The 230,686-nt window shown below is 69.8% G+C and carries 188 protein-coding genes and 1 pseudogene (2 of these 189 only partly in view); 106 read left to right on the top strand and 83 right to left on the bottom strand.

Annotated elements, in window-relative coordinates:
- From AB4078_RS13075 to purL, 5 genes are all read right to left on the bottom strand, one after another.
- On the bottom strand, positions 1–407 hold the 5' portion of the coding sequence (locus AB4078_RS13075) for an amidohydrolase (RefSeq protein ID WP_441977497.1). It extends 1,198 nt beyond the left edge of the window; 407 of the gene's 1,605 nt are visible here — the first part of the coding sequence; its start codon is at positions 405–407; its stop codon lies off the left edge, out of view.
- Positions 407–1,786 carry an APC family permease gene (locus AB4078_RS13070; RefSeq protein ID WP_441977496.1) on the bottom strand — a complete coding sequence of 460 codons (1,380 nt, stop codon included), beginning with the start codon at positions 1,784–1,786 and terminating at the stop codon, positions 407–409. The genes AB4078_RS13075 and AB4078_RS13070 overlap by 1 nt, the downstream gene beginning before the upstream one ends.
- Positions 1,787–2,012: 226 nt before the next feature.
- Positions 2,013–3,041: a LacI family DNA-binding transcriptional regulator gene (locus AB4078_RS13065; RefSeq protein WP_441977495.1), complete on the bottom strand. Its 1,029-nt coding sequence runs from the start codon at positions 3,039–3,041 to the stop codon at positions 2,013–2,015.
- Positions 3,042–3,289: 248 nt separating this feature from the next.
- Positions 3,290–3,454, bottom strand: a complete 165-nt coding sequence (locus tag AB4078_RS13060; RefSeq protein WP_441977494.1) for a hypothetical protein — start codon at positions 3,452–3,454, stop codon at positions 3,290–3,292.
- A gap of 23 nt (positions 3,455–3,477) precedes the next feature.
- Positions 3,478–5,817 (bottom strand): phosphoribosylformylglycinamidine synthase subunit PurL, encoded by a 2,340-nt coding sequence (purL, locus tag AB4078_RS13055; RefSeq protein ID WP_441977493.1) that lies wholly within the window; start codon positions 5,815–5,817, stop codon positions 3,478–3,480.
- A 371-nt stretch (positions 5,818–6,188) separates the two neighbouring features.
- Here purL and AB4078_RS13050 point away from each other — a divergent pair, with 371 nt between their 5' ends.
- Positions 6,189–7,790 carry an APC family permease gene (locus AB4078_RS13050; protein ID WP_441977492.1) on the top strand — a complete coding sequence of 534 codons (1,602 nt, stop codon included), beginning with the start codon at positions 6,189–6,191 and terminating at the stop codon, positions 7,788–7,790.
- A gap of 41 nt (positions 7,791–7,831) precedes the next feature.
- Here the strand turns inward: AB4078_RS13050 and AB4078_RS13045 are convergent, their stop codons facing one another.
- Complete coding sequence (locus tag AB4078_RS13045; protein WP_441977491.1) at positions 7,832–8,536, bottom strand: DUF2786 domain-containing protein; 705 nt, start codon at positions 8,534–8,536, stop codon at positions 7,832–7,834.
- Positions 8,537–8,839: 303 nt separating this feature from the next.
- Here AB4078_RS13045 and AB4078_RS13040 point away from each other — a divergent pair, with 303 nt between their 5' ends.
- Positions 8,840–9,025 (top strand): hypothetical protein, encoded by a 186-nt coding sequence (locus tag AB4078_RS13040; RefSeq protein WP_441977490.1) that lies wholly within the window; start codon positions 8,840–8,842, stop codon positions 9,023–9,025.
- A gap of 209 nt (positions 9,026–9,234) precedes the next feature.
- Here the strand turns inward: AB4078_RS13040 and AB4078_RS13035 are convergent, their stop codons facing one another.
- Complete coding sequence (locus AB4078_RS13035; protein ID WP_441977489.1) at positions 9,235–9,543, bottom strand: DUF7882 family protein; 309 nt, start codon at positions 9,541–9,543, stop codon at positions 9,235–9,237.
- A gap of 279 nt (positions 9,544–9,822) precedes the next feature.
- Positions 9,823–10,818 (bottom strand): SDR family NAD(P)-dependent oxidoreductase, encoded by a 996-nt coding sequence (locus tag AB4078_RS13030; RefSeq protein ID WP_441977545.1) that lies wholly within the window; start codon positions 10,816–10,818, stop codon positions 9,823–9,825.
- Between the two features lie 121 nt (positions 10,819–10,939).
- Between AB4078_RS13030 and AB4078_RS13025 the strand changes: the two genes are divergently transcribed.
- The 3 genes from AB4078_RS13025 (at position 10,940) to AB4078_RS13015 (ending at position 13,171) form a co-directional block, all read left to right on the top strand.
- Positions 10,940–11,512 (top strand): TetR/AcrR family transcriptional regulator, encoded by a 573-nt coding sequence (locus AB4078_RS13025; protein ID WP_441977488.1) that lies wholly within the window; start codon positions 10,940–10,942, stop codon positions 11,510–11,512.
- Positions 11,513–11,756: 244 nt separating this feature from the next.
- Positions 11,757–12,305 (top strand): hypothetical protein, encoded by a 549-nt coding sequence (locus AB4078_RS13020; protein WP_441977487.1) that lies wholly within the window; start codon positions 11,757–11,759, stop codon positions 12,303–12,305.
- Between the two features lie 404 nt (positions 12,306–12,709).
- Positions 12,710–13,171: a PKD domain-containing protein gene (locus AB4078_RS13015; protein WP_441977486.1), complete on the top strand. Its 462-nt coding sequence runs from the start codon at positions 12,710–12,712 to the stop codon at positions 13,169–13,171.
- A gap of 33 nt (positions 13,172–13,204) precedes the next feature.
- Here the strand turns inward: AB4078_RS13015 and AB4078_RS13010 are convergent, their stop codons facing one another.
- Positions 13,205–14,314, bottom strand: a complete 1,110-nt coding sequence (locus AB4078_RS13010; RefSeq protein WP_441977485.1) for a nuclease-related domain-containing protein — start codon at positions 14,312–14,314, stop codon at positions 13,205–13,207.
- Positions 14,315–14,596: 282 nt separating this feature from the next.
- Between AB4078_RS13010 and AB4078_RS13005 the strand changes: the two genes are divergently transcribed.
- Genes AB4078_RS13005 through panB form a run of 4 tightly spaced genes read left to right on the top strand, consistent with a single transcriptional unit; the run spans position 14,597 to position 17,599 of the window.
- Positions 14,597–15,478: a DUF2520 domain-containing protein gene (locus tag AB4078_RS13005; RefSeq protein WP_441977484.1), complete on the top strand. Its 882-nt coding sequence runs from the start codon at positions 14,597–14,599 to the stop codon at positions 15,476–15,478.
- On the top strand, positions 15,475–16,341 hold the full coding sequence (gene panC / locus AB4078_RS13000) for a pantoate--beta-alanine ligase (protein WP_441977483.1): 867 nt from the start codon (positions 15,475–15,477) through the stop codon (positions 16,339–16,341). The genes AB4078_RS13005 and panC overlap by 4 nt, the downstream gene beginning before the upstream one ends.
- Positions 16,341–16,733: an aspartate 1-decarboxylase gene (panD, locus tag AB4078_RS12995; protein ID WP_441977482.1), complete on the top strand. Its 393-nt coding sequence runs from the start codon at positions 16,341–16,343 to the stop codon at positions 16,731–16,733. The genes panC and panD overlap by 1 nt, the downstream gene beginning before the upstream one ends.
- A complete protein-coding gene (panB, locus tag AB4078_RS12990) occupies positions 16,730–17,599 on the top strand; it encodes a 3-methyl-2-oxobutanoate hydroxymethyltransferase (RefSeq protein WP_441977481.1) in 870 nt (289 codons plus the stop codon). The genes panD and panB overlap by 4 nt, the downstream gene beginning before the upstream one ends.
- 144 nt (positions 17,600–17,743) lie before the next feature.
- On the opposite strand, the gene AB4078_RS12985 is transcribed toward panB, so the two are convergent.
- Positions 17,744–18,385, bottom strand: a complete 642-nt coding sequence (locus AB4078_RS12985) for a LysE family transporter (RefSeq protein WP_441977480.1) — start codon at positions 18,383–18,385, stop codon at positions 17,744–17,746.
- A gap of 70 nt (positions 18,386–18,455) precedes the next feature.
- Here AB4078_RS12985 and AB4078_RS12980 point away from each other — a divergent pair, with 70 nt between their 5' ends.
- Positions 18,456–18,881, top strand: a complete 426-nt coding sequence (locus AB4078_RS12980; RefSeq protein WP_441977479.1) for an Lrp/AsnC family transcriptional regulator — start codon at positions 18,456–18,458, stop codon at positions 18,879–18,881.
- A gap of 50 nt (positions 18,882–18,931) precedes the next feature.
- Here the strand turns inward: AB4078_RS12980 and AB4078_RS12975 are convergent, their stop codons facing one another.
- Positions 18,932–19,693 carry an RNase H family protein gene (locus AB4078_RS12975; RefSeq protein WP_441977478.1) on the bottom strand — a complete coding sequence of 254 codons (762 nt, stop codon included), beginning with the start codon at positions 19,691–19,693 and terminating at the stop codon, positions 18,932–18,934.
- A gap of 428 nt (positions 19,694–20,121) precedes the next feature.
- Between AB4078_RS12975 and AB4078_RS12970 the strand changes: the two genes are divergently transcribed.
- Positions 20,122–20,715 (top strand): PadR family transcriptional regulator, encoded by a 594-nt coding sequence (locus AB4078_RS12970; protein ID WP_441977477.1) that lies wholly within the window; start codon positions 20,122–20,124, stop codon positions 20,713–20,715.
- A 215-nt stretch (positions 20,716–20,930) separates the two neighbouring features.
- The gene (locus AB4078_RS12965) at positions 20,931–22,703 is read left to right on the top strand and encodes an ABC1 kinase family protein (protein WP_441977476.1); all 1,773 of its coding nucleotides are present in this window, start codon (positions 20,931–20,933) and stop codon (positions 22,701–22,703) included.
- A gap of 70 nt (positions 22,704–22,773) precedes the next feature.
- Here AB4078_RS12965 and AB4078_RS12960 read toward each other — a convergent pair whose 3' ends face one another.
- Both AB4078_RS12960 and AB4078_RS12955 read right to left on the bottom strand, forming a co-directional pair.
- Positions 22,774–24,621, bottom strand: a complete 1,848-nt coding sequence (locus AB4078_RS12960; RefSeq protein WP_441977475.1) for a ParB-like protein — start codon at positions 24,619–24,621, stop codon at positions 22,774–22,776.
- A gap of 183 nt (positions 24,622–24,804) precedes the next feature.
- Positions 24,805–26,034 (bottom strand): MFS transporter, encoded by a 1,230-nt coding sequence (locus tag AB4078_RS12955; protein ID WP_441977474.1) that lies wholly within the window; start codon positions 26,032–26,034, stop codon positions 24,805–24,807.
- 82 nt (positions 26,035–26,116) lie between these two features.
- On the opposite strand from AB4078_RS12955, the gene AB4078_RS12950 reads away from it, so the two are divergent.
- The gene (locus AB4078_RS12950; RefSeq protein ID WP_440732963.1) at positions 26,117–26,437 is read left to right on the top strand and encodes an ArsR/SmtB family transcription factor; all 321 of its coding nucleotides are present in this window, start codon (positions 26,117–26,119) and stop codon (positions 26,435–26,437) included.
- 184 nt (positions 26,438–26,621) lie between these two features.
- Here AB4078_RS12950 and AB4078_RS12945 read toward each other — a convergent pair whose 3' ends face one another.
- Entirely contained in the window at positions 26,622–27,092 is a 471-nt protein-coding gene (locus AB4078_RS12945) for a hypothetical protein (RefSeq protein ID WP_441977473.1), read from the bottom strand.
- A 38-nt stretch (positions 27,093–27,130) separates the two neighbouring features.
- Here AB4078_RS12945 and AB4078_RS12940 point away from each other — a divergent pair, with 38 nt between their 5' ends.
- Positions 27,131–28,213 carry a winged helix DNA-binding domain-containing protein gene (locus tag AB4078_RS12940; protein WP_441977472.1) on the top strand — a complete coding sequence of 361 codons (1,083 nt, stop codon included), beginning with the start codon at positions 27,131–27,133 and terminating at the stop codon, positions 28,211–28,213.
- Positions 28,214–28,285: 72 nt separating this feature from the next.
- Here AB4078_RS12940 and AB4078_RS12935 read toward each other — a convergent pair whose 3' ends face one another.
- The 3 genes from AB4078_RS12935 to AB4078_RS12925 all read right to left on the bottom strand — a co-directional run bounded on the left by AB4078_RS12935 (position 28,286) and on the right by AB4078_RS12925 (position 36,449).
- The gene (locus AB4078_RS12935; RefSeq protein ID WP_441977471.1) at positions 28,286–29,683 is read right to left on the bottom strand and encodes a copper amine oxidase; all 1,398 of its coding nucleotides are present in this window, start codon (positions 29,681–29,683) and stop codon (positions 28,286–28,288) included.
- Positions 29,684–29,797: 114 nt separating this feature from the next.
- Positions 29,798–35,437: an LPXTG cell wall anchor domain-containing protein gene (locus AB4078_RS12930; RefSeq protein ID WP_441977470.1), complete on the bottom strand. Its 5,640-nt coding sequence runs from the start codon at positions 35,435–35,437 to the stop codon at positions 29,798–29,800.
- Between the two features lie 751 nt (positions 35,438–36,188).
- Complete coding sequence (locus tag AB4078_RS12925; RefSeq protein ID WP_441977469.1) at positions 36,189–36,449, bottom strand: hypothetical protein; 261 nt, start codon at positions 36,447–36,449, stop codon at positions 36,189–36,191.
- A gap of 154 nt (positions 36,450–36,603) precedes the next feature.
- Here AB4078_RS12925 and AB4078_RS12920 point away from each other — a divergent pair, with 154 nt between their 5' ends.
- The 7 genes from AB4078_RS12920 (at position 36,604) to AB4078_RS12890 (ending at position 41,214) form a co-directional block, all read left to right on the top strand.
- Complete coding sequence (locus AB4078_RS12920; RefSeq protein ID WP_441977468.1) at positions 36,604–37,029, top strand: hypothetical protein; 426 nt, start codon at positions 36,604–36,606, stop codon at positions 37,027–37,029.
- A 52-nt stretch (positions 37,030–37,081) separates the two neighbouring features.
- Positions 37,082–37,519 carry a hypothetical protein gene (locus AB4078_RS12915; protein WP_441977467.1) on the top strand — a complete coding sequence of 146 codons (438 nt, stop codon included), beginning with the start codon at positions 37,082–37,084 and terminating at the stop codon, positions 37,517–37,519.
- A gap of 61 nt (positions 37,520–37,580) precedes the next feature.
- Positions 37,581–37,979: an ArsR/SmtB family transcription factor gene (locus tag AB4078_RS12910; RefSeq protein ID WP_441977466.1), complete on the top strand. Its 399-nt coding sequence runs from the start codon at positions 37,581–37,583 to the stop codon at positions 37,977–37,979.
- Between the two features lie 21 nt (positions 37,980–38,000).
- A complete protein-coding gene (locus AB4078_RS12905; protein ID WP_441977465.1) occupies positions 38,001–38,996 on the top strand; it encodes an SRPBCC family protein in 996 nt (331 codons plus the stop codon).
- 135 nt (positions 38,997–39,131) lie between these two features.
- Complete coding sequence (locus AB4078_RS12900) at positions 39,132–39,686, top strand: hypothetical protein (protein ID WP_441977464.1); 555 nt, start codon at positions 39,132–39,134, stop codon at positions 39,684–39,686.
- Positions 39,687–39,840: 154 nt separating this feature from the next.
- Positions 39,841–40,896 carry a DUF998 domain-containing protein gene (locus AB4078_RS12895; RefSeq protein WP_441977463.1) on the top strand — a complete coding sequence of 352 codons (1,056 nt, stop codon included), beginning with the start codon at positions 39,841–39,843 and terminating at the stop codon, positions 40,894–40,896.
- 93 nt (positions 40,897–40,989) lie between these two features.
- Positions 40,990–41,214 (top strand): hypothetical protein, encoded by a 225-nt coding sequence (locus AB4078_RS12890; protein WP_441977462.1) that lies wholly within the window; start codon positions 40,990–40,992, stop codon positions 41,212–41,214.
- A 16-nt stretch (positions 41,215–41,230) separates the two neighbouring features.
- Here AB4078_RS12890 and AB4078_RS12885 read toward each other — a convergent pair whose 3' ends face one another.
- Positions 41,231–41,815: a helix-turn-helix domain-containing protein gene (locus AB4078_RS12885; RefSeq protein ID WP_441977461.1), complete on the bottom strand. Its 585-nt coding sequence runs from the start codon at positions 41,813–41,815 to the stop codon at positions 41,231–41,233.
- A 78-nt stretch (positions 41,816–41,893) separates the two neighbouring features.
- Between AB4078_RS12885 and AB4078_RS12880 the strand changes: the two genes are divergently transcribed.
- Together AB4078_RS12880 and AB4078_RS12875 are read left to right on the top strand one after the other, a co-directional pair.
- Positions 41,894–42,844 (top strand): NAD(P)/FAD-dependent oxidoreductase, encoded by a 951-nt coding sequence (locus tag AB4078_RS12880; protein WP_441977460.1) that lies wholly within the window; start codon positions 41,894–41,896, stop codon positions 42,842–42,844.
- Entirely contained in the window at positions 42,841–43,098 is a 258-nt protein-coding gene (locus AB4078_RS12875) for a hypothetical protein (protein WP_441977459.1), read from the top strand. The genes AB4078_RS12880 and AB4078_RS12875 overlap by 4 nt, the downstream gene beginning before the upstream one ends.
- A gap of 91 nt (positions 43,099–43,189) precedes the next feature.
- Here the strand turns inward: AB4078_RS12875 and AB4078_RS12870 are convergent, their stop codons facing one another.
- The 3 genes from AB4078_RS12870 to AB4078_RS12860 form a co-directional block, all read right to left on the bottom strand.
- Entirely contained in the window at positions 43,190–43,546 is a 357-nt protein-coding gene (locus tag AB4078_RS12870; protein ID WP_441977458.1) for a protealysin inhibitor emfourin, read from the bottom strand.
- Positions 43,527–44,663 (bottom strand): M4 family metallopeptidase, encoded by a 1,137-nt coding sequence (locus AB4078_RS12865; protein ID WP_441977457.1) that lies wholly within the window; start codon positions 44,661–44,663, stop codon positions 43,527–43,529. The genes AB4078_RS12870 and AB4078_RS12865 overlap by 20 nt, the downstream gene beginning before the upstream one ends.
- A 106-nt stretch (positions 44,664–44,769) precedes the next feature.
- Complete coding sequence (locus AB4078_RS12860; RefSeq protein WP_441977456.1) at positions 44,770–47,340, bottom strand: DEAD/DEAH box helicase; 2,571 nt, start codon at positions 47,338–47,340, stop codon at positions 44,770–44,772.
- A 32-nt stretch (positions 47,341–47,372) separates the two neighbouring features.
- Here AB4078_RS12860 and AB4078_RS12855 point away from each other — a divergent pair, with 32 nt between their 5' ends.
- A complete protein-coding gene (locus tag AB4078_RS12855) occupies positions 47,373–47,885 on the top strand; it encodes an STAS domain-containing protein (protein ID WP_441977455.1) in 513 nt (170 codons plus the stop codon).
- 26 nt (positions 47,886–47,911) lie between these two features.
- Here AB4078_RS12855 and deoD read toward each other — a convergent pair whose 3' ends face one another.
- Positions 47,912–48,625, bottom strand: a complete 714-nt coding sequence (gene deoD, locus AB4078_RS12850; protein ID WP_441977454.1) for a purine-nucleoside phosphorylase — start codon at positions 48,623–48,625, stop codon at positions 47,912–47,914.
- Between the two features lie 154 nt (positions 48,626–48,779).
- Positions 48,780–49,442, bottom strand: coding sequence for a DNA alkylation repair protein (locus AB4078_RS12845; protein WP_441977453.1), 663 nt, complete (start codon positions 49,440–49,442; stop codon positions 48,780–48,782).
- Between the two features lie 175 nt (positions 49,443–49,617).
- Between AB4078_RS12845 and AB4078_RS12840 the strand changes: the two genes are divergently transcribed.
- Positions 49,618–51,381, top strand: a complete 1,764-nt coding sequence (locus AB4078_RS12840) for a glycoside hydrolase family 35 protein (protein ID WP_441977452.1) — start codon at positions 49,618–49,620, stop codon at positions 51,379–51,381.
- 31 nt (positions 51,382–51,412) lie between these two features.
- On the opposite strand, the gene AB4078_RS12835 is transcribed toward AB4078_RS12840, so the two are convergent.
- The gene (locus AB4078_RS12835; protein ID WP_441977451.1) at positions 51,413–52,450 is read right to left on the bottom strand and encodes an FUSC family protein; all 1,038 of its coding nucleotides are present in this window, start codon (positions 52,448–52,450) and stop codon (positions 51,413–51,415) included.
- Positions 52,451–52,631: 181 nt separating this feature from the next.
- On the opposite strand from AB4078_RS12835, the gene AB4078_RS12830 reads away from it, so the two are divergent.
- From AB4078_RS12830 to AB4078_RS12815, 4 genes are all read left to right on the top strand, one after another.
- On the top strand, positions 52,632–52,943 hold the full coding sequence (locus tag AB4078_RS12830) for a hypothetical protein (protein WP_441977450.1): 312 nt from the start codon (positions 52,632–52,634) through the stop codon (positions 52,941–52,943).
- 221 nt (positions 52,944–53,164) lie between these two features.
- On the top strand, positions 53,165–56,008 hold the full coding sequence (locus tag AB4078_RS12825) for a helix-turn-helix transcriptional regulator (RefSeq protein WP_441977449.1): 2,844 nt from the start codon (positions 53,165–53,167) through the stop codon (positions 56,006–56,008).
- Positions 56,009–56,136: 128 nt separating this feature from the next.
- Entirely contained in the window at positions 56,137–56,916 is a 780-nt protein-coding gene (locus tag AB4078_RS12820) for a carboxymuconolactone decarboxylase family protein (RefSeq protein ID WP_441977448.1), read from the top strand.
- A 15-nt stretch (positions 56,917–56,931) separates the two neighbouring features.
- Positions 56,932–57,768 carry an oxidoreductase gene (locus AB4078_RS12815; protein ID WP_441977544.1) on the top strand — a complete coding sequence of 279 codons (837 nt, stop codon included), beginning with the start codon at positions 56,932–56,934 and terminating at the stop codon, positions 57,766–57,768.
- 58 nt (positions 57,769–57,826) lie between these two features.
- On the opposite strand, the gene AB4078_RS12810 is transcribed toward AB4078_RS12815, so the two are convergent.
- Positions 57,827–58,471, bottom strand: a complete 645-nt coding sequence (locus AB4078_RS12810; RefSeq protein WP_441977447.1) for a TetR family transcriptional regulator — start codon at positions 58,469–58,471, stop codon at positions 57,827–57,829.
- A 127-nt stretch (positions 58,472–58,598) separates the two neighbouring features.
- Here AB4078_RS12810 and AB4078_RS12805 point away from each other — a divergent pair, with 127 nt between their 5' ends.
- Complete coding sequence (locus AB4078_RS12805; protein ID WP_441977446.1) at positions 58,599–60,005, top strand: APC family permease; 1,407 nt, start codon at positions 58,599–58,601, stop codon at positions 60,003–60,005.
- A 10-nt stretch (positions 60,006–60,015) separates the two neighbouring features.
- Positions 60,016–61,221 (top strand): serine hydrolase domain-containing protein, encoded by a 1,206-nt coding sequence (locus tag AB4078_RS12800; RefSeq protein WP_441977445.1) that lies wholly within the window; start codon positions 60,016–60,018, stop codon positions 61,219–61,221.
- Positions 61,222–61,265: 44 nt separating this feature from the next.
- Here AB4078_RS12800 and AB4078_RS12795 read toward each other — a convergent pair whose 3' ends face one another.
- Positions 61,266–62,228: a siderophore-interacting protein gene (locus tag AB4078_RS12795; RefSeq protein WP_441977444.1), complete on the bottom strand. Its 963-nt coding sequence runs from the start codon at positions 62,226–62,228 to the stop codon at positions 61,266–61,268.
- Positions 62,229–62,252: 24 nt separating this feature from the next.
- Between AB4078_RS12795 and AB4078_RS12790 the strand changes: the two genes are divergently transcribed.
- The 3 genes from AB4078_RS12790 to AB4078_RS12780 all read left to right on the top strand — a co-directional run bounded on the left by AB4078_RS12790 (position 62,253) and on the right by AB4078_RS12780 (position 66,430).
- Positions 62,253–63,110, top strand: coding sequence for an ABC transporter ATP-binding protein (locus AB4078_RS12790; protein ID WP_441977443.1), 858 nt, complete (start codon positions 62,253–62,255; stop codon positions 63,108–63,110).
- A gap of 157 nt (positions 63,111–63,267) precedes the next feature.
- The gene (locus AB4078_RS12785; RefSeq protein WP_441977442.1) at positions 63,268–64,293 is read left to right on the top strand and encodes an ABC transporter substrate-binding protein; all 1,026 of its coding nucleotides are present in this window, start codon (positions 63,268–63,270) and stop codon (positions 64,291–64,293) included.
- A 106-nt stretch (positions 64,294–64,399) separates the two neighbouring features.
- Positions 64,400–66,430: an iron ABC transporter permease gene (locus AB4078_RS12780; protein ID WP_441977441.1), complete on the top strand. Its 2,031-nt coding sequence runs from the start codon at positions 64,400–64,402 to the stop codon at positions 66,428–66,430.
- A gap of 288 nt (positions 66,431–66,718) precedes the next feature.
- Here the strand turns inward: AB4078_RS12780 and AB4078_RS12775 are convergent, their stop codons facing one another.
- The 9 genes from AB4078_RS12775 to AB4078_RS12735 form a co-directional block, all read right to left on the bottom strand.
- On the bottom strand, positions 66,719–68,362 hold the full coding sequence (locus tag AB4078_RS12775; RefSeq protein ID WP_441977440.1) for a phytoene desaturase family protein: 1,644 nt from the start codon (positions 68,360–68,362) through the stop codon (positions 66,719–66,721).
- A gap of 40 nt (positions 68,363–68,402) precedes the next feature.
- Positions 68,403–69,299 carry a universal stress protein gene (locus AB4078_RS12770; RefSeq protein WP_441977543.1) on the bottom strand — a complete coding sequence of 299 codons (897 nt, stop codon included), beginning with the start codon at positions 69,297–69,299 and terminating at the stop codon, positions 68,403–68,405.
- Positions 69,299–70,804: an APC family permease gene (locus AB4078_RS12765; RefSeq protein ID WP_441977439.1), complete on the bottom strand. Its 1,506-nt coding sequence runs from the start codon at positions 70,802–70,804 to the stop codon at positions 69,299–69,301. Before AB4078_RS12765 ends, AB4078_RS12770 begins: the two co-directional genes overlap by 1 nt.
- 142 nt (positions 70,805–70,946) lie before the next feature.
- Positions 70,947–71,627 carry a response regulator gene (locus AB4078_RS12760; protein WP_440732995.1) on the bottom strand — a complete coding sequence of 227 codons (681 nt, stop codon included), beginning with the start codon at positions 71,625–71,627 and terminating at the stop codon, positions 70,947–70,949.
- Positions 71,624–74,320, bottom strand: a complete 2,697-nt coding sequence (locus AB4078_RS12755; protein ID WP_441977542.1) for an ATP-binding protein — start codon at positions 74,318–74,320, stop codon at positions 71,624–71,626. The genes AB4078_RS12760 and AB4078_RS12755 overlap by 4 nt, the downstream gene beginning before the upstream one ends.
- Before the next feature lie 41 nt (positions 74,321–74,361).
- Positions 74,362–75,003: a potassium-transporting ATPase subunit KdpC gene (kdpC, locus tag AB4078_RS12750; protein ID WP_441977438.1), complete on the bottom strand. Its 642-nt coding sequence runs from the start codon at positions 75,001–75,003 to the stop codon at positions 74,362–74,364.
- Between the two features lie 32 nt (positions 75,004–75,035).
- Positions 75,036–77,258 (bottom strand): potassium-transporting ATPase subunit KdpB, encoded by a 2,223-nt coding sequence (kdpB, locus tag AB4078_RS12745; RefSeq protein ID WP_441977437.1) that lies wholly within the window; start codon positions 77,256–77,258, stop codon positions 75,036–75,038.
- The gene (gene kdpA, locus AB4078_RS12740; protein WP_441977436.1) at positions 77,255–78,955 is read right to left on the bottom strand and encodes a potassium-transporting ATPase subunit KdpA; all 1,701 of its coding nucleotides are present in this window, start codon (positions 78,953–78,955) and stop codon (positions 77,255–77,257) included. Before kdpA ends, kdpB begins: the two co-directional genes overlap by 4 nt.
- On the bottom strand, positions 78,955–79,044 hold the full coding sequence (locus tag AB4078_RS12735) for a potassium-transporting ATPase subunit F (protein ID WP_292718460.1): 90 nt from the start codon (positions 79,042–79,044) through the stop codon (positions 78,955–78,957). Before AB4078_RS12735 ends, kdpA begins: the two co-directional genes overlap by 1 nt.
- Positions 79,045–79,266: 222 nt before the next feature.
- Here AB4078_RS12735 and AB4078_RS12730 point away from each other — a divergent pair, with 222 nt between their 5' ends.
- Entirely contained in the window at positions 79,267–80,277 is a 1,011-nt protein-coding gene (locus AB4078_RS12730) for a sensor histidine kinase (protein WP_441977435.1), read from the top strand.
- Positions 80,274–80,933 (top strand): response regulator transcription factor, encoded by a 660-nt coding sequence (locus AB4078_RS12725; protein ID WP_440733001.1) that lies wholly within the window; start codon positions 80,274–80,276, stop codon positions 80,931–80,933. The genes AB4078_RS12730 and AB4078_RS12725 overlap by 4 nt, the downstream gene beginning before the upstream one ends.
- A 26-nt stretch (positions 80,934–80,959) precedes the next feature.
- On the opposite strand, the gene AB4078_RS12720 is transcribed toward AB4078_RS12725, so the two are convergent.
- The 3 genes from AB4078_RS12720 to AB4078_RS12710 all read right to left on the bottom strand — a co-directional run bounded on the left by AB4078_RS12720 (position 80,960) and on the right by AB4078_RS12710 (position 89,203).
- Positions 80,960–82,249 carry a COG4705 family protein gene (locus tag AB4078_RS12720; RefSeq protein ID WP_441977434.1) on the bottom strand — a complete coding sequence of 430 codons (1,290 nt, stop codon included), beginning with the start codon at positions 82,247–82,249 and terminating at the stop codon, positions 80,960–80,962.
- A 58-nt stretch (positions 82,250–82,307) separates the two neighbouring features.
- Positions 82,308–87,023, bottom strand: a complete 4,716-nt coding sequence (locus AB4078_RS12715; protein WP_441977433.1) for an NAD-glutamate dehydrogenase — start codon at positions 87,021–87,023, stop codon at positions 82,308–82,310.
- Positions 87,024–87,121: 98 nt separating this feature from the next.
- Positions 87,122–89,203 (bottom strand): APC family permease, encoded by a 2,082-nt coding sequence (locus AB4078_RS12710; RefSeq protein WP_441977432.1) that lies wholly within the window; start codon positions 89,201–89,203, stop codon positions 87,122–87,124.
- Positions 89,204–89,452: 249 nt separating this feature from the next.
- On the opposite strand from AB4078_RS12710, the gene AB4078_RS12705 reads away from it, so the two are divergent.
- Positions 89,453–91,945, top strand: a complete 2,493-nt coding sequence (locus tag AB4078_RS12705) for a discoidin domain-containing protein (RefSeq protein ID WP_441977431.1) — start codon at positions 89,453–89,455, stop codon at positions 91,943–91,945.
- 51 nt (positions 91,946–91,996) lie between these two features.
- Here the strand turns inward: AB4078_RS12705 and AB4078_RS12700 are convergent, their stop codons facing one another.
- The gene (locus AB4078_RS12700; RefSeq protein ID WP_441977430.1) at positions 91,997–93,163 is read right to left on the bottom strand and encodes an ROK family protein; all 1,167 of its coding nucleotides are present in this window, start codon (positions 93,161–93,163) and stop codon (positions 91,997–91,999) included.
- A gap of 71 nt (positions 93,164–93,234) precedes the next feature.
- Between AB4078_RS12700 and AB4078_RS12695 the strand changes: the two genes are divergently transcribed.
- The 13 genes from AB4078_RS12695 to AB4078_RS12635 all read left to right on the top strand — a co-directional run bounded on the left by AB4078_RS12695 (position 93,235) and on the right by AB4078_RS12635 (position 112,929).
- A complete protein-coding gene (locus AB4078_RS12695; protein WP_441977429.1) occupies positions 93,235–94,479 on the top strand; it encodes a Gfo/Idh/MocA family protein in 1,245 nt (414 codons plus the stop codon).
- Entirely contained in the window at positions 94,476–96,254 is a 1,779-nt protein-coding gene (locus AB4078_RS12690) for a glycoside hydrolase family 35 protein (protein ID WP_441977428.1), read from the top strand. The genes AB4078_RS12695 and AB4078_RS12690 overlap by 4 nt, the downstream gene beginning before the upstream one ends.
- Before the next feature lie 108 nt (positions 96,255–96,362).
- Positions 96,363–97,673: an ABC transporter substrate-binding protein gene (locus AB4078_RS12685; RefSeq protein WP_440733009.1), complete on the top strand. Its 1,311-nt coding sequence runs from the start codon at positions 96,363–96,365 to the stop codon at positions 97,671–97,673.
- A 2-nt stretch (positions 97,674–97,675) separates the two neighbouring features.
- Entirely contained in the window at positions 97,676–98,554 is an 879-nt protein-coding gene (locus tag AB4078_RS12680) for a carbohydrate ABC transporter permease (protein WP_440733010.1), read from the top strand.
- Between the two features lie 83 nt (positions 98,555–98,637).
- Entirely contained in the window at positions 98,638–99,477 is an 840-nt protein-coding gene (locus tag AB4078_RS12675; RefSeq protein ID WP_441977427.1) for a carbohydrate ABC transporter permease, read from the top strand.
- 98 nt (positions 99,478–99,575) lie between these two features.
- Entirely contained in the window at positions 99,576–101,753 is a 2,178-nt protein-coding gene (locus AB4078_RS12670; protein WP_441977426.1) for an alpha-N-acetylglucosaminidase TIM-barrel domain-containing protein, read from the top strand.
- Between the two features lie 796 nt (positions 101,754–102,549).
- Positions 102,550–103,845, top strand: a complete 1,296-nt coding sequence (locus AB4078_RS12665; protein ID WP_441977425.1) for an ABC transporter substrate-binding protein — start codon at positions 102,550–102,552, stop codon at positions 103,843–103,845.
- On the top strand, positions 103,842–104,798 hold the full coding sequence (locus tag AB4078_RS12660) for a carbohydrate ABC transporter permease (protein WP_441977424.1): 957 nt from the start codon (positions 103,842–103,844) through the stop codon (positions 104,796–104,798). Before AB4078_RS12665 ends, AB4078_RS12660 begins: the two co-directional genes overlap by 4 nt.
- A 101-nt stretch (positions 104,799–104,899) precedes the next feature.
- Positions 104,900–105,712, top strand: a complete 813-nt coding sequence (locus AB4078_RS12655; RefSeq protein WP_441977423.1) for a carbohydrate ABC transporter permease — start codon at positions 104,900–104,902, stop codon at positions 105,710–105,712.
- Positions 105,709–107,013, top strand: a complete 1,305-nt coding sequence (locus tag AB4078_RS12650; protein ID WP_441977422.1) for an alpha-L-fucosidase — start codon at positions 105,709–105,711, stop codon at positions 107,011–107,013. The genes AB4078_RS12655 and AB4078_RS12650 overlap by 4 nt, the downstream gene beginning before the upstream one ends.
- Positions 107,014–107,212: 199 nt before the next feature.
- Positions 107,213–109,750 (top strand): ricin-type beta-trefoil lectin domain protein, encoded by a 2,538-nt coding sequence (locus tag AB4078_RS12645; protein ID WP_441977421.1) that lies wholly within the window; start codon positions 107,213–107,215, stop codon positions 109,748–109,750.
- A 290-nt stretch (positions 109,751–110,040) separates the two neighbouring features.
- Positions 110,041–111,180, top strand: a complete 1,140-nt coding sequence (locus tag AB4078_RS12640) for an ROK family transcriptional regulator (RefSeq protein WP_440733017.1) — start codon at positions 110,041–110,043, stop codon at positions 111,178–111,180.
- Positions 111,181–111,267: 87 nt separating this feature from the next.
- Positions 111,268–112,929, top strand: a complete 1,662-nt coding sequence (locus tag AB4078_RS12635; protein ID WP_441977420.1) for a beta-N-acetylhexosaminidase — start codon at positions 111,268–111,270, stop codon at positions 112,927–112,929.
- 166 nt (positions 112,930–113,095) lie between these two features.
- On the opposite strand, the gene AB4078_RS12630 is transcribed toward AB4078_RS12635, so the two are convergent.
- A complete protein-coding gene (locus tag AB4078_RS12630; RefSeq protein WP_441977419.1) occupies positions 113,096–114,253 on the bottom strand; it encodes an RICIN domain-containing protein in 1,158 nt (385 codons plus the stop codon).
- Positions 114,254–114,608: 355 nt separating this feature from the next.
- Between AB4078_RS12630 and AB4078_RS12625 the strand changes: the two genes are divergently transcribed.
- From AB4078_RS12625 to AB4078_RS12600, 6 genes are all read left to right on the top strand, one after another.
- A complete protein-coding gene (locus tag AB4078_RS12625; RefSeq protein ID WP_441977418.1) occupies positions 114,609–115,253 on the top strand; it encodes an MBL fold metallo-hydrolase in 645 nt (214 codons plus the stop codon).
- A 208-nt stretch (positions 115,254–115,461) separates the two neighbouring features.
- A complete protein-coding gene (locus AB4078_RS12620; protein WP_441977417.1) occupies positions 115,462–116,721 on the top strand; it encodes an MFS transporter in 1,260 nt (419 codons plus the stop codon).
- Between the two features lie 97 nt (positions 116,722–116,818).
- Positions 116,819–117,511, top strand: coding sequence for a GTP pyrophosphokinase (locus AB4078_RS12615; protein ID WP_441977416.1), 693 nt, complete (start codon positions 116,819–116,821; stop codon positions 117,509–117,511).
- Positions 117,512–117,917: 406 nt separating this feature from the next.
- Positions 117,918–120,293, top strand: coding sequence for a SpaA isopeptide-forming pilin-related protein (locus AB4078_RS12610; protein WP_441977415.1), 2,376 nt, complete (start codon positions 117,918–117,920; stop codon positions 120,291–120,293).
- 84 nt (positions 120,294–120,377) lie between these two features.
- Positions 120,378–121,784: a SpaH/EbpB family LPXTG-anchored major pilin gene (locus AB4078_RS12605; RefSeq protein WP_441977414.1), complete on the top strand. Its 1,407-nt coding sequence runs from the start codon at positions 120,378–120,380 to the stop codon at positions 121,782–121,784.
- 169 nt (positions 121,785–121,953) lie between these two features.
- Positions 121,954–122,916, top strand: a complete 963-nt coding sequence (locus AB4078_RS12600; RefSeq protein ID WP_441977413.1) for a class C sortase — start codon at positions 121,954–121,956, stop codon at positions 122,914–122,916.
- Here AB4078_RS12600 and AB4078_RS12595 read toward each other — a convergent pair.
- Positions 122,885–124,099: an amidohydrolase gene (locus tag AB4078_RS12595; RefSeq protein ID WP_441977412.1), complete on the bottom strand. Its 1,215-nt coding sequence runs from the start codon at positions 124,097–124,099 to the stop codon at positions 122,885–122,887. The two genes, AB4078_RS12600 and AB4078_RS12595, sit on opposite strands and share 32 nt — an antisense overlap.
- A gap of 43 nt (positions 124,100–124,142) precedes the next feature.
- Positions 124,143–124,790: a TetR/AcrR family transcriptional regulator gene (locus AB4078_RS12590; protein WP_441977411.1), complete on the bottom strand. Its 648-nt coding sequence runs from the start codon at positions 124,788–124,790 to the stop codon at positions 124,143–124,145.
- A 143-nt stretch (positions 124,791–124,933) separates the two neighbouring features.
- Between AB4078_RS12590 and AB4078_RS12585 the strand changes: the two genes are divergently transcribed.
- From AB4078_RS12585 to AB4078_RS12555, 7 genes are all read left to right on the top strand, one after another.
- Entirely contained in the window at positions 124,934–126,607 is a 1,674-nt protein-coding gene (locus AB4078_RS12585; protein WP_441977410.1) for an ABC transporter substrate-binding protein, read from the top strand.
- A gap of 154 nt (positions 126,608–126,761) precedes the next feature.
- Positions 126,762–127,586, top strand: coding sequence for an ABC transporter ATP-binding protein (locus AB4078_RS12580; protein WP_441977409.1), 825 nt, complete (start codon positions 126,762–126,764; stop codon positions 127,584–127,586).
- Positions 127,583–128,395 (top strand): ABC transporter ATP-binding protein, encoded by an 813-nt coding sequence (locus AB4078_RS12575; RefSeq protein WP_441977408.1) that lies wholly within the window; start codon positions 127,583–127,585, stop codon positions 128,393–128,395. The genes AB4078_RS12580 and AB4078_RS12575 overlap by 4 nt, the downstream gene beginning before the upstream one ends.
- A 104-nt stretch (positions 128,396–128,499) precedes the next feature.
- A complete protein-coding gene (locus AB4078_RS12570) occupies positions 128,500–129,495 on the top strand; it encodes an ABC transporter permease (RefSeq protein WP_441977541.1) in 996 nt (331 codons plus the stop codon).
- A 2-nt stretch (positions 129,496–129,497) separates the two neighbouring features.
- Positions 129,498–130,580: an ABC transporter permease gene (locus AB4078_RS12565; RefSeq protein ID WP_441977407.1), complete on the top strand. Its 1,083-nt coding sequence runs from the start codon at positions 129,498–129,500 to the stop codon at positions 130,578–130,580.
- A complete protein-coding gene (locus tag AB4078_RS12560; protein WP_441977406.1) occupies positions 130,577–132,835 on the top strand; it encodes a glycoside hydrolase family 3 N-terminal domain-containing protein in 2,259 nt (752 codons plus the stop codon). The genes AB4078_RS12565 and AB4078_RS12560 overlap by 4 nt, the downstream gene beginning before the upstream one ends.
- Positions 132,836–132,911: 76 nt before the next feature.
- Positions 132,912–134,183: an MFS transporter gene (locus AB4078_RS12555; RefSeq protein ID WP_441977405.1), complete on the top strand. Its 1,272-nt coding sequence runs from the start codon at positions 132,912–132,914 to the stop codon at positions 134,181–134,183.
- 194 nt (positions 134,184–134,377) lie between these two features.
- Here AB4078_RS12555 and AB4078_RS12550 read toward each other — a convergent pair whose 3' ends face one another.
- The gene (locus tag AB4078_RS12550; protein WP_441977404.1) at positions 134,378–136,039 is read right to left on the bottom strand and encodes a glycoside hydrolase family 13 protein; all 1,662 of its coding nucleotides are present in this window, start codon (positions 136,037–136,039) and stop codon (positions 134,378–134,380) included.
- Between the two features lie 281 nt (positions 136,040–136,320).
- Positions 136,321–137,250 carry a 2-hydroxyacid dehydrogenase gene (locus AB4078_RS12545; RefSeq protein ID WP_441977403.1) on the bottom strand — a complete coding sequence of 310 codons (930 nt, stop codon included), beginning with the start codon at positions 137,248–137,250 and terminating at the stop codon, positions 136,321–136,323.
- 268 nt (positions 137,251–137,518) lie between these two features.
- On the opposite strand from AB4078_RS12545, the gene AB4078_RS12540 reads away from it, so the two are divergent.
- The 7 genes from AB4078_RS12540 to AB4078_RS12510 all read left to right on the top strand — a co-directional run bounded on the left by AB4078_RS12540 (position 137,519) and on the right by AB4078_RS12510 (position 145,756).
- Positions 137,519–138,826 (top strand): ABC transporter substrate-binding protein, encoded by a 1,308-nt coding sequence (locus tag AB4078_RS12540; RefSeq protein WP_441977402.1) that lies wholly within the window; start codon positions 137,519–137,521, stop codon positions 138,824–138,826.
- A gap of 2 nt (positions 138,827–138,828) precedes the next feature.
- A complete protein-coding gene (locus AB4078_RS12535) occupies positions 138,829–139,779 on the top strand; it encodes a carbohydrate ABC transporter permease (protein ID WP_441977540.1) in 951 nt (316 codons plus the stop codon).
- Positions 139,776–140,717 carry a carbohydrate ABC transporter permease gene (locus tag AB4078_RS12530; RefSeq protein ID WP_441977401.1) on the top strand — a complete coding sequence of 314 codons (942 nt, stop codon included), beginning with the start codon at positions 139,776–139,778 and terminating at the stop codon, positions 140,715–140,717. The genes AB4078_RS12535 and AB4078_RS12530 overlap by 4 nt, the downstream gene beginning before the upstream one ends.
- A 1-nt stretch (position 140,718) precedes the next feature.
- Positions 140,719–142,425: an amylo-alpha-1,6-glucosidase gene (locus AB4078_RS12525; RefSeq protein WP_441977400.1), complete on the top strand. Its 1,707-nt coding sequence runs from the start codon at positions 140,719–140,721 to the stop codon at positions 142,423–142,425.
- Between the two features lie 175 nt (positions 142,426–142,600).
- Positions 142,601–143,917, top strand: coding sequence for an ABC transporter substrate-binding protein (locus AB4078_RS12520; RefSeq protein ID WP_441977399.1), 1,317 nt, complete (start codon positions 142,601–142,603; stop codon positions 143,915–143,917).
- Position 143,918: 1 nt separating this feature from the next.
- Entirely contained in the window at positions 143,919–144,863 is a 945-nt protein-coding gene (locus AB4078_RS12515) for a carbohydrate ABC transporter permease (RefSeq protein ID WP_441977398.1), read from the top strand.
- On the top strand, positions 144,860–145,756 hold the full coding sequence (locus AB4078_RS12510; RefSeq protein ID WP_441977397.1) for a carbohydrate ABC transporter permease: 897 nt from the start codon (positions 144,860–144,862) through the stop codon (positions 145,754–145,756). Before AB4078_RS12515 ends, AB4078_RS12510 begins: the two co-directional genes overlap by 4 nt.
- Positions 145,757–145,931: 175 nt before the next feature.
- Here AB4078_RS12510 and AB4078_RS12505 read toward each other — a convergent pair whose 3' ends face one another.
- Entirely contained in the window at positions 145,932–146,588 is a 657-nt protein-coding gene (locus tag AB4078_RS12505) for a GntR family transcriptional regulator (protein ID WP_441977396.1), read from the bottom strand.
- A gap of 123 nt (positions 146,589–146,711) precedes the next feature.
- On the opposite strand from AB4078_RS12505, the gene AB4078_RS12500 reads away from it, so the two are divergent.
- The 7 genes from AB4078_RS12500 (at position 146,712) to AB4078_RS12470 (ending at position 156,271) form a co-directional block, all read left to right on the top strand.
- Complete coding sequence (locus AB4078_RS12500; RefSeq protein WP_441977395.1) at positions 146,712–148,835, top strand: beta-galactosidase; 2,124 nt, start codon at positions 146,712–146,714, stop codon at positions 148,833–148,835.
- Positions 148,832–150,208 carry an aminomethyl-transferring glycine dehydrogenase subunit GcvPA gene (gene gcvPA / locus AB4078_RS12495; protein ID WP_441977394.1) on the top strand — a complete coding sequence of 459 codons (1,377 nt, stop codon included), beginning with the start codon at positions 148,832–148,834 and terminating at the stop codon, positions 150,206–150,208. The genes AB4078_RS12500 and gcvPA overlap by 4 nt, the downstream gene beginning before the upstream one ends.
- Positions 150,205–151,836, top strand: coding sequence for an aminomethyl-transferring glycine dehydrogenase subunit GcvPB (gcvPB, locus tag AB4078_RS12490; protein WP_441977393.1), 1,632 nt, complete (start codon positions 150,205–150,207; stop codon positions 151,834–151,836). The genes gcvPA and gcvPB overlap by 4 nt, the downstream gene beginning before the upstream one ends.
- A 4-nt stretch (positions 151,837–151,840) precedes the next feature.
- Positions 151,841–152,989 carry an ATP-NAD kinase family protein gene (locus AB4078_RS12485; protein ID WP_441977392.1) on the top strand — a complete coding sequence of 383 codons (1,149 nt, stop codon included), beginning with the start codon at positions 151,841–151,843 and terminating at the stop codon, positions 152,987–152,989.
- Between the two features lie 126 nt (positions 152,990–153,115).
- Positions 153,116–153,874 (top strand): SDR family NAD(P)-dependent oxidoreductase, encoded by a 759-nt coding sequence (locus AB4078_RS12480; RefSeq protein WP_440733055.1) that lies wholly within the window; start codon positions 153,116–153,118, stop codon positions 153,872–153,874.
- Between the two features lie 265 nt (positions 153,875–154,139).
- Positions 154,140–155,696 carry an SDR family NAD(P)-dependent oxidoreductase gene (locus AB4078_RS12475; protein ID WP_441977391.1) on the top strand — a complete coding sequence of 519 codons (1,557 nt, stop codon included), beginning with the start codon at positions 154,140–154,142 and terminating at the stop codon, positions 155,694–155,696.
- 146 nt (positions 155,697–155,842) lie between these two features.
- Entirely contained in the window at positions 155,843–156,271 is a 429-nt protein-coding gene (locus tag AB4078_RS12470) for a DUF1761 domain-containing protein (protein ID WP_440733057.1), read from the top strand.
- 90 nt (positions 156,272–156,361) lie between these two features.
- Here the strand turns inward: AB4078_RS12470 and AB4078_RS12465 are convergent, their stop codons facing one another.
- From AB4078_RS12465 to AB4078_RS12450, 4 genes are all read right to left on the bottom strand, one after another.
- On the bottom strand, positions 156,362–156,952 hold the full coding sequence (locus tag AB4078_RS12465; protein ID WP_441977390.1) for a dihydrofolate reductase family protein: 591 nt from the start codon (positions 156,950–156,952) through the stop codon (positions 156,362–156,364).
- Positions 156,953–157,112: 160 nt separating this feature from the next.
- Entirely contained in the window at positions 157,113–157,820 is a 708-nt protein-coding gene (purQ, locus tag AB4078_RS12460) for a phosphoribosylformylglycinamidine synthase subunit PurQ (protein WP_440733059.1), read from the bottom strand.
- Entirely contained in the window at positions 157,817–158,065 is a 249-nt protein-coding gene (purS, locus tag AB4078_RS12455) for a phosphoribosylformylglycinamidine synthase subunit PurS (protein WP_440733060.1), read from the bottom strand. Before purS ends, purQ begins: the two co-directional genes overlap by 4 nt.
- Positions 158,066–158,229: 164 nt before the next feature.
- Complete coding sequence (locus tag AB4078_RS12450) at positions 158,230–158,751, bottom strand: adenine phosphoribosyltransferase (RefSeq protein ID WP_440733061.1); 522 nt, start codon at positions 158,749–158,751, stop codon at positions 158,230–158,232.
- A 286-nt stretch (positions 158,752–159,037) separates the two neighbouring features.
- Here AB4078_RS12450 and AB4078_RS12445 point away from each other — a divergent pair, with 286 nt between their 5' ends.
- The 4 genes from AB4078_RS12445 to AB4078_RS12430 all read left to right on the top strand — a co-directional run bounded on the left by AB4078_RS12445 (position 159,038) and on the right by AB4078_RS12430 (position 163,915).
- A complete protein-coding gene (locus AB4078_RS12445) occupies positions 159,038–160,519 on the top strand; it encodes a glycoside hydrolase family 1 protein (protein WP_441977389.1) in 1,482 nt (493 codons plus the stop codon).
- A gap of 36 nt (positions 160,520–160,555) precedes the next feature.
- Positions 160,556–161,623, top strand: a complete 1,068-nt coding sequence (locus AB4078_RS12440) for a LacI family DNA-binding transcriptional regulator (RefSeq protein WP_441977539.1) — start codon at positions 160,556–160,558, stop codon at positions 161,621–161,623.
- Between the two features lie 256 nt (positions 161,624–161,879).
- Positions 161,880–163,292: a histidine kinase gene (locus tag AB4078_RS12435; RefSeq protein WP_441977388.1), complete on the top strand. Its 1,413-nt coding sequence runs from the start codon at positions 161,880–161,882 to the stop codon at positions 163,290–163,292.
- Complete coding sequence (locus tag AB4078_RS12430) at positions 163,289–163,915, top strand: response regulator (protein ID WP_441977387.1); 627 nt, start codon at positions 163,289–163,291, stop codon at positions 163,913–163,915. The genes AB4078_RS12435 and AB4078_RS12430 overlap by 4 nt, the downstream gene beginning before the upstream one ends.
- A gap of 136 nt (positions 163,916–164,051) precedes the next feature.
- On the opposite strand, the gene AB4078_RS12425 is transcribed toward AB4078_RS12430, so the two are convergent.
- Positions 164,052–165,110 (bottom strand): hypothetical protein, encoded by a 1,059-nt coding sequence (locus tag AB4078_RS12425; RefSeq protein WP_440733065.1) that lies wholly within the window; start codon positions 165,108–165,110, stop codon positions 164,052–164,054.
- An 11-nt stretch (positions 165,111–165,121) separates the two neighbouring features.
- Entirely contained in the window at positions 165,122–165,997 is an 876-nt protein-coding gene (locus AB4078_RS12420; protein ID WP_440733066.1) for a DUF1266 domain-containing protein, read from the bottom strand.
- Positions 165,998–166,102: 105 nt separating this feature from the next.
- Between AB4078_RS12420 and AB4078_RS12415 the strand changes: the two genes are divergently transcribed.
- Entirely contained in the window at positions 166,103–166,888 is a 786-nt protein-coding gene (locus tag AB4078_RS12415) for a TetR/AcrR family transcriptional regulator (RefSeq protein ID WP_440733067.1), read from the top strand.
- A 13-nt stretch (positions 166,889–166,901) separates the two neighbouring features.
- Here the strand turns inward: AB4078_RS12415 and AB4078_RS12410 are convergent, their stop codons facing one another.
- The gene (locus AB4078_RS12410; protein WP_441977386.1) at positions 166,902–168,248 is read right to left on the bottom strand and encodes a uracil-xanthine permease family protein; all 1,347 of its coding nucleotides are present in this window, start codon (positions 168,246–168,248) and stop codon (positions 166,902–166,904) included.
- A 255-nt stretch (positions 168,249–168,503) separates the two neighbouring features.
- A complete protein-coding gene (locus AB4078_RS12405) occupies positions 168,504–169,379 on the bottom strand; it encodes a phosphoribosylaminoimidazolesuccinocarboxamide synthase (protein ID WP_441977385.1) in 876 nt (291 codons plus the stop codon).
- Between the two features lie 60 nt (positions 169,380–169,439).
- On the opposite strand from AB4078_RS12405, the gene AB4078_RS12400 reads away from it, so the two are divergent.
- From AB4078_RS12400 to AB4078_RS12390, 3 genes are all read left to right on the top strand, one after another.
- Positions 169,440–170,021: a GNAT family N-acetyltransferase gene (locus AB4078_RS12400; RefSeq protein WP_441977384.1), complete on the top strand. Its 582-nt coding sequence runs from the start codon at positions 169,440–169,442 to the stop codon at positions 170,019–170,021.
- Between the two features lie 84 nt (positions 170,022–170,105).
- Positions 170,106–170,717, top strand: a complete 612-nt coding sequence (locus tag AB4078_RS12395; RefSeq protein ID WP_440733071.1) for a PadR family transcriptional regulator — start codon at positions 170,106–170,108, stop codon at positions 170,715–170,717.
- A complete protein-coding gene (locus AB4078_RS12390; RefSeq protein ID WP_441977383.1) occupies positions 170,710–172,197 on the top strand; it encodes a DHA2 family efflux MFS transporter permease subunit in 1,488 nt (495 codons plus the stop codon). Before AB4078_RS12395 ends, AB4078_RS12390 begins: the two co-directional genes overlap by 8 nt.
- 173 nt (positions 172,198–172,370) lie before the next feature.
- On the opposite strand, the gene purD is transcribed toward AB4078_RS12390, so the two are convergent.
- Together purD and AB4078_RS12380 are read right to left on the bottom strand one after the other, a co-directional pair.
- Entirely contained in the window at positions 172,371–173,648 is a 1,278-nt protein-coding gene (gene purD / locus AB4078_RS12385) for a phosphoribosylamine--glycine ligase (RefSeq protein ID WP_441977382.1), read from the bottom strand.
- 56 nt (positions 173,649–173,704) lie between these two features.
- Complete coding sequence (locus tag AB4078_RS12380) at positions 173,705–174,406, bottom strand: NUDIX hydrolase (RefSeq protein WP_441977381.1); 702 nt, start codon at positions 174,404–174,406, stop codon at positions 173,705–173,707.
- A gap of 38 nt (positions 174,407–174,444) precedes the next feature.
- On the opposite strand from AB4078_RS12380, the gene AB4078_RS12375 reads away from it, so the two are divergent.
- A complete protein-coding gene (locus AB4078_RS12375; protein WP_440733075.1) occupies positions 174,445–174,813 on the top strand; it encodes a sterol carrier family protein in 369 nt (122 codons plus the stop codon).
- A gap of 45 nt (positions 174,814–174,858) precedes the next feature.
- On the top strand, positions 174,859–175,176 hold the full coding sequence (locus tag AB4078_RS12370) for a potassium transporter Trk (protein ID WP_440733076.1): 318 nt from the start codon (positions 174,859–174,861) through the stop codon (positions 175,174–175,176).
- A gap of 38 nt (positions 175,177–175,214) precedes the next feature.
- Here the strand turns inward: AB4078_RS12370 and AB4078_RS12365 are convergent, their stop codons facing one another.
- The 3 genes from AB4078_RS12365 to AB4078_RS12355 form a co-directional block, all read right to left on the bottom strand.
- Positions 175,215–175,814 (bottom strand): zinc-binding alcohol dehydrogenase, encoded by a 600-nt coding sequence (locus AB4078_RS12365; protein WP_440733077.1) that lies wholly within the window; start codon positions 175,812–175,814, stop codon positions 175,215–175,217.
- Between the two features lie 144 nt (positions 175,815–175,958).
- Entirely contained in the window at positions 175,959–177,209 is a 1,251-nt protein-coding gene (locus tag AB4078_RS12360) for a serine hydrolase domain-containing protein (RefSeq protein ID WP_440733078.1), read from the bottom strand.
- The gene (locus AB4078_RS12355; protein ID WP_441977380.1) at positions 177,206–178,936 is read right to left on the bottom strand and encodes a biotin carboxylase; all 1,731 of its coding nucleotides are present in this window, start codon (positions 178,934–178,936) and stop codon (positions 177,206–177,208) included. Before AB4078_RS12355 ends, AB4078_RS12360 begins: the two co-directional genes overlap by 4 nt.
- 229 nt (positions 178,937–179,165) lie before the next feature.
- On the opposite strand from AB4078_RS12355, the gene purM reads away from it, so the two are divergent.
- Genes purM through AB4078_RS12340 form a run of 3 tightly spaced genes read left to right on the top strand, consistent with a single transcriptional unit; the run spans position 179,166 to position 183,134 of the window.
- The gene (gene purM, locus AB4078_RS12350) at positions 179,166–180,281 is read left to right on the top strand and encodes a phosphoribosylformylglycinamidine cyclo-ligase (RefSeq protein WP_441977379.1); all 1,116 of its coding nucleotides are present in this window, start codon (positions 179,166–179,168) and stop codon (positions 180,279–180,281) included.
- 4 nt (positions 180,282–180,285) lie between these two features.
- Entirely contained in the window at positions 180,286–181,743 is a 1,458-nt protein-coding gene (gene purF, locus AB4078_RS12345; protein ID WP_441977378.1) for an amidophosphoribosyltransferase, read from the top strand.
- Positions 181,740–183,134, top strand: a complete 1,395-nt coding sequence (locus tag AB4078_RS12340) for an MFS transporter (protein ID WP_441977377.1) — start codon at positions 181,740–181,742, stop codon at positions 183,132–183,134. Before purF ends, AB4078_RS12340 begins: the two co-directional genes overlap by 4 nt.
- 9 nt (positions 183,135–183,143) lie before the next feature.
- On the opposite strand, the gene AB4078_RS12335 is transcribed toward AB4078_RS12340, so the two are convergent.
- The 3 genes from AB4078_RS12335 to AB4078_RS12325 all read right to left on the bottom strand — a co-directional run bounded on the left by AB4078_RS12335 (position 183,144) and on the right by AB4078_RS12325 (position 188,519).
- Positions 183,144–184,316: a metallophosphoesterase family protein gene (locus AB4078_RS12335; protein ID WP_441977376.1), complete on the bottom strand. Its 1,173-nt coding sequence runs from the start codon at positions 184,314–184,316 to the stop codon at positions 183,144–183,146.
- Positions 184,313–186,439 (bottom strand): DUF5054 domain-containing protein, encoded by a 2,127-nt coding sequence (locus AB4078_RS12330; RefSeq protein ID WP_441977375.1) that lies wholly within the window; start codon positions 186,437–186,439, stop codon positions 184,313–184,315. Before AB4078_RS12330 ends, AB4078_RS12335 begins: the two co-directional genes overlap by 4 nt.
- 121 nt (positions 186,440–186,560) lie before the next feature.
- Entirely contained in the window at positions 186,561–188,519 is a 1,959-nt protein-coding gene (locus tag AB4078_RS12325; protein ID WP_441977374.1) for a glycoside hydrolase family 5 protein, read from the bottom strand.
- A gap of 192 nt (positions 188,520–188,711) precedes the next feature.
- Here AB4078_RS12325 and AB4078_RS12320 point away from each other — a divergent pair, with 192 nt between their 5' ends.
- From AB4078_RS12320 to AB4078_RS12305, 4 genes are all read left to right on the top strand, one after another.
- Positions 188,712–189,599, top strand: coding sequence for a carbohydrate ABC transporter permease (locus AB4078_RS12320; protein WP_233312527.1), 888 nt, complete (start codon positions 188,712–188,714; stop codon positions 189,597–189,599).
- 8 nt (positions 189,600–189,607) lie between these two features.
- On the top strand, positions 189,608–190,573 hold the full coding sequence (locus AB4078_RS12315) for a carbohydrate ABC transporter permease (RefSeq protein WP_441977538.1): 966 nt from the start codon (positions 189,608–189,610) through the stop codon (positions 190,571–190,573).
- Between the two features lie 81 nt (positions 190,574–190,654).
- Complete coding sequence (locus AB4078_RS12310) at positions 190,655–191,977, top strand: ABC transporter substrate-binding protein (RefSeq protein ID WP_441977373.1); 1,323 nt, start codon at positions 190,655–190,657, stop codon at positions 191,975–191,977.
- Between the two features lie 101 nt (positions 191,978–192,078).
- A complete protein-coding gene (locus AB4078_RS12305; RefSeq protein WP_441977372.1) occupies positions 192,079–193,830 on the top strand; it encodes a glycoside hydrolase family 35 protein in 1,752 nt (583 codons plus the stop codon).
- A gap of 7 nt (positions 193,831–193,837) precedes the next feature.
- On the opposite strand, the gene AB4078_RS12300 is transcribed toward AB4078_RS12305, so the two are convergent.
- Positions 193,838–194,881, bottom strand: coding sequence for a LacI family DNA-binding transcriptional regulator (locus AB4078_RS12300; protein WP_233312487.1), 1,044 nt, complete (start codon positions 194,879–194,881; stop codon positions 193,838–193,840).
- A gap of 41 nt (positions 194,882–194,922) precedes the next feature.
- On the opposite strand from AB4078_RS12300, the gene AB4078_RS12295 reads away from it, so the two are divergent.
- Positions 194,923–197,154, top strand: coding sequence for an alpha-galactosidase (locus tag AB4078_RS12295; RefSeq protein ID WP_441977371.1), 2,232 nt, complete (start codon positions 194,923–194,925; stop codon positions 197,152–197,154).
- 108 nt (positions 197,155–197,262) lie between these two features.
- On the opposite strand, the gene AB4078_RS12290 is transcribed toward AB4078_RS12295, so the two are convergent.
- Positions 197,263–198,087 carry an MOSC domain-containing protein gene (locus AB4078_RS12290; protein ID WP_441977370.1) on the bottom strand — a complete coding sequence of 275 codons (825 nt, stop codon included), beginning with the start codon at positions 198,085–198,087 and terminating at the stop codon, positions 197,263–197,265.
- Between the two features lie 116 nt (positions 198,088–198,203).
- Complete coding sequence (locus AB4078_RS12285; RefSeq protein ID WP_440733091.1) at positions 198,204–198,389, bottom strand: DUF3073 domain-containing protein; 186 nt, start codon at positions 198,387–198,389, stop codon at positions 198,204–198,206.
- A 161-nt stretch (positions 198,390–198,550) separates the two neighbouring features.
- Between AB4078_RS12285 and AB4078_RS12280 the strand changes: the two are divergent.
- Positions 198,551–198,985 (top strand): annotated as a pseudogene (locus AB4078_RS12280) (universal stress protein); the annotation flags it as partial.
- A gap of 160 nt (positions 198,986–199,145) precedes the next feature.
- On the opposite strand, the gene AB4078_RS12275 reads toward AB4078_RS12280, so the two are convergent.
- The 3 genes from AB4078_RS12275 to AB4078_RS12265 all read right to left on the bottom strand — a co-directional run bounded on the left by AB4078_RS12275 (position 199,146) and on the right by AB4078_RS12265 (position 203,306).
- The gene (locus AB4078_RS12275; protein ID WP_441977369.1) at positions 199,146–199,784 is read right to left on the bottom strand and encodes a PadR family transcriptional regulator; all 639 of its coding nucleotides are present in this window, start codon (positions 199,782–199,784) and stop codon (positions 199,146–199,148) included.
- Complete coding sequence (locus AB4078_RS12270) at positions 199,781–200,632, bottom strand: DUF4097 family beta strand repeat-containing protein (RefSeq protein WP_440733094.1); 852 nt, start codon at positions 200,630–200,632, stop codon at positions 199,781–199,783. The genes AB4078_RS12275 and AB4078_RS12270 overlap by 4 nt, the downstream gene beginning before the upstream one ends.
- Positions 200,633–200,813: 181 nt before the next feature.
- Complete coding sequence (locus AB4078_RS12265) at positions 200,814–203,306, bottom strand: glycogen/starch/alpha-glucan phosphorylase (RefSeq protein ID WP_441977368.1); 2,493 nt, start codon at positions 203,304–203,306, stop codon at positions 200,814–200,816.
- Between the two features lie 106 nt (positions 203,307–203,412).
- Here AB4078_RS12265 and AB4078_RS12260 point away from each other — a divergent pair, with 106 nt between their 5' ends.
- Together AB4078_RS12260 and AB4078_RS12255 are read left to right on the top strand one after the other, a co-directional pair.
- Positions 203,413–204,267, top strand: coding sequence for a MerR family transcriptional regulator (locus AB4078_RS12260; RefSeq protein WP_441977367.1), 855 nt, complete (start codon positions 203,413–203,415; stop codon positions 204,265–204,267).
- Positions 204,268–204,495: 228 nt separating this feature from the next.
- The gene (locus AB4078_RS12255; RefSeq protein ID WP_441977366.1) at positions 204,496–205,887 is read left to right on the top strand and encodes an FAD-dependent oxidoreductase; all 1,392 of its coding nucleotides are present in this window, start codon (positions 204,496–204,498) and stop codon (positions 205,885–205,887) included.
- A gap of 2 nt (positions 205,888–205,889) precedes the next feature.
- Here AB4078_RS12255 and AB4078_RS12250 read toward each other — a convergent pair whose 3' ends face one another.
- Positions 205,890–206,564 carry a Pr6Pr family membrane protein gene (locus AB4078_RS12250; RefSeq protein WP_441977537.1) on the bottom strand — a complete coding sequence of 225 codons (675 nt, stop codon included), beginning with the start codon at positions 206,562–206,564 and terminating at the stop codon, positions 205,890–205,892.
- Positions 206,565–206,722: 158 nt separating this feature from the next.
- Here AB4078_RS12250 and AB4078_RS12245 point away from each other — a divergent pair, with 158 nt between their 5' ends.
- Both AB4078_RS12245 and AB4078_RS12240 read left to right on the top strand, forming a co-directional pair.
- Positions 206,723–207,154: a fluoride efflux transporter FluC gene (locus AB4078_RS12245; RefSeq protein ID WP_441977365.1), complete on the top strand. Its 432-nt coding sequence runs from the start codon at positions 206,723–206,725 to the stop codon at positions 207,152–207,154.
- Positions 207,151–207,516: a fluoride efflux transporter FluC gene (locus AB4078_RS12240; protein WP_441977364.1), complete on the top strand. Its 366-nt coding sequence runs from the start codon at positions 207,151–207,153 to the stop codon at positions 207,514–207,516. Before AB4078_RS12245 ends, AB4078_RS12240 begins: the two co-directional genes overlap by 4 nt.
- A gap of 176 nt (positions 207,517–207,692) precedes the next feature.
- Here the strand turns inward: AB4078_RS12240 and ddaH are convergent, their stop codons facing one another.
- Both ddaH and AB4078_RS12230 read right to left on the bottom strand, forming a co-directional pair.
- A complete protein-coding gene (gene ddaH / locus AB4078_RS12235; protein WP_440733100.1) occupies positions 207,693–208,454 on the bottom strand; it encodes a dimethylargininase in 762 nt (253 codons plus the stop codon).
- Between the two features lie 43 nt (positions 208,455–208,497).
- Complete coding sequence (locus AB4078_RS12230; RefSeq protein ID WP_441977363.1) at positions 208,498–210,066, bottom strand: helix-turn-helix transcriptional regulator; 1,569 nt, start codon at positions 210,064–210,066, stop codon at positions 208,498–208,500.
- Between the two features lie 262 nt (positions 210,067–210,328).
- On the opposite strand from AB4078_RS12230, the gene AB4078_RS12225 reads away from it, so the two are divergent.
- Both AB4078_RS12225 and AB4078_RS12220 read left to right on the top strand, forming a co-directional pair.
- Positions 210,329–210,736 (top strand): hypothetical protein, encoded by a 408-nt coding sequence (locus tag AB4078_RS12225; protein ID WP_441977362.1) that lies wholly within the window; start codon positions 210,329–210,331, stop codon positions 210,734–210,736.
- Positions 210,737–210,854: 118 nt separating this feature from the next.
- Complete coding sequence (locus tag AB4078_RS12220; protein ID WP_441977361.1) at positions 210,855–214,268, top strand: efflux RND transporter permease subunit; 3,414 nt, start codon at positions 210,855–210,857, stop codon at positions 214,266–214,268.
- A 96-nt stretch (positions 214,269–214,364) separates the two neighbouring features.
- Here the strand turns inward: AB4078_RS12220 and AB4078_RS12215 are convergent, their stop codons facing one another.
- The 4 genes from AB4078_RS12215 to AB4078_RS12200 form a co-directional block, all read right to left on the bottom strand.
- Positions 214,365–214,904, bottom strand: a complete 540-nt coding sequence (locus AB4078_RS12215) for a YaeQ family protein (protein ID WP_441977360.1) — start codon at positions 214,902–214,904, stop codon at positions 214,365–214,367.
- 12 nt (positions 214,905–214,916) lie between these two features.
- Positions 214,917–215,420 carry a MogA/MoaB family molybdenum cofactor biosynthesis protein gene (locus AB4078_RS12210; RefSeq protein WP_441977359.1) on the bottom strand — a complete coding sequence of 168 codons (504 nt, stop codon included), beginning with the start codon at positions 215,418–215,420 and terminating at the stop codon, positions 214,917–214,919.
- Positions 215,417–215,887, bottom strand: a complete 471-nt coding sequence (moaC, locus tag AB4078_RS12205) for a cyclic pyranopterin monophosphate synthase MoaC (protein ID WP_441977358.1) — start codon at positions 215,885–215,887, stop codon at positions 215,417–215,419. The genes AB4078_RS12210 and moaC overlap by 4 nt, the downstream gene beginning before the upstream one ends.
- Before the next feature lie 183 nt (positions 215,888–216,070).
- Positions 216,071–216,328: a MoaD/ThiS family protein gene (locus AB4078_RS12200; RefSeq protein WP_441977357.1), complete on the bottom strand. Its 258-nt coding sequence runs from the start codon at positions 216,326–216,328 to the stop codon at positions 216,071–216,073.
- Between the two features lie 91 nt (positions 216,329–216,419).
- On the opposite strand from AB4078_RS12200, the gene AB4078_RS12195 reads away from it, so the two are divergent.
- Both AB4078_RS12195 and AB4078_RS12190 read left to right on the top strand, forming a co-directional pair.
- A complete protein-coding gene (locus tag AB4078_RS12195) occupies positions 216,420–217,556 on the top strand; it encodes a ThiF family adenylyltransferase (protein WP_441977356.1) in 1,137 nt (378 codons plus the stop codon).
- Positions 217,553–217,963, top strand: a complete 411-nt coding sequence (locus AB4078_RS12190) for a molybdenum cofactor biosynthesis protein MoaE (RefSeq protein WP_441977355.1) — start codon at positions 217,553–217,555, stop codon at positions 217,961–217,963. Before AB4078_RS12195 ends, AB4078_RS12190 begins: the two co-directional genes overlap by 4 nt.
- A gap of 59 nt (positions 217,964–218,022) precedes the next feature.
- Here AB4078_RS12190 and moaA read toward each other — a convergent pair whose 3' ends face one another.
- The 5 genes from moaA to AB4078_RS12165 all read right to left on the bottom strand — a co-directional run bounded on the left by moaA (position 218,023) and on the right by AB4078_RS12165 (position 222,502).
- The gene (gene moaA, locus AB4078_RS12185) at positions 218,023–219,123 is read right to left on the bottom strand and encodes a GTP 3',8-cyclase MoaA (RefSeq protein ID WP_441977354.1); all 1,101 of its coding nucleotides are present in this window, start codon (positions 219,121–219,123) and stop codon (positions 218,023–218,025) included.
- Between the two features lie 168 nt (positions 219,124–219,291).
- Complete coding sequence (locus AB4078_RS12180; protein ID WP_441977353.1) at positions 219,292–220,341, bottom strand: ABC transporter ATP-binding protein; 1,050 nt, start codon at positions 220,339–220,341, stop codon at positions 219,292–219,294.
- A 35-nt stretch (positions 220,342–220,376) separates the two neighbouring features.
- Positions 220,377–221,243: an ABC transporter permease gene (locus AB4078_RS12175; protein WP_441977352.1), complete on the bottom strand. Its 867-nt coding sequence runs from the start codon at positions 221,241–221,243 to the stop codon at positions 220,377–220,379.
- Between the two features lie 41 nt (positions 221,244–221,284).
- Positions 221,285–222,097, bottom strand: a complete 813-nt coding sequence (gene modA, locus AB4078_RS12170; RefSeq protein ID WP_441977351.1) for a molybdate ABC transporter substrate-binding protein — start codon at positions 222,095–222,097, stop codon at positions 221,285–221,287.
- 6 nt (positions 222,098–222,103) lie between these two features.
- The gene (locus AB4078_RS12165; protein WP_440733114.1) at positions 222,104–222,502 is read right to left on the bottom strand and encodes a TOBE domain-containing protein; all 399 of its coding nucleotides are present in this window, start codon (positions 222,500–222,502) and stop codon (positions 222,104–222,106) included.
- Between the two features lie 243 nt (positions 222,503–222,745).
- On the opposite strand from AB4078_RS12165, the gene AB4078_RS12160 reads away from it, so the two are divergent.
- On the top strand, positions 222,746–223,276 hold the full coding sequence (locus tag AB4078_RS12160; protein WP_441977350.1) for a nucleoside deaminase: 531 nt from the start codon (positions 222,746–222,748) through the stop codon (positions 223,274–223,276).
- A gap of 28 nt (positions 223,277–223,304) precedes the next feature.
- On the top strand, positions 223,305–224,843 hold the full coding sequence (locus AB4078_RS12155) for an NCS2 family permease (protein ID WP_441977349.1): 1,539 nt from the start codon (positions 223,305–223,307) through the stop codon (positions 224,841–224,843).
- Positions 224,844–225,052: 209 nt separating this feature from the next.
- Here the strand turns inward: AB4078_RS12155 and AB4078_RS12150 are convergent, their stop codons facing one another.
- The 4 genes in view from AB4078_RS12150 to AB4078_RS12135 are tightly spaced (each overlapping or abutting the next) and all read right to left on the bottom strand, a layout consistent with a single transcriptional unit that may run on beyond the window.
- A complete protein-coding gene (locus tag AB4078_RS12150; protein ID WP_441977348.1) occupies positions 225,053–225,670 on the bottom strand; it encodes a nucleotidyltransferase family protein in 618 nt (205 codons plus the stop codon).
- On the bottom strand, positions 225,667–228,744 hold the full coding sequence (locus AB4078_RS12145; RefSeq protein WP_441977347.1) for a molybdopterin-dependent oxidoreductase: 3,078 nt from the start codon (positions 228,742–228,744) through the stop codon (positions 225,667–225,669). The genes AB4078_RS12150 and AB4078_RS12145 overlap by 4 nt, the downstream gene beginning before the upstream one ends.
- A complete protein-coding gene (locus AB4078_RS12140; RefSeq protein ID WP_441977346.1) occupies positions 228,741–229,733 on the bottom strand; it encodes an FAD binding domain-containing protein in 993 nt (330 codons plus the stop codon). The genes AB4078_RS12145 and AB4078_RS12140 overlap by 4 nt, the downstream gene beginning before the upstream one ends.
- Positions 229,724–230,686, bottom strand: the 3' portion of a protein-coding gene (locus AB4078_RS12135) for an XdhC family protein (protein WP_441977345.1). It continues 351 nt past the right edge of the window; only the last 963 of its 1,314 coding nucleotides appear in the window; its start codon lies beyond the right edge, outside the window; it ends in the stop codon at positions 229,724–229,726. Before AB4078_RS12135 ends, AB4078_RS12140 begins: the two co-directional genes overlap by 10 nt.

The following is a 230,686-nucleotide window of genomic DNA, read 5'->3' as shown; positions in this document are numbered from 1 at the left end:
TCGGCGCCGAGCACCTCGTGCAGGGCGGCATTGCCGATCGGGCGACCCTCGAACGCGGTCGGATCGAGGCCCCAGGCGAGGAACCACTCCGCCCCGGCCTGTTCGTCGCGGCCCCGCTCGAGAGCGGCGACGAGTTCGTCATAGGTGTGCACGCCCGTCAGAGACAGGCCGCGGACGATGCCGAGGCTGTAGATCGGGTGGCTGTGCGCATCGACGAGACCGGGGATGATCGTCGCGCTCGCGTGGGTGATGAGCTCGGTGCCCGCTCCCGCGAGAGGGAGGATCTCGGATCTGGGCCCGACGGCGGTGATCCGGCCGTCGGTGATGGCGACGGCGTCGGCGTCCTCTCCGGTCTCCGGTGCGAGCGAGCGCACCCGCGCTCCGATGACGATCGTGTCGACCACCATCACTCCTTCAGGTCGAGGGTCGGCGTGGGGCGGCGGAAGAGTCGCGTGACGATGAGGAGCAGGATGAATCCGATCGCGAGCCAGGAGAGGCCCACGACGAACGTCATTCCGGTGAGGTTCGTCCACAGCCACACCGTCAGGCCGAAGCCGATGCCGGGCAGCACGAGATTGTTCACCGCATGCCATCCCCTGCGCTCGCCGCGGTCGATGAAGTAGTGCTTGAACGTCGCCAGGTTCACGCAGGAGAAGGCGATGAGGGCGCCGAAGCTGATCATGTTCGAGATCGTCAGCAGATCCGCGAACGCCGCGTACAGGGAGACGACGGAGACGATCAGGATCGGGACGACCGGGGTGCCGAAGCGCTTGTTCAGCCTTCCGAAGATCGCGCTCGGCAGCACGCCGTCGCGTCCCATGGCGAACAGGATCCGGGCGACCGAGGCCTGCGAGGTCAGCGCCGATCCCATGCCGCCGGCGACGAAGCCCGCGATGAACAGCACGGAGAGCCACTGCTGGCCGAGCGACGCGACCACTTCGATGCTCGCCGTGTCGGCCGAAGTGAACTTGTTCGAGGGGAAGGCCCACTGCGAGAAGTAGGCGAGCAGGATGAAGATCACGCCGGCGGTGATGGTGGTGATCATGATCGCGCGGGGGACGGTGCGGGTGGAGTCCTTCGCCTCCTCGGACAGCGTCGACACCGAGTCGAAGCCGAGGAATGAGAGGCACAGGATCGCGGCGCCCTGGAACAGCGGGCCCAGGCCGGTCACGGTGCCGTCGCCGCGGAACGGCAGCAGCGGGTCGACGTGGTGGCCCGTGGCGGATCCGATCGCGAAGACGACGAAGGCGATGATGAAGATCGTCTGCACGGCGATGATCACGAAGTTGGCACGGGCGACCGAGACGATGCCGATCACGTTCAGGACCGTGACGAGCAGGATCGCTCCGACGATCCACACCCAGTTCGGGATCGAGGGGAACGTCTGGTTCATGTAGAGCCCGACGATCAGGTAGTTGATCATCGGGAGGAAGAGGTAATCCAGCAGCAGCGCCCATCCGGCGAGGAAGCCGATGGCGCCGCCGAAGCTCTGCTGGGTGTAGATGTATGCGGATCCGGAGTACGGATAGGCGACCGACATCCGCGAGTACGAGCGGGCGGTGAACACCATCGCGACCAGGGTGATCACGTAGGTCATCGGCACGCGCCCGCCGGTGAGCTGGGTGACGATACCGTAGGTCGTGAACGCGGTGAGCGGCACCATGTAGACGAGGCCGAACAGCACGAGGGATGGCGTGCCCAGCACCCGCTTGAAGCGGCCTTCGGTGACCTGGGCGGTGAGTTCCGTGGGCGAGGCGAGCGGCTCGCCGGGGGCGGGGTGAGTCATGGGGGCTCCTGTTCCGCAGGCGTTGCGGGTGGGGGGATCGACGTCGTCGTCGTGTCGGCGGCAGGGAATCCGTCGGTTCCGCCAGGGTAGCAATATCGATAAAGCACGCGCAAGTGTTCATCGGGATCTGCTGCGGAGCGTGGATGCGGATCAGGCGGGCTGGGCAGCCGAGGGCGAGCACACCGGGGTCCAGAGGTCCCCGGGGATCCGGGTCAGGGGCCTCGGATCAGGAGGACGGGGGGACGACAGGGCCGCGGGTCGATGCCCGGCGCTGCACCGAGATCGGCACCAGCTCGCGCACCGTGCGGTCATCACCGGCGGCTGCTTCGATCACCGCTACGGCGGCGCGCACGCAGCGCCGGCCGAACTCGCGCGGATGCAGGTCGATCGCCGTGACCGAAGGCTGCGCCAGGGCGAGCACCTCGGAGTCGACGAGCGCGGCGACGAGCAGATCCTCGCCCACGCGGCGGCCGAGGCGCTGAGCGCTGGTGACGACGCTGAGCGCGGTGCCGTCGGAGACGGAGAGGATCGCATCGACCGGGTCGTTGACGTCGCGCACGAGCTCGGCCACCGCCGCGTGGATCATCTCGGGTGCCGACGGGTGCGGCAGCGTGACGGTGCGGGGCTGCGTGCCGTGCTCGGTGCACCAGTCGGTGAAAGCATCCCGGACGGTGAACGCCCAGTCGCTCTGCAGATCCGGGAGCACCATCGCCGGATGCCGCGCCCCTCGCTCGTGCAGATGCGCCATCAGCTCGCGGACGGCGGGCACGTGGTCGCTGGTGACCACGCCGCGCGCGGCCGGCAGCCCCTCGGGCACGCGCTCGCCGGTGACGACGGGCACCCGACCGGAGAGGAGGGTGCGCGCCGCGGGATCGTCGATGGCGGGATCCAGCAGGATCACGGCATCGGCGGGCAGCTGGTCGTAGCCTTCCGCTCGCTCGCCGGACGGCAGCATGAAGACGATGAGGCCCGTGCGCTCAGCCTCCTCGACCATGCCGAACGTCGCCTCCATGTAGTACGACATCGTGGTGCTGTCGGGTGGGATGTGCAGCGCGAGCATGCCCGTGCGCGAGCCCTTGAGGTTGCGGGCGACGGTGTTCGGCCGATAGCCGAGTTCATCGGCGACCTCGTGCACGCGACGGCGCATCTCCTCCGACACGCGGCCGCGCCCCGTGATCGCGAACGACGCGGTCGAGCGGGACACGCCGAGGCGATCGGCGATGTCCTGCAGTGTCACCGCACGGTCGGGTCGCATGCTCTCGAACCTACTCGGTGCGGAGTGGCCGTGGCGGCCGGCAGGCGCGCCGCGGCGACGAAATGCAGGAGCCTACCTGCGAAATGCAGGAGCCCGCCGCGCAGAACGCGTGGATTCACGCCGAAACCGGCCGGATCGGCCCCTTCGTCGGGGGTTGCTCCTGCAATTGGTCGGGACGCTCCTGCGCGTGGCCGTGCAAGGGCCGGCCACGAGCGAGAGCGTGCGCCCGCCCCCCGAAACGGCCCCGGTCAGCCCAGCAGCACCGTGAGCAGGGCGGATCCGCCGCCCACCAGGATGAGCGCCACGATCACGACCCAGGCCGTGATGCGGATCCGGCGCTGCCGCCGGGCGCTGTAGAACGAGAGGTCCTCGTCGGTCCCTGAGCTCGTCGAAGGGTCGGGGGTGCTGTTCATGAGCGTCCTCGCTTCGCGGGCCGTCAGGCCCGGCCCGGTGAGCCTGTCGAAGCGTCCGCGACGGTCGGGCCGAACGCGGCCGGCAGGGTGGCCTGCGAGGTCTCGCGGAGCTCGGCGACGGAGATCGTGAAGACGTCCTGCACCTCGAGCTGCGGGGCGCTGTCGGTCACGCCGATGCGCAGCACCGGGTAGCCCCGGCCCTCGCAGAGGCCCTGGAACTTCACGTCGTCCTCGCGCGGCACCGTCACGATCACGCGACCGGCCGACTCGGAGAACAGCGCCGTCGCGGCGTCCACGCCGTCGCGCTCCATGAGCTCGGTCAGCCACACGCGCGCGCCCACGCCGAAGCGCATGACGCCCTCGGCGAGGGCCTGGCCGAGGCCGCCCTCGCTGAGGTCGTGTGCCGAGGAGATCAGCCACTCGTCGCGCGCGGCGCCGATCAGGCCCGCCAGGCGCTTCTCGCCGGCGAGGTCGACCTTGGGCGGCAGGCCGCCGAGGTGGTCGTGGATGACGTCGGCCCAGGCGGATCCGGAAAGCTCCGTCGAGGTGGTGCCGAGCAGGTAGATGTTCTGGCCCTCGTCCTGCCAGCCGGACGGGATCCGGCGGGAGACGTCGTCGATGATGCCGAGCACGCCGACCAGCGGGGTCGGGTGGATCGGCACGTCGCCGGTCTGGTTGTAGAACGAGACGTTGCCGCCGGTGACCGGGGTGCCGAGCTCGAAGCAGCCGTCCGCGAGGCCGTCGACGGTCTGGCCGAACTGCCACATGACCTCGGGGTTCTCGGGCGAGCCGAAGTTGAGGCAGTCGGTGATCGCGGTGGGCTCCGCGCCGGTGACGGCGACGTTGCGGTACGCCTCGGCGAGAGCAAGCTGCGCGCCCGCGTAGGGGTCGAGCTGGCTGTAGCGGCCGTTCGCGTCGGTCGCGATGGAGAAGCCGAGGCCGGACTCCTCGTCGACGCGGATCATGCCGGCGTCGTCGGGGAAGGCGAGGGCGGTGTTTCCGAGCACGTAGTAGTCGTACTGGTTGGTGATCCAGCGCGTGTCGGCGAGGTTCGGGCTCTCCAGCAGGGCCAGGAACTGCTGCTTGAGCGCCTCGGGGTCGTTGTCGCGGGGGAGCAGCTCCGCCGCGTCGGCCTGCAGCGCGTCGATCCAGGTGGGGTAGGCCACCGGGCGGTCGTAGACCGGGCCGTCGACGGCGACGGTGGAGGGATCCACGTCGACGATGCGCTCGCCCTGCCAGTCGATGATGAGGCGGCCGTCGCCGGTGACCTCGCCGAGGACCGAGGTCTCGACATCCCACTTCTTCACGACGGCGAGGAACGCGTCGAGCTTCTCGGGCGCGACGATCGCCATCATGCGCTCCTGCGACTCCGACATGAGGATCTCCTCAGCGGTCAGCGTGGGGTCGCGCAGCAGCACGTTGTCGAGCGACACGTGCATGCCGGAGTTGCCGTTGGCGGCAAGCTCGCTCGTGGCGCAGGAGATGCCGGCCGCGCCGAGATCCTGGATCGCCTCGACGAGCTCGTCGCGGTACAGCTCGAGGCAGCACTCGATGAGCACCTTCTCGGCGAACGGGTCGCCGACCTGCACCGCGGGGCGCTTGGTCGGACCGGTCGAGTCGAACGAGTCGGAGGCGAGGATCGACGCACCGCCGATGCCGTCGCCGCCGGTCCGGGCGCCGAAGAGCACCACCTTGTTGCCGACGCCGGTGGCGTTCGCGAGCTTGAGGTCTTCGTGGCGCAGCACACCCACGGCGAGCGCGTTCACGAGGGGGTTCGCCTGGTACACGGCGTCGAACACCGTCTCACCGCCGATGTTGGGCAGGCCGAGGCAGTTGCCGTAGAAGCTGATGCCGGCGGTGACGCCGTGCACGACGCGGGCGGTGTCGGGGTCGTCGATCGCGCCGAAGCGCAGCGCGTCCATGACGGCGACCGGACGGGCGCCCATCGAGATGATGTCGCGGACGATGCCGCCGACGCCGGTCGCGGCGCCCTGGAAGGGCTCGATGAACGACGGGTGGTTGTGCGATTCGGCCTTGAACGTGACGGCCCAGCCCTCGCCCACGTCGATGACGCCCGCGTTCTGGCCCATGCCGACCATGAGGCGCTTCTTCATCTCGTCGGAGACCTTCTGCCCGAACCGGCGCAGGTAGTTCTTGGAAGACTTGTACGAGCAGTGCTCGCTCCACATGACCGAGTACATCGCCAGCTCGCCCGAGGTGGGGCGGCGGCCCAGGATCTCGCGGATCCGCGCGTACTCGTCGTCCTTGAGGCCGAGCGCCGCATACGGCTGCTCCTTCTCCGGAGTCGCTTGGGCGTTCTCGACGGAGTCGGGGACGTGGACGGTGGGGGCGTTGACGGTCACGCGGGCTCCTGGAGCGAGGGGAGGCGGGGCGGACCCAGTCTACCGGCGGCGGAAGGCCCGGATCCGCGCGTGGTTCGGGAGGCTTCGCCGCGACGATCTGCACACGATGCGACGATCAGCACACCGGATCCGGCTGAAACGTGTGCTGATCGTCACAGGATGTGCAGATCGTCACCCGCCGGAGGGCGCACGGGCCGCCTGCTCGAGGCGGCCGCACCACCTGCTCGAGGGCGCCCGGGCCACCCGCTCGAGGCGGCCGAGCCTGAGCCGCTTTCAGCCCACCCATAGAATTGACGCGGGGCGCAGCGTTGCCGGACACCGTGTTGCCATCGGGGCGGCCGTGCGACGGAGCGCAGGAAGCAGGAAATCGCATGAGTGTGAAGTACGACCAGGGCGCGCCGGATCCGGCTACGCGCACGCTCGACTCGGTCACGGGCATCAGCAAGAAGGGCCTCCCGACGGGCACCGTGGGAGTGCTCGGCTGTCTGGTGATCGGGATCTCGACGTGTGCGCCGGCGTACACGCTGACCGCCGCCGTGGGACCCGCCGCGAGCGAGGTCGGCTATCAGACCCCCGCGATCTTCCTCATGGGCTTCATCCCGATGCTGCTTGTGGCGCTGGGCTACCGCGCGCTCAACTCGGCGATGCCCGACTCGGGCACGTCGTTCACCTGGGCCACCCGCGCCTTCGGACCGTGGATCGGGTGGATGGCCGGCTGGGGCCTGATCGCCGCGACCGTGCTGGTGCTGTCGAATCTGGCCGGCATCGCCGTGGAGTTCCTGTTCCAGTCGATCAGCATCGCCGTCGGCAACCCGGCGATCGCCGACCTCGCCGCGAACAAGTTCATCAACATCGCGGTGTGCCTGGGGTTCATGGCTCTCGCGACGCTCATCTCGTACCGAGGCATGACCTCGACGAAGATCTTCCAGTACATCACCGTGATCTTCCAGATGGCGGTGATGGTGTGGTTCGTGATCGCGATGTTCGTGGGCGCGGCGAACCCCGCCAACAAGGAGGCGAAGCTGCCGGAGCTGAGCTGGTTCAACCCGTTCGAGGTGTCCAGCTTCAGCGCGTTCGCCGCCGGCATCGCCGTGTCGATCTTCGTGTACTGGGGCTGGGACACCGTGCTCACGATGGGCGAGGAGACCAAGCCGTCGAAGGGGCGCCTCTCCACGGAGAGCAAGGCGGCGACGATCCTCGTCGCGATCCTGGTCGTCCTCTACGTCGGTACGGCGACCGCCACCGTCGCGTTCGCCGGTCTCGGCGACGGGCCGACCGGTCTCGGCAACTCCGAGATCATCGAGAACGTGTTCGCGGCGCTCGCGCATCCGGTCATGGGCCCGGCCGCGATCCTGCTCTCGCTCGCGATCCTGGTCAGCGCGATGGCGTCGATCAACTCGACGGCGATCTCGCCCGCGCGCACCCTGCTCGCGATGTCGCACTACGGCGCGCTGCCTGCATCGCTGAAGAAGGTGCACCCGAAGTACAAGTCGCCCCACGTGGCGCTGCTGCTCTCGTCGATCGTCGCCTCGGTGTTCTACGCCGTCATGCGCTTCATCAGCGAGGACGTGCTGTGGGACACGATCACGGCGCTCGGCATGATGGTGTGCTTCTATTACGGCGTCACCGCGCTCGCGAGCCCCTGGTACTTCCGCAAGGCGGCGATCCGCGAGGGCTTCGGATCGATCATGATGAAGATCGTGCTGCCCGGCCTCGGCGGGATCCTGCTGCTGATCGTGTTCGTCAAGACGACGATCGACGCCATGGATCCGGAAGCCGGATCCGGCAGCAACATCGGCGGCGTGGGCCTGGTCGGGATCATCGGCGTCACTGTGCTGGGCCTGGGCGTGATCCTCATGTTCGTCCAGGCGAAGGTCTCACCGGACTTCTTCCGCGGCAAGCGCCTCACGCGCACCGACGCCACGAACGACACCTCGGCGCTGCAGGTCTTCGACGACGGCCTCGGCGGCTGACGGCCGATTGGTTCCCGCCCGACCCCTCACGGTCTGGCCCCTCACGGCGCGACGGGTCGCCCGCCGACGTTCGCCTCTCGGCCCGAGCTGCGTCCTCTGAGAAAGGATCCGGGGTCGGCGCCGTCGCGGGAGCGCGCCCGTCGCGTGTTCATCGCGCGTACGGCGTCGTCCACGCGTTCGCGACGCGAGGCCAGCATGATCTCAGTGCCGGTGCCGGACTCCTCGATCACAGCCGCGCGGGACTCGCGGATCCGGTCTGCGGCGCCGACGCCGAACCCGCGCACGAAACCGCTGCGTGCACGCCGTCGCACGGTGTCGTCGAACCAGGGGTAGCGGTCGCGTTCGGCGGTCCACCAGTGCCGCATCGCGACCATCGACTGCACCTGCAGGCTGGCGATCAGGATCCGCGCCTGCGACACGTCCGACGCGCAGCCGACGAGGTAGAGCGCACAGTCTCCGCCGGACGCGCCGAAGAGCGGGCGCACGGTGCCGAGGGCGACGGCGACTCCCGCGCCGAGCTCGCGGATGTCTCGGGCGTAGGAACCGCTGAACAGCATGAGTTCGCGCACGATCTCCTCGTGCGCGCCTCCGTGGAGGGCTCGTCGAGCGTCGAGGCGCGCTCTCTCTATGCCGTACTTCAGCATCAGACGCTCGGCGTGCTCGGTGAGCGCCTCCGCCTCCTGGGGTGTGGTGCTCTCGGCCTTCGCCAGCAGCTTCATGATCAGGTCGAGCTTGCGGTCGCTCATGTCATCTCCTCCGTATCGGATGTCGGCATCCTCCGCGGGACCTCCCCCAGTGCGACGGCGACCGCACGCAACCTGTGCCGAACGAGCTCCGCACAGGGACGGCGCGGATCGTGTGGATCCGGCGCATCCCTACGACAACCGCCTGAACCGCGCCCTGCACATCCGCGGCTAGCACGCCGGAAGCGCGGTGACAAGCCAGCAGACGCCGGCGTTCTGCCGGCCTAGCGTGTGCCGTGTACCTGGAGCCCGTCCGTCACCCGACGGCGGTTCAGACCGAGACTCCCCGATGTGAAGGAGCGCGCCATGACGAACAACCCGCAGATGCCGCTGGTCCCGGAGGATCCGGAGGATGAGCTCTCCGACCCGCCTCTCGTGGAGGATTCGGACGGCCACGAGAAGCTCGACCCGGATCGGAACGACGAACAGATCGACAGCGCCGAAGCCGACCGCATCGCGGCCGAGACCGACGCCGACCCCCAGGAGAACTGACCCGAGCCGTACCACCCGTCGGCACGGATGTGATCCGCGCGCCCGCGCTGGCAGCTGGCGGCTGGCAGCTGTGGGCCGCTACAGGAGCGTCTGGTGCGCTGAATGGATCCACGAACGAACGCACGGGATGCCCGGAGATCCGGATCCGTGGATCGCTGCGGGGCGTGCACGACGGCCGGCGATCTCGCGCCCGACCGGATCCTCTCGTGTCAGAGCTTGAGCGTGGCCTCGTCGGGGAGCAGGATCCCGCCGGAGGTGTTGGCCGAGTTCGCGTAAGCCTGCACGCGTCGCGGGTCGATCTCGGGGGGCGTCGGATCCGTGAACTCGAACCGCAGCGGGATGGAGGGGTGCAGCCAGATCGTGGAGCGCCCGAGGGGCTGGGTGCCGTCGTGGCGCCAGGAAAGCGTGAAGCTCTCGTTGCGGCGCAGCTTCGTCGCGATCACGATCTTCAGGTGGGCGAGGGCGACGTCTTCGATCTCGATCGGATGCTCGGATCCGCCGTAATAGAGGGTTGCCATGCTCCGGACGCTACGCCTTTCGATCGGATCCTGGGGGCTGACGCGCAAGATCGCGGTGATGATCCGGCGCCCGTTGACCGGCGAGGACCCGGGCCGGTGGCTATCCGGCCCGGGTCCTCGGGGTTCCGCGGCTTGGCGGGAGTCCTGAAGCCTTGGGGATCCCGCATGCGCCCGGAACTTCCCTCCTGTGTCCATCTCCCGGTGACGAGCACGACGCTAGCCGTGATCCATCGGGTCGCGAAGGGGGTTGACCGGGCGCGGCGTTCAGGCTACGGAGCGCTACTGCACCGACCATCCGCCGTCGGAGGCGAGAACCGCCCCGTTGATGTTCACGGCGTCGTCCGAGAGCAGGAAGGTGATCGACGCGGCGAGGTGCTCGGCCGTCGCGACCGTCGGGATGGCCTGCTGGAACGGGGCGAGTCGGCCGGATCCGTATTCGGACATGTGCGGAGGCATCGGGATGCCGGTCGCGACGCCGCCGGGGGCGACGGAGTTCACCCGGATGCCCTTCGGCCCGTACATGAACGCCGCCGACTTCGTGACGCCGATGATGCCGTGCTTGCTGGCGGTGTAGGCGTTGCCCGAGGCGTTGCCGCGCAGTCCGGCCTCGCTCGAGACGTTGAGGATGGATCCGCGTCCCGCCGCTTCCATGATCGGGAGGACCGCGCGCATGAGCTTGAACGGCGCGGTCAGGTTGATCGCGATCACGCGGTCCCACACGGCATCGGGCGTCTCGCCGGCGGGGGAGAAGTCGTCGTTGATGCCGGCGACGTTCGCCAGGCCGTCGATGCGGTCGCCGGCGGCGGCGACGACACGGTCGATCGCGTCCTGCTGAGTGAGGTCGCCGGCGACCGTCACGATGCCGGGGAGATCGGCGGCCAGTGCGTCGAGCTTGTCGGCCGCGATGTCGCACGCGATGACGCGGCCGCCCTCGCGGGAGATGCGCGACGCCGTGGCCCTGCCGATTCCCGACGCGGCGCCCGTGACGATCACGGTCTTGCCGGCGAAGCGGCCGGGGGTCGTCTGCTCGGTCCAACCGGTCGGAGTGGTGTCTTCGGGGATCACTCCGCCGTTCGCGGCGCGCACGATGTCGTCGACCACGGACTGCGGCATCGCGCCCTGGCTCATCACGACGAGCTGCTGCAGGGGCAGGCCGAGCACGGGGGTGAGCGAGTCGGCGCTCGCCCCGGACTGCGCCAGCAGCCCGCGGATCAGCTCACCGCCGGTCGGGTCGGCCAGCCAGTCGCCGATGGAGGAATTCGCGGTCAGGGCCATGGGTGTCTCCTTCGTGAGCGTGTGGATCCGGTTCGTCACGTCGCGGTCCTCTGGATCGCGATCAGGTTTCGCAACGGTGCGTCCACTTATTGAGGAGCGTACACCTCGCTACTCTCGGAGGGTGCCCCGTCCCCGCAGTGAGAACGCCCGCCAGGCGGTGCTGGCGGCGATGCGCGCCGCGCTCGCCGCGGACGGCTATGCCGCGGTGACCATCGAGGGCCTCGCCGCCGAGGCGGGCGTCTCGAAGCAGACGATCTACCGATGGTGGCCTTCGAAGGCGGCGATCCTCGGCGAGGCGCTGCTGGAGGGCGCGCTGCCGGGCGCTGAGGCTGACCTGCCGTTCTCTTCGGATCTCGCCGCGGACCTGCGGTCGTGGTTCGCGACCGCAGGGGAGCACCTATCCCGTGCCGAGAACGTCGAGCTGGCCCGCGCGCTCATCGCGGTGACCGCCACGGATCCGGAGCTGGGTGAGGCCCTGAACCACCGGTTCGCGGATCCGATCGTGTCGTGGATCGTCGCCCGGGTCACCAGCGCGCAGGAGGCGGGAACGGTGCGTGCCGACGTGGATCCGTCTGCCGTCGCCGACCAGTTCGTCGCGGCGACCTCGTACGCGGCGCTACTCGGGCGGCCCCTCACAGCGGAACGCGTCGACGGGCTCGTGGACCTGGTGATGCGCGGGGTCGCGGCGCGCTGACGCCGTCCGCTGCGGTCGTTGAGCGAGCGCAGCGAGACGAAACGCGGCGCTGGGCCTGGCTCCCTTGGGGTCGTTGAGCGAGCGCAGCGAGACGAAACGCGGCGCTGGGCTCCCCCGGGGTCGTTGAGCGAGCGAAGCGAGACGAAACGCGGCACCCTTCCGTGGTTGCGCCTGTGGATAACTCCCCCGGCGACGCCCCCGATCCGGTTACGGTGTGGGAGTGAACCCTCGACGCAGCGCTCTCATGACCACGGCCGGCCGTGCCGGTCGCCTCGTGGAGCCGCTTCGAGCGGGCATCGCCGTAGTGCTCGTCGCCGCCGCGGTCGGTCTCGCCGGCTGCACGCCTGGCCCTGCGCCGAAGCCCACGCCCACTCCGCTGTTTACGAGCGAGGCGGAAGCGTTCAAGGCCGCGGAACAGGCTTTTGGGCGATTCGTGGACGCGAAGAACCAGATGCAGAACGGCGGAGATGGCGTGGACCCGCAAGAGTTCCTCGCGGGCTCTGCCTTGGAGGATGACATCCAATCTGCAAGGGACGAGGACGCGGGTGGCACACACATTGAGGGGGTTTCGACGGTGGTCAGGTTTACGCCCAAGGCGTTCGACCCAGAGTCTCGTGCAGTCGACAGCGTGGCGTGCCTCGACATCTCCAAGAGCAGGGTAGTTGACGCACAAGGCAAGGACGTGACTCCTCCAACTCGGCAGCCAGTGGTTGCGCTCAGCATCAAGACGATGCCATCGCGATCCTCGATGAGGATCTTTGAGATTTCCGGGAGCGCGGAGCCTTGTGGCTGATGGCCCGCGAAACCCCTCGATGGGCGCTGGCAGTCATCCTCGCCACATGTGTGATGCTTCTGGCGTTGTCTTGCCCCGATCTGGCAATGGCGGCGCGTGCGGCGTCCACGGCAGGGTGCGATTGGAAGATGGTGCAGACGGGCAACTGCCCAGTAGATGGCGACGTGGTCGAAATCGGGGACACCGTGACGGATGGCGGCGACGGCACAGGAGGTTCAGACGGCAGTAGCCCCGAGGCGCCGGGTACCCCAGGTGACGGCGGCACCGCAGAACCGTCCCCATATGAAATCTGCGCCGCGACCCCCGGGCTGCCCAGTGCCTTCTGCCGCTCTCTCGCACCCCTGGGTGTGGCAAACGGGCAACCGTCTCCCGCCGTCCCCGGCTGGAGCGTCACGGTCTCAGACTTGGCGCGCTTCGTCCCGTCCACAGCGACCGTCGCAGGCGAGCCGGACAACGTCGCCGTTGTCGGACTCCCGGCGAACTTCCTCAGCAGTGCCAAGACCGAGACGGTCCCGGGCACGATCCTCGGTCGGGCGCTCACCATCCGCTTCACGCCCGTGAGCTACGCGTTCGACTACGGCGACGGTGAGCAGCGCACGAGCACGACGCCGGGCACAGCCTGGGACGCGAGCGGCCAGGCCCAGTTCACGCCCACCGACACGAGTCACGTCTACAAGCAGCCCGGCACCTACACAGTCACCGTCACGGTCACCTACGCCGCGGACGTCGACCTCGGCACCGGTTGGATCCCGATCAACGGCACGCTGAACGGCCCGCCCGCAAGCCAGCAGATCCGCGTCGTCAAGGCGCACACGGCCCTTGTTCAGGGCACCTGCCTTGAGCGGCCCAGCGCCCCCGGCTGCTGACTCGAAACAGAGCCGCCGCCGATACCGCCCGCGTCAGACCCGTTCGCTGCGCCGTTCCCGGATCCGCGGGCCTTCGGAGGACGCGGCCTGGACGGAGAGGTTCCCGTGCGCGGGCATCCGGAAGTTCAGCGGCACCGGGCTGCGGAACTCCGAGGCGAACCGTCCCGTACCGTGCAGGTCGGCACCGAGTTCGCGCACCGTCGTGACGAGCTGCGTGAGCTGGTGCGACGAGGGTCCGGCGGGCCCACCCGTTTGCGCATCGAGGAGCGCCTTCTGGATGGTGCGGACGGACGCGATTCGCGTCGGCTGCGCCTTCGCCGTCTCGTCGAAGCCCCCGGTCCACACGCGTGCGTCCGGGTGCGAGTAGAACACGCAGGTCTGCAGGTAGGGCGCGGATCCGTGTCGTGCAGACAGGTGCTGATAGAAGCGGCGAGCCTGGCGTCGCACCTGGGAGGCGGGGGAGTCAGCCCCGAGCAATGTGCGCACGTCAAGGCGTTCGCCGCCATCCCGCGACACCGCGATCGCGAACGATGTCGGCAGCGTGCTCTCATCGAACAGCACCCCGAGAGCTCCCGCGAGTGAGGACGGCTTCTTGCCGTCGAGGATGAGGCCCTTCCAGTTCTTACTGTCGACCAGCACGACCGCCTTCTCGGTGACCACCAGGTGATCGAGCTGTGCGCAGTACGGCGCGATGGATCCCTCGTCGCTCGGCGAGAACACGATGTTCGTCGCGACGATCGCATCGAGCCCCGCTGCCTCGCATGCGTCGACGAGCACCTCGCGCGACGCGAGCTCCCAGCGCAGTCCGCGCCCGGCGAGCAGACGGGATCCTTCCTCGTTCGCGATCGCGGCATCGCGCTCGGCGGTGAGCGTGCGCACCTGTTCCTCGTGCGCCTCCAGGCGCTGCGTCATCTCGGCGTCATGCCGCGTGGTCAGCGTGGCGAGCGTCTCGTTGTGGGTGCTCTGCAGTTCGCGTGTGGCACTGGCCTGACGCTCGACGAGCGAGGTCTCCTCGTCGGCGTAGCGACGCTGCAGCTCGTCCCTCGTGCGGCGGTTGCGCCTGATCAGAACCCACGCCGTGAGCGCGAACGCGACCAGCAGCACGGCGACGATGACGAGCAGGACCAGCGTGGAGATCTCCATCCATCCAGCCAACCAGCGGCCGCCGACTTTCCCGGCGCGTCGCCCGCGCGTGGCGCAGATGGCCCGACTCCTCGAAGAGGTCGAGAGATGGGGATCCCTCACGCAGATAGCTCGGTGCTTCAAGCCTGCAGATCGTTAGTCCAGCCAGAGAGCTACATCTCTTCTCATAAAGACAAGCTATCTGGATGTTTGGCCGAGCAGTCTGATCTCCAATTTGGCCAGGATCCCGCCGTGGGCGGATACTCGACCCGTCCCGGACGTCGATCCCGACCGGGTCCAACAATGAACTCGACCTCCTCTTCTCCCGCCGCGGCTTCCGACCGCAGCATCGCCATCGTCGGTACCGGACGCCTCGGCGGCGTGCTCGCGCGAGCCCTGGCAGAGGCCGGGTTAGCGGTGCACGGACCTTTCCACCGCGACGACTCCGTCCCGGCCGTCGACATCGCGATCCTGTGCGTGCCCGACGCGGCGATCCACGCCGCAGCGGAGGCCGCGCGCCCGCACGCAGCGCTCGTCGGCCACGTCTCCGGGGCGACGGGGCTCGACGACGTCGACTTCAGCATCCACCCGCTTCAGACCTTCACGGGATCCGAGCAGCCCAGCGTCTTTCACGGCATCGGCGCCGCGATCGACGGGCGTACGCCGGAGGCGCTCGCGACGGCGGAGAGCGTTGCTCGCACGCTCGGTGCGCAGCCGTTCCGGGTCGACGATGCGCACCGTGCCGGGTATCACGCGTCCGCCTCGATCGCCTCGAACCTGCTTCTCGCCGTGCTCGACGCAGCCGAGCGGGTCGCCGGGTCTGCGGGGATCCCCTCGGGTGAGGCACGCGCGATCCTCGCACCACTCGTCCGGCAGGCCGTCGAGAACTGGGCCGATCGCGGCGCCGCGGAAGCGCTCACCGGGCCGATCGCCCGCGGGGATGAGGCCACCGTCGTACGGCAGCGGGCGGCCATCGCGGAAGGCAACCCGGAGCTTCTGGAGGTCGTCGATGCGCTGATTGCGCAGACCCGTGTGCTCGCCGATCCCGAAGGTGACCGCGTTTCGTCTCGCTCCGCTCGCTCAACGACCACGGGCACGGACCGTGGTGACGGCGTTTCGTCTCGCTTCGCTCGCTCAACGACCCCGGGCGGGACGAACTCATCGACCGAGGGGACCCGCGCATGAGGATCATCCGCACCATCGCTGAGGTCCGCGCGGCGGTGGGTGAGGCCAAGCGCGGCGGCAAGACCGTCGGACTCGTCCCGACCATGGGCGCCTTCCACGCCGGTCACCTGTCGCTGATGCGAGAGGCCCGGAAGAACAACGACCTCGTCGTCGTGTCGCTGTTCGTCAACCCGACGCAGTTCGGCCCGAACGAAGACCTCAGCCGCTACCCGCGTGACGAGGCCCGGGATGCCGCGATGGCGGACGAGCAGGGCGCGGACATCCTGTTCGCACCCGAGCCTGCGGAGATCTACCCCGACGGCTTCGCCACGACGATCCACATCGCCGGCATCACCGACGTGCTCGACGGCGCGAGCCGAGGCGCGCATCACTTCGACGGCGTCGCCGCGGTCGTCGCCAAGCTGTTCGGCATCGTCGCCCCCGATGTCGCCTACTTCGGGCAGAAGGACGCGCAGCAGGTGCTCGTCGTCCGCCGGCTCGTGCGCGATCTGAACCTCGACGTGCGGATCGAGGCCTGCCCCATCGTGCGCGAGGCCGACGGGCTGGCCATGAGCTCGCGCAACGTCTACCTCGACCCCGAGGCGCGGCGGCGGGCGACCGCGCTGAACCGCGCGCTCGATGCGGCGCAGGCCCTCGCGGACACGGGAGAGCGCGACACCGGCGCCCTCACCGCTGCCGCCGGTGCGATCCTCGCCGATGCCGGGATCACTCCCGAATACCTCGAGCTCCGCGACACCGAGACCCTTCGCCCCGTCGTACGCCTCGATGGCGAGGCGCTGCTCGCGGTCGCCGCGAACGTGGGCGCCGCGCGACTGATCGACAACCACATCCTCCGTTCTGCCGACAGGAGAGGCGACGCCTGATGCGACGCACCATGCTGAAGTCGAAGATCCACCGCGCGACGATCACCGGATCCGACCTGCACTACGTCGGCTCCATCACGATCGATCCCGATCTGCTGGAGGCGGCCGACATCCTCCCGCACGAGCAGGTGCACGTCGTCGACGTCGACAACGGATCCCGCTTCGAGACGTACACGATCGCGGGAGAGCGCGGATCCGGAGTGATCCAGGTCAACGGCGCCGCCGCTCGACTCGTGCACACGGGCGACACCGTGATCGTCATCTCGTACGCCGACTACTCCGCCGAAGACCTCTCCACCTACGCGCCGACCGTGGTGCATGTCGACCGGGCGAACGCGATCATCCAGGTCGACTCCGCCGTGGACCAACTGCTGACGGGAGTCGCACGATGAGCGCGCATGCCGCACCCAGCCGCCGGCTCACGCTGAGCGACCTCGCCGCGAAGAAGGCCGCGGGTGAGCCGATCGTCATGGTCACCGCGTACGACCACCCCGGCGCGCAGATCGTCGAGGCGGCCGGCGTCGACATCGTGCTCGTGGGCGACTCCGCCGCGATGACGGTGCTCGGCTACGACAGCACGGTGCCCGTCTCGGTCGACGAGATGATCATGCTCACCAAGGCGGTTCGACGCGGCCTCACGAAGCCGCTGCTCGTGGCGGATCTGCCGTTCGGCTCGTACGAGACCTCCGACGCGCAGGCCCTCGCCACGGCCCAGCGCTTCGTGAAGGAGGCCGGCTGCGACCTCGTCAAGATCGAGCGCGGCGGCACCTCGGTGCAGCGCGCGCGGGCGCTGGTGGAGGCCGGGATCCCCGTCGTCGGCCACGTCGGACTCACGCCGCAGACGGCGACGTCGCTCGGCGGCTACCGCGCGCAGGGTCGCACGGCGGATGCGGCGCTGTCGCTCATCGACGACGCCCTCGCCCTGCAGGACGCGGGCTGCGCGCTGCTCGTGGTCGAGGCTGTACCGGGCGAGGTCACCGCTGCGCTCATGCCGCTCCTCGACATCCCGGTGATCGGGATCGGAGCCGGATCCGACACCGACGGGCAGGTGCTCGTGTTCCACGACCTGCTGGGGATCTACGACGGCGGGGCTGCGAAATTCGTCAAGCGGTACGCGAACCTGCGCACCGCGGCGATCGACGGTGTGACCGCCTACGCCGACGAGGTGCGCGACCGCGTGTACCCCGCGCCCGAGCACACCTACTCGATGCCGGCCGAGGAGGCCGCCCGGCTGCGCGAGCTGCTCGCGGCGCGGTGACGAAGCCGGGCTGACCCGTGCAGTCCGCCGAGCTGATGGTCGTGCGCCAGGCTCGGAGATGTGCACGATCTTCGGAGGAACGTGCCCGATCCGTCCGAAGATCGTGCACAAATCCGAGGCGCCCGTGCACCTGTGGGCGGCGCGCTAACGGGTGGCGAGCGCGCCGATGCCCTCGGCGAGCACCACGGCCCCGAGACCGATCACCACGATCGAGGCCGCGATCCCGATGATCCGGGTGGCGCGCGGTCCGATCAGGTGGCCGAACGCGGCGCCCGCGCCGGCGAGCATGAGCTGCCATGCGAACGACGCGATCCCCGCAGCGGCCACGAAGACCACCGGCCCCGCCGCCGAGGTGCTGCGCGCCGTGACCGCGCCGCCGAGCGCGATGAAGTAGATCAGCGTCATCGGGTTGATCGCGGTGAGCCCGAAGAATCGGACGAAGGCACGCAGTGCGGAGATCCTGCCGACATCGGGCGCATCGGATCCTGGATCTCGCCGGATCCGCAGCAGTTGCAGGATCCCGATCCCGACGACGAGGACCCCGGAGGCGATCAGGAACGGGCCGCGGAAGCCCTCGATCGCGGAGGCGAGGAGAGCCCCTGTCGCGGTGGCGACGGCACAGTAGAGCAGGTCGACGGTCGCCACACCCGCGGCCGCGGCGGCGCCGACGCGGAAGCCGTTCACGATGCCCTCGCGCAGCAGCAGAGCGCCGATCGCGCCGAGCGGCATCGCCACGCCGAGCCCGGCCAACGCGCCGGCCACCGCGGGCACCCACAATGCGTCCATGGAGTCCAGTGTGGCGGGAGCGTCGTGACTGAACAGCGCATCTCTCTGTCCTGCGACTATTCTGATCAGCATGGACGTGCTTGACGAACAGATCATCGGTCTACTTCAAGAGAATGCACGCCGATCGTTCAGTGACCTCGGGCGCACGATCGGGCTCAGCACCAACGCCACCGCGGCGCGCGTGCGACGCCTCGAGGAGAGCGGCATCATCCTCGGCTACACGATCCGCACCGGCAGCGATGCCCCCGATCCGCGGGGCGGGCTGGAGGTGTTCATCGACGTGCGCCTGGACGAGGTGACCGATTTCGACGTGTTCGCGGAGCGCGTCGGGTCGATCGCCGAGATCGTCGACGCCGTGCACATGACCGGCCCCTACGACGGGATGGTGCGCGCGTTCACCCGCGACACCGCGTCGCTCGATCGCCTGCTCCGGCGGCTGAAGAAGGAGTGCGGCGCCGCGCAGACGCAGACCCGCGTGGCTCTGCGCTCGCGCTGAATCTCGCGCTGAGACGGCGAGTCGGTCAGGAGGAGGCCGGCGCCGCGGCCTCAGATCAGCCGGCGCAGCGCTTCTTCGAGCGTCACGCCCTGTGCGTCGGCGCGGTCGCGAAGGCGGGCGTGCTCCTCGGCGCTGAGCGTCACCCGCAGCTCGATCGGGGTCGCGTCGGTGGGGAGGTCGAGCCCGTCGAGCAGGTCCGACGCCTCGGCCCAGAGCGCGGGCGCCGGAGCGGCGGAAGAGGCGACGACAGGGAGAGAGAAGGACCCGGCGGTAGGAGTCGCGTCGCGAGCCTCCGGAGCAGAGGTCATGGCAGGCGTCGGCGCCGGCGTCACGGCGACCGTAGCGCCGCCGGTGAACCCCGGACCGCGGTCCGGATCCTGCTTGCGCTGATACGCGGTCGCGGCGGCGTTCGCGCGCTGATCCGCGGCCTCGTTGAGGGGGTGTCCGGCGTGACCCTTGACCCAGGTGAACGAGACGTCGCGCCCGCGCAGCGCCTCGTCGATGCCCTCGAGCAGGTCACGGTTGAGCACCGGCCCGCCGTCGGACTTGCGCCAGCCCTTGCGCTTCCAGCCCGGCATCCACTTGGTCACGGAGTCGATCACGTACCGGCTGTCGCACTCGATCACGAGCTTCTCGCCGGCCGCGCCCACGGTCGCCTGCAGCAGCTCGAGCACGGCCCGCAGCTCGCCCTGGTTGTTCGTGCCGTGCGGGGATCCGCCGGCGGCCCAGTTGTCGTCGTCGATGTACCAGGCCCAGCCGTTGGGGCCGGGGTTTCCCAGGGCGGATCCGTCTGCCGCGGCGGTGATCGTCATCCCTCAACCGTAGGGCGTGGCGGGTGGTGGGCCGGGCGTGGCGGGCGGTCTGGGCGGGTGCGGCTCGTGCCCGTCGGACCTCACTGGAGGGCGCCGCCTGGCGGACTCGTCCAACTTGCGTTCTCAATTCAGGACGAATTCTCGAGTTCGGCGTGTTTTGGTGCTTCCGTGGGACCTCCGGACGAATTCCTCCTGAATTGAGCGCATCGGAATCGTCGCTGCCCTGCGCGCTACTCAGGCTGGAGCTTCGGAAATCGCCGGATCGGGCCCCTTTCACCGCGTCGCAGCGAGATCCAGCCTGAGTTGTGCGCGGCAGGCGGCGGGGTCTCTGTGAAGCAGCTTCGGATCCGGATCCAGTCTTCCCTTCCGATACATAACGACATATCGTTGACTATCGCTCGACAGGACTCGGACCTGAGGAGGTCGTCATGGACAACAGCTATGCATCGCACGGTTTCGGCGGAATGGGGTTCGGCTCCAGCGGAGGGCGAGGCTTCGGCGGACGCCCTGGTATGAACCCGACCGCGGGGCTCTGGGAGGCGATGGAGCACCTGCGCTCCGCCTTCGACCAGCGGCCGTCCACCCCGCGCATGGCTCGCGGAGATGTGCGCGCCGCCGTGCTCGCACTGCTCGCCGAGCAGCCCATGCACGGATACCAGATCATCCAGGAGATCGAGGAGCGCAGCGGCGGCTCGTGGAAGCCGAGTGCCGGATCCGTCTATCCCACGCTGCAGCTGCTCGCGGACGAAGGGCTCATCGAAGCGGCCGAGCAGGGTGGGCGCAAGACCTACTCGCTCACCGAGGCCGGCCGTGCGGTCGCGGACGAGGCCGGCACGCCGCCGTGGGAGAGCTCCGGCGCCCGCGCGGGTTCGGCATCGTTCGGAGCACTGCCCAAGGCGGGCGTCGACCTCGCGGGCGCCGCGGCCCAGGTCGCACGCACGGGCACTCCGGAACAGGTGCAGCAGGCCATCGAGGTGCTCGACGAGGCCCGACGCAAGCTGTACGCGATCCTCGCCGACTGATGGCGGCCGGCGACACCGACGACTGGTTCCTGAGTCAGAGCCCGGACCAGGCGCCCGCCGCGACGGCTTCCGCGCCTGCAGCGGAGGCCGCGCGACCGGACGCGTCCGCGGCGCGCCCGGATTCGGTGCCCACGTCTGCCGGGCCGGCCGCGCCCGTGCGGGCGACGCCTGCATCCCCCGGGCGACCGACCCCGGACACGGTGCAGGCTTCCGATGTGAGCGCGTCCCCGCGCACCGCGGTCGAGGCCGGTCCTCCGCTGCGCGCCAGGTACCGGCGGATCCTCGGGTTCGCCGCGCGCGTGCTCGTGCAGACGTGGTGGTTCGAACTCGCGTTGCCGCGGATCGGCTTCGCGCGCGTGGCGGAGCGGTCACGCGAGCGCCGGATGCGGGTGCTCGCTCAGCGCTTCCATGCGCTCGCGGTCGAACTGGGCGGGCTGATGATCAAGGTCGGCCAGTTCATGTCCTCGCGCCTGGACGTGCTGCCGCCCGAGATCACGAAGGAGCTCGAGGGCCTGCAGGATGAGGTCCCGCCCGTCCCGATCGGCGAGATCCGCGCGCTCGCCGAGGCCGAGCTCGGTGTGCCGCTCGCCCGAGCCTTCGCCTCGTTCGATGACACTCCGCTCGCCGCTGCTTCGCTCGGACAGGCGCATCGTGCCCGGCTGTCCGACCTGGACGCCGCCGACGCCGGGTTCGCCGACGTCGTGGTCAAGGTGCAACGCCCCGGCATCGACCAGGTGGTCGCGACGGACCTCGCCGCACTGCGCCGCGTCGCAGGCTGGCTGCGACGCATCAGGTTCATCGCCGACCGGGTCGACGCGCCCGCGCTCGTCGAGGAGTTCGCGCAGACCAGCCTCGAGGAGATCGACTACCTCCACGAGGCCTCGGCCGCGGAGCGGTTCGCCGAGAACTTCGCCCACGACCCGCGGGTCGATGCGCCGCTCGTGGCCTGGGAGCGCACCACGCGTCGCGTGCTCACGCTCTCCGATGTCACCGCGATCAAGATCAACGACGTCGACGCCCTGCGCGCGGCCGGCATCGACCCCGCCGACGTCGCCCGCGTGTTCGCCGAGGTCATGTTCGACCAGCTCTTCACGCACGGGTTCGTGCACGCGGATCCGCATCCGGGCAACATCTTCGTCACCCCGCACCGGGCGGGCGGCCTGGGGATGCCCGGCGCTTCGACGGGCTCAGCGACCGGCCCGGCTCCGGCGACCGGCGCCGCGTACCCGGCCTGGCGGCTCACGTTCATCGACTTCGGCATGATGGCGGAGGTGCCCGAGGGGATCCGGCACGGGCTGCGCACGCTGTTCATCGCCGCCGCCTCCCGCGACGGAAAGGGCATGGTCGCCGCCGCGCAGGAGATCGGCGTGCTCATGCCCTCCGCCGAGAACCGCGAGCTGGAGCGGGCCCTCACCGCCCTCTTCGCCCGCTTCGGCGGCATGGGCTTCGCCGAACTGCGTGACGTGGATCCGCGGGAGTTCCAGGGCTTCGCCGAGGAGTTCGGCGACACCATGCGCTCGCTGCCGGTGCAGCTGCCGGAGGGGCTCCTCCTGCTCATCCGCGCTGTCTCGCTCACCTCGGGCATGTGCAGCGGACTTGATCCGCAGTTCAACATCTGGGAGTCGATCGAACCCTACGCCACCCGACTGCTGGCGGACGAGAGCGGCAACCTCGTGCGGGACGTCGCGCAGCAGGCCGTCGTGAACGCCGCCACCCTCTGGCGGCTGCCGAAGCGGATCGATGACATCATCACCCGGGTCGACGAGGGATCCGTCACATTCGACACGTCGCGCATCGAGCGCCGGCTCGACCGCATCGACGGGCTGATCCGCCGCGGCATCTCGGGGCTGCTCTTCGCCGCGCTGCTCATCGGCGGGGCACTCGTGCTCGCCGTGAACCCGGTGCTCGGAATCGTGCTGATGAGCGTCTCGGCGCTGCCCCTGCTGCACGCGCTGTTCGCCGGTCTGTTCCGGCGCGGACCGCGGTAGCTCGGCCCGCACGGACGACGAAGGGGCGCACGACCGGATCTTCGGTCCTGCGCCCCTCGTCGTGCTGCGGTCAGTTCTGGTCGAGCCCGGTGCGACGTCGTGCGAGCAGCAGCACGCCGACGGCGATCACGAGGGCGCCTGCGACGCCGAGCGCGATGGGCGCGTCGGATCCGGTGGTCGCGAGGCCGCTCGAACCAGCCGAACCGGATCCCGCCGAACCTGCATCGGCGTCGGATCCGCCCGACCCCGCACCGGATCCGGTTCCGCCGCCGGATCCGGCATCGCCGCCGCCGGCCGCCGCGACCGTGAACGACGCGGATGCGACGGTCGTGCCGTTGAACGACACGGTCACGGTGTGCGCCCCCGAGGGCAGCGACGTGGGCAGCGCGGCCTGCAGCGTGAACGCGCCGGCCCCGTCGGTCGAGCCGGTGCCGAGGGTGACGGGGTCGGAGTGCACCACGACCACGAAGCCTGCCGCGTCGGCGGCGAGGTCGGACGCGGTGACGGTGACGGATCCGCCCGGACGCAGATCGCCGGCGATCGCGACCGCACCCTGCACGGCAGCGGGGTCGGCGACCGTCACGGGCGTCTCGGCGGAGGCGGTGGATCCGATCGCGTTGTGCGCGGTGACCGTCAGGGCGTACGAGCCCGGAGCGACGTCATCGAACGTGAACGACGTGGCGCGCGCGTCGACCTCGGCGGTCCGGCCAGCACCGAGGGTGACGGTGTAGCCGGTGAGAGCGGATCCGCCGTCGGCCGGCGCCGACCAGGAGACCTCGACGTGGGAGCCTGCGGGCGAGGCGCCGCCGACGACCGCTGCCGGAGCGGCCGGCGCGGCGGGCGCGGTCGGAACCGGGGTCACGTGCCGCAGGCGGTACTCGGTCATGTACGCGAGCTTGCCGGGCTTGGCATCGGCGTAGGGCTTGGCGAGCTTGGCCCACTCGCCCTTGCCTTCGGCCTTGCCGTCGTTCCAGGCGCTCAGCACGCTGAGGTCGCCCGCGGTGTAGCCGGACTGCGGGTCGACGACGGTGCCGGCGCCGAGTGCGACCTGCGCCTGGGTGAGCTGCTTCACGAGCGCCAGGGATCCGGTCCAGTCGTCCTGGTTCCAGCCCGCCACCGGGATGTCGGCGCGGGTGCGCAGCCAGGTGCCCCAGTAGAACTCCTGGAACGGCACCGCGCCGTCGGCGGAGTAGCCGATGTCGCGTGCGAAGTAGAGGATGCTGCGGAGGCGGTCGTCCTCGAAGTTCGAGAGCCCCACATTCGCCGGCAGCTGAGCGGGCGTGATCGCGTCGCCGGTCACGTCGCGCAGCCAGGTCCACTTGTTCGCCTGCATCGCGGCCCAGAAGTCCGCGTCGGACAGGCCGGACAGGTTGCCGAGCACGCGCAGCCGCACGTGCACGTCGGGACCGCTGTTCTCCTGGAACGAGGTGAGGGTGTGGTGTCCATCGGTGAGGTACAATACGCCGCCGGGTCCGATGACGACCGTCTTCATGGGCTCGATCGTGTCGGCGGTCTCGCTGCCGACCGGCACCGTGCACGTGAAGGTGGACGGATCCGTCAGCGTCGCGTTCGGCTGTGCGCTCGCGACGTCCTGCTGGCCGTTCGCCTCGCACCAGTCGGTGAACTTCTTGTTGATCGCGTCCTTCGAGAGCTCCGCGTCGTAGCGGCCGAGCTTGTAGTAGACCTCGTCGTAGCCCAGCGAGGGCTGGGTCGGGTGCACGTCGCCGATGCGGACGTCGAGCAGCTCACCCACCGGTGCGCACAGATCACGGGTGTCGCCGACGGCGCAGGACGCGTCCTTGACGTCGGTCGGCGCGTCTGCGGCGGAGGCGGGCGTCGCGGCGAGGACGGATCCGCCGAGGGCGAGGAACGAGGCGAGCGCGACGGCGAGCGTGCGACGCGAGCGGAGCAGGGGCACGAGGATCTCCAGGGATGCGTGGTCGGGTGCGGATCCGCGATCCGGACGTCAGCCATCCACGTGCGGGATCCGATTCGACCCTGGCCAGCCCAGGCGGACGCGGGGTTGCGGAGGGATGAACAGTCGGTGACACCGGCCCCGCCGCGCGTCACCGTCCTCCCGCGGATCGTCGCCTGCCGTCGGTCAGGCGGACCGGCGGACGCGCAGCACGAGCGCGATCAGCGACAGCACGATGACGAAGACGCCATACCCGAGGCACACCGTGCCGAGTCCGAGCGGGGCGACCAGCACCCCCGCGATGACCGCGGGCACGCCGAAGGCGAGGTAGGCGAGCAGATACAGCACGGCGAACGCGTCGGCGCGCTGGGTCGCCGGAATCTTCGGGGCGAGGGATCCGACGACGCCGAAGAACGCGGTGCCGAAGCCCATGCCCGTCACCGCGGCGGCCACGAGGTAGGCCGCGAGCGAGCCGATCCCGAGTGCCAGCAGCGAGAGGGCGGTGCCCGCGGCCAGCGCGGCGGTGCCGAAGATCACGATGGTGCGCGCGCTGCGGCGCCGGATCGCGAAGGCTGTGATGGCGCCCACCCCCGCCAGGAGGGCGACGGCGAGGCCCTGCCAGAGGTGCGCGGTGCCGCCGAGCTCGCCGTGGACGATCGTCGCCCCCAGCGACAGGAACAGGCCACCGGTCGCCCAACCGGCGATCACCGCCGGTGCTGCCCGCCAGAACTCTGCGCGGATCTCCGCCGGAACCGAGAGCCGGAACCGCAGTGATGCCCAGGCGCCGGGCAGCTGCGCCGCGGTCTCCGGCGCGACGAGAACGAGCCCCGCGATCACGATGTAGATCGCCGCGAGTGGAGTGAAGACGTCGAGCATCGCATCCGGGGTGGTGTCCAGTGCGAGGGCCGCGATCAGCGCGCCCGAGGCCAGTCCGATGCCGGGGCTGAGGGCGTTCCAGAGCGCGGCGGTGCCGGGGCGCGCGGGAGGAGCGAGGTCGAGGACGGTCGCCGAGAGGGACGAGATCAGCAGCCCGCTCGCGATGCCCTGCAGGATCCGAGCGAGGACGAGCAGCGTCACGGATCCTGCGTTGCCGAACAGCACCATGCTGGCGGCGAGCAGGACGAGGCCCGCGATGATCACCGGGCGCCGCCCGACGTGATCCGAGAGCGACCCCGCCGAGAGCAGCGTGAGGAGCAGGGCGAGCGCATACACGGCGAACACAGCCGTGATCACGATCGCGTCGAAACCGAGGTGCTGCGCGAGTACGGGATAGAACGGCGACGGTGCGCTGGCTCCTGCCATCATCAGGATCTGCGCGACGATGCCGAGCGCGAACCCGAAGCGCGTGCGTGCGGAGCGCGGCGTCAGGGCGACCGACTCCGAGGCCCGAGACGTGGCGATCGGCTGGGTGGTCATGGCGGCTCCTCATCCGTTCGACAATTGTCGAACATTGAGCAGACTACTCGCCCCGCCGTGAAGGTTCAAGTATTATCGAACTATGCCTGGTGCCGTCGACCTCCCGCATCCGGAACGCTCCCAGATCGAGCTGACCGCGGTGCTCTTCGCGCTGAGCGACCCGGAGCGACTGTCCATCGCGCGCCAGCTCGTCGACGGACCGCTCGACATGGCGGCGTGCCATGCGACGGATCCCGACCTGCCGAAGTCGACCAAGTCGCATTTCATGAAGGTGCTGCGCGAGGCGGGCGTGATCCGCAACGAGCCCAACGGGCGCCGGCGCATCCTCACCCTGCGCCGTGACGACCTCGACGCGAAGTTCCCCGGCCTGCTCGATGCCGTGCTGGGGTCGACCGAGAGCTGAGCCGGGGCGGGATCCGTATCGCGCTGTTCCCAGCGGTCGATCGCAACGGCGTATCCGGACGCTGAGCCCGTCGAAGGGCCCGGATCCAAGGGCCGGACGCTTCGCTCCCCACGCCCCACTCCAGCCAGCGCTCCGCGCTGCCCGGAGCCTCCGGGGCGCGTGGGCCCAGCTCAGCGGCTGGCGTTCAGCCCCGGGCGATCTCCTGCACGGTCGTGCGCGTGGATCCGGTCGCGTCGGTGGTCTCGTACAGCACCGGCATCCCCGGATGGGCGAGCGCGAACCAGAACACGGCGACGACGCCGTCGTCGTCGTTCACGTCGTACCTCAGGCACTCGAGCTGGCCGAGTGGGTGCTCGATCGTCTCGGTGACCACTGTGGTGCGGTTGGCGGGGAAGGCGGCGTGCTCCTGCAGGTCCCGCCAGCTCACGCGTTTCGAGACGGCCGCCTCGACGTCATCGAGAGGGTGGGTCGTCAGCAGGGCTCCGACGTCATCACCGTCGGCGAAGCGGTTGATCCGCTCGGACCGGGCGCCGCCGGCCTCCTCGTCGAGGATCCGGATCGTGGCCCCGCCTCGCAGTGCCTCGCGGATCTCGTCGGCCGTGAACGGCGTCGGCAGCAGACCCTCGGCGATGACGTGCGGATCCGGTTCGCTCATGCGGTCAGGATAGGCCCGGTCGCTGGCAGGATGTCGGCATGACGACGCTCCGCGACATCGCGCGCTGGCGGCTCCGCTCCCAGCTGCTCGACGCTCCCGCGGGCGCCGCCGAGGACGTCGTACGGACGATGCTCGCGGTGCAGGCGGAGAACCCCGCTCAATCCGCCTGGGCGGTCGCCGCACGCACGGCCTCTCCTCGCGTCGGCGACCTCGCCGGGGCGCTGTCCGATGCCAGGGTCGTGCGCACGCACGTGCTGCGCCCGACATGGCACTACGTGCATGCGGACGACGTGCGCTGGTTGATCGAGCTCACCGCGCCCCGCGTGCTGCCGGTGTTCGATCAGCAGCTGCGACCCTCTGCGGACCGCATGGTCGCACTCACCGACGCGATCGCGCATGCGGTCGCCGGGGGAACCGGCCTCACGCGCCCCGAGATCGCGATCGCGCTCGCCGAGGCCGGGCTCGACCTGCCCTCCTCTCAGCTCACGCTGCTGCTGGGCCGGCTCGAGCTGCAGCTGCTGCTCACCAGCGGCGTTCCCCGCGACGGCCAGCACACCTACGCCCTCCTCGCTGAGCGCGTGCATTCGGCCGAGACCGTCGATCGAGACGAGGCGCTCGCCAACCTGGCACTCCGCTATCTCGGCGCCCACGGCCCAGCCACGGACCGCGACCTCGCGTACTGGGCGACGCTCACCCTGACCGATGCCCGGCGGGGGATTGCAGCGGTCGCCGACCGGCTGGAGTCGTTCGATCACGACGATCGCACCTACTGGCACCACGCGGGCGGGTATGGCGCCGAGACCACGAGTTCGCGAGGTCGCGGTGCCGCGCACCTCCTGCAGATCCTCGACGAGATGTACCGGGGCTATCAGGACTCGCGCTGGGCGCTCGACTCCGAGGGCATCGTGCCCCGCGACCGCGAGGCCTCGATGGGCATGGTGCTGTGCGACGGGCAACTCGTCGCCGGCATGCGGCGGAGCGTCGACACGCGTCGTGCGCTCTTCGCCATCGCGCCGCATCGCCCGCTCACCGTGCGGGAGCGCGCCGAGATCCAGAAGGCCGCCGCACGCTGCGCCGCCTTCCTCGGAGTGGAGCCGCAGGTCGAGTTCGCGTCCGCGTGATCTCTGAGCCGACTCCGGTGGACCGGACCTAAGACGCACGGCGGTCCTGCTCCGCTGCACGCCCCCACGAACTCAGGGCGTGGGTGCCGGCGTCTTCCACGGGCTGTCGTAGTGTCCGTTGCGGTCGTCGTAGCCGGGCGGGGCATCGAAGCGGGTCGCGGTGAGATCGCGCGGCAGCAGGCTGAATCCCTGCCAGTGCAGCTCCATCGGGGACTGGTCCTCATCGCGCGGCACGTGGTGGAACCCGACGGCGACCCACGACACCACATCGGAGAGGGCCCGGGTGGTGTTGCGTTCGACGAAGTCGCGCACGCCGCCGCCGCAGTCCGCGGAGTTCTTCGTGGCATACCTCTGGCACGCGTCGAAGTCGGTGAACGCGACGTCATAGCCCGCCGTGGCGCCGTGTCGATGGTCGTCGGAGAAGACGAACTCGTCAGTTCGCGCGAGCTCGATCTGGTAGGAGATCGGATGCCCGTCGCGGTTCGTCACCGCAGGGTTGAGCACCTGCCACCAACGGCGGTCCTGCCACTGCGCGAGTGCCGGGTGCGGGATCGGCGTAAGAGTGCCCGCCAGCACGGGGGCCTTCGCGCCGTCTGCGCCGGTGGGGGTGGCATCGTACTGCTGGACGGCGAGCCCGCCCGTGCCGTCGAGCGCCCAGTGCACGCGCCACACTGCGTTGTGGGAGTGACTCGCCGCATACTCGTGGTCGCCGACGTCGGATCCGTGATCCGCGTCGGTGAAGTCGTTGGGGGAGAGGTCGCCGGTGGCCCCGAGCTGGACCGCGATGGATCCGTCCGCACCGAAGGTGTACTGGGTGACGTACTCGTACCACCCGACTCGGGAGAGGGTGGACAGCCGCCAGTCCGTGCGCCGGGCGTCGGCCTTCGGCTGCGTCGCCCACGCGCTGGAGTGAAATGCGAGGCCGGCGTCGACCTGCTCCGAGCACAGCACCTCGCGCGTGCGCGTCTTCCCGTAGGCGCCGTCGTCGATGTCGGGGATCGCCGTGGCCAACTTGTCACCGGGGCAGGAGGTGGCGTCCAGGGCCAGCATCTTCGTGCCGCCGAAACCGGCCTCGGTGATGTCGTGCGTCGTGCTGTCGCCGGTGTCGTAGGGCACCTCGAGCTGCGACAGGGAGAGGGACGAGATGATCCGGATGGGCTTCTCGCCAGGCGGGGTGAGGCGGATGTCCGACAGCATCAGTCCGCGCTTCGGGTCCACGTTCCAGCAGAGATCCCAGACCGCGCCACTGGACAGCGTGCGGGTCAGGCGTTCGGCCGGGCCGGTCTTCCCTCCGGTGCCGATCTCCGCCGCAGGCGTGGTGCAGGGAGCGGAGGTCGCCGACCGGGTCGTGCTGGTGTGGGGCGGTGCGCCGGTGCACGCCGCGAGAAGCAGCAGCACGCAGATGATGCCCGCACTGACGAAGTGACCGCGCTGAGCGCTGCTCGTCGTCCGCGCAGCTGTGCGCATCATCGGCCCCCCGGCTCCTCCATCGATGCCGTCAGCATATCGGCACCGGAATATCGGTCTGAGACAGCGGAGGGCGGCGGCCCGATCGGACCGCCGCCCCGTGTCACGCAGTGCGGATCAGTGCTCTCGCACATCCGCCCGGCGCCGGCGCACGAGCACCAGAGCCGCACCGGCGATCAGCAGCAGCAGAGCCGCCGCCGCGAACGGGCCGGCGTCACCACCCGTCTGCGGTAGCGTCCCGGTGCCGGATCCAGTGCCGGTGCCGGATCCGGTGCGGGCCACGGTGAAGGTGCCGTTGCCCGTGTTGCCGGCCTCATCGGTCACGGTCACCGTGTGGCCACCGGGCTGGGCGCCCTTGTCAACCGTCATGGTGAACGTGAAGCCGCAGCCGGGGCCGACGGTCACGATGACCGACTGGCCGAGCGCGGCGCCCGAGGCGTCGGTGATCGTCACCGTGGCGGCGGTTCCGGCCGCGAAGCCGGATCCGGTCACCTGGATCGTGTCACCGGGTCGGACCGAGGAGGGCTGGACCTTGACGACCGGGTTGATCGTGCAGGTCTGTGTGCCCGCCGACACCGTCAACGGCGCGGAGATCGCGGCGCCGGCCGTGTCGGTGCCCACCACCGTGTACGCGCCCGGAGCGGCATTCGCGCGGACCGGCAGAACCGTGCCCGCGGGGATGCCGCCGTTCGCGTCGGTGGTCACCGTGACCGGTGCGCCGATCGGGGCCCCGGCGGGGTCGGTCAGCTGCAGCGTCACCGCCGTGTTCGGCTGCCAGCCGCCACCCGTCACCGTGGTCTGCGTGCCCGGCGCTGCCGGGCCACTGGCCGCCAGCGTCGGGTGGTAGACCGCGAGATCCGCCGTATCGGTGTCGTCCGATGCCGCATCGGTCGCGTCGACGGTGTACGCCCCCGCTACGGCGTCAGCGGGGACGGGCACGACTGTGTTGGCGGGCAGCGTGCCGTCATCTGCGATGGTCGCCGCCACCGGTGCGCCCACGGGCTGACCCGACGGAGCCATCAGCCGCAGGGCGACGGAGTGACCCGCCGTCCAGCCACCGCCGGTGACCGTCGTGCGCCCGCCGGCCGGAACCGGACCGGTCGCGTCGATGCCGGGTGCGACCGCCGCGGTGACCTCGACCGGAGCCGATGCCGTCGCGCCGTTCGCATCCGTGCCCGTCGCCGTGTAGGCGCCGGGGGCCGTCGCCGAGGGTACCGCGAGCGCGGTCCCCGTCGGCAGCGCACCGTTCGCGTCCGTGGTGACCTGCACCGCGGATCCGATCGGGGTACCGGCCGCGTCGGCGAGCTGCAGCGTCACGGCTGCGTTCGCCAGCCAGCCGGATCCGCCGATCGCGGACTCGCCGCCTGCCGGGATCGGGCTCATCGCCGTGATCGCCGGGCTGTAGACGTCGACGGCCGCCGTCGCAGTGTCGCCCGAGGCGGCATCCGTTCCGACGACGCTGTACGCGCCTGCCGCGGCGTCAGCCGGAACCGGGATCGTGACGCCGGCCGGCACAGTGCCGTCCGTCGTCGCGGTCGCGGACACCGGAGCGCCGACGGCCGCACCCGACGGATCCGTCAGCTGCAGGGACAGGCTCGCGCCCGAGGCCCAGCCGCCTCCGGTGACCGTCGTCGCGGCGCCGGCCGGAACCGGACCGGACGCGCTCAGCACGGGCGCCGTCGCCGCGATCACCGAGACCGAAGCCTCGGCGGTGCCGCCGCGCGAATCCGTTCCGACGACCGAGTAGTCGCCGGGTGCGGCGCTCGCCGGGATCAGCACGGTCGTGCCTGCCGGGAGCGCGCCGTCTGCGCCGGTGACAGCCATGGCCGGTGCACCGACCGGGGCTCCGGACGGATCGGTCAGCTGCAACGCGATGGTGTCCGCGGGCTTCCACCCGCTGCCGGTGACCGTGGTCGTCCCGCCGGCCGGAACCGGTGAGGTCGCCGAGATCGCCGGGACGTAGACCACGACGGGAGCCGAGGCCTTCGCGCCGTTCGCGTCGGTGCCCACCGCGCTGAACGCGGTGCCTGCGCGGGAACCGGCGGGCGTGGTCAGCACGGTCCCCGCGGGGATCGCGCCGTCTGCGCCCGTCACCACCGAGACCGGAGCGCCCACGGGGGCGCCAGTGGCGTCCTCCAGCTGCAGGGTCACCTCGGAGTTCGGCAGCCAGCCGCCGCTGGTCACATCGGTCGTGCCGCCGGCCGGAACCGGAGACGTCGTGGACAGTGTGGGCGCGTAGATCGAGACCGGGATCTCGACCGTCGCTCCGCTGCCGTCCGTGCCGATCACGGTGGCGTCACCGGGTGCGGTGCCCGCAGGGATCTGCACGCAGGTGCCGACGGGAAGGGCGCCCGAGGCGTCCGTCGTCACCGTCACCGGCGCTCCCAGCGGGGCACCCGAGGCGTCCGTCAGCTGCAGCGTCACGGTGGTGTTCGGCTGCCATCCGGCACCGGACACCGCGTAGCACGTGCCGACCGGGACGACCGGTCCACCGGTCAGCGACGGCGCGTACACCGTCACATCGGCAGACACCGTCGCGCCCACCTCATCGCTGCCCTTCACCGTGAGCACGTCGCCCGCCGGAATCGTGGCCGGGATGGCGAGGGCGGTACCTGCGGGGATCGCGCCGTTCGCATCGGTGGTGACCGTCATCGGGGTGCCCACGGGGGCTCCTGCGGCGTCGGTCAGCTGCAGGGTGACCTGCGTGTTCGGCAACCAGCCCGTGCTCGTGACGACCGTCGTCCCGCCAGCCGGCGCCGGGCTCGTGGCCTGGATCGCGGGCTGGTAGACGGTGATCGTGTCGGTCGCGGTGGCGCCGGACGGGTTCGTGCCGGTGACCGTGTAGTCGCCGGCAGGGCTGCCGGAGGGAACGATCAGCACGGTCCCGTTCGGAACGGTCCCGTCAGCGCCGGTGGTCGCCGTCGCGGGCGCACCCACGGGGCCTCCGGACGGGTCGCTCAGCTGGAACGTGATCGGCGTGTTCGGCGCCCACCCTCCGCTGGTGACCGTGGTGAAGCCGCCGGACGGCACCGGGGACGACGCGGTCAGCACGGGCGCGGTCGCCGCGACGACGGTCACCGGGGCGGTGACGGTCGCACCGTTGGCGTCGGTGCCTGTGATCGTGTCGTCGCCCGGGGTCGTTCCGGCGGGCACCTGCAGGCAGGTGCCCGCCGGGATCACGCCGCTGGCGTCCGTAGTGACCGAGAGCGCCGTGCCGATCGCGGTTCCGGCGGCGTCGGCGAGCTGGAAGCTCACCGTGCTGTTAGGAGCCCACCCGGTCGAGGTCAGCGTCGAGCACTGACCGGCCTCCACCGGGGAGGACGCGGTCAGCGTCGGTGCGTACACGGCGGCGTCAGCCGTCGCCGTGTCGCCCGATGCCGGGTCGGTACCCACGATCGTGTACGCGCCGGGAGCGGCGTCGGCCGGGACCGGAACCGTGGTGCCGGACGGCAGATCACCGTTCGCGTCCGTCGTAGCAGTGACCGGGGAACCCACCGGCGCACCGGACGGATCGGTCAGCTGCAGCGTGATCGGCGTGTTCGGGTTCCAGGATCCGCCCGTCACCGTGCTCTCGCCACCGGCCGGAACCGGGGACTGCGCGCTCAGCGTCGGGGCGCCGGTCGAGCTGCCGACCGTGATCGGGGCGGTGCGCTCGGCGCCGTTCGGATCCGTACCGGTGACCGTGTAGTCGCCGGGTGCGGTGCCGGCCGGGATCGGCACACAGGTGCCGGTCGGGACCGCGCCGTTCGCGTCGGCCGTCGCCGTGACGGGCGAGCCCACCGCGGCGCCCGCTGCGTCGGTGAGCTGGAACGTCACCGTCGTGCCGGGGATCCACCCCGTCGAGGTCAGGACCGAGCAGTCACCCGGGACGACCGGGGTCTGCGCCGTGAGAGCGGGGTCGTACACCTTCACGGTGCCCGTTCCGGTGGTGCCGGACGGATCCGTGCCGACGACCGTGTAGTCGCCGGGTGCCGTGCCGGCCGGAACCGGGAGGCAGGTGCCCGCCGGAACCGCGCCCGCGGCGTCGGTCGTGACAGTGAGCGGAGAGCCCACCGCTGCACCCGAGGCGTCGGTCAGCTGGAAGGCGACCGGCGTGTTCGGGGCCCAGCCCGTCGAGGTCAGCGTCGTGCAGGCACCCGCCGGGGTCGGCGAGGACGCGGAGACGACCGGAGCCGCCGCCAGGCCGCACGCGTCGACGCGGGCTCCGGCATTGCCGATGCCGAGTCGCGCGGTGCCGCCGCCGACGCCGAAGCTCAGCGCGGACACCTCGACACCGGTGGTCTTGGTGCTGCCGTCGGGAGCCTGACAGGTCGTGATGTTCTGGTGGTTCAGCTGGATCGAGAACAGATTCCCCGCGATCGCCTGGAGGAGCGGTTCCACCGCGGCCCGGATGGGCGCCGTGACCAGATCCGTCTTGATCGTGGTGAAGGCCGCGAAGATCGGGCTGCCACCGTCGGAGAGGATCAGGTTGATCGGCGACATCGCCAGCTGAACGGCCGAGATCACCGGAGCGAGAAGCGCGCACGCGGTTCCCGTGCAGGGCTCCACGACCTGGCCGGCGAGGTTGACGCCGAACGCCCCGGACATCGAGGGAAGGAACGGCGGAGCGACCGTCGCGTCGACGTGCACCGTGATGCCCTGCATCGACTTCAGCGCCGCGTCGGAGGCGACCGAGAGCACCGTCTCGATGGCCTCGTGGATGTCACCGGCGATGAACGGGTAGGTGTCGCTGTCGATGAGCTCGGTGTTCGGGGCCTGGTTGTTGAGGCCGACCGGACGGTTCGGGATCACCCCGTTCGGGTGGTTCGGACTCGGGTCGTTGCTGCCGAGCCGTCCGAGGTCGATCGTGATCGTCCCCTGGCCGAGGTCGATCTCCGCGTACCCGTCCGCAGTCCGGATCGGCGCCAGCATCACGGCGTCGAGCACATCCTGCTTGACTGTGCTCGTGACGCTGGTGGTGAGCGTCGTGCCGGGGACCAGGGAGGCGAGCTGCGTGAGGTTCAGCCCCTGATTGATGGTGTCGACAGCAGAGCTCTCCAGCGTGCCGGCGGCATCACTGAGCCCGGCCGCCGCCTGCTCGATGATCGGCGAGTGCAGCACGAGCTTCGCCGACCCGGCGCGGTACTGTCCGTAACCGGTGACGCCTCCATCGGGATCCTGAAGGGCCCCGTCGATGGCCTTCACCCATGCCCCGCCCAGGGCGAAGCTCAGATCGGCCTTGTCGACGGCGGGCGCGGCGGCGGAAGCGCCGGGGATCGAGAGCAGATTGATCTGCGCCTCGCCGAAATCGCTGTCCGCGCCGTCCAAGGTCAGACCGCCGTCGGCTCCGACGATTCCCGAGATGGCCTCGGCGTTCTTGCCGTCCGTCGCCGTCGACTGGCTCTGCAGCACGCCGAGCTGCCCGAACGAGATGAACTGATCCAACGGGATCTGGTAGCCCGCACCGAAGTCGACGATCTCCGTGCCACCGAGCGTGCCGCTGAAGGCTTCCGTGTTGGGCCCGGGGCTCTGCGTCGAACCGGCGTGCGACTGCGCGAGCCCGAACAGGTCGGTTCCCGCCAAGCTCATGTCGAGGATGCTGGCTTCCGCCTCGGCCTTGTCACCCGGGTACGTGTCGAGGCCGGCCGCGGAAGCCGCGCTGGTCGCGAACAGCACTCCGACGACGCCCAATGCGGTGCCGGTCAGGACGAGACCAGATCCGCGGCGACGGCCGGGTGGCCTCCTCCGCGCGGTCTCCTCGCGGTTCGTCAAAAACATGAACTACCCCCTCCGTGGAAGAACTCCTTGGACACAGGGGGACGTCATGTAACGACGCGGCCAATGCGTCGTCACTCCCCCTGGAAGACTTCCTAGCGGTATATCGCCAAGATGTACAGCCCTTTCAAAGGTTCGCATTCCCGACGAAATCGCTGAATCCCCGCGGATCATCGCGATATTTGATCTGGATCCATATGTATAACAATTGGGTAACGCGCAACCGCTTGCCGTTCATGCCCGATCGGTGAGCGGTCTTGAACGCGACATGCGAGGGCTCGGACCACGCGGGCGCGATGGCCGTAAGGGCGGGCGCAGAGAAACATTCCCGTGGCGGCATATTCGCGAATGAACTTTTCGGCGGCCGCGGGCCGCGGCGTTCACGGGATCGTATTTCACACATGCGCCCGCATATGTAAGGGGGGTAGATTGCTGGGAACTCTTGGGGCTACCCCCTCCGGAGTTCCTCGCCGGTCGGTTGGCCAATAGCGGATCGGCAGCGGCCCCTGTCGTCTCCGCCCGGTCTCCGAAGCGGTGCGTCAGGGGCCGCGGGCGTTTCCCGGGCCAGACCAGGGAAGCGCCCGCGGTCCAGGTCGTTCCGGCCTTGGGGCGTCATGATTCCGGTCACGAAGATCCCCAGCATGTCATCGACGCTCGCGTCGATGGCGCCGTCGGCCCGGCTTTGCCGCAGCAGGTCCGCCATCACCGTGATCCAGGCCAGGTAGGGATGCACGGGGCTGTCGTCGAACGCGAGCTACATGGTGAGCCGGATCCCGCCGCGCACCAGGGTGTCGTCGATGATCTGTCGAGCCAGCCCGTGGCACATCATCACGAGCTGCTCGATCGGTCCGGCGCCCGTCGCGGCGGCGGCCTCGGTCAGGCGGGACGAGGCGCGGTGCTGCTCGTCGAACACGGCGGCCGCGTCGAGGAGGAGCTGTTCCCGCTTCTCGATCGCGCGCGACTGCACGACGCTTCCGCCGCGCCCTTCGGCCCGCAGGTTCGACTCCGCCGCCACTGTGAAACCCCGTCCGCTTCGCGTCCCAGGGCACTGGGCTCTCACTGGTTGGGACTGTGTGCGCAGCCGGTGGGAGCCTGGCTCGAATCAAGCTGAACAGCCCGGTTCTGGTTAGGATCGGTCCGCGGATCCGCATCGATCGCGGGAGGGGCCGATGGTGACGATGGTGAAGAAGGCGACCGCCGCACTGCTGGCCGGTGTGCTCGTGGTGCTGCTCGGCGGCTGCGCCGGGTTCGGGCCGTCCGATGCCCAGCTCGCAGAGAAGTACAAGGACGCCGTCGCGTCCTTGCCTCATGTGGAGAGTGTGGACAGCGGCTACAAGACGGTCGTCGGCATGGGGCGGACGGGGTTCGTTCACATCAACGCGGACACCAGCGACGACGAGGAGCTGCTCGCTCTGCTGAAGCAGGCCTTCCCGGCGGTCGTGCGCGCGGCGGAGAACGATCCCGAGATCGGTCTCGAGATCCTGGTCGTCGCGTCCGACGGCAGCGGCGGCTATGGGCCGGAAGCCCTTGGATACTCCGGCGTCGGCACGCTCACGAGCTACCGCGATTTCCTGAAATCTCATCCGGACCTGTGAGTGGAGAAATCCTGCACTTTGCCGCGAACGACCAGCAGGGAGGCTGAGGACCGTGACCCCCGACGACTCCGACCGTGATCGACGGGACCAGCGCACCCGCGATGAGCACAGCGCAGCTCGTGTCCGTGGCGAACGCAGATATCTCAGCCGCACGGTTGGGGGCGAGCTCTACAGCTATGCCGCTGACGAGTTCGGCGTGGTCGGCGGCCCCATGGGTGGGAACATCCAGGTCAGGACACTGCCCGGGTTCGTCGTTGTGATGTCGCTGGGGTGGCTCTTCGTGCTGGGCACCCTCTTCGAGACCTTCGTGTACGCGCCGTTCGTGCAGCCCGGGGATGGCCGCCCAGCGTGGCCCGTTCTCATCGCCACCGGCGTGGCCGGCCTCGTCGCCTGGGCCGGCACCCACTACGTCGCAACGGAACTCCGCGCCCGCAGAGTGCGCCGAGCACGCGGGATCCCGGAGCCTCGCGCCGGCAGCACGAGCTCATGACTGCTCGCTGATTTCGGGAACCTCTTGACACCCGGGCCCGGCCGGCATAATCTACAACCAAATGGTTGTACGAGATGAACTGAGCGATGAACAGATCGACCGAGTGTTCCAGGCCCTGGCGGCGAGCACGCGGCGCGACATCCTGCGCCGCACGATCGCCCAGGAGCAATCCGTCTCCGAGCTCGCCCGCGACTACGACATGTCGTTCGCGGCGGTGCAGAAGCACGTCGCCGTACTCGAGGCGGCCGAACTCATCATCAAGCGCGCCGAAGGACGCGAGCGGCTGGTCCGCGCGAATCCCGAGATGATCGCGCGCGCCCGGGCTCTGCTTGCCCGTTACGAGGACCTGTGGAGGAGCCGCATCGCCCGCCTGGACGACCTCCTCGCCGAGGACTCCGGCTCCGACTCCGACAGCGATACCGATCCTGGATCCGCGCCGCGCGGATCCCGCACCACCTGACCGACACAGAAGGAGAGTGACATGCCTGTCACCGACGTGATCACCGACCCGGAGAACCTGACGCTGACGATCCTCGCCGACTTCGCCGCTCCGGTGGAGCGGGTGTGGGCGGCATACTCCGACCCGCGCCAGCTCGAGCGCTTCTGGGGCCCGCCCGGATGGCCGGCGACCTTCACCGAGTTCGACCACACGGTCGGCGGGTTCGCGCGGTACCACCTCGATGGTCCGCGCGGAGAGAAGTCGTCGGGGCGATGGGAGTTCACCCGCATCGAGGCGCCGGCGCTGTTCGAGGTGCTCGACTCATTCGTCGACGAGTCCGGGCAGCCGATCGACGGGTTCCCGGCGATGCGGATGACGCTGGAGTTCTCTGCGACCGCCGACGGCACCCGCATGACCGGCACCAGCCACTTCGACTCGGCGGAGGCGCTCGAGCAGGTCCTCGCGATGGGCGTGATCGAGGGCACCAAGGCCGCGATGGGTCAGCTCGACACGGTGCTGCAGGACCTGCGCGACTACGCGCAGGGCAAGGGCACGCGGGTGGAGCTGCTCGACGACACCCACGTGCGGATCACGCGGCTCGTCGAAGGGCCGCAGGATCTGGTCTGGCGCGCGCACAACGAGCCCGAGCTCATGAAGCAGTGGCTGCTGGGACCGGACGGGTGGGAGATGACCGAGTGCGTGATCGCCACGGAGTCGGGTCAGGCGTACCGCTACTCCTGGGCTCCCGTCGGCGACCCTTCGACAGGCTCAGGGCAGGCACGCCAGGCGTTCGGCTTCGAGGGGGAGGCGCTGCTCGTCGACGCCACGCGCCGCGCCGTGACCACGGAGAAGATGCAGGGCACCGACGGGCCCGTGACGCTGAACGACCTCAGCTTCTACGAGGAGGACGGCGCCACGCTGATCACCCTCCTCGTCGAGTACCCCGACGTCGAGACCCGCGACATGATCCTGGCCACCGGCATGGTCGACGGCATGGAGGCCTCGTACGCCCGCATGGAGGACCTGGTCCTGGTCTGACGCGCGTTCGCACCGCGAGAGATCCCGGTCGTCCCTCCCGCCTGGGAGCGGATCCGACCGGGATCTCTTGCGCGCCGGCTTGCCGCGAGGCGGAGGCGGGCTTCGACGGCTCCCGCGACACGGTACCGTCGAGGGATGTCCGCCTTCGTGGTGAAGATCCTCCTCGTGCTGGCCGTCCTGATCCTGGTGGCGGCCGCCGTGTCGAGGATGCGAGGGCGTCGATCCGTGGGGCCCGTGCGGCAGCGCATGCCCAAGCTCGTCCTGGTCGTGGGCGCGCTGTTCGTCGCGGTCGGCGGGTTGATGGCGCTGGCCTCCTTCACGGAGAAGAACACCGACGGCATGCTGTGGCCCATGCGCATCGCGTCGCTCGTGATCGGCCTCGGCGGCGTGGCGTTCCTAGTGATGTACCGCAACTTCTACGTCGAACCGCGCGTCGACGAGGTCGCGTTCCGCACGATCTGGGGGCGCGAGGCCGTCATCGCCTATTCCGACATCGTCGACTACTACGTGCGCGCCTCCGGCGGGCAGCTGCAGCTCACCGTGCGTGCGGCGTCCGGCCCGCGGCTGCGCCTGAATCCGCGCATCTACGATCTCTCGCCGCTGCTGCGCGCGAACGAGTTCCGGCAGCACAACGGGCGCTGGCCGCTGCGCGGCGAGCTGCACGGCGGAACCGGCACCGTCTCGCGCTGACGCGGCCTGTCGCCATCCGGATCCTGACACTTCCTGACCGCGAGACTGCATCTCGGCGACGAGACTGCAGTCCATGCGTGCAGTCTCGTCGCGCAGATGCAGTCTCGCGGTTCGGCGCGAGGACGACGTCGGCGGGGCGTGGTTCGATGGCGGCATGGACACCTCGCTCGGGCTGCGCAACGAGACGCGCACGGTGTGGGCGACGGCGCTGTGCTTCGCCCTCGGCACGATCGCGGGGCTCGTGGTGCTGCAGGGACCGCCGCGGCCGCTGACCGGCCCCGGATCGTTGAGCCAGCCCGTCGCGGTGATCGCCGGCGTCGTCGCGGCAGCCGCATTCGTCGTGAGCACGGTGCAGCATCGCCGCGGTGAGACGGATCCGATGCCGCCATGGCAGACGACGGCGTCGCACGTCTCCGCCGTCGCACTGACCGTGGCCTTCGCGGCGGTGACCGCGTTCGGGGTGCTGCTGGGCGGCGTCGTTTTCGGGGCCGGGCTGCACGACTTCACGGCCCCGTCTCTGGGCGGCGCCCTCGTCGCGGGCGTCGCGGCGGCGATCGGCGGGCGGTTCTCCTACACCGCCGGCGTCGGGATCCGCACCCGGGATCTGGCGACGCTGCTGTTCGGGTTCCTCACGATCGGCACGCTGTTCGCGATGGCGACCGCATCGGATCCGCTGTGGTGGCAGCAGAACTTCTCGCAGCTCGGGCTAGGCGTCCGCGGCTGGGCGTTCAACGGCACTCTGGTCGTGGCGGGGCTGCTGTTCGCCACGGTCGGCGCCTACATCGGCCGCGACCTGCACCGGCTGCGCGGCGACAGCGCGCTGCGCGGGATCGCCGCGGTCGTCGCGCTCTGGGGTGCCACCGGGGCCGCGCTGGCGGTCGTGGGGTTCGTGCCGATCGAACTGAACCGCGTGGTGCACTGGATCGCGGCCATCGGCACACTCGTGCTGTTCGGGGTCGCCGCGCTGCTCTCGACGCGGGTGCTGTCCGGTCCGCCGCGCGCGCTCCTGATCGCGACCGTGGGCCTCGGCGTGCTCATGGTGGCGGCGGTGCTGCTGCACTGGCCGATGGGGCTGTACTCCTCCGCGGGGCTCGAGGCGATCGCGGTGGGGCTGGGCCTGGTCTGGATGACCACCTTCGTGCGCGTGCTCGCCGTGCTGGTGCCGGACGTACCGCGGGTCTCCGCCCGGTCGTCGCTTCTGCGCGGCTGAGGCGGCGAGGCACCGGCCGGCGCGGGCCGTCGAGAGTGCTCACAGGGTAGAGCGGCGGATCCGCTCCCGCGCCGGCGGGCGCACAATGGACGCATGGGCATGTTCACGCAGAAGCCGGAAGAGCCGAGCGAGTGGGCGGCGCTGCCCGGGGAGCTGTTCGACCGCGATGAGGCGGATCTGCTCCCCGCGCAGCCGACGGCGGATCCGTTCGGGCTCGGCCTCGGCACGCCGACGTCCGCGGCGAGCGTGGCGATCCCGCTGCCGCCCGCGGAGCCGAGCGCAGCCGGCGGCGAGTCCGGGGCTGAGCCCACGCGCTGAGCGACGTCGTCCGTGCTCAGGCGGCGTCGCCCGCCTCGGGAAGGTGCACGCGGGCGCCGGTGCGATCGAACAGGCTGAGGATCTCCGCGGGTCCGTCGCCCGTGGCGCCGAACCAGTGCGGCGTGCGGGTGTCGAAGTCGGCGACCTCGCCCGGTCCGAGAACGAGGTCCCGTTGGCCTACGATGAGGCGGATGCGCCCGCTGAGGACGTAGATCCACTCGGATCCGTCATGCGTGCGCCGTTCGCCGGGGTCCGTCTCGAGGGGCATCACGATCTTCCACGCCTGCACGCCGCCGGGGTTGCGGCTCAGCGGGATCACGATGCGCCCGTTCCTGCGCCGCGGCCGCAACTGCACGCGCGGATCCCCGAACTCGGGGGCGCCGACGAGGTCGTCCAGGCTCATCCCGTACACCCGGGCGAGGGGGAAGAGCAGCTCGAGGCTGGGGCGCCGCAAGCCGCTCTCGAGCCGCGACACGGTGCTGGCCGAGGTGCCGGCGAGCTCCGCCACCTCTGCGAGGGTGAGGCCTCGGTTCGTCCGGATGCGCTGCAGGCGCGGTCCGATCCCGTCCAGCGCGGCGGCGAGGTCTGCGTTCGTGTCCACAGAGACAAGAACACCAGGGGTTTGCGGTTTCTGCAAGAAGGATTGCCAGATCGCACAATCCGACGCGAACCTTTACGTATGACCCCAGAACAGTTCGACACCGCGATCGTCGGAGGCGGAGCCGCCGGGCTGAGCGCCGCGCTCGTCCTCGCCCGCTCCCGCCGCTCCGTCGTGCTCCTCGACGGCGGCGCACCCCGCAACGCGCCCGCGGCGCACATGCATGGCTTCCTCTCGCGCGACGGCTTCCCGCCGTCGCAGCTGCTGGAGATCGGACGCGAGGAGATCGCGTCCTACGGTGCACGCCTGGTCCGGCATCCCGTGGTGTCGGCGCGCGGCGATGTCGAGGACGGATTCGTCCTCACGACCGACGACGGAGCCGAGTTCGCCGCTCGCAGCATCATCCTGGCGACGGGCCTCGAGGACGTGCTTCCTGACATCCCGGGAGCCCGCCAAGCCTGGGGGCGGTTCCTGCTGCACTGCCCCTACTGCCACGGCTACGAGGTCGGGGATCGCTCCCTGGCCGTCTACGGCGGCGTTCCGGGCGCCGTCGCGCAGGCGCTGCTCATCCGGCAGTGGTCGGCCGATCTCACCTACTTCACGAACGGCAGCGCGCTCACGGACGACGATGCGCAGCTGCTCCATATCCGGGGCATCCGCGTGCAGCACGGTCGGATCGCGGAGCTCGTCCTCGACGGCGGGCGGTTCGGCGGCGTGAGGCTCGACAGCGGTGACATTGTCCCGGTCGACGCGGTGTTCCTCCGGCCGGAGTCCCGCCCCCGCACCGACCTCGTCGTGGCTCTCGGCGGTTCCGTCGACGGCGCGGGCTTCGCGCATGTCGATGCGTCGGGGCGCACCTCCGTACCCGGAGTCCGGGTCACCGGCAACCTGGTGGATCCGCGCGCGCAGGTGATCACCGCCGCGGGGCACGCCAACGCGGTCGCGATGGACGTCAACGCCGATCTCGTCGACGACGACATCCGCGCCGAACGACGGATGCCCCCACTGCGCAGAGAGATGAGCAACGCATGACGCACACGTCCGCCCCCACTGCCCCTGCGACGCCGCGGCCGCCGAGCCAGCACACGCTCGCGCTCATGATCTGGATCGCCGTGACGCCGACCCTGCTGGCGATCAACCTGCTGCTCGGCCCGCTGATGGCCGGGATCCCCGTGGTCCCGCGCACGATCATCACCGTGACGATCGCCGTCCCCATCGTGATCTACGGGCTCATGCCCTTGCTGCACCGGATCCGCCGTCGCTGGGCGATGTCCCGCAGGTCCTAGGGGCGGCTGTCCGGGAGACGGCGCGCTCGACGTGAGCAACCGCCCTTCCCCGGGCACCCGCGATCCTTCAGGCGGCAGCGGGAATCGACGATCAGGCGCCGGTCGCGCCGGCGTCCGCCTCCCTTACGGCGTCGACGAGGGCGCGCCAAGGACCCTGCAGATGCTCCTCGGGGATCACCTGCTCGTGGCGCTCCCGGCGGATCCGCACCTCGATCCGCCAGACGAAACGGTCGGCGCCGGTGCCGGCGGGGGGTTTCTGGTCCCACGGACAGCGTTCGACGAGAAGCATCCAGTGCTCGCTCTCGCTGCCGGACGGCTGGACGCTCCATCGCCGGGTCATCCCGGCGATCCCGCCGCTGCGGGCGACGCGGATCGCGACGTCGTCGTCGCCGGCGGCATCGGAGTCGGCGGGAACGCCGACGGGCGGATCAGCCGGAGGTTCGTTCATCGCCTGTCGCCGATCCCGTTGCGCTGCCGACCCCGGCCTTGATCACGCCGACCGAGGTCCATGCCATGCGCGCAGCGTCGCCGGTCGCTGCGCTCACCGCGTCCGCCTCTCTGATCGTCGCGTTCGCGAACTGCGCGAACGTCGCCGACGACGACAGCCTCCCGGTGAGCGCGCGGTACCAGACCGATCCGGCGGTCTCCCACGCGTGACCCCCGAGCTCCACGGCGAACAACGCGAACGCCCGGTTCGGGATGCCCGAATTCATGTGCACCCCGCCGTTGTCGTCGGTGGTCTTGACGTAGCCGCTCATGTCGGCCGGCTGCGGATCCTTGCCGAGCTCTGGGTCGTCGTAGGCCGTGCCCGGATGCAGCATCGATCGCAGCGCCTTGCCGTGCACGGCAGGGGTGAAGATGCCCGCACCGATGAGCCAGGTCGCCTGATCCGCAGTCTGGCCCTGCAGGTGCTGCTCGGTGAGGGCGCCGAACACGTCGGCGATCGACTCGTTGAGCGCCCCGGGCTGACCCTGGTACTCCAGGGCGGCGGTGTACTGCACCACGCCGTGCCCGAGCTCGTGTCCGATCACGCTGGTCGCGCCGGTGAAGCCTTGGAACACTTGGCCATCGCCGTCGCCGAACACCATGCGCTCACCGTTCCAGAACGCGTTGTCGTAACCGGATCCGTAGTGCACCGTCGCATCCAGCGGCAGGCCTTGGCCGTCGACCGAGTTGCGCTGGAAGGCGTCGAGCAGCATCTGGAACGTCGCGCCGAGCCCGTCGAACGCCTGGTTCACGGCGACGTCGGCGACGGTCGGCTCGTCCTCCGTGCGTACCACCGTGCCGGGCAGGGTCTCCGCGCCGTGCGCGTCGCTGATGGTGCGATTCGGTGCGGCCTCGACCGTGGCCACGAGCGCGCCGTTCTCATCGATGGACAGCTGCAGTTGAGCACGGCGCTGCGCGGGCGCCAGTGCGATCAGCGTCTGCCGGGCCGCCTCGGCGGCCTGTGTGTATCGCTCCGATTCGGCGAGCTTCGCCAGCAGATAGGACGGGATGATGCCCTGGTGGATCGGGCCTCGCCGGCCTGTCGTCTGCGGCCCCCCGCGACCTTCGTGAATCGTCATGACGTCCTCCGTTCCGCTCCGTGAGTTCGACGATACGCCGGGTCGCCGACACCGGCGCGGAGAGCGCGGAGAACCGCGGAGAGGTTGACGGAGCGGCGCCGCCGGGCTAGAGCCGAGTCAGCCCGGACACGACGACGACGGCCTCGCCGGCCTCATCGGAAGCGTCGAGATCCACCATCGCGGAGATCCGCCAGTCGTGGTCGCCGGCAGGATCGTCGAGGATCTGCTGCACCGCCCAGGCGCGCGCCGGCCGCTCGTGGTCGGGCCCGCCGGTCTCGTCGATGATGAGCATGCCCGCACTGCGGGCATCGGCGCCGGTGCGGATCTCGTCGTGCTCGGCGAAGTAGGCGTCGAGGGCGGCATCCCAGCCGTCGGCGCCGAACTCCGGATCCAGTGCGGCGAGGGCGTCCAGATCCTCTCGCGCGGCGAGCTGCACGCGGCGGAACAGCTCGTTGCGCACCAGGATCCGGAAGGCCCGGACATTCGTCGTGAGCCGTTTCGGCGCCGGTGGCACGACGGGCTCGTCGGTGTGCGAGACGGGATGGCCCGAGATGAGCTCCTCCCACTCGTCCAGCAGCGAGGAGTCGACCTGGCGGACCAGCTCGCCGAGCCACTCGATGAGGTCGCGCAGCTCCTCGGTCTTCAGGTGCTCGGGGATGGTCTGCGACGCCGCGCGGTAGGCGTCGGAGAGATAGCGCAGCACGACGCCCTCGGAGCGTGCGACCTTGTAGAGCGCAACGTATTCCCCGAACGACATAGCTCGCTCGTACATGTCGCGGACCACGGACTTCGGGTGCAGCTCGAAGTCGCGGATCCAGGGCTGGGCTGCGCCGAAGGTCTCGAACGCCGCCGACAACAGCTCCTCGAGCGGCTTCGGATAGGTGATCTCCTCAAGCGCTTCCATGCGCTCCTCGTACTCCATGCCCTCGCGCTTCATCGCCGCCACGGCTTCGCCGCGGGCGACGAACTCCTGCTGGCTGAGGATGGCCCGGGGGTCGTCGAGCGTGGCCTCCACGATCGAGAGCATGTCGAGCGCGAAGGTCGAGGAATGCGGAGCCGCGGGAGCGGATCCTTCGGTCCCTGAGCCCGTCGAAGGGTCGAGCAGCTCGAAGGCCGCCAGCGCGAACGGCGACAGCGGTTGGTTCAGCGCGAAGTTCGGCTGCAGGTCGACCGTGAGCCGGACGGTGCCGTCGGGGGCGCGCTCGACGATCCCCGACTCCCGAAGGGTCCGATAGATTCCGAGCGCGCGGATCGCCAGGATCCGCTGCTTCTGCCGCGGCTCATGGTTGCCATATACCAGCGCGCGCATATTCGCGAAGACATCGCCACCGCGGCCGATCACATTCAGCATCATGGCGCTCGTGATCTGCATGTGCGACGTCAGCGTCTCGGGCTCGGCGGCGATGAGCTTCTGGAACGACGGCTCACCCCACGACACGAAGCCGTCGGGTGCCTTCTTGCGGATGATCTTGCGCTTCTTCTTCGGATCGTCTCCGGCCTTGCGGATCGCGGCGAGGTTCTCCGACTCGTGCTCGGGCGCCTGCGCGACCACCGTGCCGGCGGTGTCGAAGCCGGCGCGGCCCGCGCGACCCGCGATCTGGTGGAACTCGCGGGCGTTGAGCTGGCGCATCCGGGTGCCGTCGAACTTCGTGAGCGCCGTGAACAGGACCGTGCGGATGGGCACGTTGATGCCGACGCCGAGGGTGTCCGTGCCGCAGATGACGCGCAGGAGCCCGCGCTGCGCCAGCTGCTCGACGAGGCGCCGGTACTTCGGCAGCATGCCGGCGTGGTGCACGCCGATGCCGAGACGGAGGAGTCGTGCCAGGGTCTTGCCGAACGACGTGGTGAAGCGGAATCCGCCGATGAGCTCGGCGATCTCGTCGCGCTGCTCGCGGGTGGCGACCTTCGCGCTCGCGAGGGCCTGGGCGCGCTCCATGGCGGCGGCCTGGGAGAAGTGCACGACGTAGACCGGTGCGCGATCGGTGTGCAGCAGATCCTCGATCGTCTCGTGGATCGGGGTGGTCTCGTAGAAGAAGTGCAGGGGCACGGGCCGCTCCACACCCGTGACGACCGCGGTCTCGCGGTCGGTGCGGCGGGTGAGGTCCGCGGCGAGCTCGGTCACGTCGCCGAGCGTGGCCGACATCAGGATGAACTGCGCCTGAGGCAGCGCGAGCAGCGGCACCTGCCAGGCCCAGCCGCGGTCGGGGTCGCCGTAGAAGTGGAACTCGTCCATGACGACCTGGCCGACCTCGGCGTCGGGCCCCTGACGCAGAGCGAGGTTGGCGAGGATCTCTGCCGTGCAGCAGACGATCGGGGCGTCCGCGTTCACGGCGGAGTCGCCGGTGACCATGCCGACGTTCTCGGCGCCGAACACCTCGACCAGGCTGAAGAACTTCTCGCTGACCAGCGCCTTGATGGGGGCGGTGTAGTAGCTGCGGCGCCCGTCGGCCAGGGCCGCGAAGTGCGCGGCGACCGCGACGAGCGACTTGCCGGTGCCGGTCGGGGTGCTGAGGATCAGGTTCTGCCCCGAGACGATCTCGATGACGGCCTCGTCCTGCGCCGGGTAGAGCGAGATCCCGCTCTCCTCGACCCATTCGACGAACGCGAGGTAGACGGCGTCGGGATCCGGATCCCCCGCAGCCGGGCGGACGACGGACGGATCGAGGCGCGCAGACATGATGTGTCGATCATCCCACCCGGGGGCGGCCGATGCGGGCCGTACCGTGCTCAGGATGGAATGCTCCGCATCGGCGGAAGGAGGCCGAGATCACGGGGATTCACGGAATCCCTCCTGAGTTCGGAACCGCGGCCGGCGCGCACCGGTGCAACGGCGGGCGGTCAGGCCTTCTTCACGAGGCTCGACTTCAGCAGCATGGCGCCGAAGCCGTGTTCCGGCGGGAGGGGGCGCTGTTCTTCGGTGCGGCCGAGCGCACGCTCGAGCGGGTCGCGGGGTTGCGCGACGTGGAGGTCGTGATCCTGCGGATGTCGCAGCTGCAGCTGCTCGACGCGACTGGCGCGCAGGTGGTGACCGAGCTCATCGCCTCCCTCGAGCGCCGCGGCATCGCCGTACTGGTGAAGGGGATCCGCCCCGTGCACCGCGACATCGCCGAGCGCGTCGGCGTGGTCTCTTCGCTGCGGCACCAGAACCATCTCTTCGACGATCTCGGATCCGCCGTCGCACATGCGCGCAGCCACGTCGTGCGCGGCCCCGGCGTGGGCTGACCCGCGCGGCGGCAGGCGGCAGCGGCTCAGCCCGCGGTGGCCGCTTCCAGGGCGATGCGCACCATGTCGCCGAAGCTCTGCTCGCGCTCCAGGGCGGTGGTCTCCTCGTGCGTGACGAGGTGGTCGGACACGGTGCAGATGCTGAGCGCGCGGCGGCCGTAGTACGCGGCGAGCGTGTAGAGCGCGCTGGTCTCCATCTCGACGGCGAGCGCGCCGTGTTGCACGAACGGCTCGGTGAGCTCGGGGCGGGTGCTGTAGAACTGGTCGCTCGAGAACAGCAGGCCGACGTGCACGGCGTGCTCGAGATCCATCCGCTCGCTCGCCTCGACGGCGCGGCGCAGCAGGGAGAAGTCGGCGACGGGCGCGTAGTCCTGGCCGTGGAAGCGGATCCGGTTGATCCCGGAATCGGTGCAGGCGCCGTTCGCGATGATGATGTCGCGCATGCCGACCTTCTCGGTGAGCGCGCCGCAGGAGCCGACCCGCACGACGGCCTGCACGTCGTAGTCCTGGAACAGCTCGTTCGCGTAGATCGACATCGACGGCTGGCCCATGCCGGATCCTTGCACCGAGACGCGGTGTCCCTGCCAGGTGCCGGTGAAGCCGAGCATGCCACGGACCTCGCTGTAGAGCTCTGCGCCCTCGAGGAAGTTCTCGGCGATCCACTTCGCTCGCAGCGGGTCGCCGGGGAAGAGGACGACGGGTGCGATCTGACCGGGCGCGGCGGCGATGTGCGTGCTCATGACGTCAGGGTATGCGGGGCGGATCCGTTCCCTGGTCGCGGATTGCGGCCTTCATGCCCGCATCACCGCAATCTGCGACCGGTGAACGGGCCCCGATCGGCCTCGTGCGGATCCTGTCATACCGGGCTCTTCCTGGCGAGCGAGCACGCCCCGCTCAGCCCTGGCGGCGCACCATCTCTGCGATCCAGAGCGGGGCGAACGGCGAGGTGCAGTTCGGAGGCGTGGGATAGTCGGCGAGCACCTGCAGGCGCTCGCCGATCGCGATCGCACGGTCGCGCAGGGCGGCGTGGTGGATGCCGATCGTGGCGAGGGTCTCGTTCATCGCCCACTGCTCGCGGGCGGGGGCGGCGGCCAGTTCGCGCTCGATCCGATCCAGGAGCGCGTCGAGGTCGAGGCCGTCCGGAGTCTTCGCGACCCGGGCGCTCGTGAGCGACCAGGCCGCGGCGCGGGCATCGGGCCCGGCATCGTCCAGCCAGCGCAGGCGCAGCTCTTCCGCGTGCGGTGACTTCTTCACGAGGTAGGCGACGAGCCAGTCGTGCGCCTTGGCGCTCTGGGTGGCGCGCACCATGCGGTCGAGCTCGCCGGCCGCGAGAGCGCGGGGCTTCGCGACCAGGATCCCGAGGAGCTGTCCGGCCACATCGCCGCAGTCGTACAGCTCGCGGGAGAGCCCGGGATCCGTGCCGATCCGCTTCGCGAGCGCGCGCATCCGCGACAGGTTCACGCCGTGCGCGTCGCCGTGCCGCTCGTTGACGGCGCGAGCCTTCGGATCCTCCAGCGCGGCCAGTTCGGCGAGAGCCTCGGGCAGGGTGGTCGACATGCCGCCAGCCTATGTCGCGCGAAACTCAGTCGACTCGGGCGGTAGGGCGTCCAGCGTTGCGTATTCGCCCTGAATCGACTGAGTTTCGCACCGAACCCCGCTCGCAGGCGCGCCTCAGAGGTGCGGTGAGCAAGAATGGTGACGCAAACATCGTGCCGCACCCCCGAGGAGAGCCATGACCGAGTCCCCGCGCGCCGCGCTCACCTACGAGGACGGCGCGCTGCTGCGCCAGGGGAAGCCGTTCCGGATGCTCTCCGGCGCCGTGCACTACTTCCGCATCCACCCGGACCAGTGGGAGGACCGGTTGCGCCGCCTCGCCGCGATGGGCGCGAACACGGTCGACACCTACATTCCGTGGAACTTCCACGAGCGGGTCGAGGGCGCGGTCGACTTCACCGGCTGGCGCGACGCGGAGCGGTTCATCCGGCTCGCCGGCGAGATCGGGCTCGACGTCTTCGTGCGTCCGAGCCCCTACATCTGCGCGGAATGGTCGAACGGGGGGATCCCGTTCTGGCTGAGCGGGCGCACGCGCGCCCTGCGCACGAGCGATCCCGTCTTCCTCGCCGCGGTCGATGGCTGGTACGACGCGCTGATCCCGCGGCTCGCCGCGCTGCAGGCCGCACACGGCGGGCCGATCACCGCCGTGCAGATCGAGAACGAGTACGGATCCTTCGGCAGCGACCACGACTACCTCGTGCACCTGCGCGACGGGTTGCGTGCGAGGGGCATGGTCGAGCTGCTCACCACGGCCGACGGCACGACGGCGGACATGGTTCGCAACGGCAGCGTCGAGGGCGCGATGGGCTCGTTCACCTTCGGCACCGGCGTCGCGGAGGCGGAGCGCCTGCGCGTGCCGGACCAGGCGCTGCTCTGCGCCGAGCTGTGGGGCGGCTGGTTCGACCACTGGGGTGAGCAGCACCACGTGCGCTCTGCGGCGAGCATGATCGGCACCGTGGAGGAGCTGCTGGCCGAGGGCGGATCCGTCAGCCTCTACATGGCGCACGGCGGCACGAACTTCGGCCTCTGGGCGGGGGCCAACCACGACGGCGTGCTGCAGCCAACCGTCACGAGCTACGACTCGGACGCGCCGATCGGCGAGGACGGATCGCTGAACGACAAGTTCCATGCGCTGCGGGCGGCGTTCGCCCCGTTCCACGACGGCGACCTGCCGCCGATCCCGGATCCGCTCCGGCGGCAGGCGGCGGCATCCGCCCCGCTGGTGCCGGTCGCCTCGCTGCTCGACGTCGTGCGTGCGGTTCCTGCGGGCGTCACCGCTCCGATGCCGCTCACGTTCGAGGAGCTCGGCGCCGAGGACGGGCTGGTCGCCTACCAGGCCGAGATCTCCTACGTTCCGGGGGCGGCGCTGACCGTCGACGTGCTGCATGACCGGGCTGTCGTCTTCCTGGACGGCGTGCGCCTCGGCGCGCTCGCGCGTGACGGAGAGCAAACTCTGGACCTGCCCGGGACTGGCGGACCCGGCCTGCTCACGCTCGTCGTGGAGAGCCGGGGACGCGTCAACTACGGCCCGCACACCGGCGAGGGCAAGGGCATCATGGCGGGCGTGCGGGTCGGGCGCCGCTTCGCGCACGGCTGGACCCACCGGGTCCTCCCGCAGGACGAGCCTGCCGATCCGGAGGGCGCCGTGGCATCCGGAGTCGACGCGGCCGACGGTCTCGCCGTCGCCGTGTTCGACGTCGCCGATCCCGCTGACGCCTGGCTCGCCTTCCCGGGCGGCGAGAACGGCATGGTGTGGCTGAACGGTTTCCTGCTCGGCCGGTATCGTGCGGCCGGCCCGCAGGTCACGCTGTACGCCCCCGGACCGCTGTGGCGGGCGGGACGCAACGAGATCCGCGTGCTGGACACCGACGGGATCGGATCCGCCGTCGAGATCCGCGAGGAGCCCGACTTCGGCCCGGTGGAGGAGTTCATCGGAGCCTGAGCAGATACGACCCCGGCGCGGGGCTCGCGGATCAGGCCTCGTCGCGCAGGCCGGCGCGGATGCGGCGCAGATCCTCGGTGAGGGATCCGATCAGCACCCAATTGCGCGACGAGGGCGGACGAATGTCCAGCGGCGAGGTGAGCGCCGGGATGGCGGAGGTCAGCGCCTCGGGCTCCGGAACCACCTCCGCGAGCTGGACGGCGAGGCGCACGTCGTGGGCCGCGCGGTGCATCTGATCGGCGATCGCGGCGACCGAGGGCTCCGCGGGGAGCGTGTCGTTGTACTGGTCGACGAAGGCGCGGGTCATCCCGATCACCTGCGTCACGATCGGGCCGAGGCGCTCCAGCAGCGCGCGCATCGCGGCGAGCTCCGGGCGATGGCGTGACCCGAGCGGGTTCAGCGTGAGCGACTCCTCCCCGGCGGTGAGCGAGGCGTCGGCGGCGTCCTTCATCGGGCGCAGCAGTCGCGCCTCGAGCATGAGCTCTTGCAGGCGCGCGGGGGTCTGCTCTGCGGTGATCGCATCGGCCAGGCGGTCGAGGGTGGCGGCGAGCTCTCCGCCGAGCAGAGCCAGATCGCGGCGCACCGGGGCGACCAGTACCGGCGGCACCACGACGACGTTCACCACGAAGCCGATCGCCGCGCCGATCAGGGTCTCCAGGATCCGGTCCACGGCGTAGTCGGGGCTCGCCGAACCGAGCGCCAGCACGAGCATCGCCGAGATCGCCACCTGATTCGCGGTGCCTGGGGTCGCCTTGAACGACCACGCCACCACCATCGCCACGACCACGGCCAGCAGCACGACCCAGCTGAGCCCGCCGAGCGCGAGGCTCAGCAGCACTGCGATCACGACGCCCGCGATCACGCCGATGCTGCGCTCCACGGCCTTCGCGAACGACTGGTTCACGCTCGGCTGCACCACGAGCAGGGCGGCGATCGCTGCGAACACGGGCAGGTGCCCCGGCACGAGCCAGCCCGCGATCAGCCAGGCCGCGATGGTCGCCGCTGCCGACTTCGCCACCTGCAGCAGCGGCGCGCGTCGGGCGGCGCGGAGGGCGGCGAGCGGACGCATGGTTCCACGGTAGTCCGCGAGCCTGTGCGCGGCGGGAGGCCGCCCCTCCTTGCCGGTCGCCAGGCATGGCGGTGCGACTCGGATCCGGATCTGAGGTACCCGCGTCGGAAGTTAGGGCATCTGCCCGATGGGGTGAGGGGGCCTTAGCGACGAGCGTATGAGTACCGGAGAAGGAGACATCATGGAACTGAACTACGCGATGAGCTACCGCATCACCACGCTGGAGATCGAGCAGGCCGCGATCCGTGCCGAGCGTGCTCGGATGGCCGCCGAGAACGCGGACATGATCGTGCATCGCGACGGCATCCTGCGCCGGGCGCTGCGTCGCCTGCAGGCCCGCCGCGCCGAGGTCGCGCCGGCCTCCGCAGCCGAGGCGTCTGCGGTCGCCCCCGCCACGCAGGCGGTCGCCCCCGCCCGGGTCGCTGAGCTCGCGCCGGCATCGGACGAGACCCGCGACCGCGAGCTCGTCGGCTGCGTCTCGCACGCCGCATGAGTGCAGTGGCGCCCGAGCCGGCGTCCACCGCCAGGGCATCCGCCCTGTCATCGACAGCGGACGCCCCCGAACGCAAGAGCCTCCCGACGACGGATCCGGCACAGGGTCCGCGGTCGTCGGGAGGCTCTTCGCCGTCTGCCGAGGCCACCGCCGGTTCTGCCGAGAGCGGCGCCCCGCGCGCAGCGGCGCCCGATGTCCGTGGCTGGTGGCACGATGAAGACATGTCCCTCGCCACCACGTCGGCCGCCATGGTCGGACGCGATGCCGAACTCGCGCTCCTCGACGACGCCCTGCGCCGTGCGGGTGCCGGCGAGTCCGCGTCCGTGCTCGTGGGCGGCGAGGCGGGCATCGGCAAGTCCCGGTTGACGGCCGAGTTCCGCCGCCGCGTGGCGGACGAGGCCACGGTGCTGACGGGCTGGTGCCTGGACTACGGCTCCACGCCCGCGCCGTTCGGACCGCTCCCGGCGATCCTCCGTGGCGTGCTCGAGGAGCTGGGGGATCGTGCCGACGAGGCCGCCGGTCCGGGCCGGGACGCGCTGCAACTGCTGCTGCCGGAGCGCGCCACGGGGCCGGTCGACCGCTCAGCGATCCGGCCCGAGGGGCTGCGCGAGACCATCGCGAACCTGCTCGAGGCGGCCGCCGCCATCCGCCCGGTGGTGGTCGTGATCGAAGACCTGCACTGGGCTGACGCCGCCACCCTGTCGATGCTGTCCTTCCTGCTCCGTGCGCTCGCGGGTCGCCCCGTGCTGTTCCTGCTCACCTGCCGCATCGACGAGGTGCGCCGCGGTGGTGAGGTGCGCACATTCCTGGCCGAGGCCGAACGCGCCCGCCTCCTCGATCGGGTCACCCTCGATCGCCTGGACGCGAACGCCGTGCGCGACCTCGTGCAACGTCTGCGCGGGCCGGTGGGCGACGTCGGCTTGGCCAAGCTCATGGAACGCAGCGAGGGCGTGCCGTTCTTCGTCGAGGAGCTGCTCTGCAACGTGCAGGGCCCCATGCCCGACACCCTGCGGGACGTGCTCCTGGCGCGATTCGATGCCCTCGGTGACGACGCCAAGCGCGTGGTGCGGGTCGCGTCGGGATCCGATGGAGCGATCGCGCACGACCTGCTCGCCACGCTCGCCGGCTTCGGTGATGAGCGGCTCGACGAGGCCGTCCGCGAGGCGATGGGTGCGGGCATCATCGGCGTCGCCGACCGGGAGAGCTACGGCTTCCGGCATGCGCTGCTGCGCGAGGCCGTGCACGACGATCTGCTGCCGGGCGAGCGCGCCCGCCTGCACTGGGCCTACGCCGACGCTCTGGAGGCGGCCGGCGCGGCGCCGTCGACTCTCGCGTTCCACTGGCATCGCGCGCACGACTCTCCGCGCGCGCTCGCCGCAGCGGTGACCGCGATGCAGGAGGCGAAGAACAGCTATGCCTTTTCGACCGCGGCGCGGTTCGGGGAACTCGCCCTGGAGCTGTGGGAGCAGGTGCCGGACGCGGCGGAGGTCGCCGGCATCGAACGGATACCGCTGCTCGCCCAGGTCGGATCCATCCTGCGCAACGGCGGCGACGGGGAACGGGCACTCGCCGTCGTCTCGCTCGCACTCGCCGAGATCGACCCTGCGCATGTCGACCGCTCCGTGCACGCGCGGCTGCTGCGAGACAAGGCGCTCTACCTGCAGAATCTCGGCCGCGGCGGATCCGTCGATCTGTTCCTGGAGGCGCTCGCGATCATCGAGTCCGAGCCGGGACAGGAGCGGCTGAGAGCTGCCCTGCTGGGCTATCTCGCGGGGCGCTACCTCATCGGAGCCCGGCTGGAGGAGGCAGTCGCGACCGCCGACGAGGCGTTCCGGATGGCGGAGTCGATCGGCTTCGACAACGTGATGTCCGTCGCCGCGAACCTGCGCGGCTGCAGCCGGATCCACCTCGGTCAGGTCGAGGCCGGCCTCGCCGACTTCCGTCTCTCCTGGGAGCATGCGGCCGATCACGACGCGCAGCTGCGCTACCGGGTCAACTACGCCGACAGTCTGAACATGCTCGGCCGTTTCCGCGAGGCCGTCGAGGTCGCCGAGGCCGGTGTGGCGCACTCCCGGACGCTCGGGGTCGAGCGGTCGACCGGCGCCATCCTCTCGCACAACATGGTCGAGCCCCTGCTCGAGCTCGGCGAGATCGACCGGGTGGAGGAGATCTCCGCACGAGAGCTCGCCGTGCGCACGCTGCAGGTCTTCCGAATGTATTCGACGATGTCGCGCATCAGGGCCCTGGTCTGGCGCGGCGAGATGGACGAGGCCGTCCGCGTGCTCGGCGAATGGCGCTCGATCGCCGAGGGCGTCGCCGCCGTCGAACGGCAGGTCTGGTACTCGCTGCACGATGTCGAGATCCTCATCGCCCTCGGACTCGGCGACTCGGTGCGCGCCGCCGCAGAACTGCGCACGGTCATCGAGGATCCGGGTCAGCGGCTCGCCCTGATGGGGCGGATCCTGCTCGAGGGCGGCCGGGTCGTCGCCGACCTCCGCGCGGACGGACACACCGCGCTCGCCGCATCGACGGCCGAGCTGGTGCGCGCACGCTGGCTGTCCCTGCCCGTCGAACTGCAGCACCCGCATTGGGCCGCCGTGCTCACCGCGCTGCTGGACGCGGATCCGGAACGGCTCGAAGCAGCGTTCCCCGTGGTCGACGGCGAGGACGTACCCGCTGTCTTCCGTCCGCTCGTCCGGCTGGAACGCGCCAGGGCGCTCGTGGCGGAGGGCGACAGAGCAGCCGCGGTCGACGTGGTGACCGAAGCCGCTGCGATCGCGGAGAGCCTGGGGCACGATCGGCTGCGCCGGCGCACCGCGGAGTTCATGGATGCGGCGGGGCTCAACCGCACCGCGGCGCGCGGCGTGCCGTCGGTGGAGAGCATCGAGCTCACGGCACGCGAGCAGCAGGTGCTCGACCTGATCGCCGAGGGGCTCAGCAACCGGCAGATCGGCGAGCGGCTGTTCATCAGCGGAAAGACCGCGAGCGTGCACGTCTCCGCGATCCTGCGCAAGCTCGGCGTCTCCAGCCGCACCGAGGCCGCCGTCGCCCAGCGCGTCCGCTGAAGTCCGGCGTCCCGGCCGAGGGTCGGAAACGCCGACGCGGGGCCGCAGAACAGCGCACCGGTCGTAACCTGGGCGCGAAGGACGGATGATCGTCCAGCGATGGCATGAGCCCGCGAGGAAGGACCCGCATGGCCGAGAACGACGCTTCGAACGTGGACGAGGGCGGACGCACCGCCGCCGCGGAGGAGGTCTACGCGCGGCTGTTCGGGCCGCGAGACACGACCGCGCCGGGTGACGATCCGGAGCTGATGGGGATCCTGCGGGGGTTCATCTTCGGGGACGTGTTCGGCACCGGCGTCATCGACGACCGCGCTCGCGAGCTGATCACGGTCACCGTCCTGGCCTGTCTCCAGGCGCTGCCGCAGCTGAGGGCGCACGTGGGCGCGGCGTTGAACGTCGGAGTGGATCCGGTTCAGGTGCGGGAGGCGATCTATCAGCTGGCCCCGTTCATCGGCTTCCCGTACACGCTCAACGCCGTCGCCGTGGCGAACGACGTGTTCCGCGAGCGCGGGATACCGCTGCCGCTTCCGGATCAGGGGACGGTGGCCGACACCGACCGGACCGCGAAGGGCCGGGAGATCCAGGCACCGCTGTACGGCACGGAGATCGCTGACGACCTCGCCGATCTTCCTGCCCCGTTCGCGGAGGCGCTGCCGCGATTCCTGACCGAGTTCTGCTTCGGCGACTTCTACACGCGTGGCGGCCTGACGCTCGCGCAGCGGGAGTTGCTGGTGCTGTGCGCGCTGACGACGATCGGCGACACGGCCGCGCAACTCGGCCCGCACGCGCGCGTCTGCCTCGAGGTCGGCAACTCCAAGGCCGAGGTCGTCGCCGTGCTCGTGCAGTGCTTCCCCTACATCGGCTTCCCTCGCACGGTCGCCGCCATTCGTGCGGTGAAGAGCCTCTGAGGAGGAGCGGTGGCGATGAGAACGAAGGTCGCACTGGTCACGGGAGCCTCCTCGGGGATCGGCGAGTCCGCCGCGCGTCACCTGAAGGAGGCGGGCTTCACCGTCTACGCCGCCGCGCGGCGCGTGGAGCGGATGGCAGGGCTGCAGGACGCGGGCGTGCACACCATCGCCCTGGACGTCACCGATGACAGGTCTGCGCAGGCCGCGATCGCGCAGATCCTCGCCGAGCAGGGGCACATCGACGTGCTCGTGAACAACGCCGGTTACGGCTCCTACGGTGCGCTCGAGGACGTGCCGCTCACCGAGGCGCAGGCCCAGCTCGACGTGAACGTGCTGGGCTTGGCACGCATGGCGCAGCTGGTGCTGCCGCCGATGCGCGCGCAGCGCAGCGGGACGATCATCAACATCGCCTCGATGGGCGGGAACTTCACGACCCCCCTGGGTGCGTGGTACCACGCCAGCAAGTACGCGGTCGAGGCGCTCAGCGATGCGATGCGTATGGAGCTGGCCCCCTTCGGCATCGACGTCGTCGTCATCGAGCCCGGATCCATCCGCACGGAGTGGGGTGGCATCGCCGCCGCGAAGGTGCTCGAGACGTCCGGCCGAGGTGCGTACCGGAAGCAGGCGGAGCAGGTGGCGGCAGTCCTCGGCCGCACCTCCGTGCCCGGTGCCAGGATGACGTCGTCTCCGAAAGTCGTCGCGCGGGCGATCACGGCGGCGGCGACTTCTCGCGGTCCTCGTGCCCGCTACCGCATCGGCTTCGGCGCGAAGCCTCTCGTGCTGGCGCACCGGATCCTGCCTGCCCGCGTGTTCGACCGGCTCATCCAGCGCGGCATGGGCATCGGCGGCTGAGCGGGCGACAGCACCTCGGTGGTGCCGCGATCTGCTTCTGCTGCGAACGCGCAGGGCATCACGCCAGGCGGGCGATCGCCTCCTCGAACCGTGCGCGGTCCAGGTCGAGCGTCCAGACTGCGACATCGCCCACGAAACGGGAGAACGCCTCTCCGGCGAACGGGCCACGATCGTTCACGTAGCAGCCGAAGGCGTCGATCGCCATGAAGATCCGGATGCAGGAGGCCTCGGCATCGGCGGTCGCGAACTGCCCGGCGGCGACGCCGCTCTCGATCAGCGCCGTGAGCCGGGCCCGGTCGAGCGCCTCTTGCTCCTCGATCGAGTCGAGCAGGTCCTCGCTGAACCTCGACAGATGCCGCGCGTTCAGCCACAGCCGCGCGAGGTCGTCGGCCCGACGGCTCTCGATCCGGTGCACGAGATGCGCGATCTGCTCCAGGGGCGAGCCATCGCCCGGGAACATCGCCTCGCGTTCCCCCTTGATTGCGAGTTCGAACGCGGCGATCACCAGATCCTGGACTGCGGGGAAGTAGTGCCCGATCAGGCCGGGGCGCACGCCGAGCTGCTCAGCCACTCCTCGCAGCGTGACGCGCTCGAGCCCTTCCGTCAGGGCGATCCGCGCTGCCTCGGCGAGGATCTCGGCGCGTCGTTCGCCGGGCGGCTTGCGCACCTGCCGGGCAGGGCCGGAAGAGACTCTTGACACCATGCAAGACAACCTATTGGATTGGTGACCAATAGCACTATTGGTCCTATGCCCAATAGATGAATCCCGATCCATGTTCGAAGGGGAACAGCATGCACACCGACCTCTGCCGTGACGGCGGGACCGTCCGATGAGTGAGACAACGCCCGGAGCGCATCTGCAGAAGAGCCTCGGGCTTCCCTCGGTCGTCGCGTTCGGCCTGGGCTACATGGCCCCGAGCCTGGTGATGGTGATCTTCGGCGTGATCGCGGTCGCCAGCGCCGGCACTTCGGCGACGGTGTTCGGCGTCGCCACCCTTGCGATGCTGCTGACCGCGCTCAGCTACGCGAAGCTGTCGCACCACTATCCGGTGTCCGGATCCGCCTACTTCTACGCGCGGCGCCTGATCGGCTCTCCGATCGGGTTCCTGGTCGGTTGGAGCGTGCTGCTCGACTATCTGTTCCTGCCGATGGTCGCGTGGCTCGTGCAGTCGGTCTATCTGAACGCCCAGTTTCCCGACATCCCGATCTGGATCTGGATGCTGGTCAACGCCGGCCTCACGACCCTGATCAACATCGTGGGCGTGGTGCTCAGCGACCGCGTGAACATGGTGCTCACGGGGGCTGCCGTGTTCCTGGTGCTGCTGTTCGTCGCGTACTGCCTGGTCTTCCTGGTGCACGACCACCCGTCGGACTATGTCGCGCCGATCTGGAACCCGCTCACCACGGTCGGCGGGGTCACTGCAGCCACCGCCATCGCGGCCTACTCCTACCTCGGCTTCGACGCTGTCACGACGCTCTCGGAAGAGACGAAGGACGCGGGCAGGACGATTCCCCGGGCGGTCATCCTGGTCATCCTCATCGGCGGAGTGCTGTTCACCGCGGTCGCCTACGTCATGCAGCTCGTGCACCCGGGCTTCGACTTCGGCAAGCCCGGCGACGAACAGGTGGGCGGCTACATCCTCTCCATCCAGGTCGGCGGGCAGGCCTTCGCCGACTGGACGAATCTGGCGGGGATCGTCGCCGGCTTCGCCTCGGGCCTCGCCGTGCAGCTGAGTTCGAGCCGACTGCTGTACTTCATGGGCCGCGACGGCGTCTTGTCGAAGCGGGTCTTCGGGTGGGTCAGCCCGCGCACCAAGACGCCGATCTGGGCGATCCTGTTCACCGGGCTGATGTGCTTCGTGGGGATGGGGCTGACCACCGACGTCGCCTACTCGTTCATCAACTTCGGAGCCTTCACCGGATTCACCGTCGTGAACATCTGCGTCATCGCGTTCTTCGTGCGCAAGCGGAAGACGCGCAGGCTCAGCGTTCTGGGGTACGTGGTGCTCCCGGCGCTCGGAGCGTCCGTGACCGTCTACCTGCTCACGCAGCTCAGCCCGACCGCGCTCATCATCGGCGGCAGCTGGCTCGCCGCCGGGTTGCTCTGGCTGCTCTGGCTCACCCGAGGGTTCCGCCGGCCGACACCGTCCATGAGCGCCACCGAGTACGGGGAGATCCCCGAAGGCGCTTCGACTCGGCCCGTGAGTGTGGCCGACCTCGCAGAGATCGACGAATAGGAGAGCCCTCGTGCACGCCGACCCTACCCCGAGCCGCGCGACGACCCTTGTCGACACTGGACCGCACCCGGCGCGATACCCCGGCGCGCCGGTGGGCGAGCCGACGATCGACAGCTGGCAGGAGGCCCCGCACAACCGCTGGGTCTTCGCCCACATGAACGAGCTCATGCCGGTCGCGACCGTGTCGCGGCGCGCCGAGAACCCGGGGGCGACCGTGCGCCTCGGGCCCCTGACCGAGCAGCTGCCGGATCTCGTCGCGCGGCTTGAGCAGACCTACACCGACGCGTTCCTCGTGCTCCACGGTGACGAGGTGCTCGCGGAGTACTATCGCGAGGGATTCGCCCCCGACCAGCTGCATCTGTTGATGAGCGTTTCGAAGTCGCTGTGCAGCACGGTGTTCGGGGCGCTGGTGGATGCTGGCGGGATCGACCCGGCCGGCCGGATCACCGCGTATGTGCCCGAGCTGGCAGGCTCCGTCTACGACGGCCCGACCGTGCAGCAGCTGCTCGACATGGAGATCGCGATCGACTACGACGAGGACTACGTCGATCCCGCCTCCGAGGTGCAGGCGCACGACCGCGCCGCGGGCTGGCGCACGCGGCTGCCCGGCGACGCGGCGAGCGACTACGAGTTCCTCACCACCTTGCGAGGCAGCGGATCCGTCGGCGAGTTCCAGTACTGCTCGGCGAACACCGATGTGCTGGCCTGGATCATCGAGAGGGTCAGCGGGCTGCGCTACGCAGACGCGCTGTCCCGGTTCCTCTGGGCCAAGCTGGACGCCGATCACGACGCGACCATCACCGTCGACGCGACCGGTTTCGGCTATGCCAACGGTGGTGTCTCCGCGACTGCTCGAGACCTCGCCCGCGTCGGACGGGTGATGCTCGACGGAGGGGTCGCCCCGCGCGATCGGGTGGTGTCGCAGGACTGGGTCCGCAGCGTGTTCGCCGGCGGCTCCCGCGAGGCGATGACGTACGAGGGTTTCACGAAGACGTTCCCGAACGGGAGCTACACCCGGCAGTGGTGGTGCACCGGCAACGAGCGCGGGAACGTGAGCGGGATCGGGATCCACGGCCAGAGCCTCTGGCTGGACCCGCTCACCGACTCGGTGATCGTCAAGCTCTCCGCGTGGCCGGATCCGGACACCGAGGAGTGGAATGCACTGCAGAGCGAGTTACTTCTCGACGTCAGCCGCGCCCTCGACACGGTTCCGTAGCGGCGGCTCGGGTGGTGGAGTGCGTTCGGGCCGAGTCCTCCGGCTCAGGCCGCCTCGGCCCGCCCCCGGCGCCAGTAGCCCATGAACGCGACCGAGCGGCGGTCGATGCCGAGGCCGCGCACCAGATGACGGCGCAGGGCCGTGATCGTCGACGCCTCCCCGGCCAGCCACGCGTAGCAGGATCCGACGGTGTCCTCCGGAACCTCCCAGAGCACGTCGTCCTCGCTCGGGTCCGCCAGCTCCGCTCCTGCGGCGTTCTCGGGTCCCGCGGGCTGCGGGGCGTGGACCGGGTCCGCGACGTCGGCGGTCGGTGTGCCCCCGGCGACCCGCGATTCGCCCCAGGCGTGCACGGCCGCGCTCAGACGCAGCCCGTGCGCCGCACTGCCGCGGGCCAGCCACCGGACCGCGACGCCGTCCGGGGCGGTGAGCGGCAACGCGTCCGCCTCGGTGGGCACCTCGATGTAGACGGATCCGGTCACGTGCGTGGGCAGTGACTCGACGATCGAACAGATCGCGGGCACCGCGGTCTCATCGCCCGCGATGAGGACGGAGTCGGCGTCACCCGGGTTCCACTCCCGCCCGCCGGTCTCGTCGGCGCGCGCATCAGGGCCGATCACGACCAGCGGTTCCCCTGGGGCGGCGGCCGAGGCCCAGGCGGAAGCGGGGCCCTCCGTGCCGTGCAGCACGAAATCGATGTCGATCTCACGGGATTCCGGTCGCACCGCGCGGATCGTGTAAGTGCGGATCGGATTGCGCTGCTCATCGGGGAGTTCTCGCCATCGGCGATACCACTCCATCATGCCCACCGACTCGTCGAACTGGCCGACGTCGGTGAAGGATCCATCGGGCAGTGGCAGCACGAGCTTGATGCGCTGATCGAGCCCTGCCGTGCCGAAGTGCACGAGATCGGGGCCCGTCAGCGTCATCCGCAGGAAGCTCGGCGACAGCTGCTCGCGGCGGGCGACGGTGGTGCGATAGGTCCGGTACGGGTGGTGTGACACGTTCATCAGGATAGGTTAGGCTCCCCTAACATGACGAATCGGAACTCCTCCGACGCCCTCCCGCAGGCCGGCCTCGAGGCAGAAGGCCTCGCGCTGCACTACGGCCGGACACCTGTCGTGCACGACGTCGCGCTGACGCTCCGACCCGGATCCGTCACGGCGCTCATCGGGCCGAACGGCAGCGGCAAGTCCACGGCGCTGCGGGCCATCGCGCGACTGCATCGGATCCAGGCCGGGTCAGTGCGCATCGACGCCGACGGCGCTCGCCGCGACGCCGCGGCGATGGACGCGAAGGAGTTCGCGCGCACCGTGGCGATGCTGTCGCAGTCGCGGCCGCACCCCTCCGGACTGGAGGTGCGCGATGTCGTTGCCTTCGGGCGGCATCCGCATCGCGGGCGCTTCTCGGGCCTGCGCGACGAGGATCGCACCGCCATCGACCGGGCGCTGGCGCTCACGGGCCTCGACGCGATGGGCGCCCGTCCTGTCGACGAACTCTCTGGAGGGGAGCTGCAGCGCGTCTGGCTGGCCACCGCGCTTGCGCAGACCACGCCGATCCTGCTGCTCGACGAGCCGACCAACCATCTCGACCTGCGCTACCAGATCGAGACGCTCGACCTCATCCGTGACCTCGCCGACGCCGGCACCGCGCTGGGCGTCGTGCTGCACGACCTCGACCACGCCGCCGCGGTCGCCGACCGTGTGGTGCTGCTGCACAACGGCCGCGTGCGCGCCGATGGCACCCCCGCTGAGGTGCTCACCGCCGAGAACCTGTCGGCGGCCTACGGGCTGCGCATCGACACCGCGCTCGACGACGACGGCCGGGTGCGCGTGATCCCGCGCGGCCGGCACGACGCGCGGCGCTCCGCACGCGAGCCGCAGCTGGTCTGACCGCGAGCGGACGCGCCGACGCGCCCCGTCCCGTCGACGCGCCGCGAGCGTCCGTCCACGCCCGACCGCGGCCTGCCGCGACCGGATCCGCCGACCTGACCTCTGCCTTCGAGTACCCGACCGTCCGACCACCCCGAACCACCGACCCTGGAGAACCATGCGCAAGCCCCTCGCCGTCCTCTCACTGCTCGCCGCCAGCACCCTCGCCCTCGCCGGCTGCGGAACGACCTCCGTCGCGGCGCCCACCAGCAGCGCCGCACCCGCCGCGAGCGCCGAGTGCGCCAAGGACTCCACGACCACCGCCACGGGGCCGGTCACTGTGACCGACGCTCTCGGCCGCACCGTGAAGCTCGACAAGCCCGCCGCGCGCGTCGCGGTGCTGGAGTGGCAGCAGGTCGAGGATGCGCTCACCCTGTGCGTGACGCCCGTGGCCGTGGCTGATGCGGCCGGCTACCGGCAGTGGGACAAGGCTGAGACGCTGCCCGAGGGCGTGAAGGACGTGGGAACCCGGCAGGAGCCGAACCTCGATGCGTTGTTCCAGGCCAAGCCGGACCTCGTCATCGTCGAGGCGCAGACCCGCGACGACGCGATCATCGGCCAGCTCGAGAAGTACGGCGTGCCCGTGCTCGTCACGATCGGCGCCGACGCGAAGGATCCGGTGAAGCAGCTGCTCGCGACCTTCGGCCTCATCGCGCAGGCCACCGGCCGCACCGAACGGGCCGAGGCCGTCACGACGGAGATGAAGAACCACCTCGCGGAGGCGAAGAAGACCCTGGCCGCGGCGAAGCCCTCCAGCACCGAGTTCGTGTACTTCGATGGCTGGGTCGACGGCGGCACCGTGTCGCTGCGCCCCTTCGGCACCGGCTCGCTGATCGGCGCGATCGGCGCCGAGCTGGGGCTCACGAACGTGTGGAAGGGCGAGACCGACCCCGCGTACGGGCTCGGCAGCACCGACATCGAGGGCATGACGACGGTCGGATCCGCGACGCTGCTGCACACCGGGACCGATGACCCCGACAACGGCAGCTTCATCACGGCGGCCCAGAAGAACCCGGCCTGGGCCTCGATCCCGGCGGTGAAGGAGAAGCGCATCCACGCGTTCCCGAGCGGCATCTGGACGTTCGGCGGACCGCGCTCGGCCGAGAAGATCGCCGACGCGTACGTCGCCGCGTTCGGCAAGTGAGCCGACGGCGGTGAGCTCGATGCGGGTGGACGAGCAGGATCCTGCGAGGCCGGTTGCGCGCGGGGCGGCGGAACCGACGGCCGAGGCGGGCACGGATGTGCGGGCGATGACCGGAGAAGCGGGCGCGAGCCCCGCGTCCGCCGTCTGCGCCCGCCTCGGCGCCGTCGGCGTGCTGGTCCTGCTCGCCCTCGCCCTCGTCGCCGCCGCGGGCTGGCACCTCACCCAGGGCACGAGCGGGGCCGTCTGGGCGAACCCCGACATCCTGCTCGGTGCGCGCCTGCCGCGGCTCGCCGCGGGCGTCGCCGTCGGCGTCGCGCTCGGCATGGCCGGCCTGCTCATGCAGTCGCTGGCGCGCAACGCCCTGGCCTCGCCCGACACGCTCGGCGTGACGGCGGGTTCGTATCTCGCCGTCACCGCGGTCGCCGCGTTCGGGATCTCGGTCCCGTTCTGGGCATCGGGGATCGTCGCGTTCGCCGGCGGACTCGTCGCGGCCGTGATCGTGCTGGGACTCGCGGGGGGCGCCGGATCCTCGACGACCCGGCTCGTGCTGGCCGGATCCGCGCTGGCCCTCGCGTTCCAGGCCGCGACCTCGGCGCTGCTGATCCTGTTCAGCGAGCAGACCAAGGGGCTGCTGGCTTGGGGGAGCGGCAGCCTCTCGCAGCTCGGGCTCGAGGCCTTCCTGCGCGCGGCGCCGGTCGTCGTGGTCGCCGGCCTGTTGGCGCTGCTCCTCGCCCGCCGCCTCGACGTGCTCGCCCTCGGCGACGATCTGGCCGCGTCCCTCGGCGTGCGGATCCGCTCCACGCGCCTCGTGGGGATCCTGCTCTCGGTGCTGCTGACCGCGACCGCCGTCACCCTTGCCGGTCCGCTCGGCTTCGTCGGACTGTGCGCGCCCGTGCTCGCACGCCTGCTCGTGCGGATCGTGCCGGGTCTCGGCCGTCATGCCCTGCTGCTGCCCGCCTCCGGTCTCATCGGCGCGCTCGTGGTGATCCTCGCCGACGCCTTGCTGCGGCTGATCATCGGCGCCGAGGGTGCGATCGCGGTGCCCACGGGCGTGGCGACCACCGTGCTCGGATCCGTCGTGCTCGTGGTGATGGCGCGGCGGCTGCGCGACTCCGGACCCACGCGGCGGCCGCCGTCGATCCGGTTCGGCGTGCGAGGGCCGCTGCGCTTCCGACTCGTGCTCGCGATCGCGGCCGTGCTGGTGGTCGCGGTCGTGATCGCCGGCCTGCTGCTGGGCGCGACGCCGCTGCTCACCGGCGACCTGCTGCTCTGGCTGCAGGGGCAGGCGCCGCCGCAGATCGCGTTCGCGCTGGACGAGCGTGCGCCTCGGGTGATCGCCGCGGTCACGGCGGGCGCGGCCCTCGCGCTCGCCGGGTGCCTCACCCAGGCGGTGAGCCGCAACCCGCTCGCCGATCCGGGGCTGCTCGGCATCACCGGAGGCGCCGGGCTCGGAGCCGTGCTCGTGGTGACCAGCGCAGCGGCCTCGACGTTCGGCATGCTCGTGGCCGCGGTGGTCGGCGCGATCACGGCGTTCGCCCTCGTCTACCTGTTGTCGTGGCGCGGCGGGCTCAGCGCGGACCGGTTCATCCTCATCGGGATCGGCGTCTCTTCGGCCGCGGTCGCGCTCACCTCGTTCGTGCTGCTGCGCGCAAGCCCCTTCGACACCCCGAAGATCTACACCTGGCTGAGCGGCACGACCTATGGCCGGATCTGGGAGCAGGTCGTGCCGCTGGCCGTGGTGCTGCTGATCGCGCTGCCCGTGGTGCTGCTGCGCGGCCGGGAGCTGGATCTGCTCGCCCTCGACGAGGACACCCCGCGCGTACTGGGCGTGAAGCTCGAGCGGTCGCGCCTGCTGATTCTCGCGGTGGCCGCGCTGCTCGCGGCGTTCAGCGTGGTGGCGGTCGGCGTGATCGGCTTCGTCGGCCTCGTCGCCCCGCATGCCGCCCGCGCCCTGGTCGGTGCGCGGCATGCGCGTGTGGTGCCGGTTGCGGTGCTGCTCGGGGCGGTGCTGGTGGGCCTCGCCGATGCCGTGGGGCGCACGGTCATCGCGCCCGCGCAGCTGCCCGCGGGGCTCGTGGTCGCCGTGCTCGGCGCGCCGTACTTCGTCTGGCTGCTCTGGCGCTCCCGCGACGTGTGAGCCCGGCGATCGTCGGGTGCGCGCTCGGCGGTGCCGGTGCTCACTCAGGAACCGGGGGGAGGCTCGCGTCCGCTCAGGACCCGGGGGAGGCTCCCCGCCGCTCAGGACCCGGGGGGAGGTTCACCTCCGCTCAGGTCGCAGAAACTGCTCCGATGGAGGCCCCTTCACAGCAGATAGTGCGACCTGAGCGCCGGGAGTGCGACCTGAGCGCCGGGAGTGCGACCTGAGCGGCGGGCGGCACGACCTGACCGGGCGACACGACCTGAGCGGGCGGCACGACGCTGCGACTCAGCCCGCGGCGTCGGCCTCGAGCAGCGCCATCGCGGCGTTGTGCCCGCCGACGCCCGAGACCGCGCCGCCGCGGACCGCACCGGATCCGCACAACAGCACGTCCGTGAAGCGAGTCGCCACGCCCCAGCGCTGGGCGGGGGTGCCGAGCTCGGCGCCGTCCTCGGCCCAGGGCCAGGACAGCGGCCCGTGGAAGATGTTGCCCCCCGGCATCGCGAGCGCCTCCTCCAGGTCGCGCGTCGTCTTGACCTCGATGCACGGCGCCCCCGCCGCATCGACGGCGATGACGTCCTCGATCGGCTCGGCCAGGACCGAGTTCAGCGAGGCGAGCACGGCGGTGCGGATCCGCTCCCGCAGCTCGTCGTTGCCGATCCGGTCGACGAGGCGGTCCGGCACGTGCAGGCCGAACAGGGTGAGCGTCTGCGCGGGGGTGTCGCGGAGCGACTCGCCCAGGATCGTCCGGTCGCTCAGCGTGTGGCAGTAGATCTCGCAGGGCATCGGATCCGGCAGTTCGCCCGCCTTCGCGCGGTCGAAGGCGGCCTGCAGCTGCACGCCGAGCTCGTTGATGTGGAAGGTGCCCGCGAACGCCGCCTCGGGCGCGACGGTCTCGTCGCGCAGCTTCGGCAGGCGGGTGAGGAACAGGTTCACCTTCGCCTGCGCGCCCTCGGGACGGGCCACGGCCGTAGGGTCCCCGGCGTCGCCGAGCAGCCGCTCGAGCACCGCGGGCGCGACGTTCGACAGGATCGTCCGCGCGGTGACCGTGCGCAGCTCACCGCCGTGGCGGTACTGCACCGTGGCCACGTCCGTCGCCGCGTCCGTGGCCGTGCCCGCGAAGGCGCCGGCACCGGCCGGGGTCACCGACAGCACCTCGGCCTCGGTGAGCACGGTCGCGCCGGCGACCGAGGCCGCTCGGGCGATCTCGCCCGAGACCGCGCCCATGCCGCCGACCGGCACGTCCCAGTCGCCGGTGCCGCCGCCGATCACGTGGTACAGGAAGCAGCGGTTCGCGTCGAGCGCCGGATCGTCGAGGCTGGTGAACGTCCCGATCAACCCGTCTGTCGCGACGACGCCGCGCACCAGGTCGCTGCGGAACCGCGCGTCGATCGTGTCGCCGAGCGGACGCTCGATGAACGCGTCCCACACCTCGTCCTCGCCGAGACGTGCCTTCGCTTCGGCACGTGTCGGCAGCGGCTCAGTCAGGGTCGGGAACAGCGCCTCCGCGATCCGCCGCGTCTCGTCGTAGAGCTCGTCCCAGGCCGCCACATCCTCGGGACCGACCCCGGCCCGCGCGAAATCGGCGCGGGCGCCCTCGGCATCGGCGGCGCGGTCGACGAGCAGGCCGCGGGTCGGGTCGAGCGGATCCGGAGTGTACGACGAGTACCGGCGGCGGACGAGGCTGATGTCCAGCCCGAGGTCGTCGATGATCCGCTGCGGCAGCAGGCTGACCAGGTACGCGTAGCGGGACAGTCGGGCGTCGACGCCCTCGAACGCCTGGGCGGACACCGCCGCACCGCCGACATGGTCGTCGCGTTCGAGCACGAGCACGCTGCGGCCTGCCTTGGCGAGATATGCCGCGGCGGTCAGTCCGTTGTGGCCCGCTCCGACGATGACGGCGTCGTAGTCGGGGGTCTTCTCGTCAGGCATCCAGATCCTCGTTCGTCGCGCGCTGATTCTCGGATCCGGTTCACTCCGTCGTGGCTGCACCGGGCACGGCGACGACGGGGACCGGCGCATAGCGGATGATCTTGGCCGCACTCGATCCCAGGAACACGCGGGCGATCGGGTGCGTCGATGAGGAGCCGATGGCGAGGATGTCGCCCTCCTCCCAGTCGAGCCGACGGATCGCGCGGGCCCAGTCGGATCCCTCGGCGATGGTGAACACGAGCGTGTCGTCGTCGAAGCCCTGCGAGCGCAGGAACCCCTCCGCCTCGTGCTGCGCGTTGCCCGCCTGCATCCGCCACAGATCGATCACCTGGGTCTCGGCGTGCCCCATCCGCGACGTGACGGGACGGCGGGGCGGAGCGACCACGAAGGTCACGACGCGCAGCCGCGCCCCCGTGCGCCGACAGATCTCCGCGACGCCGGTGAGCAGCGACCAGCTCGCGTCGTCGTCGCGGAACGCCACCGTGACGCGGGTCACGCCGCTGTCGGTGCGGTAGCCCCGGGGCGCGATGGCCACGGGGACCGGCGACGAGTGCACGAGCCGGTCCGTCTTCGAACTGAGCCTGATGCGGCCGGGCTCGGCGTCGCCGCTCGAGCCGACCACGAGCATCCGCGCCTCATGCTCCATCGCCTGCTCGACGAGGGCCTGCGGCACCGAGCGCCCGCTCACCCAGACCGCCGTGCCGTCGACGCCGGGGTGCTGGGCCAGGTCGGCGCGCGCCTCCTCGGCGGTGATCTCGCCCTCGCTCGCCGCCCAGTCCTCGAACTCCCGGTCAGTTCCGCCGGCGAGCGGGGTGCCCCAGCCCTGCGGGACGACGGACACGGCGCGGACCGGCTGGGGCTCGGAGCGGGCGAACTGGCAGGCGAGTTCGATGGCGGAACGGTCGTTGTTGTGGGGGCCGTAGCCGACGAGGTACATCACTTGGCCTGGTCTTCGAGCTCGGGATGGATGGGTTCGGAGATCTCCTCGTCGGACGTGTAGGTGTTCAGCGTCGCCCTGCGACGCCCGTAGGCGACGTAGAACAGGAACACGATCACGAGCCAGCTCACGCAGATGATCCAGGTGATGGGCTGCAGCTGGGTCAGCACGTACATGCACACCAGGACAGTGAGGATCGGCACGACCCACGGGCCGAACGGCACCTTGTACGGCCGCTCGATCTCGGGATGGGTGCGGCGCAGGACCATCAGGGAGATCGCGACGATGCTGAACGCGACCAGCGTGCCGAAGGAGACGCTGTCCCACAGATAGTCGGCCGGCACGAACCCGGCGACGAGGGCGACGATGATCGACACCGTGAGGGTGTTGAAGACGGGGGTTCCGAACCTCGGGCTGACGCGCTCGAACTTCTTCGAGACCATGCCGTCACGCGAGATCGAGAACAGGATGCGGGTCTGCCCGTAGAGGGTGACCAGGGTCACCGAGAACACGGAGATCACCGCACCCGCGGACAGGACGATCGGCCAGACCGGGCTCCCGGTCACATGCAGCAGGATCTTCGCCAAGCCCGCTTCACCGGCCTCCTTCGTCGCGAACCAGCTGGCGGGCTCGGCGGCGAGGCCCGCGACGGAGACCAGGACGTAGATCACGGTGACGATCAGCAGCGCGCCGATGATCGCGCGGGGGATCGCCTTCTGCGGGTTGCGCACCTCCTCAGACGCAGTGGCGACCGCATCGAGTCCGATGTACGAGAAGAAGATCACGCCCGCCGCACCGCTGATCCCGGACGCCTGCCCGAAGAAGTTCGCGAAGTGGTCGGCGTTGAACGCCGTGAACGCGAGCACCACGAACAGCAGCAGCACGCCGAGCTTGACGCACACCATGATCGCGTTCACGGTCGCGGACTCCGACGCGCCGCGGATCAGCAGCAGCATGCACAGACCGATCAGCACCACGGCGGGCAGGTTGATGAACCCGCCGTTCGGGGATCCGTCCGGGTTCGGGATGAACGTCAGCGACAGCGCCGTCGGCAGTTCGAAGTGGAACAGCTGCAGCAGCAGCTCGTTGAAGTACCCGCTCCATCCGACGGCGACGGCCGAGACGGCGAGGCCGTACTCGAGCAGCACCGCACCGCCGACCAGGACCGCCGGCCCCTCGCCCAGCGCGTGATACGTGTACGAGTAGCTCGACCCGCTGACAGGGATCGCCGACGCGAGCTCGGCGTAGCACAGCGCCGACAGCCCCGCGGCGACCGCCGCGAGCAGGAAGGAGAGGATGACCGCCGGTCCCGCCAGGGGGACCGCGCTGCTGAGGACGAAGAAGACACCGGTGCCGACGGTGGCGCCGACGCCGAACATCATCAGCTGGAACGTCCCCAGATTGCGGGACAGCTCCTCGCCCTGATGGTGCCGGCGCTGAAAGATGATCGGCTTGCGACGCACGAGCTGTCGGCCGAAAGACGTCGGGGTGTGATTGCTGGACATATGGCTCCCAAAGGCCGGTGGCGGGCGTCTTCGACCGCCGTTGCCTCATGTTGGCACTCGGCGAGAGCGATACCAACAACCTTTCGAAGGCGGCTGTCTGGGATCTCAGACTGAGGTCTCGCTCGTTCGTCAGAGCGGGGGTTCAGGCCGGGTCCAGCACCAGGCGGTAGCCCATGCCCTGTTCGGTGAGCAGGTGCTCCGGCGCGCTCGGAGTGCGCTCGAGCTTCTTGCGCAGCTGCGACAGGTACAGCCGCAGATAGCCGGTGTCGGTGATCTGCTCGGTGCCCCAGATCTCGCGCAGCAGCTCTTGCCGCGTCACGAGCGCGCCGGGGTGGCGGGCCAGATGCTCCAGGATCTGCCACTCCGTGGGAGTGAGGTGCACGCGGGATCCGCCGCGCGTCACGGCCTTGGCTGCCAGATCCACCTCCACCTCGCCGAAGGCGACCGACGACTCGGCCGGTGCTCCGCCGCGGCGGCGGGCGAGGGCGCGCAGCCGCGCGAGCAGCTCGTCGATCTGGAACGGCTTGGTGACGTAGTCGTCGGCGCCCGCATCGAGGGCCTCGACCTTGTCGGCGGATCCGGTCCGGCCCGACACGACCAGGATCGGCACGTCGCTCCAGCCGCGCAGCGCCTCGATCACGGCGATCCCGTCGAGCTTCGGCATGCCGAGGTCGAGCAGCACGATGTCGGGGTGGGCCTGCGCGGCCATCGCGATCGCGGCGGCGCCGTCGGGGGCGGCGATCACGTCGTAGCCGTGCGCGGCGAGCGTGATCCGCAGGGCGCGCACGAGCTGCGGGTCGTCGTCGGCGACGAGCAGTTTCATCGAGGATCTCCGTCCGTCGTGGGGCTCTCGCCGTTCGAAGCGCGCAAATGGTCGTATTCCGTGCCCGGATACGGCAAAGTGCGCGCTTCGAAACCAGCATCCGCGAGCGGCAGCGACACCACCATCGTGAGGCCGCCGCCGGGGGTGTCCTCGGCCGTCAGCGTACCGCCCATGCCCTCGGCGAAACCGCGGGACAGGGCGAGGCCGAGGCCGAGCCCCGTCGTGTTGTCGGTGTCGCCGTGGCGCTGGAACGGCAGGAACGCGCTCTCGCGCTGGTCCTCGGGGATGCCCTCGCCCCGGTCGGCCACGCGGATCTCCGCGCGCTCGCCGAGGCGGCTCGTCGACACGATCACGCGGACGCCGTCGGGCGAATGCCGGACGGCATTGGTGAGCAGGTTCACGAGCACGCGCTGCAGCAGCACCGGATCCGCGCGCAGCGCCGGCAGCACCGGATCCAGGGCGAGCTCGACATCGGCGGGGCCGAGCGACAGCTCGTCCAGCGCCGAGACCACGCCGCTCGCAGCATCCACCCGGCCCAGCGACACCGCCAGCACACCGGCCTGCACGCGGCTGACATCGAGCAGGTCGGTGACCAGGCGTGACAGCGTGGCGAGGCTCTCGTCGGCGGTCTCGACGAGCTCGGCGCGGTCCTCCGCCGAGAGGCGGTGCGCACTGCGCAGTCCGCCGACCGCGGCGACGGCGGCGGCGAGCGGGCGGCGCAGGTCGTGGCTCAGGGCCGAGAGCAAGGCGCTGCGCACCTGATCGGTCTCGGCGAGCACCGCGGCCTGGCTCGCGGTCTCGCGCAGGTCGGTGTGCTCGATCGCGGCGGCGAGCTGCGCCACGATCGCGTCGAGCAGCCGGCGTCCCGCCACGTCGAGGTCGGCCCCGTGCAGCTCGAGGATCGCGCGCGGCTGTCCATCCGCTCCGATGCCGACCGGCACGGTCTCGACGCGCCCGGCGGCGGTCGATGCCGACGCCGATCCTGCTGCGGCGGATTCTCCGGCCGGGGATTCGCTCGGATCCTCGTCGCTCCGGGCGAGCGGCTCCCCGTCGGCGGCGATCACCGCGCCGTCGGGGGAGAGCAGCCGGATGCCGCTCAGTCCGAACGCCTCGCGTGCTCGTGCGACCAGGGCGGTGGGGGCGCTGTCGCCGCGCAGCACGTTGCCCGCCACCGCGGCGAGGAGCTCGGCCTCCCCGGCCGCGCGCTGGGCGGCGCGGGCGCGGCGGGCCGCCTGGTCCACGACGATGCTCACGAGCACCGCGATCACGACGTAGAGCGCGAGGGCGAGGGCGTGCAGCGGATCCGCGATCGTGACGGTGAACAGCGGATCGACGAAGAGGAAGTCCAGCGTGAACCCGCTCAGCACGGCGGCGAAGAGGGCCGGCCGCAGGCCGCCGATGAGCGCCACCACGACGACCAGCAGCTGGTAGCTGAGCACGTCGGTGGTGATGGATCCGGGTGCCTTGAGCGCGAACAGCAGCCAGGACAGCAGCGGCCCGCCGACCAGGGCCACGGCGAGGCCGATGAGCTGGCGCCGCCACCCGAGGGCTCCGCCGCTGATCGAGGGGAGCGGTCCGCGCCCGCCTGCGGCGGCGTGGGTGACGATGTGCACGTCGATGTCCCCGGAGCGGCGGATGATCTCCGCGCCGATGCCCGGGCCCGTGAGCGCCGCGGAGAGCCGGGAGCGCCGGCTCACCCCGATCACGAGCTGGCTGGCGTCGACGGACTGCGCGAACTCGACCAGCGCGCCCGGCACGTCGTCGCCCACGAGCTGGTGGTAGCTGCCGCCCAGGGATTCCACGAGGCCGCGCTGGGCGCTGAGTGCGCCAGGGCGGTCACCACGCAGGCCGTCCTGCGTGGTGACGTGCACGGCGAGCAGCTCACCGCCCGCCGAACGCGCCGCGATCCTGGCGCCACGGCGCAGCAGCGTCTCGCCCTCCGGTCCACCGGTGAGGGCGACGACCACGCGCTCCCTGGCCTGCCAGGCGCTGTCGATGCCGTGCTGGGTGCGGTAGCTGCGCAGCGCGCTGTCCACCTCGTCCGCCAGCCACAGCAGCGCCAGTTCTCGCAGCGCCGTGAGGTTGCCGAGGCGGAAGTAGTTCGACAGCGCCGCGTCGATGCGCTCGGCCGGATACACCTGGCCCGCGGACAGCCGGTCGCGCAGGGTCTGCGGGGCGAGATCCACGACCTCCACCTCGTCCGCGTCGCGGATGACCTCGTCCGGGACGGTCTCCTGCTGCACGACGCCGGTGATCTTCTCGACCACGGCGTTGAGCGACTCGATGTGCTGCACGTTCACCGTGGTGATCACGTCGATGCCCGCGTCCAGCAGCTCCTGCACGTCCTGCCAGCGCTTGGCGTTGCGGGATCCGGGCGCGTTGGTGTGCGCCATCTCGTCGATGAGCGCGAGCGCGGGCCGACGGGCGAGCACCGCGTCGAGGTCGAGCTCCTCGAGCTGCACCCCGCGGTGCGACACGACCCGACGCGGCACCTGCTCGATGCCCCGGGTCTGGGCGAGCGTCGCGTCGCGGCCGTGCGTCTCCACGATCCCGATGACCACGTCACGCCCGGCCTCGGCGAGACGTCGGCCCTCGCCGAGCATCTCGTAGGTCTTGCCCACACCCGGCGCCGCACCCAGCAGCACGCGCAGGCGTCCGCGGGATCCGGATCCCCCCTCGCGCCTCGCGCCCATCATCGCCTCGCTCACTGCAGGTGCTCTCTCGTCGCCGGTTCTCACCGCTGCAGGGCGTCGAGGGCCTGATTCAGCGCGAACACGTTCACCCGCTCCTCGCCGAGGAAGCCCGCATCGCGCGTTTGAATCCTAGACTCCACCAGCGAGCGGACGGCGGAGGCGTCCAGGCCGCGCGCCTCGGCGACCCGGTTCACCTGCAGCAGGGCGTACGCCGGGCTGATCTGCGGATCGAGACCCGACGCCGAGGCGGTGACAGCGTCCGCAGGGACCGCGGATGCGGCGACGTGCTCACGTGCCGCGATCGCCGCACGGCGCTCGGCGATCGCCTTGACGAGGTCGGGGTTGTTGGGGCCGAGGTTGCTGCCGCCCGAGGCCGTGGGGTCATAGCCGTTCTTGCCGGCCGCTGAGGGGCGGGGCTGGAAGTACTGCGGCAGCGCCTCGCCCTTGGCGTCGGTGAAGGACTGCCCGATCAGCGCGCTGCCGATCGGCGCGTCACCGCCGGCCCAGCCGCCGACGGGTCGCCCCTTCGCGTCGACGAGGGATCCGTTCGACTGCCAGGGCAGCGCGAGCTGGCCGATGCCGGTGATCGCGAGGGTGTACCCGACGCCGAAGAGGAGGGTGAGCACGAGCATCGCGCGGACGGCGACGCCGGTGAGGCGGACGGTGCCGCGGAGGTTCGACATGGTGTGCGTTCCTTTGGAGTCAGTGGCCGGCGTCAGAAGCCGGGGATCAGGGCGACGACGAGGTCGATGAGCTTGATGCCGACGAACGGGAGGATCACGCCGCCGATCCCGTAGATCAGCAGGTTGCGCTGCAGGATCTGCGACGCGCTCGCCGGCTTGTAGGTCACCCCGCGCAGGGCGAGCGGGATGAGGAAGACGATCACGACCGCGTTGAAGATGATCGCGCTCGTCACGGCGGAGGCCGGCGAGTGCAACTGCATGATGTTGAGCGCCGCGAGCCCGGGGAAAGCACCCATGAACATCGCCGGGATGATCGCGAAGTACTTGGCGATGTCGTTGGCGAGCGAGAACGTGGTGAGCGCGCCACGGGTGATGAGCAGCTGCTTGCCGATCCGCACGATGTCGATGAGCTTGGTCGGATCCGAGTCCAGATCGACCATGTTCCCGGCCTCCTTAGCGGCCGAAGTGCCCGTGTTCATCGCGACGCCGACGTCGGCCTGCGCGAGGGCGGGGGCGTCGTTGGTGCCGTCGCCCGTCATCGCGACGAGGCGGCCGCCCTCCTGCTCGCGACGGATCAGGGCCAGCTTGTCCTCCGGGGTGGCCTCGGCGAGGTAGTCGTCGAGGCCGGCCTCGGCCGCGATCGCCTTCGCCGTGAGCGGGTTGTCACCCGTGATCATCACGGTGCGGATGCCCATGCTGCGCAGTTCGCCGAACCGCTCAGCCAGGCCCTCCTTGACGACGTCCTTGAGGTGCACGACGCCGAGGATGCGGGTGCCCGCCTCGCTCAACGACCCCGAGGAGACCACGGCCACCATGAGCGGAGTGCCGCCCGACGCGGCGATCTCGTCGGCGAAGCGCGCGGCCTCGGCGGCGGCCGCCGCGTCGCCGGAGCCCTCCGACTCGATCCAGGCGCGGATCGCGGATCCCGCCCCCTTGCGGATCTGCGTCCCGTCGATCAGGTCGACGCCGCTCATGCGGGTCTGCGCGGTGAACGGCACGGTCTCGGCACCCTCGGGAGCGGCGACCACGATGCCGCGGCCCGCGGCGAGCTCGACGATCGACGCGCCCTCCGGCGTGGGGTCGGCGAGGGAGGACAGCGCCGCGGCGTGCAGCAACTCCTCCGCGGAGACCCCGGCGACCGGTCGGACGTCGGTGGCACGGCGGTTGCCGTACGTGATCGTGCCGGTCTTGTCGAGGAGCAGCGTGGTGACGTCGCCCGCGGCCTCGACCGCGCGGCCCGACATCGCCAGCACGTTGCGCTGCACGAGACGGTCCATCCCGGCGATGCCGATCGCGCTCAGCAGCGCGCCGATCGTGGTCGGGATCAGGCAGACGAGCAGGGCGATCAGTACCGGGATGCTCACCGGCGACGCCGAGTACGACGCGATCGGGTTGAGGGCCAGCACCACCACCAGGAACACGATCGACAGGCTCGCGAGCAGGATGTTGAGCGCGATCTCGTTAGGGGTGCGCTGGCGGTCCGCGCCTTCGACGAGCGCGATCATGCGGTCGACGAAGGTCTCGCCGGGCTGGGACGTGATCCGCACCACGATCCGGTCCGACAGCACCCGGGTGCCGCCGGTGACGGCGCTGCGGTCGCCGCCGGACTCGCGCACCACCGGGGCGCTCTCGCCGGTGATCGCCGACTCATCGACGGTCGCGATGCCGGCGACGATATCGCCGTCTCCGGGGATGGGCTCGCCCGCGACCACGATCACCACGTCGTCCCGGCGCAGGTCGGCGGAGGAGACCTCCTCGGTCGCCGCGCGCTCCGCCGTGGGATCGGTCGCGTCGTCGTAGCGGACCACGCGCCGGGACATCGTGCTCGTGCGCGTCTTGCGCAGAGTGGCCGCCTGCGCCTTGCCGCGCCCCTCGGCGACCGACTCCGCGAGGTTCGCGAACAGCACCGTGAGCCAGAGCCACACCGCGATCGACCAGGTGAAGCCGTTCGGGACGGGAGTGCCGCCCGAGGCCGCCGCGGCTGAACCGAGGAACGGCTCGGCGACCGCCAGCACGGTGGTGATCGCGGCGCCGGCCCACACGAGAAGGATGACGGGGTTGCGCAGCAGAGTGGCGGGATTCAGCCGGCGCAGCGCACCGGGTAGAGCCTGCGTGAGCTGGCTCCAGCCGAAGGCGCGCTGCGGGCGCTTCGGGGATCCGGATCCGTCGCCCGATGCGGGTTCGGGAGCGGGGTGGGTGAGAGCCTCGGGGCCACGGGGCCCCGGCTCAGGGACCGAGGGGGTCATGACGGTCATCGGACGAGTCCTTCTGCGAGCGGCCCGAGCGTGAGCACGGGGAAGTAGGTGAGGGCGGTGACCACGACGGACACTGCGATGAGGAGCCCGACGAACTGCGGGCGGTGCGTGGGCAGCGTTCCGGCCGTCTCCGGCACGTGCTGCTGCCGGGCCAGGGATCCGGCGAGAGCCAGCACGAACACGATCGGGACGAACCGTCCGAGCAGCATCGCGACGCCGAGCGCGGTGTTCAGCCAGGGGGTGTTCGCGGTGAGGCCGGCGAAGGCGGATCCGTTGTTGTTCGCCGCCGAGGTGAAGGCGTAGAGCACCTCGCTGAGCCCATGCGGCCCGGGGTTGAGGATCGAGGTCTTCTCCACATCGGCGCGGATCGGCGGGATCGCGAAGCTCAGGGCGGTGCCGGCCAGCACCAGGGTCGGCGTCACCAGGATGTAGAGGCTGGCGAGCTTGATCTCACGCGGACCGAGACGCTTGCCCAGGTACTCCGGGGTGCGGCCGACGAGCAGCCCGCCCACGAACACCGCGATCACGGCGAGCATGAGCATGCCGTACAGCCCGGACCCGACGCCGCCGGGCGCGACCTCGCCGAGCATCATGTTGATCATCGGCATCATGCCGCCGAGCGGGGTGAACGAGTCGTGCATCGCATTGACCGCACCGGTAGAGGTGAGCGTGGACGCGGTGCCGAAGAGCGTGGATCCGAGGATCCCGAACCGCTGCTCCTTGCCCTCCATAGCGGATCCGGCGAGCTGCGTGGCCGTACCGCCGCCACTGAGTTCGAAGGCGCTCAGTGCGATCAAGGAGACCAGGAAGATCGTGCCCATCACGGCCGCGATCGCGTAGCCCTGGCGGTGGTCGCCGACGATCCGGCCGAACGTGCGCGGCAGCGCGAACGGGATCGCGAGGATCAGGATGATCTCGAGCAGGTTCGTCCACGGCGTCGGGTTCTCGAACGGGTGCGCGGAGTTGGCGTTGTAGAAGCCGCCGCCGTTGGTGCCGAGGAGCTTGATGGCCTCCTGCGAGGCGACCGGTCCTCCGGGGATCGCCTGCGCGGTGCCGGCGAGCGTGTGCACCTCGGTGAAGCCGGACAGGTTCTGCACCACGCCGCCGGCGATGAGGGCGAGCGCCGAGAGCACGGCGAGGGGAAGCAGCAGGCGGATCAGTCCGCGGATGAGGTCGACCCAGAAGTTGCCGATCGTGGCGCTGCCGCGACGGGCGAAGCCGCGCACGAGAGCGATGGCGATCGCGATGCCGACCGCGGCCGAGGTGAAGTTCTGCACGGCGAGGCCGGCGAGCTGGACGAGGTGGCCCATGGTCTGCTCGGGCGAGTACGACTGCCAGTTGGTGTTGGCGACGAACGAGGCGGCCGTGTTGAACGCGAGGCCCTCCGGCACCGCGGGCAGGCCGAGCGAGAGCGGCAGGACCTGCTGCACGCGCTGCAGCAGGTAGAGCAGCAGCAGGCCGACGACGGAGAACGCGAGCACGCTGCGCGCGTAGGCCCTCCAGGTCTGCTCGGACGACGGATCAACGCCGATGAGGCGGTAGAGGCCGCGCTCCACGCGCAGATCCTTGGCGCCGGTGTAGACGCGGGCCATGTAGTCGCCAAGGGGGCGGTACAGCAGCACGAGGACGACGATGAGCGTGGCGGCCTGGAGCACGCCGAGCCAGAGGCCGGCGCTGTCGAGTGACGCGGCGCCCATCAGAACTTCTCCGGGGCGACGAGGGCGACCACGAGGTAGCCGATCGCGGCGACGGCGAGGACAGCGGCGATGATCTCGATGACGATCACAGCTTCTCCACCCCCTTCGCGATCAGTGCGACCAGGGCGAACAGCGCGAGCGTTCCCGCGACGTAGATGATGTCGAGCACGGATCCGATCGAACCGGTCCTGAGAGCGCCGGATCGGGATCCTCACGACTCCCTCACGCGCCGCTGCGGGATCCATGCACCTTCCGCACGGACCGGTGCCGAGTGCGGGCCCGCCGGAGGCGCGCCAGGGGATGATGGACGCATGACGCGACGTGCGCACCCGCCGGATCCGCTCGATCCGCGCCGCTCCAGCCGTGCGATCGGCTGGCAGGTCGCCGGGGTCTCGGCCGTTCTCGTGCTCGTCGGCGCCGCGCTCGCTATGGGCTACCTGTTCTGGCAGACCAGGCCGGCAGAGGAGGCGGGGGTCGATCCGGGCAGCGTCCGCGTGTTCGTGGAGCCGGCCAACCTCGTGATCGCCGGCCTGGTCGTGGGTGTCGGCGCAGTGCTGTGCGCCGGCGGTGCGGCCTGGCTCATCGCCCGCCGCGCGGTCCGCCCGCTTGCAGAGGCCGCCCGCATCCAGGAGCGGTTCGTCGCCGATGCCAGTCACGAGCTGCGCACCCCGCTCGCCGTGTTGAACGCGCGGGCGCAGCACCTCGCGTTGCTCACGCCCGCGGACGACCCCCGCCACGAGATCGTCGGAGCGCTGCGCGCCGACGCCCGGATCATGTCGGGCGTGGTCGATGACATGCTGGCCGTCGCGACCGGCGCGCCCGCCCGCCGCGGCAGCTGCGTGGTCGCCGACGTGCTGACCGAGGTCGCGGCCGACCTCGCCGTGCTTGCCGCGCAGCGCGAGGTCTCGGTGCGGGTCGAGCTCCCGGCGAGTGCCGTCCCGGGGCCGGTCGTCGCGGCGCTGCCGGAATCGGAACTGCGCCGCTGCCTGGTCGCGCTGCTCGACAACGCGATCGATCACTCCCCGTCGAACGGGACGGTCGTGGTCTCGGCGGCGACCGAGGACGACATGGTGCGCGTCACCGTCCTGGACGGCGGATCCGGCATCGTCGGGATCGCGCCGGAGCGCATCTTCGACCGCTTCGCTCATGGCGCGGCGACGGCGCGGGAATCCGACGACGTCGCACGCACACGGTCCGGCATCGGACTTTCGCTGGTGAAGGAGGTCGTCGAGCGCCACGGCGGAGACGTGCGGGTCGTGCGCACCGGGCCCGAGGGCACCGCGTTCGCGCTGAGGGTGCCGCTCGCGGAGGGTGCGCGATGACGGGGCGGCTGCTGCTGGTCGAGGACGATCCGCGTCTCGGGCCGATCATGGGTGACGTGCTCGGATCCGAATGGCGCGTCGATCTGAAGGGGACCGCCGAGGAGGGGCTGGCGGCGGCGCTCGCCGCGCGCTACGACGTGATCGTCACGGATCGGCGGCTGCCCGGCATGAGCGGCGAGGAGCTGGTGCGCGAGCTGCGCCGGCGCCGGGTGGCGACGCCGATCCTGATGCTCACAGCGCTGGGCGAGGTGCGTGACCGGGTCGATGGCCTCGACGCCGGCGCCAACGACTACCTCGTCAAGCCCTTCGAGTTCGAGGAGCTGAGCGCGCGGCTGCGGGCGCTGACCCGCGACTACGGCGGACCGGAGGAGGGCCTCGCGATCGGCAGCTGGGTCTTCCACCCCGACGATCAGAGCATCGAGTCGCCGTACGCGGGGCGGATCCTGCTCACCGAGGCCGAGAGCGCGTTCCTGCACGTGCTGGCCGCCGAACCGGAGCGGACGTTCTCCCGCGAGTATCTGCTGCAGGCCGTGTTCGCCCGCGGCGAGAGCCTCACCACGGTGGAGACCTACGTGCACTACCTGCGACGCAAGACCGATCGCGACCTCATCCAGACCGTCCGCGGCGCCGGCTACCGCCTCGGCACACCGGCCTGATCGACGGCGACCCAGACGATCCCGGCTCAGGCGCCGAGATCCTTCAGCAGGGTCGCGAGCTCGGCCTGCTGCGCGGCGGGCGCCGCGGCTTTCACCCCCGGATGATCGATCGCGTAGGTCTTGAGGATCGCGTCCATCTGCTGATCCAGGAACGTCCAGGCGGTCTGGTCGGCGGCCTGCAGCGCGTTCGCGTCGGCGTCCCACGCGTCGCGCATCTTCTGAACGGTGGCATGCGATGCGGACGTATCGCCCGCCGCATCCTGCTTCGTCGCGGTCTGCGCGAGCGCGATGTACTTGGCGACCGCCTCCTTCGGCAGATGCGCGGTGACCTGCTGCGGCGAGAGAGAGGCGACCGGACCGGTCGAAGCGCCGTCGTCGGCTGCCGCGGCCGCCTGGTGGGGCGCGAGTGAGGCGACGGTGAGGATCACGGCGGTGGCGACGCCGAGGGCGACGAATCCGATCAGGCCGATCCGTTCGCGCTGCGGGCTGGTGAACACTCGGGAGACGTGGGTCGCGTCGTAGGTCTCCACCACGTCGCGGCGGCTGATCGCGAGGTAGATCACGGTGGCCAGGATCAGCCCGAGGAAGATGATGCTCGTGGCGAAGGTGCCGAGGCCCAGGCCGACCGGCTCGCCCGGGTTCGCGGCCTGCGTCGGGGAGCCGAGGAAGTCGCCGATGTTGGCGCCGAGCGGCCGCGTCAGGATGTAGGCCAGCCAGAACGACAGCACGGGGTTCGCTCCACCACGCCACAGCGCGGTGATCGCGAGGATCAGTCCGAGCGGCAGCAGCACGGCGACCCCGGGGCTCCAGCCGGTCAGCTCCAGCGTCCAGTCCCCGGTCGCGGTGCCGAGTGCGAACGTCACGAGCACGGTGAGCCAGTAGAACGCCTCGCGCGGGCGGGTGTCGATGGAATGGATCGACAGCGTGCGCTCCCGGGCCCACCAGATCCCGAACACGGCCGCCAGCAGCACCGAGAACACGGCGGAGGAGACCCACAGGGGCACGCCCAGCTGGTCGGTCAGGATGTCGGTGTACAGGGTGCCGGTGATCGAGATGACCACGACCGTCAGCCAGTACGGGAACGGCGAATACCGCTTGAGGCTCAGCTGCACCGCGAGGACCACGACGAGCACGCCCGTGAAGATCCACGCAGTGTTGCCCAGGCCGACGCCGAGTGTGAGGTTGATCCAGTCCGCGAAGCTCTCGCCGACCGTGGTGCACAGGATCTTGATGATCCAGAACCAGATCGTGACCTCGGGGACCTTGTTCAGCAGGCGTCCCGCGGTCGCCGCTCTCGCAGTGCTCGTCGTCGTCATGCTTCGACGCTAGGAGCGAGGCACCAAGGACCCGCCAAGGATCCGATGACGCCCCGGGTCAGCGCACGAGCGAGCGCAGTCGTCGCAGGGCGACCGAGAGCACGGCGATCCCCGGCCGGGGGACTGCGGAGGCAGCGGCGAGGGCTGACGCGGCACGCTGCGCCGTGCTGCCGCCGCCCTCGAGCCACCGGGCGTACCGCTCGTCGAGCTCGACGTCGCCCGCGTGGGTCTGCACCGAGGCGGTCAGGTCCACGAGCACGGCGTACAGGTCGTCGCGCAGGGACGCGCGGGCCATCGACTGCCAGCTGTCGTCCTGCGGCAGCCCGGAGACGCTGGTCAGCAGATCGTCGAAGCGGATCTCCCCGGAGAGCAGGAAGTAGGTGCGCGCGACGTCTTCGAGATCCCAGCCTCTGGCCTGGGCGAGCTCGATCACGTCGAGCAGTCGCAGCGCCTCGAGCAGCCTGGCGCCGCGGTGCGCGAGATCCTCGGGCACTCCCGCGGCCGCGAGCGCCGCCTGCCGTGCGGCGAACTGAGCCGCCTCGTCTCCGTGGAAGAACCCGGCGAGCCGTTCGGACAGGATCCGCACCGGCTCGGCGAACCGGGCGATCTCGGCGCCGATGTCGACGCCTTCGGAGCGGTGCTGCACGAACCAGCGCGCGGCGCGGTCGAGCAGGCGGCGGAAGTCGAGGTACAGCCGGGTCTGGGTGGCGGTGTCGACGAGGTTGTCGGTGGCCTCGACCGCGACGACGAAGCCGCGCAGGTCGAAGATCTCCCGCGCCGCGACGTAGGCCCGGGCGATCTGCTCGGCGGTGGCGCCGGTCTCCGCGGCCGCGCGGTCGGCGAACGTGATCCCGCCGCGGTTGACCATCGAGTTCACGACCGTGTTCACGATGATCTCCCGGCGCAGCGGATGCTCGGCCAGGCGCTCGCCGAACCGCTCGCGCAGCGCGCTCGGGAAGTACTCCGCGAGGGTCTCCGCGAACCAGGGGTCGTCGGCGAGGTCGGTCGCGGCCAAGTCGGTCTTGAGGGCGAGCTTCGCGTAGGCGACGAGCACGGCGAACTCCGGTCGGGTCAGCCCCTCGCCGGCCTCCACGCGCTCCTGCACCGTGAGCCGGTCGGGCAGGAACTCGATCTCGCGGTCGAGCTCGTCGCGCGCCTCCAGGGTCTCCATCAGCCTCTCGTGCACGGGCAGCATGATCGCGGCGTTCGCGCGGGAGTTGCCGAGGAGGACGTTCTGCTCGTAGTTGTCGCGGAGCACCTGCACGGCCACTTCGTCCGTCATCGATGCGAGCAGGGCGTTGCGGTCCTCGATGCTCAGCGTTCCCTCGCGCACGAGTGCGCCGAGCAGGATCTTGATGTTCACCTCGCGATCGGAGGTGCCGACACCGGCGGAGTTGTCGATGGCGTCGGTGTTGATCTGCACGCCCGCGTGCGCCGCCTCGATGCGGCCGCGCTGACTGACCCCGAGGTTGCCGCCCTCGCCGACGACGCGCACCCGGAGGCTGCGCCCGTCGACGCGGATCGCGTCGTTGGCGCGATCGCCGATCTCGGCGTGCGACTCGGTCGACGCCTTCACGTAGGTGCCGATGCCGCCGTTCCAGAGCAGGTCGACGGGGGCGAGCAGCACCGCGCGCTTGAGCTCGTTCGGAGTGAGCGCCGTCACCGCGTCGTCGAGTCCGAGCGCCGCCCGCATCTGCGGCGACACCGGGATCGACTTCGCGCTGAGCGGGAAGGCGCCGCCGCCCGCGGAGATCAGCGCCGGGTCGTAATCGCCCCAGGACGAGCCGGGCAGGCGGAACAGCCGCAGTCGCTCCGCGAAGGACACGGCGGGATCCGGATCCGGATCGATGAAGACGTGACGGTGGTCGAACGCGGCGATCAGCCGGATGTGCTCGGACAGCAGCATCCCGTTGCCGAACACGTCGCCGGACATGTCGCCGATGCCGACGACGGTGAAGTCCTCGGTCTGGGTGTCCGTGCCCAGCTCACGGAAGTGCCGCTTGACCGACTCCCACGCGCCGCGCGCCGTGATACCCATCGCCTTGTGGTCGTAGCCGACGGAGCCGCCCGAGGCGAAGGCGTCGTCGAGCCAGAAGCCGTACTCCTGGGAGATTCCGTTCGCGATGTCCGAGAACGTGGCGGTGCCCTTGTCGGCGGCCACGACGAGGTACGGGTCGTCGCCATCACGTCGCACCACGCGATCGGGCGGCAGGATCCCGTCGGCCGTGCGGTTGTCGGTGAGGTCGAGCAGCCCGCGGATGAACGTCCGATAGGCGGCCTTGCCCGCCTCCAGCCACGCACCGCGATCGGCGGCGGAGTCGGGCAGCCGCTTGCCGACGAACCCGCCTTTCGAGCCGGTCGGCACGATCACGGCGTTCTTCACCATCTGCGCCTTGACCAGCCCGAGCACCTCGGTGCGGAAGTCCTCGCGCCGGTCGCTCCAGCGCAGGCCGCCGCGGGCGACCGCGCCGAAGCGCAGATGCACGCCCTCGACCTCGGGGGAGTAGACCCAGATCTCGACCATCGGCCGGGGCGCGGGAAGATCCGGCACCCGCTTGCTGTCCAGCTTCATCGACACCCACGGCTTCGGCTGCCCGTCGGCGCTCTGCTGGTAGAAGTTGGTGCGCAGGGTCGCGTCGATCACGCCCAGGAACGCGCGCAGGATCCGGTCGTGGTCGAGGCTCGCGACGCCGTCCAGCCCCTGGAGCACGCGCTCCCGGATGCGGGCCTGCGCGTCCGGATCCGCTGCGTCCGGGTCGAAGCTCGCCGCGAAGAGGTGCACCAGCGACACCGCGATCGTCGGGTTCGTGATCAGCGCTTGGTCGATGTAGCCCGTCGAGAACGCGGATCTGATCTGCCGCAGATAGCCGCCGATCGCGCGCAGGATGACGATGTCGCGCCAGTCCAGCCCCGCGTGCACGACCAGCGCGTTGAGGTTGTCGTTCTCCGCGGCGCCCGTCCAGATCGCAAGGAACGCCTCCTCGAACTGCGCCGCCCGCGTCTCGTCGCCCCAGAGTGCCGCATCGGACAGCCGCAGGCCGAAGTCGGAGATGTGCCGCCGGGTGCCGTCCGGGAGCGTGACGGTGTGCGGGCGGTCGTCGACGACCTCGACGCCGAGCGCGGTGAGCATGGGCAGCACCTCGGCGAGCGGGCGCGGATCCACGCTCACCACGGTCAGGAAGCGGCGCGTCTCATCGTCGCCCTCGGCGTACAGGTGCACGGCGACGCCTCCGGATTCGTCGAGCCGTTCCAGTCGCTGCACATCGCCGAGGGCCTCCTCGGGCGTCGCGAACTCCTTGTACGACTCCGGGAAGGCCGCGCTGTAGCGGGCGTGCAGGGTTCCGGCGGTCTCCTCGTCGTATGCGCCGTGCAGCGCGTCGACGAACTCCGAGTCCCAGGTGCGCAGGGCGGCCGCGAGACGGGCGTCGAGGTCGGCGGGGTCGACCGCGGGGATGTCGCGGTCCTTCGGCATCCGCATCACGACGTGCAGCTGAGCGAGCGGCGACTCGCCCACCTTCGCGGTGTACTCGAGGGCGTCGACGCCGTAGGCGTCCTTCAGCAGCGCCTCGATCCGCAGCCGCACGGGGGTGTTGTAGCGGTCGCGCGGCAGCAGGACCAGCGCCGACACGAACCGGCCGAACTCGTCGCTGCGCGCGAAGATCGCCGCGCCGCGCCGCTCACGCAGCCGGCTGATCCGGGTGGCGACCGCGAGCAGGTGCTCCGGGGAGTCCTGGAACAGCTCGTCGCGGGGGTAGTCCTCGAGGATCTGCTCCAGCTCCTTGGCCGAGTGCGACCCCGGCGCGTGGCCGGAGGCCGCCAGAACCTCGGTCACCTTCGCGGCGACGATCGGCAGGGCGGTCACGGAGGAGGCGTAGGTGATCGACGTGAACAGGCCCAGGAAGCGGTGCTCCCCGGTCACGTTCCCCGCCTCGTCGAACGAGCGCACTCCGATGTAGTCGAGGTAGACCGGTCGGTGCACGGTGGAGCGCGAGTTGGCTTTCGTGATCGTCAGGATCCGCGGCTCATGCGCGGTCGCGCGGGCCTCGGGGCGCAGATGCACGACGCGGCTCGGCGCATCCCGGAGGATGCCGAGGCCGGTGTCGTCGATGGGGCGGAGCACGTCCTCCCCGTCGATCGCTTCCAGCGCGTAGGCGCGGTAGCCGAGGAAGGTGAAGTGGTCGTCGGCGAGCCAGCTCAGGAACTCGGTGCTGCGGGCGATCTCCGCGGGAGCGGCGGTCGGCGGCGGGGACGTGCGCAGCCCCGTCACGATGTCGAGGCAGGTGCGTCGCAGCACGCCCCAGTCCGCGACCGCGGCGTGCACGTCGGCGACGACGGAGAGGATCCGGGAACGCAGCGCCTCACGCTGTTCGGCCGTGGGGATCCGGTCGGTCTCGAGGTGCATCCACGACTCCGACCGGCCGCCGAGGCCGCCGACCTCGAGCAGCCGGCCCTCGTCGTCGCGGCGGACGGCGACGACCGGGTGCAGGAGCAGGTGGACGGTGGGCCCCTCCCCGGCGATGGCCGCGGCGACGGAGTCGACCAGGAAGGGCACGTCGTCGGTGCAGATCTGCACGATCGTCCGCCGCGAGGTCCAGCCGTTCTCCGCGATGGTCGGCGTGAAGACGGCGACCCGCGTCTCGCCGGAGTGACGCCCCTCAGCGAGGTCGACCATCGCGGTCAGCGCCCCCGTGACGTCGCGGGGATCCCGGTCCTCCAGGCCGTCCTGCGGGAGCCTGCTGCGGAGCCGGTCGATCAGAGCAGTGGTCTCGGGCATCGTCGTCCTTCCGCCGCCGCGCGGTGGTCGTTCACCCGCGGTCAGCCCGAGTGTCCCGCCGGGCGGGCGTCATGTCAACGGCTGCCCGGCGCCGGCGCTCAGCCCAGCTCGGGCGGGCCCGCCGGGCGCTGCACCCGACGCGCCGGCTTCGTGTTGTCGTCGCCGTAGAGGGGGCGACCGCCGCGCTGCTGGCCGGGCACCGGCCGGGAGCGGCGTCCGTAGATGAGCTCGGACGAGTCGAGCAGCCAGGGCACGAGCGTGATCGTGACGCCGTGCACCATCATCAGCTGGTTGGCCACACGCCGGGCGCGCCGGTTGTGCAGGATCGACTCCCACCAGTGCCCCACGATGTACTGCGGCAGATACACGGTGACCACGGCCGGACCGTGCTTCTGCCGGTACTTGCTGATGTAGGCCTCGACGGGGGCCGCGTAGTGGCGGAACGGAGACTCCACGATCACCAGCGGGATCGGGATCCGATGCTGCTGCCAGTCCTTCTGCAGCTGCACGCCGTCCTCCGGGTTGGCGGCCACGTGCAGCGCGATCGTTTTCTGGTGCTTGGCCGCGATGGCGTAGTCGATCGCCTTGATCACCGGCTTCTGCAGCCGGTTGACGAGGATGATCGCGACGTCGCCCTCGGATCCGAAGTGGGTCGTGTCGTCGATCGCGATCTCGTGCTCGACGTCGCGGTAGTAGCGCTTCACACCCATCATGAGGAGGGCCAGCAGCGGGATCGCGATGAACACCATCCATGCGCCGTGCGTGAACTTGGTGATGGTGACGATCACGAGCACCGCGATCGTCATCGACGCGCCGAGGGAGTTGATCGCAAGACCCGTGTAGGCCGTGCGGCGTACAGGCAGCGCATCCTTCACGCTCATGGTCTTGGTGCCGGCCAGCAGCCGTCGCCAGTGCCGCACCATGCCGACCTGGCCGAGCGAGAACGACACGAACACGCCGATGATGTACAGCTGGATGAGGTTCGTCAGATTCGCCTGGAACAGCACCAGCACGCCGATCGCGGCGATGCCGAGCAGGATCATGCCGTTCGAGAACACCAGGCGGTCGCCGCGGGTGTTCAGCGCCTTGGGAGCGTAGCCGTCGCGCGCGAGGACGGCGCCGAGCAGCGGGAAGCCGTTGAACGCCGTGTTGGCGGCGAGCAGCAGCACGCAGGCGGTCGCGGCCTGGATGATGAAGAACGGCAAGGATCCGCCGCCGAACACCGCCGAGGCGATCTGCGCCATGAGGCTCTGCTGCGGAGTCCCGCAGGCGTAGCCGACCAGGTCGCGGCAGGGGTTCTCCGCGTAGTGCACCTGCGTGATCAGGCCGAGGGCGGTGAGTCCGGTGAACAGCAGGATGGCGATGCCGCCCATCATGGCGAGTGTCGCCTGCGCGTTGCCGATCTTGGGGATGCGGAAGGCCTGCACGCCGTTGGAGACGGCCTCGACGCCGGTCAGGGCCGAACAGCCGCTGGAGAAGGCGCGCAGCACGAGCAGGATGACCGCCGCGTTCGCGAGCTGGTCGCCGTGCATCGCGTACTGCGAGCTCGCGGCGACCGGCACGTCGCCGAGGAACGTGCGCACCAGGCCGGTGACGATCATGACGCCGACGGATCCGATGAAGATGTAGGTCGGGACCGCGAAGAACGTCGAGGCCTCGCGCACGCCGCGCAGGTTCACGATCACGATGAGGATCACGAAGCCCACGGCGAGCTCGACGCGGAACGGATCGAGCTGCGGCACCGCGGAGATGATGTTGTCCACGCCGGACGCGATCGACACCGACACCGTCAGGATGTAGTCCACGAGCAGCGCCGCCGCCACCACGACGGCCGGGATCTCGCCGAGATTCTTGGCCGCGACCTCGTAGTCGCCGCCGCCCGAGGGGTAGGCCTGGATGAGCTTGCGATAGCTCAGCACGATGACGATCAGCAGCAGCACCACCGCTGCCGCGACCCACGGGGCGAACGTGAGGAACGCCAGACCGCCGAGGCCGAGGGTCATCAACATCTCCTGCGGACCGTAGGCCACGGAGGAGAGCGCGTCGGATGCGAAGATCGGCAGCGCCATCCGTTTCGGGAGGAGCTGTTCGTTCGCCTTCTCTGTGCTGAGCGGTTCGCCCAGCAGGATGCGTTTGGCTACCTGCGGGGCGTCGGCGCTCTCACGGCTGTCATTTGCCACGAGCGGCAAAGTTACGCCTGCAACGGGGCAGACGCAATTTCACGCGCGGGTTGTTGCATCACTGTTCCATCACTCTTTGCCCGCGACGGAGCTCGGGCGTATCCGGCGACGGTAATGGAGGGCGTTCTCCCGTCGTGCCGAAGTCCACGGAACTGTCGGCCATGTGTCGCTGACGCGACTGACCCTAGGTATTTACGAAATGGCCCTATATATTGTCTCGCAACCACACCGTCCGACGAAGGGCAGGACATGAGTTATCCACGCACGCGGCCGTTGAGCCGCAGAAGACTGACCGCGGCAACCATTGCCGTGGTCCTGGCCGCAGCCGGTTCCAGCCTGCTCGGCGCAATGCCGGGATACGCCGCCGGTGGCACCACCTATTACGTCGATGCGGCGGCGGGCGACGACACCGCGGCGGGTACGAGCGCGGCATCGCCCTGGCGTTCGCTTGACAAGGTCAATGCGACGAGCCTCTCGCCGGGCGACAGCGTTCTGTTCAAGGGGGGCTCGGTCTGGACCGGCAGCTTGACGGTGACGTCATCAGGAACCGCTAGCGCGCCGATCACGATCGGGTCCTACGGCGCGGGTCGAGGACGCATCGATGGAGGCGGCTCCGTGACCAACACGTTGACCGTGCGCAACGCGAGTTATGTGACCGTGCAGAACCTTGAGGTCACGAACTCCAGCTCGATCACGACGTCGACATCCAGCATCCGACGCGGCATCTATGTCGAGGCGAAGGACATCGGCGAGGTGGACGGCATCTCCATCCTGAACAACTTCGTCCACCTCGTCGACGGACAGGGAAAGTCGGGCGGCATCGGGGAGGGTGGCATCGCTGTCGGAGTGCGAGGGAACAGCGTGCAGACGTGGTTCGCCGGCACGCGCATCTCCGGGAACGAGGTCAGCGACGTCAATGCGTACGGCATCTCCACCTTCACGACCTGGTGCGGGGGGTGCGAAATCTACTCCGGGGAGACCGGGATTCCATCGACAGAGGTCTCGGGCACGCGCAAGCCGTTCACCGGCCTCAAAGTGGACCAGAACTACGTCCACGACGTCACCGGGGGCGGCATCACGCCGCAGTACGCCGACAACGCCGTGGTCGAGTGGAACACAGTCGATCGCGCCGCAAGCCACCAGCTCGTCGCCGGCGGGGGCAATGTCGGCATCTGGTGGCAGGGGACCAAGGGCATCGTCGTGCAGTACAACACTGTTCGCCGGACAGCTTTCGAGGGAATCTATTCCAACGCAGACGGACTCGCTTTCGACGCCGACATGGGCTCCCAGAACAGCGTGGTGCAGTACAACATCAGCGACAGCAACAACGGCGGGTTCTTCATGTGCTTGATCTCGGCCTACCAGAACCAGGTTCGCTACAACCTCAGCGTGAACGACAAGCGCCTCATCTTCCGCTTCCTCTCCGGCTGTGGCGGAACGCGAGCGCACAACAACACCATCTGGACATCGGCCGACCCCGGTCCGACGCTCACTTCGCCGGGGGTGAACGGCGCCCCCAAGCAGCTCGCCGGGATCGTGGCGACGGACACCTCGGGCAACTCGATCGCCCGCGGACAGGCCGTCGTCGACAACATCATCTACAACCCGTCCAACGCTCCGTACAACGTCTCCGGTGAGGTTGTCACTCCGTATTCGAACAACCTCTACTGGAACGGCACGTCGTCCACGACTCCGGCCTCCAACGACACGAGCGCGACCGTCGGCGACCCGCAACTGGCGAACACGTCCGCCACGCTGCCCTCTGGCGGGTTCATTACTTCCGCACAGTTCAACGCCTACATGGCGGCGTTCAGCCCTGCGGGCACATCGCCGGTGCGGAACAAGGGCGTCTCCGAGTGGGGGCAGACGAAGGACGCGCTCGGCAGCACGGTCCCCGTGGGGGCCGTCGACCTGGGTGCGATCCAGCACGTGGTCGGCGCGACCGCGACGTCTTCTCTCGGCACGTCGGCAGGTACCGTGGCGAATGTCGCCGACGGCGACGTGTCGACGTCATGGGCCACTGCGAATGGCGCGACCTTCCCCGGGGACGTCACGGTGCAGTACAACGACCCGCGCACGCTCGATGCAGTCACACTGGCGGTCGCGTTCGGGCAGGGACAGGGTCCCACCGCCGTGGACGTGCAGACGTGGAACGGGACCGGATGGCAGACGCAGCTCTCCAATGCGGCGATCAGCTGGTCGACCAACACCTCCGCCGTCGAGTACAAGCGGCTGACGCTCCCGGCCGCGGTGACCACCAGTCAGCTCCGGGTCATCATCAAGGCGGCGAACCTGACCTGGGGTCACGCGGCACTGAACGAGCTGTCGGCCTCCTACCGAGGCGTGGCGGCGACGAGCATGGGTGAGCTGTCGAACACCAACGTCACGTCTGCGCTGGTCGACAACAACCCCGCGACCTCCTGGGCTTCGGAGGGATCGACGCTCGGATACCTGCAGATCGACGGCCCGCCGGTGACGGCGAGCTCCATCACGCTGAGCGCGGCGTTCGGACAAGGGCAGGGCCCGACTCAGGTGTTCGTGCAGGCGCTGAACGGCGACACGGGAACATGGCAGACCGTCCTGCCGACGACCGCCGTCACGTGGTCCACCAACACGTCGACGGTCGAGTCCCGGACGCTCACGTTCATGGCCCCCGTCACGGCGACGAGGTTCGAAGTGCAGTTCTCCGCGGCGAACCTCACGTGGGGGCACGTGGCGGTGAACGACATCAGGCTGCAGTAGCGGTCGATCGGAGGGGGAGGGGTGTGGCCGGCGGCGCCCCTCCCCCTCTCGTCAGCCGATCTGCATGACCGTCGCGGTCACGTATTCCCGGCACAGTGCGATGCCGCCGAGTGCCACCGCGGACTGTCCCAGCTGTGAGATGCGCAGTTCGATCGGGAAGAGCGTGAGCGCTGCCACGGCTGCGCGCAGTGGGGCGAGCAGCCGCTCGCCGAGCTGCGCCACGCCGCCGCCGATCACGACGACCTCCGGATCGAGGGCGAGGCAGAGTGCCGCGATTCCTCGGGCGAGGTCGTCCGCGAACTTCTGCAGTTGTCGGAGTGCTTGCGGGTCGTCATGCGCGATGGCGTCGAGCGTCTGGTCCATGGATCCAGTTGCGTCCGCGAGCCTCCGGTGCGCGCTCGCCCAGCGGGTCGAAGGAAGGGCGCCGATCTCGCCGGCGCCGCCGTGCACACCGCGCGCGAGTCGACCGTCGATGATCATTCCCGCAGCCACCCGGTGCCCGACCAGCACGTTCACTGCGCTCTGCGTGCCCGCGGCGCTGCCCCAGGCGTGTTCACCGACGGTGGCGAGTTTGGCGTCGTTCTCGAAGATCACCCGCATCGAGCCGTATCGCCCCCGAATGCGAGCCGGCAGGTCGAACGTCTGCCATTGCGGTACGACCACCGTCAGGGCGATCCCGCCGTCTGCGCCGACGATCGCCGGCAGGCCCACGGTTAGGGCGACGACATCCTGTTCCTGGGCGTCTGCATCGGCCAGTGCGCTCGCCATCGCCTGCTGCACCGCGTCGAAGGCCGTCTCACCGTCCGTGAGGTCGATCTCAGAAGACCGCACGCTCGCCAGCGGCTCCCCGCGCAGGGTCGTGACGACGCACACGAATCCGTGGGGGCCCAGGTCGAGGCCGACCAGCACGTTGGCGCGGTCAGCGAGGGAATAGCGCTTGGCTGGCCGACCGGCGCGCTGGCCCAGCGGTTGTGCAGCCGTTTCGAGGATCCATCCGTCCTGAACAAGCTGCGCGAGAGCTCCCTCCACGGTGGGGCGGCTGAGGGCACATGCTGCGGCGATCTCGGCGACGGAGTGCTCACCGGGCTTGTCGAACAGGAACCGGAGCACGGCTCGCTCATTGATGCGTCTCAGCGTGGAGACTTCGCTTCCGTCCAGTTCCTGCACGAATCTCAGTATGTCGTGCGGGAGCGGCGGCTTTCGCGAAGAGGTCGTCATTCCGAAATTATACAAGGGCCCTATATAATTTGAGCGTTCGCCAGGAATGGAAGGCCAGCAAGAGGAGTCGCATGTCCACCCCAGTCCGTCTCGCTGTGGTCGGCGCAGGATCGCGCGGAACCAACTACGCACGGCTCGCCGCGGACGTCGGTGCCGTCGTCGTCGCGGTCGCCGAACCTGATCCGGTACGTCGGGAGCTCTTCGCCGCGGAGTTCTCCCTTTCGCCCGAGGCTGTGTTCGTCACATGGGAGGACCTGGTGGTCGCGCCTCGGTCTGCCGACGCGGTCGTCATCGCCACACAGGACCGCGGCCACACGGCCCCTGCGGTCGCGTTCGCGCATGCAGGTTTCGACATCCTGCTCGAGAAGCCGATCGCACCGACGGAGGGCGAAGCGACGCAGATCGTCGAGGCTGTCGAGGCGACGGGCGTGATCATGGCGGTGGGGCACGTGATGCGTTACAGCGACTACACGCGAGCCCTGAAAGAGCTGTTGAGGGCCGGCGCCATCGGAAAGATCGTGTCAGTGGAACACCTCGAGCCGATCGGATGGTGGCATTTCGCCCACTCGTACGTCCGAGGCAACTGGCGTCGCGAGGAGACATCGAGTTCCATGCTCATGGCCAAGTCGTCTCACGACCTTGACTGGCTCTCGTACATCGTGGGGCGTCCGGTGCGACGGGTCTCCTCCTTCGGGGGGCTGTATTGGTTCAGGCCCGAGAACAAGCCGGCCAAGGCGGCGGACCGTTGTGTCGACTGCCCGCTTCAGAAGACCTGCGCCTACTCGGCGACGCAGATCTACGAGGGCTTCCTCGAGGATCCTTCGTATCGCGTGTGGCCCCTCGGCGTGCTCACGCCGAACCCCACCGCCGAGACCGTGCGGAACGCTCTGGAGACAGGACCCTACGGCGCATGCGTCTACAACGGTCAGAACGATGTCGCCGATCACCAGGTCGTGAATCTCGAGTTCGACGATGGATCGACGGCCGCCTTCACCGCGGTCGCGTTCACGCAGCTCGAGTTCCGCAAGACCCGCATCTTCGGGACGGAGGGATCCATCGACGGCGACGGCCAGAACCTCACGATCCTCGACTTCGCAACGGGACAGACGCGGATCCTGGACACGATGCCTGCAGGAGGCGCAAGCGCGGCGGATGGGCATGGCGGCGCCGATGGTCGTCTGGTGGAGGCGTTCCTGCATGCTGTCGCGGCCCGCGACGGTAGCGGCCTCTCGCCCGCACGTGAGAGTCTCGAGTCGCACCAGCTGGTGTGGGCGGCCGAACGCGCGCGCGAGCGCGGCGAGGTGGTGACGCTGTGACGACGGACGCACGTAAGTGGATCGACGACGGCCAGGTGCTGTCCGGTGCTGTCCACTACTTCCGCATACATCCCGACCTGTGGACCGATCGCCTGAAGCGCCTTGCGGCGATGGGTGCGACCCATGTCGAGACCTACGTCGCGTGGAACTTCCACGAGCGCGAGCGGGGGCAGGTCGATTTCGACGAGTGGCGGGACCTGCCGCGATTCATCCGTCTCGCCGAGAACGAGGGGCTTTCGGTCATCGTTCGGCCGGGGCCGTTCATCTGCGCCGAGTGGGACAACGGAGGCCTGCCCACCTGGCTGTTGTACGACGGAACAACCCCGCTGCGAACCAGCGACCCACGCTTCCTCGAGCCCGTCGACGCCTGGTTCGACATTCTGATTCCCCTTCTGGTGCCGCTGCAGAGGTCGCACGGGGGACCGGTCGTCGCGGTGCAGGTCGAGAACGAGTACGGATCCTTCGGTACGGATCGCGCGTATCTGGAGCATCTGCGCGACGGACTGAGATCGCGCGGCATCGACGTGCCGCTGTTCACCTCGGACGGACCGACGGACCTCATGCTCGACGCGGGGACGTTGCCTGACGTGGCCGCCACCGCGAACTTCGGGAGCGCTGCGAGTGAGGCAATGCGCGTCCTCGAGCGGCGCAGACCCGGTGAGCCGTTCCTGTGCGCCGAGTTCTGGGGCGGATGGTTCGATCACTGGGGTCGCGAGCACCACACGCGCCCCGCCGACGACTTGGCTGCGGCGATCGAGCCTCTCCTTGCCTCCGGTGGCTCCATCAACGTCTACATGGCGCACGGCGGCACAAGTTTCGGCACGTGGCCCGGGGCCAACATCGACCAGGGGATCTACCTGTCCACCGTGACCTCCTACGACTCGGATGCGCCCATCGGCGAAGCGGGGGAACTGACCGAGAAGTTCTGGGCGCTGCGGCGACTGTTCGGCTCCGCGACAGGCGCGTCCCTGCCCGAACCGCCACCGCTCCCCGAGCGTCAGCGAGCGCAGACCGCCCCGCTCGCCCCCGGAGCGGCGCTCCTCACTGCGCTCAGGGCTGCGTCATCCGGCGAGATCACTTCGCATCTGCCGCTCAGTCAGGAGGCGTTGCACCAAGCATCCGGTTTGACTCTCTACGAGGCGGATGTGCGAATACCTCTCGGCGACAGCACGCTGCGAGTACACGAGCCGCGTGATCGCGCCTGGGTTTTCGTGGACGGGGTGCTGCGGCATCGCGTAGACCGGAATGCCCTCGACGAGGGTCTGTCGTTGGTGGGGAACGGCGCGATCTCGCAAGTCTCGGTCGTTGTCGAGAACGAGGGGCGGGTGAACTTCGGGCGGCATATCGGCGAGGCGAAGGGGCTGCTGGGCGGGGTGAGTATCGATGCGCATGGCGTTTCGCGCCTCGTTCACGGCTGGACCCAGCGAGCCATCGACGTGCAGGCGCTGACCTCGCTCCCTGAGCTCCCGGCGCCCTCCGCGCAGGGCGGTCCCGGGACCTATCGCGCCGAGCTGATCTGCGCGCAGAGAGCCGACGCCTTCATCTCACTCCCGGGATGGGAGAAAGCCTACGTCTGGCTCAATGGTTTCCTGTTGGGACGCCTCGACGCTCGGGGGCCGCAACAGACGCTCTACGCGCCGGGGCCGTTGTGGGCGCTCGGACCGAACGTGGTCGAGGTCCTTTCGCTGGGGCGTCCCGGGGGTGACCTTCACGTTGCGGGACATCCCGTTCTCGATGGAAAGATCCCCGGGCTTTCATCCCTTGAACTGGGATAAATAGTTCCTCTTGTATTACGTAAGCCCCTTATGTAATACTTCCAGTGCAGGCCTCCCCGATGGTCTGCATGACCCAGCACTTCATATCCTCATAGGAAGGAGCGCGCGATGAGGTTGTCGCGACGCACTGCATCATTCATGGCCATCGGCACCATCGCCATCGCTACCGTCGCCCTTTCTGGCTGCGGCCAGAAGGTCGGCGGAGGCGATGCCGGAGAGAAGTCCGGCGGTACGGTGACGTATCTGACGGCCTGGCCGGCAGATACCCCCCAGGCGAAGATCTTCGCCCAGGCGGCGAAGGACTACACCAGCAAGACCGGTGTCAAGGTCGACATCAAGCAGCTCGGCAACGGCGGCTCGACGGCGATCATCAATGCTTCAAACTCGGGTACCGGGCCCGACATGTTCGACGACTCGCCCGACAACGCTCCGGCGTACCGCTCGGCGGGCCTGATCGCGGACCTATCCGATGTGCTGTCCTCGAAAGCTGAGGGTGAGAGCACGACGATCAAGGAGGACTACCCGAAGTCCGTGATCGATGCCGCTTCCGACAAGGACGGCCTGGCATTCATCCCGCACACCATCCTTTCCGGAGGCGTGTGGTACGACGCGAACGCTCACCCGGAGCTGGTCTCGAAGGCTCCCGCGAGCTGGGACGATCTGAAGGCGGAGTTCGCGAAGCTCAAGGAATCCGGGAAAGTCCCGATCGCGCAGGAGGGCGGCAACGCCTCCTACAACGTGCTCTGGTTCTACTGGCTGATGCTGCGCTCGCACGGTCCGGGAGCGATCTTGAACCTGAGCAAGTCGGCTGATGCGTGGAGCGATCCCGCGGTCCTCGCCGCCGCACAGGAAGTCGCATCCATCCGCCCGTATTTCCAGAGCGGATACGATGGCTCGCGCTATCCGAACGCGCAGAACGCGTGGGCTCAGGGCGACTACGTCTTCGACCTGAACGGCTCGTGGCTCGCCGGCGAGGTCAAGTCGGTCGTCCCCAGCAGCGCCAAGCTCAGCACCTTCCCGTTCCCGACCTACGGCGCTGATTCGAAGTCGGTCGAGGAACTCAACGTCCTCGGCTGGACCGTCAACGCCAAGGGCAAGAACGCCAAGGGCGCCAAGGAGTTCATCAAGTTCCTGGTGCAGAAGAAGTACATCGAGAAGATCGGTTCCGATGCGCTGAACATCCCGGCCCGCTCCGACGTCAAGGCGCCCAGCGCCCTGGCCGCCATGCAGAAGGCCGTGCTCGACAGCAGCGCGACCACCGGCTACATGGACAATGCCGCGGCCAATGCGCCGACGTGGTACAAGGATGTTCTGCTTGCGCTGGATGACCAGCTCGTCTTCGGCAAGATCACGCCCGAGGAGTTCGTCGCTCAGGGCAAGGAGAAGACCGCGGCGTACATCGCGAGCGGCACTCGGTGAGTATGACTTCTCGCAAGGGAGGACTGCGGGCCTTCATCTGGCCCGCAGTCCTCGTCTACACGCTGTTGTTCGTGGTGCCGGCGATCTACGGCGCAGCCATCAGTCTGTTCGACTGGAGCGGTATCGGAACGAAGGCCACATTCCGGGGCTTCGGCAATTACCTCTTCATCCTGACGGACGACGCCTTCCGGCAGTCCTTCATCAACACTCTGGTGCTCGCCGTCAGCGGAGGCATTCTCATCTTCCTCGTGGCGTTCTGCTGCATGGCGGTACTGCGACAGATGAAGGGCCGCGGTTTCATACGCTCCGTGGTCTACCTGCCCAACATCATCTCTCCGATCGCCATCGGCGCCGCATTGAGCTTCGCTCTGGATTCGCGTGGAGCGCTGAACCAGGTGCTCTCCTGGATCGGCCTCCCGCCGCAGTCCTGGCTGGGCCCCGATCTCGTCTTCCGTTGCATCATCGCGGGTCTCGCGTGGTCCGCGGCCGGCTTCTACGTGATCCTTCTCATGTCGGCCGTCGATGGCATTCCGGAGGATCTGTATGAGGCGGCCTCCCTTGAAGGCGTCACCAAGGTGCAGGCCTTCCGGATGATCACCCTTCCTCTTTCATGGGACGTGTTCGCGACCTGCGCGGTCCTGTGGGTCATCGGTTCCCTCAAGGTCTTCGAGATCGTCCTCGCGTTCACCGGCAGCGCGAATTCGGGTGTGCCGCTCTCGGCTCGGACCGTCGCCATTCAGCAATACATGGCGTTCAACGATCCGTCCGGTCTTCCACATCTGGGCGTCGTCTCTGCGATCGGCGTGCTCATGTTCCTCCTATCCCTTGTTCTCGTGGGCCTCACCCGGCGCCTGACGAGAAGAGAGGCTCTCGAGCTGTGACTTCACATATCGCACATACTCCCTGGCACCGACCCCCAGAGTCTTGGGGGCGGAAGGTCAGTCGACTCTTCGGCGATCACATCGTGCCCTCTGCGATCAAGGCCGGTATCTGGCTCTGGGTCGCGTTCAATCTGGGCTTGCTCGCCTGGGTCCTGATGACGAGTCTGAAGTCCACCCGTGACATTCTGCTCGGCCCGTTTGCACTGCCCACGCACATCGAGTGGGGAAACTACGTCACCGCATGGGACACGGCGGGTTTCGGGCAGGCGACGCTCGTCACGCTGATCTTCGTCTTCTCCAGCCTGGTGCTCGTCATGGGATTCTCCCTCCCCGCCGCCTATGGACTTGCCCGTCGCATGGATCGCACGGCGTCGACTCTGACGGCGTACTTCGCCATGGGCATCGCTCTGCCCATGCAAACGGTGCTGATCCCTTACTTCGTCGTCAACACGAGCGTCGGTCAGTTCATGACCGACTGGGTGACCGGGGCGTGGGATCCCCGTATCGGCCTGGTGGTCTTCTACTCGGCGACCGCTATTCCATGGACGGTCTTCGTCCTCACCGCCTACTTCCGCTCGCTCCCCAGTTCTCTTGAGGAGGCGGCGCAGCTCGACGGTGCTGGGCCTTGGCTCATCTTCCGCAAGATCATGCTTCCCGTGGCTCGCGGACCTGTCACGACCATCGCCATCATCACGGGCCTCGGTGCCTGGAACGAAACACTGCTCGTCTTGTTCCTCGTTCCCGACGGCGCCCAGCGAACCCTGCCCGCCGCGTTGCTGAACATGTACTACGGCCTTCAGTACACCTCGAACTGGGGTGCGCTGTTCGCCGGAGTCGTATTGCTCGTCGGCCCCATCGTCGCGGTGTTCCTCTGGCTGGGACGCCGGATCATCGAAGGCGCAACCCTCGGCGCCAACAAGTAGTAGCCGAAAACACGCGTGCGCCGACGCAGGCCTCGGGCGGCACTCGGGGGCGCCATCGAKGGCGCGCACGGGGCAATCCATTCATGTGAAGGGCTCTGATGAATCACGACCAGCGCGCAGCGCAGCGACTCCCCGCCCCCAAGGCGGGTGTCACCGCGAGTGCACAGCAGGTTGCCCGAGATGCGTTCGACCGCGTCCTGGGCAAGGCGGCGGGCAATGTCCTGGTCGACATCGCCCCCATGTCGGAAGACGGGTTCGTCGTTTCTGCCACGGAGGGGCTTCCGCACATCACCGCCTCTTCGCCTGCGACGGCGCTGATGGGTTTGCGATCGGTTCTGGCCAAGACGGGCGAGCCTTTCGACGAGATTCTGTCCGCGGTCTCCGGGATCGGTCCGATCGCCCCTGAGGCGCCGATCGTCGCAAGGGCGCGCTTGCAGCATCGGTTCTACGGCAACGACACCGAGGACTCGTACGTCGGCGCATACCGGACCTTCGAGGACTGGGAGCGGCTGATCGATGGTCTCGTCGCGAGGGGGTTCAACGAGATCTTCGTTCCTGTAGGCATCGAAGGCGCATATGTGGATCTGCTCACGAGGTTCGGGTATTCGCGTGACGAGGCGCTCGACTGGATCCCGTTGCCATCGCATCAGCCGTGGTGGCTGCTGCAGAACATGTCGTCCTATCCCGGCGGGATGTCGGAGGAACTGCTCGCGAAACGCATCCAACTCGGTCGGCGGATCATCGCCCGCCTGCGTGAGCTGGGCGTGGAGCCCGTCGTGCCCGGATTCGGCGGCGTCGTTCCCCGTGACTTCGGCACCCCTGACGATGCCTTCGTGGACGTGCCGGGCAACGACTGGCAGGGGTTCGACCGGCCTGCCTGGCTCGATCCTCGCTCCACGCTCTTCACGGAAGCCGCGTCCGTCTTCTACGATGCTGTCGACAGGCTCCTCGGCCCCGTCGATATGTTCAAGATCGACCCGCTGCACGAAGGCGGGACGACGACGATCGACATTGCCGAGGCCGGCCGCGGCATTGAAAGGGCCATGCAGCGGGCTCGTCCTGGTGCGACGTGGGTGCTCCTGGCCTGGCAGGACAACCCGCGGAGGGAGCTTCTTGACGCGCTGGACCCGCGCAGGGTGCTGGTCGTCGACGGTGTCTCCGATCGTCATCTTGCGCTCGATCGCGAGGAGGACTTCCGCGGAGTCGACTACGCGTTCGGTGCGATCTGGAACTTCGGCGGCGACACAGCCCTCGGTGCCCAGCTTGCGACATGGAACGACCGGGTCGAGGAATGGCTGAAGGTTCCTTCATCACGACTGCGTGGGATCGCCGCGCTCCCGGAGGGGGGACTGAACAACCCGCTGGCGATGGACTTCTTCGCCTCGCTGGCGTGGCGGGACGGTCGCGTGGATGTGGACGATTGGGTGCGGCAGTGGACGATCGCGCGTTACGGCCGGGCGGTTCCGGCAGCGGTCTCTGCCTGGCAGCGGATCGTTGCAACGGCGTACTCCCTCCCGGACGACAACGATTTCTCGGAACCGCATGACTCGCTGTTCGCCGCCTGGCCGTCGTTCAGTGCGTCGACGTCATCATTGTTCTCACCGCGCACTGCGACGTACGACCTGAGCGCATTCGCCGAGGCGCTGCCTTTGATGAGCGATGCCGCCGACTACCTCGGTCGCCATCGCGCGTTCCGGTTCGACCTCGCCGACGTGGCTCGGCAGACGGTGACGAACACTGCGCGCCAACTGCTGCCTGCTATTGCCGACGCGTACGGGGCGTGCGACGGCGTGAGGTATGACGAACTCACCCGGATGTGGATCCAAGGCATGGAACTGCTCGATGCCATCGCCGGCACGGAGCCGCTCTGGCTACTCGGGCGATTTCTTGACGAGGCCCGCGCCGCAGGCAGCGACCCCGAGGAACGAGATCGCCTCGAGCGCAGTCAACGATTGATCCTCAGTACCTGGGGTCCGCTGGTTCCCGCGACCACCGGTGCGCTGAGCAACTACGCCGGACGCGATTGGCAGGGTCTGATAGGTACTCTTTACCTGCCGCGCTGGCGGGAGTTCTTCACGGGGAATCATCCGGACCGGCCGAGGGCCCGTGAGATCACGGATGCGGACTGGTGGCACCGTGACCAGGACTGGGTCGATAGCACCGACCGTGCAGGCATCCGTTCGGAGCCGTCCGGAGACATCGTCGCCCTTTCCGGCCTGGCGAGCGTGTTCATCGAGCGCGTCCAGGGGGCGCTTTCACAGCGCGTCGCGGGGTGAGGGAGCCGATCTGAGGTTCCCCGCGCACGCCGCACCGGGAGCGACCGGGCTTTGGTGTCCGGGGTTTCGTGGGCTCGGAGCGTGCCCCAGGGATCGCCTGAACCCGCGCCTTGGTCGTGCCGTCGAAGGGCCTCGCGCTGTGGGCGGGTGACGATTGGATCACGTTCTGGAGAACGGGATGTTTCGACGTTCTCGTCGCTCGACATGGGCACTGACCTTCGTCGCGCGTCGACTGTCCTCCGCCGGGGGTGCGTGCGAGGTCTGACGGACGGTTGCGCACGCCCAAGAGGCGTCGTCTTGACGCGGTTTCTAGCGCTTCTTGTGCCTGCGTGGCAGTCCTCGTGTGGGCGCGTCACGTCGCTCAGCATTTAGTTTTCAAAGTTGACGTATCCGCGTTAAGTTCTATCGGTGCCCCCACTAGGCCTGATATTCCAGGGTTGCGGTTAGTTTGAAAGTCTGCTTTATTATTGCCAACTCAATCGCGCCGGCCCGAATGTGGAGCGGTGAGGAGAGCGTGAGGCAGCGGGGGCAAGGTGGCCCCGTCCAGCATCAGGCGCTGAGTGAACATCGACACGGAACCCGAACCTTCGATACAGAACCAAGATCCTCGAGAACAGATCCAGAATCCGCGCGACATCGTCCCCCGGACCTGGCCGTGCTCCGACGTCCGTTTGGGACGTCCGGGTCGGACCGGGCAGGCCACCGCCAGCAGTGGCCGCGCCTCTCTGCGGGAGGTCCGCGCGATGCGGTGCGATTCACACCATGCAAGTCCCTATTCAACGCAGTGAGGAACAACATGAATCTCAAGGGAGTTCGCGGCATCGCCGTCGCACTCGTCGCCGTCGGAGCGCTCGCGCTTGCCGGCTGCTCAGGCGCTGGAGGCGGATCCGACGCCAAGGGTGGAAGCTTCACCTACTGGTCCATGTGGAGCGAGAAGGAACCGCAGGCCAAGGTCATCGACGCAGCGATCAAGGCGTACGAGAAGGAGACCGGCGCCAAGGTCACGGTGCAGTGGCAGGGGCGCAACGTGCTCGACCAGGTGACCGCCGGACTCGCCGCAGGCAAGACCCCGGACCTGGTGGACCAGGGATACGACAAGCTCGGGACCGCCCTGAACAGCCAGGACGCTCTTGCCGACCTCAGCGATGTCTGGGGCATGACGAACGCCGACGGCAAGAAGGTTGCCGACGTCGTGAACAAGTCCTATGTCGAGAAGATCCCGGCGTACGGCGGCTCCAGTAACAAGTACCTCATCCCGTACACCGTCTCGACGGTCTCGTTGTTCTACAACGCGAACAGCCCGTACGTGAAGGAAGCGCCCGCGTCGTATGACGATCTGCTCAAGGACTGCGCCGCGGCGAAGGCTGCCGGCGTCGGCTGCATCGTCAGCGACAGCGACGCCATCTGGGCTGCGGAGTACTGGTTCGACTATCTTCTGAACCGCAACGCGGGCGACGGAGCCATGAAGAAGCTCGCTGAAGACAAGACCGGCGCTGAGTGGGACTCCGCCGCGGTGAAGAAGATCGCGGAGCAGGTGCACCAGCTGATCACCGACGGCTACATGGTCTCGGGCTACGACGCCAGCCAGTATCCGGCCGGCGAGACCGCCTGGGCGCAGGGCCAGGGCGTGTTCTACCTGACGGGTAGCTGGGTCACGGCCGAGACGGCGAAGACCATCGGCGCGGACTGGAAGTACGCCGGTGCGAACTTCCCCTCCACGGGCGGTTCCTCGGCGGACGGCGTCTCCGTGCTGCCCTTCGGCTTCGCCGTTCCGACCGCGGCCAAGAACGCGGATGCGGCCAAGGCGTTCATCGCGTACTTCTCGTCGGAGAAGTACGAGGGCAAGATCGCGACAGAAGCCTCCAACCTGACCGCGCTGAAGGACGGCCAGGCGCCGGCCGAGCTCGCCAGCGTCCAGGAAGTCCTTTCCAAGGCGGCACCGCGCGTGACGTTCGACGGCGAGGGCGGCAACTACTTCAGCAAGGTCTTCGACCCCGCGTTCGGCGACCTCTGGCTCGGTAAGACCACGGCGGACCAGTTCGTCGCCAACGGCAAGGCCGCGCACGTCCAGTACTGGAAGGCACAGGGTTGACGACGTCATCCACCACGCTTGCCGCGGGCGGTTCGCCCGCCCGCGGCAAGCGGTTCCCGACCCACTCGCCCATGGAGCGCGTGCGTCGCCGCGTGTTCTGGCCGTTCGTGCTCCCCGCACTCGCCGGCATGGTCATCTTCTACTTCGCCCCGATCGTGTTCGTGGCATGGCTGAGCCTGAACAAGTGGTCCGGCTTCGGCCCCATGCGCTTCGTCGGCACGGCGAATTATCAGCAGCTCTGGCTCGACCCCACTTTCACGACGTCGATCGTGAACACGTTCAAGATCCTCGTGATCGTCGGAGTCATCACCTTCGTCCTCGCCTTCGCGCTCACGCTCGTACTGCGCCAGATGACGGGCAAGCACTTCGTGCGTTCGGTGCTGTTCTTCCCGAACCTGATCAACGCGCTGATCTTCGCCATCTTCGCCGGGATGCTGTTCAACCCGAACGGTCTCGTCAACACCGCGCTGCACTGGGTGGGCATCACCGACGCGCCCAAATGGCTGGCGCCCGATAACCAGTTCACCCTGATCATGGCGATCCTCATCTGGTCCTCCACGGGCTACTTCACGAGCATCATCATGTCGGGCGTCGACCAGATCCCGCCCTACTACTACGAGGCGGCATCGCTGGACGGCGCCGGCCCCATCCGTCAGTTCTTCACGGTCACCCTTCCGCTCTCCTGGGACGTCGTGTCCGTCTGCGCCATCCTGTGGACGATGAGCTCGGTGAAGGTGTTCGAGCTGATCCTCGTCTTCGGTGGAACGCGTGCGTCGTCGCCGAACAGCCAGAACTGGACGACTGCGATCTACGTGTACCTGAGCGCGTTCCAGGCCAACGCAGGACGTGCTTTCGGGCTCGCCGCGGCTGCCGCGCTCGTCAGCCTCGCACTGGTCGCCGTGCTCACCCTCGGCCTGCGCCGACTTCTGCGCCGGGAGGCGATCGAACTATGACCTCTGTCACCCGTGCCCTGACGACAGCGGGTTCCCGCCGGAGGCGGACGTTGCGTTCGTCAGGGAGCAAGACGGGCGTTGCCGGTTGGATCGGACGCGCGATGGTCTGGCTCGTCGTCGCGTTCAACATCTTCCTCATCGCGTGGATGGTGGTCTCGTCGCTGCGCAGCACGGTGGACTATCTGCGCCAGCCCTTGGGTCTCCCCGTCCCTCCCCATCTGGAGAACTACGCCAACGCTTGGACGATCGGCGACTTCGGCGTCGCGTTCCTGAACTCCGCGTCCGTCACTCTCATCTCAGCCTTCTTCGCGGTCGCGATCGCGGCACCCGCCGCGTATGCCCTGAGCCGCTCGACGCGATGGATCGCTCCGAAGATCACGGCGGCGTTCGCCCTCGGTCTGGGCGTGCCGGGTCAGGTCCTGCTGATCCCGATCTATATCGGGCTCGCGCAGGTCCAGCAGAACACCGGCATCCCCCTCATCGATAGCCAGCTCGGCCTCACGATCGTGCTGATCGGCCTCAATCTCCCGTTCACCGTGTTCCTGCTGACGGGCTTCTTCGCGTCCCTCCCCGGCGAGATCGAAGAGGCTGCCGCGCTCGACGGCGCATCCGGGATCCGCACGTTCGTGACGATCATGCTCCCTCTGGCGCGACCGGGGCTGACGACGGCGATGACTCTCGCGGCAATCGGCTCGTGGAACGAGACGCTGTTCTCGCTCGTGCTGCTCACGGACAAGTCGACCCGGACGCTGCCCATCGCGCTCATTCAGATCATGAACTCCGCGGCGTTCAACGGAGCCGACTGGGGATCGATCTTCGCAGGCATGACGCTCATGGTGCTGCCGCTGCTCATCGTTTACACCTGGCTCGGTCGCCGCATCGTCGCCGGCATGACGGTGGGCGCCGGAAAATGAGTACCGTCGACACGGCGGCGTCGAACGCGGACACGGGCTGGTTCGTCCATGACCGCTTCGGGATGTTCGTGCACTTCGGGCTGTACTCGATCGCTGCGCGGCACGAATGGGTCATGACACGGGAGAAGATCAGCGCCAGCGACTACCGGCGTTACTTCGAGCACTTCGATCCCGATCTGTTCGACGCGGCCGAGCTGGTAGATCGGGCGGTGCGCGGTGGTATGCGATACGTCGTGCTCACGACGAAGCATCACGAGGGATTCTGCCTCTGGGATTCGAAGGTGACCGACTACACCTCGGTGAACGCACCGTGCGGGCGCGATCTGGTGCGGGAGTTCGTCGATGCCGCACGTGCCGCCGGCTTGCGCGTGGGGCTGTACTACTCGCTGATCGACTGGCATCACGAGCAGTTCCCGATCGACGGGATCCATCCGCTGCGTGACGAACCGGCGGAGAAGGTCCGCGCGATCAACGAGGAGCGTCGCATCCGTCTCTATGCGGACTACCTCCACGCCCAGGTGCGGGAGCTGCTCACCTCGTACGGCACAATCGACTATCTCTTCTTCGACTACTCCTACGCGGAAGGCGCCATACCGCCGGTGTGGGGTGGAAAGGGTGCCGCGGAGTGGCAGTCCGAGCAGCTCCTCACGATGGTTCGCGGGCTGCAGCCGGGCATCGTCGTGAACGATCGCCTCGGTATCCCGGGCGATGTCACGACCCCGGAGCAGTATCAGCCGACTTCGCCCATGGAGAAGGATGGACAGCTCGTCACCTGGGAAGCCTGCCAGACGATGAACGGATCATGGGGCTACGACCGGGACAACCATGACATGAAGTCTCCGGAACTCGTTGCGCGCATGCTCATAGACACCGTCGCGATGAACGGGAACATGTTGCTGAACGTCGGCCCGGACGGGCGGGGCCGGGTGGACCCGGAATCGGGGCGCGTCATCGACACGGTCGGGTCCTGGGTCGGTGTGCACTCGCGCGCCGTCTACGGCGCGGGGCCGGCGTCCTGGGCGGCGCCGACCGATGTGCGTTACACCCAGCGCGGTCGGCGCTTGTATGTGCATCTGTTCGCCTGGCCGTTCGGTGCACTGCATCTGCCTGACCTGGCGGACCAGGCGACCTATGCGCAGTTCCTGCACGATGCGTCCGAAGTGCGCATGGTCATCCGACCGCCGGAAGCCGAGGCGTTCAACACGGTACCCGGTGGGCAGCCGGCCGGAACACTCACGCTGGAGCTGCCTGTTCAGCGCCCGGACGTGCTTGTGCCGGTCATCGAGATCTTCCTGAGCTGAGCGCGCGGCGGTCGTCGTGCACGTCGGCATCGTGAACAGCGCAGGAAAGGTGTCCTCCCCAGAGGCGACACCTTTCGCGTCACGCACTATCCCCTCTCAAGCGCTACGCAGACCGTCACCCGCAGAGAACGCACATACGTCACGCACACGAACCGCAGCGGGAATCCATCACATGCACCACAAACAGGAGGAGACGAAGATGACAACCCCTCACGTGCTACAACGACGGCCCTGGGCCGTGATAGCGGTGATCATCGCCGTGGTCTTCGGGCTGCTGATCAGCGCTCAGCCCGCATCCGCGGCGACACCCGGTCAGATCACGATCGGCGCAAAGTGCCTCGACGACAGAAACTCGAGCACTCAGGACGGCAACATCATCCAGCTGTTCTCGTGCAACGGCGCTTCCGCGCAGTCCTGGACGCTCTCCTCCGACGGCACGGTCCGCGTGCTCGGCAAGTGTTTGAGCATCAGCGGTCAGGCAGTGGCGAACGGCACGGTCGTGGAGCTGTGGAGCTGTGTCAGCAGCGGCAGCGACCAGAAATGGGTGGCACTCCCGAACGGTACGATCTCGAACCTCAAGTCGGGCAAGTGCCTGAGCGTGACCGGACAGGCGATCGTCGACGGGGCGCGGCTGGAGCTTCAACCCTGCCAGCCCAGCGCGGCCTTTCAGCAGTGGACGGTTCCGGCGACCGATCCGCCCGCGATCGCGGCGATCTCGACGCAGACATCCACCATCGGCGTGGCCACCGGCCTGACGCCCTCGGCAACTGGAGGGGTGGGGCGCGTCGATTGGACGGCCACGAACCTGCCCGACGGCCTGCTCATCAATTACGCGACGGGCATGGTCATGGGAACCCCGCGGAAAGCGGGCTCGTGGACCACGACGCTCACGGCAACCGATTCGCGCCTGCACGCATCGAGCATCACGTTCACGTGGACGGTTCAGGCGGCCGCCGTCGGCACGGCGTGGTACGTCGACTGCAGTGCTGCGAGCAACGGATCGGGGACGAGCACCAGCCCGTGGAATTCCTTGAGTGGTCCTAACGGCAACACGTTCTCGCCGGGAGATCAACTTCTCCTCAAGCGCGGGGTCACTTGCTCCGGCCGGCTCTTCCCGCAAGGCAACGGCAGCGCCAGCGCTCCGATCACGATCACCGGCTACGGGTCGGGCGCCAAGCCGATCATTGCCGGCGGTGCAGTCGCGGAAAGCGCGGTGCTCCTGCAGAACCAGTCCTATTGGATCGTGGACGGACTCGAGGTCACGAACTCCTCGGCGACCGAGGCGCGTCGATCCGGCATCCTGGTCACGATCAACAGCGCTGCCACCTACTCGGGTATCACCATTCGCAACAACGACGTCCACGACGTGATGGGTGTCTCCGATCGTGGTGCTGACGCCAACGGCTTCTACATGTCGCACGGGATCGGGCTCAACGTTCCGCTCGATGGCGCGCTCATGGCGGGTCTGACGATCTCGGACAACTATGTCCATGACATGCGCGGCAACGGTATCGGTCTGTACGGCACCGACGGCTCCAACACGAATGTCGTGAAGAACCGCTACGTGCTCGTCCAGGGCAACAAGGTGGTGCGCAACAGCAACGACGGCATCGTGGTCTGCGGAACCGACTCGCCCCTGATCGATCACAACATCTCCGACGGCGCGGGGACGAATGCGATCAACCCGCAGAACATCGCGGCGATCTGGGGATGGAACGACGACAACCCCACCTTCCAGTACAACGAGGCGATGAACCTCGTGGCGCACACGTTCGACAGTGAGGCGTGGGACTGCGACGGCTACATGACCGGCCGGTGCACCTATCAGTACAACTACGACCACAACAACTACGGTGGGATCCTGCTGGATTGCGTCGGTTGCGGCGGAGGAAAGCCGACGTCGATCGTGTACCGGTACAACGTCTCCGTGGGTGATTGCCGCGTCGTCGACAACCCCGGCAATCTGACGGACTTCGCGTTCTACAACAACACGATCGACTGCGGTTCGGCTTCGCCGGATCTGGGATTCGCCAGCCTCACGTATCTTGCGAACAACATCTTCATCGGTCCGTCAGGCGCGTCGATGCCGAACAACGCGTACTACTCGAACAACGTCTATCGCGGCTTCACGCCGCCGAGCGACCTGTTCGCGTCCACAGCAGACCCGAAGATCATCGCTCAGGGTACGGCGGCCACGGGCTATCAGACGGTGGGCGGATACCAGATCGCCTCCGGTTCCTCCGGCGCCAACAACGGGATCGCCGTGGCGAACCCGCCGGCAGTGGACTACTGGGGCAACGTGATCTCAACCACTGTTCCGAACAGGGGGGCGTTCGGCGGTAGCCCGCTGGGCGCGACGACGTTCACGGACGATTCGTCGAGCAGCATCAGCTACTCCGGTACATGGACCACGGAGAATGTGGTGGCGTCCCGCAACGGATCTGATCACGTCGCCGGTTCGACCACGGCCACGGCGGCGTTCTCGTTCAGCGGACGTCATCTCTCCATCTGGGCCACGCAGGCACCGGACGGGGGCCTGATCCGAGTGGTGATCGACGGCACCGTGGTGGCCGACGCGTCGCTCTACGCGGTGTCCGCAGCCCCGGGGACGCGCGTGTACACGAGCCCGCAGCTACTCTCGGGTTCGCACACGGTCACACTCTCGGTGAGCCCGGCGTCGGACCCGCGTTCGAGTGGATCGAAAGTCACCTTCGACGGCCTTGAAGTGCGTCCGTGACATCGTGCGCTGAATGATCACCGGCGGGCAGCGCAGCGCGTAGAGCATGCTGATGCACTGCGCTGCCTGCCGGAATGCGCGAGGACGACCCGAGAACGCCTGGGCGTTCAGAGATATCTTAAAACTCATTACTAATGCCGGGTGGCCGCGATCTCGGACTCGTTCTCGTTGCTGACCTTGCTCCCTGGGGCTCGGCTCGAGCTCTCGTTTCGTCTTGTTTGATATTTGTAATCTTGTCTGCTTTATTTGGATCGCGCCGACGTTCGTTCGGCGGGAAGGACGCAGCCACAATGGCGAACACCGAACACCCTTCGCCTCTGCGCGCGCTGCGTGTCACAGAGAATGCATCCCCCGAGCGCAGTCGCAAGACCAACCGGACGCTGCTGTTGCAGGCGCTGATCCAGCATGGTCCGCTCAGCCGAGCGGACCTGGCGCGACAGTCCAGCCTCTCCAAGCCCCTGGTTTCCGATCTCGTCGGGGAGCTTCTCGACAAGGGGGTCATCGAGCAGATCGGCACCCGCCGCCGTACGAGCGCCGGAAAGCCGGCGACGATGCTCGCCGTTCGCGACGACTCGTTCCAGATCATCGCGCTCGATCTGTCGGATGAGAAGCGTTTCACCGGTGTGGTGACCAACCTTCGTGGGAAGGTGCTGCACCGGGCCGAGGGCGCAGTGGCGGGGAGAGCGGGTGAGGCAGCGCTCGACCTCGTCGCTGACCTCCTGGGTCGCCTGATCCAGCTGTCGACGGCACCGTTGCTCGGCGTAGGTATCGGAACCCCGGGAATCGTCGAAAGCAAGCGGGTCGTTCGGCTAGCGTCTTCGCTTCGCTGGGAGAACGTGGACCTGGCAGCGGGCGTCCGCGGTGACTACGAAGGTGCCATCCATGTCGCCAACGATGCGAATGCCGCTGTGCTCGGAATGTACGCGTACCGGGGTGCCGAGCGTTCTTCTCTTCTTCTCGTCACCCTCGAGCACGGCATCGGGGCGGGGCTGATCATCGGCGGATCTCTTGTCGAAGGGCCGCAGTTCGCGGCGGGTGAGATCGGACACATCGTCGTCGACGATGATGGCGACAGGTGCTCGTGCGGACTGCGGGGGTGCCTCGATCTCGCGGCGTCCGCTCCCAATCTGCGCCTCAGGCTGGAGCGCGACCCGAGCGATCGCGACCGGATCCTCTCTTATGCAGCGCTCGCTCTGGGGCGAGCTCTCACGCCGATGATCGCGCTGACAGGGGTAAAGGATGTCGTGATCGCGGGGCCCGTGGATCTCGTCAGCGACCACTTCCTGCGCGCGGTCGAGGAGACGATCGTTCAGCGGTCCATCCCCGCTGTGAATGCCGGGCTCAGAGTGGTCTCCGCGCCAGGAGGAGAGGATCTCGTCCTGCTCGGTGCCGCCGCCATGGTGCTGTCGGCCGAGCTGGGCGTGACGTAGCAGGGCCTACTTCTGGCGACAGACGCAATTCCTCCGGCCCTCGTCTCTCATACCGCCGAGCGCCGCCATCACTGCTTTAGGAACCCGATGATCTCTCTCTTGCCCTTGCCTCAGTCGGTATCGTTCTCCGACGGGTTGTTCGTGCTCCGTGCCGGGATGGCTGTCGAGGCATGTACGGAGTTGGAGCGCGTCGCGACCTGGCTCACGACCGCTGTGGGGCGAGCGGGCGTGCCTTTGACCCCTGTGAGCGCCGGAGAGGAATCCCGGGCGAATCGGGCTGTCGGTGTTCGCTTGACAGTCGCGGAAGATCTTCCGGCCGAGGCCTACCGGCTCGATGTCGATGCGAACGGCATCGGCATTTCTGGAGGTGACGAGGCAGGGGTCTTCTACGGCGCTCAGGCCTTGCTGCAGCTGCTGCCGGAACGCGTCTTTCGCTCGGCTGCTGTCGCTGATGTGGAATCGATGTCGGTCCCTTTCTCGCAGATCCGCGACGAACCGCGTTTCGGCTGGAGGGGTGTGCTCCTCGATGTCGCTCGACACTTCATGCCGAAGCATGATCTTCTTCGCTTCATCGACCTGATGGCGATGCATCGACTCAACCTGCTCCATCTCCATCTCACCGACGATCAGGGATGGCGGGTAGAGATCGTCTCGCGTCCGAGGTTGACCGAGATCGGCGGTTGGAGGGTCGAATCGCAGGTCGGACCGCCGCCGCACTCGCCGGCGAACGGACGCCCGCACGGCGGCTTCTACACCCAGGACGACATCCGTGAGATCGTGGCGTACGCTCGGCAGCGCTTCATCGAGATCGTGCCCGAGATCGATATCCCGGGGCACTCCCGTGCAGCCATCGCCGCATATCCTGAGTTGGGCATAGGTGTGGGCGACGATGCATCGGCAACGCCAGCGCCCGCCGTCGCGACCACGTGGGGCGTTCATGCTGAGGTGCTGAACCTCGAGGACTCCACCGTGCAGTTCTTCCGTGACGTCTTCACGGAGATCATGGATCTGTTTCCGAGTGCCTATATCGGGCTCGGCGGCGACGAGTGCCCGACCGACCTGTGGCGCGAGGACGCGCGAACCCAGGAACTCATGCGGGCTCGCGGCATCGCGACGGAAGACGGAGCCCGGGAGTGGTTCGTCGAGCAGATCGCGGAGCACATCATCGCCCGCGGACGTCGGCCCTATGGGTGGGATGAGCTGCTGGAGGGAACCCCGCCTCCTGGGACGGTCGTCGCCTCCTGGAGGGGCATGAGAGGCGCGCTTGCCGGCGTGCGACGAGGCTATGACGTGGTCGCCTGCCCCGACGACAAGGCGTATCTCGACTATCGCCAGTCTGACGATCCTGACGAGCCGATTCCCTTCGGAGCGCTGCTGTCGTTGCGCGACACCTATTCGTTCGAGCCGATCCCGGCGGATGCCACGCCCGAGGAAGCCCGACGGGTCCTCGGCGGACAGGCGAACCTCTGGACCGAGCACATGGATTCCCCGCGCACGGTCGACTACTACGCCTACCCCCGGTTGTGCGCGATCGCGGAGGTGCTGTGGAGTCGGCGACGCGCGACCTTCGAGGCGTTCTCCGCTCGGTTGGATGATCATCTGCGCAGGCTTGACGCGCTGGGAGTCGAGTATCGGCGTCCGACGGGGCCGCTGCCCTGGCAAAGACGTCCCGAGGTCGAAGGTCAGCCCTTGACGGCCGAACAGCATGCCGAGCATGTGGCCGCGTTGGTGTCAGGAATCGCCGTTTGACTCCACGGGGTCCAGGTCGCTCACCGCGAGCCATCAGGCGGGTCCGCGAAGGTCCGACAGGCGGCTGTGAACGAACGCCCCGCGGAGGGTCTCCCCGATCGTGACGAGGAGACCCTCCGTGGTGACGTCGTGGTGTTGCACTCTCCGGCGCCCGTTGCGACGGATGTCACCCGGTCGTGGTGAAGCTCCAGGTAGCACCCGGCCCGCTCTGCTGTACGAGTCCGGATCCCGCAGACGTCCCGCTCGGGCCGACCGCGAGGCCGCTCCACTGGTTGACCAATTGGTATCCCGCGGTCGCGGCACGGAGCGTCCACTTCTGGTTGGCGCCGCCGGTGCAATCCCACTGGATGACCGCGCTGCCTGCTGTGGTCGACGACGCAGCATCGTCGAGGCACAGGCCCGAGTGCTGATTCACCAGCGCGTAGCTGCCGTCGCTGTTGGCGTGGGCCGTCCACAATTGGTTGGCACCGCCGTTGACGGTCCAGACGGCGATCTGCGTGCCGGTCGTCGTGGACCATGCGGGGTCGTCGATCACCTGGTTCGTGGACGTGTCGCGGATCTGGTAGGTCGATCCGTCCGACAGAGGGCCGGGAGAGGACGTGGCTCCCCACCCGCGCGTGATCTCCACGCCCGTCCCGACCAGCTGAGCCTGATAGTTCGCCTGTCCGAGGCAAGCCCCGTATTCGTAGGGGCTGCTCACCTGCCCGCTCAGCCCGCCGCCTGCGGTGGATGTCGGCCCGCCGAAGGTCACGTGCACCGGGGGCAGCTCGCTGCAGGACGCCGGGGCGTCGTAGTACTCGACGAATCCGGCCTGGCCGCCGACCAGGTCGCCACTCCCCGACGGCAGCCGGTAGCTGCCGATGTGGGTGCTTCTCCCCGTCGTCGTGTCGGTGGCGGTTCCGCTCCAAGTGTCAGCGGCGATCCGCTTCACCGTGAGCGCATACCGGTGGCCATACGCGCCATCGAAGTCGACGCCGCAACTGACGCCCGCACCCCCGTCGGCCCCGTCGGTGCAGTTCGCGTCCGTGCTGGTCGTGCCGCTGATGAAGCTCGAGAAGACGCCGTGGAGTCTGGGTGCGCCGTTGAGCGGAGCACGGGGCTGGAGTCCGGTATAGCCGACGTCCGCGGCCTTCGCGAAGCCGAATTGCTGGGCGAAGTAGGTGCCTGCCTGCTGCGCCGTGTCGCTTCCGATCGTCTCGTAGAACGTCACGTCGGGAAGCCCTGTCGAGGGCGCCCCCGGAATCGACCACGTGACGCTGACATTGCCTCCGAACGTCTGAGCCGACGCGGAAGCGGCGAACCCCGTGATGGTCAGGGCGGCCATCGCCACACCACCGGCGACCGAGCGTGCCAAAGCCCGCCACCCGGTGTGACTGGGCCAGCGGGATCGTTGTGGACGGGACAACCTCCGGGCTTGTTCATCATGCATTGCAGAACCCCCTCGAATATCGCTATATCGGAGCGGGCCGTGCCTCGGAACGGGAATCACGGGGGCGCGGCCTGCGTTTACATCGGAGATGCTAAAGGGCATTATGAAATAGCGGGTTCACTGTGAGCAAGCGATAGATGAACTCGGTTGAAGAACGACCGTCGCGCCTCGAGACCGGCGTGAAGAGGCGGTCGACTCAGCGGTTCGCACTCACGGAGTGGGGCCGTTCATCGTGACGAAGGAGCAGGACATGACGACGATCTCTACCTGGCGGCATTCGGCGGTCTCGCTGGAGAAGGGGGGAAGCAGGCTCGTGATCGACCCGGGCGTCTACAGCGACCCGCAGGCGTTGCGGAACGCCTCCGCCGTGCTGATCACCCACGATCACCAGGATCACGTTGATGCCGCCGCGGTGGTGGACAGCGGGGCGCCGGTGTGGACGACGGGAGCCGTTGCGGCGATGTTGCGGAAGGCGGGCGCCGACGGCAGCCGCCTTCATGTCGTCGCGCCGGGAGAGCACTTCGCGGCGGCCGGATTCGACGTCGTCGCGTTGGGGGGCGCTCACACCGTGATCCACCCGGACCTCCCGGACGAGGAGAACCTCGCCTTCTTCATCGACGGGACGCTTCTGCATCCGGGTGACTCTCTCACGCCCGCACCGACCGACACCCGAGTCCGAGTGCTCTTCCTGCCGATCGCCGCGCCGTGGCTGAATCTCGAGTCCGCCGTCGAGTACGCCCGTGCCGTCAGCCCCGAGGTCGTCGTGCCGATCCATGACGGCACGCTCAGCGAGGCTGGCGCTCAGCTGACCAACTGGATCACGGAGCAGCTTCTGCCCGGGATCGAATACCGCCGGCTCGACAGTGGGGCGGGCTTCGACGTCGTGCCGGACTGAGGTGCGCACGCTGACATCGCCTTCTTGTTTCCGGATGATGTCGGTGCGAGGAGCATTCGTAGATGAGTTTTACTTCTGAAGGCACATTGTGTAATCCCTGAGAAACAGTCGATTCCTAGCGTGAAGCATGCACGGAGCAATACCTGGGCTCCGTGTAAATCGCGCTCCCAATGGTGTGGGCATCCGCTCATACCCGAAGGAGTACGAAATGGACGCACTGACTCGAGTGCGCAGCATCCCCTTGTTCGCCGTCGCGGCGCTCGCCCTGGGCGGTTTCGCGATCGGCGCCAGCGAGTTCACGGGGATGGGACTCGTTTCGAATCTCGCCCAGGCACTCCTGCCGACTCTCTATGAGAGCGAACCTGCGCGCGCGTTGGCGGCCACGGCGTGGGTGACGACGGCGTACGCCACCGGCGTCGTGGTCGGCGCGCCGGCGATCGCCGCACTCACTGCACGACTCCCCGTGCGGCGCGTGCTCATCGCGCTGCTCGCGATGTTCGTGCTGGGAAGCGTGCTGTCTGCGACGTCGACGACATTGCCGATGCTCGTCGGTGCGAGGTTCCTGGCCGGCCTGCCCCATGGGGCGTACTTCGGTCTCGCCGTTCTCGCCGCGAGACGGCTCCTGGGTGAGGCACGCCGCGGGCTCGGCGCCGCAGCCGTCATCGGCGGCCTCACCATCTCGAACATCGTCGGGATCCCTGTCGTGACCGGCCTCGGCCAGCGTTTCGGGTGGGCCAGCGCCTACATCGTGATCTCGGGGCTGTTCGCGGTGGCGCTCGCGCTCGTCTTCGTCTTCGTCCCTGCGCTGCCGGCCGACCCTCGGGCGACCGTGCGCAGCGAGATCCGTGCGCTGCGTCGGCCGCAGGTGTGGCTCGCGCTGGGCATGGGAGCCGTGGGCTTCGGAGGGCTTTTCGCGGTCTACTCGTTCATCAGCCCGCTATCGCGTGAGATCACAGGACTCGCGCCGAACCTGCTCCCGTTCTTGCTCGCCACCGTGGGCGTCGGCATGACGACGGGCAACTTCGCCGGCGGCTGGGCCGCAGACCGCAGTGTGCGGCGCACTAGCTACGCGGCGCTCGGGCTGCTGTCGGTCGGTCTGATCTGTCTGGCGCTCACCGCGCGCTGGCCCGTCGGGCTCTTCGCGAGTGCCTTCCTCATCGGAGCGGGCGCGGCCGCTCTCGGGCCGACGATCCAGACGCGCCTGATGGATGTGGCCCACGAGGGGCAGACGTTGGTCGCAGCGCTGAACCATTCCGCCTTCAACGTCGCCAACGGCCTCGGCGCCGCCCTCGGCGGAATCGTCATCGCGTCGGGGATGGGTCTGCTTGCCCCCACCTGGGTTGGAATCGTCCTCACGGCCGGCGGGGCTGTGCTGGCCGCCACCTCGTTCAGCATCGATCGCAGCCATCGTCGTCGCGGGCGCGTGCTGCCCTACGGAACGGGCAGGATCTCGACGATCCCCGCGTGATATGTCGAACACGGACCTCTCGAAGCGGCTGCTTCGAGAGGTCCGCTCAGAACGAACACACAGGAGATCCGAACACCTGTTGCGTAGCGTCGCAGGCATGAGCACGGTCCCCCTCGATGACGACGCGCTGAACCAGACCCTGTCCGAGGCGCGAGAGCTGCGAGACGAGTTCCAGCGCTTCCTGCACGAGTACGAGTTCGGGATGCGCGAGATCGAGACGAAGATCTCGATCCTGCGCGACGAGTTCACCCACCATCACTCCTACAACCCGATCGAGCACGTGAAGAGCCGGGTGAAGTCGCCCGACAGCATCGTCGAGAAGGTGGCCCGACGGGGGATCGAGCCCGACTTCGACACGATCCGCGAGCACATCACCGACATTGCGGGCGTGCGCGTGACCTGCAGCTTCGTCGCCGACGTGTACCGCCTGTTCGATCTGCTCACCGCGCAGGACGACATCACCGTGCGCATCGTGAAGGACTACATCGCGACGCCGAAGGCCAACGGCTACCGCAGTCTGCATGCGATCCTCGAGGTGCCGGTGTTCCTCTCCTCCGGCCCGATCATGGTGCCCGTCGAGGTGCAGTTCCGCACGATCGCGATGGACTTCTGGGCGAGCCTGGAGCACAAGATCCACTACAAGTTCCAGGGCCAGGTGCCCGCCCGCCTCGTCGACGACCTCACCGCGGCGGCCGACGCCGCGAGCGAGCTCGACGAGCGCATGGAGCGGCTGCACCATGAGGCGCACGCCCCTCTCGCCGCGCTCCCGCCGGTGCGCGTCGACGTCTGAGATGTCCGGCAGGAGAACCCCCGGTCGCGGCTGAAATCGATTGCCCGCTCACTCGGGCAGGCGCCTGGCATGCCGGTGCGAAGCGCCGCGTCAGGCCACGGCTGCGTCAGCGGGCGTTGCGACGTGCCATCCAGGGGCGATTTTGTGAATCCCCCGAACGTGTCGTAGCGTTTCGAGAAGATTCACCGTTCACGCGCAGTCATATATCCAACCCTGGGGTCGGATGCGGGCTTGGAGGGTGTCGAAGGTCGTCAGGGGATTGGCGGCCGTAGGGGACTCACGGGAAATGGGTTCCCGACAGCGGGCCAGGGGATGGTCCGATGGGGAGGAGAGAGCCGAGCGATCGGCTCTCGTGAAGGACGATCCGCGGGGAGCGGACGGCCTTCTTCTGTGGCTGGGGAGCACAATGAAGCTTGGGGACCACTTTGCGCGCGCCGTCGTGGCGCTGGGGGCGAGCATCGCGCTGGCATTCGTCGCAACGCCCGCCGCGCAGGCCGCACCCGCCTCGCTCTCGCTGAGTGGCTCGCCGGCGACGACCTCGGTGCACTCTGCCGCGCTGGGCCCGCTGGCGGCGCGCACCGCACCGGCGACCAGCGCCGGCCTGGTCTGCGCGACCGGAACCTTCTACGCGCTGTCGGGCACCGGCCAACTGCAGCGCGTCGCGAACGGCGCCGTCACGTCAGTCGGCACGCCGGCCGTCGGGGTCTCGTCGTTCAACGGTCTCGGCATCGGCGCGAACGGCTCCACCGCGGTCGCGTACGAGCGCACCAACAACAACCGCACCGCGACCATCTGGTACTTCGACGGATCCACGTGGAAGCCCACGGGGGACAGCTACACCACGTCCGCATCGCTCATCGCGGGTGCGATCGACCTGAAGACGGGTGACTACTTCTTCGGCGGATTCGCGTCCGGCAGCTTCTACATCTACAAGTACGTGCTGAGCACCGGCGCCTTCTCGCTCGTCGGCACGATCGACACCTCGGCGGCGGGCGGCACCAACGGCGACATGGCCTTCGACGCGAACGGCAACCTGTACGTGGTCGGCAGCGCGTCCACGACGACCGTCTACTCCGTCACCGCCGCCGCGCTCGCCACGGGCACCGGCGGGCAGCTCGCGTCGTCGCCGTCGTTCTCCTTCACACCGGCCGGGTTCTCCAGCATCAACGGCATGGCGTTCAACACGACCGGGTCGATGTACCTCGGCAACGCCTCGACCGTCCGCGAGTACAACGCGTCGACCGGCGCCCAGATCGGCGGCGACGTCACCAACAGCCTCTCCAGCACGGATCTGGCGAGCTGCAATTCGCCCGCGAACCTCACGGTCAAGAAGAATGTTGTTGCCCGCGCCCACGTCGGCGACCAGTTCCGCCTGTCCGTCAAGAGCGGTACGACCGAGTCCGCGACCGCGACGACGACCGGCGCCGCCACCGGGATCCAGACCGCGCAGATCGGCCCGCTGCCGGTGATCCAGAACAACGCCTACACGGTGTCCGAGGCGATCGCCGCCGGATCGCCCGGCACGCTCTCCGACTACGCGAGCTCGCTCGCCTGCGTCGACGACCTCGGTGCGACCGTGCCGACCAACGCCGCCGGCCAGCTCACGATCCCGAACCGCTCGGGCGCCAGCGTCGTCTGCACCATCACGAACGCGCCGCTGCTGGCGACCGTTGCGGTGCACAAGACCGTGCTCGACATCGCCGGCAACAACCCGGGGCCGGGTGTCGGCTGGACCCTCGGCGCGGCGACCACCGCGACCACCGGGACCGCCACCTCGACGCCGTCCGCGTCCACGCAGACGACCCCGGCTTCGGGCGATGTGAACTGGGCCGTCGCGTTCGACAAGACGACCTCGCGGGCGACCGTGCGGGTCTCCGAGACGCAGAAGAGCGGATGGGACTTCGTCAGCGGCAGCTGCACGGTCACCTCGCTCGGCGGCGCGCAGCGCTCCGTGACTCTGCCCGGCGCCGCCGGTGCGGACGTCACCGGCGTGGCTCCCGGTGACGCGGTCGCCTGCACCCTCACGAACAAGCCCTCCGCGGCGAACCTGACCCTCAAGAAGCAGGTCGACAACACCTACGGCGGCACGTCCACGATCTCCGATTGGACGCTCACCGCGACGGGCACGCAGACGATCACCGGCAAGACCGGCGACGCGAGCGTGACGGGCGCGATCGTGGCCCCCGGGACCTACGCGCTCTCCGAGAGCGGCAGCCCCGCGGGCTACGCCGCGGGTGCGTGGACCTGCACCGGCGCGACCGTGAGCGGGTCCTCCGTCATCATCGCGGCGAACGCGAAGGCGGTCTGCACGATCACCAATGCGAGCAAGCCCGGATCCGTCGTCTGGACCAAGACGTCCAAGGCGACCGGCGGCCAGCTCGCCGGATCCGAGTGGACGCTCACCGGCCCCGGCCTGCCCGCCCAGGGACTCGTCGTCAAGGACTGCACCGCAGCTCCCTGCACCGGCCCCGACCTCGACCCGGCACCCGGCGCCTTCCGCCTCGGCAAGCTCGTCTGGGGGACCTACTCGGCGAAGGAGACGCTGGCTCCCGCCGGCTACATCGCGGCCGGATCGTTCACCTTCACGGTGAGCGCGGCCAACGCCGGCACGACGCTCGACATCGGCGCCCAGCCGAACGAGCAGCAGCCCGGCGCGGTGCTCCCGCTGACCGGCGGCATCGGAAGCGACGCATTCCTCCTCGCGGGCGGCGCGATCGTGTTCGCCGCACTCGCGCTCCTCGGATTCCTCCGCCTGCGCCGCACCGCGCGCCGCACCTCCTGACCCCTCACCCACCTCAACCGACAGCACGACAACTGTCGGCCGACGGGTGTCGGTCGACGAACCACAAAGAAAGCAGGAACGGAAATGACCAGCAGGTCTCTCGGGCTGCGCAAGCTTGCAGCCGGGCTCGGAGTCGCGGCTCTCGCCGCCCTCGGCGCCCTCGCGGTGTCGCCGGCCGCCAACGCCGCCGACACCCTGAGCCCGTCGAACATCACGGGCACCACGGGCACCCTCACCATCCACAAGCACGCCGGTGACCCCGGCGCCGCGGGTGACGGCACCCAGATCACCGACCCGGCGAAGATCGCCGCGCTCGGGCAGGGCCTCCAGGGGGTCCAGTTCAGCGTGCAGCGGGTGAGCGCGAACGGCACCCCGATCGACCTCACCACCGCTGCCGGCTGGGACCAGGCGAAGACCGCGACGCCCGCGAACGTGTCGTCGGCGCCGTTCTCGCTCGGCACCGGCACCACCGCGACCACCGATGCCTCCGGCCAGGCCGTGGTGTCGAACCTGCCGTACGGCCTGTACCTGGTGACGGAGACCAGCCCCGGCGCGAACCCCATCGTCTCGCCGGTGCAGCCGTTCCTGGTGTCCGTGCCGTACCCGAACCAGGGCACCTGGCTCTACAACGTGCACGTCTACCCGAAGAACAAGCTGAACAACACGCAGCCGACCAAGACCGTCGCCGACCCGAAGGCGCCGGTGCTGGGCTCGCAGATCGTGTGGACGGTCAACGCCCCGATCCCCGCCCTGGCCGCCGGTGACACCTACCGCAGCTTCTCGATCACCGACACCCTCGACCCGCGCCTGACCTACGTCGGCGCCGTGGTCAAGGTCGACGGCACCACCCTCACCGAGGGCACGGACTACACCGTCTCCGGCAACACCGTGATCACGTTGACCGCGACCGGCCTCGGCAAGCTCGTAGGCAAGACCGCGGTGACCGCGGACATCACCACGACGGTGACCTCGCTCGGTGCCGACGGCCAGATCCTGAACACGGCCGTCGTCAACACCAACGGCTCCGACCGCACCACCAACACGCCGCAGACCAACTGGGGTCCGCTGAAGGTCGTCAAGCAGGACGGCAACACGAAGAACACGCTGCAGGGCGCGATCTTCGAGGTCTACGACGCCAAGAACGGCACCAAGGTCGCCGGTCCCGTCACCACCGACGCCAACGGCCAGATCCTGGTCGACGGTCTGTGGGTCGGAAACAACGACGTGAAGAGCAAGGACTACTGGCTCAAGGAGGTCCAGGCCCCGGCCGGCTACGTGCTCCCCGCCGACCCGTGGACCCAGGTCACCGTGACCGCCAACGGTCAGGCCAGCCCGACCAGCATCACCATCTCCAACACCCAGCAGTTCGGCCCGAACCTGCCGCTGACCGGTGGTGCGGGCAGCACGCTGTTCGCCGTCATCGGCGGCCTGCTCGTCGTGGCCGGCATCAGCGCGATCCTGGTGCGCCGCGTGCGCGCCCGTCGCCACTGATGATCCGACGTCCGTGAGCGATCCCGTCGAGGATCGCTGACGGACCCGAGGAGGGCAGGGGGCCCCAGAACCCCTGCCCTCCTCTTCTCTTTCCCGCCCTGCCCGGCGCCTGCCGGCATCCGGAGCCGGGATCCCTTCACCCCGCACATCCAGACCGAGAGGAGCCGTCGTGACACAGACCGTGCCGCTGCGCCGTCGCGACGTGAGGCCCGCACCCCGCCCGCGATGGCGGATGCCCTGGGCGACGGCCATCCTTGCGGCTGTCGCCTTCGTCGGCGTCCTCGTGCTGATGTACCCGACGGTGGCGAGCTGGTGGTCGCAGTACAACCAGTCGCAGTTGATCGTGAAGGTCGACTCCGAGGTCGGAGGATCCGCAGCCGATGCGCGACAGCAGGCGCTCGATCAGGCGACGGCGTACAACAGGGCACTGGTCGGCGGGGCGCTCCTCGCACCAGGATCCCGCATCCCCACGAGCACCGCGGCTGCGCCCGGTTTCGACTACTCCCGCATGCTCAGGGCGGATGCGGATGGAGTCATGGCCCGGCTGCGCATCCCCACGATCGGCGTGGACCTGCCGATCTATCACGGCACCTCCGACACCACCCTCACCAAGGGTGTCGGACACCTCGAGGGCACGTCCCTCCCCATCGGCGGCGTCGACCAGCATTCGGTGCTCACGGCCCACCGCGGTCTCGCCGGTGCGACCCTGTTCGACAACCTCGACCAGCTGAAGATCGGCGACACGTTCACCGTCGAGGTGTTCGGCGAGGTGCTGACCTATCGGGTGCGCGACACCAAGGTCGTTCTGCCCGAGGAAACGAAGGCGCTGAGTGCGCAGCCGGGGGAGGACCTCGTCACCCTCGTGACCTGCACCCCGCTCGGCATCAACACGCACCGGATCCTGGTCACGGGCGAGCGCGTGACGCCGACTCCGCAGAAGGACCTGGACGCCGCCGGTGCGGCGCCGGACATCCCGGGCTTCCCCTGGTGGACGGTCGTGATCGGTGCGGCGTTCCTCGTGCTGGCCGGCGTCGTCACGGCCGCAGGGCGCCCCCGTCGTGAGGCTCCGCGCGAGGCGGACGCCCCCGTCGTGCCGCCCGTCAGCCTAGGAACTCGCGCGCCGCGACGGTGAGGGCCTTGACGCCGACCTCGATCGTGGGGTGGATCTCCACGGCGAAGTACGGGGAGTGGTTCGTGGCGATCTCGCTGTCGACGGTGCCCTGCGCGACGGCCGCGGCGTAGCGGGCCGGAGCGATGCCGCCCCAGAACCAGAACACCAGCGGCACGCCGGCGTCCCGGGCGAACCACGACACGTCCTCGCTGCCGGTGAAGAGGCCGGGATCGATCACGTTCTCCTCGCCGAACGCGGCGCGGAAGGCCGCGGTCGCGCGCTCGGTCGCCGCGTCGTCGTTGATCGTGGCGGGCAGCGTATGCAGCGTCTCGATCGTCGGATCCTGCGTCGCCCCGCTCGCCATCGCCTCGGCCTTGATCACGCGCTCGACCTTGGCCAGCACCCTGGTGCGCAGCGCGTCGTCGGGGTAGCGCAGGCTGAGGTCGAGCGTGGCCTCGGCGGGGATGATGTTGTTCTTGGTGCCGGCGTGGATGGCGCCCACCGTGACCACGGCGAGGTCGTGCGGGTCCACCTCGCGCGAGACCACGGTCTGCAGGCGCATCACGGTGGCGGCGGCCATGACGACGGGGTCGATCGTGGAATGCGGACGCGAGCCGTGTCCGCCGCGGCCGTGCAGCACCACGTGCAGGCCGTCGGACGCCGACATCTGGGGTCCTGGGCGCACGCCGATCACGCCGGCCGGGAACGGGGTCACGTGCTGGCCGATGACGACATCGGGCCGCGGGAAGCGGTCCAGGGCGCCGTCGTCGAGCATCGCGCGAGCTCCGGCGCCGAACTCCTCCGCGGGCTGGATCACGACGACCAGGGTGCCCGACCACTCGTCCCTGGTGCGGACGAGCTCCTCCACCGCGCCGATCATCGCGGTCACGTGCATGTCGTGGCCGCACGCGTGCATGATGCCGACCTCGTGGCCCTCGGCGTCGACGCCCTTGGCGGTGCTGGCGTAGGGCAGCCCCGACTCCTCGACGACGGGCAGCGCATCCATGTCGGCGCGCGCCCACACGACAGGGCCCTCGCCGTTGCGGAGCACTCCGATGACGCCGGTGCGCCCGACGCCCTCGGTGACCTCCAGCCCCAGGTCGCGCAGGTGCCCGGCGGCGATGCCGGCGGTGCGCACCTCCTGGAACGAGAGCTCGGGGTTGCGGTGCAGGTCGATGAAGAGCGCTTCGAGGTCGATCGTCATGGCCCCGAGCCTACGCGGATCCCGGTGCCGACCGGATCCGCGATCAGCGTCCCGCGTAGGTCTCCAGCGCGGGCCCGGGGTGCAGCACGCCGTTCACGATCGCCCGGATCGCGAAGGAGCTGGTCTCGGCGAGCCCGACGGCGGAGGGATCCAGCAGCCATTGCAGCTGCAGGCCGTCCATGACCGCGAGGATCGACGCCGAGGCCTTGCCGATCGCGGCGGTGTCCGTCACGCCCTCCTGCGTGCACAGCTCGCGGAACGCCGCGGACACCTCGGTGCGGAGCTTCTCGTAGCGGTGCTCGAAGAAGCCGCGCGCGGGATGGCCGTCCGTCACCGACTCGTTGGACAGCACGGTGTAGGTCTGCACGATGCCCGGACGGTGCTCGTTCGCGAACGCCGTCTTCACCAGGTGCAGGAACAGCTCGGGGCCGTCGGGGATGTGCTGATCGGCGAGCTGGGCGACATCGCTCTTGTCCCGGTAGTCGAGCACTTCGAGCAGGAGCTTCTGCTTCGACCCGAAATGGTGCAGCACCCCGGCGTGCGTCATGCCGACCTGCTCGGCGATGTCGGCGAGGGTGCCGTTGGTGGATCCTTTCGCGCCGAAGATCTCGATCGCCGCGTCCAGGATCTCGGTGCGCTTGCGCTCGGTCTCGGGCCGCGATTTCACGCGCGCCGACGTCGTCGTGACCATTTCGTCCCCTTCGCCGCTTGTCATCCAGCTTACTCGTCGGTAACCTCACTTCTACTTACTTTCTCGCTAGTAAGTAAAGTTCCCCGGAAGCGAGACCCCGCACCAGGTGGGCGCACGATGGCCGTGCCCCAGAAGGAGAAGCAATGAGGCTCACCAAGACCCTGCTCGTCGTCTCGGCGATCGCGGCCCTCAGCGCCGTCGCGCTGACCGGCTGCTCGTCGGGCTCCACCGCCGGCGCGTCCGGCGGCGGCTCGCTCACCGTCGCCAAGCCGGACGGCGCCGCGATCCTGTCGACCCAGACCAACAACCCGTTCATCTCCACCGGCTCGGGGATGTCGCTCGGATACGACCGGATGATCTACGAGCCCCTCGCGATCGTGAACCCCGTCGGCAAGAACGAGACGACGCCGTGGCTGGCCTCCAAAGTGGAGTGGAACGCCGACTACACCCAGCTCACCGTCACTCCGCGCGCCGACGTGAAGTGGAGCGACGGCAAGCCGTTCACCGCCGACGACATCGTCTTCACGTACACGATGATCAAGAACACGCCCGCCCTCGACCTGGCCGGCCTCAAGCTCGCCGACGTCAAGAAGGACGGCGGGAACGTGGTGCTCTCCTTCAGCGAGTCGAAGTTCGTGAAGCAGGGCGACGTGCTGCAGGTCGCCATCGTCCCCGAGCACCAGTGGAAGGGGATCTCCGACCCGTCGAAGGACCCGGTCAAGGACGCGGTCGGCACCGGCCCGTACACGATCAAGAGCTTCTCCTCGCAGGGCGTGGTGCTGAAGGCGCGCACCGATTACTGGGGCGGCAAGGTGCCGGTCGGCCAGCTCAAGTACCTCGAGTACAACGACAACACGGGACTCCTGCGCGCGCTGCAGAGCAAGGAGGCCGACTGGGCGCAGATCTTCATCACCGACTATCAGAAGAACTACGTCGACAAGGATCCGAAGCACAACGTGTTCTGGGGCGCGAACGTGCTGAGCCCCGACATGGTCCTGGTCAACACCACGAAGGCGCCGTTCAACGACGTGGCCTTCCGCAAGGCCGTGAACATGGTCGTCGACCGCAAGGCGCACGCAGAAAAGGCGCGCAGCAACGCCGGCCCCGAGCTCACCAGCGTCACCGGCATCCCGCAGCCCACGGGCGACCAGTACATCGCGCCCGAGTACAAGGACAAGACCTTCTCGATCGACGTCGACGGCGCCAAGAAGGTGCTCACCGACGCGGGCTACACCTGGAAGGACGGCGCGCTGATCGATCCCTCCGGCAACCCCGTCTCGTTCACGCTGCAGGATCCGCAGGGCTGGAACGACTACGTCACCGGGATCCAGCTCGTGGCGACGCAGATCAAGAGCACGCTGGGCGCGGACGCCAAGGTGGCTACGCCGGACGCCGACACCTGGTTCACGAACATGGCGACCGGGAACTTCGACGCGGCGCTGCACTGGTCGGGCTCCGGCTCCAACCCGTGGCACATCTATGACGACGTCATGAACGGGGCGTACCTGGAGCAGGCCGCCGACGGCAAGGTCTCGGACAACTTCGGCCGCTACAACAACCCGGAGGCGACCGCGCTGCTCAAGCAGTACGCGCAGGCCTCCGACGACGCCACCCGCACCGAAGCGCTCAACAAGATCCAGAAGATCTTCGTCGAGGACGTCGCCGCCATCCCGATCGGCACGCACCCGCAGCTGGGCGAGTACAACACCCGCACCTTCACGGGCTGGCCGAGCGAGAAGGACCAGTACGCCACCGCCGACCCGACGCAGCCCTCCGCCGTCCAGGTCATCATGAAGCTGAAGCCGGCCGGCAAGTAGCACTGATCGGTCGTTGAGCGACACTTCGACTCGCTGCGCTCGCTCAGTGCGGGTCTCCGCGAGACGAAACGTCGTGACGTTCTTCGAGAACGGCACCGCGTTTCGTCTCGCCTGCGGCTCGCTCAACGACCGGCGTCCCCACACGAGGAACCTCATGACAGACACCCTTCTCTCCGTGCGCGACTTCTCGGTCGTGTACGACGTGGATCCGCCCGTCCGAGCGGTGAAGAACGTCACGATCGACATCCGCCGCGGTGAGATCGTCGGTCTCGCCGGCGAGAGCGGCAGTGGCAAGACCACGCTCGCGTACGGCGTGCAGCGGCTGCTCAAGCCGCCGGCTGTGATCACCGGCGGCAGCGTGGTCTTCCACGACGCCGACGGCACGGACGTCGACCTGCACGCCCTCGACACCGAGCAGATGCGCCGGTTCCGCTGGGACAAGGTGTCGATGGTGTTCCAGGGCGCGATGAACGCCCTGAACCCCGTGGCGACGATCGGCGCGCAGCTCGACGACGTGTTCCGTGTGCACCGCCCAGGCATGAGCCGCGCGCAGCGTCGTGCGGAGGTGATCGACCTGCTCGAGATCGTGAAGGTCGGCGGCCAGCGGATCCGGTCCTACCCGCACGAGCTGTCCGGAGGCATGCGTCAGCGCGTGATGATCGCGATGGCGCTCGCCTTGCGGCCGCAGCTCATGGTCATGGACGAGCCCACCACCGCGCTCGACGTGCTGGTGCAGCGCGAGATCCTGAAGCAGATCTCCCAGCTGCGCCACGAGTTCGGCTTCTCGGTCGTTTTCATCACCCACGACCTGCCGCTGCTGCTGGAGATCAGCGACCGCATCGCGGTGATGCGCGAGGGCGAGATCGTCGAGCTCGCCGACGCCGAGCGGCTGTGGACGGATCCGCAGCACGAGTACACGCGCGATCTGCTGCGCTCGTTCCCGCGCCTGACCGGCGAGCGGGGGGTGGTGGTGCGATGACCACGCTCGAGTTCCGCGGCGTCACGAAGATCTACAACGTCCGCGGTTCCGGCCAGTTGAAGGCCCTGGACGACGTCAGCTTCACCCTGAACTCCCGCCAGACGATCGGACTGGTCGGCCAGTCCGGCAGCGGCAAGTCCACGATCGCCAAGATCCTCACCCAGCTCGAGACCCCCACGCACGGAGACGTGCTGCTCGACGGGGCGCCGATCCCGCGGCGGGGCAAGGGCCTGCGCACCTACCGGCAGCAGCTGCGCATGGTGTTCCAGGATCCGTTCGCCTCGCTGAACCCGTACCACTCGATCCGCCATCACGTGGAGCGCCCGCTGCGCCTGGACCGCGTCGTCCCGCGCGACCAGGTCGACGCCGAGGTGCGCCGCCTGCTCGAGCGGGTGCGGCTGGATCCGGACGCCGTGATGGAGCGGCGCCCGCACGAGCTCTCCGGCGGTCAGCGCCAGCGCGTCGCCATCGCTCGGGCGCTCGCCTCGCGGCCCGCGCTGCTCGTCGCCGACGAGCCGGTGTCGATGCTGGACGTGTCGATCCGCCTCGGAGTGCTCAACCTTCTCGCCGATCTGCAGCGCGAGGAGGGGCTCGGCGTGCTCTACATCACCCACGACCTGGCGACCGCGCGCCACTTCAGCGACGAGATCATGGTGCTCAACCAGGGCAGGGTCGTGGAGCGCGGGCCCGCGGACGACGTCATCCTGCGCCCTCGCGACCCGTACACGCGGGAGCTGCGCGCCGCGTCGCCCGATCCGGAGGAGTTCTTCCGCCGCCGGGCGGCACAGACCACGGGAGGTGCGCGATGAGCGCCGACACGTCCGCACCCGCGACCCAGGCGTCGCCCGCCGCACCCGAGCCGGTGGATCCGACGCTCGTCGGCACCACCGCGACCCGGGCCGAGCGAGGCCGCATGCGCGTGCCCTGGCGCTTCATCGGCGGCAGGGCGGCCTTCTACCTGTTCACGGCCTGGGCCGCGATCACCATCAACTTCTTCATCCCGCGACTGATGAAGGGGGATGCGGTGGACGCCTACATGGCGCGCAGCCAGGGCCAGCTCACCCCCGACGCCGAGAAGGCACTGCGCCTCATGTTCGGCCTGGACCACTCGGTGCCGCTGTGGCGGCAGTACCTCGACTACTGGGGCATGCTGCTGCGCGGCGACCTCGGCGTCTCCATCTCGACAGGCATGGCCCCGGTCGGGGACGCGATCGCGGCCGCGCTGCCCTGGACCCTGGGGCTGGTCGGATTCGCCACGATCGTCTCCTTCCTGGTCGGCACCGTGCTGGGCGCCGTGATCGGATGGCGGCGCGGCGGCCGGCTGGACGTGCTCGTGCCGGTGACGACGTTCCTCGGCACGATCCCCTACTTCTGGCTCGGCCTGATCTTCATCGCCGCGTTCTCGTCGGTGCTGGGCTGGTTCCCCGCCGGGCACGCCTACGAGGTCGGCGTGGATCCGGGCTGGAACGCCGAGTTCGTCGGGCAGGTGCTCTCGCACGCCGCGCTGCCGGTGATCACGATCGTGATCGCCTCGCTCGGCGGCTGGGTGCTCGGGATGCGCAACATGATGCTCACCGTGCTGGACGAGGACTACATCACCGTCGCCCAGGCCAAGGGCATGCCGAACCGACGCGTGCTCTGGCGCTACGCGGCGCGCAACGCGGTGCTGCCGCAGATCCAGAGCTTCGCCCTGTCGCTCGGCTTCATCGTCGGCGGCACAATCGTCATGGAGATGGTGTTCTCCTATCCCGGCATCGGGTTGCTGCTGCTCGGCGCGACCAACGCGAAGGACTACGCGCTCATGCAGGGCATCTTCCTGGTGCTCGTGATGGCAGTGCTCGTCGCGAACATCATCGCCGACATCGCCTACGCCATCCTCGACCCGCGCACCCGGCAGACGGAGGCCTGATCATGTCGATTCCCGTTCCCCCCGAGGTCGCGCAGCCGGCCGCCGGCGCGCCCGAGACCGCGGCTCTGCTCACCGCCGAGCGGCGTCCCGCGCCCCGGCGCACCTTCTGGACCCAGCTCAAGGCGTCGCTGGCGATGTTCGGCAACCGCAAGTCCGCCGCGGGCCTGATCATCCTCGGCGTGTTCACGCTCGTGGCGGTCTTCGCGCCGTGGATCGCGCCGTACAGCCCGACCGCGCAGCACCTCGACGCGACGCTGCAGCCGCCGTCCTGGCAGCACCTGCTCGGCACGACGCACATCGGCGAGGACGTGTTCAGCCAGCTCGTCTACGGCACGCGCGGCGTGCTCGTGGTCGGCTTCCTCGCGACGATCATGGCGACCGTGGTGGCGATCCTGGTCGGCGTGACCGCCGGCTATCTGCGCGGCTGGAAGAGCGAGTCGCTGTCCGCGCTGTCGAACGTGTTCCTCGTGCTCCCGGGGTTGCCGCTGATGATCATCATCGCCTCGCAATTCCAGGATCCGCCGCTGTGGATCATCGCCGCGGTGCTGGGACTGACCGGCTGGGCGTGGGGAGCGCGGGTGCTGCGGGCGCAGACGATGTCACTGCGCAACCGAGACTTCATCCAGGCGGCGCGCGCGAACGGCGAGCCGCTGCACCGGATCATCCTGGTCGAGATGCTGCCGAACCTCATGGCGATCATCGCGTCGAGCTTCGTCGGCACCATGACCGCCGCGGTGCTCGGCCTCACGACCCTCGCCTTCATCGGCGTCATCCCGGTATCGAACCTGAACTGGGGGACCATCTTGTTCTGGGCCCAGCAGAACAGCGCCTTCCCCGACTACTGGTGGTGGTACGTGCCGGCGGGCCTCTGCATCGCGCTGCTCGGCGTCGCGCTCGCACTGATCAACTTCGGCATCGACGAGTATGTGAACCCGCGGCTGCGTTCCGCCGGAGAGCGGGCCCGCGCCCTGAAGAAGCGCGGCATCGATGCGAACGCCGCCGTGACCGCGGTGCGCACGACCGCATCCCCGACCTCCTTCCCCGCGGCCCGAGCAGCCGCCGACCCAGAGAGCACCACCGCATGAGCGACGCCCTGCCCTTCCGCGACCCCCGACTCAGCACCGCCGCGCGTGTGGCGGATCTCCTCAGCCGGATGTCGGTGGAGGAGAAGGCGGGTCAGATGCTGCAGCTGGATGCGCGCGACGATCTGCACGATCACGTGCTGCGACGCCATGCCGGGTCGATCCTGCACACCTCGCCCGAGCGGATCCTGGAGGCGAACCGGCTGACGGCCGAGACGCGGTTGCGAATCCCCCTGCTGGTCGGGGAGGACTGCATCCACGGCCACTCGTTCTGGGAGGGCGCGACCATCTATCCGACGCAGCTGGGGATGGCCGCGACCTGGGATCCGGCCCTGGTGGAGCAGGTGGCGCGGGCGACGGCGGTGGAGGTCTCGGCGACCGGGATCCACTGGACGTTCTCCCCGGTGCTGTGCATCGCGCGGGACCTGCGCTGGGGGAGGGTGGGCGAAACGTTCGGCGAGGATCCGTTCCTGATCGGCGAGCTCGCGAGCGCGATGGTCCGCGGTTATCAGGGGGCGGGGCTTTCGGATCCGACGGCGATCCTGGCGACGGCGAAGCACTTCGCGGGGTACTCGGAGACCCAGGGCGGGCGGGATGCGTCCGAGGCGGACATCTCGCGCCGCAAGCTCCGGTCCTGGTTCCTGCCGCCGTTCGAGCGGGTCGCCAGGGAGGGGTGCCGGACGTTCATGCTCGGGTACCAGAGCATGGACGGGGTGCCGATCACCGTCAATGACTGGCTGCTGTCGGACGTGCTGCGCGGCGAGTGGGGGTACACGGGCACGCTCATCACGGACTGGGACAACGTCGGCCGGATGGTGTGGGAGCAGAAGGTGCAGCCCGACCACGCGCACGCCGCCGCGGCCGCGGTGCGCGCCGGGAACGACATGGTGATGACCACGCCGGGCTTCTACGAGGGTGCTCTCGAGGCCGTGCAGAACGGCATGCTCGCACCCGACGCCTTCGATGCCGCCGTCGCGCGGATCCTGACGCTGAAGTTCGACCTCGGACTCTTCGAGGATCCCCGCCTGCCCGCGCAGAACCTCGGCGCCGTCATCGGCGCTGCCGCGCACGCCGACCTCAACCTCGAGGTGGCCCGCCGCTCTCTCGTGCTGCTGGAGAACGACGGGGTACTGCCTCTGATCCCTGCGACCGCGGCCGCGGCCGCGGCGGCGGATCCGGTCCGCGTCGCCGTGATCGGCCCTCTCGCCGACGACGCGCAGACGCAGCTCGGCGACTGGGCCGGCGGATCCGGCCAGGCGGGCTGGCTCGACGGCCAGCCGCGGGAGATGATCACCACCGTGCTCGACGGTCTCCGTGCCGTCGACGGCCTTGCCGTGCGGTACGCGCAGGGCGCCGATATCCTCACGCTCGCGGAGGACCCGCTCGGCGCGACCTTCCCGGACGGGCAGCCCCGACCGGCGGTGGTGGCGCCGGCCGCGCCTGATCCGGACCTCCTCGCCGAGGCGGTGCAGGCTGCGGAGGCCGCGGACGTCGTGGTGGCGGTGGTCGGGGATCGGATCGAGCTCGTCGGCGAGGGACGCTCCACCGCGACCCTGGAGCTCGTGGGCGGCCAGAACGCCCTGCTGGACGCGCTGATCGCGACGGGCACGCCCGTGGTGGTCGTGCTCCTCGCCTCCAAGCCGCTCGTGCTGCCCGCCTCGACGGCGAAGGCCGCCGCCGTGCTCTGGGCCGCGAACCCCGGCATGCGAGGCGGCACGGCGATCGCCGAGCTCATCACCGGCGCCATCGAGCCGTCCGGGCGCCTGCCGATCTCCTTCGCCCGGCACGCCGGGCAGCAGCCGACGTACTACAACCAGATCCGCGGTCAGCACGGCACGCGCTACGCCGACCTCACCCAGGCGCCTGCCTGGGCGTTCGGCGACGGGCTCTCGTTCACGACCGTGGAGTACTCCGCACTCGAGCTGATGTCGTCGACGCTCGGTGCGGACGACACGATCGTCGCCGACGTCACCGTGGCCAACACCGGATCCCGTCCGGTGCGCGAGACGGTGCAGGTGTACGTGCGCGACGTCGTCACGAGCGCGAGCTGGACCGACAAGGAGCTCAAGGCGTATCGCCAGGTGCAGCTCGCGCCGGGGGAGTCCGCCCGGGTGCGGCTGGAACTGCCGGTCGCCGACTGCACGATCGTCGACGCCGCGGGGATCCGCCGGGTCGAGCCCGGCGCCTTCGAGCTGCTGGTGGGGCCCTCGTCGCGCGACGAGACGCTGCTGGCAGCCGCGTTCGAGGTGGTGCCCTGACGGCGCATCCGACGATTCGTCCGGAATCCTCACAAAAAGGGAGCGCGGAGCGGATCCGCTCTGATTGGATGACCTGGTGCGAACGACTGCTGACGACACCGGCTTCCGGCCCGGAGCGCTGATCTGGCTCGCCGTCGCGACCTTCTCGATGGGGATCGACGGCTACGTGCTGGCGGGTCTGCTGCCTCAGATCGCGACCGATCTCGACGTGGACGCGGCCGCCGCCGGTCAGCTCATGAGCGTGTTCGCGGCGACCGGCGCGATCGCCGGGCCCGTGCTCGGCGCACTCACCGGGCGGTGGGAGCGCAAGGCGACGATCGTGCTGTCCCTCGGCGTCTTCGTGCTCGGCAACCTGATGGTGGGGCTCGCACCGACCTACTTCTGGGCGATGAGCGGCCGGGTGATCTCCGCGCTCGGCGGTGCGCTGCTGAACGCCGTGATCGGCTCCTACGTCATCGCGCGCACTCCCGAGCAGTACCGTGGCCGCGCACTCTCGCTCGTGATGGGCGGGTTCCTGTTCGCGACCGCCCTCGGCGTGCCCGTCGGGCTGGTGATCGGACAGACCGACTGGCGGATCCCGCTGTTCCTCGTGGTCGGCGTCGGGGCCGCCGCGCTCGTGGGGATCCTCATCAAGGTGCAGCCGCTGCATCTGCCGCCGCTGTCGCTGCGCCAGGCGCTGAGCCCTCTTACGCGCCCGGCGATCCTGGCCGTGCTGCTGGTGCCGATGGGCCTCATGTGCGCGAGCTATCTCTGCTTCACCTACGCCACGCTCATCCTGGGTCCGCGGATCGGCGAGGGGTACCCGATCATCGGCGCGCTGTTCGGCTACGGCATCGTGAGCCTGGTCGGCAACATCGTCTCCGGGCGCGTGACCGACCGCCGGGGTCCGGTCGCCGTGCTCACCGTCATCGTCGCCACCGTACTCGCCGCCGCGCTGCTCGGCTGGGCGGGGCTCATGCTGCCCGGCATCGCCGGCGCCGTCGCCGGGCTCGCCTGGTTCCTGGTCTGCGCGTTCTTCAACGGCGGATCCGGTGTGGCGGCGCAGACCAGGCTCGCCACGATGGTGCCGCCGGCGGTCGCCGCCCTCGTGCTCGCGCTCAACAACAGCGCCATGATGCTCGGAAGCGCGCTGGGCAGCGCGCTCGGCGGACTCGCGCTCGCCGAGGGCGCCGTGCCGGATCAGCTCCTGCTGCTGTCGGGCATCGTGCTCGCGGTGACGCTCGGGGTGCAGCTCATCACGGCGGTGGCGCACCGGCGCCGCTCCCGCGTGCTCGTCGAGGTCGGCCCGATCGGCTCGGGGCCGGTCGGCCCCGCCGAGCCGCCGATGGGCGCGGTCGAGCCCGCCTGAGGGTGCAGGTCTGCGGCGCCGTGACCGAGGCCGGGAGCGCGCATCCGCGAGACTGCAACTGAGTCGCGAGACTGCGCGACAATCGTGCAGTCTCGCAACAGGGTTGCAGTCTCGCGGTCGGGAACGGCCCGGGGCCGGCTCCGGAGTCGGCCACAGGGGCGTGCCATAAGGGCGGTCCGCCGCAAGGAGCGGGCTCAGCCGATCGTGTACCAGGCCGCCGCGTTCGGCGGCAGCACGGTCCCGGAGCCCGGTGCGCTGTGCACCACGACCGCGGCACCCGCGGGGAGCGGCAGGGGTGCCTCGCCGAGGTTCGCCACGACGTGCAGGTCGCCGCGCCGGAACGCGACCGCGTCGGATCCGAGGTCCTCCCACACGAGGGATCCGGATCCGAGCCCGCGCTCATTGCGCAGTCCGAGCAGCGTCTTGTACAGCTCCAGCGTGGAGCCGTCATCGCCCTCCTCGGCGGCGCGCGCGTGCTCCGCCCACTCCGCCGGCTGCGGCAGCCACGAAGCGCCGGTGTCGTTGAAGCCGTACGACGGTGCGGTGCCGCTCCACGGCAGCGGCACCCGGCAGCCGTCGCGCCCGTAGCGCTCGCCGCTCGTGCGGAACCAGGTCGGATCCTGCCGGAACTCGTCGGGGATCTCCAGGGCCTCCGGCAGGCCCAGCTCCTCGCCCTGGTACAGGTAGGCGGATCCGGGCAGCGACAGCATCACCGTGCTCGCGGCGCGGGCACGGGCGAGTCCGACCGCGCGGTCGGGCTTGGGCTCGTCCCGCGGACCGATGCCGTCGCCCTGCGGGTTGTCCCATGTGAGCGCCAGGCGCGAGGCGTGGCGCACCACGTCGTGGTTGGACAGCACCCAGGTGCTCGGCGCGCCGACCGCGCCGAACGCGTCCAGGGAGTCGCGGATCACGGTGCGCAGCTCGTCGGCGTTCCACGGCGTCATCAGGTAGTTGAAGTTGAACGCCTGGTTCATCTCATCGGGGCGCACCCAGAGCGCGATCTGCTCGAGCGTGGGCATCCATGCCTCGGCGCACAGGGCGCGGTCGCCGTCGTAGGCGGCGAGCACATCGTGCCAGTCGCGGTAGATCTCGTGCACGCCGGGCTGGCCCCAGTAGGGCACGTCCTCCTGGTCGCCGCCCATGGAGTCGGCGCCCTCGTCGGGCGTGTAGTCGGGCAGCCCCGCCTTCTTGATCATGCCGTGCGCGACATCCACCCGGAAGCCGTCGACACCGCGGTCGAGCCAGAACCGCAGCACGCCGCGGAACTCCTCGCGCACCTCCTCGTTCGTCCAGTCGAAGTCGGGCTGGCTGGTGTCGAAGATGTGCAGGTACCACTGGCCGGGGGTGCCGTCGGCCTCGGTCACGCGGGTCCACATGCCGCCGCCGAACACGCTCTGCCAGTTGTTGGGCGGCAGCTCGCCGTGCTCGCCCTTGCCGTCGCGGAAGATGTAGCGGGCGCGCTCGGGGCTGCCCGGGGCGGCCTTCAGCGCCTCCTGGAACCAGCGGTGCTGGTCGGACGAGTGGTTCGGCACGAGGTCGACGATCACGCGGATGCTGCGGGCGTGCGCTGCGGCGAGCATCGCGTCGAAGTCCTCGAGCGTGCCGAACAGCGGATCCACTCCGCGGTAGTCCGAGACGTCGTAGCCCGCATCTTTCTGCGGACTCGGCATGAACGGGCTCAGCCAGATCGCGTCGACGCCGAGCTCCTGCAGCGCATCCAGCCGGGAGGTGATACCGGGCAGATCGCCGATGCCGTCGCCGTTCGCGTCGGCGAAGGAGCGCGGGTAGATCTGATAGATGACGGCGGTGCGCCACCACTCGGATCCGGGGGCGGACTGCTGCTCGATCTCGGCCATGCGATCAGGGTACCGGGAGGGCGGCGGATCCCGGAAACGCGCGGATCGAATCGGTTCGAGCGCCCGGCCCCGCCGCGCCGGAGAGCTACCGCGGTCGAGTCGGTGTCTCGTATTCAGGTTGGATTTCGCAAATCCGCGGAATTCGGATCCGAGAACAGCCGATTCGGTGCATCCATCCTGAACTAGATACGCGCCGACGAGCCATACGCGCGGACGACGCGACGGAAGGCGAGCGGGAGCGGCCCCGGATTCCGCATCGGTCACTGCGGAATCCGCACCGGTCACCGGGGGATGAGGTTCGCCGGCTCCTCGCCGGCGAGCATGCGGTCGATCTGGGTGCGCACCAGCGCAGCGATACGCGGGTTCATCGCGGTCGAGGCGCCGCCGACGTGCGGGGTGAACAGCACGCCGGGGGTGGTCCACAGCGGGTGGCCCTCGGGCAGCGGCTCCGGATCCATGACGTCCAGGGCCGCGCGAATCCGGCCGTTCTCGGCGATCAGGGCGTCCGTGTCGACGAGTGTGCCGCGGCCGACGTTGACGAGCAGCGCTCCGTCGGCCATACGTGCCAGCATGTCCGCGTCGAACAGCTGGTGCGTGGCGGATCCGCCCGGCAGTGACAGGATGACGATCTCCGCGTCGGGCAGGAGCGCGGGCAGGTCGGCGAGCGCATGCACGGCGATCTCGCCGACGCCATCGATCATCTCGGTGCGGGCGGTCTGCGCGACCGCGGTGATCGAGGTCTCGAACCCGGCGAGGCGTCGGGCCACGGCCCTTCCGACGCCGCCGATGCCGACCAGCAGCACGCGGCGATCCGCGAGGCTCGAGGTGAACGCCCGGTCCCACAGACCCGCGTCCTGTGCCCGCACGAACCGCGGCAGCTCGCGCTGCGCCGCGAGGGTCAGCGCGAGGGCGAGCTCGGCGGTCGCCGGCTCATGCACGCTGGCGGCGTTCGCGAACGGCACGCCCGAGGGCACCCGGTCGATCACGGCTTCGTAGCCGATCATCTGGCCCTGCACGAGGCCCACCTCGACGCCGTCCAGCGCGGAGAAACGCTGCCGGCCGAGGTACGACGGCACGACGATGTCGATCCGAGGCGCGGGTGGGGGTGCGGTCATGTCCCACACCTGCACCTCCACGCCGTCGGGCAGCGGGCCCTGGGCGGCGATGTCAGCGGCGAGTTCGGCGGTGGGGACGGTGACGAGCAGGCTCACCCCTCGAGCGTAGGCCCGTTGATGCACCTCCGGATCAGACCACTCTGCGGCGGGTGGACCTTCCGCTGTGCCGCGTCGTGCATCGGCGATCGTCGGGCGCACGATCATCGCAGGTGCCGCCGCCTCGACGCTGCCTCGGCTACGACCCGTGCGCCGCTCCAGAACGACGAGATCCGACGCGTGGCCGTTGACAAACGTCGTCTGTATACATAATACTGAGTGCGTCCCGACCTCCGAACTGCCCTTCAACGACGAAAGAGGTGGCGTCATGCCCCGCTCGAACCCTCGACTCCTGCGCACGCTCGCGGCAGTGTCCGCCGGCGCACTCATGCTCGGCCTCGCCGCGTGCAGCGGCGGCTCCCACGGAGGCGGTTCGGCCGCCGACGGCAAGGCCACCGTCGTCTGGTCGACGTGGGGCAGCGCGGACGAGCTCAAGCGCTACCAGGACTTCGACAAGGAGTTCATGAAGCGCCACCCCGACATCACGGTGAAGCTGCAGCCCGTCGCCGGCTACGACGATTACCACTCCAAGCTCCTCGCGCAGCTGACCAGCAACACGGCGCCCGACGTCTTCTACGTGGGCGACGACATGATCGGCCAGTTCGTCGGATCCAACCGGCTGATGCCGCTCAAGAGCCTCATGAACGGCTCGAAGAGCCAGAGCAAGGTCGATGACTTCTCGCCGGGCCTGTTCGGTGCGGCGGAGAAGGACGGCGAGATCTACGCGGCTCCGAACGACTCGAACCCCGACGTGTTCTGGTACGACAAGGAGGCGCTCAAGGCCGCGGGCGTCACCGACGACCCCGCGACCCTCGCCGCCGAGGGCAAGTGGACGACGAGCGCGTTCCTGGACATGAACAAGAAGCTGCACGACGCGGGCCTCACCGGCACGATGTTCTGGAACTACTGGGCCACGCAGTGGAGCTGGCTGAGCTCGCAGGGCGTGTCCGCGCCGTATGACAAGAGCGGGAAGTTCGTCGCGAACAAGGACGCCGACGCCGTCAAGGCGCTGGACCAGTTCGGATCCCTGTTCCAGGACAAGACCTTCCTCGTCGCCGACACCCTCCCCGACGGGGCGGGCGCCGACAGCGTCTTCGTCGCGCACAAGGCCGGGTTCTTCGTGCAGGGGCGCTACACGATCGGCACCGTCGAGGGCGCCGGCGTGAAGGACTCGTACGACATCGCGCCGTGGCCGACGCCCGACGGCAAGGCCGCGCCGACCGGCGTCGCCACCTCGTTCCTCGCGATCAACAAGGGCACCAAGGTTAAGGACGCGGCGTTCACGTTCTGGACCGAGTTCCTCTCGGCCGAGGGCCAGACCCTGCGCCTGCAGGGCGGCGGAAACGCGGTCCCGTCCATCAAGGGCGCCGACAAGGTGGTGCTGGACGGCTACCCCGCGCATGCGCAGACCTTCCTCGACATGCGCGACATCGGCTTCGTCAATTACCCGACCGAGGCGCGCCTGCCCGGCATCCGCGGCGGCATCGGCGATCAGTTCCTCGCCCTCTACCAGGGCAAGCAGGACGCGCAGGCCACGCTCGACGCGGTCGGCAAGCTGGTCCAGGACGGCAAGTGAGCATGACTGCACCGTCGGTGAGCACCCGGGCGTCGTCGTCGACGGCGCCCGGGTGGCGGCGCGAGGCCGCCTGGCGCCGCCGCGACCGGCGCTGGGGATACGCCTTCGTCGGGCCGCAGCTGATCGGCATGGGGCTGTTCGTGGTGGTGCCGTTTCTCGCGAGCCTCGTGCTCGCGTTCGCGCACTGGGACGGCCTGTCCGACCTCAGCTGGGTCGGTTTCGACAACTTCAGCGCCGAACTGGCGGATCCGCTCTTCGGCCGCGCAATCCTGAACACGCTGCTCATCGCGATCATCACGGTGCCGATCGGCCTTGCTCTCGCCGTGACCATCGCGGTGGCGCTGGAGAAGCTGAAGACCCGCACGCTCTACCTCGTGCTCTTCTTCGCGCCGGTGGTCACCTCGACGGTGGCGGTCGCGATGATGTGGCAGCAGATGTTCCGCGCGGACGGTGTGCTGTCGTCCGCCATCTCCACGATCTTCGGGATCGCGCCGCCGGACTGGTTGCAGGATCCGCGGCTCGCGCTGATCGCCGTGTGCATCGTGACGATCTGGTCGTCGCTCGGGCTCAACGTGATCATCTTCCTCGCCGGACTGCAGAACATCTCGCCGTCGGTGATCGAGGCCGCGCGGATCGACGGGGCAGGCGCCTGGCGGCTGTTCACCGCGATCCGGCTGCCGCTGCTGTCGCCGATCGTCTTCTTCTCCTCGGTGATCGCCTTCATCTCGTCGCTGCAGACCTTCGACACGGTCTACGTGCTCGTGCGGAACGCCGGCCCGGACAACGCCACCCGCACGATCGTCTATCACATCTACGACCTGGGCATGAAGAAGTTCGACTTCGGCCTCTCATCGGCCGCGAGCATCATCCTGCTGCTGCTGACCCTCGTGATCACGGGGATCCAGTTCGCCGCGCAGAACAAGTTCGTCCACTACGAGGATGACCCCGCATGAGCGTCGACACCACGCGCATCACGACCGGCGGCCACGCGCCCGCCACCGACTCCACGATCGCCCTCGTCGCCCCCGGCCGGCGGATCCGCCCTCGCGCCGCGGGCAAGGGCCGCCGTCGGCTGTCCGCCACGATCCTGCACGTCGTGCTGATCGTCGCGGGGCTCGGAATGGTGTTCCCGTTCGTGTGGATGCTGCTGACCTCGTTCAAGACCCTGCCGCAGCTGCTCAAGAACCCGCTCTCGCTGCTGCCGAGCCCGTGGACGTTCGACAACTACGTCCAGGCGTGGAACGCGGTGCCTTTCGCGCAGGCCTATCTGAACAGCGCCTACATCGCCGTGCTCGTCGTCGCCGGCACGCTCATCACCGCGTCGATGGCGGGCTACGCGTTCGCCCGCATCCGCTTCCGCGGATCCAAGGTGCTGTTCATCGTCTTCCTCGCCACGCAGATGATCCCCAAGCAGGTCACGCTCATCCCGTTCTACCTGCTGATGTCGCAGCTGGGCTGGGTGGATTCGCATCTCGCGCTCATCATCCCCGGCATGATCGCGAACCCGTTCGCGGTGTTCCTGATGCGCCAGTTCGTGCTGTCGCTGCCGCGGGAGCTCGAGGAAGCGGCGCTCGTGGACGGCGCGGGGCGGATCCGCACGTTCTTCCAGGTGATCCTGCCGAACCTGAGGCCGGGCCTTGCCGCGCTCAGCATCATCGTCGCCCTCGACGTGTGGAACTCCTTCCTGTTCCCGCTCGTGCTGCTCAACACGCCCGACCTGTTCACGGTCCCGCTGCTGCTGCAGTCGTTCCAGGGTCAGTTCGGCTCGGTGAACTACGGGCTGGTGATGGCCGCCTCGGCGATCTCGACCGTGCCGATGCTGATCGTGTTCGTGATCGGACAGCGGCGGATCCTGAACAGCATGGCCGCCTCCGGACTCGGAGGGCGCTGAGGTGACGGATGATGGTGCGCCGTCCGCGGCAGAGCTCGCACTCGCGGCTGGCGGCCATCTCGATCTGGTGACCGCCCCGTTCACGATGCCCCGTTCGCGTCTGCTGGTCTTCCGCGAGGGCGACGGCGTGCGCGTGCACACGTCCGAGTATGAGCGGGGGCTCGACGAGTGCCGCGTGCTGGATGCGCTCGAGGTGCTCGACGGCGCCGGCCGCGTGCTGCCCGTCGTCGACGTGCAGCCGCACCGGATCTCGTTCGGCAGCGTCACCCTCACCTTCGACGGGCTGCGTGCGCTCAGCATCGGCGGAGACCCGTCGGCCTCGATGCTCCTCGCGCTGCCGGACGGCGCCGAATCCCGCCACGCGATCGGACCGGGCCTGCGCATCGACGTGGCCGCCGACCGTGGTGCGCTCGTCTCCGCACAGCCCGCCCCGGCGCACGAGTATGCGCTCGCGGCGCTCGAACGGGAGTGGGGCGCCTGGTTCGACCGCTGCCCGCGGGTCCGCGAGGACCTGCAGGACATGGCGGCGTTCTGCTGGTGGGTGCTCGGCGCGAACATCGTGGAGCTGCCCGCGCTCGAGGGCGCTCGTGCGATCGTGCCGTCGAAGATCGGCTACGTCGGGCTCTGGCAGTGGGACGCGTACTTCATCGCGGTCGGCCTGCGCCACGGCGACCCCGAGCTCGCCAGGGAGCAGCTCGAGCTGGCGTTCCGGTTCCCGCGCGAGAACGGGCAGCTGCCCGACGTCGTGCACGAGCAGGGCGTGCTCGCCACGAGCGACGACCTGCCCGAGTCCGACCGGGCGACGCTGCGGCGCGCGGGCTCGCAGGTGGCGGATCCGAGCGCCCCTGTGCCGCTCACCAAGCCGCCGCTCGCCGCGTGGGCGCTGCGCAAGGTGCTCGAGGCCGAGGACGCGCCGGAGTGGGCCGCGGACCAGCTCGAGCGCGTGATCCGGTCTCAGGACTGGTGGTTCGCGGGGCCGGAGCGGAACGGATCCGACCTCGACCGCGACGGTCTGCCGGAGTACGGCCACCCGTACTCGTCCGGCCTCGACGACAGCCCCGTGTTCGACGGGCCGATCCCCACGACCGCCCCCGACCTCGCCGCCTACCTCGTGCAGCAGGACCGGGAGATCGCCGCGCTCGCGGCGCGCTACCTGCCGTGTCATGACACCGCGCCGCACCTGGCCCGCGCCGAACGCACGGCCGCGCTCCTCATGGAACGGCTGTGGGATCCGGCCGAGCGGCGCTTCATCGCGCGCGGTCCCGGATCCGGCGACCATGCGTCCGGCCACGACGGCGAGCGCATCGCGAGCGACACCGTGGTGGGGCTCATGCCGCTGCGCGTGGAAGGGCTTCCGCAAGACGCCCGCGCCGCCCTGCTCGCGGCGATCGACGACCCGGAACGCTACGCGTTGGAGTGGGGGCTGCCGACCGTGTCGGCGTCGGATCCGGACTTCTCCCCGGAACGGATGTGGCGCGGCCCGATCTGGATCAACACCAGTGCCCTCATCGCCGAGGGGCTGGACACAGCGGGTCAGCCCGAGCGGGCGAGGGCGCTGCGCGAGCAGACCGTGCGCCTGGTGATCCACGGCGGCGGCCCGCACGAGTACTTCAACCCGCGCACGGGCCTCAAGGCCGAGCGCGCGACCACGGCGTTCGCGTGGTCGGCCGCGCTGTTCCTCGACCTGGCGGTCGAACTCAGCCGCTGACCCGCGGCCCGCGCCCCCTCTGAGCATCGAGACCCCCTCCTGCCTGCGCGGCTGCGAGGGGGTCTCGGCGTTGCGAGGGGGCCTCGACGCATTCGCCGGCCCTGCCTCGACGAACCCTGGTGTTAGCGTAACCACGCGTGTACTGTATGCAATATCCAATATTGACGAGGAGGTCATGATGAAGCGACGCGGCATGCTCGCGCTGGCGATGGGGGCTGCGGCGACCGTCGCCCTGTCCGGGTGCGCGTTCGGCGGAGGGGCGCAGACCGGCGGCGAGGCGCTGAAGCCGGGCGCCCAGGCCACAGGCACGATCACGATCTGGTCGTGGGACGTCGCCGCGACAGCGCTCAAGCGCCTCGGCGCCGACTATGAGAAGGCGCATAAGGGCACCACGATCAAGGTCGTCGACATCGGCTACGACAACGCCTACGACAAGATCTCGGTCGGGTTGCAGGCCGGCACCGGCCTCCCCGACCTGATCACGCTCGAGACCGACCACAACCAGAGCTACCTCACGCAGTTCCCGAAGGGCTTCGCGGACCTCTCGCCTGTGCTCGGCGACAAGAAGGCCGACTTCGACCCGTTCAAGTGGTCGACCGGCACCGACAAGGGTGGCGCGCTGCGCATGGCGCCGTGGGACTCCGGCACGGTCGGGCTGTACTACCGCACCGACTACTTCCAGGCCGCGGGCGTGGATCCCTCCGCCGTGAAGACCTGGGACGATCTCGTCGCCGCCGGGGAGAAGATCAAGGCGGCCACGGGACACACGCTGCTCACCGCCGACCTCTCCGCGGGCGGATCCCTCTCGATGTACCTGCAGCAGCAGGGCGCCGGCTACTTCGACGACAAGGGCGACATCACGGTGAACTCGCCGGACGCCGTTCGCGCGCTCACCCTGCTGCAGACCATGCAGCAGAAGGGGCTGATCACCAACGCCAAGGGCTGGGACGCGAGCGTCACGAGCGCGAAGGACGGCGACTCCGCCGTTACCCCCGAGGCGGTCTGGTGGATCGGCACCCTCGAGGGCGAGGCGCCCGAGCTTAGCGGGAAGTACGCCGTGCGGGACCTGCCGGTGTTCGACGACGCCAGCGCCCCGACCTCGAACAACGGCGGATCCGGTCTCGCGATCCCGGCGCAGGCGAAGAACCCGCAGCTCGCGGCCGACTTCATGAGCTACGTGCTGGCCAACACCGACAACCAGTCGAGCATGATGCAGAAGGAGGGGCTCTTCCCGGCGTATCTGCCGGCGCTGAAGGCCGACTTCTTCGAGCAGCCGAGCGAGTACTTCGGCGGGCAGAAGGTGTTCCAGACCTTCGCCGAGCTGACGCCGAAGATCCCGTCCATCGCCTTCACCTCCGACCAGTCGGTCGCGAGCGACGCCGTGATCAACGCGGTCAGCGCCGCGGTGCTGAACGGTGAGGATCCGAAGAAGGCGCTCGACGACGCGGCCGCGCAGATCGCGAACTCGACTGGTCGCAAGATCGCGGGCTGACATGACGGTCGCCACCATGCGGCGGCCTTCCGCGGAGGGGAGCCGAGACGAGAACCGTCACGACTCCCCTCGCACGGGCCGGCGCTTCGCCGCGCGCATGCAGCGCCCAGGGCTGTGGTTCGCCCTTCCGGCGGCTGCGCTGCTCGCGCTGTTCTTCGCGTACCCACTCGCGGTGTCGCTGCTGCAGAGCTTCTTCCGCACCTCGGGCGGCGTCAGCACCTTCGTCGGTCTCGACCAGTACGCGCGGATGTTCCGGGATCCGCTCGTACTGAAGAGCCTGGGCAATGCGCTGCTCCTCCTGGTCGTGCAGGTGCCGATCATGATCGCGCTCGCCGTGGGCCTCGCCTACCTGTTGAACCAGGCATGGCTACGCTTCCGGGCTGGGTTCCGTCTGCTCACCTTCCTGCCGTCGATTACGACGCTGGTCGCGTACTCGGTCGTGTTCCGGGTGATCATGACTACGGACGGCGGCATGCTGAACCAGTTCCTCGCCCTGTTCGGTGCGGGCCCCATCGATTGGCTGAACAACGAGTGGTGGGCGCGGGTGGCGGTGATCGCCTCGATCACCTGGCGCTGGACCGGTTACAACATGGTCATCATCCTCGCCGGGCTCCAGTCGATCCCGCCCGAACTCTACGAGGCGGCGCGCATCGACGGTGCGGGGCGCTGGCAGATCTTCCGGCACATCGTCGTCCCCCAGCTGCGGCCGGTGCTGATCTTCACCAGCGTCACGTCGACGATCGGCGCGCTGCAGCTCTTCGACGAGAACTTCATCCTCACCGGCGGCGGCCCGAACAACGCGACGCTCACGCCGGTGCTCTACCTGTACAAGATCGGCTTCCAGCAGTTCGACTTCGGCTACGCGAGCGCGATCGCCTGGATGCTCGTGATCCTCACCGGGATCATCGCCGTGATCCAGTTCCGCATCATGAGGGAGAAGCCATGACGACCCAACTGATCACCACCGGCCGCGGCCGGCGCCTCGGTCAGCCCGCGGACCGTTCCGGCGAGCCGCTGCTGCGCAGGATCGTGCTGCGGGCGCCGGTCTACGCGGTCATGATCGTGGCGAGCGTGCTCGCACTGATCCCGTTCCTGTGGATGGTCATCGCCTCCACGCACAAGACCAGCGACCTCTTCGTCACCCCGCTGCCGATCCTGCCCGGCGGCGAGTTCTGGCAGAACCTCGGCCGGCTGCAGGAGAGCATCGGCTTCGGGCAGGTGATGCTCAACAGCGTGCTCGTGGCCGTGGTCTACACGGTGTTCAGCTCGCTGGTCAGCATCATGTGCGGATATGGGCTCGCCACCTACCGGTTCCGCGGTCGCGGCGTGCTGCTGGGCGTGATCCTCGTCACCATGATGATCCCGATGCAGGTGCTGCTCGTGCCGCTGTTCCAGATGATGGCCAGCGCCGGATGGATCGACAGCTACCAGGCGCTGATCGTCCCGTTCCTCGCGAACGCGTTCGGCATCTTCCTGATGCGGCAGGGGTTCCTCGATTTCCCGGCCTCGCTCATCGAGGCGGCTCGGATCGACGGCGCGAGTGAGCTGCGCACCTTCTACCGGATCGTGCTGCCGGTCGCGCGCCCGCAGATCGCGGCGCTCGTGATCTACACGTTCATCAGCCAGTGGAACTCGTTCATCTGGCCGCTGCTCATGCTCAACTCGGAGGACCGGTACACCGTCCCGGTCGCGCTGAACACGATGATCGGCCTGAGCCGGGTCGACTACTCCGGGCTCATGCTCGGATCCTTGCTGGCGACGCTGCCGCTGCTCGTGCTGTTCCTGGTCTTCCAGAAGCAGTTCGTGGCGGGCCTGCTCGGCGGCGCCGTCAAGGGATGACCCGGCGCGGGCGCTCGCCGCAGCGGGCGCTCGCCGCGGCCCGGAGCACCCGGCGGATGCGGCGTTTCCCTCCCCCGGTCGTCTTTCCCTCCTCGCAGCGACGTCTGTGCGGGGAGGGGAAGACGGCGAGGGGAGGGAAACGCGTGTGTCGCCGGCGGGGCGGGGCGGGCTGGAGTCAGGCGCTGAAGTACGCGCTGGAGGAGTTGTCGAGGATCCGGCGCATGCCATGCATCCAGTTGACCTTGAGGGCGTCGATCGCGGCCGGCACGTCGCCGTCCGCGAGGGCGTGCGCGATCGCGGCGTGCTCGGCGGCGACCCGATCGATCTTCACGTCATCCGCGACGAGGAGGGCCTCATAGCGGTGGAAGGATCCGCGCACGCTCTCGATCACGTCGAGCAGGCGCCGGTTCGGGCAGACGGACAGCATGAGGGCGTGCCACTCGTCGTCCTTGGTCATCACGAGGGCGTGCTCGACGTGCTCGTCGGTGAACGCGTCGGCGAGCTCGACCAGGCGCACGCCGACCTTCTTCAGATCCTCGACCGCGCTGAGCTCGAGGGCGAGGCTCTCCAGGGTCGCCATCACCGGCGCGAGGTCCTCGAACTCGCCGGCGCTGAGCGGCACGAAACGGAAGCCCTTGCCGTTCTCACTGGTGATCTGGCCCTCGGACTCCAGGGCGATCAGGGCCTCCCGCAGGGGGGTGCGGCTCACGCCGAGCTCAGCGGCGAGCTGCACCTCGTTGATGCCCTCGCCGGGCCTGACCTGTCCGGCGCGCATGCGGGTGAGCAGCTCCTCGCGCACCTGGGAACGCAGGTTCTTGCGTTCGATAGCCATTCGTTCTCCCCTTCGGCCGGTGCGGTCAGCCTACGGCTTGACCGGATCCAGCATTCGCCATACGCTTGCTGTATACAGAATACATTGAACAGCGTTTCTGTACAGACTCAGGGAGGAGCCGTCGTGGCCCAGCATCTCGACGACGAGCGGATCCGGGAGGTCCGCATCGACGCCCTGGCGTTCGGCGGCGACTACAACCCCGACCAGTGGTCCGAGGATGTGTGGCGTGAGGATATCCGCCTCATGCTCGACGCGGGCGTGAACATGGTGAGCCTGCCGATCTTCAGCTGGCCGCAGCTCGAGCCCGAGCCCGGTGTCTACGACTGGAGCTGGCTGGACCGGATCCTGGATCTGCTGCACGAGGCGGGGATCCGCATCGACCTCGCCACCGCCACCGCGACCCCGCCGTCCTGGCTGCTGCGCGCGCACCCCGAGATGGCGCCGTGGGACTCCGACGGGCACCGCCTGGAGTTCGGCTCGCGGCAGACCTACTGCCCGTCCTCGCCGATCTGGCGCGAGAACGTGGCCCGAATGACCCGCGCGATCGCCGAGCGCTACGGCGAGCACCCGGGGCTTGCGATGTGGCACATCTCGAATGAGTACGGCGATCACGTGTCGCGCTGCTGGTGCCCCGAATCCGCTCGGCACTTCCGTCGCTGGCTGCAGGACCGCTACGGCGACCTGGACGGGCTGAACGAGGCCTGGGGCGTGAACGTGTGGGGCCAGCGCTACACCTCCTGGGAGCACATCGAGACGCCGAAGAAGGCGCCGGGACCGATCAACCCCACCAAGCTGCTGGACTTCGAGCGGTTCTCCTCCGACGCGATGCTCGAGCTGTTCCAGATCGAGATCGATGTGCTGCGCGAGGTCACCCCCGACATCGCCGTGACCACGAACTTCATGAGCATGTTCCGCGACCTCGACTACTGGCGCTTCGCCGAGCGCGAGGACGTGGTCACCGATGACGCATACCCGGATCCGATGGATCCGACCTCGCACGTCGGTGCCGCCCTCAACTACGGGCTCATGCGCGCGCTCAAGGGCGGGCGGCCGTGGCTACTGCTGGAGTCGTCGGCGAGCGCGACCAGCTGGCGCGACGTGAACGTGCCGAAGGCGCCCGGCAAGATCCGGGTGGAGAGCCTGCAGGCCGTGGCGCACGGATCCGACGCCGTCATGTTCTTCCAGTGGCGCCAGGCGAAGTACGGCCAGGAGAAGTTCCACTCGTCGATGCTGGGTCACCGCGGCGAGAAGTCGCGCAGCTTCCAGGAGACGAGGGCGCTCGGACACGAGCTGCGCCGGCTCGAGCCCGTGCGCGGCAGCCGGGTGCGCTCGCGCGTGGGCCTCGTCGTGGACTGGGATTCCTGGTGGGGCTCCAGTGCGCTCGAATCTCTGCCCTCGCAGCGGCTGCAGTGGGCGCAGCAGGCCCGTGCCTGGCACCGCGCGCTCTACACGCTCGGCCACCCCGTCGACGCCGTGCGCGTGGGCGGCGCCGCGAGCGGCACCCCGTTCGAGCGCTACGACGTGATCGTGGCGCCGAATCTGTACATCCTCGAGGAGTCGCAGACGGCCGCGCTGCGTGCCTTCGTCGCTCGCGGCGGGACGCTCGTCGTCGGGCCGTTCTCCGGCGTCGTCGACAGCACCGAGAAGGTGCACGACGGCGGCGCCCCGGGTCCGCTGCGCGACCTGCTCGGCATCGAGGTCGACGAGCAGTGGCCGATCGCGGACGGGCTCGTCGAGCATCTGGCCTACGCGGGTGCCGAGCTCGCCGTGCCGCACTGGGGCGAGTGGATCGAAGCGGGCGACGACGTCGAGATCCGCGGGGCATACACCACCGGCGAGCTCGCGGGCCTCCCCGCGATCACCCGCCGCACGGCCGGATCCGGATCCGCCTGGTACGTCAGCGCGATGCTGTCGCCCGAGGGTCTGGTCACGATGTTCCGCGACGTGCTCCGCACGGCGGGCCTGCCCGCCCGCGACGAGGTGTCCGTGCAGGCCGAGGCCGTCACGCGCTCGGACGACAAGACCGACTACACCTTCCTGCTGAACCACGCGGCCGACCCCGTGACCTTCCACCTGCCGGTCGCCGGCCTCGATCTGATCACCGGATCCGAGACCGCGGACACCGTGACGCTCGATGCCTACGGCGTCGCCGTCGTGGCCACGCCGCGCGCCGCGCAGATCCCTTTCCTCACCCTGACCCATACCCCGCGGCCCACCCCGCCCACCCCGTCGAAGGAGCTGGCATGACGCAGACGTTCGTGCACCCCTACATCCCGAACTCGGCGCCCGAGATCCGCGCCGAGATGCTCGCCGCCGTCGGCGCCGCCTCCGTCGAGGATTTCTACGCCGACGTGCCGGAGGACCTGCGCCTGCGCCGTCCGCTGGACGTTCCGGCCCCGCTGCCGGCCGAGCAGGACCTCGCCCGGCACGTGCGGGGGATCCTGGCGCAGAACCGCACCACCGAGGAGCGCCTGAGCTTCCTCGGCGCGGGCACGTACAACCACTACGTGCCGGCGGTCGTGGACGAGGTCATCCGCCGCAGCGAGTTCCTCACCGCCTACGCGGGGGAGCCCTACGAGGATCACGGCCGGTTCCAGGCGCTGTTCGAGTACCAGTCGCTCATGGCCGAACTGCTCGCGATGGACGTCGTGAACGTGCCCACCTATGACGGCTACCAGGCCACGGCCACGGGCCTCGCGATGGCCGGCCGGCTCACCGGCCGCGGCCGTGTGCTCGCCGTGAGCGACGTGCTGCCGGAGAAGGACTCGAAGGTGCGCGACTACACGCGCGCCGGCCTCGAGATCGAGCGGATCCCCACCGCGGGCGGCGTCGCGGACCTCGCGGCGCTGCGGGAGCGGCTCGGCGACGACGTCGCGGCCGTGTGGGTCGAGACGCCGAGCTTCACCGGTGCGGTCGAGACCCGGTTGCGCGAGATCGCCGGGGCGGCGCACGCGGCCGGGGCGGTCGTCGTGGTCGGCACCGACCCGATCGGCTACGGCGTGCTCACCCCGCCCGCGCTGCAGGGCGCCGACATCGTCACGGGCGACATCCAGTCGCTCGGCCTGCACCAGTGGTTCGGCGGCGCGCACGCCGGGTTCATCGCGGTGCACGACGAGCCCCGGTTCGTGATGGAGATGCCTTCGCGCCTGTTCGGCCTGGAGTCCACCGACGTGCCCGGCGAGTACGGCTTCGGCGACGTCGCCTACGACCGCACCTCCTTCGCGCATCGCGAAGAGGGCAAGGAATGGGTCGGCACCGCCGCCGCGCTGTGGGGCATCGCCGCCGGCGTGCACCTCGCGCTCATGGGGCCGCAGGGCATGGCCGACCTGGGCGAACTGCTGCTCGCCCGCACCGCGTACGCCCAGCAGAAGCTCGCCGCGCTCGACGGCGTCGCCCTGGGTGACGACGCGCTGCACTTGCGCGAGTTCACGATCCGCTTCGACACCGCTCGCGCCGCCGACGTCGTCACCGCGCTGCGCGCCGAAGGAATCGAGCCCGGCGTCGTCGTGGACGAGCACACCCTGCTCGTCTGCGTGACCGAGGCCACCTCCGCATCCGACATCGACCGCCTCGCCGCCGCGCTCGCGACGGCCATCGACACCGAGGAGCAGGCCGCGTGACCCTTCCCGTCGCCCCCAAGCAGAGCCCCCGCCGGTTCCAGCAGGCCAGCTGGGACGAGCCGATCGTCTTCGAGCTGTCCACGACGGGCGAGCGCGGCGTGCTCGTGACGCCCGTCGAGCCCGCCGTGCGCGAGGCGGTCGGCGATGTCGTCGCCGCCCTCCCCGAGGGGATGCGCCGTCCCATGCCGCCGGCGCTGCCCGAGATCGCGCAGATGCGCGTGCTCAAGCACTACCTGCGGCTGTCGCAGGAGAACCTCGGATCCGACCTCAACGTCGACATCGGTCAGGGCACCTGCACGATCAAGTACTCGCCCAAGATCAACGACCAGCTCATCGAGGTGCCGCAGCTGCGCGCACTGCACCCCGCGCAGGATCCCGCCGACACGCAGGGCGCACTCGAGACGATCTGGCGCCTCGAGCGGCTCATGGCCGAGATCTCCGGCATGGACGCCGTCTCGCTCGCCTCCCCGGGCGGATCCGCGGGAATCTGGACGAACATCGCGATGATCCGCGCCTACCACGCGTCGCACGGCGAGGCCGAGCAGCGCGACGAGGTCATCACGACGATCTTCAGCCACCCGTCGAACGCGGCCGCGGCCAAGGTCGCCGGGTACAAGGTCATCACGATCTACCCGGACGCCGACGGCTACCCCGACCTGGCCGCGCTCAAGGCCGCGCTCTCGGAGCGCACCGCGGCGATCATGGTGACCAACCCCGAGGACACCGGCATCTACAACCCCGCGATCAAGGAGTGGGTCGACGCCGCGCACCAGGTCGGCGCCCTCGCGTCCTACGATCAGGCCAACGCGGCCGGCATCCTCGGCATCACCCGTGCCCGCGACGCCGGATTCGACGTGTGCCAGTTCAACCTGCACAAGACGTTCTCAGCGCCGCACGGCAGCGGTGGTCCGGGAGCGGCGGCCAATGCGGTCAGCGCCGCCCTGGCACCGTTCCTGCCCGGCCCGCGCGTGGAGCGGGTAGACGGACGCTTCGTGGTGCGCGAGCCCGGCGAGCTGTCGATCGGGCACGTCGCCCCGGCGCACGGGGTCATCCTGCACGTCGTGCGGGCGTATGCGTGGATCATGGCGCTCGGTGCCGAGGGCATGCTCGAGGCCTCGCGGATCGCGGTGCTGAACAACAACTACCTCCTTAAGAAGGTGCTCGAGATCCCCGGGGCGTCCGCACCCTACGCGACCGGTCGCCGCCGTATCGAGCAGGTGCGGTACTCGTGGCAGCAGCTGTTCGAGGAGACCGGAATCTCCTCGGAGGAGATCGGCATCCGGATGGCCGACTACGGCTTCCACTACTGGACGAGCCACCACCCCTACGTCGTGCCGCAGCCGTTCACGCTCGAGCCCACCGAGTGCTACTCGAAGGCCGAGATCGACGAGTACGTCGCGGCGCTGGCGCAGGTCGCGCAGGAGGCGCGGGAGAACCCCGAGCTCGTGCGCACAGCGCCGCACAACCAGACCGTGCACCACACGCACCACGACGACCTGGACGACCCCGAGCGCTGGGCGATCACCTGGCGCGCGTACCGCCGGAAGTACTTCGGCGAGGTGCCGGCCGGTCCCGCGGAGAGCGCTCTGCCGGACGGCGAGCTCGCCGTCGCCACGGTGGGAGCCTGAACGCGTGATCGGACTGGTCGTCAACCCTGTCGCCGGAGTCGGCGGGCCTGCGGGTCTCGCCGGCTCCGACGGTGCGGTCGTGCAGGCGCGGGCGGCGGAGCACGGTTCCCTCCCGCGGGCGCACGAGCGTGCCGTGCAGGCGCTGACGATCATCGCCCGCTCGCACCCCGCGGAGCGGATCCTCACCGCCGCCGGGGCCATGGGTGGCACCGCCGTGGCGGAGGCGGGGCTCGAGCCGGTCGTGGTCTTCACGCCGTCCTCGGCCACGACCACGCCTGACGACACCGCCGCCGCGGTCGCCGCCGTGGCCGCGGCCGGCGCATCGCTCGTGCTGGTGGCAGGAGGCGACGGCAGTCTGCGCGATGCCGTGCGGGGGCTGGGCCCGTCGTCGGGGAGCGCGGGTGCGCCGGCCGTCCTGGGCATCCCCGCCGGCGTCAAGATGTACTCGCCGGTGTTCGCGGTCACGCCGGTCGCGGCCGGATCCCTCGCCGCCGACTGGCTCGGGCCGGATCCGGTCGCCACTGCCGAGCGCGAGGTGCTCGACGTCGACGAGGCGGCACTGCGCCGCGCCCGCGTCGAACCCGCTCTGTACGGCACGCTGCGCGTGCCGCAGCGCCTCGGGCGAACCCAGGCGCGCAAGGCGCCGACCCCGGTGAGCGAGGAGGCGGCCGTTGCCTCGGCCGCACACGCGGCGGTGGCTGCGATGCAGCCGGGCATCCGCTACTTGCTCGGCCCCGGTGGCACCACGGCGCGGATCGCCGCCGTGCTCGGCATCGCGAAGACCCCGCTCGGCGTGGATGTCGTGCTCGACGGGCGCCTCGTCGCTGCGGGCGCCGACGAGCACCGGCTGCTCGAGGAGGTCGCCGCCGGTCCCGCGCAGGCCGTGGTCACCGTGATCGGCGGCCAGGGCTTCCTGCTCGGCCGGGGCAACCAGCAGCTCTCCGCGCACGTGATCCGCGCGCTCGGGCCGGATCCGCTCCTCGTCGTCGCCCCCGAGCAGAAGCTCGTCGACCTCGGCGGACGCCCGCTCCTCGTCGACACCGGTGATCCCCACGTCGACGCCTCCCTCGCCGGACACATCCGCGTCATCACCGGCGCCGCAGCCGCCGCGTTCTACGCTGTCGCCGCGCCCGAAGCCTCCGTCCCCGTCTGACCCGATCCCGCCCCCTCTCGGTCCCCGAGCACCGCACGAAACCCCGGTCCCTGAGCACCACACCAACCCGGTCCCTGAGCCTGTCGAAGGGGCCGCACCGAACCACCGACCCGCAAGGAGCATCCCATGCGTCTGCAGAACAAGAACGCCATCGTCACCGGAGGCGCCGGCGGCATCGGCCGCGCCACGTCCCTCGCCTTCGCGGCCGAGGGTGCCAACGTCGCCGTCGTCGACCTGAACGCCGAGGCCGCCGAAGCCGTCGCGGAGGAGATCCGCGCGGCCGGCGGCACCGCTGTCGCGATCGGCGCCGACGTCTCCAGTGAGGCCGACATCGAGCGCGTCGTGGCCTCGGTCGTCGACGGATTCGGCGGCGTCGACGTCGTCTTCAACAACGCGGGCATCATCCGGCGCACCACGGCGGTCGAGACCACGGTCGAGGAGTGGGACCGCGTGTTCGGCGTGAACGTGCGGGCGATCTTCCTGATGTGCAAGCACGTCGTGCCGGTCATGGCCGCGAACGGCGGCGGATCCATCGTGAACACGGGATCGGGCTGGGGCCTCAAGGGCGGCGGTCAGGCGATCTCCTACTGTGCCTCGAAGGGCGCGGTCGTGAACATGACCCGGGCGCTCGCGATCGACCACGGCCCGCAGGGCATCCGCGTCAACTCGGTCAATCCGGGCGACGTCGACACCGGCATGCTGCGCGACGAGGCGCGCCAGCTCGGTCAGGACCAGGCCGGCTTCCTCGCCGAGGCTGCGGAGCGCCCGCTGAACCGGATGGGCCAGCCCTCAGAGATCGCCGCGGCGGTCGTCTGGCTCGCGAGCGACGAGTCGTCGTACGTGACCGGTTCCGCCCTCGTCGTCGACGGCGGCGGCATCGCCTGAGCCCCGGCGCCTGGGTCTGGGCGCCTGGGCGCCCCGGGCACCCCGGTGCTCCAGTGCGCCCAGGTGCGCCCGTGCGCCCAGGTGCGCGTTTCCCTCCCCGTGTCGTCTTTCCCTCCCCGTGCAGACGCCACTGCGGGGWGGGAAAGACGGCCAGGGGAGGGAAACAGGACGGGATCGGGGTCTCGTCGCGGACGGGATCGGGGTCTCGTCGCGAGTGGGATCCGGGTCGGGCTCCCATCCAGCCTGGTCGCGTAAAATCGTGACAATGACCGACGCCCCCTCCGACGCTCCGTCGACGCAGAGCGACCGCAGCGCCACGACAGGCGGCGACGCCGGCGGATCCGGCATCGACCCGGCCGACCTCGCGACCACCCTTCGAGTGCTCGCCGAGCTGCACGGGCTCGAGCAGGATCACCCCGACTTCATCACCGTGCGCCGTGCGACCGCGGCCATGTTCAAGGCCGCCAAGCGGGTGCGCCGCCGGGAGATCCGCGATGCCATCGCCGAGGCGGACAAGGCCGTGATCGCGGCGACCGCGACCGGCGCCCCCGACCGCATCGACGACGAGACCCGCGGCCTGGATCTGGCGTCCAGCGTGGTCGACGCTCCGATCGCGGGGGAGCTGCTGAAGCCCCGCAACTGCTACATCTGCAAGCAGCCGTACACGACGGTCGACGCCTTCTACCACCAGCTCTGCCCGGACTGCGCCCGGTTCAGCCACGGCAAGCGCAACGCCCGCACCGACCTCACCGGCAAGCGTGCGCTGCTCACCGGCGGTCGCGCGAAGATCGGCATGCACATCGCGCTGCGACTGCTCCGCGACGGCGCGCACACCACGATCACCACCCGCTTCCCGCGCGACGCGGTGCGCCGGTTCGCGGCGCTCGAGGACTCGGCCGACTGGCTGCACCGCCTGCGCGTGGTCGGCATCGACCTGCGCGACCCCGCCCAGGTGATCGCCCTCGCCGACTCGGTCGCCGCGCAGGGCCCGCTGGACATCCTCATCAACAACGCCGCGCAGACCGTGCGCCGCTCGCCGGGCGCGTACTCGCTGCTCGTCGACGCCGAGCTGCAGCCGCTGCCGGACGGACCGCTGCCCGAGATGGAGACCTTCGGGCACACCGCGGATCCGCACCCCGAGGCGCTGCAGGCCTCGGTCGACGCGCATCCGCTGCTGTCGATCGCCTCCCTCGGTGGCACGATCGCCGAACAGGGTGGGCAGGCGCTCACGGCCGAAGAACTCGCCCGGCTCGCGATGGCCCCCGGATCCTCCTCGCTCGCGAAGCACGCGGACGGCACCGCCATCGACGCGGGCGGCCTCGTGCCCGACGTGAACCGCGTGAACAGCTGGGTGCAGAGCGTGGACCAGGTGGATCCGCTCGAGATGCTCGAGGTGCAGCTGTGCAACACGACCGCGCCGTTCCTTCTGATCAGCCGGCTGCGTCCGTCGATGGCCGCGTCTGCCGCGCGGCGCAAGCACATCGTGAACGTCTCGGCGATGGAGGGCCAGTTCTCCCGCCGGTACAAGGGACCGGGGCACCCGCACACGAACATGGCGAAGGCGGCGCTGAACATGCTGACCCGCACCAGCGCCGGCGAGATGCTGGAGACCGACGGGATCCTGATGACGGCGGTCGACACCGGATGGATCACCGACGAGCGCCCGCATTACACGAAGGTGCGCCTCGCCGAGGAGGGCTTCCACGCCCCGCTCGACCTCGTCGACGGCGCCGCCCGCGTCTACGACCCGATCGTGCGCGGCGAAGCAGGCGAGGACATCCACGGCGTGTTCCTGAAGGACTACGAGCCCAGTCCCTGGTGATCGCTCGCGTCCGGTGATGCGCCGCTGAGCCGGCCGTTCTGCAACGGCGGAGCCGCGGTGCTCCACGGGTGACGGGATCCGCCGCGGTACTCTGAGCGCACCGGATCGCGGGTGCGGACTCGCCCGCTCGAGCGAGGAGCACGACGATGGTTCCTGAGATCAACTACTGGGCCGTTCTGCTGGCGACTGCGTCGAGCATGGTCGTCGGATCCATCTGGTACGCCCGCGGCGTGCTCGGCACCCGCTGGGCGCGGTTGGCCGGCGTGGACCTCGACAACCCCAAGGGCAACCCTGTGCTGGCCATCATCGCGACGGTGATCGTGAGCTTCGTCACGGCGTGGGTGCTCGCGGGGGCCACGGCGATCGCCTGGCACTTCTACGGCGGATCGTTCTTCGTCTCGGCGCTGGTCACCGCAATCACGCTGTGGATGGGCTTCACGGCGGCGCGGTTCATCACGCACGACGCCTTCGAGGGGCGCCCCAGCTCGCTGACGGTGATGAACATCGCGCACGAACTCGTGACGGTCGTCGTGATGGCCGTGCTCATCGGAGTCTGGCCGCCGGCACTCGGCTGACCTCGGCGCGCTGTCGGCTGTGCCCGCGCGCCTGCCTCCCGGGGCTCCCGAGGGCCCGAGCGACCCCGCGCGCCCCGGCTGAGCCGCGCCTCAGTGCCGGATGGCGTAGCGGTGCAGCGTGACGCCCTGGTCATAGGCGGCCTGCTCGAGCAGGTCGAGGATCACCGGATCCCGGGTCTCGCCGGGGCGGGGCTCGTCGAACAGCGGGCGGCCGGATCCGAGGATCGCCGGGTGCGTGAACAGCAGCAGCTCGTCGAGCAGGCCGGCATCGAGCAGCGCCGTGGCGAGCGTCGCTCCGCCGACGCCGATGGCGCCGTCGGTCTCGGCGCGGACCTCGGCGAGCCGGTTGACCGCATCCTCGCCGATGACACGCGTGTGGAATGGCGCCTCGGTGCGCGTGCGCGAGACGAGGATCTTCGGCTTGTCGGTCCAGATCGCCCCGTACTCCTGCATGAACTCGGGCAGCGACCGGTTGTCACGCGCCGCGGGCCAGTACGACTCCATGATCTCGAACACGCGGCGGCCCTGCACCATGAGCGCGAGGTCTGCCGCACGCCGGTTGAACTCGCGGTGCAGCGGTTCATCGATCCGCATCCAGTCACCGCCGCCGTCCTCGCCGGGAGCGGCCTCGATCTGCAGGTCGAGGGACACGTTCATCCAGTACACGAACCGGCCGGCCATGCGCTTCTCCCATCCTCGGGGACGGGTTCGACGCTAGCCCCGGGGATCCGCGGACGCAACGCCCCGTCGACGCCGTCCAGAACGGAGTCGTCCCCCTCAGCACGACCTATGGACCGTGCTGAGGGGGACGACTCGGAAGTAGAAAGAGAAAGGGGGCGGATTACGCCGCGATGCGGGCGACCGCGGCGATCGCGCTCGTGAAGAACGGCAGGCCGTCGACGCCGCTGCGCATGGCGGCGGATGTATCCGGGCCGAAGCCGGGCTCGGTGGCGTGCTCGGGGTGCGGCATGAGGCCCACGACGTTGCCGGCGGGGTTCGTGAGGCCGGCGATGTCGCGGAGGGATCCGTTCGGGTTCACTCCGGCGTAGCGGAAGGCGACCAGGCCCTCGCCCTCGATGCGGTCAAGGGTCTCGTCGGAGGCGATGTAGCCGCCCTCGGCGTTCTTCAGCGGGATGATGATCTCCTGGCCGCGCGTGAACTCGTTCGTCCAGGCGGTGTCGGCGTTGGTGACCGTGAGCTTCTGGTCGCGGCGAACGAAGTGCTGGTGGTCGTTGCGGATCAGGCCGCCGGGCAGCAGGTGCGCCTCGACGAGCATCTGGAAGCCGTTGCAGATCCCGAGGATCGGCATGCCCTTGGCGGCGGCGTCCTTGATCTCGGTCATGATCGGCGAGAGCGCGGCGATGGCGCCCGAGCGCAGGTAGTCGCCGTAGCTGAAGCCGCCGGGCAGGATCACGGCGTCCACGCCGTCGAGGTCGTGCGAGCCGTGCCAGAGGGCGACCGGCTCGGCGCCGGCGATGCGGACGGCGCGCTGCGCGTCGCGATCGTCGAGGGATCCGGGGAAGGTGACGACCCCGATCCGAACGGTCACTCCGAGACCTCGATGCCCACGACGTCCTCGATCACGGAGTTGGAGAGCACCTCTTCGGCGATCCGCCGGGCCTCGGCGAGCACGTCGTCGGTGACCTCACCGTCGACCGTGAGCTCGAAGCGCTTGCCGATGCGGACGTCGCTGAACGCGGTCACGCCGGTGCGGGCGAATGCTCCGGAGACGGCCTTCCCCTGCGGGTCGAGCAGTTCGGACTTGGGCATGACGTCAACGACGATGGTGGGCATTCGAGGCTCCGAAATGTCGCGGGCGGGGGCAGAGGCCAGTCTATCGCGCGGAAACAGGGCCTCCGGCCGGGGTTCGCGGAGCCGGGCCGGCGGGCAGGCTCGAAGGAGTCGGGTCGGGCAGCGGGCTCGCGGCGTTGCCCGTCGACCGAGCGGGTCGGCCCGGGTCAGCTGCGGAACACGGTGTGCACGTCGCCGACGACGTCGCGGCCGCCCAGCCCGTCGATCTCGAAGAGCACCGAGATCCCGGCGACCGTGTAGCCGAGCTGCTCGACGATCTTCCGGCCGGCGGCCAGCGTGCCGCCGGTGGCGAGCACGTCGTCGATGAGTAGGATCCGGGATCCGGCGGGCAGGTCCTCGTGCATTTCGATGGTGGCGGTGCCGTACTCCAGCGCGTAGTCGACCGACGCTGCCGGCAGCGGCAGTTTGCCGGCCTTGCGGATCGGCACGAAGCCGGTCCCCGCCTCGATCGCCGCGGCCCCGGCAAGGATGAAGCCGCGCGCCTCGATCCCCGCAACGACGTCGAAGGCGCCGCGGAACGGCGCGACGAGAGCCTCGGTCGTGGCCTGCAGCGCCTCGCGGTCGGCCAGCAGCGGAGTGATGTCGCGGAACAGGATGCCCGGCTCCGGGTGGTCCGGGATCGAGCGGATGAGCGATTCGGCACGGACGAGCGCGGGCGATGAGGTCACCGCACCAGGCTACGCGGTGCAGTGCCTCGTGCGGGGGCGTCTGAAACTCAGTCGAAACCGGAACTTGCGGCGGCGAACGGCGCCAAGCGGCACGGATCGACTGAGTTTGGCGCGGCTCGCCCCCGGACGGTGCGGTGAACGGGTGAGGGATGTACTGCGGAGGATCCGCTGAGCGCTGTTGACAGTCGTGGGAGCGCTCCCATAGCCTGTCCGGAATGCGCGGCAACCCGCCGATGACCCGCGCGCACCGCCTTGAAGCCGCCACCATGAAGGAGCGTCCGCCCGCATGAGCACCGTGGATCCGTCCGCCCGCCGATTCCCCGACGGCTTCCTGTTCGGTGCCGCCACCGCCGCCTACCAGATCGAGGGCGCCGCCTTCGAGGACGGCCGCACCGCGTCGATCTGGGACGCCTTCGCCCGCGTGCCGGGCGCGGTGCACGACGGCGACACCGGCGACGTGGCGTGCGACCATTACCACCGCTATGCCGATGACGTGAAGCTCATGGGCGAGCTGGGCCTGCAGGCGTACCGCTTCTCCACCTCCTGGGCCCGGGTGCGGCCCGACGGCGGTGCGGTGAACCCCGCCGGGCTCGCGTTCTACGACCGTCTCGTCGACGAGCTGCTCGGCGGCGGCATCGTGCCCTGGCTCACGCTGTACCACTGGGACCTGCCCCAGGCGCTCGAGGAGAAGGGCGGCTGGACCTCCCGCGACACCGCGGAGCGCTTCGTCGAGTATGCGCTCAGCGTGCACGATGCCCTCGGCGACCGCGTGCAGCACTGGACCACGCTGAACGAGCCGTGGTGCTCCTCGTTCCTGTCCTACACCGCGGGCGTGCACGCGCCGGGCAGGCTCGGCATCGAGGACGGCATGCTCGCCGCACACCACCTGCTGCTGGCGCACGGCCGCACGATCCGGGCGCTGCGCGAACGGGATCCGCAGCTCGACCTCGGCGTCACGCTGAACCTGACGGTCGCCGATCCTGCCGACGCCCGTGACCCCGCCGACGTCGATGCTGCGCGCCGCATCGACGGGCAGTTCAACCGCTGGTTCCTGGATCCGGTCCTCCGCGGCGCCTACCCGGCAGACGTCGTCTCCGACATCCGCGAGGTGGATCCGGTCGCCGTCCGCCGATGGGCCGCCGCGATCCACGAGGGCGACCTCGACACCATCGCCGCGCCGCTGGACTGCCTGGGCATCAACTACTACCACGGCGAACTGCTCTCGGGCACGCCGCAACCGGGCAGCGAGGGCACACCGCACGACGGCGGCGGAGCGGGCGAGAACGCGCGTCGCACGCGTTCGCCGTTCCCCGCCGCCGACGACGTGCACTGGGTCGAGCGCGGGCTGCCGCGGACGGGCATGGACTGGGAGGTGCAGCCCGAAGGCCTCACCCGGCTGCTGCGCCGGATCGGCACGGAGTACGCACCGGGGCTTCCGCTGTACGTCACCGAGAACGGCGCGGCCTACGACGACGTGCTCGAGGGTGCTCGGGTGGACCCTGCGACGGGGCACAGCACAGGCGGCGCCGTGCACGATTCGGAGCGGGCGATGTTCCTGCGCGAGCACATCGCGGCGACCTACGACGCGATCGACGAGGGCGTCGACGTGCGCGGTTACTTCGCGTGGTCGCTGCTGGACAACTACGAGTGGTCGTTCGGCTACAGCAAGCGCTTCGGGATCGTGCGGGTCGACTACGACACCCAGGCGCGGATCGTGAAGGACTCCGGGCGCGAGTACGCCAGGATCATCGCGGCCCGGGCGGTCTGAGACGTGGTCGCCAGGTCTCGCGCCGGTGCCGGACGCATCGGGCCGGCGGCACCGGGATCCCCATCGGGAGAGGGAACCACGGATCGGACGGCGTCCGGACGGGCCACGATCGAGGAGGTCGCGGCGGCGGCAGGGGTCTCCCGGTCGACCGTGTCGCGGGTCGTGAACGGGTCGACCGCGGTGAGCCCGCACGCGCTCGCGGCGGTGCAGGACGCGATCGCCCGGCTCGGCTACGCGCCGAACCGCGCGGCGCGCTCGCTCGCCCTGCGCCAGACCCACGCGATCGCGCTCGTCGTGCCCGAGGACACTCGGCGCTTCTTCGGCGACCCCTACTTCGGCGCGGTCGTCGCCGGGATCAGCGACCGGGTCGCGCGCTCGGACTACATCCTGAACCTGCTGATCGCGAGCGATGACCCGGGCGGCAGGATGACGGGCTTCGTGCGCAACGGAGGCGTGGACGGCGCGATCATCCTGTCGCACCACAACAGCGACGCCTTCGTCGACCGCATCGTCGAGGCCGTGCCGGTCGTGTTCGGCGGACGCCGCACGAACGGCCGTGACGACGACTGGCTCGTGGACGTGGACAACGTCACGGGCAGCAGGCAGGCCGTCGACCACTTGCTGGCCACTGGGCACCGACGGATCGCGACCGTGACAGGGCCGCTGTCGATGGCGGGCGCCGTGGATCGGCTCACCGGCTTCCGCGAGCGCCTCGCCGAGGACGGTCTGGAGCCGTTCGCCGAGATCGCCGGCGACTACTCCGAGGCCAGCGGGGTGCGGGCGGTCCAGGAGCTGCTCGACCGCGCCGCCGAGCCGGGCGGAGGGCTGCCCGACGCGGTCTTCGCCGCCAGCGATCTCATGGCCCGGGGCGTGCTGCGTACGCTCCGCGGCGCGGGCGTGCGCATTCCCGAGGACGTCGCGATCGTCGGCTTCGACGACTCACCCGTGGCCCTTTCGACGGATCCGCCGCTCACCACGATCCGCCAGCCGATGCACGCCCAGGGCGAGGCACTCGCGGGCGTGCTTATCGACCGACTGACCGGATCCGCTCCGCCGCACCGCACGACCCTCGGCACCGAGCTGGTGGTGCGCGGCTCGGCGTGACGCGCAGACCGAATTCAGGATGGATTCGGCTTCGGAGACGGAAACGCGGCGTGTGGACGTGAACACGGGCGATCCAACCTGAATACGGCACGGAAGGTGTTGGTGTGTTGCAGGCGCCGACCGGCGGCGGGCAGCGGGCGGGCAGGCGGTCTGCGGCGTACGACGTCCGCCGGCGGCAGGCGGCAGCCGCCCTGGGCGCGGAGCCATAGCCGATCGGATGATGCGGTTCCGAGCGCGGCGTTCGTAGGCTGAGCCCATGCGATCGCGGACCGAGCTGCAGGACGAGAGGTCCCTCGGCGACGGCGTGCGGGGCATCCTCGCTCCCGTACGGTTCGGGCGGGCGCTGCAGGTCGTGCTCATCGCGCTGATCGTGGTGAGCGCGATCCGCTACCTGCTTCGCCACGGCGAGGGCGAGAACGCCGTCCTCGTGCTCGCCGGCGCCGCCCTGCTCACCGTGACCGCCGTACTGCAGGGCCTGGTGCCGCGTCGCGGTGTGTGGCCCGCGGCATGGGCGCTCGTGGCGTGCGCGCTCTGGGCCGTGCTCACGCTGGTCGCGCCGTCGTTCGGCTGGTGTGCCGTTCCGCTCGCCTTCGCGGTGCTGCAGATCCTGCCGTTCTGGCCGGCGACGGCAGCGATCGCGGCGATGACCGCGGTCGTGATCGTCGCAGAACTGCGCCTTTCCTCGCTGTTCGACCCGACGCTCGTCGCGGGCCCGATCGGCATCGCGTTCGCCACGATCTTCGCCTACCGTGCACTCGACCGCGAGGCGCGCGCCCGGCAGCAGCTGCTCGACGAGCTCACCGCGACGCAGGCGGACCTCTCCGCCGCGCAGCACCGTGCGGGCGCGCTCGCCGAACGCGCCCGCCTGTCGCGTGAGATCCACGACTCCGTCGGGCAGGACCTGTCCAGCATCAACCTGCTGCTGCAGGCGGCCGAGCAGGGCTGGGAGCGCCGCCCCGACACCGCCAGGGAGCAGGTGCGCTCGGCCGCCGGCACCGCCCGGTCGGCGCTCGACGAGGTGCGCCGCGTGGTGCGCGACCTCGCCCCCGGCGAGCTCGAGGGCGCCGCCGGATCCCTCCCCGCCGCCCTCGCCCGCGTGGTCGAGGAGGCGTCGGGGCGCGGCGTCGACGTGCAGTTCCGCAGCCACGGCACCGCCACGGAGGTGCCGCTGCCGGTGGCGTCGGCCATCATCCGCACGGTGCGCGGCGCCCTCGCGAACGTCGCCGAGCACGCCCGCGCGACCCGGGCCGTGGTGAGCCTGACCGCCCAGCCGGACGAGCTGCGCCTGGACATCCGCGACGACGGGGTCGGCTTCGACGCGCGGCCCGCCGCGATGTCGGCCAGGGCGGCACAGCGACGAGCGGCCGGCCGCGGCCAGGGCATCCCCGGCATGGCGGAGCGGATCGCTCAGCTGGGCGGCGAGCTGCACGTCGAGAGCGCTCCGGGGGAGGGCACGACGCTGTCGCTGGTGTTCCCGCTCAGCGCCGACGGAACCCGCGCGGAGCCCGGATCCGGTGCGAGGACCGGGTCCGATCGCGCGGCCGGTTCCGATCCGGCGGCCGGTTCCGATCTCGCAGCGGGTTCCGATCCCGCGAGCGGATCCGACACGAAGAGCGGATCCGACACCGAGAGCGGATCCGATGCGGATCCGCAGAAGGAGAACCGATGACTCTGCGGATCGTGCTCGTGGACGACCATCCCGTCGTGCGCGCCGGCGTGCGCGCGCTGCTCGAGTCGAGGGACGACCTCGTGGTCGTGGGCGAGGCGTCGAACGCCGCCGACGCCGTGCGGGCGGTCGAGGCCGAGCGGCCGGATGTGGTGCTCATGGACCTCAGCCCGGGTGACGGCGAGAGCGGCATCGCTGCCACCGGGCGGATCCGGGCGCTGCCGGAGCCGCCGGCCGTGCTCGTGCTGACCACCTACGACAGCGAATCCGACATCCTGCGCGCGCTGGACGCCGGTGCCGCCGGATACCTGCTGAAGGACTCCCCGCCGGACCAGTTGTTCGCCGGCATTCAGGCGGTCCACCGGGGCGAGCCGGCCCTGGCTCCCTCCGTGGCGGCGGTGCTCATGCGCCGTGCCGCCTCGCCCGAGCCGCGTATGACCGAGCGCGAGGTCGAGGTGCTCGAGCTGCTGGCGGACGGCCTCGGCAACCGCGAGCTCGCCAAGGCGCTGTTCGTGTCGGAGGCGACGGTGAAGTCGCACCTCTCGCACATCTACGGCAAGCTCGGCGTCGACACCAGGGCCGGCGCCGTCGCCGCGGCGATCGAGCAGCGCATCATCCGGCGCTGAGCGCGGCGGGCGCAGGGCGCACATCATCGCGCCGACCCGGTCCCGGTCGCAGACGCCGAGACGCCCCGTCCCCTGCCGTGCACAGCAGGGGACGGGGCGTCGGTCGCCGATCCCCCCAAGAGATCAGCGCCTGCGGTCACCCCCCTGATCGCAGGATCGCCCCGCCGAACAGCGCGAACGCCGTGATCCCTGCGGAGAGGATCACCGCCGCCGATACGCCGGCCACGGCCAGCAGGGACACGCCCTGTCCGCCGAGGCGCTGTCCGCCCAGCCCGATCGCAACTCCCTCCGGTCGTACGATCGGGCCGGTGCTCTCGTCGCGGTACGGCCCCGTGCGTGCCGCGAAGCGTCGGTGCAGCTCTTCGGCGAGCTGCACGGTTCCCTGCATCACGTCCGGTCGATCGAACCGGGTGCTGCCGGGCAGGTACACGTAGGCGCGATCCTCGACGAGTTCGATCTCGGCACCGGATCCGAGATCCAGGATCCGCGCCATCAGATCGGGCGTGAAGATGTAGAGCGCGTCACGCTGATACCCCTCGGGCACCAGCAGCTGGAACGTCGACGCGAAATGGCCTTCCAGATCCATCCGTGCCCCGCCCAGACCCAGGGTGGGCACGATGCTGCGGCGGCGGTTGCGCAGCACGATGTGCGGAACCTTCGCAGGCAGCGGCAGCTCGACGAAGGCGAAAGGGCGCTGCACGGTCGCGGCCTCGTCCCGGCCGCCGACCGAGCGCGCGATGCCCAGCTCGAACGGGATGCGTTCGTCCTCCGACGCGACCACGCCGCGCTCGATCGAGCGGCGCATGCGCGTGAACGCCGAGCCGGGTCGGCGGGTGCCCTGCAGCAGGTCGGCGTAGGCCCACCCGTTGCCCCACGCGAACATCGCCAGGCGCGTGCGGCGGGACAGGCCCACGGCGTACCAGACGAAGCCGACCGCTCCCATCACGCCGTAGAGGGCGCCGAACACGGCGATCAGCGGCACCCGCGCGAGCATCCCGATCGAGCCGAGCCACCAGAGCGCGGCCACGATCGCCGTCGTGAGCAGCAGCACGCCGGCGAGCACCGCGACGAAGCGCCGGTGCAGGGGGATGCGCGCCGCGCGCTCGTAGGCGAGCAGCGTGCGCATTCCCGGTGACGTCCGCAGTGCGGAGAGATCGACCCGGATCGGCTCCGCGGTGCGCGGATCCGTGCTCATACGGCCCTCGCTCACCCAATTCGCCAGGGCAGCGACGCCCACGGCCCGTTGCGCTTCGCGGTCGCGGCCGCCTTGAACTCGGACCAGCCGTCGCCGAACTTGTCGAAGGTCTTCTCGCCGATCACGCCGTCGCTCCAGTGCATGACGCGACCCGTGATGTAGCTGAGGCCGAAGTCGGCCCACGAGGAGAACGCCGGGCGTCCCTCCTCGTTGATGCGGTGGATGATCGCTCGCGCCTCGGGGATGTCGGCGTGGCCCAGCGCGACACCCCAGGTCGCGAGTGCGACGGCCTGGCCGAGCGCGTAGCCGTCGAGCGTGCGGACGTAGACGTCCGGCGTCACGATGTCCTTGCCGACGAGCTTGCGCACCTGCCCCTCGACGCCCTCGATCGCGGCGACGAAGGAGCGGGCATCGCGCTTGTCGCCGCCGGCCTCGATGATCGCGGACGTCCACTCCTTGCTCTTCGGCACGCGACCGAGCCGGCCGGCCAGCTCGGCGCGGATCGCCAGGCAGGTCACCCACACGTCGCGTCGGCGCCGGCCCGTGACGAGACGTTCGATGCCGGCGAGCCACTCCTCACGCGTCGCCACGCCCCACATCTCGACGAGCCGCTTCTTCTCCCCGTCGCTGAGCGCGGACGCGGTCGGATCGTTCCACGGCCCGGACGGCTGGTTCACGATCTGCAGGAAGCCCAGCGCGATCTCGTTCGCCTCGCGGTCGTCGGTCGGGTACGCCTCGGAGGGCTTCACCTTCGCGGCCGGCATGATCCACACGACGAGGAAGAACAGCACGACGACACCGACGATCACCCACACCCACCACTGGGCGAAGAGCCAGCCGATGATGCTGCCGAGGTCGTTCAGATCCACGCGCGCGCTGCCGTGCATGAAGGCGCCTCCAGTCTGGGGGGAATCGTAGGTTGAACACTTGTTCAGTGATTAATGTAGCGAAAGGATCCCTCACCCGGAAAACGGATCCGGAAGGCACGTCGCATGGCACGCTCCCCGGAGCAGAACCGCGTCGCCAGGGAGCGCTCCCGCGAGAGCCTGCTCGAGGCGGCGATCGACGTCTTCGCCGAGCGCGGGATCGACGGCGCGACGATCGCCGACATCACCGGACGCGCGGGCGTCGCACAGGGGCTGGTCAACTACTACTTCGGCGGAAAAGAGCAGCTCGTCCAGGCGGTGATCGACCGCTGGTTCGAGATGCTGCTCGGCATCGCGCACGGCGGGGCGGCGGCCGACCCCGGGAGCGCGGCCCGAGGCGAAGAGATCGCCGCGCGGCCTGAGCCCGAGTCGGAGCCGGCCACCGAGCCCGAGCAGCCCGAGTCGGAGCGAGTGCCGCCGCCGTCGGCCGCGTCGCTCCCTCCGGAGGTGCGGCTGGCAGCCATCATCGACACCGCGCTCGGCATGACCGCCGTCGCCCTTCCGTTGCAGCGCGTGGTCATCGCCCTGCAGCAGCAGCCGACCACGCGAGCTCTGTTCGCCGAGGGGGAGCGGCGGCACATGGCAGGGGTCATCGCCGCGGAGGACGCGGTGCGCTCGATCTTCCGCGACCGCGGCGACGCGGATCCGGCGCTCGAGGAGATCATGCTCCGCAGCGTGCTCGACGGGATCGTCGGGCAGCGCATCATGTACGGCGACTCGTATCCGCTCGAGGAGGCGCGCCGCTGGGTGCACCGCCGCTACGGTCTGCCGGAGCCTGAAGCGCCGCTCCCCGGAATGACGAAGCCCACGCCCGGCTCGGGATCCGAGCTGCGGGCGCGGGCTTCGCGCTGAGCAGTCGCGCGGATCAGGCCGGGTCGCCGCCCATCGGCCCCACGGCCTCGAGCGGACGGGGGTCGTCCGCACCGGTCTTGCGCAGCCGGGCGATCGCGTTGCCGCCGTGATAGATGATGATCGCCGCCACCGTGGCGATGACGATGCCGCCGAGCATGAAGCCGGAGTCCTTGATCGCGATCGAGAAGCCTCCGACGGCGATGATGAGCGCGACGGCGGCGGTGTACTGGTTGACAGGGCGGGAGAAGTCGACGCGGTTGTCGACCCAGATCTTGATGCCGATCACGCCGATGAGGCCGTACAGCCCGGTCGTGATGCCGCCGAGCACGCCCGCGGGTACCGAGTTGATGATCGCCCCGAACTTCGGGGAGAGGCTGAGCAGGATCGCGGCGATGCCGGCGACCCAGTACGCGGCGGTCGAGTACACCCTGGTCGACGCCATGACGCCGATGTTCTCGCCGTAGGTGGTGGTTCCGGATCCGCCGAAGAAGCCGGCGATCGTGGTCGAGACGCCGTCGGCGATGAGCGCCTTGCCGGTCTGCTGGTTGATCTCCGGGTCCTCGACCATGGTCGCGACGCCGCGCACGTGGCCGACGTTCTCGGCGATGAGCACGAGCACGACGGGGAGGAACATCGCGATGCCGCTCCACACGCTCGGGGTGCCGAAGTCGGGGAAGTGGAAGGTGGGAAGCCCCACCCACGCGGCCTTGTCGACCGCCGAGAAGTCGAGCTCGCCGCGGAAGCCGGCGAAGATGTAGCCCGCGATCACGCCGAGGAAGATCGAGATCCGCCCCAGGAACCCGCGGAACAGCACCGCGAAGATGATCGTGATCGCAAGCGTGAAGGTCGCGGTGACGGGCGCCTTGGCGAAGTTGCCGTACGCGGCGCCGGCGAGGTTGAACCCGATCAGCGCGACGATGGTGCCCGCCAGCACCGGCGGCAGGAACCGGTCCACCCACTTCACGCCGGCGACATGCACCACGACGCCGATGAGCGCGAGCAGCACGCCGACCGCGACGATGCCGGCGAGGGCGGCGCCGATCCCACTGTCGCCGCCGGTCGCGTGGGCGGCGGTCGCGGCGGTCACCGGGGCGATGAACGCGAAGGAGGATCCGAGGTAGCTCGGCAGCTTGTTGCGCGTGATCAGCAGGAACAGCAGCGTGCCGACGCCGCTGAACAGCAGGGTCGTCGGCACCGGGAAGCCGGTGAGGATCGGCACCAGGAAGGTCGCGCCGAACATCGCCACGACGTGCTGCACGCCGATCGCGATCGTGGCGGGCCAGTTCAGGCGCTCATCGGGGTGGACGACGGCGCCGGGTTCGACGGTGCGTCCGTTGCCGTGGATCTTCCACAGGGCCATGCGGGCTCCTCGGGATCGGGGGAGGGGGCTGTGGAAACCCTATCCTGGGCGTTCCCTGGGAGCAGGGATCCCCGTCGCCTGGTCCCGCCGGCGACACGGCCCCGCAGACACGCGGCCTCGCCGCTGCGCGGCGCCCGGCCGGCCGTTCGCGCCGAAATCAGGAGGAATGACCGAGATCAGGATCCTTCCGCGCGAAACGTCCTGTTCTCGGTCACTTGTCCTGATCTCGGCACGCGGCGGCCGGTACGCGACCCGTCAGGCCGTCAGGCGCTGCAGCAGCTCGGCGTAACGTGCGGCGGTCTGGGCGACCACCTCGTCGGGCAGCACGGGCGGGGTGCCCTGCTTGTCCCAGTGGGCGCTCAGCCAGTCGCGCACGATCTGCTTGTCGAAGCTCGCCATCCGCTCGGCGGGGGTGGATCCGGTCCGCCACGACTCCGCGTCCCAGTACCGGGAGGAGTCGCTGGTGAGCACCTCGTCGGCGAGCCGCAGCACACCGTCGGCATCGACGCCGAACTCGAACTTCGTGTCGGCGAGGATCAGTCCGCGCTCCTCGGCGATGGCCGCAGCCCGGCGGTAGACCGCGAGAGAGACATCCCGCAGCTGGGCGGCGCGCTCGGCGCCGACGAGCTCGGCGGTGCGCTCGAACGTGATGTTCTCGTCGTGCTCGCCCATGGGGGCCTTGTACGCCGGGGTGAACAGCGGCTCGGGCAGCCGGTCGCCGTTCTGCAGGCCGGCGGGCAGCGCGATGCCGCAGACGGTCCCGCTCTGCTGGTACTCGGCCCAGCCGGATCCGGTCAGGTATCCGCGCACCACGCATTCGATCGGCAGCATCTCCAGGGACATCGCGAGCATCGCGCGGTCGGCGACCTCGGCCGAGATGTCGCCGTCCACCAGGTGGTTCGGAATCGGATCCGGTCCCTCTGCGAGCCGGTCGAACCACCAGCGGCTGAGCGCGGTGAGCAGGGCGCCCTTCTCGGGGATCCCCGGCTCGAGGGCGAAGTCGAAGGCGCTCACGCGGTCGCTCGCGACGACGAGCAGGCGCTTGTCAGCCGGATCCTCGGGGGCGTACAGATCGCGGACCTTGCCGGAGTAGAGGTGACGCCAGCCGGAGAGTTCGAGGGGTGTGCTCACGCGTCCATTATCGCGGTGGCCGGAGCCGGCGATGTCCGTGGCGACGCGTAGGTTGCTCTCGTGAGCGCCGCCTTTCCCCTCGAGACCACGACCGACCGCCTCCTACTGCGTCGACCTGTCCCGGGCGATCTCGCATCGGTGTTCGCGATCCATGCGGATCCGCGGGTCTGGACGCATTTCCCCAGCCTGCGGCCCACCGATCCTGACCAGATCCAGACGATGATGGCGCGGTGGGGGCGCAGCTGGGAGGGTGCGGGGCTCGGCACCTGGACGGTGCTGCTGCGGGGGACCGGCGAGATGATCGGCAACGGCGGATGCACGCTGCTCACCGCCGATGGCGATGACCCCGCGGCGGGCGTCTGGAACCTCGGCTACCGGCTCTCGGCCGAGCACCACGGTCACGGCTATGCGACCGAGCTGGCGCAGGCGGCGCGGGCGGCTGCTGCCGAGGTCGCGCCCGAGCGTCCGGTGATCGCCTACCTCGTCGAGCACAACCGCGCGTCCGCGGCGGTCGCGGAGAAGGCGGGTCTGACTCTCGTGCACCGCGCGCCGGACGTCGGGAATCCGGATCCCGCCGTGATGCGCCTGGTCTACGCCGATCGCGAGCTCACCTCCGCCCAGCTCGCCACGGCGCTGCGATGAGCGACGGCTCCGGGCTGGCGCCGGCTGTTGTTTCGGCGTATAGTCCTATCCGACTAGTCCACATGGACTAGTCGGATCGGAGTGATGGTGAAGGATCCGGCGCTCACCCCCCTGGGGGTGATGGTGCTCGCCCTGCTGAGCGAGGGCGACATGCACCCTTACGAGATGGCGCGGCTGCTGCGCGCCCGTCGCGACGACAGGATCATCCCGATCTCCAACGGCACGCTCTACCACACGGTCGCCCGCCTGCACGGGCAGGGGCTGCTCGAGGAGGTCGGCGTCGATCGCGACGGCAACCGCCCCGAACGCACGACCTACGCGGTCACGGCGGCCGGCGCTGACGCGGTGCGCGAATGGGTGCGCCGCGAACTCGGCGGCAGTCGGCGGCAGACCCCGTTCCGCGTCGCCCTGGCCGAGGCGCACAACCTCGACCGGGACGAGGCGGTCGACCTGCTCACTCAGCGGCTCGGGCTGCTCCGGCAGGAGCTCGACACGATCTGCGGCGCGCTGGACGGCGCCGCGACGCGCGACGTGCCGGAGCAGTACCTCCTCGAACCGTTCCGACACCGCCTGATGCTGCAGGCGGAGATCGACTGGCTCGACACCCTGATCCCCCGGATCTCGTCCCCCGACTTCGCGTGGGGGCCGGATCCGGACCACCTTCTTGCCAAGCGAAAGGCACACCAGAATGGCTGAAACCATCGGTACGTCGACCGGCGCCTACGCCGCCGGCCACAAGCCGAAGAGCCCCTGGCCCGCCCTCTGGGCGCTGGTCATCGGCTTCTTCATGATCCTCGTGGACACCACGATCGTCTCCGTCGCGAACCCGGCCATCAAGGCTGCGCTCGACCCGAAGACCAACAACCTCGACAACGTGGTGTGGGTGACGAGCGCCTACCTGCTCGCCTACGCCGTGCCGCTGCTGATCACCGGCCGCCTCGGCGACCGGTTCGGCCCGAAGAACATCTACCTCATCGGTCTGACGATCTTCACCCTGGCCTCGCTCGGCTGCGGTCTCTCCGGCACGCTGGAGATGCTGATCGCGTTCCGTGCCGTGCAGGGACTCGGCGCCGCGCTGATGACGCCGCAGACCATGGCGGTCATCACCCGCACGTTCCCGGCCGAGCGCCGGGGCGCCGCGATGGGGCTGTGGGGCGCGACGGCGGGCGTCGCGACGCTGGTGGGCCCGCTGGCCGGCGGCCTGCTGGTGGACGCCTTCGGATGGGAGTGGATCTTCTTCATCAACCTTCCGGTCGGCGTGATCGGCTTCGTGCTGGCCGCGGTCCTCGTCCCGCGGTTGAAGACGCACGAGCACCGGTTCGACATGGTCGGCGTCGTTCTCAGCGCCCTCGGGCTGTTCCTCATTGTCTTCGGGCTGCAGGAGGGGCAGCACTACGACTGGGCCGGATGGATCTGGACGATGATCGGCGCGGGCGTCGTGGTGATGGCGATCTTCATCTGGCAGCAGGCGAAGACCCGCAGCGAGCCGCTGGTGCCCCTCGGTCTGTTCCGCGACCGCAACTTCTCGGTCGCGAACTTCGGCATCGCCGCCGTCGGCTTCACGGTGACCTCGATGTCCCTGCCGATGATGTTCTTCTACCAGCTCGCCCGCGGCCTCACGCCGACCGAGGCGGCGCTGCTGCTGATCCCGATGGCGGTGCTGTCGGGCGTGCTCGCCCCCATCGCGGGCCGCATCCTGGACCGGGTGGATCCCCGCGTCCTGCTCGTGCCGGGCCTCGGCCTGACCACGGTCGCGCTGATCTGGTACGGACTGCTGATGAACCCGGACACCCCGATCTGGATGTTCCTGCTGCCGTCGGCGCTCATGGGCATCGGCCAGGCGGGGATGTGGGGCCCACTGGCCACCACCGCGACGCGCAACCTCGCTCCGCGCCAGGCGGGCGCGGGTGCCGGCATCTACAACACCACCCGCACGATCGGATCCGTCCTGGGATCGGCAGCCATCGCCGCCCTCATGCAGGGCCGACTCGAGGCGAACCTTCCGGGTGCGGCCAGCCACGGCGGCGACTTCGGCACGGGCAAGCTGCCCGAGTTCGTGGTGGCGGGGTTCTCGACCGCCATGGCGCAGTCGATGATCCTGCCCGCCACCGTGCTCTTCCTCGGCGTGATCGGGATCCTGTTCATGCAGCGTCCGGAGCACCTCGTGAAGCGCTGACGCAGCGCTCGTCTCGTCCGCGCCCTCTGAGCGCCGATGCCCCGCCTGAGCGCCGATACCCCCTCGTACGGACGATCGTACGAGGGGGTATCGATGATGCGAGGGGGCGTCGGCGTTCGCGGTCGGCGTCTCGCGGGCCTTGTGCAGACCAGGCCCGTGCGCGCGCGCTCGGGCTACTGCGCGACGCGGGCGGCGATGTCCGTGCGGAAGTGCGCACCGTCGAGGCGGATCCGGCCGATCGCCTCATAGGCGCGGGTGCGCGCGTCGGCGAAGTCGGATCCGGTCGCGACCACGTTCAACACCCGGCCGCCGGTGGCGATGAGGTTGCCGCCCGGTGCGTCGGGGCCCGCGGTCGCCGCGTGCACGATGCCGACGCCCTCGACCGCCGCGGCCTCGGCCAGGCCCTCGATCGGGCGGCCGGTCTGCGGCGCCTCGGGGTAGCCCTCGCTCGCGAGCACCACGGTGATCGCGACGTCGTCCGAGAACTGCGGCTGCGGCTGGTCTTCGAGCGTGCCGGTGGCTGCCGCGAGCAGCAGTCGCGACAGCGGGGTGCGCAGGCGCGGCAGCACGACCTGGGTCTCCGGGTCGCCGAAGCGCGCGTTGAACTCGATCACGCGCACGCCGTTCGGGGTGAGGATGAGGCCGGCGTAGAGCAGGCCGATGAACGGCGTGCCCTCGGCGTCGAGCTGCTTCACGACCGGAAGGGCGACCGTGCGGGTGACCTCCTCGACGAATGCCGCCTCGCTGCCGAACTGCTCCTCGAGCCACGGCAGCGGCGAGTACGCACCCATGCCGCCGGTGTTCGGGCCCTCATCACCGTCGAGGGCGCGCTTGAAGTCCTGTGCGGGGCTGAGCGCGCGCACGGTGTCGCCGTCGCTGAGGAAGAACAGCGAGACCTCGGGCCCGGTGAGGAACTCCTCGATGAGCACGGGGCCATGGGGCAGATAGTGCTCGGCGTGCGCGAGCGCGGCCGCACGGTCCTCGGTGACGATGACGCCCTTGCCTGCGGCGAGGCCGTCGGCCTTCACCACGTAGGGGGCGCCGAGGTCGTCGAACGCGGCCTCGACCTGGGCCGTCGAGCTCGCGCGCACGGCACGGCCGGTCGGCACGGAGGCCGCCTCCATGATCCGCTTCGCGAACGCCTTGGACCCCTCCAGCTGCGCGGCGGCGCGACCGGGGCCGAAGACGGGGATCCCGTGCTCGCGCACCACGTCGGCGACGCCCGCGACGAGCGGCGCTTCGGGGCCGATCACGACGAGGTCGACGGCATGCTCATCGGCGAACGCGCGCACGGCGGAGCCGTCCATCGGATCCACCTCGACCAGGGTCGTGTGCTGCGCGATGCCGGCGTTGCCGGGGGCGCAGAGGATCTCGTGCCCCTTGTGCTCCGCACGCAGGGCGAGGATGATCGCGTGCTCACGGGCACCGGAACCGAGGACGAGGATCTTCACCCCGCAAGCCTACCGACCGCGCGCATGCCGATGACGGCCGTGCGGCGCCCGGTCGGTCACACCTCGAGCCGGATCGGCCTCTCATCGGCGCGGTTCCACGGCAGGGTCCACCCCGCGGCCTCGAAGACGCCGTCGAGAACCATCGCCGTGAAGCCCCACACGATGGTGCCGTCCACGTCGAAGGCGGGCCCGCGGAAGGTCTGCCCGATCCGCGTGAGGGTGGAGGTGAACCGGGTCGCCGGATCCAGCAGCGTGGCCACCGGCACGCGGAACACCTGCACGGTCTCGGCATGATCCACCGCGACCACGCGCGAGGGCTCCCGCCACCAGCCCAGCACCGGGGTGACGAGGTGGTTGCTGGCGGCGAGGGGGATCTCGGGCAGAGTCGCGAGGATCTCGACGCCGGCCGGATCCAGTCCTGTCTCCTCCTCCGCCTCGCGGAGGGCGGTCGCGGCGGGATCCGGATCCGCGTCCTCCCGGCGTCCGCCGGGGAACGAGACCTGGCCGGGGTGCGAGGAGAGCGTCGCCGCACGACGTTGCAGCAGCACGTCGAGGTCGGCCGGCACGGTCACGGCGTCCGCATCGGACGGCTCGTCGTCGAGGCGGCCGAACAGGATCAGCACGGACGCGGCGTGCGCGTCGTCGTCGACCCCGGGGAAGCGGCCCAGTCCGAGTGCGCCCTTCGCCGCCGCCGCGAGCAGGTCGGCGCGCGCCCCGGCTGCGGTGTCCGTGGCGGGCGTCTCGGCGGAGGAAGTCATCGTGCCGAGCCTATGCCCGGCGTGCCTAGCATGGACCCATGGCGAGCAGGATCGACACGACGGCGGGGCGCGCGGCGCTCGAGGCGGCCCGCGCCGCGCTCACGGCCGGGGAGAAGCCGGCCCGCTCCGACTACGCCACAGCCGTGCGCTACCTGTTGCAGCTGCTCGACGAGAAGGCTCCGGGCAACAGCGTCGAGGTGCGCGTGCCGCCGTTCGGTGCCGTGCAGGTCGTGCAAGGGCCGCGGCACACGCGGGGCACGCCGCCGAATGTCGTCGAGCTGGATCCCGCCACGTGGATCGCCGTCGCGATCGGATCCGAGACCTGGGCCGCCGCCGTCGATGCGGGCCGCATCCACGCCTCCGGCACGCGCGCCGACCTGACCGAGCTGCTGCCGCTGCGGCCCTGATCATCCGCCGGATCCCCGCACAGGTGCGCGTGGGACAATGGATCCATGAGCACGTCGCAGCCGCATCGCACGCCCGAGATCGAGATCGCGCGCGTTCGTCGAGCGCCGCGCTGGGGCGTCTTCCTCGGCATCGGCGTGGGCCTGGGCGTCGTTCTCGCGTTCCTGCTGACCGTGTTCGGCAACTTCGGCGCCTCGGAGGCCACGCAGGTCTCCTACCCGTTCGGCCAGGTGTTCGGCTTCCTGCTGCTGTGGACCGTGCCGGCCGGTATCGCCGTGTTCGGCGTCATCGCGCTGCTGCTCGAACGCGCCGCCCGCCACAGCGAGCGCGTGGTGCGCGTCGACCACGAGACCGTCGTCGAGTAGCCCGCGCGAGGGCACGAGCGCAGGCAGCCGTCAACCGGTCAGGCGACCTCGGCGATGACGGGGCGGATGGCGCTGTCGAAGTCGACCGGGTCGTGCCGGAGGCTGTCGGTCACCGCGATGCTGAACGCCCCGATGCGCCAGATTCCGCGCTGCGCGAGCGGCAGCACGTGCACGTTCAGCTCGAAGGAGTGCGCGCGGCGCCCGGTGTCGCGCTCGAACTCCGCGAGCGCCGCGGCGTATGCCCGATACGGATCACCGGTGCCGGAGACGGACCGGGAGTAGCGCTGCTGCGCCTCGTTCGCGTAGCGCACCACCTCGGCGGCGAGCGGGGCGATCGCGGTGCGCAGCCGCTCGGCTCCGACGGCGGGGAGCGCGACGATCGTGTCGAAGCCGTCGATGAGCTCGAGCGGAGCGGCGGACGGGTGCGTCTCCGGCTCGACCGTCATGTCCCAGTACGCCCGCCATTGCCGTTCGAGCACGTCGTCCGCCCCGGCGTCGTCGAAGGCGCGCAGCGGATGATCCCTCAGCGTGGGAAGCTCGGCGGGGGTCCGTACGCCGAGCCGCTGGCGCAGCGCGAGTGCGACGAGCACCGGGATCCCGGCCTCCTCGCGCACCAGCCACTGCGGCTTGTCGACCATGGCCCCATCGTACGGATTCCGGGGCCTCGCGGGGCGGCTCGATTCACGATTCAGGGAGCGATGTCCGTCCTGATCCGTGCAGGAACAGGACCGGCATCGCTCCCCGAACCGGAAATGCGGATCCGGTGCCGCGAAACGCGCCGGTCAGCCGATCGTTCGGGCGACGGCGTCGAAGGCTTTGATCGTCCACAGCAGCCGCTCGGCATCCTGCGGCGTCGGCCAGCTGGAGAGCTTGGCGGCGACGACGTTCGCGGCACGGTTGACGTAGATCATCTGTCCGTGGATGCCGAGCGCGAGGAAGACGTCGGACCCCGGGTACGGGAACCAGAACCCGTTGCGGTACATGCCGCCGGGCATGAGCGTCGGCTCCGCCGCGTTCGCGAACGCCGCGCGGGAGTCGGGTGCGCCGGCCATGGTCTCCGCGATCCAGGACGAGGGAAGCACCTGCTTCCCGTCCATCGCTGCGCCGTCGCGGAGGAACAGCGTGCCGAAGCGCAGCAGATCCCGCAGGGACGCCGAGACGCCGCCGTCGAACATGCCCGCACCGACCGCGTCCACGCCGACGTTCGCGCCGAACTCCGCCCCCATCGGACCCCACAGCCGCTCGGACATGAGATCGGCCGCGTGCACGCCGGTCGCGCCCTCGAGCACGAACGCGAGCGCGTCGGTCTCGCACGACTTGTAGTCGAAGCGGCCGCCGTGCGGGCCGTCCGCGCCCAGCGTCGCGAGGAAGTCGCGCAGCGTGCCAGGGGTGTCGGGGTGCCTGCGCGGCGCCCAGCCGATGGCCTCCTCGAGCAGGCGGACCTCGGCGTTCTCGTCCAGATACGCCTCGGAGAACCGCACGCCCGTGCGCATGTCGAGCAGGTCGCGCACGCGTGCGCCCTCGTAGCCGGATCCGGCCAGAGCCGGGACGTAGGCGGTGACCTGCGCTCCCGCATCCAGCGCTCCGGCGCCCATGAGCGTGCCGGCGACGGCCGTCGTGAGCGACTTGCTCACCGACATCAGCAGGTGCAGCACGCTCGCTGACATCGTGCCGGTGTACTGCTCGCCCATGACCGCGCCGTCGCGCGAGACGATCCATCCGTCTGTGAAGGTCGAGGCCATCACGTCCTCGAACGGCGCCGAACGCGGCTCCCACGGGTGCGGGACGTCGATGTGGCTGAGATCGGCCGGCACCGAGGGCAGCGCGAGCGTGCGCCCTCGCGAGGAGATCTCGTGCACCGGCAGGAAGTCCGCCATGTGCTGCATCGACCAGCGCAGGTTGGGCTCCTGCTGCCAGGCCTCGAGCGGGGGGATGAACCCGTCGATCGGTCGCGGGCCGTCCGGTGCACCGCCCGCCGCCGGTATGGTGCCGTTCCAGGTGTCCGTCGACGGGGGTGTCACATCACCGCTCATGGTGTCGGTTCGGTTCCGATCTGCTCGTGCTCGTCGATCTCCGCCGCGGGCGGCAGCGGCGTGGCCGCGTACATCGCCCGGATGGACTCGATGAGATGCTTCGCGCGGATGGACAGGCGCCCTGTGGGCGTCTGCAGCCGGCCTTTGGTGACCAGGATCCCCAGATCCGCGCCCTTCCAACGGTAGTCTCCCGGGCCGTAGATCCGCAGGAAGAACGATTCCGACTCGCTGCCGAGCAGGTGCCAGTCCAGGTCGCCCTGCGAGAATGCGAGGCGACCGTACGCATCCAGCACGTAACGGCCGGTGGGCGGAGCCACATCGATGTGCTCCACGGTCGGATCCGTGTGCTTGATGATCATGTGGCTCCACTGGTCGGCGGCGGCGAGCTCCTCCCAGCGGTCGTTGATCTCGTCGACGTCGAGGTCGAACTCCACCCCGGAGAACTCGAGCAGGTGGAACACGAACAGCGGGATGTCGGCGTACGCGCCCGCGGTCACGTTCGTGATCGCGGAGGCGCCGGAGATGCGCGGGTTCAGCTCGCCCAGGTACACGTCGCCGGTGTCGGTGTCCAGCAGCACGTCGACCTCGAAGAAGCCCCGGTAGCCCTCCGCGCTCAGCGCGTCGCCCAGCTTGCGCACGAGGCTGGTCGCCGCATGCCGGGTGGGCTCGTCGAGCACGCCCGGGAACATCTCGTTGCCGGCCCAGCCACCGCGATACGGGGTGAGCTCCTTGTGCCCGGTGATCTCGGTCATGAACGGGCCGACGATCGTGCCGTGCCGGGTGAGCACCGCCTCGACGGCGATCGGGCGGTTGTTGATCCGCTTCATGACCTTGATCTCATGGCCGATCACGTCGGCCGCGTTCTTGTCGAACGAAGCGCGGTCGGTGACGAAGTACGTGGTCTTGCCCGAATCGCCGTAAGCGGTCTGAACGACGAGGTCGGATCCGAGACCGGCCTTCTCGGCCTGCGCCATCAGGTCCTCGAAGGACTCCGCCTTCGTGATCACGTTCGGCACGCTGGGAACGCCGACGGAGTCCGCGATCCGGGTGGTCACCATCTTCGAGTCGAGGCGCTCCCGCAGTGACGCCTTGGGCAGGATCAGCTCGTAGCCGAGCTCCTCGCAGATCGCCTCGGTCTCCTCGTCGAAGAACACCAGCGCGATGCGCGGCTTCTCTCCCGCCGGAGTGAGTCGGGCGATGTGCGCTCGCACCTCGTGGTGGCGCAGCAGCCAGTTGTTGATCTGCTCGCCGCTCTCCCACTCGATGTACGGCTTGTGGATCGGGCTGAACACGCGCGGATGCGCGCCCTGCCAGCTGTCGTAGTAGGCGATGTACGAGAATCCGCGCACCCAGCGATCCAGGCCCAGCAGGTTGAACGACGACGCGCCCACGAAGAAGATCGGGGTGCGGTTGGTGCGGAAGAAGTGCCGGATCTCCGACATGTTCCGCAGGCCGTGACGACGGACCGGCGGCTCCCCGGGAGCGATCTCGGGATCGAGCGTGGGGGCGGCCACCGGCAGCGGTCCGGTGTTCGCCGACGTGGTGGGCATCGGCACCGGCTTGCGGGCGCGTGATCGCGATGCGCCGGCTGTCTTCGCCACGGGCGTGACCGGAGCCTTCGCGGCCGCAGCACTCGCCGCGCGGCGACGCGGCGCCGATCTCTTCACGGCGGCCGCCTCCTCCGCCGGAGCAGGTGCGGATCCCTTGTCCTTCTGAGTGCGTGCCACGATCGTCCTCTCCACTTGCCACCGCACGGCGTCGTTGCCGTGCGGTCTCACATCCAGCGCGTCACACGCCTTCAGGGGTCTCTCAGGATCGGGGGAGTCAAGTATTACCAGGTCCGCGGACGATGCACCAGGACATTTCGGATCGGTCCGTCCGACCGCCCTGCGGGCGGGCCGGGACGGCGGCGGTCTCCCGGGTCTTCGCACAGTCGCCCGCCGGTAGGATTGACGGGTGTCCTCCCGCACCTATGCTGAGGCCGGCGTCGATACGGCAGCCGGCGATCGCGCCGTCGAACTCATGAAGTCCGCCGTCCGTGCCACGCACGGACCCGAGGTGCTCGGCGGGGTCGGCGGATTCGCCGGTCTCTTCGACGCCTCCGCCCTGCTCGGCTACCGCCGGCCGCTGCTCGCCTCGAGCACCGACGGCGTCGGCACGAAGGTCGCCATCGCGCAGGCGATCGACAAGCACGACACGATCGGGCACGACCTGGTCGGCATGGTCGTGGACGACATCGTCGTGGTCGGCGCGAAGCCGCTGTTCATGACCGACTACATCGCCTGCGGCAAGGTGGTCCCCGAGCGCATCGCCGACATCGTGCGCGGCATCGCCGAGGCCTGCGAGCTCACCGGCACTGCCCTCGTCGGCGGCGAGACGGCCGAGCACCCGGGTCTGCTGGGCGTCGACGACTACGACGTCGCGGGCGCGGCGACCGGCATCGTCGAGGCGGACCGGATCCTCGGATCCGAGCGCGTGCGGGACGGCGACGTCGTGCTCGCCCTCGCGTCCAGCGGCCTGCACTCGAACGGCTACTCGCTCGTGCGGCACATCCTCGCCAAGGCCGGCATCGGCTACGGCGACCGCGCCGACGACCTCGGCGCGACCTGGGGTGAGGCGCTGCTGACCCCCACCCGCCTCTACACGACTCCGCTGCTCGGCCTGACCGATCGCTTCGAGGGCGCCGTGCACTCCCTCAGCCACGTCACCGGCGGCGGCATCGCCGCGAACCTCGCCCGCGTGCTGCCGCAGGGATCCTGGGCCGAGGTCGACCGCTCCACGTGGTCCCCGGCCCCGGTGTTCCGTGTGCTGAGCGATCTGGCGGGCACCTCGCTCGAGTCCAGCGAGGGCACCTGGAACCTCGGCATCGGCTTCCTCGCGGTCGTCGACGCCGCCTCCGCCACCGCGATCGCCGACGCGCTCACGGCCGGGGGCATCGACACCTGGCAGGTCGGGACGGTGCGGCTCGATGCCGTCGCCGTACGCCCGGCCGGCGATTTCGAGCAGGGCGCCAAGGGCGTCGACGGTGGTGCCGTGCGCCTGGTCGGCGCCTACGCGGACGGAGCGAACTGACCTCATGTGCGGCATCGTCGGAATGGTCGGGCACGCCCCGGTCAACCAGGACATCTATGACGCGCTCCTGCTGCTGCAGCACCGCGGCCAGGACGCGACCGGCATCGCCACGGCCGAGCCGAGCGGGGTCATGCACATGGCCAAGGCGGAGGGCATGGTGCGCGAGGCGTTCCGTACCCGCGACATGCGCTCGTTGCTCGGCAACGTCGGCCTCGGCCACGTGCGCTACGCCACCAAGGGCACGGCGTCGAGCGAGGAGGAGGCCCAGCCGTTCTACGTGAATGCGCCGTACGGCATCGTCCTCATCCACAACGGCAACCTCACGAACACGCGCGAGCTCACCGCCGACATGGCGCACCGGGATCGCCGTCATCTGAACTCCTCGAGTGACACCGAGCTGCTGCTGAACGTGCTCGCGCACGAACTGCAGACCTCGACCTCGACCGTCGACCTCGACTCGGAGCGCATCTTCGAGGCGGTCGCGCGCACGCACAAGCGCATCGAGGGCGCGTACGCCGTCATCGCCATCCTCGCCGGATACGGGCTGCTCGCGTTCCGGGACCCGTTCGGGATCCGCCCGCTGATCCTCGGCAAGCGCACCCGCGAGGGGGCCGAGGAGTGGGTCGTCGCGAGCGAGTCCCTCGTGCTCGAGAACGGCGACTACGAGATCGTCCGCGAGGTGGAGCCGGGTGAGGCCGTGTTCATCACCAACGAGGGCGAGCTGTTCACGAAGCAGTGCGCGGCGGATCCGGTCCTCGCGCCCTGCGCGTTCGAGTACGTGTATCTGGCCAGGCCCGACTCGGTCATGAACGGCATCTCCGTGTACGAGTCGCGGCTGCGCATGGGCGACCGCCTCGCCGACACGATCGCGAAGCACGTGCCGTTGGACGAGATCGACGTGGTCATGCCCATCCCCGACTCCTCGCGGCCCGCCGCGATGGAGGTCGCCCGCAAGCTCGGCATCGAGTACCGCGAGGGCTTCTACAAGAACCGCTACGTCGGCCGTACCTTCATCATGCCGGGGCAGGCGGTGCGCAAGAAGAGCGTGCGTCAGAAGCTGAACGCGATGTCGACTGAGTTCAAGGGCAAGAACGTGCTGCTCATCGACGACTCGATCGTGCGCGGCACCACCTCGAAGCAGATCATCCAGATGGCGCGCGACGCCGGCGCGAAGTCGGTCATCTTCGCCTCCGCAGCCCCGCCCATCCGGCACCCGCACGTGTACGGCATCAACATGCCGTCCAAGCACGAGCTCATCGCGCACGGCCGCACGATCCCCGAGATCGCCGAGGTGCTCGGCGCCGACCGGCTCGTGTACCAGGAGGTCGAGGACCTCAAGGCCGCGATCACCGAGGGATCCGAGCTCACCGATCTCGACCTGAGCCCCTTCGACGGCCGGTACGTCACCGGAACCGTCACCGAGGAGTACCTGGGCTGGCTCGAGGGATCGCAGAGCTCGTGACGGCGGGCGGACCCGAGGTCCGACCGCTCTGGCGCGGGCGCGTCCTGGCGGTGCTCGGCATCGTCCTCGTCGCGTTCTCGTTGCGCTCCGCCGTGGCCTCGCTGTCACCGGTCGTCGACCACGTGGCGCGCGACTTCCCCATGCCGGCTGCCGTGGTCGGCCTGATCGGAACCGCGCCGCCGGTGTGCTTCGCGCTGTTCGGGCTGCTCACCCCGCTCATGGAGCGCCGGCTCGGTCTCGAGCGGGTGGCCGTCATCGCCTTGAGCGCCGTGACGGTGGGGCTCGTCGGGCGCGGGTTCGCCGTCGACGCGACCACGCTGCTGATCGCCACGGCGCTCGTGTTCGCCGGCGTCGGCATGGCGAACATCCTGATGCCGCCGCTGGTGAAGAAGTACTTCCCCGACCGGCTCGGCCTGATGATGACGCTGTACACGACGGTGATGGCGTTCTCGACGTTCCTGCCGCCGCTGGTCGCGGTCCCGGCGGCGGACGTCGCCGGCTGGCGGGTGTCCCTCGCGATGTGGGCCGTGTTCGCGCTCGCCGGGACGATCCCCTGGATCGTGATGCTGCTGCGCGCGCGGACCGAGGGCACGGCTGTCGGTGCCACGGCCTCGCCCGCGGAGACCGAGGCAGCGCCCGCGGTCGGCGACCGGGCACAGGATCAGGTCGAGGCCGACGTGACGGATCCGGCCGGGACCGCATCAGCCCGGCCGTCGTTCGAGGACGCCGCGGCGCTTTCCACTGGTCCGATCGTGACGGCGCCGTCCAGCTCGCGCGTCTTCTCCCGGCTGGCCCGCATTCCCCTCGCCTGGACGCTGGCGGTCGTGTTCGGCACGTCTGCGAGCATGGCCTACACGGCGTTCGCCTGGCTGCCCACGATCCTCGTCGAGCACGTCGGCACGACTCCGCAGCAGGCCGGTCTGCTGCTGTCGCTATTCGCGTTCACGGGCTTCCCCGCGTCCCTGATCGTGCCGGTGCTCATCGTGCGCTTCCACGCGACCACCTGGCTCTATGTGATCGGCGCGCTCGGCGCGGTGCTGGGCCTGCTCGGCCTGCTGCTGTTCCCCGCTCCGTCGATCGTGTGGCTGTGGGTGCTGCTGTACGGGCTCGCCGGGTTGCTCTTCCCGCTCGCGCTGGTGCTGATCAGCATTCGCGCGCGCGAGTCGGAGACCGCGGTCGCGCTGAGCGGCTTCGTGCAGAGCTGTGGCTATGTGCTCGCCGCGATCTTCCCGCTCCTGCTCGGCATCGTGCACACCGCGAGCGGCGGCTGGCAGGTGCCGCTGATCGTGCTCACCGCTCTGCTCGTCGCATCCATCCCCGCCGGCGTCTACGCCGGGCGTCCGATCACGGTCGAGGCCGCGTGGGAGCGGCGCCACGGCCGGCGCTGGTAGGCCCGAGGTCTAATCGCCTCCATCGGAGCGTGACCGGTCGGGCGCGTGCGGCGCGAGGGCATGCGTGAGGCGTACGGCGCCGTCGAGCGTGCGCATCTCCAGGCGCAGGGCCTCGGGATCCGCCTGGATGTCGATCCAGGTCGCGGCCTCCGCCGAGGAGGCGTCGAGGTCAGGCCCGCCCGCGACGACCTGCGCGTACGGGAACTGCGCGTCGCCGGGGATCAGCGCCGGCTCGTGCGTGTGCCCGGAGACGATGAGCTGCGCGCCCCAGGCGACGAGGGCGTCATGCCAGGCGTCGCGGCTGAACCGGCTGAACCAGTCGTAGCCCTCGTCGTCGTAGTCGGCCGGGGTCTCGTCGAGCCAGCGCAGCGGGATGTGGCAGAAAACGAGACGGTAGGGCGCGTCGCGGATCTCCGGCCGTGCGATCGCCTCGCGCAGCCACAGCGCCTGCTCGGCACGCAGCGGCTCGAACGCGACGCGACCCTCGAAGGTGGGGTGCGCGTCGGGCTTGTCCTCGCCCGTGTGCAGGAAGAGGCACGCCACAGGCCCGATCCGCGCGGCGGAGAAGGGCCGGCCGTCCCTGGTCGCCACGTAGTCCTGCAGCTGGAACGCCCAGTCCCCGCGGACGTCGTGGTTGCCGATCGTGATCTCGAGCGGCCGGTCGGCGCTGATGTCGCGCTGGGCGGGGGAGAGCACGGTGCTCACGAACTGGCCGGGGGTTTTCCAGTCGTTGCAGAGGTCGCCGTTCCACACCAGCAGGTCGACCGCCGGAGTCTGCTCGTCGAGGGCGCGGATCGTGTCGTCGCGCTGGTGCGTGTCGTTCCACACCGCGATCCGGGCGTGTGCGGCGGACGCATCCAGCAGGCGCACGGTCTTCCATGCGCTCACGTGCTGCGCGCCGGGGTCGCCGACCGCCTCGGTGACCGCGCGCACCTGCACCGTCGTGCCGGGGTGCATCCCCTCGGCGCGCACCCGCAGCACCTGCTCGCCCTGGGGCGTCATGCCGAACGGATCCATCCGCGCTTCACCCTCGGCGCGGTCGGTGCGCCACTCGAGCCGTCCACGGCTGAGCCGGCTCACCGCCCACACCGCCTCGAACCCGTCCGGACGCACGGCCATGATCACCAGCGGGCTCGTCACGAGTGCGTCATCGGCGGCGGACGCGCGGCGGACGTCGGTCATCGGTTCTCCTCTGCGAAGGCGGCTGCGCCGTCGAGGTCCAGCTCGAACCGGTAGCGCAGATCGTCATCGAACCACATCCGGAAGTTCGTGCCCCACACGTTGTTGTGCAGGTTCACGGCGAATCCGTCGGCCGGATCCGGGATCTCGTCGTCGAAGCGCAGCAGCGCAGGGGTGCCGACCGCGACGAGCGGGGCGTCGATGGTGCGCAGGCGCAGCGGACGGGATCCGCGGCGCTCCACGGCGGTCACCGCGTGCAGCGTGCGGTTGCCGCGGCTCACCACGCGCCGGGGGTCCACCGGCACGCCGAGCTTGCGCAGCGCCCAGGCGTCGGCGGCGGCCCTCTCGGCCGGCGCCGGACGGAAGCCGAACCAGCTCGCCTCGGGCAGCCGCGACGCCTCTCGCCCGCACACGTCGAGCAGGATCCGGATCGGGCCTTCGCCCTGCGGGAACCGGTACTCGATGCGGACCCGCCGCGGCGCCCCCGTCTCGGCGACGAGCTCTTCCGGGAGGGTCAGCTCGAGAAGCGCCGTGCCGTCGCCCTCCGGAGCGGCGCGGGTCGTGAGGCCGCGGAGCTCGGGCGCCGTCACGCGCGCCGGCAGGGTCTCGGCGATCGCGAGCCCGGGGCTCGCCTGGTCGGGGATCGCCCAGACGCCGGTGTGTCCGAGATCGCGGCAATACTGCTGCAGCCAGCGCTCCTCGTCGCGCTCGTCGAAGGTCTGATGCCGGAAGGCGCCGAGCGTGTGCTCCGGATCCGCCCACACGGCCCCGCGCTCGTCGCGCAGCCCGGTGATCGCGCCGTCCGCCCCGAACGTCACCCGGAACCGCCCCAGCGCGACTTCCTCGCCGACGCTCACCTCGGCCTCGGGGGTGGCGGGGCCGGCGCCGGTATCCGCCGACGGACGCAGCTCGGCCAGCGCTGCGCGCGCCTCTGCGGCGCGCTCAGGGGCGAGCGCGGTGAGCGCGGCATCCAGGTGCGCGCGCTGCTCGGCCCACGACGCCTCGAAGCCGGAATAGCTGAGGCCCTGCGGCGACGGATGCTCCGCCCACGCCCAGTCGTAGGTGCGGGTGTCCGCGGGATTCGCGGACGGATCCACGACATCGCGGGCGCGCGCGGCACGGAAGTCGGCCTTGGCGTAGTTCACGTAGTCGGGGAGGTACGTCTTCAGATCCTCGCCCCAGGTGTGCTCGACGATGCGAAGCAGGGCGACGCCGAAGTCGTGGTGCTCCGCCGACGACGGATCCAGCGCGCCGTCGCGCAGCCACGTGGTCCGCAGCCCCTGCAGCACGCCCTGTCCCGCCGTGAGCAGGGGATCGGCGCCCGCGCCGTGGATCCAGGTGTCGCCGATCTCCGCAGTCACGACGTGGAGGGCGTCGCGGTGCGCGAGCACGGCGCGGGCGAAGTCGTCCAGGTTCGATGCGACGATCCGTGCGCCGGGGTGCGCGGCCGTCAGGGCGGCGAACAGCTCCTCGACCTCGGCAGCCGAGGGCGGGCCGTTGTTGTCACCAGTGTGCGCGAGGTGCAGCGCGTCCGTGCCGCCCGGCACCACGGCGAGGTCGAGCCCCTCCGAGCCGTAGGAGCGGGCGTAGTTCACCACGACCTCGGCGCCGTCGGGTGCGCGCCACACGAAGAACTCGGGCACGTCGGGGACCGCGGAGGCGCCGTTCACGCCCAGGTGCAGGTACTCGATCCCCGCCGCGGCGAGCACAGGCACGAGCCCGATGGTGTGCCCCGGCACGTCGGTCATCTTCGCAGCGATGGTGCGCCGACCGTACCGGGCGTCCAGCCCCTGTGCGATCGACGCGGCGAACGCGGCGAGCGACGGATCCATGAGCTCGGTGTGCGTCGTGAACGGCAGTGCGTGCCAGTGGATCCGTCCCTCTCTCAGGGCGGCGTCCAGCCGGTCCTGCTGGGCGGGCGTGCCGGCCCGCAGCACGTGATCGATCAGCCAGGACCCGGTCGTCCAGACGAATCGGGCGGGCCCGCCGCGGCGCTCCAGTTCCTCGGAGAGCTCGATCGCGCGCGGCAGGTAGCGCTCGGTGTACCCGGCGATCACGTCGCGCGCGAGCGCCGTGAAGCCGATGTCGAGGTGGGTCTTGAAGACGACGTGGATCGTGTCGATCACGGCGGATCCTTCCGGGGTGGGGAATGCGGTGCAGGGGTCGGGTCGAGGGGCGCTGTCGCGTCGCGCAGGGTCGTGCGCCTGTCCCGGAGCGACGGTACGCCGTCCGGGACAGGTGCATGGGTCAGTGCAGCGGCTTGCAGAGCAGAGCGCTGGGCACGCCGCCCTGGACCCGCTGATAGGTGTAGGCGATGCCGGCGACGTACTCGCCGTCCGCGCACTGCCCCTTGAAGCGTCCGGGCGCCCAGTCGCTCGCGGTCGAGCCTCCGCCCGCAGGCCGGTTGTCCGCGCGGTCGAACCAGAGGGTGCGGCCGGCGCTCTGCGGCAGCGCGGTCGTGCTCGGCGCGCAGAGCAGCGTGGACGTGGCCCAGCGGTTGACCGTGCCGATGGTCAGGCTGAGGCCCACGGCGATCTCGCCGTTCGCGCACTGCAGCTTGCTGTAGCCGCCGGCCCAGTCGGACTGCACGTTCATCTCATTGCCGACGACGTGGCGCACGGTCGTGAGGGACGGCTGCCCGGCGTCGGTGCACAGGGCGCGGTTGCTGCTGCGCGACACGCCCTGGAGGTGCTCGGTGTCCGGGCAGACGCCCTTCCACTGGCCCGGATCCCAGTCGGGACGGTCCTGCATGAGCACAGAGGCGTTCGTGTCGGGCAGGTAGCTGTCGCTGCCCAGCATGTTCCAGCGGGTCGGGGGGTCGACGTGCCCGGTCTTGCCGACGGAGGTCACGAGCTTCTGCCACCCCGCGTATCGCCAGTCATCGGCGATGCTGATCCTGCTGCCGTCCGGCCGGTATCCGAGCAGAGCGTAGGTGTCGGCGAACGTGCCGGCGGCATCGGCCTGCGTGACCAGCGGCCATGCCGCGAAGTCGGTGTCGTTGGCGGCGAGCAGGTCGGTGAAGTTGTTCCACCAGTCGATGTTCTTCTGATCCGTCTCCCCGGCCCCGCGGATGCCGAACTCGCTCATCCACACCGGCGCCGTGTAGTGCTGCCCGGCGGTGGTGACGAACAGCCCCTCCTGCGTCACGGCATCGGCGAGCTGCGCCGCCGTCATGTCCCGATAGCGCAGGTCGTGCGTCTCGCCGAGGCCCGTGGCACCGGTGTGCTGCGGGCCGGTGTACGCGTACACGTGCGCCGAATAGACGAGCTTGTCGGGGTGCAGGATCGTGTTCGACGTGTTCGCGACCGGCTTCAGCATCGGCCGGTCGTGGAAGAAGCCGTCGATCGGCACCCCCTGCCAGTTGATGCCCTCCATCACGATGAGGACGTCCGGGTTCACCTTCTGGATCGCGATGGCCGCCTGCTGGTACGCCTTGTACAGGTCGTTGCCATCGCCCATGCCCCAGTTCGCGTCGTCGGTCACATCTCGTCGCACCTCATTGCGCAGATCCATGCCCACGACGCGCGGGTTCGTCCGATACCGCTGGGCCAGCATGACCCAGTCCGAGATCCACTTCTCGGTGGTCTGGCTGCTGTACCACTTGGTGTTGGCGTCCACGCCGCAGCACCACAGTGATGTCGTGGTGTGGTTGTTCAGGATCACGGCGAAGCCGTCGGCGGTGAGCGCGTCGATCACGGCGTCGAAGACCTGCAGGGGCGTCTTGCCGCGCAACTGCGGGTTCGCCGCGACCGCTGCGTCCGGCACGGCCGCCGTCATCCCGAGCATTTCGTTCGAGAAGGGGAGGCGGATGCTGTTGATCCCGATCGAGTGGAAGTCACTCATCAGGGTCGGCAGCGCCACCCGGTCCAGACCCATCGGGATGTCGTAACTGTCGCCGCTGTTGTGCGTGGTCGGGTCGGACTTGGATCCGTTCCCGCTCCAATGCCCCTGCGCGCCGTCCCAGTTCGCGGAGATGAGCTTGAACCGGTCGCCGTCCGCGTCCACCACGTAGCGCCCGCGCGTGCTCAGCGGCGCCGTCCAGCTCGCGGAGAGCTCGGCACCGGTGAGCTGCGGGATCTGGGTCGGCGCGGGGCCGGCGGCCGGTCGCGTCGAGGTCGTGGCGGCCTGAGCCGGCACGGCGAGGGCAAGGGCGAGGATCGCGCCGCTCAGCGCGATCGCCCCCTGCGTCCATCGTCGTCGTTGCATGGATCCAACTCCTTCGTCTTCTGTCCATCTGGTCGGCCTCCGTCTGCCTCCGCACATCGTCCATACGGTGGAACTTCGACGGATTGGCAACGTAAACATCACGTTTCCGAACCGTGAGTTGTTTACGTAACCATAGTGTGCCTATAGTGCTCTTGGTAACGCAACCAATCACGAGGAAGTGACTTGATGTCGATGGCGATGACGGGGCTCCGACGCTCCCGGCGGTCCTGGGCCGGCTGGTGGTTCGTCGGTCCTTTCATGCTCGTGTTCACGCTGGTGCTCATCGCGCCGCTGCTGTACGCGATCTATCTCAGCCTGTTCCGCGACTCCCTGATCGGAGGCACGCATTTCGTCGGCTTCGAGAACTACGCACTGGCGATCGTGGATCCGAAGTTCTGGGACGCCACCGGCCGTGTCGTACTGTTCCTCGTGGTACAGGTGCCGATCATGCTGATCCTCGCACTCGTCGCCGCCCTGGCACTGGACAGCGCGCGACTGCGCTTCGTGCCGTTCTACCGGCTCAGCATCTTCCTGCCCTACGCGGTGCCCGGCGTCGTCGCCGTGATGATCTGGGGCTACATGTACGGCGACCAGTTCGGTCTCGTCGCCGATCTGAACCGCTGGCTCGGCGACGTCGTGCCCTCCCCGCTGTCGGCGACGTTCATCCTCCCCGCGATCGGCAACATCGTCACCTGGGAGTTCGTCGGCTACAACATGCTGATCTTCTTCTCCGCGCTGCAGGCGGTGCCGCAGGAGCAGTACGAGGCGGCCGAGATCGACGGCGCCGGTGCGCTGCGCACGGTGTTCAGCATCAAGCTGCCGGCCATCCGGGGCGCGATCGTGGTCGCGACCATCTTCTCCATCATCGGCAGCTTCCAGCTGTTCAACGAGCCCGCCGTGCTGCAGAAGATCGCGCCGAACTCGATCTCCAGCTACTTCACGCCGAACATGTACGCGTTCAACCTGTCGTTCGCCGGATCCCAGTTCAACTACGCCGCCGCGATCGCGATCATCTCCGGCGTGATCACGATGATCATCGCCTTCGTCGCGCAGTCCATGGGCTCGAAGGAGCAGAAGTGATGAGCGTCATGACCTCGAACAGCGCAGAGCCGAGGGACACCGAGGCCATTGTCACCGGACGGCGCCCGAGCCGGCTCGCGAGCGGACGGGTCGCGCAGCGCCCGGTCCGGCGCACGCGGCGCACCTCGCCGCGTCGCACCCGCACCTCGATCACGCTGATGATCGTCATGTCTCTCATGCTGCTGTACAGCCTGGGGCCGCTGTTCTGGCTGGTGGTGAACGCCACCAAGTCGAAGTCCGACCTCTACACGACGCCCGGACTGTGGTTCGGGCCGACCTTCTCGTTGTTCACGAACATCGCGGACACCTTCGCCTACGACGACGGCGTCTTCCTGCGCTGGTTCCTGAACACCGTGCTCTACGTCGTCGTCGGCGCCGGCGGAGCCACCCTGCTGGCCACGCTCGCCGGCTACGGCCTCGCGAAGTACCGCTTCCCCGGGCGCAAGGCCGTGTTCGCGATCATCCTCGGCGCGCTCGCCATCCCCGGATCCGTGCTCGCCGTGCCGCAGTTCCTGCTGTTCAGCAAGCTCGGTCTGACGAACACGCCTGCGGCGGTGATCATCCCGTCGCTGGTGAGCGCGTTCGGTCTGTACCTGGTGTGGGTGTACGCCGCGGAAGCGATCCCCGACGAGCTCATCGAGGCCGCGCGTCTGGACGGCGCGGGGGAGCTGCGGATCTTCTTCTCGATCTCGCTGCGCCAGCTCGCCCCGGCCTTCATCACCGTGCTGATGTTCGCGGTGGTCGCGACGTGGAACAACTACTTCCTCCCGCTGATCATGCTCTCCAGCCCCGAGTGGTATCCGCTCACCGTGGGGCTCAGCCAGTGGGCGTCCGCCTCCGCCTCGATCGGAACGGCGCCGATCCCGCAGCTGGTCATCACCGGCTCGCTGCTCACGGTCCTGCCCATCTCCGCCGCGTTCCTGTACCTGCAGCGGTACTGGCAGTCCGGCCTCGCCGCCGGAAGCGTCAAGTAGCCGCGCATCCATCCACCCTCCCCGCATCACGAATCCCACGCACGAAAGATCTCTGCATCACCTCCCGAAAGGAAACCCGCAGTGAAGAAGAACATCTGGATGCGCGCCGCCGTCGTCGTCGGCGCCGCCTCACTCATGATGGGCGCCCTCGCCGGCTGCCAGGGCGGCAGCGACGCCGCCTCCGGCGGCTCGAAGGCCGACATCGACGCCGCGCTGAAGAAGGGCGGTGAGCTCACCTGGTGGACCTGGGGCGACACGACCCAGGACTGGGCGGACGCTTTCACCAAGGAGCACCCGAACGTCAAGATCAAGGTCGTCAAGCTCGACAACCCCGACGCGACGGTCACCAAGCTGCAGAACGCGGTCAAGGCCGGATCCGGTGCTCCGGACATCGTGCCGGTGGAGTACCAGACGATGCCGCAGCTCACGATGAGCGGTGCGCTCGCGGACATGACCCCCTACGGCCTGGACGGCTACAAGGACAAGTTCACCGCCTCCACCTGGAACGCGGTCAACGTCGGCGGCAAGCTCGTCGGCCTCCCGCTGGACTCCGGTCCCATGGTCATGATCTACAACACCAAGCTCTACGCCGCCGCGGGCATCACCGAGGCGCCGAAGACCTGGGACGAGTTCACCGCGGACAGCGCGAAGCTGCACGCGGCGAACCCGGACGCCTACATCGCCACCGGCGGCGACGCCGGCTTCTTCACCAGCATGATCTGGGCCTCGGGCGGTCACCCGTTCAAGACGGACGGGGAGAAGGTCACGATCGACCTGCAGGACACCGGCAGCAAGAAGTTCGCGGACATGTGGGGCGGGATGCTGCAGAAGGGCGAGCTCTCCCCGCTCGCCACCTGGTCCGACGAGTGGACCAAGGCGCTCGCGCAGGACAAGCTCGCCACGCTGATGATGGGCTCCTGGATGATCGACATGGGCGAGGACTACGGCGTGGACAAGTGGAAGGTCGCGCCCATGCCGACGTGGGACGGCACTCCCGGTTCCGCTGAGAACGGCGGCAGCGGCATCACGGTCACCGAGCAGAGCAAGAACAAGGCCCTCGCCGCGGCGGTGCTGCAGTTCCTCGCCGACGGCAAGGGACGCGACCTCGTCAACAAGGGCGGATTCCCCTCGACCGTCGCCACGTTCGACGACCAGGCGTGGGCGAACCGCACCTTCCCGGCCTTCGTCGACAGCCAGAAGGCGAACCAGGTCGGCGTCGCGGCGTCGAAGTCGGTCATCCCCGGCTGGCAGTACCTGCCCTTCCAGGGCTACGCCAACAACGTCTTCGGCGACTCGGTCGGCAAGGCGATCGGCGCCAAGGGCGATCTGAATGCGGCGCTGAAGGAGTGGCAGAAGACGCTCGTCGACTACGGCAACCAGCAGGGCTTCCAGGTCAACAAGTAACCCGGATCCGCCCTCGGGGGTGCGGGGTCCGCCGATGCGGATCCCGCACCCCTTCCGTCCGGCGTCCTCCGACGCCGATCCTCACGAACCCCGGAGACCCCATGCCCGCCTTCGCCATCGGCGAGACCGACTTCCTCCTCGACGGAGCACCGTTCCAGGTGATCTCCGGGGCCATGCACTACTTCCGCATCCACCCGGATCAGTGGGAGGACCGGCTGCGCACCGCGCGGCAGATGGGCCTCAACACGATCGAGACCTACGTGCCCTGGAACGCGCACGAACCACGGCGCGGGGCGTTCGCCGCCGAGGACGGCCTCGATCTCGGACGCTTCCTCGACCTGGTCCGGGCCCAGGGCATGTTCGCGATCGTGCGACCTGGCCCCTACATCTGCGCCGAGTGGCACAACGGCGGCCTTCCCGAGTGGCTCATCGAGGACGGCACGATCGCCGTGCGCTCGCGCGATCCGCGCTACCTCGCCGAGGTCGAGCGGTATCTGGGCGCGGTGTACGACATCGTCCGGCCGCGCCAGCTCACGCACGGCGGCGGCGTGATCCTGGTGCAGATCGAGAACGAGTACGGCGCCTACGGATCCGACAAGACCTATCTGCGCGCGCTCACCGAGATGACCAGGGCGGCGGGCATCGACGTGCCCCTGACCACGGTCGATCAGCCGACCGATGCGATGCTCGACGACGGCACTCTGCCCGAGCTGCTCAGCACGGCGTCGTTCGGGTCGCGCGCGGTCGAAAGGCTCGCGGCACTGCGGCGGCATCAGCCGAGTGGGCCGCTCATGTGCGCCGAATTCTGGTGCGGCTGGTTCGACAGCTGGGGCGAGCCGCACCACACGACGTCGGCAGCCGACAGCGCTGCCGAGCTCGAGGCGATCCTCGCCGCGGGCGCGAGCGTGAACATCTACATGGTGCACGGCGGCACCAACTTCGGGTACATGGCCGGCGCCAACGACAAGGGCGTCTACCGGCCGATCGCGACCTCGTACGACTATGACGCGCCGATCGCCGAGGACGGGACGCCCACCGAGAAGTACTGGCGGTTCCGCGACGTGATCGCGGCGCACGCGCCGGTGCCGGATGACCGTCCCGCCCCGCGTTCGCCCTCCCGCGTCCTGGAGGCGCCGCTGGAACGCGCCGTCGCGCTCGCGGACGCCGGACTCGAGCGCTGGAGCGCGCACGACACGGCTCCCGCCGCCACCGCCTTCGGGTCGCCGCGCGGATACTCGCGCTACGCGATCGAGATCCCGCACGGCGGCGCGCTCACCGTGGCAGAGGTGCGCGACCGCGCGCACGTGCTGCTCGACGGCCACGCTGTCGGCATCCTCGATCGTGAGGCGCACGACCGTGTGCTCGCGCTGCCCTCGGGTGGGGAGCTGTCGATCTTGGTCGAGCACCTGGGCGGCGTAAACTACGGACCCAGGATCGGCGAGGCCAAGGGCCTGATCGGCCCGGTGCGCCTGGACGGCGAGGAGCTGCACGGCTGGCTCGTCTCGCCCCTGGAGCTGGAGGCCGACGGAGTCCGCGCCGCGCTCGCGGCGCACGGGACGCCCGTGCTGCGGGGGGTCCCGCTGGGCGGACCCGTGCTGCTGGCCGGCAGCTTCGATGCGGACGCATCAGGCGATCTTCACCTCGACGTGCGGGGGTGGGGGTCCGGCGCGGTCTGGATCAACGGCTTCGCGCTGGGCCGCTACTCGGCGCGGGGACCGCAGGAGACCCTGTACGTGCCGGCTCCGCTGCTGCGCGGGGAGAGCAACGAGATCCTCGTGCTCGAGCTGCGCGGCCTGGAGCGACCCACGGTCCGGTTCGCTCCGGAGCCGCGGCTCGGCCCGACCGAGTTCTGAGGTGCGGTCAGTCCTGAGCCGGCACCGGGCCGGTGCTGTCGCGGACCACGAGCCGGGTCGGGATCAGCGGGTTCTCGGGCAGCGGCTCCCCGTCGATCATCGCGATGAGCAGTTCGGTCGCACGCTGGCCGACGACGTCGAAATGCTGGTGGATGGTGGTCAGCGGCGGCCAGTAGCTGCCGCTGTCGTCGCTGTCGTCGAAGCCGATGACACTGAGGTCCTGCGGAATGCGCAGGCCCGCCTCGTGCGCGGCGCGCATCACGCCCAGCGCCATCTGATCGTTGGCGGCGAAGACGGCAGTGGGGCGCGGCTCCTCGGCGAGGATCTCCCGGCCGGCGGCGTAGCCCGACGCCGCGGACCAGTCGCCGCGGTGCCGGGCGGGGGTGGCGAGGGCGTGCTCCTGGCAGACGCGCGCGTAGGCGTCCTCGCGTCGGTGCGCGGAGAACGACTTGAGCGGCCCGGCGACGTGGGCGATGCGTCGATGGCCGAGGTCGAGCAGGTGCCGCATCGCGGTTCGAGCGCCTTGCTCCTGATCGGTGTCGACGAGCGTGTGATCCGCCGTCGCGGTCGAATCGACGATGACCAGCGGGAGCCCTGCCGTGAGGGCGTAGTCGTCCGGCGAGCCGAACTCGGCGGACATGATCAGGATGATGCCGTCGACGGCCTGCTCCTCGAGGCGCCCGAAGGCGCCCGCCACCGAGATGCGGGTGGGATCCGTCACGGGGATCAGGGTCGTCGTGTAGCCCGCAGCCGCGCCCGCTTCCGCGACGGCCTCGAGCGTGCGCTCGTTGCCCAGCGTCGTGATGTTGAAGGTGACGACCCCGAGACTGCGGAACCGGCCCGACTTCAGGTTGCGCGCCGCGCTGTTCGGCCGGTAGCCGAGCTCCTTCATCGCGGCCAGTACCTTCTCGCGCTTCTCGGGTCGCACATGCACGTACCCGTTGGCGACCCGCGACACGGTCTGCGGCGACACGCCTGCGCGCTGGGCGACGTCCTTGATCGAGGCGCGTGGTGCGCCGTCCTTGATCCGTTGCACGTTGGTCCCTTGCATGGCAACGTAAACAATACTCGAACCGCCCAGGAAGGGGAATCATGTCGTCACTGACTCTCGACGGCCATGAGGCGAGCGCCGGAACCGTGGATCTCGGCATCGTGCTGGAGACGGGCGGCGTCGCCCTGGTCCTGGACATCCGGGACGGAGGGCTTCCCGTCGTCGTGCACTGGGGCGCGTCCTGCGGTCCGCTCGACGACGCCGGCTTCGAGGCGCTCGCCCTCTCCGGCGTGTTCCCGGATGCGGGCAGCGAGGTGGACGCGGTCGTGCCGGTGTCGGTGCTTCCCGAGCTCTCCCGGGGCTGGAGCGGAACCCCCGGCATCAGCGGATCCCGGGACGGCGCGCACTGGTCACCGCGCTTCCGGGTGACCGGCGTCGCGATCGACGGTGCTCCCGTCGGAGGTCAGGGTCCTTCGGATCCGTCGTCGGGCGGGCGCCTCATCCTCTCGTCGGGTCCGGCCTCGGTGCGCGTCACCGCCCTGGACGACGAGGCGCGGTTGACTCTCGCACTCGACATCGAGCTCACCGGATCCGGTGCGATCCGCACCCGGGCCGCTGTGCGCAACAGGGGCGACGACGTGTACCGGCTCGAGTCGCTGATGCCGACGCTGCCGGTGCCCCTGGATGCGGACGAGGCGCTGGACTTCGCGGGCCGCTGGGCGGTCGAGCGGGTTCCGCAGCGCCGGCGACTCGGCGTCGGCGCTCACCGCAGGGAGAACCGCCGCGGCCGCACCGGGCTCGGCGCCGCGATGGCGCTGATCGTGGGGCGCCACGGCTTCGACTTCTCCTCGGGGGAGGCCTGGGGGATCCATGTGGGTTGGTCCGGCAACCACGTGCATCAGGTCGAGAGGGTCGCCGAGGGGCGGCAGGTGCTCGCCGGCGGCGAGCTGCTGCTGCCGGGCGAGGGCCGCCTCGCGCCGGGTGAGGAGTACGCGACCCCGTGGCTGTACGGGTTCTACGGATGCGGCCTCGATGCGCTGGCCGTGCAGTCGCACCGGATGCTGCGTGCCCGCCCGCAGCATCCCCGCACCGCCCGCCCGGTCACGCTCAACGTGTGGGAGGCCGTCTACTTCCATCAGAACGAGGAAGACCTCATCGAGCTCGCAGACGCGGCCGCCGCCGTAGGCGTCGAGCGCTTCGTGCTCGACGACGGCTGGTTCGGCGCCCGCCGCAACGACCGTGCGGGGCTCGGCGACTGGACCGTCTCCGCCGAGGTGTGGCCGCTCGGGCTGCACCCGCTCATCGATCACGTGCGCGGTCTCGGCATGCAGTTCGGACTCTGGGTCGAGCCGGAGATGGTGAACCCGGACTCGGATCTCGCTCGCGCGCATCCCGAGTGGATCATGTCGGCCCGCTCGGAGTGGCCTCTCACGGGGCGCCATCAGCAGGTGCTGGACCTCGCGAATCCCGACTGCTACGCCCACATCCGCGATGCGCTGCTGGCCCTCCTCGACGAGTACGACATCGCCTACCTCAAGTGGGACCACAATCGCGATCTCGTCGAGGCGGGTTCGGGGCCGCGCCGCGCTCCCGGCGTGCACGGCCAGACCGCGGCGTTCTACCGTCTTGTCGACGACCTCAAGAGTCGTCACCCCGGGCTAGAGATCGAATCCTGCTCGTCCGGGGGCGGCCGGGTCGATCTGGGTGTGCTGGAGCGCACCGATCGAGTGTGGGGATCCGACGACAACGATCCGCTGGAGCGACTGCGGATCAACGCGTGGACCGCGCAGCTGATCCCGCCCGAGCTGATCGGCGCGCATATCGCCTCGGCGCCGTCGCACGTCACCGGTCGCACGCACACGCTCGCGTTCCGCGCGTCCGTGGCGCTGTTCGGGCACCTGGGCGTGGAGGCCGACATCCGGGGCTGGGACGACGACGAGCGCGCACAGCTGGCGGACTGGATCGCCCTGCACAAGCGGGAGCGCGCGCTGCTGCACAGCGGCCGGATGGTGCGGGCGGAGACGCCCGACCCGGCGTTCGCGCTGCAGGGCGTGATCGCCGAGGACGCCGGCCGCGCCCTCTACCTGTTCACGGCGCTGGCCGTCGGAGCGACCGCCAGCGCCGGGCGCTTCCGGCTGCCAGGGCTCGACGACGACCGGCGCTACCGGGTGGAGATCGAACCGCTCAGCCTGCGCGGGCTGAAGGGCAACCTCGCGGCCTGGCAGCGGGAGGGGGTGGCGCTGACCGGCCGGGTCCTCGGGCGCATCGGCATCGTCATGCCCTCCGTGCACCCCGAGACGGCGCTCATCGTACGCGCGACAGCGGTGGGCTGAGCGCCGCGCTCGGCACGTCCGTTCTCAGGACGGATTCGCTGGATCGCGTCGTGTCGACGGGCGCACAGGGGCGATCGGCAGAACCATCCTGAGAGCGGTGCGTCAGCCTCAGCCGAGGCTGACCTCGTCGCCCACCCGGATCGTGCCGCCGACGCCCGCGTCGTCACCCACGGCGCCGCTGACCCCGGGGAGGATCAACAGCCGGCCGAGCGTCGGCTGGACCTGCCCGAGGGATCCGGTGAGCGTCTTGAGCACGCTCGCGTCGCGCTCGCCGGTGTCGGGGTTCGCGTGCGTCGCGAGGCAGCGCACGATCGGCCCGGCCGTGGCGAGGCGCACGTCGCCGATCGCGACCTCGCCCTGCCAGTCCAGCTCGTCCCACGCGTCGACGCCGCCGATCACGATGTTCGAGCGGAACCGGCGGTCGTCGACGTCCTGCGCGAGCGCGGCGCCGAGTGCGGCGACGCTCGCGTCGCTGTGCACCGAGACGTAGCCGCGCCCACGGTCCTGGAATCGGGAGCTCGCGCCGTCGCCGACGAGCGTCAGGGGCAGCCGTCCCGGGCGCTGCAGGCGCTTGCCGTCGGGGGAGTCGAGCACGAAGGCGGTCACCGCATCGACCAGCTCGGCGCGGCCGTCCTCGTCCAGGCCCGCCTCCACGAGCGTCTCCCCGGCGTGGTCGATCCGCATGCTCTGCGCCGCGTCGTCGTACGCCAGGCGCAGCGCGGCGAGGCCGGGGAAGGTCTCGAGCGCGAGACCCTTGGACTTCGGCCAGTAGTCCAGTCCGTCGCGCTCCTCGGGGGCCGCCGCATCGGCGAAGCGGAACGCGAGCACGCGGTCACCGGCGATCCGCCCGTCCGCCTGCACGGTGAGGGCGGGCAGCTTCTCGGGGGTGAACCCCTTGACGGGATGGCGGTAGAGCGCGACGACGTGAGGCATGGATCCATCCTCGCAGGGGCGCGCGGGCGCTCGGGACCGGTCAGGCGTGAGGCTGTTCCAGAAGACGACGGACCCCGCCGCGAGCGGACTCGGGGCGGGGTTTCGGACGACGAGGCTCAGGCCTTTTCGAGTTCGTCCTCGTCTTCGTCGGTGTACTGATCCGCCCACTTGTCGACGTACTGGTCGTCGGTCTCCGGGTGACCCAGCTCGCGCTCGAGCGCCGAGTAGTTCACCGACGGACTGTACGACTTCAGTTCGCGGGCAATCTTGGTGTGCTTTGCCTTCTGACGGCCACGGCCCATGCGCGAGACCCCCTTACTGTAAGCAGTGGGCGATGCGGGGCCCGCTGTCTATTTCCGGCACCGGCTCGCGGCCGGTAAGAGTAGCATCCAGGATAGCACGCGGGCCACCTCACCTCGCCGTGACGGGTCCCCGGTAGCGCCGCACCGAGAGGAACGACGAGATGAGCGACACAGCCTCCACCCCCGAGGATCAGGAGCTGCAGGATCCGCAGTTGCAGAAGGCCGTGATCGTCGCGCTCCGGCCGGGACAGCCCCCGCGTGTGCTCGCCGAGGCTGTCCGCTACGCCGGCCTGTTGAAGGCCGCGCTGGTCGTCGTGCACGTCGACGTCACCCGGTTCGTGACCTTCGAGGATCCGGACGGGATGGTGCACTCCGCGCCGATCGACCTGAACATCGACACCGGTGCGGAGGAGTTCGCCGAGCTGCGCCGCGAGGTCGAGAAGGCGCTGGCCGGCTCCGGGGTCACCTGGACCGCGCGCCAGCTCGTCGGCGACCCGGCGCTCGCGATCAAGCACCTCGCCGGCGAGCTGGATGCGCAGCTGATCGTGGTCGGCACCCGCAGTCGGGGCCTCGGAGAGTCGATCCGTGAGTTCTTCACCGGATCCGTCGCCGCCCGGCTCTCGCACCGCCAGTCCCGGCCGATCCTCGTCGTGCCGCTCGAGGAGCCGATCGCCGACGACAAGAAGGACCCCTGGGCCAGCAGAATTGTGCTGCTGTCTCGCGACGGGGTTGCAGTCTCGCGGGGTGGGGACGTCGTCAGTGGCGAGACAGGCCCGCCAGGGCCGAGGTCACCGCGCGCGCCGCGTCGTCGAGCGCGGTGTCCAGCTGCGTCACGAGCGATGCCGGCACCATACCGCCGCGTGCGACGTGCGTGCGCAGATCTGTGCGCACCCTGGCCCGGAACTCGTTGATCGAGGCGTCCGCGCGGCGCAGCTCCTCACGGCTGGCGATCCGCTCGTCCGCGCGAGCGGAGGCCTCCCGGTAGGAGGAGGGCGACCCGGCGTTCTGCTCTTCGCGGGCGGCGGCGGCCAGGTCGGCGCGGAGGCTCTTCATGGCCTCCTGCACGCTCTGGCGCACCTCGTTCGCGATCAGGCGCACCGAGTCGTTCAGCCCCGCCTCGATGCCCTGCAGGTCGCCCTCGCGCGCGGTGAGCTCGGCACGGCCGGCCTCGGTGATCGCGTAGATCGTGGTGCGGCCGTCGACCGTCTTGGTGACGAGCCCCTCCTCCTCGAGCTTCGCGAGGCGCGGGTAGATCGTGCCGGCGCTCGGCGTGTACGTGCCCCCGGTGCGATCGGTCAGCGCCTGGATGATGCCGTAGCCGTGCTGCGGTGATTCCGCCAGCAGCGCGAGCAGGTACAGACGCAGATCGCCGTGGGAGAAGACCGCGGGGCTCACAGCAGGTCCTCTCCGTCGGAGGTGAACGACACCGGGGCCTCGGCGGCGTCGCGGCGCAGCACCGTGATGTCGCCGGAGACGGTGTTCACCCGCACATCGGCGAAGGATCCGGACAGCTCGCCGCGCGATCCCGTGAAGTTCGACGGGCCCGACGATCCCCGCGGAACGCCGTCGATCGTGATGCGGCCGCTCAGCGCGCGCGCCACGTAGTTCGCGGCGAGGTTCTCGTCCAGGCGCACGGTGGCGTCGCCGGAGACGCTGTTCAGCGACACGGTGTTGACCGGGCCGGTCGCGTCGATGAGCATCGCGCCCGAGACGCTGTCGATCGTGGCCTTGCGCACCTCGCCGGTCAGCGCGACGCTGCCCGAGACGGTGTTCGCCATGGCCGTGCCCGCCAGGCCTCGCACCTGCACGTCGCCCGAAACGGTGTTCACGTTCAGGTCGCCGGTGTGGGTGTCGACGATGAGGTCGCCGGAGACGGTGTTGAGCCGCGCGTCCTCGGTGAGGCCGGAGACGAGCGCTCCCGCGCTCACCACGCCCAGGGTGAGGGCGATGTCGCGGGGGACGGCGACGCTGATCTCGGCCTTGGGGCCGCCGGCGCCGAAGTTGCGGAACACCTCGAGGAAGTTGTCCCAGCCGATCTGCGGGTGGTCGATCTCGATCTGGGTGCCGTCGGATTCGACGCGCAGGTCCTTGACGGTGACGTTGTGCACCTCGATCCGGATGCCCGGCTCGTCGTGCGCGATGACGTCCACCTGTCCGCCGACGAGTCCGATCTTGAGCTTCGACGCGCGCTCGATGTCGATCACGCGCTCCTGCCCGGGGGCGATGAGCCACTTCTCGGTCATGTCTGTTCTCCTGAGTTGGGGGATCCCGAGTCTTCAGCTCGAGATATATCGTGTTTGAGAGCATAACACGATATATCTCGATCGCGTCAAGACTCTTTCCTGGGAGTTTCGAAGCGCGCACATGGCTGCATCCGAGGAGTGGATGCAGCCATGTGCGCGCTTCGAAACGAAGAAGCGGTCCTCAGCTCGTCGGCGGCGTGTGCCAGATGCGGTCGATGTAGTCGCGGATCGAGCGGTCGGAGGAGAAGTAGCCGCACCGGGCGACGTTGAGAATCGCAGCGCGGGACCACGCGTCCTGGTCGGCATAGGCGGCGTCCACGCGCTCCTGCGCCGACATGTAGGCGGCGAAGTCGGCGAGCACCATGAACCGGTCCTCGTACAGCAGGTTCGACACGATCGGCTCGAAGACCGAGCGGTCACCACCGGAGAAGGCGCCGGACGCGATGAGATCGATGGCGCGGCGCAGGTCGGCATCGGCCTGGTAGAACTCGCTCGGCCGGTAGCCGCGCGCCGAGAGCGCCTCGACGTCGGGCTCGGTCATGCCGAACAGGAAGAAGTTCTCGTCGCCAACGAGCTCGCGGATCTCGACGTTCGCGCCGTCGTCGGTGCCGATCGTGAGCGCGCCGTTGAGCGCGAACTTCATATTGCCGGTGCCCGAGGCCTCCTTGCCCGCCAGCGAGATCTGCTCGCTGAGGTCGGCGGCGGGGATCACGCTCTCCGCGAGCGTGACGTTGTAGTTCGGCGGGAACAGCACCTGCAGGCGGCCTTCGAGCCTCGGATCCGTGTTGACGACGGATCCGACCGCGTTGATGAGGTGGATGATCCGCTTGGCCATCGCGTAGCCGGGGGCGGCCTTCGCGCCGAACAGCGCGGTGCGCGGAGTGAGTTCGGCGAGCGGGATCCGCCCCGAGATGACCCCCTCGTACGAGCTCACGATGTGCAGCACCTTCAGCAGCTGCCGCTTGTACTCGTGCAGGCGCTTGACCATCACGTCCACGAGGTGCCCGTCGCCGACCGTCATCCCGTCCCGGGCCAGCAGCACATCGTTCAGGTGCCGTTTGTTGGCGACCTTCACCGCGGCGAACGCGGTGCGGAACCCGGGATCGTCGGCGAGGGGCTCGAGCTCGCGCAGCCGCTCCAGATCCGTGACCCAGCCGTCGCCGATCGCCTCGGTGATGAGCGAGGAGAGCCCGGGGTTCGCGAGCCGCAGGAAGCGGCGGGGCGTGACCCCGTTCGTGACGTTGGTGAACTTGTCCGGGAAGAACTCGGCGAATGCGGGCAGCACCTTGTCGCGCAGCAGTTGCGAGTGCAGCTCGGCGACCCCGTTCACGCGCGCGCCTGCCACGGTGGCGAGGTAGGCCATGCGCACGGAGCGCTCGGGGAACTCCGCGATGATCGACATGTTGCGGATCCGCATCTCGTCGTCGCCGAAACGGGCACGCACCGCGGCGAGGAACTCGTCGTTGATCCGGTAGATGATCTCGAGGTGCCGCGGCAGCAACCGGCCCAGCAGCTCGACGGACCAGACCTCGAGGGCCTCCGGCAGCAGGGTGTGACAGGTGTACGCGAAGCACTTCTGAGCGATGGTCCAGGCGTCGTCCCAGGGCATGCCGCGTTCGTCGACCAGCACGCGCAGCAGTTCGGGGACCGCGATCACCGGGTGCGTGTCGTTCAACTGGAAGATCACGCGATCGGGCAGGTGTGCGAGGTCGAAGTCCACCGGCAGGCGATCCAGGAAGTCGGCGATGGATGCGGCGACGAAGAAGTACTGCTGCTGCAGGCGCAGCTCCTTGCCCTGCGGAGTGGAGTCCTCGGGATAGAGCACCTTCGAGATGTTCTCCGCATAGGTCTGCGCCCGCACGGCCTGCTCGTAGTCGCCGGAGTTGAAGATGCGCAGATCGAACGCGTCGGTGGCGACCGCACTCCACAGCCGCAGGGTGTTCACGCGGCCGTTGTGGAAGCCCGGAACCATGTAGTTGTAGGGCACGGCGCGCACGGTCCAGGCCGGGATCCAGCGCGAACGGGGAGTGCCGTCGTCGTCATACGTCTCGGTATGCCCGCCGAAGGCGATCGTCTGCGCCTGCTCGGGGTGCGGGAACTCCCATGGCGAGCCGAGCGCGAGCCAGGCGTCGGGCTGCTCGACCTGCTGGCCGTCCTCGAAGGTCTGCCGGAAGATCCCGTACTCGTAGCGGATCCCGTATCCGGTGCTCGGTACGCCGAGGGTGGCGAGCGAGTCGACGAAGCAGGCGGCGAGGCGCCCGAGTCCGCCGTTGCCGAGCCCTGGCTCGATCTCGTGCGCGCGCAGTTCGTCGATGTCGATCCCGCACGCGGCGAGGGCCTCGGCCGCGACCTCGGACAAGCCGGTCGCGATCAGGTCGTTGTCGAGCTGGCGGCCGAGCAGGTATTCGGCGGAGAGGTAGCACACGCTCTTCGCCTGGCTCTCCTGCTGCCGGCGCTGATCCTCGAGCCAGCGGGCCATCAGGTAATCGCGCACCGTGCAGGCGAGGGCAAGATACCGGTCGTTCACGCTGGATGCGGAGAGCGTCACGCCGCCGTCGAAGTTCAGATTGTGCAGGAACTCCTCGACGAACCCGTCGACGGTGAGCGGCGGGGCGATCACCGGAGCGAGTGCGAGCGGGTGCGTGGCGTTGAGCGGGTGCGCGTCGGGGGTCACGGGATGAACGTACCGTGACCGACCTCGGCGTCGACAAGGATCCCGCTTGACATTAACGCAACGTCAACTTCTACGGTGGTCATATCGACGACGGAAGGAGGATCCCATGGCGCATCGGGACTGGTCGATCCAGGAGATCGCGCGGCTGACCGGCACCACGAGCCGCACCCTGCGGCACTACGACGACATCGGCCTGCTGCCGCCGACGCGGGTCGCCTCGAACGGCTACCGGCACTACGACCAGGGGGCGCTCCTGCGCCTGCAGCGCATCCTGCTCCTGCGCGAGCTGGGGCTGGGGCTGCCGGCGATCGCCCAGGTCGTCGGAGAGGGCGTGCCGGCATCCGACGGGGCCGGATCCGGTCGGTCGGCGAACGCCGCGATCGAGGTGGACGCCCTCGAGAAGCACCTCGCGCTGCTGCGCGCGGAGCAGACCAGGCTGGCGCGGCAGATCGCGTCGGTCGAGAACACCATCACCACCCTCAGAGAAGGAGGAGCACTCATGCCTGACGACATGTTCGACGGCTTCGACCACACCCAGTACAAGGACGAGGTCGAGACCCGCTGGGGTACGAAGGCCTACGCCGACAGCGACCGCTGGTGGCGCGGGCTGAGCGATGACGAGAAGGCCGCGTGGAAGCAGCGCGTCGCCGACCTCGGCGCCGACTGGATCGCGCTCGCCGAAGCGGGAGCGGATCCGGCATCGCCCGAGGCGCAGGACGTGGCGCGCCGCCACGTCGACTGGCTCACCGGCATCCCCGGCACGCCCGCGTACGGGGCCTCCGGCGACCGCAAGGCGTACGTCATCGGCCTCGGCGAGATGTACGTGGCGGATCCGCGCTTCGGCGCGAACTACGCCACCGACGCCGACCGGTCCGCCGCTGCGACACAGGGAACCACCGGCACCGCCGGCGCGGAGTTCGTCCGCGACGCCCTGCGCGTCTACGCGGAGGCGAACCTGTAATCGGATCCTGAACCGGCTCCGCGGTCGCGTCAAAGAAGGAAGACGCTGCTCGGAACCATGTCCGAGCAGCGTCTTCCTTCTCTGAGGAGGATGAGGCCTCGCCTGGAGATGGATTTCGGCGCTCCAGGGTCGTCCGGAGCGACGTCATCCATCTTTCGGCGTCAGCGCCTGGCCCGGGTCAGGGTCCCACGGCGGCCTCTCCGGCACCCGGGATAGGCTGGCACCACGATGGGCATCTCGCGGCGAACCCTGCTCGTCGGCGCCGGAGCCGGTGCCGTCGCGGTGGTGCTCGCGGCCTGCACGCCCGAGCCGCAGCCCACCAAGACCCCGACGACCGCCCCGCCCTCGCCGATGCCGAGCGTGCCGCCCGGCGCCGCACCGGAGCCGACGGCGTGGATGCGCAGCACCTGGTCGACGGACGCATATTCCCGCGGCGCGATGAGTTACCTGCCGGCCGGGGCGACGCCGCAGCTGCGCAAGGATCTCGCCGAGCCGATCGGTGACCGCGTCTTCCTCGCCGGTGAGACGACGGATCCGGATCATCCCGGAACCGTCCCGGGCGCGATCGACTCGGGGCAGCGGGCCGCGGCGCTGCTCGTCGACGCGTCCACGAGCGGCGAGCGCGTCGCCGTCGTCGGTGCGGGCGCCGCCGGAGCCGCCGCCGCCCGTGCGCTCACCGATGCAGGGCGCACCGTGACCGTGCTCGAGGCGCGCGAGCGCACCGGGGGACGGATCCATTCGATCGCGGACAAGAAGTGGCCGATCCCGGTGCAGCTGGGGGCGTGGCTGTCGGCGGGCGAAGAGGCGGGCACCCTGGGCGGTGAGCTGGCCGCCCAGGGCATCCACCGGCTGACGTTCGGCACGCCCACGGGCTGGTCGAAGGACGGCGCAGCGTCCGCCCTCGACGGCGGACCGCTGCGGCACGCGATCGAGCAGGCGGCGAACGCGCCGGCCGACGCGTCGATCGACGCGGCGCTCCGGGCCGCCGGCGCCGACCCGGCCGATCCGGCGCTCGCCGCGGCTCTCGCCTGGCTGCAGGCGACCACAGGTGCCGACGCGGAGAAGGCGTCGAGCTGGTTCCCGCCGACGTTCGTCCCCGACGGGCTCGTGGGCGCTGATGGAGATGTCGCCGCGCTCGTGAACACGCCGCTCGACGGCATCAAGGTCACGCTCGCCTCACCGGTGACGCGCATCGCCTACGACGACTCGGGGGTGAGCCTGCGCCTGGCCACCGGCGAGTCGCTGTCCTTCGATCGCGTGGTCGTCACGGTCCCGCTCGGGGTGCTGCAGCACGGGGCGATCGAGTTCGCCCCGCCGCTGCCGTTCACGCATCGTGGTGCGATCGCGGCGCTCGCCTCGGGATACGTGGAGACGGTGTGGGTGCAGTTCGACGAGGCGTTCTGGAAGGTCGATGCGGACCTCTGGCACGTCGTCGGGGGCGACGGCCCGATCCGCACCTGGCTGAACCTCCAGCCGGTCACCGGCCGGCCCGTGCTCGTGGGTCTCGTCGGCGGGCCAGAGGCCGAGGCCTTCGCGAAGCTCGGAGACGGCGACGCGGAGTCCGCCGTGCGCGAGTCGCTGCGATTCTTCGTCTCGGCGACGCCGACGCCGACGCCCTGAACTCAGGCCGGATCCGGGTCGTCCCCGTCCGCTTTCGGAGTGCCGCGCAGATCCGTCCGCGCCGTGGTGCGCAGCCGGCTCAGGGCGACCAGGGCGCTCGCGACCAGGGCGAAGATCGCCAGAGCGATGACGCAGGTGACGATCATCTCGGGCAGCCCCGACACCTGACGCGGATCCAGGAAGTAGTACGGATACCAGCCGACCAGGCCGCCGCGCCAGATCGTGAACACGCCCCAGGCGACGGGGTAGAGGAGCACGTACGGCACGATCTGCCAGGAGGCCGCGCGCCGGCCGGGGCCGAAGACCCAGGCGACGACGGTCCACGCCGGAAGCACGAAATGCAGCACCACGTCGGACCACGGCACCCAGATCGGGATGCCGTGCAGGCCCGCCTGCCACACGATCAGGGCGAACGCGAGACCGGCCGTGATGGTCCAGCTGAGCACGACCGCACGTGCGGTGGTGAGCCAGGCGGGATCCTCCGGCGTGCGCAGCGCGATGATCCCTGCGATCAGGGCGAGGACGGCGAACGCGATGTTCGACTCGATCGTGAGGTACGCGAGGAAGTTCTGGCCGGCGATGGTCTGCGAGCCCAGGCCCCAGAACAGGCGGTCCACGAGGGCGACTCCGCACACGGCCGCGGTGAGCAGACGCGACCAGCCGAAGGCGATCCTCATGGTCACGCGCGCATCGTCCTCCTCGGCCGGCTCGGCGGGGGCGGTCCCTCGGGCAGGGCCGCCGCCACCCGGCCGAGTCTACGGAACCGGCCTGGAAGCGGGGCGATCCGCGTGCCGTCGGACGAGCCCGCCGAGACGCCGGGTCTAGGCTGACGGGCGTGAACTCGCCCGTCCCCCTCCGCCTCGCGCTCGTCGTCGCGGGGGGCGTGGTCGGCACCGCCGCGCGCCTGGGACTCGGACTCGCCCTCCCCGTGCCGAGCGGTCACGGGCTGGCCGCCGTGCCGTGGGCCACGCTCATCGCGAACCTCGTGGGCGCCTTCCTCATCGGCGTGCTCGCCGCGCGGCTGCCCGGCTCGCATGCGGTGCGGGTGCTGCTGGGCACCGGTGTGCTCGGCGGGTTCACCACCTACAGCGCGTTCGCCGTCGGCACGGTGACGCTGTGGCATGCCCAGCCGTGGCTCGCTTCGGCGTACGCGATCGGCAGCGTCGCACTCGGCATCGGGGCCGCGGCCCTCGGTCTCGATCTCGGCCGGCCGGGCCGCTGGCGCGGGAGGCGCCCCCGCGCCTCGCACACGCAGGCGCGCGGATGACCCCGCTGGTCTTCCTGTACGCCGCGCTCGCCGGGGGTGTCGGAGCAGGTCTGCGCTACCTCGTCGATCTCGGCGTGGCTCGGCTCGTCGGCACGCGCTTCCCATGGGGCGTGCTGGTGATCAACGTGACCGGATCCTTCGTGCTCGGTGTCGTCAGCGGCGGGTTCCCCGGCGCAGCCTTCATCGTCGGCGCGGGCCTGCTCGGCGGCTACACCACGTTCAGCACGGCGATGCTCGACACGGTCGCGCTGTGGCGGGACGGATCCTCGCGCGCCGGCGCCTTCAACGCCGTCGGGATGCTGCTGCTCGGGATCCTCGCCGCTGTCGGCGGGCTCGCACTCGGCACGGCTCTCGCCGCCTGAGCTCCGGCCACCCGGATACGCGCTGCCACGATCAGCACACGATGCGACGATCAGCACACGGATCCCGTCACCACGCGTGCGAATCGTTGCATGCTGTGCTGATCGTCGCACCGTGACGGACGTAGTCGCAGTCGTGGATTCAGTCGCTGCCGCCGCCGCAGCCCGCAGCCGCGGTTTCAGTCGCGCACGCGCACCGACAGGCAGGTGACGCAGCCCTCGAGCTTCTCGAACTCGGAGACGGGGGTCTCGATCACCGTGAGGCCGCGGTCGCGGAACAGCTGCGCGCTCTGCGGGGCGTCGGCCGACATGAGCACCGTGTTCTCGTCGAGCACGACGACGGCGGTGCCATGCTCCTCCGGGACGGCCAGGAACTCGGGGTAGATCGACGGGTCGTCGACGAGCGGGGGATAGCCGATCACGGTGCCGTCGGGCAGAGCCGTGACGCCGCTCTTCAGGTGCAGCACCTTGGTGACCTCGACCGGCACGACGGTCCAGCCGCGCGGGGCGAGCAACGTATCCATCTGCCGGATGCCCTCGGCGTTCGTGCGCAGGGTCTGCCCGACGTAGACCGTGCGGCCGACCTTGAGCACGTCTCCGCCGTCGAGGGTGCCGGGCGCCTCGACCTCGGCGTAGTCGATGCCCGCCTTCTCGAGGGCCGCGCGAGTCGTGTCGATCTCGCCGCGCCGCGAGTCCGCGCCGGGCCGGGTGAGCAGCGCGATGTCGCCGAACATGACCACGGTGTCCTCGACGAACACGCCGTCGGCGTGCGCGTCGTCCGGATCGATGTCGATCACGTCCCAACCGCGGGATCGGTACACCTCGACGTATGCCTCCCACTGGCGCTGTGCGAGCTCGGGATCCACGGGGACCCGCTCGATGTGCGTGAGCTCGCCTTCGGCGAGGCGGGGCGAGGGGCGGCGGACGAGAAGACGGGACATCGTCCCAGACTAGACGCGGCGGTTCACCCGGCGGGGCCCGGTTTCACGGCCGGAGCGGTGACGGCTGCGGCAGATGCCAGAGGTATCCGGACTCGGTGGCAAGGGCGACCGCTTCCGCGGCCGATGATGCCCCGAGTTTGCGGTACAGCGAACGCTGGTGGGTCTTGACCGTGTTGATCGAGCGGAAGAGGTCCCGTGCGATGTCCGGTCTGGTCATCCCGCGCGCCAGCCGTGTCAGCACTTCGAGCTCCGGCCGCGTGAGCGTCGGTTTCTCGAGCACGCCCGCCCGGTCGAAGGAGAAGCCCTCCGGCAGCAGCTCGGGGACGAGATCGGCGACCACCCCGAGGACACCCGGCGCCAGGGTGTCGAGCACCGAGATCTCGTAGGGGCTGCATCGACGCGCGCTGACCGGGAGCAGAGCAATCGTGGCGGACGCCCTTCCTGAGTCGCCGCTCAGATAGTGCGCGAGCGCCGAGACCAGGTATCGCTGCCGGTCGGCCTGCAGAAGCCCGGCCGTCGCGTCGGCCGCGGCCTCGAGGCTGTCCAGCGCGCGGCGAGGCGCGCCGGATCCGATGTCGATCAGCGCGCGCACCACGGTGGCTATCCAGTGATCCTCCTGGACGTCGCGGATCTCGGCCTGCGCCCGGGGGAGGTCGCCGTTCAGGAGCGAGTCCAGCGCGAGCATGAGGGGCAGCGTCGAGCCGATGAGCCCTGTGCCATCTCGTCCGAACCCGGCGTTCGCCATCGCCTCCATGCGAGAGCGCGCCGCATCGCGACGGCCCGTGATGGAGCCCCATGCGTGCAGGGCGATCACCGCGAACGGCCACAGCTCACCCAGATCCGAATAGGTCAGGGTCAGCAGAGCGGAGAAGGCCTCGTTGAGATCCTCCGACGCGACCATGATCTCGACCAGCCGCTGATCGCCATCCAGCCGGCTCTCCACCCAGCTCGTGGTGCGCGGCACCTCTGCGGACTGCTGCAGATGGGATCGAGCGACACAGGTATTGCCGTAGTGCTGGTGGATGAGCGCTGCCCGCAGGTGCGCTCTGCGGGCGAAGAACTCCATATCGCCCGTCCGCGGTGCTGCGGCCAGCTCCTCGAACAGGGCCAGCGCGTCCCGCAGACGTCCGGCGAGGAGCGCCGACTCCGCGGTCTGCATCAGAACGAACGCCAGAGCGGGGTCGGTGGGGCCGATGCCGGTGCGGGAAGCTCCGGCGACGTTCTCGCGAAGGCTCGAGAGCAGCTCGAACGCACCGACAGGATCCCCGGCGACCCGTCGCCGTGCTGCCTCGAAGATCGACGCGCGGCGGTGATGATTCGCCGGCACCGGTCCGCGCCGACGCGGCATCCGGAAGGTCGCGTCGTCCGGCGCCAGGGCGCGCGAGAGAAGAGAGACCGTGGGGCTCAGGTGATGCGCCTCAGGAGAGAGCCGGTCCAGGAGCGTCCGGAGCTGGTAGGGCGGCAGCGAGTACCAGAGCTCGATCGGCCAGATCTCCACGAGCGCGGCGGCGTCCGCATCTCGGCTCGACAACACCGCATCGATGAACCGCTCCCCGATATCCACGCTCGTCCCCACGAATCCCCCGCGCCGGCACCCGGCCGGCAGGTGCATGCGCCTGCATGCTTCAACCATCTGCCACGCTACGGGTTCACATGCTCCGGCGCTCACCCGGGTGGGTGAGTGAGGGGGTGATTCTGCGCCGGATGACGCGACTGGCGCTCTCGCGGGGGTGAACGTGGTGAGTGCGGACGGCGCACCCGAGCGCCGTCCGCACGCGCCTGGGGCTGCGCGTCCGCATGCCCGCGCGCAATCGCATCCATGCCCGCGCCGCACCTCCGTGCGCCCGCGGGCCACGTCATCAGGGGAGAGAACCATGTCCGAGCAGAACACCGAGGCCCGCAGCACGTTGAGCCGCCGCACCGTCATCAAGGGAGCAGCCTGGAGCATCCCCGTGATCGCGGCGGTCACGGCGGTGCCCCTCGCGGCCGCGTCGACGAACGGTGCCGCCGACGACGTGGTGACCTGCGGGAGCGCTGCGGCCGTCGACAACGGCAGCTACACGGTCGACGGCGAGCGCGTCATCGTCAGCTACGACAGCGCCCCTGACATCTACGAGCTCAACGCCCATTTCGTCGACGGCACCTCGGCCTCGTATGGCACCAACTACGCCACCGCTCCCGCGCAGGGCTCACGCCGGTGGAGTGTGGAGACCGGCAAGCGGGTGTCCTGGGTGCAGGTGCACTCCTTCAACACGCACTATCAGAACGGCGTCTGCCAGTAGCCCGCGGCCGGGATCCCGGCGCCGCAGGGTGCCGGGATCCTGTGACGGGAGCGAGACATCGGCGCTCTAGACTCTGGCCTGTACGCCGGATCCCGCCCCGGAGTACGAAGGGGGACCCGTGTCGAAGCTCGCCGTCCTGAGCCTGCGCAACCGCGCCCTGATCGCGCTCATCACGATCGTGGCCGCCGTGTTCGGCGGCCTCGCGCTCACGAACCTGAAGCAGGAGCTGATCCCGTCGATCGAGTTCCCGCAGCTCGCGATCGTCGCCAGCTACCCCGGCGCCTCGCCCGAGGTCGTCGAGCACGACGTGTCGACCCCGATCGAGACGGCGATCCAGGGCGTCCCTGGCCTCGATACCTCGACCGCCACGAGCACGACGAACTCCTCCGTGATCCAGGCGTCCTTCGCCTACGGGACCAACCTCGCGACGGCCGAGCAGAAGATCAACCAGGCGATCGGTCGGATCAAGTCCCAGCTGCCCGACGGCGTGGATCCGCAGGTCATCACGGCGTCGATCGACGACTTCCCCGTGATCCAGGTCGCGGTCACCGGCTTCTCCGACGCCGAGGCGGCGCAGCAGCGCCTCACGAACACGATCATCCCGAAGATCGAGCGGCTCAAGGGCGTGAACGCGGCGTCGCTCGTCGGCGGGCAGGGCAAGCGGCTCACGATCACCCCCGACACCACCGCCCTGCTCGGGGCGGGGCTGACCTCGAGCGCGATCAAGGATGCGCTGCAGCAGAACGGCACTCTGTTCCCGGGCGGGTCCATCACGGAGGACGAGAACACGCTCACCGTGCAGACCGGTGAGAAGCTCACCAGCGTCGAGCAGGTGCAGGCGATCCCCTTGGTCGGCGCGGCGACGCCCGGCGTCACCGTCGGATCCGTCGCGAAGGTCTCGATCGACGGGAATCCGGTCACCTCGCTCTCCCGGGTCGACGGCAAGACCGCCCTCACGATCGCGGTCACGAAGCTGCCCTCGGCCAACACGGTGGACGTGTCGAAGGCCGTCACCGCCCTCATCCCCGAGCTCAAGAAGGACCTGCCCGGGGCGACCTTCACGACCGTGTTCGATCAGGCGCCGTTCATCCAGCAGTCGATCGAGTCGCTCGCCCAGGAGGGTCTGCTCGGGCTCGTCTTCGCCGTGCTGGTGATCCTGATCTTCCTGCTCTCCGTGCGCTCGACGCTCGTCACCGCGATCTCGATCCCGACCAGCGTGCTCATCACGTTCATCGGCATACAGGCGTTCGGCTACTCGCTCAACATCCTCACACTCGGCGCGCTCACGATCGCGATCGGCCGCGTAGTAGACGACTCGATCGTCGTGATCGAGAACATCAAGCGGCACTATGTGCAGGGCGCCGACAAGAAGACCGCGATCCTGAGCGCGGTGCGCGAGGTGGCGACGGCGGTCACCGCCTCGACAATCACCACGGTCGCCGTGTTCCTTCCGATCGCGTTCGTCGGCGACATGACCGGCGAGCTGTTCCGGCCGTTCGCGCTCACCGTGACGATCGCGATGGCGGCGTCGCTGCTCGTCGCTCTCACCATCGTGCCGGTGCTGGCCTACTGGTTCCTGCGCCCGGGCAAGCCGCTGCTCGGCGCAGACGGCCATGCGATCGACCCCGAGCATGAGGACGCCCCGCCGACTCGCCTGCAGAAGGCGTACCTGCCGATCCTGCGCTGGACGCTCAAGCACTCCTGGATCACGGTCCTGCTCGCCGTCGTCGTACTCGTGGGAACTCTGGCGGCGGCGCCGCTCATGAAGGTCAACTTCCTCGGATCCAGCGGGCAGAACACGTTCCGGATGACGCAGTCGCTGGGGCAGTCGCCCAGCCTCGACGCCGAGGACAAGGCGGCGCAGAAGGTCGAGGAGGCGATCAAGGACATCCACGGCATCAAGACCGTGCAGGTCTCGATCGGCTCGAGCGGATCCGCCCTGCGGGATGCCTTCTCCGGCGGCGGATCCGGCATCACCTACTCGATCACGACCGATCCGTCGGCGGACCAGGACACTGTGCAGTCCGATGTCCGCGCGGCTGTGAAGAAGCTCGACGGCGTCGGCGACATCACGATCGCCGCGTCGGAGGGTTTCGGATCCAGTGACATCCAGGTGAAGATCACCGCGCCGGACGAGAAGACTCTGACGAGTGCGGCCGACGCGCTCGTGAAGGAGCTCAAGGGCTCGGCGGGCGTGAACCAGGTCTCCAGCAACCTCTCCGCGTCGCTGCCGTACATCTCCGTGCAGGTCGACCGCGCGGATGCCGCGAAGGCGGGACTCAGCGAGGTCGCGGTCGGCGGCATCGTCTCGCAGGCGATGCGTCCGCAGCAGATCGGATCCGTGGAGATCGACGGATCCTCGCTCACCGTCTACCTGCAGAGTGCGAACCCGCCGACCACGGTCGACGCGCTCAAGTCGCTGACCATCCCGAGCCGGACAGGGCTCCTCCGCCTGGACCAGATCGCGACGGTGCAGCAGAGCGAGAGCCCGGCGTCGGTCACGACTCAGCGCGGGCAGCGCACCGCGACCGTCTCGGTCACCCCGAAGGGCAACGACCTCGCGAGCGCCTCGGCATCCGTGTCGAAGGCGATCACCAACGCCAAGCTGCCCTCCGGAGCGGACGCGTCCCTCGGCGGCGTGGTCACGCAGCAGCAGGATGCGTTCGGTCAGCTCGGGCTCGCGATGCTCGCAGCGATCCTCATCGTCTACATCGTGATGGTCGCGACGTTCAAGTCGCTACGTCAGCCGATCCTGCTGCTGAGCTCGGTGCCGTTCGCGGCGACCGGTGCGATCCTGCTGCAGATCGCCACCGGCGTGCCGCTCGGCGTCGCCTCCCTCATCGGCGTGCTCATGCTCATCGGCATCGTGGTGACCAACGCGATCGTGCTCGTGGACCTCGTGAACCAGTACCGCGAGAAGGGCATGAACGCGCACGACGCGACCATCGCGGGCGGATCCCGGCGTCTGCGCCCGATCCTGATGACTGCGCTCGCCACGATCTTCGCGCTCACCCCGATGGCGCTCGGGATCACTGGCCACGGCGGATTCATCTCGCAGCCGCTCGCGATCGTCGTGATCGGCGGCCTGGTGTCGTCGACCGTGCTGACCCTGCTGGTGTTGCCCACGCTGTACAACCTCGTCGAGGGGGCCAGGGAGCGCCGGGCGGCCAAGCGTGCGGCGAAGGCCGGCGGGTCGCAGGGTGGCACGGACACGTCGGATCCGGGCGCCCCCACGGTGCCGGAAGCGCCGTCGGGCGGCACGTCTGCGGCGGCAGCGGAGCGGGTGAGCGATCCGGCCACCGTCACGGACGAATCGTCAGGCAAGGGTTCCGCCGCGGCGTCTCACGTGGCAGGGTCCGCGGCTGCTCCGTCGGAGCCTCCGACCTCGACCTCGCAGCTGTCCGCCATCGCGGCGGCCTATGTGGAGGGCACGGAGCCCCCGGCGCACCACCTGACTCGGCGCGAGCTGCGCGGGCACGGGGTGCCTGGCGGTTCATCGGGGTCGTTGAGCGAAGACGCCGGAGGCGACTGAGACAAAACGGGGTGCACATACGGAGAAGATCCGCGAGGCACTGCGTTTCGTCTCGCTCCGCTCGCTCAACGACCCGGGAGGCGACGCCGCGAGACCTCAGCCGAGCTCGTGCTCGTGGATCGCGGTCGTCAGGGACGTGCCGTTCAGATCGAGGTAGAGCGTGCGCTCGGTGACGGTCATCGTGACCGTGTTGCGGCGCTCGAGCAGCGGCACCGCGGACTCGATGAAGCCCGGGTCGAAGCTGTAGACGCGGATGTGCTCGGAGCGGTGGATCCGCTTGCCCTCCCAGGGTGCCATGACCTTGGCCGGGTCGCGGTGCGTGTACACGACGGTGCGCTCGGCCAGGCGGTTTCCGTAGTGCAGGCGCTCGGCGTCGGGCGCGCCTACCTCGACCCAGGCCGTGATCCGCCCGGTGAGGTCGCGCACGACGACCGCGGGCTCGTCGGTCGAGGAGAGCCCCTCGCTGAAGGCGATCCCCTCGGCGAACTCCAGCCCGTAAGCGAGCAGCCGGGTCAGCATGTACGCGTCGGTCTCGGAGGGGTGCCGCGCCACGCGCAGCGAGTAGTCCTCGTAGACGCCGCGGTCGGTGTCCGCCAGCTGCACGTCGAACGTGTGGATCGTCGCCCCGATAGCCATAGGCGTCTCAGCCTACGGGGTGCGTTCGTGATCGCCGTGCCCGCCCAGCTGGGCCAGCAGGTGGTCCAGGATCGGATCCAGCACCGCGAGGCCGTCGCGCACGCCGCCGCGCGAGCCGGGGAGGTTCATCACGACGGTGCGCCCCGCGACTCCGGCCACACCGCGGGTGAGCAGCGCCATCGGGGTCGCAGCGAGGCCGCGGCGACGCAGCTCCTCCATGAGGCCGGGGATCTCCCGGTCGAGCAGCGCGGCGGTCGCCTCGGGCGTGCGGTCGTCGGGGGAGAGCCCGGTGCCGCCCGTCGTGAGCAGCAGATCGGGGGTATCGGCGAGCGCGGCCGCGAGCGCGTCCGCCACGGAGGCGTCGGCGACGACGACCGGATCGCCGACCGCGAACCCGCGTTCGGCCAGCCACGAGCGGATGATCGGCCCGGTCTCGTCGGCGTACACGCCCGCGGAGGCTCGCGTCGACACCACGAGCACGGTCGCGGATCGGGCGGAGGACGGTGTCGCGGTCACTCCGCGGTCCAGTCGCCGCTCTTGCCGCCGGACTTCGCGAGCACGCGGATGTCGCCGATCACGGCGTGCTTGTCGACGGCCTTGATCATGTCGTAGAGGGTGAGCGCTGCCACGCTCGCGGCCGTGAGCGCCTCCATCTCGACCCCGGTGACACCCTTCGTGACGGCCGTGGCGATGATGCGCACCCGGTCGCCTTCCGGCACGAGGTCGATCTCGACCCGGCTCAGCGGCAGCGGGTGGCAGAGCGGGATGAGCGTGGAGGTCTGCTTCGCGCCCATGATCCCGGCGATGCGCGCGGTGCCGAGCGCCTCGCCCTTGGGAAGGGTGCCGTCGGCGACCTTCGCGACCACGTCGGCGCGGGTCTGCACCACGGCCTGTGCTTGCGCCTCACGGCGCGTGACCGCCTTGTCGGTCACGTCCACCATGTGCGCGGATCCGTCGGCCCGCAGGTGGGTCAGATCGCTCATGCTCGTCTCCTCCGGCTCTTGTCTTCCTGCCACGGCCCCAGATCACCGAGCTTGTCACGTTTCGCCGACGGATCCGCCGGAAATCTCGGCCAGACGGGGCATCGTCGGCGATTCGGGACCCGATCCGCGGGTCCAGAGGGGCAGGCGTCCCGGGGCGCGGGCGGTGGAACGGATTCGCCGGACTCAGCCGCCGGCGAACGGCGGCAGGATGTCGACGGTCTCGCCGAGAGGACGGGAGTCGTCGCGGCTGACCTTGCCGTCGACGAGGAACGAACCGGAGCGCAGCACCTTCGCCATCGGGTCGCCGTAGCGCCCGAGCAGCTCCGCACGCAGGGCGCCCACCGTCGACAGGGCGTCCGGACCGTCGACGATCAGCTGCTCCTGATCGCGCCCGGCGGCCTCGGCGGCCGCGGCGAAGTACCGCACGGTGATGGTGGCCATGTCCTCAATCTAACCCGTATCGCGGAAGTTGGCATCCGCATCATGGAAAACAGACGGTTTCGCGAGACGTTCTCCGCGTACACTCGATCCTATGATCGCGCTCGTCGAGCCGGGGCCGGAACTGCCGCCCGAACACATCGTCCGGTACAGCCGTCAGCTCATGCTGCCCGGCTTCGGCGAGACCGCGCAGCGGCGTCTGCGCGCGGCTCGGGTGCTCGTGATCGGCGCGGGCGGTCTCGGCAGCGCCCTCGTCCCCGCGCTCGCCGGCAGCGGGGTCGGCACGATCGGCGTCATCGACGACGACGTCGTGGAGCTGTCCAATCTGCATCGCCAGCTCAGCCACGGCATGGACGACATCGGCCGGTCCAAGGTCGGCTCGCTCGCCGACACCGTGCGCGACATCGACCCCGGCATCCTGGTGCGTCCGTATCGTGAACGCGCGACCGCCGAGACGCTGCCCGGGATCCTCGCCGAGTACGACCTCCTCATCGATGGCAGTGACAACTTCCCGACCCGCTACCTCGCGGACGACGCCGCGCGCCTCGCCGGCAAGCCGCTGGTGTGGGGATCCATCCTGCGATTCCAGGGACAGGTCGGCGTCTCTGTGCCCGAGGTCGGCTTCCGCGACCTGTTCCCCGTGCCGCCGGCCGCGGACGAGGTGCTGTCGTGCGAGCTCGGCGGAGTGCTCGCGAGCCTGTGCACCGCGATCGGATCGTTCATGGCGACCGAGGTGGTGAAGCTCATCACGGGCATCGGCGAGCCCCTGGTCGGCCGCGTGCTGTTCTACGACGCGCTCACCGCGCGCACCCGCGAGATCGGGTTCGAGCGCGCCGCGGATGCTCCGGCCGTCACCGGACTCATCGACTACGAGCTGTTCTGCGGCACCGGCCCGGCCGAGGACGCGTCGGCGCTGTCCGCCGCCGACGTGCTCCGGCTGCAGCGTGAGGACGGAGTGCGGTTGCTCGACGTGCGGGAGCCGCACGAGACTCTGCTGCGGGGGATCCCCGGCGCCGGCACACTGCCGCTCGGCGCGCTCGAGGGCGGCGCTGCGATCCCCGCGAACCTCGAATCGGGCGACGGCCCGCTCGTCGTGTTCTGCGAGAAGGATCCGCGCTCACGTCGTGCAGTGCGGGTACTGCGCGAGCGCGGCGTCGAGGCGCGCTATCTCGTGGGCGGGATCGGGGCATTCGCCGCCGTGGGCGGAGTGACGGAAGGGGTGGACGCATGAGCGAGCGCGCGATCATCAGCGACGAGCCGCTGGACGAGGCGAGCATCAGGGCGGCAGTCGGCGACGCGGCGCACGGAGCGACGGTGATGTTCTGCGGCGTCGTGCGCGACCACGACGGCGGGCAGGCGGTGCGCTCCCTGGACTACCGCGCGCACCCCGACGCCGAGCGGTTCCTCGAGGAGATCGTGGAGCGCGTGACCGCGGAGACCGGACTGCTCGTCGCGGCTGCTCACCGGGTCGGCGACCTGAGGATCGGCGATGTCGCCCTGTTCGCCGCGGCGTCGGCAGGGCACCGCAAGGAGGCGTTCGAGGCGTGCGAGCGCCTGGTCGAGGAGATCAAGCGGGGCGTGCCCATCTGGAAGCGCCAGCACTACGCCGACGGCGTCTCGGAGTGGGTCGGGCTCTGACGCAGCGCGGTCGTTGAGCGAGCGAAGCGAGACGAAACGCGCAGATTCAGATCTCGAGCTCAGCCCCCGATGTAGCTCATCTCGATGCGCTGTCGCGCGGCCCGCAGCTCGGGGGTGAGGCTCGATCGGATCTCGGAGTAGCGATCGTCGCGCACTCCCCAGATCTGCGCGAGCGTCGCCGTGAGCTCGGCGTCGTTCGCGCCGCCGCGCAGCAGTGCGCGCAGGTCGTGGCCCTCCGTCGCGAACAGGCACGTGAACAGGCGCCCCTCCGTGGAGAGGCGGGCGCGGTTGCAGGTGCCGCAGAAAGCGTTCGTGACCGAGGAGATGACGCCGATCTCGCCGGACCCGTCCGCGTAGCGCCACCGCTTGGCGGTCTCCCCGGTCGCAGCCGGTGCGATGGCTTCGAGGGGGAAGCGCGCATCGATCGTCGACACGATCTCGGCCGAGGGGACCACCTCGTCCAGGCTCCAGCCGTTGGTGGCGCCGACGTCCATGTACTCGATGAAGCGCAGCACGTGACCGGTGCCGCGGAAGTGCTCGGCGAGGCTCAGGATCTCGCCGTCGTTGAGACCCCGTTTGACCACCGTGTTGAGCTTCACAGGCATGCCGGCGGCCTGCGCCGCATCGATGCCCTGCAGCACGCGGGCGACGGGGAACTCCACATCGTTCATCCGCCGGAACAGCTGATCATCCAGGGAGTCGATCGATACGGTGACGCGGTCGACGCCCGCCGCCCTGAGAGCTTCCGCCTTGACGGCGAGAGCGGATCCGTTCGTCGTGAGTGCGATCTCGGGCTTGGTCCCGTCGAGGGTGCGCAGAGCCGCGAGCCGTGCGACCAGATCTTCGATCCCGCGGCGCAGCAGCGGCTCGCCACCAGTGAGCCGCAGTTTGCGGACGCCGTTCGCAAGCGCGGCGCGGGCGATCCGCTCGATCTCCTCGAAACTGAGCAGTTCATGCCGTTCCAGGAATGCATAGTCGCGGCCGAACACCTCGCGCGGCATGCAATAGACGCAGCGGAAGTTGCACCGGTCTGTGACCGAGATCCGCAGGTCGCGCAAGGGACGATCGCGGAGGTCGAGGACGCCGGACGACGGCAGCCGCCGAGCACCGCTGCGCGCCGGAGCGGCATCGGTCTCGCGTGTTCGCGGCGCGGTCGGCATCGGTCTGTCCCCTTTCGATGGGCAACCGTAGCACCGCCGTGGCTGTGCAGGATCCGGAAAGCGATGACTGCTCGCTGGTCGCGAATTGCGGTTCTGGCGCGGGCGGAGTCGCAATCTGCGACCAGTGAGGTGGAACGTCGTCGCTCAACGCCCGCTGCGGCGCTGCGCTCAGGAACCCGCGCGGACCGAGACGTCGGACTCGTCGATGTGGAATGCGAGGCGCTGTCCGGGGTGCAGCCCGAGCGTCACAGCGTGCGTGGAGGGGCAGTCGACGGCGACATCGGGGTGCTCGGCGGTGTGCAGGCGGATCCCGCCGGGGATGGGGTCGAGCTGCGTGACCCGCCCGGTCCAGCGGTTCGGTTCGGTGGCGGATCCGACGTCGCCGAGCGCCTCGAGCGAATCCATGCGCACCGAGCCCGGCGCGAACACGACGCTGCCGGCCTCGCCGACGCCCAGGGCATCGCCGTGCCCGCGCAGCACCAGGCCGCCCGCGTGCACGAGGCCATCGTCCGCGCCGAGCGCCTCGAGGCGGTTCACGCCGGCGAGCGCGGCCACGAACTCCGAACGCGGGTGTCCCAGCACCTCGGCGGTGCTGCCGCCCTGCACCACGGACCCGTCGTGCATCACGAGCGTGCGTGCGGCGAGGATCAGCGCGTCCATCGGATCATGCGTGACCAGCACGATGGGAAGCGCGGGGTTCTCGCCCTGCTGCGCGGCGACGAGCCGCCGCGCCTGCGCGGCCGACGGCGCGTCGAGGGCGGCGAACGGCTCGTCCAGCAGCAGGGCATCGGGCTCGGAGGCGAGCGCGCGCGCGATCGCGGCGCGCTGCTGCTGCCCGCCGGAGAGCTCTGCGGGGCGGCGCGCGGCGAGGCCGCCCAGTCCCACTTCCTCCAGTCGCTGCTCGGCGCGACGTCGGGCCTCGGCCCGCGGCACTCCCTGTGCGCGAGGCCCGAATGCGACGTTCTCGCGCACGGACAGATGCGGGAACAGCAGCGGGCGCTGTCCGAGCAGCGCGATGCGGCGCCGCGAGGGCGGCACATGGATCCCGCGCGCCGCGCCGGGACCGGCCGGTGCGTCGAGCACGCGGTCGCCGACGACGACGGACCCGGCGGCCGGGAGGAGGCCGGCGATCGCGTTCAGCAGCGTCGACTTGCCGGATCCGTTCGGCCCGATCACCGCGAGGATCTCGCCCGGCTGCGCCTCGAAGGCCGCGGACATCGCGAATCCGCCGCGGCAGGTGTGCAGGTCGACCCTCATCGCACGGCCCCCGCCCGCCAGCCGCGCACCAGCACGAGCACCGCGAGGGCGACGAGGATCAGCAGCAGCGACAGTGCGATCGCGGTGTCCTCCTCGACCCCGGCCCCGTTGAAGGCCGTGTAGATCGCGAGCGGCATCGTGCGGGTGACCCCGGCGGCGTTGCCCGCGAACAGCGCGGTCGCGCCGAACTCTCCGAGCGCCCGCGCGAAGCACAAGACCGTGCCTGCGACGAGCCCGGGAGACGCGAGCGGCAGGGTCACCCGGCGGAAGACCGTGAACCGGCTCGCCCCTAGCCCCGCCGCGACCCGCTCGTGCTCGGTGCCGATCGCCCGCAGCGCGCCCTCGATCGAGATCACCAGGAACGGCAGGGCCACGAAGGTCTGCGCGATGGCCACGGCCGCCGTCGTGAACGGGATCCTGATGCCAGCGACGGCGAGCGCGCCGCCGAGTAGGCCGTTGCGCCCGAGCAGGGCGAGCAGCGCGATGCCTCCGACGAGCGGGGGCAGCACGAGCGGCAGCGTGGTCAGCGTGCGCAGCACCGAGGCCAGCCATCCGGGGCTGCGGGCCATGGCGACCGCGAGCGGCACCCCGAGGATCGCGCAGATCACGGTCGCGATCGCGGCCGTGGCCAGGGAGAGCCCGAGCGCCTGCAGCGCCGCGGGCGAGGTGATCGCCGCCGGGACCGTCGCCCAGTCCAGGCGCACCAGCAGCGCGATGAACGGCAGCACCAGCAGCAGCACCGCGATGATCGCCGGGATCAGCAGCCAGGTAGGCAGGTGCTCTCCGCCCTGGCGCGGGGCAGGCGCGGGGGGCACAGGCGCGGCATCCGGGGTCGGGGCGTCGCCGCGCGCGGCCGCCGTCATCGACGACAGGGCCGCGCGCGGTTCCCTCCGGCCCCCCGTTCTCATGCGCCGCCGAAACCCAGATCCTTGAGGATCTTCTGCCCCTTGTCCGACAGCACGAAGGCCTGGAACGCTGCCGCGGCATCCGCGTTCTTCGAGCCCTTCAGCACCGTGATCGGGTAGGTGTTGGTCGCCTTGTCGGCGCCGGCGATCGCGATGCCGGTCACTGCGGAGCCCGCGGCCCTGACATCGGTCGTGTAGACCAGGCCGGCGTCGGCCTCGCCGGCCTTGACCTTGGCCAGCACCGCGGTCACGTTCTGCTCCTCGCTGGCGGGCGTCACGGTCACGCCCGCCGTGTCGAGGAGCGTCTTCGCGGCGTTGCCGCAGGGCACCGCGGGCGCGCACAGCACGAGCTTGAGACCGGGGTCCGCGAGCGAGGCGAGATCCTTCACCTTCAGCGGGTTGCCGGGGGCGACGGCGATCTGCAGCACGTTCGTGGTGAACACCGGTGCGCCACCGGCGAGACCGGCCTGGGTGACCTTGTCCATGTTCTTCTGATCGGCCGAGGCGAACACGTCGACCGGCGCGCCCTCGATGATCTGCGTCGCGAGCGTCGAGGATCCGTCGTAGGTGATCGGGTTGACGTGCACCTTCGGGTTGTCGGCTTCGAAGGCGGTGGTGATCTGGTCGAACGCCTTGCTGAGCGAGGCCGCGGCGAACACGGTCAGCTCGCCGCTCGCGGTGGAGGCGGCCGCGGTGCTGGTCGGCGTCGGCGTCGCGGCGGGCGAGGAGCCCGAGCATGCGGTCAGGGCGAGCGCCGCGGCGACGGCCGTGGCGACGACCGCGGACAGGCGGAACGGCAAGGAGCGGGTCATTCGGGATCAGGCCCTTTCGGCTTCGATGATCATCATGGTGGCCTTGGTGACGGCGACGGCCTTGCTGCCGACCTCGAGCCCGAGCTCGGTCGCGGCCTCGGCGCTCATGAGCGACACGATGCGGTGCGGACCGCTCTGCAGTTCGATCTGCGCCATGAGCCCCTCCACGCGCACGGCGGTGACGAGGCCCACGAAGCGGTTGCGCGCGCTGCGCAGCACGTTGTCGCCGGGATCCGGCTCGCCGGCCAGCGCCTGTGCTCGTTCGGCGAGCTCCGCACCCGGCACGATCTGGTGTCCGGAATCGTCCTTGGAGACGGTGAGGATCCCCTCGGCCGCCCAGCGGCGGATGGTGTCGTCGCTGACGTCGAGAAGGCGCGCTGCCTCACTGATCCGAAAATGCGTCATGGAAGGGATGATAGTGCCGCGAATGCGGAAGCGAAACCATGTTTACCGCGATACGGAATGTGAGTTCCAAAAAACCATGGACGCGGCGGAGGATCGCTGTTATCGTCATTCCAGCCCGAGGCCGCAACAGCCGTCTCGGGCGGGATGACAACCTAGCGGTTCGACGTACTTATCTCGAGGAAGGGCCCGACGACGGGCTCGACCGGAAGCCGTATCACTGCGACGACAGCAAGGAAGCTCTCCATGAACAGCACCCCTGTGCCTTCTCACGGCACTGTGCCTCCGTCCGCTGCGCCGGCGACGCCCGCCGAGTATCTCGCTCAGGCCGTCGCCCTTGCCACGGACAACGTCCGCAACGCCGGAGGTCCGTTCGGCGCCCTCATCGTCTCTGCCGACGGCAGGGTGTTCGAGGGCGTCAACCGGGTCACCGCGAACCTCGATCCTTCGGCGCACGCCGAAGTGACCGCGATCCGCAACGCGTGTCAGCAGCTCGGCACGTTCGACCTCGCAGGCTGCACCCTCTACACGAGCTGCGAGCCGTGCCCGATGTGCCTGGCCACGTCGCTCTGGGCGCGCGTGGACCGCGTGTACTTCGCGGCGAACCGCGACGACGCCGCCGATGCCGGTTTCGACGACGCGGTGTTCTACCGCTATTTCGAGGGCGGGCCCGAGGACAAGGCCCTCATGCCCGTCTCCGACATCGCTCTGCCGGCTGAGGAGCGCGTCGCGCCCTTCACCGAGTGGATCCGCACCACCACCCGTATCGAGTACTGACCCGACCCGAAGGAATCAGGAGCAGACAATGACGTCATCCACTCCCACCCCCGAGACCGAGGGCATGCCCACCGTCTCCGGCGGTGACGTGTTCTCCCGCACGACACAGGACCTGCCGCCGCTGAAGACCGGCGCCAGCACCACGGTGGACGCCGAACCGAAGAACGCGTTCGACAGGTTCTTCGAGATCACCCGCCGCGGTTCGACCATCGGCCGTGAGATCCGCGGCGGCATCGTGACCTTCGTCACGATGGCCTACATCGTGATCCTGAACCCGCTGATCCTCGGCGGCACCAAGGATGTCGCGGACCACGCGCTCAACGCCGCGCAGATCGGCGCCGCGACCGGCCTCACCGCCGGCGTGATGACGATCCTGTTCGGCGTGATCGCCCGCCTGCCGTTCGCGCTCGCCGCGGGCCTGGGCATCAACTCCTTCCTCGCCGTGTCGGTCGTCGGCCAGGTCACCTGGCAGGAGGCCATGGGCCTGGTCGTGATCAACGGCGTGCTGATCGTGCTGTTCGGAGCCACCGGCATCCGGACGGCGATCTTCAAGGCCGTGCCCCAGGCGCTCAAGGCCGCGATCACGGTCGGCATCGGCCTGTTCATCGCCTTCATCGGCTTCGTCGACTCGGGCTTCGTGAGCCGCACGCCCGCCGGCCCGCCGGTGCAGCTGGGCGTGGGCGGATCCATCACCTCCGTCCCGACACTCATCTTCCTGCTCGGCGTGGTCGTCATCGCGATCCTCGTGGCGCGCAAGGTGCCCGGCGGCATCCTGATCGGTATCGTCGCGACCACGATCGTCGCGCTCATCGCCCAGGCGGTGCTGCAGCTCGGCCCCTCGTTCAAGGATCCGAACGGCTGGCACATGACGATCCCGCAGCTGCCGAGCACGTGGGTGACCGTCCCGGACTTCGGCCTCGTCGGCCAGTTCGACATGTTCGGCGCCTTCGGCCGGATCGGCGCGCTGTCCGCGACGATGCTGGTCTTCACCCTGGTGTTCTCGAACTTCTTCGATGCCATGGGCACCATGACCGGTCTCGCGAAGAACGCCGGCCTGGCGTACAAGGACGGCACGTTCCCGCGGCTGCGCTCGGCGTTCATCGTGGAGGGCTTCGGCGCCGTGGCGGGCGGTGCGACCTCGACGTCATCGAACACGGTCTACGTCGACAGCGCCTCCGGCATCGGCGAGGGCGCCCGTACGGGCCTGGCATCACTGGTGGTCGGCGTGCTGTTCCTGCTGTCCATGTTCCTCACGCCGCTCACGCTGGTGGTGCCGATCGAGGTCGGATCCGCAGCGCTGGTCGTCGTCGGCGCGATGATGATGGCCCAGATCCGCGAGATCTCGTTCAAGAAGTTCGCCGTCGCGCTGCCGGCATTCCTCACGATCGTCACGATGCCGCTGACCTACTCGATCGCGAACGGCATCGGCGTCGGCTTCATCTCCTGGGCACTCGTGAACGCGCTGTCCGGACGGGCGCGCAAGGTGCACTGGCTGATGTGGGTGGTCGCCGCCGGCTTCGCGCTCTACTTCGTGCGCGGTCCGGTGGAGCAGCTGCTCGGACACTGAGCCCGACGATCCGAAGCCCCCGATCCGCGCTGCGGGTCGGGGGCTTCGGCGTTCACGCGTGCGTATTCCGGGGGCGCTGAGTGAGCCCTCTCCGGGGTCGTTGAGCGAGCACCGAGCGCAGCGAGGAGCGAGACGAAACGCGGTGCCCTCGCGAGAGCACCGCGTTTCGTCTCGCTCGCCTGCGGCGTCCTCGCTCAACGACCCCGGAGTCAGCGAGGGGCGCGCAGTTCGGGCCAGGATGCGAGGTCGGCGGGCTCGTCGATGTCGTCGCCGCGGCCGAGGTCGCTGCACTCGACGTCATCGACGAGGTGCCGATTGTGTGCGATCCACGTGCGCGCCGCAGCATCGCCCTCCGCGAGGGCCGCGGCCGTGCAGAGGTCGCCGGTGTCGAACACCACGGGGTTCGCGGCGACGCCGTGCCACAGCGCGCGGGTCACCCGCCCCGGCACGTGCGAGTCGAACAGCCGGCGGATCACGGGCGCGTCGACGCCGGGCTGATCCACGAGCAGCACGATCACGGCGTGCGGCGGAGTATCGGTCACGACCAGCGGCAGTACGGCGGCGCGCAGAGAGGCGGACATGCCCAGATGCGCGTCGTGCACCCTGACCACGTGCACCGCGGGGCAGCGGCCGCGCAGCCAGCTGCGTGCCTCGCGGCCGGCCGGACCGACCGCGACCGTGACGCTGCAGCCGGCCTCGGCTGCGGCGCGCGCGGCGCGAGTGACCAGCACCTCGCCGTTCCACGGCAGCAGCGCCTTGGGGCCGCGTCCGAGGCGGGTGCCGTAGCCCGCGGCGAGCACGATGGCGTGCCTGAGCGGGGTCGTCATCGGTTCGTTCCCGAGATCTCGGTCGTTGAGCGAGCGAAGCGAGACGAGACGTCGCGCCCTCTCCGGGACCGCGTGTCGTCTCGGTCGCCTTCGGCCGGTTCCTGAGCTTGTCGAAGGGCGCTCAACGACCCCGGGAAGGGGAGCGACGCGTCGCGCTCCAGGATCGCGGCGTGGATCCGGTCGCGCGTGAAGGGCGTCACGGTCATCCGGATTCCGGTCGCGTCACGGATCGCCGCGGCCAGCGCCGGCGCGATGGGGTTGAACGGCGACTCGCTCATCGACTTGGCCCCGAGCGGGCCGAGCACGTCCGAGGTCTGCGCGAAGTGCACCTCTGAGCGCGGGATGTCCGCGAACGTCGGCACGTGGTACTGGCGCAGGATGTCCGACACGACGGTGCCACCGTCGTCCACGCGCACGATCTCATGCAGCGCGGCGCCGATGCCCTGTACGATGCCGCCTTCGACCTGGCCCCGGCACTGCTCCGGGTTCACGACCACGCCGGCATCGGCGGCGTGGATCGATCGCAGGATCCGCAGCTCTCCGGTCGCCTCGTCGATCGCGACGCGGAACCCCTGCACGTTGAACGCGACCGAGCGCGGCGTACCGCCCCAGTACCCCTTCTCCTCGAGCGCCCCGCCGTGAAGCTCCGCGCCGGCGGCGATGTCGGCGAGGGCGACCGACTGCTCGCCGCGGATCACGCGTCCTCCGGTCAGCACGCACTCGTCGACGGGGGCGTCGAGCAGCGACGCTGCCCGGGCGAGGATGCGCCCGGCCAGCGCGGTGGCGGCGGCGTGCGTGGCCCGGCCCGCGACGACGGTCCCGGTGGATCCGAAGGCGCCGGTGTCGTGCGGCACCAGATCCGAGTCGGACTGGCGCAGCCGCACGGCGCGCGTCGTCGTCTGCAGCACGGTCGCGGCGATCTGCTGGTGCACCGTGGAGGTGCCGTTGCCGAACTCCGCCGTGCCGACGTCCAGCCCGAACGCCCCGTCGGCCTCGAGCCGGATCACGGTGTGCGAATGGTGCCCGCGCGGGGGGACCGTGGCGATCATCGCGACGGCGGATCCCTCCCCGAGACGCCATCCCGGCGCGAGTCCGGCGCGGTCTGTCTCCCGATCCCGCGCCAGGCCGTCGCGCACGATCTGCACGCATTCGTCCAGGCCGTAACTGCCGATGATGAGATCGAGCTCCTCGTGCGCGGCGATCATCGCGTCGTCCTGCCCGATCAGGTTCGCGGTGCGGAACGAGAGCGGATCCATACCCAGCCGCCGCGCGATCTCGTCGACGGTCGACTCGATCGCGAAGATCATCTGGCTCAGGCCGTAGCCGCGGAAGGCGCCGGAGGGGACGGCGTTCGTGTAGACGACATCGGCGTCGATCTTCTTCGCGGCCGCACGGTACACGGCGATGGACTCGCCCACTCCGTGGAACATCACGCCGGGGCCGTGGTTGCCGTAGGCGCCGGTGTCGGAGCGCACGTCCACGCCGATGCCGGTGATCCGGCCGTCCGCGGTCGCCCCCATGCGCACCCGGATGCGGAACGGATGCCGCACGCTCGTCGCCGTGAGCACCTCCTTGCGGGAGAACTCGACGCGCACCGGGCGTCCGGTCACCATCGTCGCCAGCAGGGCCAGATCCTCGGTGAAGATCTCCTGCTTGCCGCCGAAGCCGCCGCCGACGCGGGCGGAGTAGACGCGCAGCTGCTCCTTGTCGATGCCGAAGATGCGGGCGAGCGTGCGCCGGGCAAGGAACGGCACCTGGGTGCTGCTGCGCACCACGAAACGGCCGTCCGGATCCTGCCAGGCGATGGATCCATGCGTCTCGAGCGCCGTGTGCGAGACGCGGTGGGTGTGGAAGGTGCGGTCCTCGACGACGTGGCTCGCGGCGAGCTCTGCCGTGAGGTCGCCGGTCTCGGTGTGCAGCTCCATGACGACGTTGTCGTCGGGGCGGGCGACGCCCTCGGGGCCGTCGATCTCGCGACCGGCAGCCCGGTCGCGCCGGCCTCCCGGCGAGGCCGGGCCGTGCAGCGCCACGGTGCCTGGACGGTCGGCGCGCTCGGGATCCGTGTTCGCGGGCAGGACCTCGTACTCGACGTCGACCAGGCGTGCGGCGCGATCGGCGGCGCGCTGCGACTCCGCCACGACCAGGGCCACGCGCTGCCCGACGAAGCGCACGTACTCGTCGAACACGCGGGTGTCGTAGGGGTCGTCGGCCTCGATCTCGTGCTGCGCCGTGGAGAACACCGTCGTCGGAGCGTCGTCGCGGCTGAGCACGCGCACCACACCGTCGGCGGCGAGGGCCCGCGTCGCATCGACCCGGACCACGCGCGCATGCGGATGCGGGCTGCGCACGACAGCGGCGTAGAGCAGCGGGCCGGGGAGCTCGGCGGGGTCGATGTCCATCGTGTAGCGGACGGTCCCCGTCACGACCCCTGTCGCGGCGGGCGCTCCGGTCGCACGGCCGACGCCGCCGGCGCTGTCGTCGATGTTCACGGCGCCGTGCACAGCGTCCTCGATCGCGCGGTATCCGGTGCAGCGGCAGATGTTGCCCTTGAGCGTACGGCCGAGGTCCTCCTCGGCGCCGGCCGGCATCGAGGCGACCGTGCACACCATCCCGGCCGTGCAGAACCCGCACTGGAATCCGGCGGCACGGCGGAACCGCTCCTGCACCGGGTGCGGATCCTCGGGTGTGCCGAGGCCCTGGACCGTGACGATGTCGCGGCCGACGGCACGATGCGCGGGGTACACGCAGCTGTGCACCGCCTCGCCGTCGACGATCACCGTGCACGCGCCGCAGTCGCCGCCGTCGCAGCCCTTCTTCACGCCGTACGAGCCCTGGTCGCGCAGCCAGGTGCGCAGGCACTGTCCCGGTTCGGGATCGACGGCGACGGCACGGCCGTCGAGGGTCGCGGTCGCGGCCACGGTCGCGCGGCCGGATCCCGGAGCGCCGGATCCGCAGATCGCCCCTCGCGAGACACCACTTTCTGCATGAGACTCCTCGTCTGGCATGGAGTCTCGTGCAGAATCCGCAGTCTCGCGCTGCGGGGGCCGGACGGTCCCGATGTTCTCGGCGGTCATCGTGCACTCCTCTCGATGCGCAGGTCGCCCGTGACCCGCCCGATCGCGTCGTCGACGCCGGTCGCGAGGCCCGGCAGCAGTTCCGCGAGGATCTCCTCGCCGAGGCGATGCGTCATCCGCCGTCGCCAGGCAGGCTCGCCGTGGATGTCGTCGTACCAGCCACGGGTGCGGTCGACCGCGGCGTCGATCGCGGTGCGCCAGGCGGCGCCGTCCGCACGCACCGCGAACCCGTCGCCTCCGTTCGCGGCCACGGCATCCGGATCCGCGGTCACGTCGAGCACGATGGGGTGGAACGTCGACGCGGTCACCGTGAGCCGCAGCGTCGAGGTCGAGGTGCGGCGTCCGATCAGCAGCGCGGCGGAGCGCCCGCGCTCGGTGAGCGAGATGCGGCGGAACGCGGACTCCTGCGCGAGTGCGCGGACGGCCACGCGGAAGCTGCGGATCAGCTCGCCGTCGGCCAGGCGGGTGCGGGCGGGACCGACGACGAGGTCGGCCACGGGCGTGCGCCGCTCGGATCCGTCCGGGCACAGGATCACGGCGGTCGCGTCCCAGCTGCTCAGCAGTGAGATCGTCGGCCCGGCCGGCAGCGCGGTGGCCACGTTGCCGCCGACCGTGGAGACATTCCAGATCTTCCACGACGCGACGAAGGAATCGCAGGCCGGCGGGATCAGATCCAGCCCGGGCAGGCTCCGGCGCGGCATTCCGCCGGGGAAGGGGTCGTCGGCGAGGGCGCGCAGATCCGCGATGCGGCACGTCGCCGCGATCTCCAGGATCCCGTGCTCCAGTGAACCCAGGCGGTCGCCGGTGTCGTGCCAGGTCAGCGGCGCCCAGCCGGCTCCCGTGATGTCGAGCAGCCGCGTGGGCGCGCCGCGGGTGATGTCGGTGCCGTACGAGAAGATCACGGTGCCGCCCGCGAGCCAGGAGTCGCCCGGGCGCCACTGTCCGGGGTCGGCGCACATCAGCACCTCGTCGACGCTCGTCACATCCATGCCAGGGCCTCCTTCGGCGTCGCGGTGCGTCGCGGGGTGACCGCGCAGCTGCGGCCGATGGGCGCTGCCGCGCGGCCGACCTCTGCGGCGACGAGCCTCGCGAGCGGCTCCGCTCCTCGCCGTGCGCCGTCGTGCACGTCGCCGGTGGTGTCGCGGAGTCGGGCGGGCAGCGCTCGGCTCCCGACCTCGGCACGGGCGCTCGCCGGCGCGGATCCGGCTCGCGCGGCCGATTCCACGAGGATCAGCTCGGCGAGGATCGACACCGCGACCTCTGCCGGGGTGCGCGCGCCCAGGTCCAGGCCGATCGGCGAGTGCAGCCGGTCGAGGTGCGCGGCGGTGAGCCCGCCCGCACGCAGCTCCTGCACGCGCTTGTCGTGCGTGACGCGGGATCCCATCGCACCGACGTAGGCGACGCCGTGGCGCAGTGCGGCATCGAGCACGGGAAGGTCGAAGCGAGGGTCGTGGGTGAGGACGACGATCGCGGTGCGCGCGTCGATGCGGCCCGCGGAGAGTTCCGCCGTGAAGTGCTCGGCCGGGTGCATCAGCACGACCTCGTGCGCGCCGGGGTGGCGGTCGCGGGTGGCGAACACCGGCCGGGCGTCGCACACGGTGACGTGCCTGCCCAGTGCGGCGGCGGCCTGCGCGAGCGCTGCGGAGAAGTCGTTCGCGCCGTAGATGAGGAGCCGCGCGGGCGTCGCGGTCGACTCCACGAGCAGGCGCCGCACGACCGAGCACTCCGGCACCGCGCGGTCGGTGACGTCCACCACGTGCGTGCCGCCGGTCCGCAGCGCCGCACGGATCCGGTTCGCCGCGTCCGCCGCGACGTGAGCGACCACGTCGGGAAGGTCTTCCCCGTCGAACGCCGCGCAGAGCGCGTCCGGGCCGAGCGTGATGCCGAGGCCCTCCGCGGTGAGGAGAGCGCCGGCCGTGGTGTCGTGCAGGGGCAGATCGCG

It is taken from the genome of Microbacterium sp. 2MCAF23 (genome assembly GCF_052115565.1).
Classification (GTDB): domain Bacteria; phylum Actinomycetota; class Actinomycetes; order Actinomycetales; family Microbacteriaceae; genus Microbacterium.
The sequence above is the reverse complement of the archived record's forward strand: the minus strand, read 5'-3'. Positions and strand labels throughout refer to the sequence as shown.

Bases quoted from the DNA above. Each gene is read 5' to 3' on its own strand.
- AB4078_RS12230 (WP_441977363.1), bottom strand. From the start codon at position 210,066: ATGCACCTGCCGGCCGGGTGCCGGCGCGGGGGATTCGTGGGGACGAGC.
- AB4078_RS12605 (WP_441977414.1), top strand. From the start codon at position 120,378: ATGACCAGCAGGTCTCTCGGGCTGCGCAAGCTTGCAGCCGGGCTCGGA.
- AB4078_RS12910 (WP_441977466.1), top strand. From the start codon at position 37,581: ATGGTTGTACGAGATGAACTGAGCGATGAACAGATCGACCGAGTGTTC.
- AB4078_RS12645 (WP_441977421.1), top strand. From the start codon at position 107,213: ATGACAACCCCTCACGTGCTACAACGACGGCCCTGGGCCGTGATAGCG.
- AB4078_RS12635 (WP_441977420.1), top strand. From the start codon at position 111,268: ATGATCTCTCTCTTGCCCTTGCCTCAGTCGGTATCGTTCTCCGACGGG.
- AB4078_RS12825 (WP_441977449.1), top strand. From the start codon at position 53,165: ATGTCCCTCGCCACCACGTCGGCCGCCATGGTCGGACGCGATGCCGAA.
- AB4078_RS12805 (WP_441977446.1), top strand. From the start codon at position 58,599: ATGAGTGAGACAACGCCCGGAGCGCATCTGCAGAAGAGCCTCGGGCTT.
- AB4078_RS12375 (WP_440733075.1), top strand. From the start codon at position 174,445: ATGGCGAGCAGGATCGACACGACGGCGGGGCGCGCGGCGCTCGAGGCG.
- AB4078_RS12550 (WP_441977404.1), bottom strand. From the start codon at position 136,039: ATGGCCGAGATCGAGCAGCAGTCCGCCCCCGGATCCGAGTGGTGGCGC.
- AB4078_RS12725 (WP_440733001.1), top strand. From the start codon at position 80,274: ATGACGGGGCGGCTGCTGCTGGTCGAGGACGATCCGCGTCTCGGGCCG.
- kdpA (WP_441977436.1), bottom strand. From the start codon at position 78,955: ATGGGCGCCGCGTCACTCGACAGCGCCGGCCTCTGGCTCGGCGTGCTC.
- AB4078_RS12410 (WP_441977386.1), bottom strand. From the start codon at position 168,248: ATGGCCCTGTGGAAGATCCACGGCAACGGACGCACCGTCGAACCCGGC.
- AB4078_RS13065 (WP_441977495.1), bottom strand. From the start codon at position 3,041: ATGCGACCCGACCGTGCGGTGACACTGCAGGACATCGCCGATCGCCTC.
- AB4078_RS12770 (WP_441977543.1), bottom strand. From the start codon at position 69,299: ATGTACCTCGTCGGCTACGGCCCCCACAACAACGACCGTTCCGCCATC.
- AB4078_RS12390 (WP_441977383.1), top strand. From the start codon at position 170,710: ATGGCTGAAACCATCGGTACGTCGACCGGCGCCTACGCCGCCGGCCAC.
- AB4078_RS12515 (WP_441977398.1), top strand. From the start codon at position 143,919: ATGACGGTCGCCACCATGCGGCGGCCTTCCGCGGAGGGGAGCCGAGAC.
- AB4078_RS12305 (WP_441977372.1), top strand. From the start codon at position 192,079: ATGCCCGCCTTCGCCATCGGCGAGACCGACTTCCTCCTCGACGGAGCA.
- AB4078_RS13010 (WP_441977485.1), bottom strand. From the start codon at position 14,314: ATGGAGATCTCCACGCTGGTCCTGCTCGTCATCGTCGCCGTGCTGCTG.
- AB4078_RS12620 (WP_441977417.1), top strand. From the start codon at position 115,462: ATGGACGCACTGACTCGAGTGCGCAGCATCCCCTTGTTCGCCGTCGCG.
- AB4078_RS12975 (WP_441977478.1), bottom strand. From the start codon at position 19,693: ATGACGATCACCGCCGCGGCAGACGGATCCGCCCTGGGAAACCCCGGC.
- AB4078_RS12565 (WP_441977407.1), top strand. From the start codon at position 129,498: ATGTCGATTCCCGTTCCCCCCGAGGTCGCGCAGCCGGCCGCCGGCGCG.
- AB4078_RS12955 (WP_441977474.1), bottom strand. From the start codon at position 26,034: ATGACCACCCAGCCGATCGCCACGTCTCGGGCCTCGGAGTCGGTCGCC.
- AB4078_RS12570 (WP_441977541.1), top strand. From the start codon at position 128,500: ATGCGCGTGCCCTGGCGCTTCATCGGCGGCAGGGCGGCCTTCTACCTG.
- AB4078_RS12970 (WP_441977477.1), top strand. From the start codon at position 20,122: ATGGACAACAGCTATGCATCGCACGGTTTCGGCGGAATGGGGTTCGGC.
- panB (WP_441977481.1), top strand. From the start codon at position 16,730: ATGAGCGCGCATGCCGCACCCAGCCGCCGGCTCACGCTGAGCGACCTC.
- AB4078_RS12890 (WP_441977462.1), top strand. From the start codon at position 40,990: ATGGGCATGTTCACGCAGAAGCCGGAAGAGCCGAGCGAGTGGGCGGCG.
- AB4078_RS12860 (WP_441977456.1), bottom strand. From the start codon at position 47,340: ATGTCTGCGCGCCTCGATCCGTCCGTCGTCCGCCCGGCTGCGGGGGAT.
- AB4078_RS12270 (WP_440733094.1), bottom strand. From the start codon at position 200,632: ATGACCGAGAAGTGGCTCATCGCCCCCGGGCAGGAGCGCGTGATCGAC.
- AB4078_RS12560 (WP_441977406.1), top strand. From the start codon at position 130,577: ATGAGCGACGCCCTGCCCTTCCGCGACCCCCGACTCAGCACCGCCGCG.
- AB4078_RS12950 (WP_440732963.1), top strand. From the start codon at position 26,117: ATGCCTGGTGCCGTCGACCTCCCGCATCCGGAACGCTCCCAGATCGAG.
- modA (WP_441977351.1), bottom strand. From the start codon at position 222,097: ATGACCCGCTCCTTGCCGTTCCGCCTGTCCGCGGTCGTCGCCACGGCC.
- AB4078_RS12415 (WP_440733067.1), top strand. From the start codon at position 166,103: ATGGCACGCTCCCCGGAGCAGAACCGCGTCGCCAGGGAGCGCTCCCGC.
- AB4078_RS12840 (WP_441977452.1), top strand. From the start codon at position 49,618: ATGACCGAGTCCCCGCGCGCCGCGCTCACCTACGAGGACGGCGCGCTG.
- AB4078_RS13070 (WP_441977496.1), bottom strand. From the start codon at position 1,786: ATGACTCACCCCGCCCCCGGCGAGCCGCTCGCCTCGCCCACGGAACTC.
- AB4078_RS13040 (WP_441977490.1), top strand. From the start codon at position 8,840: ATGACGAACAACCCGCAGATGCCGCTGGTCCCGGAGGATCCGGAGGAT.
- AB4078_RS12595 (WP_441977412.1), bottom strand. From the start codon at position 124,099: ATGACGATCGACCTCGAAGCGCTCTTCATCGACCTGCACCGCAACCCC.
- AB4078_RS12395 (WP_440733071.1), top strand. From the start codon at position 170,106: ATGGTGAAGGATCCGGCGCTCACCCCCCTGGGGGTGATGGTGCTCGCC.
- AB4078_RS12610 (WP_441977415.1), top strand. From the start codon at position 117,918: ATGAAGCTTGGGGACCACTTTGCGCGCGCCGTCGTGGCGCTGGGGGCG.
- AB4078_RS12815 (WP_441977544.1), top strand. From the start codon at position 56,932: ATGAGAACGAAGGTCGCACTGGTCACGGGAGCCTCCTCGGGGATCGGC.
- AB4078_RS12625 (WP_441977418.1), top strand. From the start codon at position 114,609: ATGACGACGATCTCTACCTGGCGGCATTCGGCGGTCTCGCTGGAGAAG.
- AB4078_RS12845 (WP_441977453.1), bottom strand. From the start codon at position 49,442: ATGTCGACCACCCTGCCCGAGGCTCTCGCCGAACTGGCCGCGCTGGAG.
- AB4078_RS12240 (WP_441977364.1), top strand. From the start codon at position 207,151: ATGACCCCGCTGGTCTTCCTGTACGCCGCGCTCGCCGGGGGTGTCGGA.
- AB4078_RS12215 (WP_441977360.1), bottom strand. From the start codon at position 214,904: ATGGCTATCGGGGCGACGATCCACACGTTCGACGTGCAGCTGGCGGAC.
- AB4078_RS12175 (WP_441977352.1), bottom strand. From the start codon at position 221,243: ATGACGGCGGCCGCGCGCGGCGACGCCCCGACCCCGGATGCCGCGCCT.
- AB4078_RS12140 (WP_441977346.1), bottom strand. From the start codon at position 229,733: ATGGATGTGACGAGCGTCGACGAGGTGCTGATGTGCGCCGACCCCGGA.
- AB4078_RS12795 (WP_441977444.1), bottom strand. From the start codon at position 62,228: ATGAACGTGTCACACCACCCGTACCGGACCTATCGCACCACCGTCGCC.
- AB4078_RS12920 (WP_441977468.1), top strand. From the start codon at position 36,604: ATGGTGACGATGGTGAAGAAGGCGACCGCCGCACTGCTGGCCGGTGTG.
- AB4078_RS12650 (WP_441977422.1), top strand. From the start codon at position 105,709: ATGAGTACCGTCGACACGGCGGCGTCGAACGCGGACACGGGCTGGTTC.
- AB4078_RS12730 (WP_441977435.1), top strand. From the start codon at position 79,267: ATGACGCGACGTGCGCACCCGCCGGATCCGCTCGATCCGCGCCGCTCC.
- gcvPA (WP_441977394.1), top strand. From the start codon at position 148,832: ATGACGCAGACGTTCGTGCACCCCTACATCCCGAACTCGGCGCCCGAG.
- AB4078_RS12520 (WP_441977399.1), top strand. From the start codon at position 142,601: ATGATGAAGCGACGCGGCATGCTCGCGCTGGCGATGGGGGCTGCGGCG.
- purF (WP_441977378.1), top strand. From the start codon at position 180,286: ATGTGCGGCATCGTCGGAATGGTCGGGCACGCCCCGGTCAACCAGGAC.
- AB4078_RS12810 (WP_441977447.1), bottom strand. From the start codon at position 58,471: ATGGTGTCAAGAGTCTCTTCCGGCCCTGCCCGGCAGGTGCGCAAGCCG.
- AB4078_RS12445 (WP_441977389.1), top strand. From the start codon at position 159,038: ATGAGCACCGTGGATCCGTCCGCCCGCCGATTCCCCGACGGCTTCCTG.
- AB4078_RS12895 (WP_441977463.1), top strand. From the start codon at position 39,841: ATGGACACCTCGCTCGGGCTGCGCAACGAGACGCGCACGGTGTGGGCG.
- AB4078_RS13045 (WP_441977491.1), bottom strand. From the start codon at position 8,536: ATGAGCGACCGCAAGCTCGACCTGATCATGAAGCTGCTGGCGAAGGCC.
- AB4078_RS13035 (WP_441977489.1), bottom strand. From the start codon at position 9,543: ATGGCAACCCTCTATTACGGCGGATCCGAGCATCCGATCGAGATCGAA.
- AB4078_RS12820 (WP_441977448.1), top strand. From the start codon at position 56,137: ATGGCCGAGAACGACGCTTCGAACGTGGACGAGGGCGGACGCACCGCC.
- AB4078_RS12255 (WP_441977366.1), top strand. From the start codon at position 204,496: ATGGGCATCTCGCGGCGAACCCTGCTCGTCGGCGCCGGAGCCGGTGCC.
- AB4078_RS12945 (WP_441977473.1), bottom strand. From the start codon at position 27,092: ATGAGCGAACCGGATCCGCACGTCATCGCCGAGGGTCTGCTGCCGACG.
- ddaH (WP_440733100.1), bottom strand. From the start codon at position 208,454: ATGTCCCGTCTTCTCGTCCGCCGCCCCTCGCCCCGCCTCGCCGAAGGC.
- AB4078_RS12670 (WP_441977426.1), top strand. From the start codon at position 99,576: ATGAATCACGACCAGCGCGCAGCGCAGCGACTCCCCGCCCCCAAGGCG.
- AB4078_RS12540 (WP_441977402.1), top strand. From the start codon at position 137,519: ATGCCCCGCTCGAACCCTCGACTCCTGCGCACGCTCGCGGCAGTGTCC.
- AB4078_RS12640 (WP_440733017.1), top strand. From the start codon at position 110,041: ATGGCGAACACCGAACACCCTTCGCCTCTGCGCGCGCTGCGTGTCACA.
- AB4078_RS12720 (WP_441977434.1), bottom strand. From the start codon at position 82,249: ATGACGACGACGAGCACTGCGAGAGCGGCGACCGCGGGACGCCTGCTG.
- AB4078_RS12985 (WP_441977480.1), bottom strand. From the start codon at position 18,385: ATGGACGCATTGTGGGTGCCCGCGGTGGCCGGCGCGTTGGCCGGGCTC.
- purS (WP_440733060.1), bottom strand. From the start codon at position 158,065: ATGCCCACCATCGTCGTTGACGTCATGCCCAAGTCCGAACTGCTCGAC.
- AB4078_RS12715 (WP_441977433.1), bottom strand. From the start codon at position 87,023: ATGCCCGAGACCACTGCTCTGATCGACCGGCTCCGCAGCAGGCTCCCG.
- AB4078_RS12480 (WP_440733055.1), top strand. From the start codon at position 153,116: ATGCGTCTGCAGAACAAGAACGCCATCGTCACCGGAGGCGCCGGCGGC.
- AB4078_RS12785 (WP_441977442.1), top strand. From the start codon at position 63,268: ATGCGCAAGCCCCTCGCCGTCCTCTCACTGCTCGCCGCCAGCACCCTC.
- AB4078_RS12260 (WP_441977367.1), top strand. From the start codon at position 203,413: ATGGCGCATCGGGACTGGTCGATCCAGGAGATCGCGCGGCTGACCGGC.
- AB4078_RS12655 (WP_441977423.1), top strand. From the start codon at position 104,900: ATGGTCTGGCTCGTCGTCGCGTTCAACATCTTCCTCATCGCGTGGATG.
- AB4078_RS12935 (WP_441977471.1), bottom strand. From the start codon at position 29,683: ATGATGCGCACAGCTGCGCGGACGACGAGCAGCGCTCAGCGCGGTCAC.
- AB4078_RS12590 (WP_441977411.1), bottom strand. From the start codon at position 124,790: ATGGTCACGACGACGTCGGCGCGCGTGAAATCGCGGCCCGAGACCGAG.
- AB4078_RS13005 (WP_441977484.1), top strand. From the start codon at position 14,597: ATGAACTCGACCTCCTCTTCTCCCGCCGCGGCTTCCGACCGCAGCATC.
- AB4078_RS12370 (WP_440733076.1), top strand. From the start codon at position 174,859: ATGAGCACGTCGCAGCCGCATCGCACGCCCGAGATCGAGATCGCGCGC.
- AB4078_RS12295 (WP_441977371.1), top strand. From the start codon at position 194,923: ATGTCGTCACTGACTCTCGACGGCCATGAGGCGAGCGCCGGAACCGTG.
- AB4078_RS12380 (WP_441977381.1), bottom strand. From the start codon at position 174,406: ATGACTTCCTCCGCCGAGACGCCCGCCACGGACACCGCAGCCGGGGCG.
- AB4078_RS12575 (WP_441977408.1), top strand. From the start codon at position 127,583: ATGACCACGCTCGAGTTCCGCGGCGTCACGAAGATCTACAACGTCCGC.
- AB4078_RS13060 (WP_441977494.1), bottom strand. From the start codon at position 3,454: ATGAACAGCACCCCCGACCCTTCGACGAGCTCAGGGACCGACGAGGAC.
- AB4078_RS12830 (WP_441977450.1), top strand. From the start codon at position 52,632: ATGGAACTGAACTACGCGATGAGCTACCGCATCACCACGCTGGAGATC.
- AB4078_RS12535 (WP_441977540.1), top strand. From the start codon at position 138,829: ATGACTGCACCGTCGGTGAGCACCCGGGCGTCGTCGTCGACGGCGCCC.
- AB4078_RS12195 (WP_441977356.1), top strand. From the start codon at position 216,420: ATGATCGCGCTCGTCGAGCCGGGGCCGGAACTGCCGCCCGAACACATC.
- AB4078_RS12630 (WP_441977419.1), bottom strand. From the start codon at position 114,253: ATGGCCGCCCTGACCATCACGGGGTTCGCCGCTTCCGCGTCGGCTCAG.
- AB4078_RS12790 (WP_441977443.1), top strand. From the start codon at position 62,253: ATGACGAATCGGAACTCCTCCGACGCCCTCCCGCAGGCCGGCCTCGAG.
- AB4078_RS12475 (WP_441977391.1), top strand. From the start codon at position 154,140: ATGACCGACGCCCCCTCCGACGCTCCGTCGACGCAGAGCGACCGCAGC.
- AB4078_RS12285 (WP_440733091.1), bottom strand. From the start codon at position 198,389: ATGGGCCGTGGCCGTCAGAAGGCAAAGCACACCAAGATTGCCCGCGAA.
- AB4078_RS12665 (WP_441977425.1), top strand. From the start codon at position 102,550: ATGAATCTCAAGGGAGTTCGCGGCATCGCCGTCGCACTCGTCGCCGTC.
- AB4078_RS12680 (WP_440733010.1), top strand. From the start codon at position 97,676: ATGACTTCTCGCAAGGGAGGACTGCGGGCCTTCATCTGGCCCGCAGTC.
- AB4078_RS12360 (WP_440733078.1), bottom strand. From the start codon at position 177,209: ATGAGCGGTGATGTGACACCCCCGTCGACGGACACCTGGAACGGCACC.
- AB4078_RS12510 (WP_441977397.1), top strand. From the start codon at position 144,860: ATGACGACCCAACTGATCACCACCGGCCGCGGCCGGCGCCTCGGTCAG.
- AB4078_RS12250 (WP_441977537.1), bottom strand. From the start codon at position 206,564: ATGAGGATCGCCTTCGGCTGGTCGCGTCTGCTCACCGCGGCCGTGTGC.
- AB4078_RS12145 (WP_441977347.1), bottom strand. From the start codon at position 228,744: ATGACCGCCGAGAACATCGGGACCGTCCGGCCCCCGCAGCGCGAGACT.
- AB4078_RS12420 (WP_440733066.1), bottom strand. From the start codon at position 165,997: ATGCACGGCAGCGCGCGCGTGGATCTGAACGACCTCGGCAGCATCATC.
- AB4078_RS12325 (WP_441977374.1), bottom strand. From the start codon at position 188,519: ATGCAACGACGACGATGGACGCAGGGGGCGATCGCGCTGAGCGGCGCG.
- AB4078_RS12290 (WP_441977370.1), bottom strand. From the start codon at position 198,087: ATGCCTCACGTCGTCGCGCTCTACCGCCATCCCGTCAAGGGGTTCACC.
- AB4078_RS12580 (WP_441977409.1), top strand. From the start codon at position 126,762: ATGACAGACACCCTTCTCTCCGTGCGCGACTTCTCGGTCGTGTACGAC.
- AB4078_RS12505 (WP_441977396.1), bottom strand. From the start codon at position 146,588: ATGGCTATCGAACGCAAGAACCTGCGTTCCCAGGTGCGCGAGGAGCTG.
- AB4078_RS12760 (WP_440732995.1), bottom strand. From the start codon at position 71,627: ATGAAACTGCTCGTCGCCGACGACGACCCGCAGCTCGTGCGCGCCCTG.
- AB4078_RS12150 (WP_441977348.1), bottom strand. From the start codon at position 225,670: ATGACGACCCCGCTCAGGCACGCCATCGTGCTCGCCGCGGGCTACGGC.
- AB4078_RS12780 (WP_441977441.1), top strand. From the start codon at position 64,400: ATGACCGGAGAAGCGGGCGCGAGCCCCGCGTCCGCCGTCTGCGCCCGC.
- AB4078_RS12980 (WP_441977479.1), top strand. From the start codon at position 18,456: ATGGACGTGCTTGACGAACAGATCATCGGTCTACTTCAAGAGAATGCA.
- AB4078_RS12865 (WP_441977457.1), bottom strand. From the start codon at position 44,663: ATGACGATTCACGAAGGTCGCGGGGGGCCGCAGACGACAGGCCGGCGA.
- deoD (WP_441977454.1), bottom strand. From the start codon at position 48,625: ATGAGCACGCACATCGCCGCCGCGCCCGGTCAGATCGCACCCGTCGTC.
- AB4078_RS12300 (WP_233312487.1), bottom strand. From the start codon at position 194,881: ATGCAAGGGACCAACGTGCAACGGATCAAGGACGGCGCACCACGCGCC.
- AB4078_RS12940 (WP_441977472.1), top strand. From the start codon at position 27,131: ATGACGACGCTCCGCGACATCGCGCGCTGGCGGCTCCGCTCCCAGCTG.
- AB4078_RS12875 (WP_441977459.1), top strand. From the start codon at position 42,841: ATGACGCACACGTCCGCCCCCACTGCCCCTGCGACGCCGCGGCCGCCG.
- AB4078_RS12685 (WP_440733009.1), top strand. From the start codon at position 96,363: ATGAGGTTGTCGCGACGCACTGCATCATTCATGGCCATCGGCACCATC.
- AB4078_RS12315 (WP_441977538.1), top strand. From the start codon at position 189,608: ATGACCTCGAACAGCGCAGAGCCGAGGGACACCGAGGCCATTGTCACC.
- moaA (WP_441977354.1), bottom strand. From the start codon at position 219,123: ATGCCGACCGCGCCGCGAACACGCGAGACCGATGCCGCTCCGGCGCGC.
- AB4078_RS12905 (WP_441977465.1), top strand. From the start codon at position 38,001: ATGCCTGTCACCGACGTGATCACCGACCCGGAGAACCTGACGCTGACG.
- AB4078_RS12430 (WP_441977387.1), top strand. From the start codon at position 163,289: ATGACTCTGCGGATCGTGCTCGTGGACGACCATCCCGTCGTGCGCGCC.
- AB4078_RS13050 (WP_441977492.1), top strand. From the start codon at position 6,189: ATGAGTGTGAAGTACGACCAGGGCGCGCCGGATCCGGCTACGCGCACG.
- AB4078_RS13020 (WP_441977487.1), top strand. From the start codon at position 11,757: ATGACCACGGCCGGCCGTGCCGGTCGCCTCGTGGAGCCGCTTCGAGCG.
- AB4078_RS12225 (WP_441977362.1), top strand. From the start codon at position 210,329: ATGTCCGAGCAGAACACCGAGGCCCGCAGCACGTTGAGCCGCCGCACC.
- AB4078_RS13030 (WP_441977545.1), bottom strand. From the start codon at position 10,818: ATGGCCCTGACCGCGAATTCCTCCATCGGCGACTGGCTGGCCGACCCG.
- AB4078_RS12435 (WP_441977388.1), top strand. From the start codon at position 161,880: ATGCGATCGCGGACCGAGCTGCAGGACGAGAGGTCCCTCGGCGACGGC.
- AB4078_RS12320 (WP_233312527.1), top strand. From the start codon at position 188,712: ATGGCGATGACGGGGCTCCGACGCTCCCGGCGGTCCTGGGCCGGCTGG.
- AB4078_RS12585 (WP_441977410.1), top strand. From the start codon at position 124,934: ATGAGGCTCACCAAGACCCTGCTCGTCGTCTCGGCGATCGCGGCCCTC.
- AB4078_RS12160 (WP_441977350.1), top strand. From the start codon at position 222,746: ATGAACAGCACCCCTGTGCCTTCTCACGGCACTGTGCCTCCGTCCGCT.
- AB4078_RS12165 (WP_440733114.1), bottom strand. From the start codon at position 222,502: ATGACGCATTTTCGGATCAGTGAGGCAGCGCGCCTTCTCGACGTCAGC.
- AB4078_RS12365 (WP_440733077.1), bottom strand. From the start codon at position 175,814: ATGGTCGACAAGCCGCAGTGGCTGGTGCGCGAGGAGGCCGGGATCCCG.
- AB4078_RS12700 (WP_441977430.1), bottom strand. From the start codon at position 93,163: ATGACGACCTCTTCGCGAAAGCCGCCGCTCCCGCACGACATACTGAGA.
- AB4078_RS12695 (WP_441977429.1), top strand. From the start codon at position 93,235: ATGTCCACCCCAGTCCGTCTCGCTGTGGTCGGCGCAGGATCGCGCGGA.
- panC (WP_441977483.1), top strand. From the start codon at position 15,475: ATGAGGATCATCCGCACCATCGCTGAGGTCCGCGCGGCGGTGGGTGAG.
- AB4078_RS12425 (WP_440733065.1), bottom strand. From the start codon at position 165,110: ATGAGCACGGATCCGCGCACCGCGGAGCCGATCCGGGTCGATCTCTCC.
- AB4078_RS12470 (WP_440733057.1), top strand. From the start codon at position 155,843: ATGGTTCCTGAGATCAACTACTGGGCCGTTCTGCTGGCGACTGCGTCG.
- moaC (WP_441977358.1), bottom strand. From the start codon at position 215,887: ATGAGCGATCTGACCCACCTGCGGGCCGACGGATCCGCGCACATGGTG.
- AB4078_RS12900 (WP_441977464.1), top strand. From the start codon at position 39,132: ATGTCCGCCTTCGTGGTGAAGATCCTCCTCGTGCTGGCCGTCCTGATC.
- AB4078_RS12855 (WP_441977455.1), top strand. From the start codon at position 47,373: ATGCGGGCCGTACCGTGCTCAGGATGGAATGCTCCGCATCGGCGGAAG.
- AB4078_RS12200 (WP_441977357.1), bottom strand. From the start codon at position 216,328: ATGGCCACCATCACCGTGCGGTACTTCGCCGCGGCCGCCGAGGCCGCC.
- AB4078_RS12705 (WP_441977431.1), top strand. From the start codon at position 89,453: ATGAGTTATCCACGCACGCGGCCGTTGAGCCGCAGAAGACTGACCGCG.
- kdpB (WP_441977437.1), bottom strand. From the start codon at position 77,258: ATGACCGTCATGACCCCCTCGGTCCCTGAGCCGGGGCCCCGTGGCCCC.
- AB4078_RS12335 (WP_441977376.1), bottom strand. From the start codon at position 184,316: ATGACCGACGTCCGCCGCGCGTCCGCCGCCGATGACGCACTCGTGACG.
- AB4078_RS12930 (WP_441977470.1), bottom strand. From the start codon at position 35,437: ATGTTTTTGACGAACCGCGAGGAGACCGCGCGGAGGAGGCCACCCGGC.
- AB4078_RS12180 (WP_441977353.1), bottom strand. From the start codon at position 220,341: ATGTCCGCGGCCTTCGAGGCGCAGCCGGGCGAGATCCTCGCGGTGATC.
- AB4078_RS12465 (WP_441977390.1), bottom strand. From the start codon at position 156,952: ATGGCCGGCCGGTTCGTGTACTGGATGAACGTGTCCCTCGACCTGCAG.
- AB4078_RS12765 (WP_441977439.1), bottom strand. From the start codon at position 70,804: ATGTCCAGCAATCACACCCCGACGTCTTTCGGCCGACAGCTCGTGCGT.
- AB4078_RS12155 (WP_441977349.1), top strand. From the start codon at position 223,305: ATGACGTCATCCACTCCCACCCCCGAGACCGAGGGCATGCCCACCGTC.
- AB4078_RS12835 (WP_441977451.1), bottom strand. From the start codon at position 52,450: ATGCGTCCGCTCGCCGCCCTCCGCGCCGCCCGACGCGCGCCGCTGCTG.
- kdpC (WP_441977438.1), bottom strand. From the start codon at position 75,003: ATGTCGAACCTCCGCGGCACCGTCCGCCTCACCGGCGTCGCCGTCCGC.
- AB4078_RS12190 (WP_441977355.1), top strand. From the start codon at position 217,553: ATGAGCGAGCGCGCGATCATCAGCGACGAGCCGCTGGACGAGGCGAGC.
- AB4078_RS12530 (WP_441977401.1), top strand. From the start codon at position 139,776: ATGAGCGTCGACACCACGCGCATCACGACCGGCGGCCACGCGCCCGCC.
- AB4078_RS12775 (WP_441977440.1), bottom strand. From the start codon at position 68,362: ATGCCTGACGAGAAGACCCCCGACTACGACGCCGTCATCGTCGGAGCG.
- AB4078_RS12880 (WP_441977460.1), top strand. From the start codon at position 41,894: ATGACCCCAGAACAGTTCGACACCGCGATCGTCGGAGGCGGAGCCGCC.
- AB4078_RS12755 (WP_441977542.1), bottom strand. From the start codon at position 74,320: ATGGGCGCGAGGCGCGAGGGGGGATCCGGATCCCGCGGACGCCTGCGC.
- AB4078_RS12870 (WP_441977458.1), bottom strand. From the start codon at position 43,546: ATGAACGAACCTCCGGCTGATCCGCCCGTCGGCGTTCCCGCCGACTCC.
- AB4078_RS12615 (WP_441977416.1), top strand. From the start codon at position 116,819: ATGAGCACGGTCCCCCTCGATGACGACGCGCTGAACCAGACCCTGTCC.
- panD (WP_441977482.1), top strand. From the start codon at position 16,341: ATGCGACGCACCATGCTGAAGTCGAAGATCCACCGCGCGACGATCACC.